Origin of the sequence: Staphylococcus sp. 191, assembly GCF_011174885.1 — a bacterium.
GTDB lineage: Bacteria > Bacillota > Bacilli > Staphylococcales > Staphylococcaceae > Staphylococcus > Staphylococcus coagulans.
On record NZ_PNRJ01000001.1, the window covers coordinates 1 to 230686 of the forward strand.

Sequence of the window (230686 nt, forward strand, 5' to 3'; positions counted from 1 at the left end):
CTTTGGCAGAGGTTTTATCAGAGGATTTATTGAAACCACGCAGTCCTGGTTAAACCGCCGACTTAGACAACTCATTCTTAAACGGTGGAAAAGAGTAAGAACTAAATATAAGATGTTGCGCCAATACGGTCTTGACCATAGAAGTGCAATGAAAATCGCACAGTCTCGCAAAAAGTACTGGCGATTATCGAACACGTACGAGGTTCATCGTTTACTTACAACAAAACAACTCTACAAGTGGGGGTTGATACCATTAGCCCAGCTTGCAGAGTTGGCTTACGCAAGATATTGAACCGCCGAGTACGGAACCGTACGCTCGGTGGTGTGAGAGGACGAATAGTCAATTAATGGCTATTCTCCTACTCGATTTACATCGAAAAAACAACTTAAAGTAACTATGGGTGAAATCATTGATAGCGCTAACTTGATCAAAAGCAAATACAAACACCAACACTGTAATGATTTTAAAAACATTTCGATGACAACATACGTTATGCTTGATGGGTTCAGCGGCAGAAAGCAAATCATTTTCTGTTCCACTCGTAACACTTTAATAGTGTACAGAGTTTGTATAATCAACTATAATAAAATATGAATGTAAAATGGACGGGCTATATATTGAGTAGGAGGTAAAATTTTGAATTTAGTAAAAAAGAAAAATAAAGATATACGAATCATACCGCTAGGTGGTGTAGGAGAAATTGCCAAAAACATGTATATCATTGAAGTCGATGATGAAATGTTTATGTTAGATGCAGGATTAAAGTTTCCTGAAGATGAAATGTTAGGTATCGATATAGTGATTCCTGATATTCAATATGTATTAGAAAATAAACATAAATTAAAAGGTATTTTTCTAACACATGGTCATGAACATGCGATTGGCGCGGTTTCATACGTATTAGAACAAGTAGACGCACCGGTATATGGTTCGAAATTAACAATAGGACTTGTAAAAGAAAACTTAAAAGCACGTCAAATTAATAAAAAAATTAGATATTATGTAGTTAATAATGAATCGGTGATGCGTTTTAAAGGTGTAAATGTGACATTTTTCAACACAACACATAGCATTCCGGATAGTTTAGGTGTATGTATCCATACATCTTACGGTGCAATTGTTTATACAGGTGAATTTAAGTTTGATCAGAGTTTACATGGCCAATATGCCCCGGATATGAAAAAGATGGCAGAAATCGGCGAAAATGGTGTCTTTGCACTTTTAAGTGACTCCACTGAAGCGGAAAAACCAGGTTATAATACGCCAGAAAACGTCATTGAAAGCCATATGTTTGATGCATTTGCAAAAGTAAAAGGGCGTTTAATTGTCTCATGTTATGCTTCTAACTTTATTCGTATACAACAAGTTTTAAATATTGCGAGCAAATTAAATAGAAAAGTATCATTTTTAGGCCGTTCATTAGAAAGTTCATTTAGCATTGCTCGTAAAATGGGATATTTTAATATTCCAAAAGACTTGTTAATACCGATGAGTGAAGTCGAAAACTATCCTAAAAACGAAGTCATAATTATTGCAACAGGTATGCAAGGTGAGCCAGTTGAAGCGTTGAGTCAGATGGCACGCCAAAAACATAAAATCATGAATATTGAAAAAGGCGATTCAGTCTTTTTAGCTATTACAGCTTCTGCCAATATGGAAGTGATTATCGCAAATACACTTAATGAGTTAGCGCGTGCGGGTGCATATGTGATTCCAAATAATAAAAAAATTCACGCTTCAAGTCATGGTTGCATGGAAGAATTAAAATTAATGTTAAACATGATGAAGCCGGAATATTTTATACCGATTCAAGGTGAGTTTAAAATGCAAATTAGTCACGCTAAACTCGCTAGTGAATCAGGCGTCAACCCAGAAAAGATATTTTTAGCTGAAGCTGGAGATGTTATTTATTTTGATGGGGAAGACATGGCATTAAATGAAAAAGTTAATGCTGGTAATGTTCTAATCGACGGTATCGGTGTTGGAGATGTCGGAAATATTGTTTTACGCGATAGACATTTGTTAGCAGAGGATGGTATTTTTATTGCTGTCGTAACACTTGATCCAAAGAAACGACGCATTGCAGCCGGTCCAGAAATTCAATCAAGAGGTTTCGTTTATGTTCGTGAAAGTGAAGCTTTATTAAAAGAAGCAGAAGATAAAGTGCGTGAAATTGTGGAAGCGGGATTACAAGAGAAACGTATTGAGTGGTCTGAAATGAAACAAAACATGAGAGATCAGGTAAGTAAACTGCTCTTTGAAAGCACACGAAGACGTCCAATGATTATTCCTGTGATTTCAGAAATATAAACGTTTAAACCAGTGTGATGTTCAAACAAGAAAACGAATCTTACTCTTTGAAATACTCGCATTTTAAAGAGTAGATTCGCTTTTTTCATCATACAGGTATTTTACATATTTAATAGAAAGTAGAAGGTGACGATGAATGCCGCAAACGAAAAAACGAAAATCACAAACGTCTCGCAGCAAGAAACGAACTTCTAAAAAAAAGCAAAACGATACACCACTCAGATTTATTTTGTCTATTGTTTTTGTAGTTATTTTAACTTTAGGTATTTTTCAATTAGGATTAGTGGGTATTGCAATTGATAGCTTTTTTAATTATCTGTTTGGCGTAACACGTTATCTGACCTATCTATTGTTATTACTAGGGACAGGTTTTTTTGCTTATAATGGAAAGTTACCTAAAACAAGAAGGTTAACGGGGTCAATCATTTTACAAATTGCACTATTATTTGTAGCCCAATTGCACTATATGATGATTGGGAATGCAGCAGCGAGACGTCAGCCTGTTTTATCTTATATATACCACACATATGAGAAGGATGGTTTTAACTATTTTGGTGGCGGTTTGCTTGGCTATATGTTTATTAATATTTTAACGCCATTGATTTCTATCGTAGGTATCGTCATATTCACATTAATATTATTAATTTCGAGTGTCGTTTTGTTATTGAAAAAACGTCATAGAGATGTGGCAAAGATTGGATTAGAAAATATTAAACAGACGACAACACATGCGTATGATCGTTATGGTCATCATCGAGAGCAACGACGCATACAAAAGCAAGAGAAAAAAGAACAAAAACGACTTGCTGATGTACAATCCAAAAATGAACAAATCAAAGACGTATCTGATTTTCCAGAGGTTTCGTCAGCAGAAGATGAAATACAAACAGATTATCCTTCAATTCCAATTTTAGGACATAAAACGGCTTCGAATGTCGGGCATCAAACATCTAAAAATGAACAAGAAAACAACACAAAATCTAATCCAATTCAACGGATTAATCAGGCAGATGAAAATGTTGACATCCCTTCAGACCAAACAGATGCTGAAGGCAGTATATCTGAAGCGGGCGAGGTGGCCAATCATGCGTATGAACTTCCGCCGCTTTCTTTATTAGATGCCCCAAAACAACAACAGACGACTTCAAAAGCAGAAGTCCAACGAAAAGGAAGATTGTTAGAAACAACTTTGAAAAATTTTGGTGTCAATGCGAAAGTGACGCAAATTAAAATCGGTCCAGCTGTGACACAATATGAGGTACAGCCTGCACAAGGTGTGAAAGTAAGTCGAATCGTTAATTTACATAACGATATCGCTCTAGCATTAGCGGCAAAAGATATTCGAATTGAGGCACCTATCCCAGGAAAATCGGCTGTCGGTATTGAAGTACCTAATAATAAAATTGCGTTGGTAACTTTAAAAGAAGTATTAGATGAAAAATTCCCAACACAAAATAAATTAGAAGTAGCATTAGGCCGTGATATATCTGGAGAACCGATTACTGCAGAACTTAATAAAATGCCACACTTATTAGTCGCAGGTTCAACAGGAAGTGGGAAATCGGTTTGTATCAATGGCATTATCACAAGTATTTTATTGAATGCAAAGCCACATGAAGTAAAACTTATGATGATTGATCCAAAAATGGTAGAATTAAATGTATACAATGGAATTCCTCATTTATTAACTCCCGTTGTAACTAACCCACATAAAGCGGCACAAGCATTAGAAAAAGTGGTTGGAGAAATGGAAAGAAGATATGATTTATTCCAACATTCAGGTACACGTAATATTGAAGGTTACAACGCATTAATGAATCAAAAAAATAATGAGTTGGATGAAAAAGAACCATTATTACCCTATATTGTCGTAATTGTAGATGAACTTGCAGATTTGATGATGGTAGCAGGTAAAGATGTTGAAACGGCTATTACACGCATCACACAAATGGCGCGTGCAGCTGGTATTCATCTCATTATAGCGACACAACGACCTTCAGTAGATGTCATTACAGGTTTAATAAAAAATAACATTCCATCACGTATCGCGTTTGCGGTGAGCTCTCAAACGGACTCACGAACAATTATCGATAGTGGTGGCGCGGAAAAACTGCTCGGTAAAGGGGACATGTTATTTATTAAAAATGGTGGCTCTATGCGTACGCGCGTGCAAGGTGCATTTTTAAGTGACAATGAAGTGCAAAAAATCGTTTCATACGTCGTCGCACAACAAAAAGCGAATTACGTTAAAGAGATGGAGCCAGATGCACAAGTGGATGAAGCGGATATGGAAAGTGATGATCCATTATACAAAGATGCTTATTTATTTGTTATTGAGCAACAAAAAGCAAGTACCTCGTTATTACAACGCCAGTTTCGAATTGGTTATAATCGAGCATCGAGAATCATGGATGATCTAGAACGAAATCAGGTCATCGGACCACAAAAGGGGAGCAAGCCAAGACAAATTTTAGTTGATTTAAATGATGGAGAGGTGTAAGACATGTCGGTAAATCCTGACGTTAATATTGTGAAAGAATGGATACTTAAAGAAATTGAAGAAGAGCGCATTAAACCTGGTGAATCTTTACCGGGTTTATTGGCACTTGCACGTAAATGTAATGTAAAGACAGATGACGTTCAGGTTGCGATTCATGAACTCGTCACTGAACAAATTGTCACACAAAATTTTGAAGAGGGCGCAAGAGTTAAAGTACCTCAGCCGTTCTTTTATCCTTTAGATGAATTAATGAGTATTGGACGCATGATATCTGATAAAGGTTATGAAAATGGTACCGTCTTTTTAAGCCTCGATGAAGAAGAAGCATCGCTTGATGATTGTAAAGTGATGAACCTCGAACCTAAATCACAAATTACTGTTGTTGAACGTATTCGAACGGCTAATGGTCACCCAGTTGTCTATTGTTTAGACAAGGTGGCAACAAATGTATTTGAACATTTTGGAACGCATAATCAACAGACTTCTATTTTGAAAGCGGTTGAGACAGTGAGTCAAAAGAAAATTGCTTATGCAGAAACTGAGATGGAAGCGATTAGTTACGAACCTTATATCTCAGATGCCCTTGAGTCAGACCCGCAAGATGGATTAATGCTTTTACGCCAAGTTCATTTCACTGAAGACGGCACACCTATTTTATACTCTTTAAACTATTTCAAGAGTAGCCTTGTGAAGTTTCGGACGATAAGAAAACGTCTATAACATAATAATTATAGTTTTTTAAAAGGAGGAGTTGCTTTGAAACAGCTTCAACAAGAACCATCAAATTCAATTTCTGTCATGTCAACGCACAAATTTAAAACGACGACAGTGACTTTTAAATTTATGGCGCCATTAGATGTTGAAACGATGACACAACGTGCATTATTGAGTAAATTATTAGTTCGCGCGACACAAAACTATCCTACTGATAAAGCATTTAACCAATATTTGTCAGAATTATACGGTGCTTATGTGAATAGCTATGTATCTAAATATAAAGATCGACATGTGATCACCATCAGTTTAGAAATCGTGAATGAACGTTACCTATTAGATGATGAGCCTTTATTTGAAAAAAGTGTCGCTTTATTAAAAGAGGTCATTTTAAATCCGTTTGTTTCTCATGAAGCTTTTAATGAAAACTTTCTAGCGCAAGAAAAGCGTTTATTAAAGAAAAAACTTAGAGCCATTGAGGACAATAAATCACAACTTGCATACTTGCAGTTACTTAAACATATGTTTGGTGATCATCCTTATCGTTATATGGCGGCAGGAGAGCTTGCAAATATTGATGACATATCAGCAACAGATATTTATCATACATATCAATCTATGCTAGAAAATGATTACTGCTCAGTTTACGTCGTAGGTAACGTAGATGAAGAAGCTACAGTACAACATATTCAATCTGAGTTCAATATTCAACCTTTTACATATGCGTCAACTTCATTTGGTCAAAATATAAACCAAGATCAACCTGTAAAGGAAATCGTTGAAACTGATCAAGTCGATCAAGCCAAATTAAATATAGGATTTAGATTTCCAACCCAATACGGTGAGCCTGATTATTACACGCTTATTGTTTTTAATATGATGTTTGGTGGCGATCCTTCGTCTGTATTATTCAATGAAGTGCGTGAACAAAAAAGTTTAGCCTATTCCATCCATTCGCAAATAGACGGTAAAAATGGCTTCTTATTTGTATTAAGTGGCGTTTCAGTTGATGATTATGAACTCGCAAAAGAAACGATTATCGAAGCATTCAATAGATTCAAGTCAGGAGATTTTACGGAAGATAAAATGGCATTGGCCAAAAAAATTATTTTATCGAATCGTAAAGAAGCAAAAGACCGACCTAAGCATATGATTGAAACGATGCATAACCAATTGTTACTTAAAGAACCGGAAAGTGAGTCTCAATTTGAATCTCGCATTCAAGCGGTGACACGTCAAGATGTTCAACGTCTATGTCAAAATGCACATTTAGATACCATTTATATTTTGACAAAGGGGGAAGCTTAATATGAACCATACGTATTATCAGCAAATTGATGAAACAGTTTATCATACAACATTAGAAAACGGACTCAACCTTTTTGTCATTCCCAAAAAAGATTTTCAAAAAACATTTGTGACGTATACAACACAATTTGGGTCGCTTGATCATCGATTCAAACCACATCAGTCAGACCAATTTGTTAGTGTACCCGATGGGGTGGCGCATTTTTTAGAACATAAATTATTTGAAAAAGAAGAAGGCGACTTGTTTACGGAATTTGCTGAGCACGATGCGCAAGTCAATGCATTTACGAGCTTTGATCGTACAAGTTACTTATTTAGTGCAACAAATCACATTGATGACAATATTTTGAGATTGTTGAAAATGGTGGAAACTCCTTATTTTACTGAAGAATCAGTGGAAAAAGAAAAAGGCATTATTGCTGAAGAAATAAAAATGTACCAAGAGCAGCCAGGTTATCGCCTAATGTTCAATACTTTACGCGCAATGTACCATGATCATCCTGTTAAAGTGGACATCGCAGGCTCAGTCGAAAGTATTTATCAAATTACTAAAGAAGATTTATATCTTTGTTATGAAACTTTTTATCATCCGTCAAATATGGTTTTATTTGTCGTTGGTGATGTTGAACCGACACATATAGGGCAATTGGTGAAACAACATGAAGATGCACGTGCAATTGAGGCACAGCCGGAAATTGAAAGAGATCCGCTCAATGAAAGTAATGAAGTCGTCCAGGCTAATGTCAGTGAGCGCATGCATATTCAATCACCTCGATTAATGATTGGACTTAAACACCCAGTTGATGATTTCACAGAACACCAACGTGTTAAAGAAGATATTGAAATGTCATTTTTCTTTGAGATGATTTATGGCGAAGAGACGAATTTCTACCAAGCCTTACTTAATCAAGACTTGATTGATGATACATTTAATTATCAAACGGTGATAGAACCCTCATATAGTTTTTCATTAATTACTTCTGCAACATCAAAACCTGAGCAATTAAAAAAATTATTGATTGATGAGTTAACAACAAATATGGGCCAAGTCAAAGATCAAAAAGCATTTGATTTATTGAAACGTCAATTTATAGGGGAGTATATTTCAAGTTTAAATGCCCCTGAATATATTGCGAATCAATCTACAAAGTTTTATTTTGATGGTGTTAGTTTATTTGAATTGTTGGAAATCATTGAAGGTATTACGCTAGAAACGATGAATGCGACTATTAAAAAACGTGTTCAATTAGATGCGATAGTCGATAGTCGATTGGAGATGGAAAAATCGTGAAAGCTTTAGTTGTTGGTGGATCGGGCAATATAGGTCGTGCAATTACGCATGACCTTCTTTCACGTGGCTATGAAGTTATAGTGACTTATCATAATACATCTATTGATGAGTTGGTCACAATGTACGAAAACCAGCCGGTTCAATTTGTGCAACTCGACTTGACAAAATCCATTCAACTTGAAGAAAAATTAAAATTTATTCAAAATTTAGATGTGTTAATTTATACGAGTGGACAAAGTTTATTTGGCATGCTCCAAGATATGACAGATCAGCAAATTCACGATGCTTATATGGTGCATGTATTTCATTTTATTAAAATGTCCCAATTTTTTGTAGATCAATTGCGACAAAGTGAGAATGGGCGTATTATCGTCATTTCATCTATTTGGGGTGAAATGGGAGCGAGTTTTGAAACCATATATTCCTCTATGAAAGCAGCGCAAATTGGATTTGTCAAAGCACTCGGACAGGAATTATCTCGAACGAACGTGACAGTGAATGCGATTGCGCCGGGCGTTGTTGCAGGACGTATGACGGACGCGTTATCAGAAGAAGCGCGTGAGGATTTACTCGAATCATTGCCACAGCACCGATGGATAGACCCAACAGAAATTGCACATGCAACGCAATACTTACTATCTTCTGAGGCGAAAAGCATTACGGGTACAGTTCAACGTATTAATGGTAGCTGGTATTGTTAATTTGCTATAATATGAATAAATAACGTATAGGCAAGCGTTGCAAGGGGGTTTTTCATGATTACACGTGAAAAGAGGGAATGGTATCTAGAGTATAGTATCAATATTAATAGAGCAGGTTTGTTAGGTGATATTTCAAGTTTACTTGGGATGATGGGAATTAATATTGGTGCAATTAACGGTATTGATAAGTCCATTCGTGCTTTTATTATTAGATCCGATAGTGAAGAGAAAGTAAAACGCTTTGAAACTTTACTTAAAGAAATTGATGACATTTCTCTGAGAGTCTTGCGTGAGCCAGAATTAAAAGACAGGCTTGCTGTGAGACATGGCCGTTTTGTAAAACAAGATGAGCATAATAAAAAAATATTTCGTTTTGAAAGAGACGATTTAGGTTTACTCGTTGATTTTATGGCTGAATTATTTAAAGAAGAAGGTCATAAATTAATTGGGATTCGAGGTATGCCACGTGTTGGTAAAACGGAATCTATTGTAGCTGGCAGTGTATCTGCGCATAAGAGATGGTTATTCATCAGTTCAACTTTAATTAAACAAACGGTTCGTAGTTCACTAATTAAAGGTGAATACGATAAAGATCATGTGTATATTATTGATGGTGCGGTTACTGCAAGAGAAACAAATCCAAAGCACCAAGAGCTTGTTAAAGAAGTCATGACGTTGCCATCAGTAAAAGTCGTTGAACATCCTGATTTATTTGTTGAAGCAAGCGATTATATTATGGATGATTTTGATTATATTATTGAATTAAGAACCGAAGAAAATCAGACCATCGAATATGAAGAAATGAAAAAGCAAACCGTTAGAAGTAAAAATAACTTAGATTTTGGAGATACATTTGGTGGTTTCGGAGACGGCTTTGGTGATGGTTTTGGTTCGTTCTAACGTTTGGAGGAGAGCACAAGTTGAAAACAATCGGTGAAGTACTGCAAAGTAAAAGAGAAGGTTTAGGAATGACTTTAGCTGAATTAGAAAAAAGAACACAAATTCAGCGACAAACATTAGTTGCCATTGAACGCAACCAATTTGAGCAATTTGAACATCCCAATCATATACGAGGTTTTATACAAAAATATGCGCAATCCGTGAATGTTGATGGTTCATTACTCATGGATAAGCATAAAGAAGAGTTGCCTTCCATGACACACCAAGCCCATGATATTTTACAACAAATCTCACAAAATCAAGATGCATTAGTATTTTCTAATTCAGATGTGCAACCGAAAAAAGTTGCGATTATTATTGGTATGCTGATTGGTATTACAGCTGTACTTTGGGGGCTATTAACCATTGTGCTATAATAGCAATAAGAGAAACAGATAAGTGGAGAGAGGAATAATTATGAATATACCTAACCAGATCACATTGTTTCGAGTCATCTTAATTCCAATATTTATGTTGTTTGCACTTGTTGATTTTGGAATGGGAAATGTTTCTTTCATAGGGGGACACTCGATTCGAATTGAATTTTTAATTAGTGGAATCATTTTTATCATCGCATCATTAAGTGATTTTTTAGACGGCTATTTAGCACGTAAATGGCAAATTGTAACAAATATGGGGAAATTTCTAGATCCACTTGCTGATAAACTTCTTGTTTCTGCAGCTTTAGTTGTTTTAGTAGAACTTGGATTGACGAATTCTGTCGTTGCCATCATCGTTATTGCACGTGAGTTTGCGGTGACAGGATTGAGACTCTTACAAATTGAACAAGGCTTTGTTAGTGCGGCAGGTCAACTTGGAAAAATTAAAACGGCAGTAACGATGGTTGCCTTAGTTTTCATTTTACTAGGTGAACCTTTGAGCCAGTGGATTGGTTTTTCTTTAGGTCAAATATTATTGTATATTGGTGTCTTTTTTACAATTTTATCAGGTATTGAGTATTTCTATAAAGGTAGAGATGTTTTTTTACAAGATAAAAAAGCTTAATTTTATGATTACCTCAAGGATGAATAAACTTTTAAGAGTGAAACAAAGAGAACAATGTTGAATTGGGCTGTTTGTTTTACTCTTCTTTTATTTTGCTTGTAACAACAAGCTCATATATGGATCAAGTCTTCTGTAATGAAGACTTAGTTGAAAAGGATTATTCTGTAAAACAAAAACGGTTTAGTTCCATTTCAAAGGGATATCAAGCTATAATAAAGTTGTGAATAAGATTTTGTAGGCAGAAAGAAGGCAATATTATGAAAGTCTGTATTATCGCAGTAGGGTCAGAGTTACTTTTAGGCCAAATTACAAATACGAATGCTCAATTTTTATCACAAAAGTTGAATGAAGCAGGTCATCATGTCTTGGAGCATATCGTGGTCGGTGACAATGAAAAAAGACTTGAAACTGTCATAAAAAGAGCGATAGAGCAATATGATGCACTAATTTTCACGGGTGGTTTAGGACCCACAAAAGATGATTTAACAAAACAAACGGTTGCAACTGTTTTAAATAAAAAACTCGTAACAGATCAAGAAGCGCTCAATTACATTGAAGATTATTTCAAGCAACATGAAAAAGAAATGACGCCGAATAATAAGCAGCAAGCACTTGTGATTGAAGGTGCAAAAGTGTTACCCAATCGTGTAGGGATGGCGCCTGGTATTTATTTGAATGAAAATAATAAGCACATTGTTATGCTACCAGGACCACCGAAAGAAATGCAACCGATGGTCGTGAATGAACTCATGCCTTACTTTTCACAAGGTGGAAAAACAATTTTCTCTGAAGTGTTACGTTTTTGTGGGATAGGTGAATCACAAGTTGAAACAGAATTACTTGACTTAATCGATGCGCAAACAAACCCAACAATTGCACCACTTGCAGGTACGCACGAAGTCACAATCAGATTGACAGCAAGCGCGGATGATGAAAAAGCGAGTCAACAGTTAATAGCGCCGATAAAAGATGAAATATTAAGTCGAATGGGTCGTTATTATTATGGTTCCAATGACACGACACCTGAGCGCGCTGTTATGGCGTTACAAAAGAAATCATTTGCGATATATGATCAAGTGACAGAAGGTTTACTTTACTCTAGATTAAAAAAAGAGGATCAAACACATCTATTAAAAGGGTATATGATGCATCATCCTCAATTTGTAGATGAAACAGCTACAATTGAGAACCAATTATATGCATCAGCAGTATTTGTGCAATCTTTATATGACACTGAACAGGCGATGAGCCTTCTTTCACATGGCAATACAATCTATATTGGTTTTCTAGATCATAATCACTTCCGAGTTGAAACATTTAAAATGAGTCATCACAGAAATTTACAACGTGATCGAAGTCAAAATTATGTACTGATTGCATGGCTAAATGAACTAAAACAGCACTAATATTATATGGTTTTGAGCAAAACACAAGCACATGCGTTCTATTTTGTTAGTATTTAAATCACAAAATAGCGAACAAATATTCGCAAAATGCTTGTAATTTTAATTGGAAGCATGTATAGTAGAATTAAATTAAAAGGAAATTTTTATTTATTAGGGGGTCCTATATTGGATAATGAACGTCAAAAAGCACTCGACACAGTAATAAAAAATATGGAAAAGTCATTCGGTAAAGGTGCCGTTATGAAACTAGGTGAAAATAAAGATCGCCGTGTTTCTAGTGTTTCAACAGGTTCTGTTACATTGGATCATGCATTAGGGGTTGGCGGCTATCCAAAAGGTCGTATTATTGAAGTTTATGGCCCTGAAAGTTCTGGTAAAACGACTGTAGCGTTGCACGCGATTGCTGAAGTGCAAAAAAATGGCGGTATTGCTGCGTTTATCGATGCTGAACATGCGTTGGATCCTGTCTATGCTGAAGCGCTCGGTGTGGATATCGATAATCTATACCTTTCTCAACCTGACCACGGTGAACAAGGTTTAGAAATTGCTGAAGCGTTCGTTAGAAGTGGCGCCGTGGACATTGTTATTGTGGACTCTGTTGCAGCCTTAACACCTAAAGCAGAAATCGAAGGTGAAATGGGTGATACACATGTAGGTTTACAAGCGCGTCTTATGTCTCAAGCATTACGTAAACTTTCAGCAGCCATTTCAAAATCAAATACGACTGCAATTTTCATTAACCAAATTCGTGAAAAAGTAGGTGTTATGTTCGGTAATCCTGAAACGACGCCAGGTGGTCGTGCGTTGAAATTCTACAGTTCTGTCCGCTTAGAAGTAAGACGTGCAGAACAATTGAAACAAGGCCAAGACATCGTAGGTAACCGTACGAAAATCAAAGTCGTGAAGAATAAAGTAGCACCACCATTTAAAGTTGCTGAAGTCGATATCATGTATGGTCAAGGTATCTCTCGTGAAGGTGAATTAATTGATTTAGGTGTGCAATATGACATTGTAGACAAATCTGGTGCATGGTATTCTTATAACGGCGAACGTATGGGCCAAGGTAAAGAGAATGTCAAACAATTCTTAAAAGAAAACCCACAATTAGAAGATGAAATCGATCGAAAACTCCGTGAAAAATTAGGTATTTTTGACGGTGATGTGGAAGAAAAAGAGCAAGAAGAGCCACAAACATTATTTGATGAATAATCGTATTTCGATATAAAATTAAAAGTGAAACATGGATCTAAATCAAAATGAGATTCGGTTTCACTTTTTGTTTTGGAAAGGCTAATTGCAACAAAATTTCAAATAGAATATGATATCATGATGATTTTTCGTTTTGAAATGTATCATCTTTTTTATTCAATAGTGTTGGATACCTTGATTTTTCATTGTTCAAAACGTACAATTGAACTTGTATGATTCTTATTTTTAGTCATATAATCATATAGATTGGTTAACATACAGAACGAAATCCTAGAAAAAGGAGGTGTTTGTGTGAATTTATTAAGCCTCTTACTCATTTTGCTGGGTATAATTCTAGGAGTTGTTGTAGGGTATTTAATCGCCCAGAATTTAATATATCAAAAGCAGTCACAAGCCAAACGTACTGCTAAAGATATTATTGAACAAGCAAACAAAGAAGCAGAGAATCTTAAAAAAGAGAAATTAATCGAAGCTAAAGAAGAAAACCAAGTTCTAAGAGAGCGCATCGAAAGCGAACTAAGGGAACGACGTGGAGAGCTTCAAAGGCAAGAATCCCGACTTCTTCAAAAAGAGGAGAACTTGGAGCGAAAATCTGATCTACTCGATAAAAAGGATGAGATTTTAGAGCAAAAAGAATCTAAACTTGAAGAAAGACAACAACAAGTAGACGCAAAAGAGAGTAGTGTTCAATCAATAATAATGAAGCACGAACAAGAATTAGAACGCATCTCCGGTCTCACACAAGAAGAAGCACGTAAAGAGCAATTGGAACGTGTAGAAGAAGAGTTGTCACAAGATATTGCAGTACTTGTTAAAGAAAAAGAGCGTGAAGCTAAAGAAAAAGTAAACCAAAAAGCAAAAGAATTACTCGCTACGACAGTGCAACGTTTTGCTGCTGATCATACTTCAGAGTCAACAGTGTCAGTTGTTAACTTACCTAATGACGAGATGAAAGGACGTATCATCGGTCGTGAAGGTAGAAATATTCGTACATTAGAAACATTAACGGGTATTGATTTAATCATTGATGATACACCTGAAGCGGTAATTTTATCAGGTTTTGATCCTATTCGAAGAGAAATCGCCAAAACAGCGTTAATCAACCTTGTTTCTGACGGTCGTATTCATCCAGGGCGTATTGAAGATATGGTAGAAAAAGCAAGACGAGAAGTCGATGAAATTATTCGTGATGCAGGTGAACATGCAACATTTGAATTAAATATTCATAATATGCATCCTGATCTCGTTAAAATTTTAGGGCGTATGCATTATCGAACAAGTTATGGACAAAATGTGCTTAAACATTCTATTGAAGTAGCATATTTATCTGGAATGCTCGCTGCAGAATTGAACGAAGATGTAACACTGGCTAAAAGAGCTGGTTTATTACACGATATTGGTAAAGCGATTGATCACGAAGTTGAAGGAAGCCATGTTGAAATTGGTGTCGAATTAGCTAAAAAATATGGCGAACCTGAGACGGTCATCAATGCAATTCATTCACACCATGGAGAGGTTGAACCGACATCGATTATATCTATTTTAGTCGCTGCTGCAGATGCTTTATCAGCTGCAAGACCTGGCGCTAGAAAAGAAACGTTAGAGAATTATATTAAACGTTTAGAACGATTAGAGGACATCTCTGAAAGTTATGATGGCGTGGAAAAAGCTTTTGCTATACAAGCAGGTCGTGAAATACGCGTGATTGTATCACCAGAAGAAATAGATGATTTAAAATCTCATCGCTTAGCGAGAGATATTAAAAATCAGATTGAGGATGAACTACAATATCCGGGTCATATCAAAGTGACAGTTGTTCGTGAGACGAGAGCAATTGAATATGCGAAGTAACAGTGTATGAAATAAAAACAGGTTTCCTAATGTCATGGACATTACGAAACCTGTTTTTTTGTTTATATTCATATCCTAAATGATTAATTTTTCCATTTGAACTTTCAGTCATCAATCAAAGTTATTTACAGAGATGAAGTTCAGTTTCTTTTAATTCTTCTAAAGCACTAGATGTGTCATAACTACTTGAGGAAATATTTGCATAACGTTCTGCCATTCGATACGCATTGATGTATAACTCGATACTTTCTTTTGCAATATCTTCAGGGTTTTCTTTTTTAGATGGATTCGCGCTCAAAACAAGTTCTGCAAATTTTTCAGGATCAATATTAATTGACATAAGTTAATAAACAACTCCTAATGTTTTTATGAAAATCCATACTTATTGATTATTAAACAATAAGCATTCCTAATTTTTTCAATACCCCAACTGATTATATTTAATCATATGTTTTTACATTCAAATATATACTTGAATAAAGAAATGAACCGAGTTATAATTTATTCAAACGAATACTTGAATGAAAGTGTGAGATAAATGACAAAACAACAAATTCCAACATGTGACACATTTAGTATAGATGCTGAAGTCGTACGCGAAGCCAAGCAGGAAATTGAAAATTCTAATATTGAACATGTGAGTCAAATGTTTAAAAGTATTGCTGATGTCAATCGTGCAAAAATTACATTTGCTTTGTGTGAACATGAAGAGCTGTGTGTTTGTGATATCGCAGAAATACTCAATATTACTGTTGCAAATGCGTCGCACCATTTAAGATCTTTGTACAAAAATGGTATCGTGACCTATCGGAAAGAAGGTAAACGTGCTTTTTATCGCTTATATGACGAACATATCCGTCAAATGATGACAATATCTATTGAGCATAAGAAAGAAGTGGATGAAGATGGTACAAAATCATAAAACATATCGAATCGAAGGGTTATCGTGTGCCAATTGTGCGGGTAAATTTGAAAAGAATGTGAACAAGTTGACTTCAGTGGAAAAGGCACAAGTTAATTTTGGCGCTTCGAAAATTTATGTAACGGGACAACCTACTTTAGATGAATTAGAACATGCGGGTTCATTTGAAAATCTAAAAATTATTCCTGACGATCAGCAAGTGAATGCTCAATCTCGTACGATGCATTCACCTGTCAAAGAGATGCACTTTTTAGATAAAATCAAAACATTTTATCATCAACATGAAACGATTATCTTTGCTGCGATTCTTGTTATTCTCGGTTATATTTCACAATGGCTAAACAGTACGAACAATGCTATGACGCTCATATTGTTTACGCTATCTATCGTCTTAAGTGGGAGCCAGTTGATTATTCAAGGGGTCAAAAATCTCCTCCATTTTGAATTTGATATGCGCACTTTGATGACGATTGCGATTATCGGGGGCGTATTAATCGGTCAATGGGGAGAAGTTGCTGTTGTAGTTATATTGTTTGCAATCAGTGAAGCATTAGAACAATTTTCTATGGATAAAGCCCGTCAATCTATGGCTTCTTTAATGGAAATTGCGCCTGATGAGGCGACAATACTTAGACAGGGTCAATTATTACGCTTAGCTACAGAAGAAGTTGAAGTTAATGATATTTTGTATGTTAAGCCGGGTCAAAAAATCGCTTTAGATGGTATTGTTATTTCCGGTCATGCTTCAGTCAATCAAGCTGCCATTACTGGTGAATCAATGCCAGTTGATAAACGAGAAAGCGATGAAGTCTATGCAGGGACTTTAAACGAAGATGGCGTTCTTGAAATCAAAGTAACAAAAGCATCCAAAGATACGGCATTAGCAAAAATGATTCAATTGGTAGAAGCGGCTCAAGTTGAAAAAGCACCCGCCCAAGCCTTTGTAGAGAAATTCGCAAAATATTATACGCCTTGTATTATGATGATTGCTTTCTTAGTAGCCACCCTTCCACCCTTATTATTAAATGATGCTTTTTTACCATGGATATATCAAGGGCTTTCTGTTTTAGTCGTAGGCTGTCCTTGTGCTTTAGTTATTGCGACTCCGATTTCTATTGTTTCAAGTATAGGAAATGCTGCTAAAAATGGCGTTCTTATTAAAGGCGGGATTTACCTTGAGCAATTGAGCAAAGTTCAAACACTCGCGTTTGATAAAACAGGCACACTAACAGTAGGGCATCCAGTTGTTACAGAGGTCATCCATTTAAATCAAAACCAAAAAGAAAAAATAGATACATTAGGTTATCTTTCTGCTGTTGAAAACTTATCAAATCATCCTATCGCGAGAGCAGTGATCGCATACGCAACAGAAAAGCATATTGACTATCAACAATATCAGGTTAAAGATTTTCTATCTAAAACAGGGCAAGGGGTGCATGCCATTATTGAAGGAAACGATATTTTAATCGGTCAACCCCAATTATTTCATAACAATACCAATGAGGAACTTGTTGAACAAATCAATGATATGCAAAAGCAAGGCGACACTGTTATTTTAATGTCAATTAACCATACTTTAACCACTTTAATTACTGTTCGAGATCAATTACGTGAACAGTCTCAAAAAGCCATTGAAGCACTTCAAAAATTAGGGATACGACACACAGTCATGTTGACAGGCGATAATTTAAATAGTGCACAAGCCATCAATAGAAAATTGAAATTGACAAATGTTGAAGCAGATTTAATGCCAGAAGATAAATTAAAGCATATAGAAAAATTAGAAGCTTTAAATGGTCCAGTAGGAATGGTTGGTGATGGTGTGAATGATGCACCTGCTCTAGCGCGTGCTTCTATCGGTATTGCAATGGGTGGTGCGAGCACAGATACAGCACTGGAAACTGCTGACATTGCTTTACTCGGCGATGATATGTCTAAATTGCCATTTACTTACCGGTTAAGTCGAAAAACGATGAATGTGATCAAAGCCAATATTGTCTTTGCGATTGGTATTAAATTAATTGCCTTACTCTTAGTTATACCTGGTTGGTTAACGTTATGGATTGCTATTTTTTCAGATATGGGTGCAACTTTGATTGTGGCATTAAATGCGATTCGTTTGCTCTATGTGAAAGATGAAGTCTAATCATGTAGAACGGTTGACATCTCTATTGAGAAAGATACAATAAGAGATAAATCAACATCGTTAAATACTATACAATCTTTTCAAATAGAAATAACTTTTCGCGAATGCACCACAATCGTTATGTCTAGCATTGATGAATGAAATGCATACTTTTAATATATCATTATGAGACGAGATGAGAATGAACAATGCCAAGAGTTTGTATGGAAGGTTGTTCTTTTCATAGCTCGTCTTTTTTATATGTTGCGTATGCTTTCTATATAGAATTTTTAAATAATGATACAGTTGAAATATACATAAATGCCCATTTTTAGAGAGGACGAAACATAATGAGAATTTTATTTATAGGAGATATTGTCGGAAAAGTTGGACGCCAAGCGATATCAGAATGGTTGCCAAAATTGAAACAACGTTATCATCCGACCGTGACGATAGTGAATGCAGAAAATGCGGCGCACGGTAAAGGCTTAACTGAAAAAATATATAAAGAACTATTACGTAATGGCGTTGATTTTATGACTATGGGAAACCATACTTATGGCCAACGAGAAATTTACGATTTTATACAAGATGCAACACGCCTTGTGAGACCTGCAAACTTTCCTGATGAAGCACCAGGGATTGGTATGCGTATTATTAATTTAAATAATAAAAAGCTAGCAGTTATCAATTTGCAAGGACGTAGTTTTATGCCAGATATTGATGATCCTTTTAAAAAAGCCAATCAATTAATTGAAGAAGCTCAAAAAGAAACGGACTATATTTTTATTGATTTTCATGCTGAAACCACTTCTGAGAAAAATGCAATGGCTTGGTTTTTAGATGGACGTGCGAGTGCTGTAGTTGGAACGCATACTCATATTCAAACATCAGATAATCGCATTTTACCTCAAGGGACTGCTTTTATTACCGATGTAGGTATGACAGGCTATTATGATGGTATTCTTGGCATTAATCGCGATGAAATTATTAAGCGATTTCTTACTAGTTTACCTCAACGTCATGTTGTTCCTGATGAAGGACGAAGTGTGTTGTCGGGCGTTATAGTTGATTTAAAAGAAGATGGAACAGCTAAAAATATTGAACGCATTTTAATCAATGATGATCATCCGTTCGAAGCGTAATTTCATTTAACGTTAATAGACCTAATAAAGGATATAAGCCTTATCCGCCATTAGTATGAATTTTTTTAAAACCCATTATTTAATAGAGCAAATAATGGGTTATTTTGATATGATAAATAGTGAATTTAATCGTGTAGGAGGCTAAATCTATGAAAGCTCAATTGTCATGGAAAGTAGGAGGTCAGCAAGGCGAAGGAATTGAATCAACGGGAGAAATTTTCGCCACTGCAATGAATCGAAAAGGCTATTATTTGTATGGGTATCGTCATTTTTCAAGCCGAATTAAAGGAGGCCATACCAATAATAAAATCCGTGTCTCTACAACACCTGTTCACGCAATTAGTGATGACTTAGATATTCTTGTTGCATTTGATCAAGAAACAATTGTTTTAAATCATCATGAAATGCGAGAAGACAGTGTCATCCTAGCAGATAGCAAGGCTAAGCCTGAAAAACCAGAAAACTGTAAAGCGCAATTGATTGTGCTGCCCTTTACAGAAACAGCAAAATCATTAGGGACTACATTAATGAAAAATATGGTGGCCATTGGTGCAACAGCAGCGTTAATGGATTTAAATACTGACACATTTGAAGCGCTCATTACAAATATGTTTGAGAAAAAGGGAGAAAAAGTCGTTGAACTTAATATTCAAGCATTGAATGAAGGTTATCGTATTATGCAAGATGAGTTGGCTGGTATTCATGGGGATTTTATGCTTGAAGAAAGCGCAGGTACGCCTCACCTTTATATGATAGGGAATGATGCCATTGGCTTAGGAGCAATCTCAGGAGGCTCTAGATTTATGGCTGCTTATCCGATAACGCCGGCTTCTGAAATTATGGAATATATGATTGAAAATTTACCGAAAGTGGGCGGAACAGTCATTCAAACCGAAGATGAAATCGCAGCCGCAACGATGGCAATTGGTGCGAACTATGGTGGTGTTCGTGCTTTTACTGCTTCTGCTGGTCCAGGTCTCTCGTTAATGATGGAGGCGATAGGTTTGTCTGGGATGACTGAAACACCATTAGTCATCATGAATACGCAACGTGGTGGCCCTTCTACAGGTTTACCGACAAAGCAAGAACAATCTGACTTAATGCAGATGATATATGGAACACACGGAGATATTCCTAAAATTGTCGTTGCGCCAACGGATGCAGAAGATGCTTTTTACCTTACAGTAGAAGCATTTAACTTAGCGGAAGAATATCAATGCCCGGTTATTTTACTAAGTGACTTACAACTTTCCTTAGGTAAGCAAACAGTCAAAAACTTAGATCATTCAAAAATTGAGATTCGACGTGGTTCAACGATTACAGAGGATATCGAGCGCGATCCAGAAGATAAAGAGTACTTCAAACGCTATGCATTAACAGAATCAGGTGTCTCACCACGACCTATTCCTGGTGTAAAAGGTGGCATTCACCATGTTACGGGCGTTGAACATAACGAAGAAGGAAAACCGAGTGAAGCCGCTCAAAACCGTCAAGATCAAATGGAAAAACGTATGCGTAAGACGGAACATTTATTGATTGAAAAACCTGTTGAAGGTCAATTGAAATATGAAGATGCGGATATTTTATTCCTTGGTTTCATTTCAACGAAGGGCGCAATTCAAGAAGGTGTTGCTAGACTTGAAGCGCAAGGAGCTAAAGTAAACCATCTCCAAATTCGTCAACTTCATCCATTTCCAACTCAAGCGATCCAAGCAGCTGCTGATAAAGCGCAAAAAGTTGTTGTTGTTGAACATAACTATCAAGGCCAGCTTGCAAGCATTATCAAAATGAATGTTAACTTAGGCGATAAACTTGTTAAGCAAACGAAATATGACGGAACACCGTTTTTACCTTATGAGATTGAAGAAAAAGGTTTAGAAATCGTAAATGCATTAAAGGAGAGAGTGTAATTGGCTACTTTTAAAGATTTTAGAAATAATGTAAAACCGAATTGGTGTCCAGGTTGTGGTGATTTCTCTGTACAAGCGGCGATTCAAAAAGCAGCTGCAAATGTGGGACTTGAGCCTGATGAGGTTGCTCTAATCACTGGGATTGGTTGTTCAGGGCGACTTTCTGGTTACGTAAATTCATACGGTGTGCATTCGATTCACGGTCGTGCATTACCTCTCGCACAAGGTGTTAAAATGGCCAATCGTGATTTAACTGTCATTGCATCAGGTGGAGATGGAGATGGCTATGCTATTGGTATGGGACATACCATTCATGCGTTACGCCGAAACATGAACATTACTTATATTGTTATGGATAATCAAATTTATGGTTTAACAAAAGGGCAAACTTCTCCGTCTTCAGCACCAGGATTTGTTACAAAAACGACACCAAAAGGGAATATCGAACAAAATGTTGCACCTCTTGAATTAGCTTTATCATCAGGAGCAACGTTTGTAGCGCAAGGTTTTTCAAGCGATATTAAAGCTTTAACAAAAATGATTGAAGATGCGATTAATCATGATGGCTTCTCATTTGTAAATGTTTTTTCTCCATGTGTGACGTACAATAAAGTGAATACGTACGATTGGTTCAAAGAGAATTTAACAGCAATTGAGGATATAGAGGGCTATGATGTGACAGATAAACAAGGCGCTATTCAAACCGTGCTACAACATGATTCATTAATTAAAGGTATTGTTTATCAAGATACTGAAACGCCATCATATGAATCTCAAATTGAAGCGTTAGGCGATACACCTTTAGCAAAACATGATTTAAGTTTAAGTGAAGCACAGTTCGAATCTTTTACAAAACAATTTGTATAAAGCTTTATCTATAAAGTTTGCTGATTTGATTATAAAATATATTCTGCATAAGCAACGGCACATTGAGGTGTCGTTGTTTTTTTGTTTTTTTCAATTAAAGTATAAGTATAAAGATTCAATTTCATCATTAAAGGTTGAACAGTCTTATCAAGATGACAAAAAATGCTTTGATATTTATAAATCTAAAAGTTTGCAGAAAAATTGATAGTTAAGAAAGAGCATGTTTATTAAAAGGCTACAATCAAGATTAGATTATAAAATGTATTTTGAGTGCAGGTTGATTTTCACCACAAACTTAGGGATATTTTTTATTTTAATTGTAATCAGGTATAATATAAAAAAAGAGGAGGTTTTGTCATTGGTTGATACATTGATGAGTATACAAATCATTCCGCAGACACCTCACGGAGAGGATGTCATTCCTTTTGTTGATGAAGCAATTAAAGTGATTGAGGCATCGGGGTTGAAATATCGTGTTGGTGCATTAGAAACAAATGTCGAAGGCGATATGAATGCCTTGCTTATTTTGATCCAAAAAATGAATGATCGGATGGTTGAATTAGAAGCACCTAGTGTTATTCATCAAATAAAGTTTTATCACGTTCCTGAAGGCATCAGTATTGAAACACTAACTGGTAAATATGACGATACTGAAAAATAGTGTAACGATTTATATTGACTTCGAAAAATATCATTTTGCACTTTGTCTAGAATTTTAATATAATGAACTAATGATATATGGGCAGAAAGGGTTTTGTATGTGAACGAAGAACAAAGAAAAGCTGGGACGATTGATGTTTTAGCACAACGTAATAATAAAGAAAAAGATTATAGTAAATATTTTGATTTTGAGCATGTTTATCAACCGCCAAGCTTAAAAGAAGCCAAAAAGCGTGGAAAAGAATCAGTTCAATATAATCGTGATTTTCAAATCGATGAAAAGTATCGCGGTATGGGGAAAGGACGCACTTTCCTAATTAAAACATATGGTTGTCAAATGAATGCTCATGATACAGAAGTAATGGCGGGAATTTTTACTGCCTTAGGTTATACACCTACTGAGGATATCAATTTGGCAGACGTCATTCTATTGAACACATGTGCGATTAGAGAAAATGCTGAAAATAAAGTGTTTGGAGAAATTGGGAATCTAAAACACATTAAACAAGAACGCCCAGATTGTTTAATCGGTGTGTGTGGCTGTATGTCACAAGAAGAGTCTGTGGTAAATAAAATTTTGAAATCATATCAAAATGTGGATATGATTTTTGGAACACATAACATTCATCGTTTACCTCAAATTTTGGAAGAAGCCTATCTTTCTAAAGCAATGGTTGTGGAAGTATGGTCAAAAGAAGGCGACGTTATCGAAAACCTTCCTAAAGTAAGAGACGGCAAAATTAAAGCATGGGTCAATATCATGTATGGATGTGACAAGTTCTGTACATACTGTATCGTGCCATTTACACGAGGAAAAGAACGTAGTCGACGTCCAGAAGACATCATTGAAGAAGTACGTGATTTAGCACGTCAAGGTTATCAAGAAATTACGTTATTAGGTCAAAACGTGAATGCTTACGGTAAAGATTTAGAAGGTATCACTTATGGTTTAGGTGATTTAATGGCTGATATTTCGAAAATAGATATCCCACGTGTCCGTTTTACAACAAGTCATCCTTGGGACTTTACAGATCGTATGATAGAAGTCATTGCTGAAGGCGGAAATATCGTGCCGCATATCCACTTACCTGTTCAATCTGGTAATAATGACGTATTGAAAATTATGGGGCGTAAATATACAAGAGAAAGTTATTTAGATTTAGTGGATAGAATTAAGGCTGCCATTCCAGATGTTGCGCTTACAACAGATATTATCGTAGGTTATCCAAATGAAACAGAAGCACAATTTGAAGAAACTTTATCCTTATATGAAGCGGTTGGTTTTGAGCATGCTTACACATATATTTATTCTCAACGTGACGGTACACCTGCTGCTAAAATGAAGGATAATGTACCTAATGAAGTAAAAAAAGCACGGTTACAACGTTTGAATCGTTTAGTAAGCGATTATTCTTCACGTACACTAGCGGCTTATGAGGGACAAACTGTTCGTGTATTATGTGAAGGCGCAAGTAAAAAAGATGATGAAGTATTAGCAGGTTATACAGAAAAAAATAAACTCGTTAACTTCCGAGCACCTAAATCAGTTATCGGTAAAATTGTAGATGTTAAGATTGTTGAAGCAAAACAATTCTCACTTAATGGTGAATTTGTAGGTGTCAGTGAAGCAGCTGTGGTGACACCATAAGATGTATTCAAAAGAGTCGATTTTGGAAGCTGCTAAAGCATTGGGTCAGGCATTTCAATCTTTAGATACGATTCAAGATTATAGACGCATTGAAACACAAATTCATCAAAATGAACAGATTGCACAACACATGTCAGAGTTGAAACAGAATCAAAAGCAATCTGTAAATCTACAGAACTATAATAAGCCGAATGCCTATGCACGTTCTGAAGCAAAGATAGATCAAATCAGAACGACAATAGATGATATTCCTATTGTCAATGAATTTAGAACAGCACAGCAAGAGGCAAATGAGTTGCTCCATCTCGTTGTAGACACAATATCAACGCGAATTGAAAGTTCAACTGATGACTGAGATTTCTAGACGTTTAACATTGTGTAACTAAATGAGAAGTTGTGAGTGAGGATATAGGTTTTTAAAGTAAAATTGAGTTTCTATTCTAAAAATATGGTAGAGCACATAATTGTTTCAACCGTGGTGGAGAGTGATATGTGTGAATACACGTAAATTGACACTGACTGCATTATTTATAGCCGTTAATGTAGTGTTGAGTTCAGTGATTGTCATCCCCATTGGTCCGATTAAAGCAGCGCCAGTGCAGCACTTTATCAATGTTTTAAGCGTTGTTTTAGTTGGACCGTGGTATGGGCTGGCCCAAGCGTTCCTTTCTTCAATCATTCGTGTATTGTTTGGAACAGGTACGCCGTTTGCGTTTCCTGGGAGTATGATTGGCGTTTTGCTAGCGAGCTTGTTTTATTATGTAAATCGGCACTTATTTGTTGCGGCGATAGGAGAAGTGATTGGTACAGGCATTATTGGGAGTTTGTTCTGTATTCCAATTGCGTGGATACTCCACTTAGATCATTTTCTTATTAAACCGTTAATGGCTGCATTTATTACATCGAGTTTGATTGGTGCAAGTATTAGTTACATTCTTTTACTTGTACTTAAGCGACGAGGTTTATTAGCATACTTAAAGTTAGATAAAAATAAAAGAAGATTAAAATAATTATTAAATCATTGAGGGGCTGGGGGTTTAAACAGAAGTTTATACTCTCAGCCTTGATACATATTTAAATCGCATACATAAAATACCTTCAAAAAGTAAATGAAATATAGAAAATTTTGTACAAAAGGATTGTGAAAGTATATGGTAAATGTTACACCAATGATGAAACAATATTTAAATATTAAGGCGCAACATCAAGATGCGTTGCTCTTTTTTCGACTTGGTGATTTTTATGAGATGTTTTATGATGATGCAATTACTGCTTCTCGCGTCCTTGAAATCACGTTAACGAAACGTGATGCTAAAAAAGAAAATCCTATTCCTATGGCAGGTGTCCCATATCATTCTGCGGATAGTTATATAGAAACTTTAATACAAAATGGTTTTAAAGTGGCCATATGTGAACAAATGGAAGATCCAAGACAAGTCAAAGGCATGGTTAAAAGAGAAGTTGTACGAGTGATTACACCAGGTACAGTGATGGAAAAAGGTGGCGTGGAGGATACACGTAACAACTATATTTTAAGCTTTATCCATAATGAAGATGGCTATGGGCTCAGTTATTGTGATGTTTCGACTGGTGAGTTAAAAGTGACACACTTTGAAGATGAAAGCACACTTGTAAATGAAGTGACGACCATTCAACCTAACGAAATTGTTGTCACACAACCGTTATCAGAGACACTTAAACGTCAATTTAGCATGATTACAGAAACAGTTACAGTTGTTGAACGTATTTCGGATACGCATTATGCCGTTAATCAGTTGTCCGATCCAAGCATGTTTCAGGCAGTGCAGGTGTTATTAGATTATATATTTGATACGCAAAAAAGAGATATGTCGCATATTGAGAATGTGATTGAATACCAAGCGTTAGATTATATGAAAATGGATTTTTATGCTAAAAGAAATCTCGAATTAACTGAAAGTATTCGACTTAAATCAAAAAAAGGCACATTGCTTTGGCTAATGGATAAGACCAAAACACCTATGGGGGCAAGACGGTTGAAACAATGGATTGATCGCCCCCTTATTCAACGAAATGAAATAACAAAGCGCCATGATGCCGTCGATCAATTTTTACAATATTTTATCGAGAGAGACACTTTGCGCAACTATTTAACAGAAGTTTACGATATCGAACGATTAGTCGGTCGAGTAAGTTTTGGAAATGTGAACGCAAAAGATTTAATACAACTCAAGCATTCAATTGCACAGATTCCTTCTATAAAAACACTCTTACAAACCATTGAACATGAAGCAATCGCACATTTTAATGCGTTAGAACCCTTAGATGACCTTTTACAATTGTTAGAGGATAGTTTAGTGAATGAACCTCCACTATCTGTCAAAGAAGGTGGCCTTTTTAAATCAGGATTTAACGAAGAATTAGATCAATATTTAGATGCTTCAAAAAATGGAAAACAGTGGTTAGCTGAATTACAAGCGAAAGAACGTGAGCGAACGGGGATTAAATCTTTGAAAATAAGCTTTAATAAAGTGTTTGGTTACTATATTGAAATTACACGTGCCAATTTGACGCAATTTGATCCAGCTGAATTTGGCTATGAACGAAAACAAACATTATCCAATGCTGAAAGATTTATTACGGATGAATTAAAAGAAAAAGAAGCTGTGATTTTGGGTGCTCAAGATAAAGCAATAGAGCTCGAATATCAATTGTTCGTAGCGCTTCGTGAAAAAGTAAAAACATATACAGAACGCTTGCAACAACAAGCTAAAATTATATCTGAAATTGATTGCTTGCAAAGTTTTGCAGAGATAGCGCAACAATATAATTATGTCCGACCACAATTCAGCACAGACAAAACATTAGTATTAAAAGATTCACGTCATCCTGTTGTTGAGCGTGTGATGGATTATAATGATTATGTACCAAATGATTGTGAATTAAATCAATCACAATTTATCTACTTAATTACAGGACCTAATATGTCAGGTAAATCAACATACATGCGTCAAGTGGCGATTATAAGTATTATGGCACAAATGGGGGCTTTTGTACCTTGTGAATCTGCTGTACTCCCTATTTTCGATCAGATTTTCACAAGAATTGGTGCTGCAGATGATCTTGTATCTGGGAAAAGCACGTTCATGGTTGAAATGTTAGAGGCACAAAAAGCACTCAAATATGCCACACCAGATAGCTTAATTATATTTGATGAAATCGGTAGAGGTACTTCAACTTATGACGGTCTTGCGTTAGCTCAAGCTATGATTGAATATGTTGCGGAAACATCTCAAGCGAAAACTTTATTTTCAACGCACTATCATGAACTGACAGAATTGGAACAAGCACTTCCAAGCTTAAAGAATGTGCATGTCGCTGCAGATGAATATCAAGGTGAGCTTATCTTCTTGCACAAAGTTAAAGATGGGGCTGTTGCTAATAGTTACGGCATTCAAGTTGCACAATTAGCCGAGTTACCTAAACAGGTGATTGACCGTGCGCAAGTCATTTTAGATGCATTTGAAGCGAAAGAACAAGCCGCGAATAACTCAGAAGCAAATGCTGAAAAAATGGCTGAATTCACAAACCACAGTCTTGAAACACCTAAACAAGCAACATCAGCGCAACATTCAGATACAAAGCCCCAATTCGAACAGCCTGTTTTCGATTTATTTGAATCAGAAACACAAAATAGTGAAGTTGAACTTGAAATTAAACAGATGAATTTATCACAAATGACCCCAATTGAAGCATTAGTTAAGCTAAGTGAACTTCAAAATAGATTACAGTAGAGGGTGAAATTGATGGGAAGAATAAAAACGCTACAAACGTCTTTAGCGAATAAAATTGCTGCAGGTGAAGTAGTGGAACGTCCGAGCTCTGTTGTGAAAGAATTATTAGAAAACAGTATCGATGCAGGTGCAACTGAAATTAATATTGAAGTTTTAGAGTCAGGTGTATCTTCTATTCGAGTTGTTGATAATGGTTCGGGTATATTAGCAGATGATTTGGGACTTGTATTTCATCGACATGCAACAAGTAAATTACAAGAAGATGATGATTTATTCCATATTAGAACATTAGGTTTCCGTGGCGAAGCACTCGCGAGTATTGCTTCAGTTGCAAAAGTCACATTACAAACGTCTACGGATGGTATTGATGGTTACGAAGTGTATGCTGAAGAAGGAGCCATACTGAAAGAAAAACCAGCTAAAGCGCGTAAAGGTACAGACATTCGTGTAGATTTACTATTTTATAACACGCCTGCAAGATTAAAATATATTAAAAGTCTTTACACGGAATTAGGAAAAATTACAGATATTGTGAATCGAATGGCGATGAGCCACCCACATATCCGTCTTTCGCTTAAAAATGATGGTAAGACCGTTCTCCAAACGAATGGCTCGGGACGTACAAACGAAGTGATGGCAGAAATATACGGAATGAAAGTGGCACGTGATTTAGTGCATATTGAAGGTGAAACAAGTGACTATCGTATTTCAGGTTACGTAGCAAAACCTGAGCACTCAAGAAGTAATCGGCATTATATGTCTATATTTATCAACGGTAGATATATTAAAAACTTTCTATTAAATAAAGCTGTTCAAGAAGGTTATCATACATTAATGATGATCGGTCGATATCCAATTGTTTATATTAATATTGAAATGGATCCCGTTTTAGTCGACGTGAATGTTCACCCTACGAAATTGGAAGTGCGATTATCTAAAGAGGATCAGTTATTTGATCTCATTGTGAATAAAATACGTGAGGCTTTTAAAGATAAGGTACTCATACCTCAAAATGATTTGAAACAAAAATACGCACCTAAAAAGGTTCTTGAACAATTTGAGCAACAAAAAATAGCTTTTGATCAGCAAGCGCACCAACATGAGAAGCATGAAACAACAACAGATAAAGACGACGTACAACCGTCGCAACCAGATTTCGAGGTTCAAGAGGAAGCGGATTACTTTTCAACTTCAAACGAACCGTCATCAGCCAATCATTCAATACATTCTGATGACAATTTTGAAGTGGAACAAAAAGCGATTTTAAATGAACTTGATCGTCATCAAGATGTGGCGCGTCCCTTGTTCACTGAGCCATCAACTCAAAGTCAAGATGATGCACGACCTCATAACAAACCTCAAAAACCTAAAAGACGTGTGCCTTATATGGAAGTTGTAGGACAAGTACATGGCACATATATTATTGCCCAAAATGATCAAGGCATGTATTTAATTGATCAACATGCTGCTCAAGAACGTATAAAATACGAGTATTTTAGAGATAAAATTGGAGAAGTGGAAAATGAAAACCAAAACCTGCTCATTCCAATTACATTTAACTTTTCAAAAGATGAACAGTTAATTATTGAGCAATATCGTGATACATTAAAAGAGGCAGGCATCTTTTTAGAACCTTTTGGTGGATATGATTATATTGTGAATAGTTATCCGGTTTGGTTCCCAAGTGAGCAAGTTGAAGAAATCATTAAAGATATTATCGAATATGTGATTCAACACAAGAAGATTGATATTGCAAAGTTTAGAGAAGAAGCTGCGATAATGATGAGTTGTAAAAAATCGATTAAAGCCAATCATTATTTAAAAATAAATGAGATGGCAGATTTAATCCAACAATTAGGGGAAATGGAAGATCCATTTACATGCCCGCATGGAAGACCTGTGATTATCAACTTTAGTAATTATGAATTAGAGCGTCTGTTTAAGAGAATTCAATAATACGATGAAGAGGGAGAATGTTATGAAAAAACATATTTTACCAGCAATTCGTTCGATGAGAGATTTAGAAAGATTGTTTAAAACAGATTATAAAAAATGTGTCATACTTGATACGCATATTGGTCATTTGAAAGGCATGACGCAATTAATTAAAGAGCATGAACTACAACCTTTTATGCACATCGATCTCATTAAAGGGATGAGTCATGATGAGTTTGCTTGTGAATATATTATTCAAACTTATAAACCTAAAGGGATTGTATCAACTAAAACTAAAGTGATTAAAAAGGCAAAAGCGCTTGGTGTCGTTACGATTTTTAGAGTATTTGTTATTGATAGTCACGCTTTACAGAGAAGTATCGATCTCATTCAACGTATCGAGCCAGATTATGTTGAAGTCTTACCCGGTATCGCAGATAAAGTGATACAAGAAATACACGAGAAAACAGGTACAACGGTAATAGCGGGAGGTTTGATTAACACAGAGGAAGAAGTTGAAAACGCCATTAATAGTGGTGCTGCCTATGTGACAACAAGTGACGCATCATTATGGTAAGTAAAAAATAAAGGGGATTTAAATGATGAAAAAACCAGAGAAGTTACAAAAAGGGGATACAATTGCGATTGTTTCCCCGTCTTCTGGCCTTGCTGGTGAGCCGAATATTCAATGGCGTACACAACAAGGTATAGAGAATATCAAAAATTTAGGTTATCACGTTAAAGTTATGGAACAAGCGCTTAACACGATTGAATGGAACTATAATCATCCAAAAGAACGTGCAGAGACACTGACATTGGCGTTTAAAGATCCAGAAGTAAAAGCTATACTTTGTACAATTGGGGGTAAAGAATCAGCAAGAATTATCCCATACTTAGATGATGAAATCATTCAAGCGCATCCTAAGATTTTTATAGGTTACTCAGATATCACACCACTTCATTTGCATTTAAACCAATTAGGAATCGTTAGCTTTTATGGTCCAGCGCTGCTCACGGACTTTGCAGAAAATGTAGCGCTTGATGACTTTACACTTGATCATATGTTTGATGTCGTTTCTAAAGCGGAGCCATTTGGAAAGTTGATCACATCGGATTATGTGCGGATTTTTGGTTTGAGATGGGATGAAGAAAATAAAAATATCGCGCGTGAAACAAAGAAAAATGAAAGTTACATATTAGTAAACGGCGAGGGTAACGTTTCTGGAGAACTTATCGGCGGTTGTTTTGAATCATTAGACCACCTCAGAGGTTCACAGTATTTTCCAAAACTTGAACAGTTTGACGGCAAAATTTTGTTTTTAGAAAACTCTGAAGTTAATATTGAACCGTGGGCTTTTGAAGATACTTTTCGTTCATTTGGATATATAGGCATTTTTGATCGTATTAAAGGGATTATATTGGGACGTCCTCAAAATGGAATATATCAAAATGAATATCACCAAATTATTCAAAGCATTTTAAAAGAGTTTAAGCAAGAGGATTTACCGGTCATCGGTAACGCTAGTTTTGGTCACAATGAACCTAAATGTACGATTCCATATGGTGTAAAAGCATCAATAAGTACATCTCCTTTAACATTTAGTATTGATGAAGCGGCTGTAAGTGAAAAAGAGGCACGTAAGAAACGTCAAAAAGAGTAATAATGATCAGGCGCTCAATATTCGTTTGATAGCAGTTTTTAAAACATTTTATCTTTAAAGTGATGGTTATTTAGATTTAAAAAAAACAATTAAATAGATAGTTAATTCATTTTCACTAAAATTAAATTTTCATTTATTTATGAAAGCGTTTAAAATAAGGGTTGACAACGCTTACATCAAACTGTAATATTAAGTCAAGTTGATAAATTATGAGAGACTGAGAGACTTCTGTTGGCGTATTTTTATTATGCGAAAGGAAGTCTCTTTTTCAATAAAGGGAGGAAAAAGCATGAATGTTTATTTAGCTGAATTTTTCGGTACTGCATTACTTCTACTCATGGGTGGTGGTGTATGTGCCAACGTCAATTTGAAAAAAACGAACGGTAATGGTGCCGACTGGATTGTCATTGCTATTGGATGGGGACTTGGTGTGACGCTAGGTGTCTATGCCGTTGGTCAATTTTCAAATGCACATCTTAACCCAGCAGTGACACTTGCATTTGCAATGAATGGTGATTTCCCATGGTCACAAGTGCCTGGATACATCATTGCGCAAATGCTAGGGGGTATTTTAGGTGGTGTATTGACATGGTTAATGTATTTACCACATTGGCGTGCAACTGAAGATAAAGCAACAAAATTAGGCGTCTTTTCAACTGCGCCAGCGCTTAAAAACTATACTGCAAACTTTATTTCAGAGATTATAGGTACTGCAGTTTTAACTTCAGGTCTTTTATTCATCGGGGCAAATAAGTTCTCTGAAGGATTAAATCCATTAATCGTTGGTGCTTTGATTGTAGCGATTGGTGTCAGCTTAGGTGGTACAACAGGATATGCAATTAATCCTGCTCGTGACTTAGGGCCACGTATCGCGCATGCTATTTTACCAATCCATGGCAAAGGTGGCAGTGGTTGGGGTTATGCGATTGTACCTGTATTAGGACCAATGGTTGGTGGTATGTTAGGTACGGTTGTATATCGCTTGATTTTTAAAGGCGCATTTGATGTTTGGACAATTGTAACGATTATCGTATTAGTTTTAACATTATTACTTGGTGTGGCATTAAATAAAAAATTGCCACAGGATGAGATTGCTAAAATATAATTCATATTACTGTTTTTGTCATAAGTATGAATGTTAAAGTAAGGCATGCAAAACTTTACAATACGTTGTGATCATAGAGGCATTAATAACATGGTGATGACGTATTGTTGTTTTTTAGTGCCTATGAGCTGTATTTGACATCTTATAACAGCATTTTAGGTTATAATAACCTTATCGTAATACTTTACAAGTTAATATCAGTGAAGAGTTGAGAGGAGACTATGTTATGGGAAACTATATCTTATCGATTGATCAGGGGACAACAAGTTCTAGAGCAATCTTATTTAACGAAAATGGGGAAATCGCAGGCGTAGCACAGCGTGAGTTTAAACAACATTTTCCTAAAGGCGGATGGGTAGAGCATGATGCCAACGAAATTTGGACATCAGTTTTATCAGTGATGGCATCTGTTTTAAACGAAAATAATGTATCGGCATCACAAATTAAAGGGATTGGTATCACAAACCAACGTGAAACAACTGTCGTTTGGGATAAAAACACAGGCCGTCCAATCTACAATGCGATTGTTTGGCAGTCACGTCAAACACAACATATTTGTGATGAATTAAAGAACGCTGGTCATGAAGAAACGTTTAGAAACAAAACTGGTTTATTATTAGACCCTTATTTTTCAGGAACTAAAGTCAAATGGATACTTGATAAAGTTGAAGGTGCACGTGAAAAAGCTGAAAAAGGCGATGTTTTGTTCGGAACAATTGATTCATGGTTAGTTTGGAAACTTTCTGGTGGTAGAACGCATGTAACAGACTATTCCAATGCAAGTCGTACATTAATGTATAACATCCATGATTTACAATGGGATGACGAATTGCTTGAAATTTTAGATGTACCAAAAGCAATGTTACCTGAAGTAAAACCATCAAGTGAAGTGTATTGCGAAACAATTGATTATCACTTTTTTGGTCAAAAAGTACCGATTGCTGGTATTGCGGGTGACCAACAGGCTGCTCTATTCGGACAAGCATGTTTCGAACGCGGTGATGTGAAAAACACTTACGGCACAGGTGGTTTCATGCTTATGAATACAGGTGAGGAAGCAGTTGTATCTGATAATGGATTGTTAACAACGATTGCTTATGGAATTGATGGTAAAGTTAATTACGCATTAGAAGGTTCAATTTTCGTATCAGGTTCAGCCATTCAATGGTTAAGAGATGGTCTCCGAATGATTAACTCTGCTCCTCAATCAGAAGATTATGCTAAACGTGTTGATTCTACAGAAGGTGTCTATGTTGTACCTGCATTTGTAGGTTTAGGTACACCTTATTGGGATTCTGAAGCACGTGGTGCCATTTTTGGAATTACGAGAGGTACAGAAAAAGAGCATTTCATTAGAGCTACTTTAGAGTCTTTATGTTACCAAACACGTGACGTAATAGAAGCGATGGCACAAGACTCCGGCATTGATGTTAACAATTTACGTGTTGATGGTGGCGCAGTTAAAAATAACTTCTTAATGCAGTTCCAAGCAGATTTAGTAAATATCAATGTTGAACGACCAGAAATAAATGAAACAACTGCACTAGGTGCAGCATACTTAGCTGGTATTGCTACAGGATTCTGGAAAGATAAATCAGAAATTAGTCGTCAATGGAAACTCGAAAAATCCTTTGAACCAGCGATGGATGAAAAAGAAAGCAGTCGTTTATATAAAGGCTGGAAAAAAGCAGTTGAAGCCACTCAAGTTTTCAAATTAGACGAAGAATAAGTGGTGTGATATACTGTAGTTAAGTTAATAGCATCATACGAGATTGTGAGAGACGTCGTTCGTACAACTTTATTTAAGCTGTGGGAGAAGTCTCTCTTTTTTTATGATATTAGGAGGCGGAATATATGAGTTTATCAACTTTTAAACGTGATTCAGTAAAGAACAAAATGAAAAATGAGGAATATGATTTAGTTGTTGTCGGTGGGGGTATCACTGGCGCAGGTATCGCATTAGATGCAAGTGCAAGAGGTATGAAAGTCGCTTTAGTTGAAATGCAAGACTTTGCACAAGGTACAAGCTCTCGTTCTACTAAATTGGTTCATGGTGGTTTACGTTACTTGAAACAATTCCAAGTCGGCGTTGTTGCTGAAACTGGTAAAGAACGTGCAATCGTTTACGAAAATGGTCCACATGTCACTACACCTGAGTGGATGTTATTACCAATGCATAAAGGTGGTACATTTGGTAAGTTTTCAACTTCAATCGGTTTAGGTATGTATGATCGCCTTGCTGGTGTTAAAAAATCAGAACGAAAAAAAATGTTAACTGTACAAGAAACTACTGACAAAGAACCATTAGTTAAACAAGACGGCCTTAAAGGTGGCGGTTACTACGTTGAATACCGTACAGATGACGCCCGTTTAACAATCGAAGTGATGAAAAAGGCAGCTGAGCAAGGTGCAGATATTTTAAACTATGCGAAAGTAAACAACTTCTTATATGATAACAATGAAAAAGTAAATGGTGTAACAGTGATCGATCGCTTAGCGAATGATACTTTTAAAATTAAAGGTAAAAAAGTCGTTAATGCAACAGGTCCATGGGTAGATGAAGTACGTAGCGCAGACTACTCTAAAAACAACAAACAATTGCGTTTAACAAAAGGTGTGCACGTTGTTATCGATCAATCAAAATTCCCATTACGTCAAGCCGTTTATTTTGATACAGAAAAAGACGGTCGTATGATTTTTGCTATTCCTCGTGAAGGCAAAGCTTATGTTGGTACAACTGATACATTCTATGATAATGAAAAATCAACACCACTTGTTAACCAAGAAGATAGAGATTATTTAATTGATGCCATTAATTATATGTTCCCGACTGTTCAAATTAAAGATGAAGATATCGAGTCTACATGGGCAGGTATTCGTCCGTTAATTTTAGAAGAAGGTAAAGACCCTTCTGAAATTTCACGAAAAGACGAAGTTTGGGAAGGTAAATCAGGATTATTAACAATCGCTGGTGGTAAATTAACAGGTTACCGTCATATGGCATTAGAAATTGTAAACTTAGTTGAAAAACGATTAAAACAAGAATATAAATTGAAATTCAATAAAGTTGATACAAAATACATTCCAATTTCTGGTGGGGATGTTGGTGGTAGTGCAAACTTCCATAAATTCGTTGAAGAAAAAGTACAAGCTGCGAAAGCATTCAATTTAGATGAAAAATTAGCACGTCACTTAGCTTCAAAATATGGTTCTAACGTTGATGATTTATTTGCGATTGCGCAAGCTGCACAACATCAAACAACAGGTTTACCATTAGAATTATATGTAGAACTTGTATACAGCGTTCAAAATGAATTAGTTGTAAAACCAACAGACTTCCTTGTACGTCGTACGGGTGCATTATACTTTGATATTAATCGTGTATTAGAATATAAAGATATTGTTGTCGATGTGTTAGCTGACTTATTAGGTTACGATGCAAATACTAAAGCAACTTACCATGCTGAATTAGATAAAGCGATCCAAGAAGCAAGACATGGTCAACACCAACCTGCTGAAAAATAAGACATTAGTAAGCAATTTATGAGATATGAAGTAACACAAGTTGTTTTTAGCTTGTGTTACTTTTTATTTTTATCATCAAATAAATCAGTGATTTCCACTTTATCCGCGTATTTCACCTTATCCAAACAAGCACCTATTTTATACATTTTGTAGACGATGATTTTGAAGAAGTTAAAATTTTCACTTGATAGTTTTTTGTGACAAGTGAAAGGTATCCTCAATTTATAGTATGCAGTTTAATTTTAATTCGTGTGTGTTTATTCCGATGTTGTGGTAAAGTTGAATTAAGTGAAGAGATGCGGAAAGGTGGATAACAATGGTTAAATCAGAAGCTATGAAAATAGCAGTTACAGACGGCACAATATTAGAAGTAAAAGTAGATCGAACGGATTGTGAGGCCGTTGGTGTTGTGCATATTTTCCACGGAATGGCAGAACATTTAGAAAGGTACAATGCGCTTGTTGAAAAATTAAACCAGCAAGGCTATCATGTGATTCGACATAACCATAGAGGTCATGGTATTGATATTGATAGTGAAAGAGGCCATTATGATTCAATGATACAAGTGGTTAAAGATGCACATGAAGTACAAACGACATTGAAAGCACAATTTGATGATACGTTACCTTTGATTGTACTTGGTCATTCAATGGGTTCAATTATTGCACGTCAGTATGTGCAAATCTACCCTAATGACTGTCAAGGACTCATATTAAGTGGTACAGGCTTGTTTCCATCATTTTATAGATTCACTATTGTACCATTATTAAAATGTATTACATTAATTTGTGGTAAAAGACGCCGTATGAAGTGGCTCAACAATGTGATGACGAATAGCTTTAATAAAACATTTAAGCCACTGCGTACTGAAAGCGATTGGATTAGTTCAAATGAAAGTGAAGTGGATGCTTATATCGCAGATCCATATTCAGGCTTTCTCGTATCTAATCAATTGATTTATAGTGTTGTTAATACAATGATGCAAACAGCACGTATTAAAAACATTGAAAAGATGAATCCACAATTACCAATTTTGTTAGTTTCAGGAAAAGATGATCCGTTTGGTAATTTTGGAAATGCGATTAGAAACTTAGGAAAGTTATTAAAAAAAGGCGGTATTGAACATATCACTGTTCAACTATATAAAAACAAACGCCATGAAGTGTTGTTTGAAAATGATAATGAGACAGTTTGGAAGCATATGTTAGAATGGGTGAGTCGTCAAATTATTAAAAAACGAAAAGTAGGTGAACTCAGTGATAGGTAAGAAACCTTTCATTGTAGTAATCGTAGGTCCAACTGCGAGTGGTAAAACTGAATTAGGTGTGGAACTTGCGAAAGAAATTGATGGGGAAGTCATTAGTGGTGACTCAATGCAAGTTTATCGTGGTATGGACATTGGTACCGCAAAAGTGACAGAGTCTGAAATGCAAGGCATCCCGCATCACTTAATTAATATTTTAAATCCAGACCAAACATATTCTGCATATGATTTTCAGCAGCAGGCACGTGCACTCATTACGGATATCACAGCGCGAGGGAAAACACCTATCATTGTTGGAGGCACAGGTCTATATATTCAATCTGTAATATACGATTATCAATTTGATAAAGAAGAAGTTTCTCCAGAGGTTGCTGAGAAAGTTCAGCAAAAAATGGAAGAACTCAAATCATATTCAAATGAAGCGCTCCATGAATACTTAGGAACATTTGATCCTCAATCTTTTGCTGATATCCATCCGAACAATCGTCAAAGAGTAGAACGTGCGATTTCTTATTATTTAACTACAAAAAAAGTTTTAAGTAATCGAAAGAAAAGTACCCAATTGACTGAAAATTATGATACATTATTAATAGGGATAGAAATGTCGCGTGATACATTATATGTAAGAATAAATAAACGCGTAGACATAATGTTGTCTCATGGTTTATTGGATGAAGTGCAAGAACTTATTGAATTAGGTTATGAATCGTGTCAAAGTATGCAAGCTATCGGCTACAAAGAAATCATACCGGTAGTTCATAATGAAATAGAACTTAATGAAGCCGTGGATCAACTTAAACAGCATTCACGTAATTACGCAAAAAGGCAAATGACTTGGTTTAAAAACAAACTTAATGTTCATTGGTTAGATAGAGAGAAGATGTCACTTACTTCAATGTTATCTGAGCTCAAAACCCTAATAAATAAAAGGAGAAATGAACATGATTGAGAAACGCAACATTCAAGATGAGTACCTAGAAACTTTTAAAAACGAGGGTAAGGAACTCACAGTATTTTTAACGAATGGTTTCCAATTACGTGGTACAATTGTTGATTTTGACCAATATGTAATTGATATACTCTCTCAAGGACGTCACCATTTAATTTACAAACATGCGATTAGTACTTTCTTAGAAGGCACAAACTAATTTATTAATCCACAATGGCGGAGTGGGGATGCATGTTAAATGTGCAATCTGAAAGGTTGACCATATGATGACCATCTTTTCAATACGCAATCATATTGAATAGATGGGTGTATTTAGCATACATCTCTACTACCATCCTTGATTGATCTGTTCATTTTTAGGGTGTACTTCAATTTTAAATCATTAAATATAAAAACATCACCGCTTTCACTAGTAATATGAAAGGGTGATGTTTAATTTATAAAACATTTTCAATTTCTTTTGTAATACTTTCTGGTGTCTTTTGTGGTGAAAAGCGCTTAACCACATTTCCTTCGCGATCAACTAAGAACTTCGTGAAATTCCACTTAATTTTATCTCCAAATACACCTTTTTGTTGTGATTTGAGATAGTTGAAAAGTGGATGGGCATTTTCGCCGTTAACTTCAATTTTTTCATGCATTGGAAAAGTAACGCCATAGTTTAGTTGGCAGTTTGTCGCTGCTTCTTCCCCGCTACCCGGTTCTTGTTTTCCAAATTGATTACATGGGAAACCAAGAATCGTAAATCCTTTTTCATGATAAGTATCATACAACTTTTGTAAACCTTCAAATTGTGGTGTTAGACCACACTCACTTGCAGTATTTACAATCAATAAAACATCGCCTTTATACTCAGATAAAGGGTAATTTGTTCCATCGATTTTTGTGACTTCTATATCATATAAATGCATTGTCCTCACCTCTAATAAAAATATAACATAATTATTCAATATAGTCTTAATTGAAACACTATGTTAGAATACGTGATGATATGTTTAAAGAAAATGGTGATGTAATGCAAAAAAATGAACTCCATTCTACCAAAAAAGTTAAAGAAAAAGCACTTTTAATTGGTGTAGATGTTTACCAATCAGATTATGATTTTGACAGTACGATGAGAGAATTACATGCACTGGCGTATACATGTGATCTTGAGGTGAAAGGTGAAGTCACACAAAATAAAAATCAAGTGGATCATAAATATTATGTTGGTAAAGGAAAATTAGATGAGATACAAGCTTTTGTCGAATCCCAAGAAATAGATGTCCTTGTGGCTAATGACGAATTAACGACAGCACAATCTAAACATTTAAATGAATATTTAGGCATTAAGATTATTGACCGTACACAATTGATTCTTGAAATTTTCGCTTTGAGAGCGAAAAGTAAAGAAGGTAAATTACAAGTAGAATATGCACAACTTAATTATCTTTTGCCTCGCTTAATGGGACATGGAAAAAGTTTATCTCGCTTAGGTGGCGGTATAGGTACACGGGGACCGGGTGAGACAAAACTAGAAACTGATCGTCGTCATATACGTACACGTATGAATGAAATTAAACGTAAATTAAAAGAAGTCGAAGCACATCGTGCACGTTATCGTCATCAAAGAGAAGAGAACCAATCTTTCCAAGTTGCACTCATTGGTTATACGAACGCAGGAAAATCTTCGTGGTTTAACACGTTGACCCATGCAGAAACTTATGAGCGCGATTTACTATTTGCAACGCTAGATCCGAAATCACGACGTCTTAAAATTAATGATGGCTTCGAGTTGGTCATTTCAGACACAGTTGGTTTTATTCAAAAATTACCCACAACGTTAATTGAAGCTTTTAAATCTACACTAGAAGAAGCAAGCGGTGCAGATTTGTTAATCCATGTGGTGGATGCGAGCCATAAAGAATATAAAATTCAATATGATACTGTCAATGAAATTATTAAAGAGTTAGATATGGCTGAAATTCCGCAAGTGGTTATTTTTAACAAAAAGGACTTGCATGAAGGCATAGAGCCGATTGTGGAACAGCCCTCTGTTTTTGTATCCGCTAAAAATCACGATGACATTCAAGTAGTGAAAGACTTATTAATAGAAGCAATTCAGAATCAACTTCATTTTTATGAAAGACGCATAGAGAGTCATGAAGCTGATACGTTATATTACTTAAAACAACACACATTAGTTACGAAATTAGAATTTGACGAAACAACAAACGAGTATCTTATAGAAGGTTATAAAAAATAATAGAAAGAAGCAGAAAAATGAAGCAATTAGAACTATTGATTAATGAAGTAGAAACAATATTAACCCCATATTTTAAAGAAATTGAAGCACGTGCACTTGAAAATCAAGCACGTGTCCTTGATGCATTTCATCATGTAAAAATCACTGAATCAGATTTATTAGGGTCTACGGGATACGGCTATGATGATTTTGGTCGTGATCATTTAGAAGCGGTTTATGCGCATACTTTCAAGGCTGAAGATGCACTCGTGCGCCCACAGTTAATTTCAGGGACCCATGCGATTACTGTTGCTTTACAAAGTATGTTAAAGCCTGGAGACAGTTTAATGTATATAACAGGCAAACCGTATGACACATTGCTCGAAGTCATCGGTGAAAACGGAAATGGCGTTGAGAGTTTAAAAGAATATGGTATCCATTACCAAGAGGTTGATTTAAAAGAAGATCAAATTGATGTTGATCGTGTTTTACAAGCAATTAACGAAACAACAAAAGTGATTGCGATTCAACGTTCTAAAGGATATAGTCAAAGACCCTCTATAAGCGTTGATGAAATAGGTCGTGCGATTCAAAGTATAAAAAAAGAACACCCTCATATTATCGTTTTTGTCGATAATTGTTACGGAGAATTTATAGAAACCAAAGAGCCTATCGAAGTGGGTGCAGATTTAATCGCAGGCTCTTTAATTAAAAATCCAGGAGGAGGCCTCGCGAAAATTGGCGGCTATATTGCTGGACGACGAGACTTAGTAGAACGCTGTGGTTATAGATTAACTGCCCCTGGAATTGGGAAGGAAGCGGGTGCTTCATTATATGCATTACAAGAAATGTATCAAGGCTTTTTTATGAGTCCCCATGTTGTCAGTCAAAGTCTTAAAGGTGCGCTATTTACAAGTTTGTTATTAGAACGTCTCAATATGCGTACGACGCCTCGATATGATGTGCAGCGTACGGATTTAATTCAGACTGTGTCATTTGATACACCTGAACAGATGATTCAATTTTGTCAAAGTATTCAACATGCTTCACCTATTAATGCCCATTTTAGTCCGGAACCTAGTTATATGCCGGGGTATGAAGACGACGTGATAATGGCTGCTGGCACTTTTGTACAAGGCTCATCTATTGAATTGTCAGCAGATGGACCAATTCGTCCACCATACGAAGCTTATGTTCAAGGTGGCCTCACATACGAACACGTCAAAATCGCAGTCATTCGTGCTGTTAAAACATTAATGCAAAAAGGATTAATTGCCATTTAAAATGCAAAGTTTTACAATTTAAGTGAAATATGAAAATTTAACTGATTGTCTGACTTTTCTGATTACCTGATATGACAAGGCTTTGTGCTTTCATGTCAGGTTTTCTTACATATTTTTGAAATGCCTGAAATGATGTGCTATTGTTAATACAAGTTCAAAGTTAAGGAGATGCTGGATATGGACAACGATAGAATTCGACGTAACATGCCTGTATTTCCGATGAGTGTTGTCAGCCGTCTAACCGAATTAACTGCACGACAAATTCGTTATTATGAAACACATGAACTTGTAAAACCTTCACGAACTGAAGGCAATAAGCGTTTGTTTTCATTGAATGATTTGGAAACTTTACTTTCAATTAAGCATCTTTTAGAAAAAGGCTTTAATATGAAAGGAATTAAACAAATCATGTTGTCAGAAAGTACATACGCGCTAAACGAAGAGGAAGAACGGTTAAGAAAGCAAATGCTAGTGGATACGACACAAAAGCCACAGCGCGAGTCGATACCACTTAACCGTGGAGACTTATCACGATTTTTTAAATAATTAAAATTGGAGGACAATTATCCATGCCGAAACAAAATTTCACTAAAGATGACATCCGACGCTTTGCAGAAGAAGAAAACGTACGTTACTTACGTTTACAATTTACTGATATTTTAGGGACCATTAAAAATGTTGAAGTACCCGTGAGTCAATTAGAGAAAGTTTTAGATAATGAAATGATGTTTGACGGATCTTCAATCGAGGGGTTTGTTCGAATTGAAGAGTCAGATATGTATTTATATCCTGATTTAAACACTTGGGTGATTTTTCCATGGACAGCAGGACAAGGAAAAGTTGCACGTTTAATCTGTGATGTTTATACAACTGATCATCAACCATTTGCAGGGGATCCTCGTAATAATTTAAAACGTGTATTAAAAGAAATGGAAAAACTTGGATTTACAGATTTCAACCTAGGGCCTGAACCAGAATTTTTCTTATTCAAGTTAGATGAAAAAGGTGAGCCAACAATGGAATTAAATGACCATGGGGGTTACTTTGACTTAGCACCAACAGACCTTGGTGAAAACTGTCGTCGTGATATCGTACTTGAATTAGAAGACATGGGCTTTGATATTGAAGCTTCGCACCATGAAGTTGCACCAGGACAACATGAAATTGACTTTAAATATGCAGATGCAGTAACAGCTTGTGATAATATCCAAACATTTAAATTAGTTGTTAAAACAATTGCACGTAAACATAATTTACATGCAACATTTATGCCAAAACCATTATTTGGTGTGAACGGAAGTGGTATGCACTTTAACGTTTCATTATTTAAAGGAAAAGAAAATGCTTTTTATGATGAAAGCAGAGATATGCAATTAACTGAAGACGCTTGTCATTTTATTGCAGGTGTTTTGAAAAACGCACGCGGATTTACTGCAGTGTGTAACCCATTGGTTAACTCTTACAAACGTTTAGTACCGGGTTACGAAGCGCCGAGTTACATTGCATGGAGTGGTAAAAACCGTTCACCGTTAATCCGTGTCCCAAGCTCTCGTGGATTATCTACACGTATTGAAATTCGATCAGTAGATCCATCCGCAAACCCATATATGGCATTAGCAACAATTTTACAAGCTGGCTTAGACGGTATTAAAAACAAATTAACAGTTCCAGAGCCTGTAAATCAAAACATTTATGAAATGAATCGTGAAGAGCGCGAAGCTGTCGGTATCGAAGACTTACCTTCAACTTTATACACGGCATTAAAAGCAATGCGTGAAAATCCAATTGTAAAAGACGCATTAGGAGATCACATTTATAATCAATTTATTAACTCTAAATCTATTGAATGGGACTACTATCGCACGCAAGTGTCTGAATGGGAAGTCGAGCAATATATGAAGCAGTATTAATAGAGTGGTGCTGGCATAGAATCATTCTTTAACGTATAAAAAGTAAAAAATAATAGGGTAGATAAGCTACCCTATTATTTTTGGTCATGATCCATAAGTAATTTAATAACTTGATTGTTTTGAGCAATTTGGGTTGAAATTTGCATTTACTTTTTCATATAGAAATTTTAAGCAATTTGTTTTTTTCGTGTTAGAAGTTAGTTAACTCAAAGCGTGGTAAAAATTATCAAAATTTGTTCTCTTTTGAAAACTTCTAATATTATGTTACATGAATTAGGATTACTTTGTATTTTAAATATTCCTTCCTTTTTTATATTAATTTCCACAACGCTGATGCCAAATAATAGATACTGACTCGTAAATTACTCTTATTTGATATCTGATTTTTTTATATTCCATTTGCCTTTTACATGATTTAAATCAGGCATAGCATTAAGTTCTAAGGTATAAATTTCCGAATCAGGTACATCATAATAAATATATCCATTAGCTGTATTATCTTTGTTCAGTTGATGAGAAAAATCAGCATTAGTATCATCTGTACCATACCACTCTTTAAAATTTTCTCCATTGACTTTAATTGAAAAGTCACTGCTATCAACTAATACTTGCTCATCGTTCTCATTTTTAAAACTCAAGTTTACTTTTAAAGCAACACCGTTGTCAGGTTCTGAAGCATATTCGCTTGAAGTATCTGCGTATTCTACACTTTCCAAAGTATAAGTTACTCCATCTCCTTTAATAGAATCACCAACTTTGTATGTTTTCTTTGCAATGTCTTTTCTTTGCTGTTGTTCTTTTTGTGTCCCATTTAATATATCTATCCCAATTGGAAGGGGTGAGATAAAAAAGATGTTTATTCTTAATAACATAGACTGTATAGCTGTTGGACTTCTGCCTTCTTTTTTATTCATTACGAATGTATTGAATATTAAATATACAACAGAAAATAAAAATGTAAGCACAAAAAAGAAATTATAAAAAGTGACACGATACTGCCTACACTAGGTGATATTTTTGCTATTTTATCAGCTAAAGAATAGATAGATGCCAAAATAGTTAAAGTGACACCGAAAGTAAATATTAATCCAAAGTAGAAGTTGCGCCTTTCTACGAACAGTAATTTTAGTAATATCAATAAAGTATCCTCATTCGTAACAGCTTCATATATACCTTTGCCATTAATCGTGATATTCCAATTATTTTAATAACTCTTTTTTTAATTCAAACGTAATAACGTTACTCAATTGTTAAAGTAGAACGTAATAAATTTCGACGCTCTGAATTTTAGCGTGATCATGATTAAGATTTTTCAATATAGTGTGCCCTCAAAGCGGGTTAAGTTAGGTATTCATTTTTAGCATTGTAACTATTTATATTCTAACAAAACATTTGTAAGTATTAAAAAATATCATAAATAATAAATTTATAAAACTTAACTTGTTGTCTGGCATTAAAACGAATGAGGCGTTTTTACTTATGCAATAATGCCAATATACTCTTTTTCAGAATACGTTTTGAAGGTGAGTAAATAGTAAAGGTGATTAATACGTCTTTCTATCTATAAGGTGGTAGTAGACATTAAAATGAATTAAAAAATTATTAATATCATATTGTCAGTATAATGTAAACGCTTTATAATAATGAACAGGTCTACAAAAATTATTGTATAAAACCATTGTATCATTATTATTGGCAGCGATTAATCATTGTTTTTAATTTAATTTTTATAAGTGTGGATAATGTCGAATTACGATTGATAGGGTGTATTATCGAATCTAATACGCAATTTATTAATTGCTATGATTTTGTACAATAATAATGCAAGTGATACCAAAGTTTTGTAGATTTAATTTTCAAATTTAGTAAAGGGGATAATTATGACGAATATTTTCGCACATAGAGGATTGTCGAGTAAAGCACCTGAAAATACTTTTGCAGCATTTGATTTAGCTTGTAAAGTTGAAGGGGTGAAATGGCTTGAACTCGATGTCGCTATCACTAAGGATGAAGTTTTAATTATATTTCATGATGATGACTTAGATCGAACAACGAATACATATGGAGAAGTGAGTGAAACGCGTTATGAAGCAATTCAGAATGCATCAGCTGGGGCTTGGTTTCATCCAGAGTTTGCAAATGAACGTATTTTAACATTTGAGCAGCTTATAGCATTTGCAAATCGTTATAAAATAAATCTTAATATCGAGCTTAAAGGGGTTACAGGTCCAAACGGTACCTATTTAAGTGAACGCATGTTGCAATTAATGAAGACACAAATTGAGAAATTAGATGACGCGCTAGAAGTATTAATTTCTAGTTTTAACTTTAGTTTGCTCAAATTAGCAGAACAATATATACCACAATATAAGCGTGCGGTTTTATTTGAAAAATGTGCGTTTTATAATGATTGGCGTACACTAGTAGATTATTGTGGCTCGTCTATTGTCCATTTAGAAGATATTAACTTAACACGAGAACTCGTTTCAGAAATTAAAAATTCTGGTTATACATTGAATGTATGGACAGTAAATGATAAAGATCGTGCAAATACACTGATCAATTGGGGTGTAGACGGCATATTTACAGATTATGCTGATGATCTTATTCATTTACAGCAACAATAGATTTTACAACAAAGTGGAAGGGGTACGTCATATGAAACGTATTATGGACAAATTGAACTTTAAAGATAGACAGACGCTTATTGGATTTTTAACTGTTGTGACAGCAGGGCAGTTGATTTACTCAAGTTTCGAAGCATTCAAAGGGACATTTTATAATTTATTACTCGATGTCTTACAAGTAAGTAATGCAGAGCTAGGAGCGATATTTGGTCTCATTGGTATTTCTATATTCTTTTACATTCCTGCGGGTTGGATTAATAACCGTTTTTCGGTGAAATCTATTTTAATTGTTGGATTGGTAATTCGCTTTATAACCATTTCAGTGATCATTTTCTTCAGCCCTACTTTTCAAATGTTAAAAGTAATTGCGATTATTTGGGGTATTGTGGACTCATTTTTTTGGCCAGCTGTACTTAACGGTGTTATGTTATTCACGAACCAAAGTAATCGAGGTATGGGTTTTGGATTATTAGAATCGATTCGACGTGCTGAAGAAATGATTATGAATTTAATTATTGTTGGAATCATGTCTTTAATCAGTGGGATTGTTGTATTTAAAGGAGGCATGCTCGCATATAATTTATTGATTATTCCTTTAATTCTATTAATTATCAAATACGTGCCAAAAAATGGAATTGCTGCAATTGATGAAGAAAAAACAGAAGAGATGCATCTTAATAAATCAGCTGAAGCACTTAAAGGTTTATTCTATGTACTGTTACAGCCTAAAGTATGGTTGGCATCAATGAGTGCGATGTCGATTTATTGGGGTTATATCATTTTAATTTATAGCGTGCCGTATTTACAAAAAACTTATGAACTTTCAACAACACAAACTGCACTTTTCGGAATCTTTAATACAGGACTTATGGGCGTCATTATGGGTGTTTCTGCTGGTTTAATATCAGACTATGTATTTAAGTCATCTTCGAAAATGATTTTCTCAGCGCTTATTTTATCATCATTCGTTTTACTAGGTGTTGTATTTATCGAAGGAAATCTCTTTATCAGCATGGCACTTTTAATTGTATTTTCAGTGTCAACGTTTTTAGCTAAAAGTGTAATATTAGCGCCTATTGCTGAGTTTGATATTCCTAAAAAATATGCTGGATCAGCAATGAGTGTAGGTTCGTTCGCAGCATATGCGCCTATTTTCTGGGTTTATACGATGAATGGTAAGCTCCTTGATGCGCATCAAGATAATGTTGTTACAGCATATCGTATGATATTTGAAATTGGCATTATCGTCTCATTTTTAGGCAGTTTATGTACTTTACTGTTACTCTTTTTAAACCGCAAATCTCCTGCATAGATTTTAATGATGACAGAAGAGAAGTGGCGAGAATTTAAAATAATAGATTGAAAATAAAAGCAGTTGTGTTAGATATTAAATCTTTCACAACTGCTTTTAATGTATAAATAAATAAACTAAAGCTAGTTATTTTTTGACGTGATAATAATTTTATATAACTTTTTGATAAGCTAAAAATTAGGATACTAAGTTAGCGTTCACAAGCAAAATTATCGTTATCCCTGTCTAATTTTGGTTGATATGCAGGATGTCCTTGAGGAACGCCGTTTGGATAAACCGCACGTAACTGTTTACAATTGGCAAATGATTGAGTGCTTTGAGCTGGTTCTGTTTGTGATTGTTGAGGTGCAGGTTGTGCTGTGTTGTCATTTTTAGCAGGTGCTGGTGTTGTAGTAGGTTGCTCATGACTTTCTTCCTCAAAAGCAGAAGTCAAACTCCATATGCCTAACTTATCTTCTCTTGCTTTTTCTTGAGAAGCTTCTAACTCAGATAAATATCTTGTATTCGGCGGATAGACATAAGCGACTCTCGCTAAGCCTTCTTTAACTAAAATATCGTTTAACATTTTTCCATCAACATAAATATATGCCAAATATCTTTGGTACTTATCTTGTTTTTGACCTACATCAAATTCTACTTCAATCTTTTTGGCATTTCTAAGTAGTTCAGCTGTCCGATCAGAAGCTTCTTGACCAAATGGCTGTTTGCCTAAACGAGGGTGCTTCGTTTCAGGTGTATCAATAAGTAGGAATCTAAATGTTTCAGTTTTATTATTGTAAACGAATTTCGCGGTATCACCATCTACCGCTGCACTTAACTTAACAGGTATGCGGTCTGTAGTTCCTGGCTCGTATGATTCCTTATCTTCTTTTTCTTTTTTTGCTTCATTTTTTTCATCTTTGTGTTTAGAAGTTTGTTTTTTGTGTTCTTCCTTATTCGCATGTTCTTGAGTTGTTTCTTGCTTTGTTGAATGGGAATCTTGTGGTTGTTTATTATTTTGAAAATTAATCATAAATATGATTAAGACTACGACTGTAATGATAATTTTAATCCACTTACCCCAAGACTGATATTTCCACATTAAAAAAAGACCTACTGGAAAAACAAAAATAAGCATTAAAATTGTAAACCATTGCGTTTGATACCACTGACGTTGTTTCATCTGGTTGACTCCTTCTACTATAATCTTATTCTAGTATCTAAATTTTGAATTCATGCTGGGTTAAACCTTCTTATGATGTGTCATTAAAAAGGAGTAAACATCACTTTAATTCATCTATCAACCGGTTAATCTAAGGTTAGAAAACTATTCAAAAGATGATAAATGTAAGCCGATGTCATACAGTTACAAATCAAATTTTATAAATATGAACTGAAATCATCACGAATTATTATTTTTAGATACTAATGAACAGCACAATTATAGCATTAAAATCAATAGTGATAAATATAATTAAAGATTTAAATATAAATATGTCGAAAACATTTATGTGATTTAAAAGATTTTGCTCAAATAAGGAATAAATGAGTGGAATTTTAAGCTGTTTTAGTATAAAGATATGCACATATATGCGTAAAATTTGTATAAAGCTTTAATATAAAAATAAGCCTAAATTAAGATTTTGATTCAATAGCTTACGAAGAATGACACGATATCAAGTGTACAAAAGCAGTTTAAGCCATTATGTAGTTATAAAACAATTATGTGTTATAAAATTAAATTTTAAAATAAAGTTAATTTAAAGTTATAATAAATTGAAGTAAGCCATTAATTTGTATAAAGGGGATGACAATATGAAGAAAAAATCAAATACATTAACAATCATTAACATCGAAGTGAATATAATATCGACAGGACTTATTTTACGTTCACACCTGAAAAGAAAATCGTAAACATAAAAAGGGAAATACGATTAATCTTAATTCGATTTCATCGTATTTCCTTTAATGAATAAGATGAGCAAAAAGAAGCAGATACCAAGCTCTTGTAAGTGATATCATCACTTTATCCTGTTTGCTTTGCTTTTACCGCCAGAAAAAAGTGAATAAAGCGATGATTGTCGTTAAAATCGTACCAATCACTGTTAAAGTAACAGCGATTCGGTTAATAATTTTGTCTCGATCTTTTATTCTTTCACCTCTAAGAATTTCTTTCTCTATTTGAAAAATGAGTTTCATCTTATCTTCTAAGTGCATCGGTAACGCATGTAAGTGTCTTTCTAAATCATCAAATCTATGATTAATTCTTTTTTCTAATTGTTCTAATTCATTTTTGTTTAACTCTCCCATTTTTTCTCTCCTAGTTGAAATAATTCTTAATGATACGAAGCTCAAAACTGAATTGCTGTTACGAACGAAGTGTCAAAAGGTAAGTTGAGAATGAGAAACTATCAAAAAATAAAGCACAACTTTAGTTTATTTTAGAAACAAAAATATGAGGTAAACAAGTTTCAGAGTGTAAAATTATCCACTTGTTTATAAGTCGTAATATACCAAAAAATACATTTATTATCAAATCTTTATTAAATCTCAAAAACAGTATTTATTTTCTTGATTTGATATATCATCACTTAGCATTTTAATCACAGCAATTAGTTGTAATAGATTTCTTTACATAGATAGCTTTATTTTGGCCGTATTTCTTTTATTAATGACGTAGAGCATTAAACAGATTTATAAATGTACATAAATAAAATTATATTATAAAAATTTTTAAAATTAATATATCTTATTTTTTAATCGATATCCAATCAGATATTCTTCTGTTTATTGGTTGTACAATAGTTCCATTTAAATTACCTTGAGAAATAATTCCAATGAGTTGATCATTTTCTTTTAAAAATACACCTGATCCTGACTGGCCTCCTGTCGATTGTAGAGTCGTCATCATAGATTGATTATTGTATGTACTAGTTATTACACCTTCAGTTTTATATTGTTTACGTCCTCCTTTATCAATAGGGTAACCTATGGAATAAACTTTTTTACCTTCTAAATCACTAAGGTTAAAACCTTTTACATCAATATCGACATTTCTCATATAATGTGTGTAGGCTGTTGAAGGATTTTCTCCTTTTATTAGGGCGATATCTGCACCGTCGTATGGATTAAATGTTGAAATGGTCATGTTTCCGGCGTTCGTAGACAAGCCTGATGAACCTGGATAGATAGTACCTAGTGATTTATTTTGCTCAAAACCACCATCTTTACAATGTGCAGCTGTTAATCCTACTTTTGGTGAAATCATAATAGCTGTACAATGATGTGTATCTGCCCCTTCATATTTAGCAGTTTCAAGACTTTTACTTGTATTAAATATATCAGTCACTAACTCTCTTTTATCTTCAGATGCGTATGACTCATCAGTGCTCAAGCCTTGTAAACATAAAGCTGAAAACAGTATAAGCGTGTATGGTTTTAATTTCATAATTACCTCCTATTTTTTTAGAAATCTTTGTATATAATTTTACCATTAAATATAAAAATGATAAGATGTATTTAAGATATTTTAGAGTTTGATTAAATTTTGTGTTAAATTCATTATATCGTCACTAAAAATCTATTGGATTAAATAAACAAAATAGAGAAACTCACATTGAACGTAAAGGTTCGAATTTGGAATTTCTCTATGACAACAAAGGCTACTGATTCAATTGGATTTTGCTATAACTGTTGTAAAAATTGTAACAACATATACATAGAAAAGATTAGTAAAACAATACCCGTAATAAAAAATAGGCGGTTATATTTTTCTAAATGCTTATTTTTTTTAATATCAATCATAAATTGAAAGTCAATTTGGTTATTAAGTGATATGGAAATAAATAAAATTAATAACGCATTGGAGGCCAAAAAACTGAGCATAAACAAGACTATGGGCATGGGTCAATGACACCTCTATTATTCGATAAAGAAACACTTTTTCAACAAGTATTTCTAGACCATTATTTCATTAATAAAAGAATTTTATATTACAATTGTAATATAGAATGATTTGTGACAGATAATGATTTGCTATCAAGGGTTTATAAATTAAAAACGTATTTCCAAAATTATTGTACGATTTCAAAAAAAATCCACTGCACAGACTGGCTGTGAGTGGAGAATCTGTTAAAGATTGAGTTGTATCATTTGTGCGTTTAAAAGTGTAGTCTTTTCTTATGATTTATACATATGTGTGTTCAGTTATAGTTTAAGTGAACTTTTTATGGATTATCATTGTATTTACTGACGATGTTTTTGGTCAGCGTCATGATTTTGATCTTTAGGCATTAAAATTTGTGTGATAAAACCACCTAGCATGCCAAGGAAGACACCGATGAATGCACCAGCAAATAGTGGAAGGTTGAATTTATGTTGTAAAAAGAAGCCGATTAAAATGGCTACAATGATAATCACTAAAGATAGATAATTATTTTTAAATGTTTTCATATTTTTTTCACTCCTAATGTCAACATTATAGCATTTGTAGATAAAAAGTCACAATTAGGGCAAGAAAACTTATGGAAAATTATATATAAATATAATAATATAAAAGTATTAATTTATAAATAATAAGGAGGAAATGATGAAGAAATTTACATCTGGTTTATTAATTGTTGTAGTAGCAATCTTTGTCTTAACATTACAATATGTAAATGGACAAGGACCGTTTAAAACGACGGAAGGCAGTACAAAAGGTGACTCTTACATAGTTACACGTGTCATCGACGGCGATACCATTATAGTCAATAAAGATGGAAAAGAAGAACGTGTGCGTATGATTGGTGTTGATACCCCTGAAACGGTTAAACCTAATACGCCAGTTCAACCTTATGGTAAAGAAGCATCTGATTTTACGAAGAAGCATCTTACAGGTAAACGTGTCACTTTAGAATATGATCGCGCGCCGAAAGACAGATATGGACGTACACTTGCTTATATTTGGGTAGGCGATAAAATGTTTAATGTCAGACTTGCAAAAGAAGGATTAGCACGAGCAAAATTCTATTCACCAAACTATAAATATCGTCCTCAAATCGAACAAGCACAAAAAGAAGCACAAAAGAAAAAGCTCAACATTTGGAGTGAAGCGTAATTGGATAAATTGCTCATGTGAGGCCGATTTTTAAATCACAAGACGAGCGGAATATTTTAATTTTTCATGTGCAAATTGACAAATAAGCTGAGTTATCTACAGATTGAGTTTATACTGTGATAACTTCAGCTTTTTGTTTTATAAACACTTACACATTGAACGGTTATTGATAAAAAATGAAATATCTGACTTAAAAAGTCAGAAAAATCAGAAAGTTTTATTGACAAAATCGACACCCACATTATAATTAAAATAACTCAATTGTAATGGAGGGATGTATATGGTAGCTATAATAGGAATTACCGCCAATATTTTACGTGATAAAGATGGTATGTTTCCTGGGTACGAACGTTGCTATATCAACCAAGATTATGTTTATTCTGTTACTAAGCATGCAGGGGTGCCAGTTGTACTTCCTATACATTCAGATAAAAATGCAATCGTAAAACAGGTCGAACAATTAGATGGTCTGATTTTGAGTGGTGGTTATGATGTCAGTCCTCATTTGTATGGAGAAGATCCGAGAAACTTAATAGGAGAAACGTTATTAAAGCGCGATTTATTTGAATATACGGTATTAGAACAAGCGAAAAAACGTGGCATTCCTATTTTAGGTATTTGTAGAGGGGCTCAACTGATCAATGTATACCATGGTGGTACATTGTACCAAGATGTTTCTTATCGTGAAAGCGAAACTTTAAGACATTGGCAAGGTGTGAATCCGACTGAAAAAACACATCGTATCCAAATATTAGAGCAATGTCATTTAGCTCGGGTGTTTGAAGAACGAGAGATTTTTGTGAATTCATTTCACCATCAATTAATTAAAGATATTGCACCGGACTTCAAAGGTACTGCTAGTTCAAGTGACGGTGTGATTGAATGTATCGAAGCTCAGAACTACCCTTATTTAGTGGGGGTGCAGTGGCATCCTGAAATGTTATGGCGAGAAGAAGCAATGGATAAGTTATTTATAGATTTTATTAAAAATGCGAAAGAAAGTCGTTAAAAATGAAGAAATTAGGATTTTGGTCAATCGTCTTATTAGCAATTAACTCAATTATCGGATCAGGGATCTTCTTATCTCCAGGTGCAGTCATATCCATTGCCGGGTCATACACGCCTTATGTCTATATATTAGCAGCTATATTTGCTTCTATATTGGCAGTAACATTTGCCGCTGCTTCAAAATATGTAAATAAAAGTGGTGCGGCGTATGCTTATGCAACTGCGGCTTTTGGCGACAATATTGGTTTCTATGTAGGTATTACACGCTTCATAGCGGCATGTATCGCATGGGGAGTTATGTCTACAGCAGTTGTGAAAACAGTCATCACAATATTCGGGGGTGACAATACAAACACCACACTAATTACAATTGGTTTTTTAATATTAATGGTAACACTACTATTAATTAATATTACAGGGAATAAACTCTTTGAGATTATTAATAATTTATCAACGATTGGTAAATTACTCGCTCTCGTTACAACAATTGTAGCTGGTATTGTTGTAATTGTAACAACCGGTGAAGTTCGTTTTTCGGAAGTTACGCATATCGTCGACACTTCTAAAATCGATACCACAACTTTTGTTTTGGCGATTGTTGCTGCATTTTATGCTTTTACGGGCTTCGAAAGTGTAGCGAGTGGATCTGAAGATATGAAAAATCCAGAGAAAAATTTACCACGCGCTATCCCATTAGCTATTCTTTCGATTGCTGCTGTTTATTTAGGGATTATTTTAGTTACAATGGCATTGAACCCACAAGCGTTAATTGAAACAAAGCAAGTTGTTTCCTTAGTAGCTGTTTTTCACTCACCAATCATCCAAAATATCATCTTATATGGTGCACTTATATCCATGTTTGGAATTAACGTAGCTGCTTCATTTTCTACACCAAGAATCATTGAAGCCATTGCGAATCAACAACAAATTTCCCCATGGTTTAAAAAACGTACAAAATATGATTTTCCGTTTAATGCCTTTATCGTTACTTTTTTAATTGCTATTATTATTCCTATGGCGTTTCAATATAATATGACAAGTATTATTGTGTTAAGTTCAATCTCACGTTTTATTCAATTTTTAGTCGTTCCAATAGGGGTGATTGTATTTTATTACAATAAAAATAAAGGGACAGTATTAGAAAACGTTAAGAAAAATGTCTTTACAGATGTGATACTTCCTACCATTTCATTTTTATTTACAATCATATTATTAGTTAAATTCAATTGGAAAGGACAGTTTTCAATCGTTGAAGGCCAGCATACCACTTTGAACTATTTCGCAATTACAGCTATGTTCATTGGTTATATTGTGTTACCAGCTATTTTATTTATACTTAACAAAATGAGATATCAACAAAGTGACATAAAAGAATGAAAATTCTATTGAAACGATTTAATTAAAACTGATAATCAATTATAAAACTTGTTCTCTCCAAACGTTAGGGAGCAAGTTTTTAATAAGGAAGAAGGGCTGTCATAGTCTAACCCAAAAGCATGATACTTACATTTGTTTTTTGAATAAATTTTTATCTAATTAAGCTGCTTTAAATAGGTAATTAGTTAAGATCCAATAGAAATTTTTAAGAGTGCACATATCCAAAGTAAAATCACTGATAGATAATAAATTAAATAAAGCATTTTGATAAGCTGATAAATTTTATTTGTTTATTTATTTTGTTTCATCTAGCCGTATCATCAAAAGATATGAAGATCAACTTATTCTATATGATTTTAAGTAACAAAAAGAGTTGACATAAGTTATTGTAATCGTGTAATATAAAGTCACAATATATATTGTATTTATACCTAAAATTACAGAATCTACTAAAACAAGACAAAATGTCGTGTTTATCCCACTAATTTATTAGTGGGATTTTTTTTCGTTTTAAAGTGTATTATAATGTAATAAATAAAATAAAAGGAGGATAAAAATTTGAAAAATAGTTATATTCTCGGTTTAGATGTTGGTATCGCATCAGTTGGATACGGTTTAATTCATAGTGATTCAAAATCAGTGATTGATGCGGGTGTGAGATTATTTCCTGAAGCAAATGTTGAAAATAATGAGGGTAGAAGAGCTAAAAGGGGTTCAAGACGTTTAAAACGAAGAAGAATTCATAGATTAGATCGAGTTAAAAATTTACTAGCACAATACCATTTAATCATTGATGACAAGATTCCTAAGAGTACAAACCCATACGCAATCAGGGTCAAGGGATTATCATCACCATTATCTAAAAGTGAACTAGTTATTGCATTATTACATTTGGCTAAAAGAAGAGGGATACATAATGTAAATGTTGTGATGGACGAGAATGAAAGCACTAATGAACTATCGACAAAAGAGCAATTAAAAGAAAATGCAAAGCAATTAGAAAATCGATATGTTTGTGAACTTCAATTAGATAGGTTAAACGAACAGTATAAAGTAAGAGGCGAACGTAACAGATTTAAAACTGAGGATTTTGTAAGAGAAGCAAGACAAATATTAACAACCCAACAAAAATACCATGACATTGATGAACATTTTATAGAACAGTACACACATTTATTAGAAACGAGAAGAGAATACTATGAAGGCCCGGGCAAAGGTAGTCAATACGGTTGGGAGGGCGATTTGAAACAATGGTATGAAATGTTAATGGGAAGATGTACTTACTTTCCAGAGGAATTAAGAAGTGTTAAGTACGCATATACAGCAGATTTATTTAACGCACTAAATGATTTGAATAATTTAGTAATCGCAAGAGATGAAAATGAAAAGTTAGAATATTTCGAAAAGTATCATATTATTGAAAATGTTTTCAAACAAAAGAAAACACCAACATTAAAACAAATTGCTAAAGAAATAGATGTTAAAGAATCTGATATTAAAGGATACAGAATCACCAAAAATGGAAAGCCGCAATTTACATCATTTAAGTTGTATCATGATTTAAATAAAATATTTTTGGATAAGAAAAACTTAGAAAATATTGAATTATTAGATGAAATTGCATTTATTTTAACGCTTTATCAAGATCCTTTAAGTATTAAAGAAGCCTTGGATCAACTGCAGGATTTATTAACAGAGTCTGAGAAAGAAGCAATTGCTCATTTGAATGGTTATACGGGGACACATCGTTTATCGTTAAAGTGTTTACATCTATTAATCGATGAAATGTGGCAGACATCTCGAAATCAAATGGAAGTATTTACTGCTCTAAATCTTAAGCCTCAAAAATATCAGCTTTCTAAACAGAAGCAAATTCCTAAGAACATGGTTGAAGAGTTCATTTTGTCACCTGTCGTAAAACGGTCTTTTATTCAATCAATTGAAATCGTAAATACAATAATTAAAAAGTACGGATTGCCAGAAGAGATTATTATTGAATTAGCTCGAGAAAAAAATAGTGAAGATCGAAGAAAGTTTCTTAACCGTATACAAAAAGAAAATGAGAATACAAGAAAACAAGTAGAAGAAGTAATTCGAGAATACGGAAATCGCAATGCGAAAGGCTTAGTTGAAAAAATAAAATTGCATCAAATGCAAGAAGGAAAATGTTTATATTCTTTACAAAATATTCCATTAGATGATTTACTTAGAAATCCATCACATTATGAAATCGATCATATTATTCCGAGATCAGTTTCGTTTGATAACTCTTTTAATAATAAAGTTCTAGTAAAGCAAGAAGAAAATAGTAAGAAAGGAAACCGTACACCTTATCAGTATTTGAATTCTAATGAAAGCGCTTTATCATACGTGCAATTTAAGCAACACATACTCAACCTAAGTAAATCTAAGGAGAGAATATCTAAGAAAAAGAGAGAGTATTTGTTAGAAGAACGTGATATTAATAAATTTGAAGTTCAAAAAGAGTTTATTAATCGTAATTTGGTAGATACACGCTATGCAACAAGAGAGTTAGTACAATTATTGAAATCTTACTTTAGTGCTAATGATTTAGACGTTAAAGTTAAAACGATTAATGGAAGTTTTACAAACTATTTGCGAAAAGCTTGGAAGTTTGATAAATCTCGAAATAAAGGTTTTAAACATCATGCGGAAGATGCGTTAATTATTGCCAATGTAAGTTATTTATTCAAACAGTCTAAAGAACTTAAAGAAGCTAATGCTATCTTAGAAAATAATAATTTAAGTTTAAATAAAAATAAAGGTTCTAAGAATTTACTAACTGAACAAGACTATCGCAAAATGTTTGAAATTCCTAAGCAAGTCCAAGATATTAAAGATTATAAAGATTTTAAATATTCACATCGAGTAGATAAGAAACCAAATAGACAATTGATTAATGATAGTTTGTATTCTACACGAGAAGTGAATGAAAACCATTATATTGTTCAAACTGTTAAAGATATATATGCCAAAGATAATACTAAAATTAAAGATTTATTTTTAAAAACGCCTGAGAAGTTACTTATGTATAAACATGATCCTCAAACTTTTGAAAAATTAATGCTAGTGATTAAACAATATGGAGAAGAGAAAAATCCATTTGCTAAGTATTATGAAGAAAATGGTGAATACCTTACTAAATATGCCAAAAATGAAAAAGGACCCACTATTAAAAGATTAAAGTATATTGGAAAAAAAGTAGGGACTCATCTAGATATAAGCACAAATTTTTCGGGCGCAAAAAGAAAGGTCGTACAGCTCTCTATTAAGCCTTTTCGCTTCGATGTTTTTCACTCAAAAGCAGGTTATCATATGCTTACTTTAACTTATATGGATATAAAGAAAAAAGAGAAGCATTATCAAATATTAAAAAATGAATATCAAGCATTGAAAGAAAGATATAAAGTACCAAGTGATGCTCAATTTATTGGTAGTTTTTATTATAATGACTTGATTTCTATTAACGATGAACTGTTCAGAGTAATTGGAGTAAACAATTCTACAAGAAATGTAGTGGAATTAAATATGGTTGATATTAATTATAAAGACTATTGTGACCTGATGGGAATTAAAAAAACACCACGTATTTTTAAAACAATAACTAAAAAAACTGAAAAGATTGAAAAATATTCAACTGACATTTTAGGTAATCAATTTAAAGTTAAACCTTCAAAAAGTCCACAACTTATCTTTAAAAGAGGTGTCTTATAATGTCTTGGCGTATCGTTTATGCGAGTGATGTCACTAAGTTATCTTTATCATTGAATAGCTTGAAAATTGCTAAGGGAGACCAGGAGATTAAAGTACCTCTGAGTGATATTTTTGCGGTTGTCATTGAAGATTTGACTGTTACGGTAACAGCTAGATTATTAGTTGAATTATCTGATTATAATATTTTAGTAATTTTTTGCAATCAAAAGCATTTGCCAGAATGTGTATTACAACCTATTTCTGGTCATTTCAGTCAGTATGCACAAATGAAAGCGCAATTGTCGTGGGATGAATTAAGTAAAGAAGAACTATGGAAGCAAATAGTGAAGCAAAAAATATTGAATCAAATTACGTGCATGGAACATAATAATATAGACGAAGCTAGGATTCGTAAAATGCATGAATTGAGAGATGTTGTTCAATTAAAAGATGAACACAATATTGAAGGACAAGCTGCAAAATATTATTTTAATAGCTTTTTTGAAGAATTCAGACGTGACGATGACAATTCATTAGAGAATGCAGTTCTTAATTATGGATACACGATTTTGAATGCAGCTATTGCAAGAACTATCGTAGCAAAAGGGCTCATTCCCGCGTTAGGTATTCACCATATAGGTGGAAGAAATCATTTTAATCTCGCATCAGACTTTATTGAACCCTTTAGACCTTTAGTAGATTTATTCTTATTCAAACATCCGCCTGAAGATTTTTTGACAAAAGCATATCGATTAAAGCTTGTGAATTTGTTACATGCTAGAGTGCTTATAGATGGTAAGATGCAAACAGTTATACGCGCTATTGAAATCATGATACAATCTATCATTGATTATTTTAGAGAAGGTCAAAAACAATTGCTTAAATTTCCAGATATTAAGCAATTTACTTTCTATGAGCTATAGGTTTATGAGAGTCATGATTATGTTTGACTTACCAGTTGAGACGAAAAAGCAGAGGCGAATTTATAGTAAATTTAGAAAAAGGTTACTTGAAAATGGTTTTTTGATGATGCAATATTCAGTTTATATTAAAAGTGTTGCCAATAAAGATGCTGCAGATTTTTCAGTTTTACAAGTAAAACAATTTTTACCTCAAGACGGCCATGTAAGATCTTTAATTATAACCGAGAAACAATACGAAAAAATGCAAATTTTGTTAGGTAAGGAAGATCAAAACATAGCTTTACTCGGTGATAATCGAACAATAATATTTTAAAGGATAATTATAATGAACAATATGATTTGGGAGATAAAAAGTACGCTTATCCCAAAGACTGAAATGAACATTGGGATGTACACATCAATATACAATGAATTTGAGACTAAGGAAGAAGACATATTAAATATCATATGTGATTATTTTCAAAAGCGCCATTCAAATAAGGATGAAGTAAGCATTTATGAAAGAATCAACCAAGAACAATTGCCTTACACTCTTTATCAATGTTACATGTTAAGTCATGAAGAAATTAATAAGGAACATACTTTGTCTGCCAATGCTTTAATAACTAAAAAAATCAATCGGCTTTTATCAGAACAATATGAACGAGAGAGCTATTTGAACTCTATTAACGTTTTATTAGAAGATTTGTTAAACCTTGTTAAAAGTGATTTACCCTTAAAAACAAAGCGATTTGATATAAAATCCTTTATTAAAAATATAGAGTTTGCATATGATTTAGATCATGAATATAGTCGCTTAATTGTCAGATTAGAATCACTAATACCTTTAATTGTTGAAGAGTTAAATTATCAATCTAATAATAAAACATTATTGATTTATTGCTATCCCGAATCTAATCTAAGTCCGAAAGAACAAATTCGATTTAGAAATATTTTAGAGGGATTAGGGGTTCCAATAATTGTATTAACAGGGTCTAAACATTTTATAGCTCATGATTTAGCGCATATGAATTATATTAGAAATGAAAAGCAATTATTGACAGCAGAGTTTATTGATCACTTGGTGTGGGATGCACCACTTAATTTTGAAAAGCATGAAATTAAACGTAGCTTAGAAAAAATTATTCAATTATATCAAGAGGTCATTGAATTAACTCCGAAGATTTCAAATTATAATTTAGCTGATATCATTGTGTTTGAGCCAATAGATATCTATGTTGTCGTAAGATACCTTAAACATGCAAAACAAGATTTTGAATTGGATATCCATTATGATAATTTACCGATTGCTGTAGCGAAATATATCAAAATGTATGATTTGAAGTTTAATAAATAAATCTAAACGCCTATTAAAGGGAAAGGTTCTAGCGCTTGGTCAATTGACTTGTAAATCAATCGATTAATCAAGCGCTTCTAGATTATTTTAAACAAAATTAAACGAAAATTTAAAAATGTCTAGCATAAACTTGCTTATAATAATCATAAAAATAAGCTATAATTATAGCTAGAGGTTTTAGTACTCTGTAATTTTAGGTATAAATGAAACACGGTTTAGTTAATGCAGACTATAATCGTCGTTTTAGTACTCTGTAATTTTAGGTATAAATGAAACTCAATCTATAAAGAAAAAAGAACCAACGTGTTTTAGTACTCTGTAATTTTAGGTATAAATGAAACCACAAGGTAAACCAGTTACTTATCGTGTTAGTTTTAGTACTCTGTAATTTTAGGTATAAATGAAACTAATCGATGCTGCTAGAGCTATAGGATTATGTTTTAGTACTCTGTAATTTTAGGTATAAATGAAACAGCATAAGGACGGTAGTACCTCAGTACGTGTTTTAGTACTCTGTAATTTTAGGTATAAATGAAACCCAGTTTAATGTTTGTTTCTATTCTTGCGAGTTTTAGTACTCTGCAATTTTAAATGAATACTAATCACGGATTGTTATAAAATTTGTTTATAATAAAGACAGAGATGTTTTCTAAGATACCTCGTGCTTTTTATTGATTGTATAGCACAAAAAGGCAGAGAAAAATTTGTGAATGTTTTTAACATTTGATATTAAAAAGAGACAAGAATCTTAATTATGATTATAACTATGTAAATGATTATAAAACTTGTATCTTTATATGTAGTACTGTAAGTTTAGTAAACAAATTAGAACAAATTTTAAAATTGTTCAAGACTCATATAATTCAATATATGAAAAATACAATAATACTAAAATCAATTGACAAGTATTCTTGCTACTGGCAAACGTTGTGACATAAACAATACGGTAGCTTTGTCTATAAAAGTATAAGCTCATTGATGTGAATCTGCTATATACATCAATGAGCTTTTATTTTTAAAGTACTTGTAGAATGAATACACTAAAATTCAGAATTTAATTATTATGTTCAATATTGTTAATTACTTGTTCATATGATGTATTTGAAAGGTTACTATGTGTTGTGGCAATAAATTGTTGTAAAGCATTTTTGAAATCTTGGTTGTTTTCACAAGTATAAACTTGACTATATGGTGTCGCATCGCCATCGATACGCTCTCCATTTTGTTTCGCACAGTAAATAACCCCAATTGTAGAAACTGGTAAATCTACTAAGGATTCAAAATGCGTTTGCAGGTTTTGTGTTGCTTTTTCAGCCATTTCATATGGATCATATTTGTTAAATTGATACGTCACTTCATTCTCATGAATGTTTTCACTAAATGTATAGTGTGTTCTTAATTCTGATTGAAATTGGTTGTGGTATTGGTGGGCAATGTAATGACCAACAATTTGATGAATGTCACTTTCATCTTTTAAAGGTAAGCGTCCCTCAAAGTGATAAAATGTTTTTGCTTTTAAAGCTTTAAGGTTCAACAGAATTAAACCAATATTTGTGACTACAAGGATATCAAACTGCGAAATAAAAGGATATATCGTATTCTTAGGTGCAATTTGACTTGTAGTAAATATACGATAATGGCGGATTTTCTCATCATCAACAAGTGCATCCAAATCTTGAGTTAACGTCTGTTTGGCGCGGCGCAAGTCGAGATGGTATTCACTTGAATCTTTTTCTTTAGTTTGGAATTGATATTTTTCTTGCTTCATTTTAGAAATTTTATTTAATAGCTGACTCTTTGTATAAAGCTCAACTTCTAATTTATTTTGATAAAATTTAACACGCAATAAACTGAGCAAGACAATAATAAATAAGGCAGATATGATAACCCAAATCATAATTGACATGGCATTTATCCTCCTTTCATAACCTTGTTGTAATGAGATATAAGTTAATATTTATCTTATGTTAATTTTAAATGAATGTCTAATTTCATGCATGTGTAAAGTGAAAATATTTTTGAATAATAAAAAGACAGATACCACGGAGAATGATATCTGTTATATCGTACGGTCATTTTTTTGGGGTAGAAGGCCTATTGAAGCACTTCTTTTTGGATTTGATTAAAATCATCTAATAATTGATCCATCTTCTTAGCTTGTTTGTCATCAATAGTAATAAATACTTTTCTTTCATCTTCTGTAGAACGTTCTTTACCAATGATGTCTTTTTCAGTCAGCGCCGTTAATGATTTATGTATCTCCATTAAACTGAAGTCAATCGATTGTTTGACTTTGTGCAAAGAAATACGGCGGCTATTTGTCGTTTTTAAGTGATATAAAAACAAGATGTCGTTTAACTTGAGACCATGTTGCTTTTTTAATTCACTGATAATTTTCTTTCTATTTGATTCATAAAAGAAGATAGCTTCAGTTTCCATTTTAAAATGGTTGTTCATAATTTCACTCCTTTTCTAAATTCTTAATACCCTAAGTCATATTATATTAAAATTTTTATAGTTTTAAAAGAATATTCTTAAGGAAATTCAAAAAAACTGTTTATGTCATTTAAAAGTACACAAAATATCCAATCCATACATGTAAAATTTTAACTGTTATTAAATAGGAATTCAATTATTTTTAAAGCGAAATAGTTATTGTTCAAATGTAGGAGTGATATATTTAATAGCTTACAATGAAATAATATATAATTCAACGTAAAAGTATGAATATTAAAGATTTTTGTTATTAAATTTTCTGAAACTAAACAACTATTACTAGTATTATAATTTAATAATGGATTTGCATTGCCTAAAGATTATAATTATTATACTTAATAAAAAAATATCAAAATAATTGTGACAAAAGTAGCAACAAATGTTTTTTTAAAGGTGTGTTGATTGATAAGTATAAGCTTATCTTGTATAATTACTGTCATGTGTAAGCGTTTTCCATGGAGGTGTGAATTAATGGAAGAAAATCAGAAATGTCATGTCAACCGACTGATGTACACATTAATTGAACGCGTTCCGAATGATTTTAAATTTCACGGAGAAGCAGCGACTAATTTATTTTTAAATGATCAATTATGTTTGGAAGATGGGATAGAAATTTGTGTCAACAGAATGGATTTGTTGACTGTTTTAAGTGTAATTCCTCAAAATTATCGAATTAAGGGTTTGGATAAACATGGGAAAATGCTGAATTGTGAGAAACATCGTCTACATCAAATCGCATCTGTAGAAGTTTATGAAAATGAAATATTATTACTCAATATAATTGTTTATGATGTATATAATGAAGAGTGGATGTTTCGATTAAATAATAATATTAGAATTCCTGAAAAACAAATATATTATCATTCATTAAAATGGAATGTGGATTATATAAAACCTGAAATAGTTTTAATGTATTTATTACATGAACCTTTAAATCAAAAACAAGTTCAATACTATCGTCACTTAATAGATCGCATGAGTTATTATCAATTTATTACGTTAAAAGTGGCAGTAGGTGAAGATTTATTAAGAAAGGTACTTACAGAAAGAAGTACTTATCGTTAACACCTCATTAGAGAGGGGGGATAAGTACTTCTTCTTTACTTATTTTTGATAACAATGTTGATAGCACGCTTTGACTGCGTCATCGGCATCTTTAGTAGATATACCAAACATCATTGAGATTTCAGATGAACCTTGGTTAATCATTTTTAAATTAATATTGGCCTGTGCGAGTGCGTCAGTAATTTTATTTGCTGTGCCTACCGCTGCACTCATCCCTTCACCGACAACCATTAAAATGGCCAAATCATTTTCAACACTTAACTCGTCGATTTCACAACGTTGACGGATTTCTTCTAATACTTTTTGTTCTTTTCCAACGAGTTGTGCTGAACGCATGATAATACTAATATTATCGATTCCAGATGGCATGTGGTCAAATGAAATATAATGTTTAGCCAAAATATCAAGAATATTAACTGTGAAGCCCACTTGTCTGTTCATTAAATATTTTTTTATGTTAATGCTTGTAAAGTTTTTATCACAACTGATACCGGTTACGACATTTTTTCGATCAATTTCTCGATCATGCACAATATAAGTCCCTGGATCATCGGGGCGATTTGTATTTTTAATAACGACAGGTATGCGGTAATGATAAAGAGGTTGTAATGCTTCATCATGAAAGACGCTAAATCCTGCGTAAGATAATTCTCGCATTTCACGATAGGTGATTTCGTTAATGATTTCTGGTTTTGAAATCACTTTTGGATTTGCACGGTAAATTCCGGAAACATCCGTAAAGTTTTCATACAAATCAGCTTTAACACCTCGAGCAACAATGGCACCAGTAATATCTGAGCCACCGCGAGGGAATGTCACAATATGATTTGTTTCAGAATAGCCAAAAAAGCCAGGAATAATGATTTTTTTATCATAGTTTTTAAGTTGGTTGATTTGATCGTAACTTGATTCAAGAATTTGAGCATTACCCGGATCATCTGTCACAATAATACCCGCTTCTTTTGGTGACAAATACGTCGTTGGAATCCCTTGTTCATTATTATATGCAGCGATAATTTGTGCATTGAAATTTTCTCCTGAAGATTTCAGCGCATCTAATAAACGTGCAGGCTGATCTTTTAATGTAGAAATATGGTGTTCTAATGTTTGATCGATTTCGTTTAGGACGTCTGTTTTGAGTGACAGTCCATCAATAATATCTTGAAAACGTGTTAATATTTCTTCTTTTTTATGTATATAATCTAACCCGTTAACTACTTTTTCGTACAACCTAATGAGAAGATCGGTTGTCTTGATATCATCATCATTCCGTTTACCAGGTGCAGAAACAACAATGATGCGTCTATCATTGTCACTGTTTACAATGTTTAAAACTTTTTTGATTTGTTCAGCAGACGCTACTGAACTTCCCCCAAATTTTGATACTTTCATAAATTTTGACAACCTTTCTTTAATGATGCTTTGCCTATTTAGTTTGATAAAGACTAATGGTAATATAAAGGTATATTTCTAAATTTTTAGAACTTTACAAACTTTGTGAATGAATTTATACTAAACCATATTTACATATATTTCAACTGTACTTGAATAATTTTTGAGAGAATTTAAGCGGAGGGATTTAGATGAAACAACTCAATGTTGCGTTATTAGGATTAGGTACTGTCGGTTCAGGTGTCGTAAAAATCATTGAAGAGAACCATCAACAAATTAAAGATACAATCCAAAAAGATATCCACATTAAACATATTTTGGTCCGAGACACATCAAAAAAACGTCCATTGAACATTTCTCGATATCACTTAACCGAGGATATCAATGACATTTTAAATGACAATGATGTTGATATTATTATTGAAGTAATGGGTGGGATTGAGCCGACTGTGGATTGGTTAAAAGCAGCATTGACTCAAAAGAAACATGTCATTACGGCAAATAAAGATTTATTGGCTGTTCACTTGCGCGTTTTAGAAGACCTAGCACAACAAAATGCAGTGGCGCTTAAATATGAAGCGAGTGTAGCTGGGGGTATACCGATTGTCAATGCAATAAATAATGGATTGAATGCAAATAATATCAGTAAATTCATGGGTGTCTTTAATGGTACTTCGAATTTTATTTTAACTAAAATGACAGAAGAAGGCACACCTTATGAAGATGCTTTAAAAGAAGCGCAAGATTTAGGATTTGCAGAAGTAGATCCAACAGATGATGTTGAAGGTATCGATGCAGCGCGTAAAGTCGTTATTACTTCTTATTTATCATTTAACCAAGTAATTAATTTAAAAGATGTTGAAACAGAAGGGATTAGTGGTGTAACGACCCAAGATATAGATGCTGCAAAAGCTTTAGGCTACAAGATTAAACTTATTGGGAAAGGGGCTTATGTCAACGGTAAAGTGGAAGCATCCGTGAAACCAACTTTAATTGCACATTCACACCAACTTGCAGCGGTTGAAAATGAATACAATGCGATATATGTTATCGGAGACGCTGTAGGAGAAACAATGTTTTATGGAAAAGGTGCCGGCAGTTTAGCTACAGGCTCAGCAGTCGTGAGTGACTTATTAAATGTTGCACTTCAATTTGAGTCTGATCTTCATACATTGCCACCGCATTTTGAATTAAAAACTGATAAAACAAAAGAAATGATGGACGATGGCGAAACAGTAACGATAAAAGAAAAGGAAAGTTATTATTTAGTGATTAATACACCTGAAGTTTCACAAAAGCAAGTCGAAGCGACATTGAAAAGCAAGCTACCTTTTCATAAGTCTCTTCAGATTGAAACGTTATCGTCTAATAGTGTAGCAGTGGTTGTTGTTGGTGTTGATCAACATCCAACAACTTACGTCGAATCAGAAGAAGGCTATCACGTACAAAAAGTATATCCAGTTGAAGGAGTTTGATAAGAATGAAATTATGGAAAGGTCTTGTTGAAGAATATCAATCATTTTTACCAGTCACAGATGATACACCTAAAGTGACATTAAATGAAGGGCATACGCCTTTAATTTATTGCGATACAATTTCAGAAATGTTAGGTGTCGAACTCTATGTCAAATATGAAGGTGCCAATCCTACAGGTTCATTTAAAGATAGAGGTATGGTGATGGCAGTCACTAAAGCCAAGGAACAAGGGCGTAAAATTGTAATTTGCGCATCAACGGGGAATACATCCGCTTCGGCAGCCGCTTATGCAGCAAGAGCAGGTTTAAAAGCAATTGTAGTTATTCCAGAAGGCAAAATTGCATTAGGTAAATTATCACAAGCTGTGATGTATGGTGCAGAAATTGTTTCTATTGAAGGAAACTTTGACGAAGCTTTAGAAATCGTAAAAGAAGTAGCGCAGGACGGTGAAATTGAATTAGTAAACTCTGTCAATCCATACCGTATTGAAGGTCAAAAAACAGGAGCATTTGAAATTGTCGACCAACTTGAAGGACAAGCACCTGATGTTTTAGCGATTCCTGTTGGTAATGCAGGCAATATTACCGCATATTGGAAAGGATTTAAAACTTATCATGATGCAAATCAATCTGGATTACCACAGATGTTTGGCTTTCAAGCAGAAGGCGCTTCACCTATTGTGCAAAATAAAGTAGTGAAAAATCCAGAGACTATCGCAACGGCGATTCGTATTGGTAATCCTGCAAGTTGGGACAAAGCGGTACAAGCTATTGATGAGTCACAAGGACTTATTGATGCTATCACAGACGAAGAAATTTTAGAAGCTTATCAATTGATGACGTCTAAAGAAGGTATTTTTAGTGAGCCAGCAAGTAATGCATCCATTGCAGGTCTGATTAAATTACATCGTCAAGGTCGACTCAAACAAGGTCAACGTGTTGTTGCGGTATTAACCGGAAATGGTTTAAAAGACCCAGACACTGCGATTGGTTTATTGGAGAACCCAATTCAAGCATTACCAAATAATAAGGAAAGTATTATTCAATATATTAAGGATGCGTTACAATGACAAAAAATAAATTGAGCTTGAAAGTTCCCGCATCGACTGCGAATCTAGGTTGTGGTTTTGATTCAATTGGTATGGCATTAAACAAGTTTTTATATATTGAGGCGCAAATCATTTCAGGCGAAAAATGGCGTTTTGTTCATGAAGGACCGCATTTGGTTGGTTTACCTGAAGATGAGGCGCACTATATGTATCAGATTGCTCAAAAAGTGGCGGATAAGTATCGAGTGACCTTACCTGCTTTAGAAATAAAAATGTTTAGTGATATCCCTTTAGCACGAGGTCTTGGCTCTTCGGCATCTGCACTTGTTGCTGCTTTATACATCGCCAATTATTTTGGAGACATAGAGTTATCTAAGTATGAGCTTTTACAACTTGCCACTAATATTGAAGGCCATCCTGATAATGTCGCACCGACGATTTATGGCGGATTAGTAGTGGGCTATCATAATGTAGAAACACATATCACAAGTGTTGCACATATTGATGTACCAGATGTTGATTTTATTGTCACAATACCAAGTTATGAGTTAGCGACAACAACAGCACGAAAAGTGTTGCCAGAGACATTGACGCATAAAGAAGCGGTGAAATATAGCGCTATTAGCAATACAATGATAAGTGCGTTAATTCAGCATAATTATGTTCTCGCGGGTCAAATGATGGAACAAGATGGCCTGCACGAACCGTTTCGTCAACATCTCATTCAAGATTTTGATCAAATTAAAACAATTGCCCATCGCTATCATGCTTATGCCACTGTTTTATCCGGGGCGGGACCAACTATTTTAACAATGGTAAAAAAAGAAAACAGCGGTCCACTTGTGCGTGCATTACGCAAAGAAGTTAAAAGTTGTCATTCAGAATTAGCAACTGTTAATACAACAGGTGTGGTGAGTGACGTCATTCATCATTATTAAACATGTATCGTGTCGCGTTTGATTTACGTATCAAATAAGATGGAAAGTTGAGATTGAAATATAATACATTTAGTCTAAAAGAGAACTTTAAATATAAGGTGCATAAATGTACTGTTTAAGAGCGCTTTTGTATGAAAGTTTGTACATACTTAGTTATCTTAGCTAGGGAAGGGTGAGACGAATCCAAATCGATTTCTGTCTCACTCTTCTTTATTATCTTCATTGATTCATTTGTACACTATAAAAGGGCTTTATTTGTTGTTACTCAAACGGTTTTATTGTATATGTTCAGAAGACTATTGTAAGATATAAACAAGTTGAAAGGAGATTGTTAGATGAAAATTGAATTAATTGTAATGGATATGGATGATACGTTAATGACTTCTGAAAACCATCTTTCAGAAAACACAAAATCTTATTTGCTTAATCTACAAAATGAAGGTTATAAACTTGCTTTAGCTTCAGGTCGTCCGACTGAAGGCATGTTACCGACAGCGAAAGAACTTAAAATGGATCAATATGGCAGTTATATAATGAGCTATAACGGTGCTCAAACAACAGACTTAGCCTCTGATGAAATTGTATCGAAAAAAGATATTGAGAAGGAAGAATTTGATAAAATTGTAGATTTTTGTCGAGAACGTCATTTATTTGTTCTTACGTATGATCACGGAAAGATTATCTATGATGGTGAACATGAATATATGAATCGAGAATCTGAACTGACTGGTTTAGAAATGGAAAAAGTAGATGATTTGAAAAGTTACATTCAAAAATCAGTTCCGAAAGTAATGGGTGTTGACTTTGAAGAAAATATTGAAAAAATAATTAAACAATTTGGAAATGAATTTAATAAAGCTATTGACATGACGACAAGCAAACCATTTTTCCTAGAATTCATGAGAAAAAGCGTTTCAAAAGGTGCAGCCATTGAAGCTTTAGCGGAGCGGTTGGATATTGATGTGAACCATATTGTTGCTTTTGGTGATAGTGCCAATGATATAGAAATGTTTAAAACTGCCGGTACTGCAGTTGCAATGGATAACGCATCTGATGAAGTAAAGGAACAAGCAGATATGGTAACCAAAAGTAATGATGAGGATGGAATTCCATACGCGTTAGAGCAACTTATAAACAAATAACCAATACTCGGACTCGTGAGATTTAATAGATTAAAATCGTTTGTTGTTTTCATATAAAAATTTAAAAAGCAACACAAGTCTTTAGATAACGATAAAACACATTGAAGATAAAGTGAAATTCAACTGTTATCGTTGTAACTTGTGTTGTTTTTTTATGGAACAAATTGATGATGCTATTTTGCAGTATGTGTCCACTCGTGTTTGCCACGATGACGTTTAATATGGGCATACACTTGATCCGCTGTATAGTCTAAGTTCGTATAGACCGTAATTGTGAATGCAGATTGATTCGCTTCAAACTCAGAGTCTAAATATAATTCTTTTAAATGTTGAAATAAATTGTTCATCTGATCATGGGTTAAGCTACTATATTCTCTTAATGTGCGTTTTGCTAACTGCCCATTTTTATTTTCTAAAGCTTGAACGACGATGACAAAACGTTCATCCGGCTTTAAAACATCATCGAAAAGGTTTGTTTGACCGACCATACAATAACCACCTTTACAATTTATTAACTTAATTATACATTATTTACCGATTTATAGTAAATGGGAGATAAATAGGTTTTCACATCAATATAGGGCAGTTAAAAGAGATAGTGGGATAAAAAGAAACATGGAGCGTGACTTTTTAAGTCTCACTCCATGATAGTGTATGATGACTACTGAAAATAGTCATCGTGTATAGGTTGTAATACAAAAAAGTGATTAAAGTGATATTTACGATTCACGATAGGACTCATGCTCACTTAAATCTATTTCTTCAAGAGGAATCACTTTTGTTTTATTGATTGCTTTGTGTACGAAATAAACAACAATTAGCACAATAATAGGTAAAAAGCTTTGAAGTAATTTAGAAACTTCAAAATGAACAATAGCTTCTGCTGAGCTACCAAATATTAAGAACAACAAGATTGCAATAACGATAATAGGTCCCACAGGGAAGAATGGTGCTTTATATGCAAGTAGTTGATCAATATTTTTATTTTGTTTCTTAATTGCACGTCTCATTCGGATTTGTGCAATTAAACTTGAGCCCCATACAAATGTGACAAGTGCACCAATAATATTTAGCAACCCAATGACGCTTTTTGGATTGTAGTTGGCATAGAGAGTAACAATCGCAATAAAAACAAAAGTTGTAAATAAAGCATTTAAAGGTAATTTTGAGCGATGATGAATTTTGCCTAAAAATTGAGGTGCTTGCCCATGTTGACTTAATGAATAAAGCATACGACTTGTAGTAAAAACACCAGAGTTAGCTGCTGAAAGTAATGAAGTTAAAATGACCGCATTAATGACAGAAGCAGCAAAAGCAATACCTACTTTGTCGAATACAATAGTAAATGGACTTTGTGCAATTGACCCATTTTCGTTGAGTAATGTAGGATCAGTATAAGCTAAAATGGATGAAATGACAGCGATGGATAACACATAAAACAGTAAAATTCGCCAGAACACTTGTTTAATCGCTTTAGGCATAGATTCTCTCGGATTGTCAGATTCCCCTGCAGTTACCGCAACAACTTCAGTACCACCAACTGAAAATCCAGCAATTAACAGCACGCTTAAAAATCCTGAAATGCCTCCTACGAACGGTGCTTCTCCAACCGTAAAGTTTTTAAGACCATAGTAATGCCCACCTAGAATACCAAAAATCATTAAAATACCGAGTATTATGAAAATAATAATTGTAATGACTTTGATTAATGAGAGCCAAAACTCAGCTTCTCCAAAAGCTTTTACAGTGAATACATTAACTAAGAATAGTAATGTTAGAAAAAGCAAACTCCAAACAAGAGGTGAGAAGAAATGAAAGGTATCCCAATAACTAATTACATTAGATGCGACGATGACATCTACGCTTGTAACCAACGACCAGATAGTCCAATAAAGCCATCCCATCGTGAAACCAAGTGACGGATCAACAAAACGTGTTGCATAACTACTAAAAGCACCTGACACTGGATAAAATGTTGCCATTTCCCCGATTGATGACATTAAAAAGTACAACATAATACCTATAATTATGTACGCGAGAATGGCACCTCCTGGGCCAGCTTGTGCGATAACGCCACCGGTTGCTACAAACAATCCTGTTCCGATAGCGCCCCCAATGGCAATCATTGTGATATGCCTTGATTGGAGGGTTCTACTCAAATTCTTTTCTTCCATAAACAATTTCTCCTCATAATTTAGATTTTCATTTATTTTACTTCTAAAATAGTATAGTTTCAATAGGAATTTAAGACTTTAAAGTGATAAAATTAAGGTTTTTAGAGATATACGTTCAGAGTGGCATATGACAAATAGCATGGATGGCGTTAAAGTTATGATTCAGTTTTACTTTTACAAAATTAAAATAGTAAATGAACATTTCATTCAATGGTTTAAATAAAATATGAGGAGCCTCAAAATTTAAAATGGTATGTATTACAAAATAAATGCATTATGAAGATAATTTGAAGTGACTCAATTGACTTAAGTAAGCCTTTAAAGCGCATAAAAAAAGTCAAATTACGTATTCGCGTGTGTAACGTAATTTGACTGGTGTCGTATTTTAAATAAAAGATAGGTATCCTGCTCTACTATCAAACGAGCCTAGGACATAAATAATTCAACTCAAAATTAATAATCAAATCGTTTAAATATAGAATTCTCAATGAATGTCTAATTGCCTCGAAAATATGACAAGGCAATGACACTTGTGATTTAAGTTAAAGAAATGATAGATTCATTTTCTTTTATACTTTATAATCGTAGTGTTATGATATAAGCACTACGATTATTTAGTTTCTCTGTGTAAAGTATGTTTGTTTAATCTTGGGCAGTATTTCATCATTTCAATACGCTCAGGATTAGTTCGTTTGTTTTTAGTTGTGATATAGTTACGATCACCACATTCAGTACATGCTAAAGTAACGTTTACGCGCATGGGTAGGACCTCCTTTTCAAATTGAAACTATTACGATTTAATATTTTAGCATGTCACTCCATTTTTGCCAACTCTTTTTTACTTTTTTATATTTTAAAGGCTTGCGAATAGGGAAAAGAATGTGCTATGATGTAAAACGTAATAATTACGATTCAAAGGAGTTGTTCATATAAATGGCTAAGAAGTCTAAAATAGCTAAAGAGAAAAAAAGAGAAGAAATGGTCGCTAAATATGCTGAAATTAGAAGAGAATTAAAAGCAAAAGGTGACTATGAAGGTCTTAAAAAATTACCTAGAGACGCATCACCTACACGTTTAACTCGTAGATGTAAAGTTACAGGTCGTCCTCGAGGTGTTATGCGTAAATTTGAAATGTCTCGTATCGCATTTAGAGAACATGCACACAAAGGACAAATCCCTGGTGTTAAAAAATCAAGCTGGTAAAACCGATCTCCCTTTATTTACTTTGTTTCCTAAAGATAGTATATTATCATAGGAATAAATATATAAAGGGGCTTTTTTTATGAAAATTTTTGATTATGAAGATATACAACTCATCCCTAACAAAAGTGTAGTTAAAAGTCGTTCAGAAATCGATACTTCCATTCAATTTGGACCGAAGCGTTTTAAATTACCTGTTGTCCCAGCAAATATGCAAACCGTGATGAATGAATCATTGGCAGAGTGGTTTGCTCAAAATGATTACTTTTATATCATGCATAGATTTGATGAAGCAGCACGCCTGCCATTCGTTAAATCTATGCATGAAAAAGGATACTTTGCATCAATCTCAGTAGGTGTAAAACAAGGTGAATTTGATTTTATCAATCAATTAAAAGCAGAAGGTCTTTCTCCTGAGTATATTACAATCGATATTGCACACGGTCATTCAGATCAAGTTATTGAAATGATTCAGCATATTAAAAAACAATTGCCGAATGTATTTGTTATCGCAGGGAATGTGGGTACCCCTGAAGGTGTAAGAGAACTTGAAAATGCAGGTGCAGATGCTACAAAAGTAGGTATCGGTCCAGGTCGCGTGTGTATTACTAAAATTAAAACTGGTTTTGGTACGGGTGGATGGCAACTTGCAGCAGTGAATCACTGTAGTAAAGCAGCGCGTAAACCGATTATTGCAGATGGTGGTATTCGTACACATGGTGATATCGCCAAATCAATCCGTTTTGGTGCTTCAATGGTAATGATAGGGTCATTATTTGCTGCCCATGAAGAATCACCAGGGGAAACGGTTGAAATAGACGGTAAAACATACAAGGAATACTTTGGTAGTGCATCAGAATTTCAAAAAGGTGAACGTAAAAATGTTGAGGGTAAAAAAATGTTTGTCGAACATAAAGGTGCATTAAAAGATACCCTCACTGAAATGAAAGAAGACTTACAAAGTTCAATTTCATATGCAGGTGGAAAAGACATTGATGCGCTTAGAAAGGTAGACTACGTCATCGTTCGCAATTCTATTTTTAATGGTGACAGAGATTAAAGGAGCTGTTGATTATCCGTAAATTCCTTTTGTTTTTTCTTTTAGGATTGCTAATTATTCTTTTTGTCCCAATTCAACCGAGTACAGTAATATCTGATTTTGTAAAGCCAGCTAATGAAAAAATTGATCAACTCGTCGATGGCAAAACAAATGAAACCACGTTAAAAACACCAGAACAGCAAGTTTTTGCGATGAGAAATATTCAAATGAATATGACCAAAAAGCAAGTTGATGCAAAACTCGGGCAACCAGTTTCCAAAATAGGCAACGAATACGGTACGCGCTGGTATGTTTATCATCATGATTTTAATGAGTTTGTCATGGTCAGTTTTATCAATGATAAAGTACACGGGTTGTATACGAATCAAAATATGATTACTTCTAAAAATGGGATTAAATATGGAAGCCCTAAAGATTTTGTCCGTGAAAAACTAGGAACACCTGTAGATGAAATTAAAAAAGGTCATACCATTTATAAAAAAGAACAACAAGATTATGATATTTTTGATAAAGATGGTATCTACACGACTGTTTTCTATGATAAATATGACAACCATCAACTCATGGGGTTGATGCAAATCAGTCATACGATGGAATATAAATTAAATGCGCAGTACGCTGCCCCTTCAAAATTTTTGAGTGATAGTTTTGAAAAAGGTGATTATAACTTGTTAAATGCTACAAGAGTTCAAAAAGGCTTAAAGCCATTAGCTTATTCTGATTCTCTTGCGCAAACAGCTAGAAAACATAGTACTGATATGGCAAAAAATCATTACTTTGATCATAATGATTTAAGCGGTAAAACACCATTTGATCGTATTAAAGCTGATGGTCATCAATATCAAGTTGCTGCGGAAAACTTAGCATATGGTCAAACGAGTCCTATATATGCCCATCATGGATTAATGAATTCTAAAGGACATCGGAAAAATATATTAAATAGAAGTGTGAAAACAATAGGTATTGGTGTTGATTTTAATTCAGAGCGCCAACCGTTTTTCACCGAAAATTATATCGGGTAATGTTTGATGCTGAGATAAAGGGGAATAGCTTCTTTGGAAGTGATTAACAGTGAATATGATTTGGAAAAATGAAATTAATCAACAAAATACCCCCCTTTAAATCAATCGGAAGATATTTTAGATCGTATTAAAAAATTACTCAATAAAAAATAAAAAAATAAAGCAAGCGACTAGTGAATGTGCTTCATTAAGTCGCTTGCTTTTTTTAGAAGGAGTGATCAAATGCCATTTTTACATTTCTCTGAATAAGCCAATAACTTTTCCGAGCACAGTGACATTATCTAAATAAATAGGTTCTAAACTACTGTTTTCTGGTTGAAGACGGTATCTATTTTTTTCTTTATAAAATCTTTTTACTGTAGCCTCATCTTCATCAGTCATAGCTACAATGATGTCGCCATTTTCAGCGATTGATTGGCTTCTAACAATAACTTTATCTCCGTCTAAAATACCAGCTTCAATCATACTCTCTCCGATAACATTTAGGATGAATATTTGGCCATTATGTGTTGAAGTGAAATGTTCTGGTAATGGATAGTATTCTTCAACGTTCTCAATAGCAGATATAGGTGTCCCCGCTGTGACCTTACCAATGACAGGCACATAGATAGTTTCTTCCATATTGACAGGTTCTCCCATGAGTTCATTCACAATTTCTATGGCACGAGGCTTAGTTGGATCTCGTCGAATATACCCTTTTTCTTCTAATCTAGATAAATGACCGTGCACAGTTGAGCTAGAAGCTAAACCAACTGCTTCACCGATTTCTCGAACACTCGGTGGATACCCTTTTGTTTGCACGACATGCTTTATAAATTCAAATATTTCGCTTTGTCTCTTTGTGAGTTCTCTCATTTCGCACACTCCTTCTTCGTTTGGTTTGAGGTTAGTATAACATATTGATGAAATAATCACAAACGTTTGTTCGTTTTGGTGTTGACATAGAACATTCGTTCTGTTAGAGTGTTAATACAAACAAACGTTCTAGGAGTGATAGTAATGATTCATGTTAAAATTTCAGAAATATACCTGTTTTTAGCGGTATTTATCATATCTATACTACTTTTCTTTACATTCTTTGTATTAGCAAGCGATAGCAGTCATACAGAACAAACGTACGAAATGACAGATCACTATTTGAAAACAAACCAAACAGAAAAAGTTCAAAAACACGAACACATCGATACGAATCAGCCAGCGATTGCGACAACACTTGGCCGTTAATCAAAATCAACTTTTTCTGCGTACGAAATACTTTCAATCTCCATTTTTACTTCCAATTTTTTCCAATTAGATATCCCATATATTATGACACTTCGAAGTTTTCAGTCTCATTTGAACCTCGAGTCAAAATATGCTCGAGGTCAATTAGACTTGTAGACGAACTCTTGATAAGTTCAATAAATGTAAAAGACAACCTCTTTTTGAATTAGGCATTTTAATTTTTTAATAAATTGTTTCTTTCTATATGCCTATTTTCCACAAGATAAGAAAGTTTCGGCTAAAAAAAACGGACGCTATTCCGCTTTAATTGTAATACAAGTTTAAGCGTTTGGTTTTATCCATTATATCTGTTATATTTTTGTAAAGAAAATGACGGAGGGAATTGATGATGTTTACTCAAGAAAAATTGAATCGAATCAATGAATTAGCTAATAAGAAAAAGCAAGAGGGCTTAACAGAAAGTGAAGCAAAAGAGCAATCACAATTAAGAAGTGAGTACTTAGAGATGTTTAGAAGTAGCTTCAAAAGCCAAATAGAGAACACTAAGGTCATTGATCCAGAGGGTAATGATGTTACACCTGAAAAACTTAAAGAAATCCAAAAGAAAAATCATTTACGTCACTAATTTAAAATTAGGCTTATATTTGGTGATTGGCGTGCTGATTTATTAGGCTTTATACTACCATTTCGGTTATAATGAAAATATGATGAGCATTCGAAAGGAAGGAAGTAATAATATGACAGAAACAAAAGATCAACTTGCGATTAATACATTACGTGGTTTAAGTATTGACGCCATCGAAAAAGCGAATTCAGGACACCCTGGATTACCAATGGGCGCAGCACCAATGGCTTATACTTTATGGACACGTCATTTGAATTTCAACCCTAATTCAAATGAATATTTCAACAGAGACCGTTTCATTTTATCAGCGGGTCATGGTTCAGCATTATTGTACAGTTTGCTACATGTTTCAGGAAGCTTAGAATTAGAAGAGCTTAAACAATTCAGACAATGGGGTTCTAAAACACCGGGACATCCAGAATATCACCATACTAAAGGTGTAGAAATTACGACTGGTCCCCTAGGGCAAGGTTTTGCAATGTCTGTAGGTATGGCAATGGCTGAGAAACATTTGGCGGCTAAATTTAATAAAGATATCGAAGTAGTCAACCACTACACGTATGTTTTAGCTTCTGACGGAGATTTGATGGAAGGTATTTCTCATGAAGCGGCATCATTAGCAGGACATTTAAAACTAGATAAACTCATTACGCTTTATGATTCTAATAACATTTCTTTAGATGGTGAGACAAATAAATCATTTTCTGAAGATATTAAAAAACGTTTTGAGGCATATGGTTGGAACCATATACTTGTTAAAGATGGTAATGACGTAGAGGCTATCGACAAAGCCATTTCTGAAGCTAAACAACAAAATGGTCCGACAATCATTGAAGTTAAAACAATTATTGGTGAAGGTTCACCAAATAAATCAAATAGCAATTCTGTTCATGGTGCACCTTTAGGCGAAGAAGAACGTAAGCTTACATTTGAAAACTATCAATTAGACAGTTCTAAATATTTCCATGTTGACGAAGAAGTTTATGAAATTTTCAATTCAACAATGATTAAACGTGCCAATGAAAATGAAGATGAATGGAATAAAAAAGTTGAAGCCTACAGTCAACAATATCCTGAATTATACAAAGAGTTTAAAGACGCTTTAGAAGGCCGTTTACCTGAAGGTTATGAAGCTGAACTTCCAAAATTCGAATTAGGTCATAAAGGCGCTTCACGTGCAGATTCTGGAGATGTAATTCAAGCATTAAGTAAAGCTGTTCCAACATTATTTGGTGGTTCTGCTGACTTAGCTTCTTCAAATAAATCAAATGTAAAAGAAGAAACAGACTTCTCAGCTGAAAATGGCGAAGGTAAAAACGTATGGTTCGGTGTGCGTGAATTTGCGATGGCTGCTGCCGTTAATGGTATGGCTGCACATGGTGGTTTACATCCATACGGTGCAACATTCTTTGTATTTAGTGATTATTTAAAACCTGCTTTACGTTTAGCAGCAATAATGGGACTTCGTTCTACGTTTGTGTTTACACACGATTCAATCGCTGTTGGTGAAGATGGTCCTACACATGAACCAATCGAACAATTGGCAGGCTTAAGAGCAATTCCAAATCTTAACGTGATTCGTCCAGCTGATGGTAATGAAACACGTGTTGCTTGGAAAGTTGCTGTTGAATCAAACGGTATCCCAACTGCTTTAGTATTAACACGTCAAGGTTTACCAGTGTTAGATGTAGAAGAATCTGTAGTAGAAGAAGGCGTTAGAAAAGGTGCATATGTCGTTTATGAAAGTGAAAAAGCGCCTGAGTATGTTTTATTAGCTTCTGGTTCTGAAGTAAGTTTAACAGTTGAAGTTGCAAAAGCACTTGAAGAACAAGGTAAAGGTGTTCGTGTTGTTTCAATGCCAAACTGGAATGCATTTGAAGCGCAATCAAAAGCGTACCAAGACGAAATTTTATTACCACAAGTAGAAAAACGTGTTGCTGTTGAAATGGCATCATCACTCGGTTGGCATAAATATGTAGGTATGCATGGTCTTGTTGTAGGTATTGATCGTTACGGCGCAAGTGCACCTGGCGACTTAGTTGTCGAAAAATATGGTTTTACAAAAGAAAACATATTATCTGAAATTGAAAAGTTATAATTGATGATCGCATTTAAAAGTCGAGCTTGAATTGTTCAAAATTGAGCTCGGCTTTTCTTTTAGTTATTCATATAAGTTTGCTTTCATATCTTGAAAAGAATACATAATTTTAGTAAAATGCAAAAGGATACAGAAAGTGGGTGAAACTATGGCTACATGGTTAGCAATTTTATTAATTGTTATTGCACTTATCGGTGGATTAGTGGGGGGCTTTTTCTTAGCACGTAAATATATGATGGACTATTTAAAAAAGAACCCACCTATTAATGAAGAAATGTTGCGCATGATGATGATGCAAATGGGTCAAAAACCATCTCAAAAGAAAATTAATCAAATGATGACAATGATGAATAAAAACATGGACAAAAAAATGTAATGTCCATGATGTTGATAATAGCAAAGTTTAGTACGGTAATAAAAATCGTACTAAACTTTGCTATTTTTTTAAGTTAAAATAAAGAAGGACTTTAAGCGCATGGCCATACCAGACATTTGGTTTTATTTTAAGACAAGTGGCTTCCACTCTATTAACTGAAAGAGGTAGGGTCTATGTTATACCAAATTGAGTAATGGTGTACGTCCAGTTTATTCATATAGAAAGATTTTAAAATAAATGTGATCAAACTGTGGTTTAGTTTATTTTAATGGATAAGAGGAGGTGTGACATATATGATAGGTATCATACTCATTATTGTTATATCAGCGATCGTGACCATTTATTTGGGGATAACAAAAGATGTGAATATTATCGCTTCAGTTGATGCGCAAAAGGTGCCTGCGCATTTAAAAACTAAATTGATTTATTTGTTTATAGTAATGTTATGGTTGACTAGTTTAAGTCTTATATTGACAATTGCTTTAATCGAAACACATCTTTTTATTAGTCTTATTTTGTTCGTGATAAGTTTATTATTGATGGTCTCTTTTTACATATATTATTATAAGATAAGTCAGTAGTTTCAATAAAAGGCATTGATAGACGTGTGTATAAGATGAGTTATGAAAAAGCACATGTTTAGAAGTGAAACCTTAAATAATGCGTCGAAGTAAGAAAATTAACGAATTTAAATGTCATGTGCTATACTATTGAGTATCGAATGAGAAATGAGGAGGATCAACATTGACGTATTTAGTATTATCGATTCTTATTGCATTTGTCATGGGGGCAGCGGTCATTGTAATTAGAATGAAAGCGCAAAAATATCCAGTGAATGAAAAGAAAATTCTTTTACCTCCTTTTTTTATGGCAACAGGTGCATTAATGTACGTCGTTCCCTATTTTAGACTTTCTAATTTTGAAATATTAGAGTCAGTTGTATTAGGTGTGATTTTTTCGAGTGTACTCATTATGACATCACACTTTGAAACAAAAGGGAGTCAAATCTATTTAAAAAAATCTAAAGCTTTCCCGCTTGTGCTCATCACGCTTCTATTAGTGAGAACAGTATTAAAAGTGTTTATAGGCAGTAATATTGATCCGGGTGAGTTAGCAGGTATGTTCTTTTTATTAGCTTTTAGTATGTTATTGCCATGGCGCCTTGCGATGTTACGTCGCTATCGCAAAATTAAGCACCAACTTGTACAATAAAGAGCATGTCATTAAAATGAAAAGTTTCATTTATGTATAGTAAGTTTCGTTTGTTTTAATAAAAAATGCTTGCAGTTTAGCGATATATTCATGCATCGTTGAATCGCTATTATTTATAAACTAACCGTCGTGGATTGAGTTGAATGTTTCAGCCTCAATCCATTTTTTAATCATAATCAATATGCTGGAGTGGGATAATGAAATCTATTGATATCGATCTCATTCTTTTTTTAGGTTTATTGAGTTAAAGCGAGTACATTGATATCATCGTTAAATGATGAAATGATAAATTAGAATTGGACGCTTGAAATCCAATAAAAACACCTATACAATAATAACGAACGTTTGTTCTGAGGTGATGAATATGAAAATAATACATACCGCGGATTGGCATTTAGGAAAAGTATTAAATGGCCATTCATTTTTGGAAGATCAACAGTATATTGTAGATCAATTGATAGAAGTGCTTATAAAAGAAAAACCAGATTTACTTGTTATAGCTGGTGATATCTATGATACAACATACCCTAATAAGTATGTGATTAGACTAATGGAAAATACTATCGCAAAGATAAATCTAGATTTACGAATTCCTATTGTCATGATTAATGGCAACCATGATGGTAAAGAGCGTCTACGTTATGGCGCCTCATGGTTTCAGCACAATCAACTCTACATTGCTACAGAATTAGAGCAGTGCTTAACGCCCTACATATTTGATGATGTTGCACTTTACACTATGCCTTTTTTTACTGTATCGGAAGCGCGTGAATTTCTGAATGAACCGATTGAAACATATGAGCAAGCTGTTAAGAAATTGATTGCACGTATTCAACCACATCTAGACCAAAATAAGACGAATATTTTAGTGGGACATTTCACTTTAAATGGTGCGCCCAAAAGTGATTCAGAACGTGAAATAACTGTAGGTACTATTGAAGCGGTATCGCCCCAATTTTTAAATGATTTTGATGCCGTAATGTTAGGTCATATTCATCATCCGTTTGCGACGCCATTTAAGCATATCGTCTATAGTGGTTCAATTTTGCAATATTCTTTTTCGGAAGCTGGCCAGGCAAAAGGGATTCGAATCTTTGACGTACAGCCTCATGAAATAAAACAGTCTTTTGTCCCATTGAAGCCTAAGCATGAATTAGAAGTAGTCGAAGCAAGATTTGATGATTTAATGAATGGTGAATTTGAGCGTAAAAGTAACGAAAGTTATTTTCACTTTATTGTTGAACAACTCAGTCATGTAAAGGATCCAATGCAAAAGTTAAAACAAATTTATCCCAACACTTTATCATTAACCCAACAAGTACAGACTTCCCAATACACATCTAAAGCTTTAAAAGATGTAAAAAAAATGCATCCAATAGATATTGTAGAGAAGTTCTATAGTGAAATGACGACTGAGAAGTTATCGGAATTGCAAAAAGAAAATGTAATGGCATTGTTAGAAAAGATAAAAGGGGAGGAATAAAAGATGAAACCGATACGCCTTCATCTTAAAAATTTTGGTCCTTTTTTAGATGAAACCATTGATTTTTCAAATATACAATCGAATCAACTCTTCTTAATTAGCGGAAAAACGGGTTCAGGTAAGACGATGATATTTGATGGAATGGTTTATGCGCTATATGGACGTGCGTCTACTGAAAAAAGAGAAGTGAAACATTTGAGAAGTCACTTTGCGCAACCTAAAGAACCTTTAACGGTTACCTTTGAATTTGAAATCAACGGTGGTCGTTATAAGGTCGTTCGAGAAGCTTCATTTTTGAAGCCGGGAAATAAAAATGAGACAAAACCTAAACTTGAAGTTTACCATTTAAATGGTGAGGTTTTTGAGCTGGTTGAAAGTACAATTCAAGCAGGAGACCAATTTATTTTAAATCTTTTAAAGCTTAAGCAAGATCAATTTAGACAGCTGTTTATCTTGCCACAAGGTGAATTTAAATCCTTTTTAGTTTCAAATAGCACAGATAAGCAAGCGATTTTGAGAACGCTTTTTAATACGCAACTGTATGACGTTCTTAAAAATGAGTTGGTAGGTAAAACTAAAAATATGAAGAATGAAATTGATCAAATCTATACAAAAATCCAAAGCAGTTGGGATGAAATGTATACATTAGATGACGCTGAATTGGTAGCGCAAAAACAATTGAAAAGTGAACAATATGAATTGATTCTTAATGCATTGCCGGTGTTTCAACGTATAGGACAACAACAGGTTGACGAAACAGCAGTGGAGAAAAGTAAGCGTGAAGGCGCTTTGAAAAAGATAAATGAAGCGGTTGCACGTGAAGAATCACGTCAACAATTAAAGCAACAAAAAGCGGACTTAGAACACAAATTAAATCAATTAAATGAACAACAACCTCGAATTACAGAGCTAGAAAAGAAATTAAAATTGATAACTGAAAGTCAATTCGCTATCAAAACGTATCAAAATAAGCTTGAATACGAAAAAACACTCAATTCTCAAAAAAGTAAACAGTCTACTTTAACATCAGAATTTGATGCATTGAAAGAGATAGAAGTACAAGATGCAACTTTGCTTGAAAAACATTTAGCTCAACAAGAACGGATAGACCAACAATCACAATTCATCCAAAATACAAGACATTATTTTCAACAAGTCGATCAGCTCAAACAAAAAGAACAGCGTGATCAACAAATTAATGCACAGCATCAGCAAGTAGTAGAAGAAATGGATAAAGCGAACAATGAATTACAACAAATGAGTGAAGAAGATATTGAGAAAAAACCGGATTATGAGAAAAAATCACAGTTACAAAATATGCAAATGACGCTCACTGAACAGCATACGTCACTTATAGAATCTGAAAAGCGTATGCATCTCAAGCTAAAACATGAAGAAAGTCTTGAACAGCTAAACAAACAATATGAAAATTTAACGCATGAAATTGAAGCACAGCGTGCACAGTTGCATACGATTTCAAGTCAAGGTCAACACTTACTCGATCATGAAAAAGCGGTCGTTACTTTAAGAACAGTTTTACAAGTTGATGAACCTTGTCCTGTTTGTGGACAAAATGTTTCACATGTCGATTATGGTCCGGAAATTGATGCCATTAAATCATTGCAAAGTGAAAATGTGAAAATTGAAACTCAAATTCGAGAACTCACTGAGCAAAGAATTCATTGCGGAGCGGATATCACGAATACAAAGGAAAGATTAAATGAAATTGGAGAAATTCAATTTAATAAAAATTTATTAAATGAAAATGAAGCACAACTTTTAAATGTTAAAAATGATATAGAAGCGGTTGATCATGAAAATAAACGGATTGAAGCATTACAACAACAAGTTGAACGTATTAATAAGGTATTAGATGAAAATACGCGTCAAAAGCAACTTTTAGAAAAAGAACAACAACATATTCAAGAACAATTAGAAAATTTTCAACAAATAACAGGGTACGATGATATTGTGAAGTTTCAAAACGCATTTGAGCGAATTGATTCTGAAGTTCTAGCCTTTGAGGAGCAAAAACTAGCGTTAACACAACAATTAGAAAATACACAAAATAAAGTGAAAAATCATCATTATGATTTGCGCCTTATTGCACAACAAATCGATGATGTTACAACTCAACTCAATCGACTCGACGATGAGTTGAAAATAGCAATGAAGCAATTAGATATTGCGGATGAAGCGGCATTAATGACCATTTCAAACGAAAGTGAAAATAAATCAGACTATACGTCTGAAGTAGAACAATTTCACCATGAAATACAAGCGCTTCAATTTAAACTTCAAGATGTTACGACTCAAATTTTAAATATTGAACCAAATAATATAGAGACTTTAAAAAAAGAGCAACGAGAAATACAAATACAATATGATTCTGTACAAAAGCGGTTGAATGAATTTGCTTTTCAAGTAGAGCAAAATAAGAAGACGATACAACGAATAGAACGGGAGATAGCACATTTAAAGCAGACGGTGTCAGCACAAATTGAGCTCTTTCAACTTGCCGAAATTTTAAATGGAAAAAATGAGCATAATTTAACTTTAGAAAATTATGTACTGATGCATTTTCTAGAACAAATTCTCGTTAAAGCGAATCAAAGATTGTTAAGTATGACAGGACAGCGGTATGAATTGATTAGAAATGAGAAAAAAGGGAGAGGTTTTAGTGGCTTAGAAATTGAAGTCTTTGACTATTATTCAAACCAATCACGTCATATCACCTCATTATCTGGAGGAGAAACATTTCAAGCGTCATTGGCGCTAGCTTTGGGCCTTTGTGAAGTGGTACAAAATGAGCAAGGGGGCATTGCGCTTGATGCAATGTTTATTGACGAAGGTTTCGGTACACTAGACCAAGAAACTTTAGAGACAGCATTAGATACATTAATTCAACTTCAATCGAGTGGACGATTAGTGGGTATTATTTCTCATGTCACAGAATTAAAAAATCGAATTCCTGTTATTTTAGATGTAGTTTCTAAAAATTATCAAAGTACAACTTTATTACGTTACAATGAATAATTATACGACTTATATTATGAAATTGGTTTAAAATATAAACGACAGACGGTAAGATAGAGATTCTTTTCCACCTTATCGCCTGTCGTTTTTAATGCGCGCTTATTTTTGATTTTGACGTAATAAATCACGGATTTCAGTTAAGAGTACAGTGTTTTCTTCGATAGCTTCTTCCTCTTCTTCTACTTTCGGTTTTACAAGCGTATTTGCAATTTTAACAAAGATAAATAATGCAAAAGCGATGATAATAAAGTCAATAATAGATTGAATAAATATACCATACTTGATACCGAACGCTGCCCAATTTTTAGCGAAATCAACTTCGCCAAATAGTAATCCAATTAAAGGCATAATGATGTTTTCGACTAATGATGACACGATTTTGTTGAAAGCAGCGCCCATTACAACCGCAACGGCTAAATCAAGAACATTACCTTTTAATGCAAACGCTTTAAATTCTTTTAACATGACGTTTTCCCCTCCAAATAAACAAATTTAATGGCACACTGATTATACATTACTCATAAAATATTGCAACATTTAATTAATAAAGAAATTGATATGATTCTTAGTTCGTTGATTATACGATAATGTTTTGTTATTGTATATATGTTGATTGCGCTTTAAAATATTTGTACATTGTTAATATAAAGTGCGTGATTATTTAAAATTTAATATATGAAAGGGAGTATGTTATTTTATGAGTTCTTCAACTCCAGAACCAAATGGTAAGAAGTTTTCTCCGGTATTCCTGATTAGTGCAATTATTGTTTTTGCCATTGTATTAGTCGGTGTATTCATCCCAACGCAGTTTGGTGAATTTACGAATACGATAAAACTTTGGATTACAGATAAACTGGGTTGGTACTATCTTATTTTAACGACGATTATCGTATTCTTCTGTATCTTCTTAATCTTCAGCCCTATAGGGAAATTGAAGTTAGGTCGACCACACGATAAACCGGAATTCAACACAATTTCTTGGTTTGCGATGTTATTCAGCGCGGGAATGGGGATTGGATTAGTCTTTTATGGTGCAGCAGAGCCAATTTCTCATTTTGCGGCACCACCTAACGCTGATCCGAAATCAACGGAAGCATTTACTGAATCATTACGCGCGACGTTCTTTCATTGGGGATTCCATGCATGGGCAGTATATGGTGTTGTCGCACTTGCATTAGCTTATGCGCAATTTAGAAAAGGTGAACCGGGCTTATTATCTAAAACATTACGTCCCATTTTAGGGGATCATGTAGATGGTCTCGTTGGTACGATCATTGATGTTCTAGCCGTATTTGCGACAGTTATTGGGGTAGCCGTTTCTCTAGGTATGGGTGCACTTCAAATCTCAGGTGGTTTACATTACCTATTCGGCACGCCTAACAATATTGTTACGCAATCTATTATCATTGTTGTCGTAACGATTTTATTTATTATGAGTGCTTGGTCCGGTTTAAGTAAAGGAATTCAATACTTAAGTAACTTGAATATCGGTTTAGGGACTTTATTATTGATTGCCGGATTAATTGTAGGACCGACAATCTTAATCTTAAACATGTTTACAAGTTCAACAGGAAGCTTATTAAATTCTTTCTTATTTAACAGTTTTGATGCAGCACCAACAAATCCTCAAAAACGTGAATGGATGACAAATTGGACACTTTACTATTGGGGCTGGTGGCTAAGCTGGAGCCCGTTCGTAGGTGTATTTATTGCACGTGTTTCAAAAGGGCGTTCAATTCGAGAATTTATTTCAGGGGTACTGTTAGTGCCTGTTATTGTAAGTTTCGTTTGGTTTAGTGTGTTTGGCGTTTTAGGTATTGAAACGGCTAAAAAACATACAGAAATTTTCAAAATGTCACCTGAAACACAGCTTTTCGGTGTCTTTCATCATGTGCCATTAGGCATGGTGCTTTCAATCATCGCACTACTTTTAATTGCGTCATTCTTTATTACATCAGCTGACTCAGCAACATTTGTGCTAGGTATGCAGACGACATACGGTTCACTCAATCCAAGTGCTGTTGTTAAAGTGACTTGGGGTGTTGCACAATCACTTATCGCATTTGTGTTATTATTATCTGGCGGAGGCGATGGTGCGGCAGGATTAAATGCGTTGCAAAGTGCAGCGATTATTAGTGCTTTGCCGTTCTCATTGATTGTCATCCTGATGATGATTAGTTTCTATAAAGATGCGAATAAAGAGCGTAAGTTCTTGGGATTAACATTAACACCTAATAAGCATCGTTTGAAAGAATATGTCGCAAGTTCACAACAAGATTATGAAGAAGAATTAATTTCAAAACGTAAAGCGTTGCGAGATCAAGAAAAATAAATTTATTTAATTAAAAGACAGGTTTCAATTCACTGAAATGAAAATACAGTGAATTGACCTGTCTTTTTTTATTGACCAATACTTGATTGAAAATCATTCTCAATTAATAATATATACTTATTACACCTGATGAAAGTCATAAGTTTTAGTTATAATAACCGATTAGAAAGTCAAAACTTCAAAACCCCAGTTTTAATCATCATTTAGTTGTTTTCATAAAGCGTTAATTATACAATTAAATCAACGGCATATAAAAATATCAGGGGGGATATTCGATGGCTTCAAAATTAAAAGAACAAGCTAAAAAGTCATTTCAATTAAACGGAAAAAACTTAACGTACTATGATTTGAAAACGTTAGAAGAACAAGGACTTACTCAAGTAAGTCGCTTACCATATTCTATTCGTGTATTACTTGAATCAGTATTGCGTCAAGAAGATGGTTTTGTTATTACAGACGAACATATTAAAGCGCTTTCAACATTTGGTAAAGAAAATAGTAAAGGTGAAGTGCCATTCAAACCTTCACGTGTTATTTTACAAGACTTTACAGGTGTACCAGCGGTTGTAGACTTAGCTTCTTTACGTAAAGCAATGGACGATGTCGGTGGAGACTTGTCTAAAATCAACCCAGAAGTTCCAGTAGACCTAGTGATTGACCACTCTGTACAAGTTGATAGTTACGCAAATCCAGAAGCTTTAGAGCGCAACATGAAATTAGAATTCGAACGTAACTATGAGCGTTATCAATTTTTGAACTGGGCTACTAAAGCGTTTAAAAATTATAATGCTGTACCTCCAGCAACAGGGATTGTACATCAAGTTAACTTGGAATATTTAGCTAATGTTGTTCATGTACGTGAAGAAAATGGGGAAGACGTTGCATTTCCAGATACATTAGTGGGAACTGACTCACATACTACAATGATTAACGGCCTTGGCGTTTTAGGTTGGGGTGTCGGTGGAATCGAAGCAGAAGCGGGCATGCTCGGTCAGCCATCATACTTCCCAATTCCTGAAGTTATTGGTGTACGTTTATCCAATGAACTGCCTCAAGGTGCAAATGCGACAGACTTAGCATTACGCGTAACAGAGTTATTACGTAAAAAAGGGGTAGTAGGTAAATTTGTTGAATTTTTCGGTCCAGGTGTAGATAAATTACCTTTAGCTGACCGTGCAACAATTGCCAACATGGCTCCAGAATACGGAGCAACTTGTGGTTTCTTCCCTGTTGATGACGAAACGTTAAAATATTTACGTTTAACAGGTCGCTCTGATGAACATATTGAAACAGTTGAAAAGTATTTAAAACAAAATCATCTGTTCTTTGATGTAAATGAAGAGCCAAATTATACAGACGTAGTGGAACTTGATTTATCTACAGTTGAGGCTTCATTGTCGGGTCCAAAACGTCCACAAGATTTAATTTTCTTAAGCGATATGAAAAAAGAGTTCGAAAAATCAGTGACTGCACCTGCAGGTAACCAAGGTCATGGTTTAGATGCATCAGAATTCGATAAAAAGGCAACAATCGAATTTAAAGATGGTTCAACAACTGAAATGACGACGGGCGACATTGCGATTGCAGCGATCACTTCTTGTACAAATACCTCTAACCCTTATGTGATGTTAGGTGCTGGGTTATTAGCTAAAAAAGCAGTTGAAAAAGGACTAGAAGTTCCAGCCTATGTTAAAACTTCTTTAGCACCGGGTTCTAAAGTTGTAACAGGTTATTTGCGGGACTCAGGTTTACAAAGCTATTTAGACAAGCTTGGTTTCAACTTAGTCGGTTATGGCTGTACAACATGTATTGGTAACTCAGGTCCACTATTAGAAGAAATTGAAAAAGCTGTTGCTAAAGAAGATTTATTAGTGACTTCTGTATTATCAGGTAACCGTAACTTTGAAGGACGTATCCATCCACTTGTTAAAGCGAACTATTTAGCTTCGCCACCATTAGTTGTGGCATATGCTTTAGCGGGAACTGTTGATATTGATTTACACAAAGAAGCTTTAGGTCAAGATGCACAAGGAAATGATGTATTCTTGAAAGATATTTGGCCTTCTATTCAAGAAGTAGCAGATGCTGTAGAAAGCGTTGTTACACCAGAATTGTTTAAAGAAGAATATAAGAGTGTTTATGATAACAACGAATTATGGAACCAAATCGATACGACAGATCAACCATTGTATGATTTTGATCCTGAATCAACGTACATTCAAAATCCAACATTCTTCCAAGGATTATCTAAAGAACCAGGTCACATTGAACCATTAAAAGATTTACGTGTCATGGGTAAATTTGGCGATTCGGTTACAACTGACCATATCTCTCCGGCAGGGGCAATTGGTAAAGATACGCCAGCAGGACATTACTTAACAGAAAATGGTGTTTCTCCACGTGACTTTAACTCTTATGGTTCTCGTCGTGGTAACCACGAAGTCATGGTTCGTGGTACATTTGCCAACATTCGTATTAAAAACCAATTAGCACCAGGAACAGAAGGTGGCTTCACAACATATTGGCCAACTGGAGAAGTAATGCCAATATTTGATGCAGCTATGAAATATAAAGAAGATGGCACTGGCCTTGTTGTATTAGCAGGTAACGACTATGGTATGGGCTCATCTCGTGACTGGGCTGCGAAAGGTACAAACTTATTAGGTGTAAAAACAGTTATTGCACAAAGTTATGAGCGTATTCATCGTTCTAACTTAGTCATGATGGGTGTTTTACCATTACAATTTAAGCAAGGTGAATCAGCGGATACGTTAGGTTTAGATGGTAAAGAAACGATTTCAGTTGAAGTTAGCGAATCTGTTCAACCTCGAGATACAGTGAAAGTGACTGCAACGAAAGAAGATGGTTCTACAGTTGAGTTCGAAGCCATTGCACGTTTCGATTCTAATGTAGAAATTGATTACTATCGTCATGGCGGTATTTTACAACTTGTTTTACGTAAAAAATTAGCTTCTTCATAAGGTGATTTAAGCAATTTTAGAAAATGTGATAATTTTATTTTGCTTTAATGAATAGCTAAGAAAATATTATATCAAGTCCGGTCATTTTGATGTACCGGGCTTTCTTTTTTTGAAATGAAGAGGTTAATATCCTTTTTACATCTATTGCAGAATTCATTATAAGTTTCTGGGTTGTTTTTTTATGGTAAAATGAGTGGCATGAGCGCTAAGAGAAAGAAGGTAAAATAATGATCTACGCATTAACTGAAATCGAAGCACGCTATCAAGAGACAGACCAAATGGGTGTGATTTACCATGGTAACTATGCGACATGGTTTGAAGTTGCACGTACAGACTACATACGTAAACTCGGCTTAGACTATGTGGAAATGGAAGAGGCGGGGATTGTTTCTCCTGTAACAGAACTCAATATTAATTATAAAAAGAGTATTGGTTATCCAGAAAAAGTAACAATTAAAACATGGGTATCTAAATTTTCAAAATTACGCTCTCGTTATCAATATGAAGTTTATAATGAAAACGGTGAACTTGCGACTACGGGTTACACAGATAATGTCATTATCACTAAAAATGAAGGCAAACCTGTTCGTTTAGATAGAGCTTTTCCAAATTGGTATGAAGTTTATCATGAAGTTCAGCAAAGAAATGAAGCAGGTGAAGAGTTAGAAGTCACACAAGATTCAACTATTTAAAAACATCAATTTGTTTTTATCATCTCGTTTGTGCATTAGCATATTATGTGTCAAATGAGGTTGTTAAAATTTATAGTAATGATTATTGTTGTCTTAATTATTTCGTCATAGAAATTGTTTCAACGTAATCATCAAAAAAATCGAGGTTAGGAAATTACGATTCCACCTCGATTTTTGTTGTTAATTCAATTATGATTCAATAAGTTCAGCTTCATAGAGTACATCATCATTTTTAATATCTACTTTTATATGATGATCTTCAAAATACCAAACATCTTTTTCTGCTACGATGACATGTATGCCATCAAACTTTTCTTCGTATCCAATTTCATCTATATCACGTGTGTAATCTACATTAAAAGCTGGGCTAAATCCTTGTTTTAATTGGAACTCCCCACCATAGCGAACAAAGAACCGTAACACTTTTCCGTCTTCTGGTAAGTCAAGTTCATCTTTAAACCAAGTAATGGCATCATTCGTAAATTCTATTTTCATATTGAATTCTCCTCCCAGTATAAGGATATGATTTGTTTACCTTATTTTAATGGGTTTTAAACTAAATTCAAATATTAAGTATTACATCCATTTGATTTTAGGTTCAGTGCCTTTAATAATGCGTTTAATATTACTACTATGTCGATAAATGAGTAAAACTGAAACAGCGATGCTCGTTATTAATAATACATAATCACTAATGAAAAATGAGCCGATCACACAGCAAATTGCTGCAATGATACTTGATAATGAAACATATTTTGTTAATTTTAAAATGATAAAGAAAATCAAAGCAAGTATTAATAGTAAAATCGGATTAACAGCGAGTAGGACACCGGCACTTGTCGCTACTGCTTTTCCCCCTCTGAATTTCAAGTAGATAGGGTAAACATGACCGATAATTGCAAAAATTCCTACGAGTAAACCGTGTATTTCCACATTGAATAATGCTGGAAGGAATACAACGATGAACCCTTTAAATATATCAAAAAATGTGACAGCAAACCCAGCTGGTTTACCTAGTACACGGAAACTGTTTGTTGCACCTGTATTGCCGCTCCCATATTCCCTAATATCTTTTTTAAAGAAAATCTTCCCAATTAAATAACCACTTGGAATAGAACCAATTAAATAACTTGCAATGAATAGTAGGGCTATCACCATAAGTATTCACATCCTTTTAGTACCTGCTCTTATTTTAACATAATTTCACAAAGAGTCATGTATTTTTATAGTCGTTTCTGCACATTTAATCAAAAGTCGGACTAAAAAAATGGCAATAAATCCTTGTTTTTTTGACATATTCCCTAATTTCTAAATAGATGACAGGATTGATAAAAATAATATTTATTTTAGTCATGATATAGATTCGCGCTTGCATTTTCAATGATTTTATATAAGAATAGCTATTGTATAGTTTGATGAACGAACGTATGTTTGTAGGAGGGGAATTGAGTGTCTGCAAAGAAAGTTAATAATTACTCGGATGATGCAATTCAAGTACTTGAAGGACTTGAAGCTGTAAGAAAAAGACCGGGGATGTATATAGGATCTACAGATAAGCGTGGTTTACACCATTTAGTATATGAAGTCGTTGATAACTCTGTTGATGAAATTTTAAATGGTTATGGTGACGAAATTAACGTCACAATCAATGCAGATGAAAGTATTACTGTAGCCGATAATGGACGTGGCATGCCAACAGGAACACATCGTTCTGGCAAGCCTACTGTCGAAGTGATATTCACAGTGCTACATGCCGGCGGGAAATTTGGACAAGGTGGTTATAAAACATCTGGTGGCTTGCATGGTGTAGGGGCGTCAGTTGTGAATGCGTTAAGTGAATCGCTCAGCGTTGAAATTCATCGTGACGGAAAAATTTTTGAGCAACACTTCGCCCATGGAGGTGTGCCGCAGACAAAATTAGTTCAAAAAGGCACAACGAAAAAGACAGGAACAAAAGTGACATTCAAACCGGATTCTGAAATCTTTAAAAATGCTACGAGCTTTAATTTTGATACGTTAAGTGAACGTTTGCAAGAATCTGCCTTTTTATTACAAGGATTAAAGATTACATTGGATGATCAACGTAAAGGAAAAGAACGCAGCGAAATTTACCATTATGAAGAAGGGATTAAAGCTTTTGTAAGCTATGTGAATGAAGGCAAAGAAGTCTTACATGATGTGGCTTTATTTCAAGGAACAGCGAATGAAATTGAAGTGGATGTCTCTTTTCAATACAACGATCAATATTCTGAAAGTATTATGAGCTTTGTTAACAACGTCCGTACGAAAGATGGTGGTACACACGAGGTGGGCTTTAAAACAGCTATGACACGTGTGTTTAATGATTATGCGCGACGTATTGGTGATTTAAAAGCAAAAGATAAAAATTTGGAAGGTAATGATATTCGTGAAGGCTTAACTGCGATTATTTCTGTACGAATACCTGAGCATTTATTGCAATTTGAAGGACAGACAAAATCAAAGTTAGGTACGCCCGAAGCAAGAAGTGCGGTTGATGCTGTCGTTTCTGAAAAGTTACCATATTACTTAGAAGAAAAAGGACAATTGTCAAAATCGTTAGTTAAAAAAGCGATTAAGGCACAACAAGCAAGAGAAGCAGCACGTAAAGCGAGAGAAGAAGCGAGAACAGGTAAAAAGAATAAACGTAAAGATACATTATTGTCTGGTAAGTTAACGCCAGCACAGAGTAAAAACACTGAGAAAAATGAACTTTATCTTGTCGAAGGAGATTCTGCAGGGGGCTCTGCTAAACTTGGACGTGATCGTAAATTTCAAGCTATTTTACCTTTGCGAGGTAAAGTTATTAATACAGAAAAAGCCAAGTTAGAAGACATCTTCAAAAACGAAGAAATCAATACGATCATCCATACAATTGGTGCTGGCGTCGGTAATGATTTTAGTTTAGAAGATAGTAATTATAACCGCGTCATTATTATGACTGATGCGGATACGGATGGTGCCCACATACAAGTACTGCTCCTGACATTTTTCTTTAAGTATATGCGACCGCTTGTAGCAGCAGGACGTGTGTATATTGCGTTACCACCGCTTTATAAGTTGGAAAAAGGTAAAGGTAAAAATAAACAGGTCTCATATGCATGGACAGATGAAGAGCTAGAAAAATTACAACAAGAGATGGGTAAAGGTTTTATTTTACAGCGTTATAAAGGTTTAGGTGAGATGAATCCAGACCAGTTGTGGGAAACAACGATGAATCCAGAGACAAGAACGTTGATTCGTGTTCAAATTGATGATGAGGTGCGTTCATCTAAACGTGTTTCAACATTAATGGGTGATAAAGTTGCGCCACGTAGAGATTGGATTGAACGTCATGTTCAATTTGGAATGCAGGAAGATCAAAGCATTTTAGAAAATGATGAGATTCAAGTTTTGTCAGACCAGACAGTTGAAGAGGAGGATGCATAATGAGTGAAATCATCCAAAATTTACCTTTAGAGGATGTTATTGGAGATCGATTCGGTCGTTATAGTAAATACATTATTCAAGAGCGTGCTTTACCTGATGTACGTGACGGATTAAAACCAGTACAGCGACGTATCCTTTATTCGATGTATTCTAACGGCAATACGTATGACAAACATTTTCGAAAAAGTGCTAAAACAGTCGGTGATGTGATAGGTCAATTACATCCACACGGCGATAGCTCTGTGTATGATGCTATGGTACGTTTGAGCCAAGACTGGAAATTACGCCATGTATTAGTTGAGATGCATGGGAATAACGGTAGTATTGATAATGACCCGCCTGCAGCGATGCGTTATACTGAAGCGAAATTGAGTCAGCTTTCTGAACAAATCTTGCGTGATATTCATAAAGATACAGTGGATTTTGTTCCGAACTATGATGATACTGAAATGGAGCCTATGGTATTACCGGCACGTTTTCCAAATCTATTGGTCAACGGCTCAACAGGTATTTCTGCAGGTTATGCCACGGATATTCCACCACATAATTTAGCAGAAGTGATTACAGCGACGTTAAAGTATATCGATCATCCTAATATTACAGTGAATCAGTTAATGAAACATATTAAAGGCCCTGATTTTCCTACTGGTGGTATAGTACAAGGGATTGACGGTATTAAAAAAGCTTATGAGACAGGTAAAGGCAAGGTTGTTGTCCGTGCGAAGACTGAAACTGAAACGTTGAGAAATGGACGTCACCAAATTGTTGTTACCGAAATTCCTTATGAAGTGAATAAAAGCAGTCTCGTTAAAAAAATAGATGAGCTTCGTGCTGATAAAAAAGTCGACGGCATCGTTGAAGTACGTGACGAAACGGATCGAAGCGGTCTTCGAATTGCAATCGAACTTAAAAAAGATGTCAATGCGACTTCAGTGTTAAACTTTTTATTTAAAAATACGGACTTACAGGTTGCATATAATTTCAATATGGTTGCCATACGCGAAGGGCGTCCACAATTAATGGGTATTAAATCGATTATCGATAGTTATTTAAACCATCAAATCGAAGTCGTGAGTCGACGTACACGTTATGATTTGAAACATACGGAAGAGAGAATGCATATTGTAGAAGGACTAATGAAAGCTTTATCGATTTTAGATGAAGTGATTGCGTTAATTAGAAATTCAAAAAATAAGCGTGATGCTAAAGATAATTTAGTTGAAAAATACGATTTTACAGAAGCTCAAGCTGAAGCGATTGTGATGTTGCAATTATATCGCCTTACAAATACGGACATTGTGGCACTTCAAGAAGAACATGCAGAGTTAAAAGAAAAAATTGATGCGTTACGCCACATTCTGGATCACCATGATGCATTGTTAAATGTCATTAAAGAAGAACTTACAGCGATTAAAAAGCAATTTAAATCACCACGTCTCTCAGTGATTGAAGAAAAAATAGCAGAAATCAAAATCGACAAAGAAGTCATTGTACCGAGTGAAACTGTCATGTTGAGTATGACGCAAGAAGGCTACATTAAAAGAACATCATTACGTAGTTTCAATGCAAGTGGTAAAGATGAAATCGGATTGAAAGAGCAAGATGGTGTACTTAAAATTTTAGAAGTCAATACGCAAGACAATGCGCTTGTTTTTACAAATAAAGGGCGTTACTTGTTCATTCCTGTTCATAAAATTGCAGATATCAAATGGAAAGATTTAGGACAACATGTTTCTCAGATTGTGCCGATTGATGAGGATGAGCGAGTTATTGACTGCTATGTTGTTTCTGAGTTCGATGATCAAAGTGCCATCATTACAGCGACACGTCAAGGTATGATTAAAAAAAGCTTGCTCTCTGGTTTTAAATCAACACGCACGAATAAACCACTCGTAGCAGCTAAAATTAAAGATGGCGATGAATTGATTTCAGTCATGCATGTGTCAACGAAGATACCTTCGCAATTGTTGACATTTTTAACTTTCAAAGGGATGTCACTCACATATGCACTTGAAGAATTACCTGATACGGGCTTACGTGCTGCAGGTGTTAAGGGAATTAATTTAAAAAATGATGACCATGTTGTGATGGTTAATACCGTTTCACCACAAGACACAATTTTAATTGCAACTCAGCGCGGTTCACTCAAGCGTATCGCTTTCAAAGTCTTACAACAAGCGAAACGTGCACAACGTGGGATTACACTGTTGAAAGAATTAAAAAAACAGCCACATCGTATTGTGTCAGCGCGCGTGTGCCAACCTGATCAAAGTCGCTACAAACTTATTTCTCAAAATGATACTTTTGAAGGCGAAATTAAAGATATTCATTTATCAGAGCAATATACAAACGGTAGCTTCGTTGTCGATACCACAGTATTTGGCGAGATAGAGAATCTATTTGTTGAATAAGCACTAAAAAATTTATAGTCACTGTTATACTTTGATGATAAAATGGGACTAGTTGTTTTAACTTGATTGTTTACATTTTGAAATTAAAAAGTAAAGAGGGATTTGTGTGAGAGATTTTGATAGTTTAATTCCGGGGTGGTTTAAGGCTTTTATTCATGTCGGGAATGATTTGATTTGGTCTCAGTATTTAATTGGTTTACTTTTAACAGCAGGTTTATTTTTCTCAATTAGTTCTAAGTTTGTTCAAATCAGATGGATTCCAGAAATGTTTAGAGCTTTAACTGAAAAATCGGAAACTTTAGACAGTGGTGAAAAAGGTATTTCACCATTCCAGGCTTTTGCAATCAGTGCGGGTTCTCGAGTGGGAACGGGTAATATCGCTGGTGTTGCAACTGCAATCGTATTAGGTGGCCCTGGTGCAGTTTTTTGGATGTGGATTATAGCAATCATAGGTGCAGCGAGTGCATTTATTGAAGCCACTTTAGCACAAGTATATAAAGTGCCAGATAAAGAAGGCGGTTTCCGTGGAGGCCCTGCATATTATATTACTAAAGGACTCAATCAACGTTGGTTAGGTGTTTTGTTTGCGATATTAATTACAATTACATTTGCATTTGTTTTTAATACAGTGCAATCCAATACAATTGCTGAATCGTTAAATACGCAATACAACGTAAGTCCTGTGATTACAGGGATAATTTTAGCAGTCATTACTGCGATTGTTATTTTTGGTGGTGTGCGTAGTATTGCAACATTATCATCATTTATCGTTCCGATTATGGCAATTATTTATATTTTCATGGTATTAATTATTTTATTATTAAACTTTGATCAAATCTTGCCAATGATTTCAACGATTATTAAAAGTGCTTTTGGTATTGATCAAGCAGCAGGTGGTGCTGTCGGATTTGCAGTATTACAGGGTGTTAAACGTGGCCTGTTTTCAAATGAGGCAGGTATGGGTTCAGCACCAAATGCTGCAGCAACAGCCGCAGTCTCACATCCGGTTAAGCAAGGATTAATTCAATCGCTCGGTGTATTTTTTGATACGATTTTAGTTTGTACTGCAACAGCGATTATGATTTTGTTATATACAGGTTTGAGGTTCGGTGAAGGTCAACCACAAGGTGTGGCTGTGACACAATCAGCATTGAACGAGCATTTAGGTAGTGCCGGTGGAATTTTCCTTACAGTAGCGATTACATTATTTGCTTTTTCATCTGTAATTGGTAACTACTATTATGGTCAATCCAATATCGAATTTTTATCGACAAATAAAATGGTACTTTTTGTATTTCGTTGTTTTGTTGTTTTACTTGTATTTGTTGGTGCAGTCGTTAAAACTGAGACGGTTTGGAATACTGCAGACGTCTTTATGGGATTAATGGCAATCGTTAATATCGTGGCGATCATTGGGCTTTCTAATATTGCTTTTGCAGTGATGAAAGATTATCAGAAGCAACGAAAAGCAGGGAAACGCCCGATTTTCAGACCAGAAGAATTAGAAATTAATTTATTTGGTATTGAATGTTGGGGTAACGAAATTCATAAAAATAAAAAACACGATTAGTTTCAATAAGGGCTGAGGCATGAATGTCTACAGCCCTTTATTATCAAAATTTTTAGTGTGGTGTAGATAAAAGCGAAGACGCTATTTTAAAATGGTATCGTATTAATCATTTAAACGTATCTTTTTGTGAATAAGCCATAATTTTGTGCTTTCCATCTTCGGTAATAAGCGGTATGATTTGAATTGGATGTAAGAGGTGAAGACAGTGAATCAATATACAATTAAAAAAGTCCTCAATAATAATGTACTCATTTGCCAACATCAACAATCTGAAGTGATTATCATCGGAAAAGGATTGGGGTTTAATAAAAAGCCAGGCATGACGATTCAGGATCAAGAAACGATTGAGAAAGTTTTCAAATTAGAAAGTAAATCTGAACAAGATCATTATAAAATGTTAATTGCCAACACTGATGAACGAGTGTTGCGTGTTGTCATTGACTCTGTTCAAATGATTATGACGCATTTTGATTTGAATCATGAAGAATCTTTTGTCGTTTCATTAACAGATCATTTGATTTTTGCATTAAAGCGCATGGAAAATGGGCAATTAATTACTAATCCATTTTTAAGCGAGACAAAATATAGTTATCCTGAAGCCTATCAAATTGCGAAAAAAGTGGTGACGCGAATCAACTTGCAACTGAATATTGATTTTCCGGAAGATGAAGTTGGTTTTATTGCACTTCATATCGCTTCGCAGATCAATGATGTTGAGTTTGGAGAAATGCAAACCGTGCCGAAATTAATTAATAATGCTATTCGAATGATTGAACATGATATGGGGATTGAAATTCCAGAAGCATCTATTCCATATCAACGTTTTGTAAGACATATCCATTTCTTGTTGCAACGGTTGAAAAAAGGTGAAGGCACAACCATTGAATTGAATTTTGAAAATCTATTGAAGGCACAATACCCGTTATGTTACAATATAGCTGTTAAAATAGTTAAAATGATTCAATCACAAATTGATGTTCGCGTCTATGAAGCTGAAGTGGCATACTTAACAATGCATATTCATCAGCTGTCGCTCGCGTCAAAAAAACAAGCATAAAAACGTGTTACTAAGTTAGATTAGGCATGAGTTTAAACATTGTGAACAGCTTTCACATGTCGTTGACTCATGCCTTTTTTTTATGTCGTTTGAAGTGTGATGTGTCATAAATATAGGGAGGTTTAAGTAGTGAGAAAAAAATTGTTTGGACAATTGCAACGTATTGGTAAAGCGTTAATGTTACCGGTTGCAATTTTACCAGCTGCAGGGTTACTCCTTGCATTTGGTGCAGCATTACAAGGTGATCAGTTACAATCGTATTTACCTTTTATTCAGAACCATGGTGTTCAAAATGTAGCTGAAATGATGGCTGCGGCGGGGAGTATTATCTTTGATAACTTGCCTATCATTTTTGCGATGGGTGTGGCCATTGGTTTAGCAGGTGGAGATGGTGTAGCTGCCATTGCCGCATTTGTAGGTTTTATTATTTTAAATAAAACGATGGGTGAATTTTTAGGTGTTACACCTGATAATGTTAGCGACACTGCAAAAGGTTATGCAAGTGTACTCGGTATTCCGACGCTACAAACAGGGGTTTTTGGTGGTATCATCATCGGTGCGCTTGCGGCTTGGTGTTACAACAAGTTTTATAATATTTCGCTACCATCATACTTAGGATTCTTTGCAGGTAAACGTTTTGTACCTATTATGATGGCAACTACATCATTTTTATTAGCATTTCCGATGGCATTAATTTGGCCTATTATTCAAAATGGGTTAAATGCTTTTAGTGAAGGGCTATTAGACTCAAATACAGGCTTAGCGGTATTCTTATTTGGATTTATTAAACGACTACTAATACCATTTGGTTTACACCATATTTTCCATGCACCATTCTGGTTTGAATTCGGGTCATATACAAACGGTGCAGGTCAAATTTTCCGTGGTGACCAACGTATCTTTATTGAACAAATCCGTGAAGGTGCGAACTTAACAGCAGGTAAGTTTATGCAAGGTGAGTTCCCAGTTATGATGTTCGGTTTACCGGCAGCTGCGTTAGCGATTTATCATACAGCTAAACCGGAGAACAAAAAAGTTGTAGCAGGTTTAATGGGCTCTGCTGCTTTAACATCATTTTTAACAGGTATTACAGAACCACTTGAATTTTCATTCTTATTCGTGGCACCTTTATTATTCTTTATTCATGCTGTATTAGACGGTTTCAGCTTTTTAATTTTATACTTACTTGACTTACATTTAGGTTATACATTCTCTGGTGGATTTATTGATTTCTTATTATTAGGTATTTTACCAAATCAAACGAAATGGTGGCTTGTTATACCAGTCGGCTTAGTGTATGCGGTGATTTACTACTTTGTGTTCCGCTTTCTTATCGTCAAGTTCAATTACAAAACACCTGGACGTGAAGATAAACAAACGAAAGCAACGACAACAGCAACAAGTGATTTACCTTATGAAGTTTTAGAAGCAATGGGTGATAAGGACAACATCAAGCATTTAGATGCATGTATCACGCGACTACGTGTAGAAGTGAATGATAAGTCTAAAGTAGACGTCGCACGTTTGAAAGATTTAGGTGCATCAGGTGTACTCGAAGTCGGTAATAATATGCAAGCGATATTTGGTCCAAAATCAGATCAAATTAAACATGAAATGCAACAAATTATGGACGGTAAAGTGGTCAGAGATCCTGTGACACTTGATGACAGTGATGAAACAGTTGTTGTGGATGGTTCACAATCAGATCTTGAAGTGACACATTCTGGTCTCGTATCTGCACCAATGAATGGTGAAATTGTGCCACTTTCAGAAGTGCCCGATCAAGTCTTTAGTGAGAAAATGATGGGTGAAGGTATTGCGATTCGTCCAAGTGAAGGTGAAATTTATGCACCATTTGATGGTAAAATTCAACTCGTATTCCCAACTAAGCATGCATTAGGCCTCGTTTCAGATAACGGTTTAGAATTGCTTATCCATGTTGGTTTAGATACGGTGAAGTTAAATGGTGAAGGCTTTACTGTTCATGTTGAAGAAGGGCAAGAAATTAAAGCAGGTGATCATTTAATGACTGTTGATTTAGAATTAATTAGAAAATCAGCGAAAAGTGATATTACACCAATCATTGTAACGCAATCTGAAATTAAACATCTTAATTTTACAGATGCGCAAACTGTTCAGCATGGTGACAAAATTTTTGAAATTTAACAGATAAGTTTGGGTTAAGGGTCAAGTTGCATTTGACTTGATGTCATTACTCGAAATTGCATATTAACAGATGCGTTAAGTAGAAATCGCTCTAAGATGGTATTTGATTATAATCATCTTAGAGCTTTTTTATGTTATCCATGAGCTTTTTTATGTTATCCATGTGATTTATTTTTCTATGGAAAATATCGTTCAACAGAAAATAATGTCCCATTATTTGAATTTTTCGGCTTAAGGTCTGAGGAGTATTGGCAATATTAATGGTATAATGGGGCGTATTAAGGGCATCGTTTGGGTAAAATTAAATTTAAAGACATGTTTACATATCATTGCGACAAATTTGTATGTTAGTTTGTTATTATAGATTTAAGTTTAAATTTTTGTGAAAAAGCGATAAACTATAACTAATTTCTAAAAGGCTTGGTGAAATCTATGACCGAACAGCAACAAAAAGATCAATTAGAACATCGAAATTTGAATATACATGAAAGTCGCTTTATGAAATTTTTCGGTGGCAAAGACTTAATTTTTGCATTATTGGTATTTATTTTAATTGGGGTTGTTATTTTTATATTTGATCGTGTATCTTATATTTTCCAACCCTTCATCATTATTTTTAATACTATAGCGGCGCCCATTATTATTGCGCTCATCCTATACTATTTGTTTAATCCGATTATCAATTTGATGGAACGTTATAATATTAATCGGATATGGGGCATTACAATATTATTTCTAGGTATCGTCGGTATTATTACTATTGTTGTTAATTTATTAATACCACTTGTCACGATTCAATTTGAACGCTTAATGCATAATTTTCCAAAGTACATTAGTAAACTCAGTTCTTTTGCCGATAATATGATGCACATTCCATTTTTGTCTGATTATTATTCGCAAATTGAAAAAACACTGCATGGTTTACAAGAAAAAATCCCAAGCTTAGCGGATGGTTTAAGTTCAAAAATACGTGTTTTTGCTGAAACCGTTGTGAATATCACAGTTGTCATTGTGACAGTTCCTTTTGTTCTATTTTTCATGTTAAAAGATGGACATCGCTTTAAAGAATTTTCTAACAGAATTGTCCCGCCAAAGTTTCGTAAAGATGTGCATGATTTATTAGATAAAATGAGTGAACAAGTAGGATCTTACATACAAGGACAAATTATTGTCTCTTTCTGTATAGGGGTTTTATTATTTATCGGTTACTCCATTATCGGCTTAGATTATGCTTTGATTTTGGCAAGTATAGCCGCAGTAACGAGTGTTGTTCCTTACTTAGGACCAACGATTGCGATTTCACCAGCGATTATTATTTCTATTATTACCTCTCCGTTTATGTTGGTAAAATTGATTGTTGTCTGGACTGCAGTTCAATTTATAGAAGGTCATTTTATTTCGCCAAATATTATGGGGAAAACACTTAAAATTCATCCGTTAACGATTATCTTTGTCCTTTTATCTGCAGGTAATCTTTTAGGAATTGTAGGAGTCATTTTAGGTATTCCAACCTATGCGATTATCAAAGTTTTAGTTTCTCACATTTTCTTATTATTCAAGCGTCGTTATAACAAATATTACGCTGATGATGCAGGTGGATACGAGATGCCTGAGGAAGAATATAATAAAGAACAATAAAAGGTAGAGGGATTGAGCAATCATAAAGTGTCTCAATCTCTTTTTCTAAGACATGGATTCACACTTAGAGAAAGGAACAGTTTGTATGATAAAACAAAAACATCACTTGCTTAAATATCTTAAAATTGCATTTATCATTTTTTTAATCACAACGATTACAGTGATTTTAGTCAAAGAACTTGCGGCTATTGATTTTAAGAAAGTCTTCCTATTATTCAATCATATTAGCCCAATGGAAATGATTATTCTCTTCTTATTAGGGGGAAGTTCAGTCATTTTGTTATCACTTTATGACGTGATTTTAACTAGTCGTTTTAAATTAGACCTTTCTCCTTTTAAAGCACTACGCGTCGGCTATATTATTAATGCGTTTAATAATATTATTGGATTCGGTGGTTTTATTGGCGCGAGTGTTCGTATGTGGTTTTATGGAAGTTATACAAATGAGCGTAAAAAACTCGTCCAATTTGTCTCTTATATGTTGACGTCGATGCTGACAGGTTTAAGTTTTTTGTCACTATTAATCGTGACACATGTGTTAGATGTTAGCTTTTTATACCGCACATCGATTTGGTTTACCGTCTTTTTATACGTTATCGCTTTTTTATTACCTGTATTTATCATTATTTCATGGATTTGGCCTATTGATCGTGCGGCACGTTGGTTAGGTTCTATCTTTACACTTGTGTCTAGCTCAGAATGGTTATTAGCAAGTATCGTTCTGTTCTGTGCATTCCAACTTGTAGGTGTGCACGTCTCTTATCCAGTGATTCTCAGTGTCTTTATTGTTGCGGCGATTTCAGGGCTTATTTCATTCATACCGGGTGGTTTCGGTGCATTTGATTTAATTGTTCTGTTAGGTCTACAACATTTAGGTATTGCGGAAGAAAAAGTTGTATTAGGGTTACTTTTATATCGTTTTGCATATTACTTCTTCCCATTATTAATTGCACTTGTGTTAACTGTTTTTGAATTTGGTTCACTTGCGAAGAAATATGTTTCTGAATCAAAATACTTTTTACCAGCAAAAGAGGTTTCAGGCTTTTTAATGTCTTTCCAAAAAGACTTTGTTGCGTTAGTGCCATCGTTTGCGTTGAGTATTCTAGTATTAATGATGAGTTCGATTTTATTTTTTAGTAACTTCTCCATTATATTCGATGCTTTAAATACGAAGCATCATACACTGTTTATTTTATTGTATATTTTAAATGTCAGTGCAAGTTTGATTTTACTGTTGAATTTACGTGGGATTATTGCTAGAAGTAAGCGATCGATATTGTTTGCGATTGTAGCACTCGTAATCTTATTATTATCTAATTTTTACGTCTACGGTGCGACGTTATTATTACTCGTTATCGCTTTAATACTTGCAGCGCTGATCTTTGCTTATCGTAAAGCACGTGTACTTAAACGACCGCTCCGTATTCAAAAATTAACGATTATTTTAGTCATTAGTGCGATTGTCCTTTATTTCAATCAGCTATTAGTGAAGCAATTTTTATACTTAATTGAAGTACAACCGCCTAAAATTGACTTTTTCTTATTACGTTCAACTTTTTGGTTGTCTGTCATTGGTATGACATTAATTGTTGTTGTCATTATTTATCTTTTCGAATGGAATTATCGTCGTCCTCGAGAACATCATGATAAAGAAGTGGCCAGTCAAATTTTGAAACAGTATGGTGGGCATTTATTAAGTCATTTATTATATAGTGGCGATAAGCTTGTATTTGTTAATGAACAACAAACGGCTTTCGTTATGTATCGGTATGACCGAAGTGCCTATATCATTTTAGGTGATCCTGTAGGTTTAGAATCAGATTTCCGTTCGTTGCTGACGGAGTTTTATGAGTATGCCACATATTTAGGTGGAGACGTTATTTTTTATCAAGTGTCTGAAGATTATTTGACGCTTTATCATGACTTTGGTAACCAATTCTTCAAATTGGGTGAAGAGGCGTTAATCAATGCTACAGACTTTACAGTTGCAGGTAAAAAACGGCGTGGTTTTAGAGCGACATTAAATAAACTTGAATCATTAGGTTATCAATTTGAAATTTTAGAGACGCCGTTAGACGATGAAACGTATGATCGATTGCATCAAATTAGTCGAGAGTGGCTAGGTCAGCAATCAGAGTTTTACTTTTCAGTAGGTCGATTCACGCCTGCTTATATTAACGCAGCGCCAGTTGGGGTGTTGAGAAATGAGGCGGGTCGTATTGATGCCTTTTGTACATTAATGCCTGTTGAAGGTGCAGACACCATTTCCGTCGATTTGATTCGTTGGGATAAATCATTAGGCTTACCTTTCATGGATGCGTTATATTTAAATATGATTTTATGGGCACAATCAGAAGGCTATTCACGTTTTAATATGGGGATGGCGACATTATCCAACGTTGGACAAGTGCCTTATGGTCATATTAGAGAGAAATTTGCAGGTCGCTTTTATGAACACTTTAATGGTTTGTATAGCTTCCAAGGTTTACGTCAATATAAAAGCAAGTTCAATCCAGATTGGGAGTCACGCTTTTTAGTGTATCATCGTGGTCAAAGTGTCTGGGAGAGTCTTATTAAAGTGACAAGAGTGATTCGACGTAAAAAATAATTGTAATTGAAAAATAAAAACACCGACAAAGTCATAAGTACTTTGTCGGTGTTTTGTGGTTTTAAATCAATCATGATGAGTCGGATATAAAAAAACTTTTATTCAAATTAGCAATGGTATGCTTCTGTTTATTTAATTTGATGTGATTGCGCGTAAGCTTCACGTTCTCTTTCTTGCTGTTCAAAACGTTCGGGGTCTTTTTTATAGAAATCTTGGTGGTATGCTTCAGCTTCATAAAATTCGGAAGCAGGCAGAACTTTAGTGGCGATTGCTTTATCGTGGTCAAAAGTGCCTTCGAGTGAAGTGATATAAGCTTCAGCGACTTCTTTTTGGTCTTCGTTTGTATAAAAAATAGCAGTGCGATATTGTGCACCTCTATCTTGGAACTGTCCACCGTCATCAGTCGGATCAATCACTGAGAAGAAGATTTCTAACAGCTTTTGGTATGAAAAGAGTGCGACATCATACTCGATTTTAACTGTTTCATAGTGACCTGTTTCTCCTGTTTTTACTTGCTGATACGTTGGTTGATCAACGTGGCCTCCCATATAACCTGATGTGACTTGCTCAATGCCCTCGTTTTGGTCAAATGGCTTGGTCATACACCAAAAGCAGCCACCTGCAAAATATGCTGTATTGATATTCATTTAAACACCCTTCCATATAAGAACTTGGTATGACTTTATAGTTTTCACTTGATTTTTAAAATAAATTTATATAACGTTAATATGTATTTATTATAGTACATAGATACATAATTTTGAAGATATAAGGTTGATAAGATGAATGAAAACAATTTAAACCGTAGTACCTCGAATGCTTCTGAGAAAACTTTAAAGCGTAAGAAAAAGAGAAAGATACCTAAATGGCCTTTGTTTATCTTGGCGTTTATCATTCTGCTTTTTGCCTTTGTGATGTATTGTGTTTCTAGTTATAAGTCAGGTCTTGAGGTGGCTAAAAAACATAATCAAGCACCGAAAATACATAAATTTAATGGTGCAATTAAAAATGATGGGAAAGCCACTGTATTAATTTTAGGTGCGGACCGTGAAGACGGCGGTGTGTCTCGTACCGATTCGATTATGGTTGCACAATACGACTATATTAAAAAAGATATGAAGATTGTGTCTATCATGCGTGACATTTATGCGGATATTCCAGGCTATAACAGCTATAAAATTAATGCGGCTTATTCATTAGGTGGACCTGAACTACTGCGCAAGACGTTAAAATCAAACTTAGGTATTGAGCCGGAGTATTATGCAACACTAGACTTTAATGGTTTTGAAGCGATGATTGATGAACTTGAGCCTAAAGGTGTACCAATTCACGTTGAAAAAGATATGTCTGCCAAAATTGGTGTGTCATTGAAAAAGGGCTATCATCGCCTAAACGGGAAAGAGTTACTAGGTTACGCACGTTTTCGTAATGATCCGGAAGGGGATTTTGGACGTGTACGTCGTCAACAACAAGTGATGTCGGCATTGAAACAACAACTCGTACAACCTTCATCTATTATGAAGGCGCCTAAATTAGCGGGTATTATTCGTGGTTATGTCGGTACGAACATGCCAGATTCAGCAATCTATCAAACAGGCTTCAGTTTTATTGTCCGTGGTGATAAAGATATTAAGACGTTAAGTGTGCCTGTTAAAGGAAGCTATGAAAATATTACGACGAATGATGGTGGCTCTGCTTTAGGTATAGATAAAGCTGAAAATAAAAAACGAATTCAAGCATTTTTGAATGATTAAAATGATGTTAAAGCGTTCGGAGCATAAAATCTTTGATAGCTTTGCCTTTATGAACTCGCTTGTTTAGTGGTGAAGTCTCAACTAAATTTGGCTTCAGCTCTTCCCTCAAGTGCCACGTTCATAGTGACAATCATGCCGTAATCATGTAGGTGGAGAGGACCATTTTATGAGATGATGAAAGTATTTTAGAAAATCAAAATCTCATAAATTATAGAGTCCTATCAAAGTGAATGTATTTTCAACAGTGACTTATCTTTTTAAGCATTATAGCGAATAATTACATGTACAATACGAAGTTTTATCGTAAAAAGGAAGCGCTAAGATGATTTTCTATTAAAAACCATCTTAGCGCTTCCTTTTTATTTTGGGGTTTATATCCCAGACTTTAGTATTATTGGTCTGATTTACGTACACCAGCAACGCCAAAGTGTTCTTTTTTCATTTCTTCAATGATAACAGAAATTGCTTCTCTCTTCGCATTTGTTGTTCTCTCTACGGCATCTGTCACTTCAGTTACTAAATTTTTAAGCTGTTCATCCGTGCGACCTTCTAATAATTTAACTGTAACAATAGGCATGATAAGACCTCCTCAATTTTTATTTCATTATAGCATTTTTGATATCGGTTGCGCGATAGAATCATTTTTGGCTATGATAAGGTTAACAACAAGAGACATGGAGGGTTTTTATGGGTTTTGATAATGTATTAACTTCTTTAGGTATCAATGGTATGAAAGTATTTATTCGTTTAAATCAGCGAGAATATGATCTTTCGGATACAATTTCGGGGTGTGTGCATCTCAAAGCGGGTCAAAGCGATCAAAAAGTCACACATATTGTATTGACGATGATTGAAAAATATCCGAATGATGATGAAACGAGTGACTTTTCATACTTAACGCATGAACTAGACCGCTTTGTGATTGATGAAGCATTTACTATCGATGTAGGTGAAGATAAAAAAATAGACTTTAGTTTTAAACCGGAGTCATTAACGTTTAAATCACTTAAAAGCCATATTTATTTGCATACTCATGTTTATATTGAGTACGGTTTGGATGAAGAGATGGAAGCTGTCATACCTTACCGACGTTAATCATTCATAAGCAGTAAGGATTCAATTGAGCGATGTTGCCTCTGATTAAAGGCGCAACATCGCTTTTTAACGCTTTGTTTAGAACGTATGTACTATTTGTATTGATTTAAGAACATATGTTCGTGTATGATAGAAATATAACTTAAGATAGGTAAGGGTGAATGGAGATGTATGATTATCATTTATTAGAAAACAAGGATATTTTGTGTATAGACCAAAAAAGTTTTTTTGCGAGCGTGTCGTGTATTGAAAAAGGATTAGATCCTTTAACGACAAAGTTAGCAGTGGTTGCAGATACGAAAAGACAAGGATCGGTTGTGCTTGCAGCAACGCAGCCCCTTAAAAAGTTAGGCATTCAAACAGGTTCACGTCTATTTGAAATTCCGCATCGCAACGATATTTATATTATTAATCCAAGTATGCGTAAGTATTTAGATATATCACTAAAGATTTCTAAAATCGCGTTACGTTATGTGCCACCAGAAGATTTTCATCAGTACAGTATTGATGAGTTTTTTATGGATGTGACGAAGAGTTATTATCGTTTTAATACGACTTTACATTCATTTTGTGAGCGTTTAATTAAAGAAATATATGAAGAAACTAAAGTACAGTGTGCGATTGGTGTCGGTTCTAATATGTTACTCAGTAAGCTCGCATTGGATAATGAAGCTAAAAATAATCCGCGCTATATTGCTGAATGGCGTTATGAAGATGTGCCAAATAAAGTATGGGAGATTTCTCCTTTGACCTCTTTTTGGGGGATTAGTAAACAAACGGAGAAAAAATTGAATGCGCGAGGAATTTTTAAAATTGGACAATTAGCACAGTATCCATACGTTTACTTAAAAAGAGACTTTGGGATTATAGGTGTAGACCTTCATTTACATGCGAATGGGATTGATCAAAGTCGTATGAATGAAACGTATCAAATTATGAACCCTTCTATTTGTAAAAGCCAAATTTTGATGCGTGATTATACATTTCAAGAAGCAAAGGTTGTTATGCAAGAGCTCATTGAAGATGTGGCACGGCGCTTGCGAGAACGTCAACAACTCGCAAAGACAATTCATTTTTCATTTGGTTACAAAGATGGAGGTGGTATCTCTAAACAATATACGTTACAAGTCGGTACCAACTTAGAGCAAGATATTTATAACGTTGTTGCGCGTTTGGCTGAAACGTATTGTGACCAAAATGAATTATATCGGACCTTGAGTGTGGCGTTGACGAAAATGTCGCCTGAAAGTGAAAGACAGTTAGATTTGTTTGCGGATGAATTCCAAAGGCTACGTCAAGAAAAATTGGCGAAAACGATTGATCATTTACAAGAGAAATATGGTAAAGGCATCGTTTCAAAAGCGATATCCTATACTGAAGCGGGGACTAAGTATGGAAGATTAGGCTTAATGGCAGGGCATAAAATGTAACTGTGTGATTAAAGTATCAATGATGTATGGATGTGGCTGTATGATTGCGATATCAGTGTTTATTGTTATTTTATGGATGGATAAGAAGCAAGCTAGGATTGTAAAAATGAAGATGGTATAATTAAAAAGTCGCCTATCTCTCAGGCGTCAATGACGACGCAGAGAGGAGGTGCATATGAATGACCGAAGTTCTTGTTCACATCACAACCACGGTTGTCAGTGGTTGTATTGTTGCGTTATTTGCACATTGGCTACGTGTACGCAACAATAAGAAAAAATAGGCGATATGATAAGCTAGCGCCGAAAAAATCCCCTCGCTATCGGAAGTAGCGAGGGGATTGGTGCATATCATGCACGAAGTTCTTGTTGAATTTATTATAACATGAGTCAGGAAAGAAATGCAAAATGCGTTAATATTTCCTGTTTTTTAGCTTAGGTAAGTATCAAAGTCTTTTAATGCAATGCGCGCTGCATCTCGATCTTCCGGACGTTTAAAACTAATACGTAAAGCACCGTAAATGTCTTCACGAACCTCCAAAATCCTCAAGTTTCTTATAGAAATTTGATGCGTACTTAATATTTCTGTAATTTTCGAAATCATGCCCGGTCGGTCTGGAATATCTACATATAAATCAAAAGTACTATCCATTGCCCCTTTTTGACGTATTGGCAGGGCATCGCGATAAGATTTTGCATCATTAAAAAAATCATATAGAGCGTCTTGCTGTTCGGTTTCAAGCAAATGAATGGTATTCGAAAGCTGATGTTGCAAATGTTTAAGTGACGAAATGATATGGGACTTGTTCTCGATTGAAATATCACGCCACATTTCAGGGTTACTACTTGCTACACGTGTAATGTCGCGAAAACCTCCAGCAGCAAAGTCTTGAATTAAAGAAGACTCAGAAGCGAAAAAAGCATTGAGATGAACAAGACTAGAGGCCATGAAATGGGGAACATGACTAACGATACTCATGATACGATCGTGTTCTTTAGCAGTTAAATGTATAAAGTGTGCACGCGTTGGTTCAAGTAATTGCTGAATTTCTTGACGTGCATCATTATTTTCTGCAAGGTTATGAACGAGAATATAGTAAGCATTTTCAAATAGATGCTTTTTCGCATTGAGCACACCTGATTTATGACTTCCTGCCATCGGATGCCCACCGACTAAGTGGATTTGAGAAGCTAATAATGTCGACTCAAATGCTTGAATCGTTGCTTTCGTACTTCCAGTATCAGTGACAATTAAACCGGGTTGTGTTTCAAGATGGGGCAACGCTTTTAAATATTTAACTGTCGTTTGTACGGGTGTTGCAAAAATCACGATATCTGCTTGCTTAAGTGTCGTTTCATAATCTGAAGAGGCATGGTCAATAATACCTATAGACTGTGCGCGTTCGAGTTGGTCGGGGTTTGCATCAAAAGCTGTAATGGTTACGTTTGGATGGAAATACTTCATATTACTGGCTAAACTTCCACCGATTAAACCAAGACCAACAAAAAAGATGTGAGTCATCAAAGCCCCCCTTTAGTTTATAATAAATAATGGCTAGTTTATCATTTTAACGCGTTTAATTGCAAGAGTGAGATAAGAATACGTGAGATTTTAGCGTATCATCGTTACAATAGAATAAAGAGAAGAAGGGGATGAATAGTATGAATGAACGTGTTATTGAAATATTAACTGAATTAACAGCTATCAATAGTCCGTCTGGAAGTGCTGAGCGTGCCATCGATTATGTTAAAAAGCGTGTGGAATTGAGTGGCTACACGACACATATTACTAATAAAGGCGGATTACTTATAGAAGTTAAGGGCGACAATGATGAGAAGAAAAAGTGTATCACAGCCCATGTAGATACACTTGGCGCAATGGTTAAAGAGATATTAAAAGATGGTCGTTTACGTTTAGCCCTTATTGGTGGCTTTCGTTATAATGCAATTGAAGGCGAATATTGTACGATTGAAACCGCAACAGGACAAACATACCGAGGTACAATTTTAATCCATGAGACGACACCACATGTTTATCGTAATAATCATGAAATTGTGCGTGATGAGACTAATATGGAAGTTAGAATAGATGAAAAGGTGACATCTGAAGCGGAAACACGTGCTTTAGGTATTGAAGTCGGTGATTTTGTCAGTTTTGATCCTCGAACAGAAGTTACAGCTTCAGGATTTGTAAAGTCACGTCATTTAGACGACAAAGTGAGTGTAGCAGTTATTATTGAATTTTTGGAATAGTACCAAGAACAATCGAAGCGGCTCCCTTATACAATTCAATTTTATATTTCTAATAATGAAGAAATTGGTTACGGTGCAAACTCGAATATTGATCCAAAAGTTAAAGAATTTATCGCTTTTGATATGGGTGCATTAGGTGACGGTCAATCCTCAGATGAATACACAGTGTCAATATGCGCGAAAGATGCTTCAGGCCCTTACCACAAAAAGTTGCGTCATCATCTTGTGTCTTTATGTCGTGAACGCCACATTCCGTATCAAGTAGATATTTATCCATATTATGGTTCTGATGCTTCTGCCGCTTTAAGTGCAGGTGCAGATGTCAAACATGGTTTGTTTGGGGCAGGAATTGAGTCTTCACATGCATTGGAACGGACACATATAGATTCAATTAAAGCAGCTCAAGCGCTTTTAGAAGCATACTGTTTTTCAGAATTAGTTTAAATTTAATACCATCATATTGGCGAATTTGAAGGGAATAAGTTAAAATGTAGAAAGAATAAAAGGGTGAATATGGCGTAATCGCAACGGTGATAGAGATTTAAACAATCTGGGGATTTAAAACTTCACTGTTGCTTTTTCTAGGTATGCCATAAGAGGGAAAGCAGAACAAATTAAAATGGTTGGAAGATATAAAGAGAAATAGGAGTATTAAAATGAAGTTTACAAATTTAACGACGGCTGAATTTGGTGCGTTTACAGATCAAATGCCATATAGCCATTTCACGCAAATGGTAGGGAACTATGAATTAAAGGTTGCTGAAGGTGTTGAAACACATCTTGTCGGCATTAAAGATAACAACAATAACGTACTAGCAGCATGTTTACTGACAGCGGTGCCAGTAATGAAGTTTTTTAAATATTTTTATTCAAATCGCGGACCAGTTATGGATTACGAAAATAAAGCGCTCGTTCATTTCTTTTTTAATGAACTTTCAAAATATGTTAAGAAATATCATGCATTGTATTTGAGAGTAGACCCTTATTTACCAATGTTAAAGCGAAACCATGATGGTGAAGTGATTGAAAGATACGGCAGTGACTGGTTTTTTGATAAAATGGCTGAATTAAACTTTGAACATGAAGGTTTCACAACTGGGTTCGATACAATAAGACAAATTCGTTTTCATTCTGTGCTCGATGTTGAAAATAAAACATCAAAAGACATCTTAAATCAAATGGATAATTTAAGGAAAAGAAATACGAAAAAAGTACAGAAAAACGGTGTTAAAGTCCGCTATCTAAACGAAGATGAATTACATATTTTCCGTTCGTTTATGGAAGATACGTCTGAAACAAAGGATTTTGTAGATAGAGATGACGATTTTTATTATCATCGTATGAAATACTATAAAGATCGTGTACGCGTGCCACTAGCGTATATTGATTTTAACGCATATTTAGCAGAGCTCAACGCTGAAGCGCAAGACTTTAAAAAAGAAATTGCAAAAGCAGACAAAGACATCAACAAGCGCCCTGAAAATCAGAAAGCCATAAATAAAAAGAAAAACTTAGAGCAACAACTGGAAGCGAATCAAGCTAAAATAAAAGAAGCAGAAACATTGCAACTTAAACACGGTGATACATTACCGATTTCGGCTGGATTCTTTATTATAAATCCGTTTGAAGTTGTTTATTACGCAGGTGGTACGGCAAACGAATTTCGTCATTTTGCTGGAAGCTACGCAATTCAATGGGAAATGATTAATTATGCGATTGATCATCAAATTCCAAGATATAATTTTTATGGCATTAGCGGTGATTTTTCAGAAGAGGCAGAAGATGCAGGTGTGATAAAGTTTAAAAAAGGCTATAATGCAGAAGTAATAGAATATGTCGGTGATTTTATTAAGCCTATACACAAACCTGCCTATACAGTCTACTTAAAATTAAAGCAATTAAAAGACAAGATAAAAAGATAAGATATAGCAAAGAGAAGGGGATTTATTGGTATGAAATTTACAGAGTTAACAGTTGAAGAATACGACCAATTTGTTCAAAATCCTGTTTTAGAAAGCCACTATTTTCAAGTGAAAGAAAATATTGCAACAAGAGAAGCGGACGGATTTCAAGTTGTGTTGCTTGGCGTGAAAGATGACAATAATCAAATCCTTGCAGCCAGCTTATTTTCAAAAATTCCTACAGCAGGTAGTTATGTTTATTACTCAAATCGTGGTCCGGTCATGGATTATAGCGATTTAGGATTAGTAGACTTCTATTTAAAAGAATTAGAACAATATTTAACGAAAAATAAATGCCTTTATGTCAAAATAGATCCATATTGGATTTACCAAATATACGATAAAGATATCCAACCGTTTCCAAATCGAGAGCGTAATGATAAACTGGTACAACTTTTCAAATCACACGGTTACCGTCATCATGGTTTTACAACTACATACGATACATCAAGTCAAGTGAGATGGATGGGCGTACTTGATTTAAAAGGTCAAACGCCACAAACATTAAAAAAATCGTTTGATAGTCAGCGTAAAAGAAATATCAATAAAGCGAACAATTTTGGTGTGAAAGTTAGATTTTTAGAAAAAGATGAAATTAATCTCTTTTTAGAGCTTTATAGAGAAACTGAAGAACGTGCAGGCTTTGTGTCAAAAACAGACGATTATTTCAAAAACTTTATTGATCATTATGGCCATAAAGTGTTGATTCCATTAGCATACATCGATCTTGATGAGTATATAACGACCTTACAGGAGAGCTTGAATGATAAAGAATCAAGACGTGATCAAATGATGTCTAAAGAGAATAAAACAGACAAGCAAATTAAGAAAATTTCAGAGTTAGATACGCAAATTGATCATGACCAAAAAGAATTGTTAAGAGCAAGCGAATTACGTCAAACTGATGGTGCAGTTCTTCATCTTGCTTCGGGTGTATATTTTGCAAATGCTTACGAAATCAATTATTTTTCAGGCGGCTCAAGTGAGAAATATAATCAATTTATGGGACCGTATGCGATGCATTGGTTTATGATTAACTATTGCTTTGAACATGGATATGAGCGTTACAACTTCTACGGACTGTCCGGTGATTTTACCGAAAACAGTGAAGATTATGGTGTATACCGCTTTAAAAGAGGATTCAATGTGCAAATTGAAGAACTCATTGGCGACTTTTACAAACCTATCCATAAAGTAAAATACTTTGTATTCAATACATTAAATAAAGTACGTACAAAAATTAAAAAACAATAACAATTGATTCGCGCTTTGAGCTAAAAAGCGCGAATTTTTTACAAAAATAGGATTAACCATATTTATGTTATGTAAACCTATTGATTAGTTTGATTTTTAAAAACCGCAAATAAGGACATTTGACAGCGCTTTCATTTTAGGATCTATTTAAATAATGTATGGCTCTGTTATATATAGTGCAAATTAGAAGTCTATAGCAATAGTTTTTTAGCTGTTATTATGATAATTCAGTGATTGTCTGATGTAACATACATTTGCAAGCTTTTATCGGTGTTTAAACATCGTTCTTGTACATGGTTATGCTACTATGGATGGTTTTAGCTTCAAATTTGTCTCATTATTTTTAAGCATGAATTGATATATACCATGCATTCATAGCAAATTCATTTGCTGTATCGATCTTTAAGTGATAGATAAGCTGATAAAGCTGCATGTGAAAAACGCTATAATATAATACTAGCGGTTAAATCATAATAAACGTTGGCAAATGATGTATTTGATATGTAAATACGCAAATCAATATAGATATGTATAGAAAGACCGCTGTATTTCAAGAATCTTTTTTAGTTTACATAATATATATTATAGGAAGTTATGCATTAAAAGGGATTGAGCCCTTTTCCTTATAAAAATATCCTTAAACCGCTGATGTTATATATCAACTTGTTTAAGGATATTAGATATTACTTCGGATAATGTTTTCTTTCGAAGCGTGCACGTTCTTTTTCATATTTTTTAAGCTGACGCTGTTTTCGCCAATTGCGTGTAAAATACCATAACAATGCGCTAATGATTAAACTTAGAATTGCGACAAATGCTGCATATCCTAATAACGGTTCATACGTGATGTCATAAAAATTGGGTATGATAAATGCCAATACACCAAGAACAACAAACATGGTTATTGCTGCAAAAAACCACTTATTAAGCACTAAAGTACAAAATAACGTGAGGACGACCATAATGAGTAAAGTCACCCACAAATAGTTCGGCATTTCTAGTATCGTCATATGGGTTAGTCTCCTTCAATTGCTTTGATTTAGATTTCATTATACTAAAATTACTGTACTTTATCAGTTTTAAAAGTCAAATTAAGTTATCGAAATCTTTAGACATGCGTTTATGCATATAAAAACGTTATAATATAGTTACATACATATTTAAAGGAGGAATGATGACATATGTCTCAAAAACTACCACATAGAACGGAAGTCCCTACAGCTGAAACTTGGGATTTAAGTGATTTATACGCTGATTCAGCGGCTTACGAAAAAGCGATTCACGCATTATATCAAGATGCCCAATCCTTTAAAGCGCAGTATGAAGGGCAATTGAACCAATTAGATACCATTAAAAAAGGATTAGAAGCCTTTTCTCAAATATTAATAGAATTAGATCGCGCAGGGAATTATGCAGAACTATTGTTAAGTGTCGATACCACAGACGCAGAACGACAACGGTTAAGCGCCCTATTTTCAACGAATTATGGTAAGATTATAAGCCAACTGTCTTTTGTTGAATCTGAGTTGCTATCTTTAGATAAAGAAACGATGGATGTTGCGATTAATGAGTTGCCTTATGGTTATTATTTAAAGCAATTGCAAAAAAGACAACCCCATCAATTACATGCCAAAGCTGAAGAAGCTTTGGCGAGTATGGCACCCGCATTTTCATCAGCAAGTGAAATTTATGGAATCACAAAGATGCTTGATATTGATTTTGGAAGTTTTGAAGTGAATGGCCAGCAATATGATATGGACTACACAACATTTGAAGGTTACTATGAAGATCATGAAGACACGGATTTACGTCGCAAGAGCTTCCGTCACTTTAGTGACACGATTAAAAAATATGAACATACAACGGCTGCAGTATACAATGCTCAGGTCCAAAGAGAAAAATTAGAAGCTGATTTGAGAGGTTACGATTCAGTCATTGAGTACCTACTAGAAGAACAAGATGTTACTTTAGAGATGTATCATCGCCAAATTGATACGATTATGTCTGATTTAGCGCCTATTATGCGTAAATATGCGAAAATCATTCAAAGAACAAATCAATTAGACGAGCTTCGATTTGAAGATTTAAAGATTTCGGTTGATCCTACATATGAACCTGAAATTACAATTGAAGAATCTAAAAAATATATTTTTGGTGCACTAGATGTCTTAGGTGCTGATTATGTTAAAATGTTAAATCAAGCTTATGATGATAGATGGATAGATTTCCCACAAAACAAAGGTAAACAAACGGGTGCTTATTGTGCGAGCCCTTATGCGTCACATAGTTATATTTTTATTTCGTGGACAGGTAAAATGACTGAGGCATTTGTGCTAGCTCATGAATTAGGTCATGCAGGCCATTTTACCTTTGCACAAGCGCATCAAAATTACTTACAATCTGAAGCATCTATGTATTTTGTCGAAGCACCATCAACAATGAACGAAATGTTAATGCTTAATTACTTATTTAAAAATAGTCATAACCTACGTTTTAAACGTTGGGCAATTGGCTCCATTTTAGCACGCACATATTATCATAATATGGTTACGCATTTACTAGAAGCAGCTTATCAACGAGAAGTCTATCAACGTGTCGATAAAGGTGAATCATTGAATGCACCTGCGTTAAATGAAATAAAGTTAGATGTGATTAAATCGTTCTGGGGAGACGTAGTCACGTATACACCAGGCGCAGAGTTAACTTGGATGCGTCAACCTCACTATTATATGGGGCTATACTCATACACTTATTCAGCTGGTTTAACAATTGGAACAATTATGGCACAACGTATTAAAAATGAAGGTCAACCTGCTGTAGATGATTGGTTAACTGCCTTAAAAGCTGGTGGCAGTGTTTCTCCAACAAAGATTGCGAAGATAGCCGGTATCGATATTACGACGGATCAACCGCTTAAAGAAACGATAAAATATATCGGTCAATTAGTTGATGAATTAGAAGCATTAACGAATGAAATTGAGGCTACAACTGATAGCGAAAAGTAAAAGAATATTAAAATAAACTTTAAGAAGAATGTTTAAAGAAATGCGGAGGATATAGAGATGAAATTGAAAGATGAACGTCATCAGTATATACTTGATCAAATCGAACAAAAAAGAATCGCACGTGTGTTAGATTTGTCGAAAGATTTAAATGTAGCCGAAATGACGATACGTCGCGATTTAAAAGAACTTGAGTCACAAGGTTATTTGCAACGTATACATGGTGGCGCTAAAGCTTTATCCTCCCCTAACCCAACGATTTATAAAGAACAATCAAGGCAAGATAAGAAAGCAATGAATACAGCAGCTAAAAAAATTATCGCGCAAAAGTGTAGTACACTGATTCATGATGTTGTTGATGATAATGAGGAAGTTGTATTTATTGGTTCAGGCACGACGAATGAAGCCATTTTTGATTATATCAAGGATAAAAGATTAACGATTGTAACGAACTCTATGGATATATTTATGCAATATAAAGGCTTGGCCCATATTGATACGTATTTAGTTGGTGGTCGATATCGAGAAAAAACAGGCACTTTTGTAGGCCAATATGCTGAAAATATGATACATCAATTTGAAATTACAAAGGCATTCATCGGCGCAAATGGTATCGTAAACCAAGAAATAACGACAGCAAATGAAGCTGAAGGTGCTTGCCATCAAGTCGTTATAGAAACTGCTGAGCAAGTCTATATTAATGCAGATCGAACAAAATTTGATGTCAAAGCTTTATTTACATTCGCTACATTGAATCAAGTTACAGCTGTCATCACAGATGATGTTGCGAGAATCGAACAAAATCCTACGCTTTTTATTTGATAAAAAGTGGCTATATGCAAACATTACGTTAACTCGAACTGGAGTATAAGAGAAAGCAAAATGATTTCTCTTATACTCTTTTTTTCTTTTGAGTGCTTATTTTCATCATCATTTTTATAAAAACAATGATTAACCCCCTATTTTATCGCACTTTTACCACAAAATAATTTTTAATATTGTCCCTCTACTTAAAATGTAACAGTATTGCATAATAAATATTGTAAAAAATACTTTGTTGTGTATAATATAACTATAAACAAACATTTTAGAACATAATTAGACTTTATCGAACATTTTTAAGGAGTGAGGGATATGAAATTGTACCTTAATGCGACAACAAAAGGACAAGCATTAAAAGAAAAATTGCTTTCTTTTTTGATAGCTAAAGGTCATGACGTCGTGGATTTAACAAGTTCAGAGGATGGGAACGATGTTTTCAAAGTAACCCAACAGACTGTTATGAAGATTCAGAGTGATTTAGAAAGTAAAGCGATTATTATTGATGACTATGGCATTGCCCCTTTTATCATTGCAAACAAATATAAACACATTATTTGTGCAAGTGTGTCCGACGAGCAATCTTCTAAAATGACAAGACGTCATAATAATACGAACATCATCGTTTTAGGTTCAGAAATTATAGGTGCAACACTTGCGCAAAATTGTGCGGACGCCTTTTTTAAAGCTGATTACGATGCAGGCCGTCATCAAATCAGAATCGATATGCTCAATCATATGTGTTAAAAACTGGGAGGTAAAATTATGAAAATAGCGATTGGCTGTGATCACATTGTTACAGATGTAAAAATGAGAATTTCTGAACATTTAAAGGATTTAGGGCATGAAATCATTGACTTTGGCACTTATGATAAACATCGCACGCACTACCCTATTTTTGGAAAATTGACGGCAGAAAGTGTCGTTAAACAAGAAGCAGATTTAGGTGTTGTTTTATGTGGAACGGGTGTTGGCATTAGTGTTTCTGCAAATAAAACACCTGGTGCACGTGTTGCACTTGTTCGTGATACTACAAGTGCACGAATTGCAAAGCAACAATATAACTGTAACCTTATAGCGGTTGGAGGTGCAGTGACGGGGATAGACCTAATCAAAAATATTGTCGAAACATTTATTAACACCGCATATACGCAAACAGATGAAAACGAAGCATTGATTCGTCAAATTGATCATGTGTTAGAGTCAGAAGATGTTCATTACACTGACGATATGTTTGATTTGTATTTAGAAAAATGGAATGAAGGGGCTTACCAAGATTAAAGATTATAGCGGTTAAAATAAGCACTGTTACTAAATGATATCTCTGGGGATGTGGAGATACATTATTGACGACTATGACATTTAAGTTGAAAAAGTAAAAATAATATCACTAGGTGCGCGTGTAATGATTAGGAGGTACCTGCGAGATAAACGAGCATCACTATACAATAGTCAACATGAGAAGATTTGTATATGTTTTATCCGCAGGCGAATAAAATGGTAAAAGACTTATCTCATTTAGTGAATGATAAAGGCTTTATTGCAGCGTTGGCGATTGATCAACGTGGTGCATTAAAGCGAATGTTAGGAAATGATATTTCAGATGAAGCCATCGAGCAATTTAAAGTGATCGTTTCTGAATCTTTGACACCTTATGCATCTAGCATTTTATTAGATCCTGAATATGGCCTTCCAGCTGCCGCAAGCAGAGAGGCATCGTGTGGTTTAATGTTAGCTTATGAAAAAACGGGCTATGATAAAACCGAACCAGGTCGACTTCCAGATTTACTCGATAATTGGTCTGTTAAGCGTCTAAAAGAGGCTGGCGCAAATGCTATTAAGCTACTGATTTATGTTGACGTAGATGAATCAGTAGCCATAAATATTAAAAAGGAAGCATTTGTTGAACGTGTGGGCGCAGAGTGTCATTCTGAAAATATACCTTTCTTCTTAGAAATATTGACTTATGATGCGACTATTGAAGACAACCAAAGTATTGAATACGCAAAATTAAAGCCGCATAAAGTTAATCGAGCGATGGAAATATACAGTCAACCACGTTTTCAAGTTGATGTTTTAAAAGTAGAAATTCCTGTTAACATGGCTTATGTTGAAGGATTTAGTGAAAAAGAAGTCGTTTATACACAATCTGAGGCAGCGCAACATTTTAAAGCACAGGCGGATCATACGCCTCTACCATATATTTTCTTAAGTGCAGGTGTATCTGCTCAGTTGTTCCAAGAAACATTGATTTTTGCTCATAAATCTGGCTCAACATTTAATGGCGTGCTTTGTGGAAGAGCGACATGGGCAGGCGCAACACAATGGTATCGTGATGGAAACATGAGCCAAGCGCAATCGTGGCTTACAAACGAAGGGGTTAAAAATATAGAAGCTTTAAATAAAGTATTAGAGACGACAGCCACACCTATTCAATCATTATAGTATAAGAGAAGGGATATCACGTGATATCCCTTCTCTTATTTACGTATGTTAAGATTGTTGTGCAATCGCTTTTGCTAATTCACGATACCATAATGCACTTTTTTTGACATATCTTTTTTGCGTTTCAAAATCAATATAGAATAGTCCATACCGTTTATTATAACCATTTGACCAACTAAACATATCTTGTAGTGACCATACAAAATAACCGTCGACACGTGCACCTTCTTTGATCGCTTTACTAATTGCTTCTAAATGAGTTGCTATATAGTCAATACGTACTTGATCATTGATAGGTGTTTCTTCATCAATCCACTGATCTTTGTAACCAAGTCCATTTTCTGTTACGAGCATTTTCTTATAATTTGGATAATCATTTTGAATCCGTTGAATCATATCGTAGAGACCTTCTGGATAAATATACCAATCCCAGTCGGTCGTTGGAATTTTATCATTCTTGACGACTTCACCAATGCCCGCGATGCGATACACAGAAGTCCCCTTATCACCTGTTCCATTATGAAAAATATAGCTTTCATCCTGATGGTATTGAATCCAATTGCTTTGATAATAATTTATACCAATAAAATCAAGTTGCGGTGCTGCAATTTTAAGGGTATCCAACTCCTCTTTTCGAATATCTAATTGCTCAAATTCATCTGCTAATATAGTTTTTATTGTTGTTAGTTTTTCATCCGTATAATATCCTAAAAATGTTGCGTCTAACATGAACCCATTCATGAAAATATCATGTTTACGTGTTGCTTCAATATTTTGAGGTTGTTGATCAATACTATAAAATTGTGTTAATGCATGTACGAGTCCAATTTCACCTTGATAGCCTTTCTCTTTAAACAAATTGACAACACGACTATGTGCAACGAGTTGATTGTGTTGAGATTGGACACATTTTAGTCGCTCATACTTTTCACCTGGCGGAAACGCACCAGAAAGATACTGTCCTTGTGCATAGGCAATAGGTTCATTTATCGTTATCCAATGTTTAATGATATCATGATATGCTTCAAAAACAAAAGCGGCATAATCCTCAAATGCTGAAATTTGATTTTTATTGAGCCAGTCTCCTTGTAAAAACAATGTTTCAGGCGTATCAAAATGATGCAAAGTAACGTAAGGCTCTATATTGTATCGAAGACATGTTTCAAATACTTTACGATAGTATTCGACTCCTTTAGCATTCGGCTCGCCACTTCCATGTGGAAATATGCGTGACCATGCAATCGAAATCCGCAGCGCTGTAATGCCATGTTCATGAGCTAAACGGATGTCTTCTTCGTAACGATGATAAAAATCACTCGCTGGATCAGGACTAAATCGCCCTTCTTTTTCTAGAAATGCATCCCATAAAACGCGACCTTTCCCATCTTCTTTGCTTGCACCTTCAACTTGATATGCTGCCGTTGCGGCACCTAAGATAAAAGTTTTAGGTAATGCTATCATTTAAATCGCTCCTTTATATTTATTTTGTTTGATTTTTCTGACGAATCAAATTAGCTATTTTTGTTAATGCCGCATCTCCGTCACGTGTTAAGGCAATGTATTCACGTCCAGTTGTAGTCATTAGTTGCGCATCATATTGATCCGTTATTTTCTTCATTTCATCTTTCATTGAATCCATTTGTGGTGCAAGGATTACAACATCCATGTCACGAATCAAATCCATGTCTTGACCATATGCACGAGCGGTTGCTTCTAACTGAACGCCTTTTTCTTTTGCTGTTTTGTTAAGTGCGTTAGCTAGGATACCACTTGTTCCGCCACCTGCACAGACGACTAAAACATTGGCGCTAAAGGTGTGAATCTGTTGGTCATGTGAGGATTCATTTTCTTGTTCAGTCATTGTATCAGAGACAGATTTCATATCACTGCTTAATTCAGCAGTTACAGTACTGTGTTCTTCATCAAGCTTGATTTTGTCGTATGCACGTACAAATGGATACCAAATAATAAAATCTACTATCAATAATACGGCAATTAAGACAAGAGAAAGCATCGCAAAGTTGCTAGCCATGAATATACCAATCGGTGCAGGTGTAGGCCATGGAAGTAAGTGCATAAAACCGTTCATCCCTAATTGTTCAACAAAGAATTTTAAAATCCATGAATTAATAATAGGCGTAATGATAAAAGGAATCATAAATACTGGATTTAAGATAATCGGTGCACCGAAGAGTAAAGGTTCGTTTACTGCAAAAGTAGTTGGAACGACGGATGCTTTTCCAACAGCTTTTAATTCTTTTGATTTACAAAGAAATATAAATAAATAAGGAACGAGCAAAGTGGCTATGGTTACGAACCATACATAAAAAAAGAGGGGCAAACAGCCCCTCTTTACTCTATTATTTAATCAAGCCGACTGCTTTTGCAGCGTCAGCAAAGTTTTTGTTACCTTTCAGAACTAATTTGATATACTCTCTCGCATCTTCTTCATTTTCGAAAAAGACGCTTTCGATATAATTCTCGCCCGACTGATCTACTTCGAGCCATTCATCTTCTAGCAATTCAACATTATCTTGAGTAACCTTTTCGCCAAACGGAATTTCTTCGGTTCTAAATATTCCCACTTCGTAATACGTGTTGCCGTCATGTTCCACTTCATTCAACAAAACGTATTCGACATTGTAACGACCGTTATTATCGTTCTCAATTTCTGTGAAGAATTGACCTAAGCTATCAACTAATTCTACATCATTTTTGTTGTCTAATTTGATGATTTTATCCATTACTTCCAACCCCTTTTGGTAATTGTATAATTTTTCAGCACTGTTAAGCGTTAAGTTGCCTACCTCTTTCTTGCCATTACGTAATTTACTGATAACTGCTTGCGATACACCTGTGTGCACCGCGATGCTGTTGCTGGATAAGTTGCTGTTTAATAGTCTTTCAATTGTTCCTCTCATATTAAGCTACCTCCGCTTTTTTTACGTAAGGTACTAGATTTCATGTTGCTTTTAATACCTTTGATTACCTTATGTCTATATTATACTATGACATTTGTCATAATTAATTTTAGGCATAAAAAAATACCACACCGATGGGGTGTGGGAATAATATAAAATAACCGCATCAGTTAGGATGCGGTTATTTAGTAAGGACTATTTATTTAAAAATACGTTTAGAATCTCTTCAGCGACCTTAATATAGACAGCCTATGCTGTTACTCAATTATACAACGATTGTTAATATATCTGTTTTTTATCTCAACTTTGGATTAAAACGTATCAATTCGTGTTTGCTTATTTTACAATCTTCAATATTTAATTCGGCTTCTTTAACCAACCTTACTTTTTCTTGTATATCTTTTAAAATATCAATAGGTAGGTCTCTGTGTTTTAAGGACAAAATTTCCGAAAAATATTCACAATAAAACAATTCATAACAATTCACCGCTGTTTTAACTTTAAATCCGCATTTCCAACTTTCTTCAGATGTTAAAATATGATATTTCAACCTTGAATGCTTAATATTTGAAACGTTGAATTTTACTTTGTTAATAACGCTTTCAGTCTCCAGAAAATATAAATATCCATTGTCACTACTAACAACAATAAATTGACGGGGTTTTATATTAGGGCTGTTATCTCTTTTAAATTTTATTTTTGCTATAAATACCGAACCGTTATGCATACACTAATTCTCCGCCAATTTTTTCAATAAAGATACTATCTTTCTCAATTTTTAGTTGCTGTAGTTCCATGTAATCATCTTCATTTAGGTTAGTATTTATATCATACACAAAAACATTGTTTCCTATTCTGTCAATCACATAATTGTCTAAATTCATATCTCCGTACATATTATATATTTCAATTAAATCAGATTTTTCATCATCAGTTAAGTCTTCAAAACTAAGCTGCGGATTGATAAAATTTTTTTTGCACAGTTCCTCTTTATTTTTCCATGGAGTTTGTTCATGTGTTAATTCTGATAAATATTGAGGGTTGTATGATCCGAATGCGAATTTAACAATTCTAAGCAATTTTAAAGTTTCTTCAGAAATTTCAGCCTCATCCGAATTGATTGATGCTAAAGTACGGTATCTATGATCAATATACACAGATTGATACACCGGGCCGTTAGCAAATCCTACTGGTACTTCATCTACTAATTGTTTGTTGTTGATTGCGTAATTCATCGCATCTGCAAAATAAATAAGTTTATTTAATGTTAAATTCCCGTCGTAGCTGTTTTCACTGCTTGTAATGTTATTCTCTACAAACCATTTCGCAATCGTATTAATACTATACGTCATATTTTCCCCTCCTTCTTAAAAAAGACTTTATTACTAATAATATACCTGTATAAAAGTTTTGTAAACAAAAATAACCACCCTTAACTAGTATAGGTGGTGGTAAATAAAGCCGGATTGGTTACCGGTAATTTATATGTATTATAGCATAAAAAAAGAGGGCAGTCGCAATGACCGCCCTCTTATAATTAAAAGAGTTATTGAATAATCTGCTTGTCCAGAGTTAAAAGGTATTCACATAATGTGATAGAGCTTCTCCCAAGAACACTCCCTGCTTATACTGTAACATATTAATGTTAAGTTACACAACTATCTTAAAACAAAAAAGAGGGCAGGCAATACGACTACCCTCAATTATTACTATTGGAAAAATTATTATAACACACTCTATTTAATTGTTCCCCATAAATCGCCTAAACCTTGGTTCGGTGGGGCTACACCATTCCATTTGCGTATGGGTAAGTAGTAACGTTGACCCTGCCAGTCATAACCAACCCAAACATGACCGTCTTGTAACATCACTTCGTCATACTCACACCAGCCACCAGGCTGGAACATATAGCCTACTGGACAAGTGGTAAACGGTCCAACAGTTCTAACTTTAATCGGTTCATTACCACAAACAAAAGTGGCGCTTTCTTTCATATAGTAAGTACCGTATTTATTTACTCGCCATGCACCTGCAATTGGTTTTACTGTGTTACTGCTAGCACTCGTTTTGTTTGATACAGTGGCTACTGGTACTTTACCGTCCATGTAAGCGCGTATTTGCTTAATAAAGTAATCTTTCAATTTTAATTGCATTGACTCTGGCGCGATACCTTTTGTTGTTGGATCATAACCTGTGTGTAATAACATGCTACGGTGTGGACAAGCTGTATTGTAAAACTCAACATGCAAACGTACTGTATTACGGTTGGCAGGCAATCCCCATTTTTTTAGCATTCGTGCCGATTCTTGGAAAGCTGATTGCTCGTTTGCCAAAAATTGTTTATCGGTTGCACCAACAGATTGACATATCTCGATACCATAATAGTCGTGGTTACCTGCACGATTAGCTACATGCCACGCCACCTTGCCCTCTGGTATAGCTTGATACACCGTGTTACCGCTGATGTATGCGTGTGCGACGCCTCTTTCTAAACGGTTGTAATCGGCATTAACTAATCCGTTGTGATACGCCTCTGCTGTTGCCCCTGCACTACCTGCGTCATTGTGTAGAACGATACCGCGTGGTTTATAACCGCGTTTATCCATGTTGTAACCTTTTATCTCATCACGGATGTAAGTCAATTTTTTAGGTTGCTTTTGCGGTTGCTTAACGGCTTTTTCTTTTGAATTAGTAACGGATTGCGCTGTTTTTTGAACGCCTTCTGGTCTAAAATTAGGTCGGATAAACCACATCGGAAAGTCGTACGCATGCTTACGACGCGTTACTTTCTCCCAACCCCAACCAGGATAGTCTATATTGTCAGTCCATCCACCGCCTAACCAGTTTTGTTCGAGTACAATAATGTAATCTAGTGTCGCCTCAATGACCCACGCAACGTGACCATAGCCACCGCCATAATTCGAACCAAAAACCACCATGTCGCCGGGTTCTGCTAAAAATTCAGGCGTGTTTGAATAAATTTTCGCCTCTGTTTTAAAGTGGTTTTTGTTGATAGAGTTAAATGGTATATCTTTTGCACCTTGTCCCATTAGCATATGGTTAAAAAGCTTTTTCCATCCAGTGTTTGCATAATCGAAGCATTGAAAGCCAAAAACCCCATCTTCGTTGAACTGTTTGCCTTCCGTTGAATTTAAAAAAGATAGGAATTCTTTTTTAGAAAGATTAGCAACCATGTTATAACCCTCTTTCTCTTTCGTTTGCGTCATACTGGTTGACATCAAAGACAACGTCTGTGCTGTCGTCTGTAAAAGGTTGTGATGTATCGTAAAATTTCGGGGTTTTACTATTGCTATCTTCTTCAAAAGAGACTGGAATTTTGTTTTGATCACGTGGTTTGCTCAATTGCATGTCTATGCCAGCGTCAGACACGCCTTTTGTGTTTGGATTGGTAATAACACCCAAATAGGCTAAGAGCGTTAGAATCGTGCCTACAATGCCACTGGCTGTTTGTAGTTGGTCGGAAATATCGACGCCGAAAATGTCAGCAACTTGTTTAGCTAATAAAAAAAGCAACCCTATCAAAGCAGATAGAGTTGCTCCATTTTTAAGTCGATTTGTCCAATTAATTTTCATATTGTTATCTCCTTTTTTAGCAAAATAAAAAGCCGACTACGCTAATAGTCGACTTAATCCGCTTTAGTTATCGTTTGCATTTACCAAACCAAAAACAACTCCAAAAACTGTACGCAAATTTCATAACAATCACCTCCTTTAAATGCCAAAAAATGTACGTAGAATAGCAATAACGATCGTACTTGCAATCGTGCCTATAACACCCAGCATCCACATTTTCAAGTCTTTAATGTTTTTGGCGTTTTCCTTTTTATTTTGCTCATCTTTTAATCTATCGCGTTTTAATTCTTCAAAAGTCCTATCAAGCTTGTCGTAAACCTTTTCTTGCGTTCTAAGACTATGTTCAATGTTGTCTAGTTTTTTAAACATGTCTTTATCATTTTCTTCCAGACGTAAAATACGCCATTCATGCTCCCGTCGTTTGATAAAACCAAACATCATGCCACCTACTCTTTTTTAGCTGTATATGGTTCGCCTTTTTCATCAAAACTGTTACGTGTAATGTCTTGCTTTACATAGTACGTTTTAGTACCGTTGTTAAAGATGCTAGCAAGCACGTTTTGCATACTACATACTTTTTTAACCTGTTCTTCATCTTTAAATTTGTATGCGCTATTTGGTGACGCACCACGTACAAAACTGTTTGAATAGTTTTGCATTAAACAACTTTCTTCTCCTTGCGAATTAACCTCAACTAAATAAAATTCTGTAATTTGTTCCATGATAATTCCTCCTAATTTTTTTATTTATAATAAAAACGCCTAACGTTTATTCGTCAGACGTTTTACTATCGTTATTTTGTTCTTGAATAATTGCCTTTAACATTGCGTTTTCTTGTGCAAGCCTTGCTACTTCCTGCGATAGATAATCTAATGCTATTTGTGGATTAGCTTGTAAGTTGTTCATTTATATCTTCCTCCAGTTTGTTTATTTTATCGTTTAACTGTTGTATTGCTCTAAGCGACCATGTCAACATTTCATACAAATTCACTCCGTCTCCAAATATAAACTCTGAAGGTGTCGCATAGCCGTCGCCAATCACTACACCTCTATGAAGTAATTGATCACTATCATCTTTATATTTGTACTGATACAATTCTAAATCGTTGGTTATAACACTCAATGCATCGTAATTCCAAAGTTTAATATCCTTTTTATATTCTGCTAACGACGCATTGTTAAATGCCGAAGCACGTACCGGCTTATATCCAATATTACCTCTGTTGTACAATAGGTTGTTTGTAACCCTTAATTCTCCTGTGGTTACTCCAAGATAAAAATTAGCCCCTGTGTTGACACGCATACTGTTGGCTTGAATGTCTTTAACTTGCAAATCTTTATAGGTAGGGTCCCCGTTGTTGTAACCTCTTTTGTCAGTTACACGTAACTTATCATCAACACAAGCATAGACATTATCGCCTTTAGCAGTCCAATCGCCAAGAAGCCTGTTTGCGTAGAAATCTCCAGTTCCTATATCGCCATTATTATTAGTGGCGTACACATAGTTTGTGTTAGCAGATTTATCAAAGCGTATACCACTGCCATAACTAGAACCACTTGTAATTGAACCGTAACTTAAAACACCATCAGTATCACGTGCTGCATCGTTATCTTTGACCCAAAATTGAAATTCATTTCTACCTAAACGAGAGGAACTCATTGGTCTTAAATAAATAGAGTAATTTTTACTTTCGATGTTAACTGTATTGCTTGCTTCTAAAACAACCCTGTTATTATCTGACCGTAGTGCAACAACACCACTTGAGCTGTTTAATGTGACACCACGTGCATTATCACTGTACGTGTAATCAAAGAATTGCAACGTACCTGATGAACCGTCGCCTTCTCCATCTAGGTATGTGGATATTCCGAAGTCGGAATAGTAAAGAGAACGGTTTTGATTGTTATTTCTGAACCGTAGATGACCGTCTTTCAACCTTGTATAAACGTAATCCCTTTGTGTGTCACCACGCCATGTTCTATTAAAGTGCCCAGATAACTCTATCTGGTCATTCCTAATATCTACATAAGATTGTCCTGAACCGCCACGTATACCGATATTTTGAGTATTAATATCGATTCTTTCAGGCGATGCATTAATAGACGACACAACGCTGTTTTTATCAACTTTATTACGCATGTCAGCTACAAGTAAATTAAACTGTCTGCTTGCATTTAGATTAATTTTATCACCGTTAAGTTGTATACCTTGTGGTCCTACATTTAAAGATTGAGCTACGCCGTTGTCATCATATCTAATAGTTGTACCGTCTGTAATATTTTGGACAATCTCACTCAATATGTTAGAAAGTGTCCGATTGGTTGCATCAAACTCTTCTTTAGTGGTTCTTAATTTGATGTCTTTACCATTTTGTATGATTTGAGTGCCATAGCGAGCTAATGTTTTCCTCTGTGCATCCGTACTTTCTTTGACTTTGCCGTCTGTATAGGCATTAGCTTTCTTTTCAGCGTTCCTAGCCTTTAGCTCTGCGTTTTGTTTTGCCTCTTCAAGTTTAGCTTGAGCGTCTTGTATAGCGCGCTGCTCTTCTTCCGAAACCTTACCATCAGCATATGCCTGCGCTTCTTGTACTCTTAGCTCATCCTGCGCTCTAACATATTCTTTTAACGATTCTTGTGCCTCTTCGTTCGCTTTTTGTATGCCTGCTTTGATTCCAGGATTATTTGCTACATCTTCGAGTTGTTCATCTGCATATTCCTTAGCCTCTTGTATACCTGCTTGGTATTGTTGTATAGAAACGGTATCGTTGATTTGATTAGCTAACGTTTCTCGTTTTGACTCTTCTGCCGCCAATCTTTGCACCAAACCAGAAATGGTTGTTTCATAGATTTTGTTAGACACCGTCTCGGTTAGTTTGTCAGGCAACAATTCAATTTGAGAAGCCTGCTGTTTAATATTATTTTTTAAAGGCTCTAATTGACTGTTTAATGTTTGAGTGATTTCATCTCTATTAGCTTTTAAGTCAATCTTATCTTCAAAAGCTTGTATCTTTGCAGAGTTTTCAGTTATCTTAGTATAGATGTTTTCATAGACAGCTTTTTCATCATCTGAGCTGTTTATCTCTTTGATGGTTTTCTTTACGGCTAACTCCATGCCATTTTCTAGGTTTTTAAACTCTTTTTGTAGCTCTTCTAGTTTTTGATTGTATGAGCCTAACCCTTCATTTTGTTTAAGGATTAATGCTTGTCGTAGTTGTTCTAAATCATCTTTATTCGGTATATCACTCGTCAATTGCTTAGTATCGGGGTTCCAGTGTCCGTTAGGTAGAACGTTAGCAATCCCGGTCATTGCATCGTTAAACTTTTCATCGGTGTACTGTGATTGGAGTAGTTTGAACCTCTCATCTATCGCAATTTTTACATCCTCTATATCTATATAAAAATCTTGTAGTTTTTTTCTATATTCAAGAAACAACGCCTGCGTATCCACCAGTTTACCTATTGTCGCAGTTTCAGGAGTCATTGATTCTAAATTTGTTTTAATTTGATTGTAAACATCAATCACAGCGTCAAGACTTGCTTGTAGGTCTCCTTTTAAATCCATATCTACTAGATACTCACTATTCAGCAGTTGTGTAGCCTCTGACAAAAGCCTAGCGTGTTGAATATTTAAATTGATAAAAGTATTCTTTAATTCACTAAATAATGCTTGCTCCCTACTAATTGCACCGATGTCTTCAGGCTTTTCAGGTGATGATTTTATCCATTTTCCATTCCAATACCTACGTAACACTGCAACGTCTGGATTACTTGTGTCAAGCCAGAACATATCATTTACTGGATTTTCAGGAGGAGTAGGAGATTTAAATATTTTTCTTTCAAAATATTGAAGTTGTCCATCCACACTGTCTTTTACAATCGTATTAATATTACTAATACTATCGTTCAATTTACTTCTGATGTCGTCGAGTTTTTTAGTGAATTCATCACGTAAACCTTTTTCTCGGTACTCCACATACTCGCCAAAACCATATACCACATCTTCGGCAATCATATCGTACTCTTCAGATATAACTTCTGCTTCCACGTACAATGGTGGTGTAAAATCGCGGTTCTTAATACGTACCATATCGCCGAGATTAACAACTTCATGACTGTAAGCTTTTTGTATATCTAACGCTGTCACTTCATAACTGATTGCTTCTTTTTTACGTTTGTTGAGTTCAGTTGTCCCTAATGTACGTAAACGTGCCTCTGTCATATTTTCATCATCAGTTTCAGGCTCATAAATTCCCCAATTATAGCGACCAGGCAAACCAATGCGTGCTTGCGCATCGTCATCTTTAACGATGAGCTCTATACGTTTACCTCCCTCTTTTTCGGGGCCGACACATAGTAACGCAGTTTTAACTTCCGAATAATCAACCGTACGTTTCAAACCGGTTAAGTCTTTACCGTATGTGATTTCTTTCCCGTTAAACAATGGTTGACGTTTACGTAACACTACATAACGTTTTTCAACACTGTTGCTACCAATTTCGATATAAAAATCGACCATCATCTTATATGTTGTACATAGCTGTAAAAGCACTTCGTAACGTGTCTGATAGGACATCCATGATGTTGTACGGATACCACCATATTCAGTAGCGTCTGACACCAACCAACCTGTATCCTTTAACACATCAGATAAGGCTTGTTTAGTCGTCATCTTTTCAAATTTATGTGGGGCGTAAGGTTTAGCTTTTGCAATATCTTCTAAATACGATGCTACTGTTTCGATTTCAGTATACCCATCGATATCTTGTGAGATGTGGTCGATGATAAACTCTCTATACTGCCCGTTTTTATCCTGTATGATAATGCGGTTACGTTCCTGCATGTTTATCGTACGTTCGGATAAGATTGTAAAATCAAAAGTTTCTGTGCGATCATTGATGTTTCTGTGATGTACCGCTTTGACTAACGCGTTATCATCTCTAGATATATAATCAATGATTTCGCCCTTGAAATTCATTACATGTATCAAGATCTAACCTCCTTTCTATAAGTATCTGTCTTGCCATTTAACTGTAGTATCAAAAATACCAGTAGGATAGATGATTAATTCAGTATGTCCTCTATCGACAGTAAAAAAGTCACTACCGAACGTCTTTTCTGAAAGCATAGGTTCTTCGTTGACAAAAACGTTTTTATTTGCCATATCGATACTGATTAAATCGCCTTTTTTAATAATCATATCCCTAGCCCCAACTGGTTTAGGTAATAACTCACGTGTATAAGTACCAAAAATATATAATGGCATTACGTTGTTGTTGCCATTCTTTGCAATATATAAAGACGCTGCGATGACTGGGCGCTTATAAAAATCGCCGCTGTCTATAAAAGATTTTTCATCTTCGTCAAACGCCTTTTTACGTTCGGGGTATGGGAACTCTTTATATTTCCAACTTTTTACAGTAAACACATTACCTTTACGTGTAAGTTTGATGTAGATTACAAAATCATCCATCTTGTATAACTTAGGATTGTTTTTGTAGTTGTATATTACTTGTTGGTCGCCTGATTGATTAAATAACGTCACAATGATACGACCAATGGCTTGGTTAGCGTTTGGATTAGTATATCCGATTGATGCAATGACGCGATTATCTGAATCATAAACGTATTGTGCAAACCGTATAGCACCTTTTTTACGTTGACCGACACCTATCTTTACAGTTGTGGTAAAGTCTTGTGCCTGCTTACTAAATTGACGTTTATACATTGCACCATTCCAACCGCTGCCACTTACAGAACCTGTGTTTAATACAAAGCTTTCTTTAGTAGATGATTGGCTGAAACTACCACCTACTGCGCCACCTGTGTGGTTATCAGTAAAGTTGATATTTGATTGTTTATTCCAACCACTCAATGTACGTGATTCATCACTTAAAATACTTGGCGAGTAGTCTTTCAACTCTTTGTTAACATCATCATCGCCAATCATAAAGTAATCTTCATCTTTTTTTGTAATCATATAATAGTTTGCGTTATTTAAAGCCCTTGCCTCCACAAGAATAGGAGTGTCAGCTGTACCGCTATTAACTAAACTTACTTGATCACTGATAGCTGTGTTTTTACTACCGTCAATCGCATACTTATATGGGTCTGTTAAAACAACTTTTACAGTAACCACATTAATACTGTTCTCGGTTTTGCTATTCACTTCTAATGGGCCTTCAAAGTAAGCATTCCAGTACCATTTTTTTGATTTCAGTTGCAACTTAACAGGCTCATCATAATTAAAGAATTTAACAAGTTCTTCTAAAATATAGTCGTGATTTTTAACGCCACCACTTGATAAAAAATCATTGTGGACGACTAAATGTAAATCGAACCGATATTCGTTCAGTCCTTTACGTTTAAAAACAGAACCCGGTCTACCTTCCACTTTCTCTGTACTTATTTCAAAATTAAAAGAGGGTATTTTAAACCCTCTTTGCACAAATAACCATGGAAGTGTCCTGCCGTTTACTATTACTGTATCGTTCATTAAATCAATGCACCTCCTGGCTTAAATCTTGATTTACGTGAATTGTTACGTTCACGTTTATCCACTGTTGAATTGATAAAATCGCTTAATCCAAAGTTGTCGATAACTGGACTAAAATCTTTGTCAGCAATTGTATCGTTACTACCAACTAACTTGATAAGTAAACCTATCATTGTGTCTAACTTGCTTTCTAACTTGCTATTACGGGTATCATCGTTGCCGATACTACCACTGTTAAAGTTTTTAGGACGTTTATTCTTGCTAATATCCTTACTTGCTAATGCAAGTAATTTAGCAGCTTCACTTGCACGTGATGGATGAGTTGGAATAATCCATTCTGGATAACCTTCTTCACCGAGATGATACAAGCCGTTGTACACTTTGCCACCTGTTGCATATGCATAGTCTGCAGCACGTTTAAATGCTCCATTAAAACCATAAATACCACCGTATTTCCTTGCGATATTACGCATAGATGATAAAGCTTGGTGTAACGGATTGTTAAAGTTTGTATATCCTGGCTTAGCATAGTAATCGAAAGTCGGTTTAATCATTTGGAATAATCCTCTTGACGGTGTACCTCGCTGAGCGTTAATGTCCCAATTATTTACAGCGTTAGGTTGGTAATTTGATTCACGTTTTACAAGACGCATCATTTGTTGATGTACCCAGTCTGATTTATATCGACCACCTAATATACGTTGAGCTTGACTGATAACACGACTCGCATACGCTGCGCCTGAGCCGGCAGGATAGCCTTTACCGCCACCAGTTTTGTCATTTTTACGTAACCAAGGAATCGGGTCTGTAGAAAATCTATTTGCTTCCCCGCCTTGATTGACCTGAAAATGCAAGTGTCGGTAGTTTGTCATAGAACCAGTATTACCCGATTTACCGATTAATTGACCTGCCTTAATTTGTTCACCTGTTCTACGCAACTGTTCAGATAAGTGCATAAACCATAGGAAAGTACGACCTTTTTGCACAGTAATAGCTTTACCACCACCGTAATTATCGTACCAACTTCTAACACGACCGCCCATAGGCGTACGAATTGGTGTGCCGACTGGTGTATCATAGTCAACACCGTGATGGACACCGCCATTAAATGGATAGTTAGGGTTAGGGGCTTTCGGTGGTGCTGAATATGGTTGTAATATTCTAAAGCCATCAAATACAGAGCCGTCTCCCGCTTGTGCGTCGAATCCGCCTTTAATCCAATCAATTGCTCCTTTTTTGATTTTTGCAAATGCAGCACGTGCAATTTGACCGACAATGCCCATGCCTTTTGTCAGACTTCCAAAATCGACACCCATCAGAGACATTACTTTGTTAAAAAGTTTACCCGGACTATCAATAAAGTCCATAACATCACCGATTTTGTCTGTAAGCCAACTAGCGCTATTTTTTATTGCACTACCTATTGCTCCGGTTTTGTCAGCAAGCCAATTTGTAGATTTACCAAGCCACGTTCCTACGCTAAAACGCGGATACATACCTGCGCCTTCTGCTTCTTCATATTGCTGTCGCATACTACCGCTGATGACGCGTGAACCTTTAGGAAGCCATGTTGTTGTATCTTTTGCAGGAGTTAAAGCTGTGCGTCCGTTAGGGTATTGAATTAATTCACGACGACCATCAATACCACTGCCGTTACCAGGACCTTTATCTCCCACAACTGCCATAGTGCCGTGTTTTAATCGACCATCAGATGTAGTGCGTATATGTCTGTTTATGCGTTGAGTCCCTGTAGATAATTTAGGTATTTTAGGTAAGCTTAATTTAGAACCTACCCAGTTAAGACCTTTAATCAAGCCGTTTAAACCTTGTTTGATTGCACTTACCATGCCACCAATGTGACTTTTAATTCTTCCAATAATAGACTTTAATCCGTTAGCCATATTATTAAAAGTTCGTCGTACAGTATTCCATAAACTAGATGCAATTCCAGTTACACTACGTTTAATAGAATTCCAAATATTGACTATTATCGATTTAACACGATTAAATATACTGCGCGTTCCATTAAACAAATTAGTAAATATACGTTTAACATTCGACCACAAACTTGATGCAATATTAACTACTCGATTTTTAAGGCTCGACCACAAACTGATCAACCATGATTTTAAACGGTTAAATATGCTACGTGAGCCGTTAAATAAGTTTGTGAATATACGTTTGACGTTAGACCATAAGGCTGATGCATAACGTGTTACCGTATTTTTAATGCTACGCCATATATTAGATAACCAACTTCTTAAACTATTAAAAATGCTACGAGTAAATCTATATAGGACGGTAAATACACCTTTTATGTTGTTGAATAAGCCTTTTGCATGATTGGTAATGACGTTTTTAATACTCCGCCAAATCGAACTAACAAACTCTCTTAAAACAGTAAAGATACCTTTAGTAAAAGTAAGTATCTTTTTAAAAATAGTGCTAATTATCGACCATATAAATTTTAATGATGTCCCTATAATGCCTTTGACGCCATTAAAGGATTTGCTGATAATGCCTTTAAAGAAACCACCAAATATTTTAACGACTTTGAGTATTTTACCCATAAACCATAATTGAATAAGGTTCCAAATTAATACAACTGCACCTTTAAATATCTGTTTGACACCTTCCCAAGCTTTACCCCATTGTCCTGTAAATACACCGCTAAATACTTTGACAATGCCTAGTATGACATCTAAAGCACCCTTAATAATACTTTTAATATTATCCCACGTATCTACAATCAACACTTTAATAAGTGGCCATGTAAATTTCATAATTTGCCATATCACTTTCATGGCAATCTTAATGGTTGGAACAATTACGCCGTTAAAAATAGATTTTATTAAGTCGCCAAACTCTTTTAGATTAGGTCCTATTTGGTTCCGAGCCTCAATAAAAAACCCTTTAAAAAACTCTCCTATATTTTTGAACGCTTGGGTAACATCGTCACCATTATCTTTCCAAAAACGAGTGAGCTTGTTACCTATCTCTTGAGCAAAACTCCAAATGGCACCAAACGCATCTTTAAAAGTTTGTCTAATTTGGAGTAATGTTAATGCGACTTTCTTAGCGCTTGCTTTAGGCATTATTTTAGAGAGTAAGTCAACAGTTGGTAGTGTATTACCAGATAATAAACTTTTTAATGAATTAAATACCGATTGTGCAACGCCCCAAAGTTTTTTGAAACCATTTACAACTGGATTAATTACTTTATTTACGATATTTCTAAAAGTTTCTGATTTTTTATAGGCTATCACAAATGCTGTACCGATTGCTACAACTGCTGCAATAGCTAATCCGATTGGCCCTAACATAAATTTAAATGCAGTACCAACCAAAGTTAAACCTTTAGCTGCTAATGGTGCTTTTGTACCTAAAAACCCCATTAAACCGCCTGCTGTTTTGATGCCTATCATTAAAGGTCCTAATGTACCCATAATACTACCAATTGATGCTGTAAATGCTCCCATCGTAAGTATTAATGGACCTAAAGCTGCAGCGAAAACACCTATACCCACAACAGCTGTCTTTGCCCAACCTGGCATGCTGGTAAATTTATCTGCTAAAGATGCAAGTAAATCTGCCGCTCTACGTATATGGGGTGCTAAAACATCGCCTATGCTTATAGCCATTGATTCAATAGCTGATTTCATTCGTCGAATAGAACCACCGATACCACCTTCCATCTCTTTAGACATGCGTTCGGATGCACCAGTTGAATTATCAATAGACTTAGTTAATTTTTTGTAGTCCTCATCTGATGCATTGATGACAGCAAGCGCACCACTCATTGCCTCTTTACCAAAAATGGTAGCAGCAGCACTTGCTTGTTGGTCTTTTGATAGTCCTTTAAACTTGCCACGTAATTGATCCATAACATCACGCATTGGTAGCATCTTACCGTTACTGTCTGTAATAGATATACCTAACTTTTCCATCTCGTTTTTCATTGCTTTCGTAGGTTTTGCAAGGTTGGTAAACATAGTACGTAATGCTGTACCTGCTTTTTCACCTTTAATACCTGCATTACTCATTAAACCAATGGCTATTGATGTATCTTCCACAGTGTATCCTAATGCCCCTGCTACTGGTGCAGCATATTTGAAGGCTTCACCCATACCACGAACGTCTGTATTTGCTTTAGAACTTGTTTGTGCTAACACATCGGCAAAGTGACCACTATCTTTAGCTTTTAATCCGAATGCTGTTAACGAGTCAGTAACGATATCTGACACCGCTCCCAAATCTTCGCCAGATGCAGCTGCTAATTGCATGACGCCATCGATACCGTTAAGCATATCTTTGGTATCCCACCCGGCTAAGGCCATGTAATTCAAAGCTTCTGCTGATTGACTGGCACTAAACTTAGTTTTTGCACCCATTTCAAGCGCTTTATCGCGAAGTTGTTGGAATTCTCCGCTCGTTGCACCTGATGTGGCTTTAACTTTACGCATAGAGTCGTCAAAGTCTATACTTTTTTTAGCGGCTAAACCAAAACCTGCTACTACTGGTGCAGTAACGTGTAGAGTCATTGATTTACCCACAGCTTGCATCTTTTTACCGATGTCTTGTAGTTTAGGTCCCCACTGACTAAATTTAGAACCTATTTTACCCATTGTTGTGTTTAAAGCACGTTGTTGCGTTTCTAAACGTTTCATCTCAGCTGTTGCTTCATTTAATTCGCGTTCGTATTTATTTAATTCGGCATATGCTTGGTTATACTTAGCGGCTGCCGCTTGTGTTTTTGCACTATTTTCTCCAGTTTCTTTTGATAACTGATCATAATTATTTTTTAACTCTCTAACTTTTTGAGCTTGTACTTGTTGGCGTTTGGTTAAACCGTCTACTCTTACCTTAGATTTTTCTAAAGAGTTGTCATAACGGCTAAATTTTGATAAGTTGGCGCTCATTTCCTTAGAAACAAGCCTCATTTGTCGATTTAAACCTGCAATACCTTTATTAAAGCCACTACCGTCTAAATCAACACGTATAACCATATTGCCAATAGGTCCTGCCATAGCGTAACCTCCTTTCTAGCCAAAGATTTCTGCAAAACTTTTGGCCTTTTTCTTTGTTTCTACTTCAGACGCGACAATATTTAAAAAGAAGTGAATAGGCATGTTTGCGACTTTATCGGGGTCCATACCTTCTTCAATCAACTTCTTTGCTAGTTTCATGTAATTTTTATATTGTCCCTCTGGCGTAAGGTCTTCTGGGTCTATTTCGTTTTCTCGCTCACGAACTTTTTTGTTTCGTCCACATCTCCTGCAATTAGGGTGCCTAGAACTTCAGAAAGGGTTTCAAAACCTTTTTCTCCACTCTCTAAACCTTTTTGTAATTCTTCTGATGTAAATTGATTCCCGAACATTTCGGCAATAAAAGTCGTAATTTCTTCGATTGCATCAAACATTTCAAGCGTTACCTTCTCTTGTTCTAACAACTTGTCGTTGTATTCCGCTTTTTCTGTTTCTGATAAAACCGAGTATTCTTCTTCCGTCAACTCTTTAAAATCAGAATCTGCGTAAAGGTTTTGCATTTTTTTTGCTAATTTAGTCCCTTGAATTGTGTCGAATAGTGTGATGATAGGTTTTGCTAAGTATTTTTTTGTCTGTGGTTTACCTGCTTTTGTGTATCCTGTGATTAATTCGATTGATGGTCTCGCCATAATAGATTCCTACTTTCGTTTTTATTTTTGCGCAAAAATAAAAGAGGGGATTACCCCCCCTTAATTAAATCATTTGTAATTCATCTTCTACTTTAATACTAATAGTGTCACTTTGGTCTCCTGAAGTAGCTGTAACCACACCGTTACCTACTTCATTAGCTGTAACTAAACCGCTACCGTTAACGCTGATGAATTGACTACCTTGTGTTACACGATAAGTAACTGGTTTACCTTGCGGGTCAGTAGTCGCTGATAACTGTTCTGTCATACCTTTTTTGATTACTGTAGATTCTTTGGAAAGCGTTACACTTCTAACGCTTTCCTCAGAGTTCTTTCCCGGCATCTTTTTTTCAACCTCGTCAATTTCTAACTCTTGATTTAAATCAGAAATAAACTCGTCGTACGTTTTACCAAAAGTTTCAGTAAATACTTAGTCACGTCCTTTATGCTCACCTTTTTTATCGAATCCAGTCACATGTGATGATTCGTCGAATAAACGGTCAATAAATGAACCTTCAACTTCGTCATTTTGGAACTCGATTTTATCTTGTTTTGTTTGACCTGATAAGTTTGGACGTGTGAATTTACCTTTGAATAATCCTACCCATTCGGATGAGCCATCATGATTTGTACGTTCAAACACAACCGCAACATCTGGTGGAATATCGTTTGCACCGTATTTAAAACCGCCCTCGCCTTTTTTAGCACCTGCTAAGAATGCTTTTTGTTCGGCAGGGATAGTAACAAATGTTGTTTTAACTGATAATTTACCGTTAGACACTGCTGTTGCAGCAACAATGTTGTCACCGTATTCTTCTTCGGTTTCTTGTGGACGGTCTACTTCGATTTCTTTTAAGAATCGTGTACGGTGTCCGCTTTTTACTTTCCATTCTTTATCTGTATCAGTTTCGATTGGGGCCCAATAAAAGTTAGTTACACCAATAGCGATACCTGATACGCCAGTTGATTCTGCAAAATGTTGCAAGTTTAATTTTAATTTTTCCATTAATCTTCCTCCTAAATAAATAGAGAACCGTTTGCACGAATGATTTCTCTAAAAGTTAGAGTCTCAACTTCGTACAAAGGTTCTCTGTAATAAACTTTAAAATTTAATTGTTTTAATACTTTCACAATACTTTCTGCTTGCTGTTCGGGTTCGTTTTCAGACCACCAAACATCGATTTGATAGTCGTACTCACGCGTCATTTCTTCATTGTCAGCATAATCGTTCGGATTATATGGCAATGGAGTAATTCTTACGATAGGCTGATTTGTTTTAGTGTGGAAGTTTTCAGGAACAACGTACTTAAAGACGTTATCTTCCACAGTAATACTTGGGTTACTTACGATTGCATCATAAATTTTATCGGTTACATTCATTTTAATGACCTCTTCATCGCAGTTAACATAGCACTATACACTAACTGCCTATTACTTTTTTCAGTTTTAGTAATCCACAATTGCGGTCTTTGATACATCGTTCCGAATTCTGTTGCATGTATACGGTGTGCATAACCTTTTGTATATCCAATGTCTACGTATTTTTCTCCCGAACCTCTGTCGGTTTTTACATTAGATACAGCAATATGGTCGCGTGCATGACCTCGTCTATCACTTTTGGGCGTATTTTTTACGAGTATCGGTATTAAAGCACGCGCGCCTGCTTTCAGAATTCGACTTTGATTTGCGCTAAACTCAACCTTTTTACGTAACAAACCTTCTTCAACGGTATTTTTCTCGATTTTTGCGGGCATTATAGCACCACCTCACAGTAAACACGTAAGTAAGATTTGTCTTGGTAGTCCTTTTTAACGTATTTTATCGGGTATTTTTCGCCATCATGAATAATATAGTGCTTATTATTCGGCTGATAATCACCACGTGGATCACGTATGATAACTGTTTTAATGAATTGAGTGCCTGTTGTTAAACTTGTTTGTGTATCGGACTCTTTAGAATCTTGAATACAAGCAAAACAACTGTACAGCTCTTTTGTAATAGGTCGTTGAGGTAATCCTCTAATTGATTGGCTGACATCCTCACAAAAAGTTACGCGCTCATTTAATCTGTTCGGATTGAACCGCATAGGCGTCCCTCAATTTATGCACAACACTTAAAACCATGTGTGGTGCGTAGTTTAGGTTTCTTTCAGTGTAAGCAAGACGGTTTTCAAAATAATATGCAGTGAGTGGAAAAACCGCTGCTCTATACAACGTTTGTTTCTCGAGCCAATCTAAATCATCAGTAACCGCGTCTGCAATGTCTTGTTTTGCCCAATCGTAATACATTATCAACAAATCATCTTCGTAAGAATGGTCGATTTTACAATGTTTTTTTAACAACTCTAAATCACTCACTGCAACCACCTACTTATTATCGATACGTTCTAAAATACCATCTTGAGGTTGGCCTTTTTTATTGACCTCGTTTGCACGTTTGACTGTCATATCGACTTCATCTCCAACTTCCAAGATTTTACCGATAACTTTATCTTTATAACGTGTTAGCACTTTATATTTCGCCATGATAATCACCTCTTACATTTCTTGCAAATCTTCTTCTGCTGAAGCATCGTCATATTCAATAACAATAGCTGATTTATTGTCTAGAATACGACAATCTTGACGCACAGCAACCATTAAGCACTCACCGAAGTGCATGTAATCAGTCCATGACGCTTGGTATTGTGAACGGTCAAATAACACAATAGCGTCTTTTAAGTTACCAATAATTAATTTGTTGTCGCCTTTTTCACCAAGCATTTCATCAGGCAAGATTTCCACTTTAGCACCTAATAAACGTTGTTGTGTTTTCTCTTTAACGTCAGGTTGAATTAAGTAGTTGCCTAATTTGTCTTTCATTTTATCTAATTTTGCGAACATAGTTTGAGATACAATGGCAACATTATGTTCATAATTAGGTTTCACATTTAAGTTCACAGCGTCTTTAATGTCGTCTAAAGATTTAGCTTTCTTAGTCTCTAATTTAGCACCTTCGGATTCGAAACCACTTGTTTTAGATCCTGTAGAACCTTTAGTGATGACATCAATAATCGCTTTGTTACGTGTAGCTGCAATTGTACGTGCCATCCATAATTTTAATTCTTGTAATACATTAACCTTCGCATCTTCAATCGCTTCACGAGAGATTCGGAAGTAACCACGGTGTGTATTGATGTCGTATGCCAATTGGAAGAATGGTTTAACCGCTAATTCAGGGTTTTCTTCTAATTCTTCTACCTTTTCAAGCGCTGCAACCTCTGATTGACGTACAACAGGGTATTTACCAGAACCGTTAGTAACACGTTTAACAGTTACGTACTTATCAAGGTTAAATTCAACTTCTTTTAACTTTAAGATATCAGTTACGATTTCTTCCGGAATAACTACAAATCCTGAATCAGTTTTTAAAGAACCACCTTTAATGTCTTCACGTGTTTCTAAATAATTAGTAAAATCACGAACTTCTTGTGACGTCACTTTAGTATCCTGAATTGAAATACCTAATTCATTCAAGTTTGGTGCTTGACGATACGAACGTTCTTGTTCGACCACTACAGGTTGTGGGTTTGCGTTTTCTGTTTCATTATCTTTCTCTTGTAATTTCTTTAACTCTGCTTCTTTCTCTTGAATTTGTGAACGCAAGTCTGCGATTTCCTTTTCTAAAGTCTCCGCTTTCTCTAACTCGTCGTTGTCTAATGCACGTGTAGCGTATCTGATTTTTAAATCAATACTACGTTTCAAATCCGAAATTTCGGAACGTAAAATTTCTTTTTTATTCATTTGAATTCCTCCTAAATTTTTGCATAAAAATAGACGTCGCTTTTTAAGCACGTCCAATGGTTGTATTTGTTAATGGTGTCCAACTTCACCAAGCTTATTTGTAATTGAATGTTTTTTGAGTTTTAACTCTAACGCTCTTTTGCGTTCGTCATTTTTAATGTTCTCAATGCTACGTAATGCCGGTTTAACATCAGTGTCTTTGTATGCAGGATAAGTTACCACTGACACGTCTGTTAACTCACGAATAGCTTTTAAAGTACGTTTATAGATGTTCTCTTTTTCATCAAAACGCATTTCATCGCCTTGTTCGTCTAACATAAAACCGAATGAACATTGATTGATGTTACCCACACGCATATTCTCGTATAAATCACGTGCAAACGTTGTATTCGGTAATTTACAACGGTATTTCAAGCCAACATCATCAGTTTCAAGTTCCAAAGTTCCAGACTTCGTTCTACCAATAATTTGTGATGGCACGTGGTCTACTAAACAACGTACATCAGATAAATCAGTGTTTTCTAAAGCGCTACGTGATATAGTTTCTTTAAATCCACCTAAATTCTCTGACCAGGTATCAAATTTCAAAGCGTAACCCTCGATGACCATTTCATTATCATCATTCGAACGGACTTCTGTGATATTTCCGATTCTCGTTTCCTTTGCCATCTTCCTCACCACCTTTCAATTTGTTATCAGTACCACGTGATTTATTCATTTGGTACTCATCAACAAGCGCAATATTCACGTGGTTGAGGTCAACACGATGGATACTACCGTAACCCCCAGGTATAGGTGGTAAACCATCACGCTTACGGACTTCATCAATGTTTGTTTTGCCTGAATCGATATTGATTTTATCGATTTCAGCTTGTGTCTTTTCATCAACTACACGTATTTCAGTCGTATCGAATTTAAATTCACAAACTTTGTCTGTGTATTCATCATTAAATTTGAAATTCAACTCTGCACACACACATGTAATGTAAGGTTTTAACGTTGAAAGATAGTCCAAGTTTGCGTCTGTAATGCTCATGTTCGTAGTTTCGATACCGAATTTATGCAACGGAATGCCGAATACACCGGCAATCTCACGTGTGGACGATTTATTCTCACGGATTAGTTTTAAAACTTCTGTATCCACTTCTAGCTGATCAAACGTCATTGACTCATCTAGTACAACAACCTTACCTGCTTGCTTTGTACCACTAAACGCTTTGTGGAATTCCTCTCTCGCACGGTTTCTTGCTTTTTTATCGTTTAAGACGCCTTTCATCTTAAGTATTCCGCCTGCATGCGTGCCATTACGTAAGAAGTTGTTTAAAAAGTCCTTACCATTGTTATCAGAATCAATAGTCTTGCTCAGTGTATCAAGTAACGACAATCCATGAATCCCGTCTAATGAATAGAATTTAATGTCTAACATATCTTCATATTTAATGTCTCGCCTAATAAACTTACCGTTATCATCAGTACGTTCATGTGAATAATAAGGACGTCCCATTCGGTCGGATTTTAATTCTACTTCTGAAGTTTTTCTAAAAGTTAAACTAATAGGGTTACCTAACTTATCACGCGTGATTTCAACGTAACCATGAGAAGTCAATAAAGCATTGGCAAATACAACCAATTTAAAGATATAGCCGTTATACAGTGAATTCGGCCTAGTATTAAGCAAATTAACAACCTTATTACTATAATCAATCTGACCGTTAACGTTTAATCTAATAGGCATACGTGCTAAATCAGACGCAATCATCATTACTGCTGTAAAAATGTCACTGTGCTTAATGGCATCTATAGGCGTATACTGTCTTAAATTAGTACCCTGAAAACCAGGTAACGTCTGAACCATCATTTGTAAATCGTCTTCGTTATACTGTAAATCTCTATTTTCGTTTCTTAAGAAGATACCCACTTAATCACCTCCTTTCCCGTGATTCGTTGTCAATGATTAATGCAATAACCACTAGGAAAACGCCTGTGTTAGCTAGTCCTAACTCAACCCCAAATGCTAAGTAAGTTGCGGTATTCATTATGATTAAACCTAATAAAAAAAGGATGCTAACAATGTTAACAACCAATAGTTTTAACGGTATTAAAAGCTTGTTCAATTTCATCATTGCACCCCCTTTTAAAATCCGAATTCTTCATTTTCATATATTGATGACCAATCCACCTCGAATTCATGCATACTCGCTTCACTAAAAGCAGTTATGACAGAGATGATAGGGTCAATCTTTTGTCGATTCATCTTCTTGTTAATCTTAACGTTGTCCTCTCCGTCGTAAATTAAAACAGCGTTATTTACGGCAATGGTTAATAGGTTATTACCAAAATGTTTAATCGTCTTTTCAGCAACCCATACTCGAAATTGCTTAATAGGTTGTGAAAGGCTTCTGAAACTTTGCCCAACTTCAATTAGAGGCCAATCAATCACCATGGATTCTAGCGTGGTCACAAATGATTGTGCATTCCATGGATCATAACACAACGCTTTTACGTTTAACTGATACTCTTCCACAACGTCGAATATATACTCAATAACACGCTTGTAATCAATCATGCCACTTTCCGATGTGGTCACTTCCGCCTCTCCTGTATTAATTAATTTTTCGTAATTAATCTTGTCACGTTTCGACTTCTGTTCGAGCGTGGTCCTTAATCCAATAAACGAATGGCTGTCGATTAACATATCACCATCATCTGTTGGGAATATAAACCCTACAGAAGTTAAGTCGTCAAGTCGTGATAAATCGACACCGATATAAACGTCTTTGCCGTACAAACTATAATCATCACGATTCACTTCGATTGATTCCCATTCATTAATATTGATTAAGCTATCTTCTTTGTTCGCTTGCCAAAGGTTAAAGTTTTTAATCAAAATCTTATGGAATGACGTACCTTTTTCTAATTCATCTTGAATATCCGCTTTAATATTTCTCAGTATTGTGTCTCTATGTTCCTCAGACTCTAAAAGCGGCATTGCCTTAATCCACAGTGATTCGTCATTCACTTCATCTTCTGAATCCATTTCGGCACAGTATACAAAGTAATTATCCGCTTTAACTTCGCCCGATAATATTTTCGAGATGTATTTATATTCTTGATACATCTGACTATTGAGGTTATCCCCTGCCGTCGAAATTAAGAGGGTGAGTGGGTTCTTCTGCAGTGTCATACCCGTTTTAAATCTTGAATACATTTCATCGTCTGGCATGCTTGCCAATTCATCCAGTATAGCTACAGTTGGGTCTTTACCATCAACAGCATCAGGATTGTTTGATAACGGTTCGAACACGCTTGTTGAATCAATATGTGCTAAATCTGTTTTGCGTACATCTGTTGATTTACGAATGTAATCGCTTTTTGAACGTAGCAATTTGATTTGTTGACTTGCCATCTTAAATATCGTTTGTGCTTGCTTGTAAGTTGATGATGATACATATATTTGTCGGTTGTATTTCGGATATTGACCAAAAAGCAACTCATTAAGCGACATTCCCGATACCACTAGCGATTTACCTTGTTTACGTGCCATACTTACATAACATTTAGTAAACCGCCTAAAGCCACCATCACGTCGCCAACCGTAAATACTCCCTACGATAAACTTCTGAAAGAGCATTAAAGGCATAGGTTCATTCGTTTTAGGGTCAGGTAACATCTCGATGAATTTGATTGCCTTATTTGCTTTATCCACATCCCAATAACAACCTTCAGGTGGATATTTTAAATCATTCAAATGACGTTCAGCCACTTTAAAATTCTTCTTACTTACAAGTATCTCGCCTTTGACTACTTTTTGTGCATAAATTGTTGTGTAATCTAACATCAATCGTCACTCACAAACTCTTTGAATGGGTCATCATCCTCTTTCTCTTCAGGGACGACGATGCGTAATCGGCTATCGATTGTTAATCCTAGCGTGTTAGCTACTTGTTGCATTCGAGTACCCGCTTTCTCTTTAGCAGTAAAAGCAGGATTTACTTTAGATTCTCCATTCGCTCCTTCAATAACGACGCCACCTGTTGCTTCTAAATGCAGACTTGCTCTTACAAAATCACTGTAAAAACTGCAGTATTGTGAAAGTTGTGCTTTATCCAAATTTGATATTGGCAATTCTTGCATGTAAGGTAATATTCTTAGGTATTCTTCTTTCGCGATATCATCTAAAAAGTCAGGTGGATGTGAATCTATCTTTGAAAATTTGTTTAATTGCGCTTCTTGACGCTCTTTTTCGACTATTTCTTCTTTGGTGTAATTCTTCTTCGAATTATGCAGAAGTTTTCGAGGTCTACCTGCCATTTTTAGCACCTCCATTATGTTTTAGTACCTGGTATTAAAAATTAAGGGAAATCTTTAAGAGAGTATATGGGCATCGTTCTTCAGCGCCTTCCTCACCGCCCCCGTTCATTAATGTGGGGGACTTCCTTCTGCTCTCTTTTCGTTTTTCTGTTGTGGCATTCGTAACACAATGGCTGTAAGTTTTCTTTTTCTAATCGTTTTGACCAATCAATTTTAGTCGGGATAATATGGTCAACCATTTGCGCTTGACGTCCACATGATCTACAAATATAATCATTCTCCATCAATACGATTTCACGCATTTTCTGCCACTGCCTAGATTTATAGAACCTTAGGTATTCTGGGTCATTCCTTTGCCTTACATCGTTGTATTTAGCGTTTGTGTACGTCTTATGCTTATCGCAATAGTTTTCGTTATAGCTAATTAGTTTGTTGCATGTTGGATGACTACAACGTCGCATTACTGGCATAAGCTCACATCGTTTATATCAATCACCATATCTCTTGTTTGATTAGCCACAAGTAATTGATTACCAATCACATCATGCACAATGTATTTATCTTTTTGATAGATAATCGTATCGCCTTTGTTAATCATCTTATGCAAGTTAGGTTGATAGGAATTAGCGTTGATACCTGCAACAGTATCGAGTGTAATGTTATTGAGTGTAGCAATAGATGTAATATGTTCTAGTGCATCACCTAGTAATACAGTTAATGTATCGATGTCTTTGTTGTGTGTGAGTTTTCCTACCACATTCATAAGTGACAGTAGATGTGTCTGCTGATCAGTTGGTTGCTTTAATGATTGGTACTTATTGAATTCCATTGTCTACCTCCTTGCATAATAAAAAGGTACTGCGGTTAACAGTACCTAGTGATTTTGTTTTGGGTATTTTATTTGAGTTGTACACTCATATCAATCACACGTGTGTGACTCATATCAATATACAAAGCGCTTAGGCTAAGGGGTGAACCTAAACGCTCTATAATATAGTACCTGATAATATCATAATATCATTAAATAATACGCTCTATGCACACGCTATGCACACACCATTATTTCATTCCAACCTCAAGTGCTACTGCTTTAACAAAGTTCTTTCTAATTTTGCCTGCAGTATTACGGTGCATAAAACATTCATCTGCTATATGTTCCATCTTCATATCTTTGCGCGACCAGTATTTTAGTCGTATCACTTTTTTATGTGTATCTGGCAACTGGCTATACGTTTGTTCGATTGCTTGAACCATTTCTTCTTGATTTCGCAGCATCTTATTTGTCATTAATCGTGTTGCCATAATCTCTGTTGTTCTTGCAGGTTCTCCTGATTGAAGCGGACCATAAATAATATTATTATCGACGGGTTGAATTGGATTAAGTATTTCTAACCGCAACCGTTGAATGTCTTTTTTTGTATTATCAAGATTGTATATTTCTGATTCTATATATCTGAAAGTACCAGGTTTAATATCAGTCATGTTTACCTCCGCTATTTATATCTTTCAATAAAACGTTCAAACTCTTTAGCATCAACATCGTCTTTAAACTTAAAGCTTAAATAGATATTGGTATACTTTAGGGCGTCATTCTCTTTCCGCAAAAGGCTATTGTCTGCCAATAGTATTAATACTATTAATCCAAGTATTACCGATATGATAATCCACATCATTCCGACACCTCCGCTTTAATGCCATTCAAATGTGCATGATCATATTCTGCGAAAGTCATGTCGATATCATCAACTGACATCAGTATGATAAGCACTTGCTCTGTTAGGTATTTACCTAACTCATATAACGCTAATGTGATAAGTAAGTTTATAATACGTTTAATCATTATTGCCTGCCTCCTCATATATCTTCAGCGCTTCCTTTTTGCTTTCTGCTTCCACAACCGTAAACGTTTGATTGTGCCGTGGTTTAATCGCTTCTTTAAACGTTTGTCCTGTCGAGTCTGTAAATGTAGTAATTAAATACTGTGTCACTTCCCCAGCACCTCTTTCACTTTTGTTAGTATGTCTTTAGAATCCTGATGATCCGAACCCTTTTTCTCCTCTTGCTGACTCACTTGTAAATTCCTCCACTTGCTCTAACTCTGGCGTAATGATAGGTACAATCAATAACTGTGCGAGTTTGTCGCCTTTGTTGATTTGATACACTGGGAAGTCTTTATATAAATCACTATCAATTAATCTCCCATCTACGCCATGAACTCCACTGTACAATCTATCTGCATGGTCGAATAAATCATCATACGGGTCTTCGTACACATAATCATTCTTAATATTAATCTTCATTTTTCCTGTAAACCCTGCGTCAATCTTGCCTGTTTCAATCACTAAATGTGTCTTACTACTCACACCACTACGGCTTGTAAGCAGTCCAACGTACCCTTTAGGAATATTAACCGCTATGTCAGTGGCAATTAATGCTTTCTCTTGTGGTTCAAGCACAACTGTTTCAGCTGCGTAAATGTCAAAGCCTGCATCAGTATCGTGCTCACGTTTCGGCATTGTCGCGTTATCTGATAATAATTTGATTTGTAATGTATTAGTCATTACCTATTCTCCTTTTCCGAATTGCTTATTTAAACGTCCTAATTCTTTGTCGAATTGTTTCTGCAATTCTTCTAGCTTATTTTCATACGAATAGACCACTAGATAGCCACCAGTTGGTTCATCCCAATCTCCACCATCTCTACTATAATAGAAGCTATCACTTTTTCCGTTTATAAAATCATCTTCTGAGTCAAAGCAGTAATCAAAGACTATATCTTCTAAGAGTCCTTGACGTTCTTGCTTTGAATCCTCAATAACACAGCTTTCAAATAAAGTTTCTGAGTCTTGCTTACCATACGTTAAATAATGCTCAACCAATATTTTCATTTCATTCTCCCTTTTTCAAAATCTAACATAGCTTGTCTTAACACTAATCCTGTACGTTCGAGTCTAGTTTTTGATACAATATCAAAACCATGCTCAAGATTTACTTTTTTACGTTCTTTAAGAACTCTTATATATTCTTCGCTCAACGCAATTAAAGTGTCTAATTGATTAGTCATTGTTTGCGCCCTCCTTAATTAAATAAATTGGTTTGATGATAAAATCTATAAGTCCAATAACGGAATCATCAGACAGCTTATAATGCGTCTCTCTAATATCTCCAACCAGTTGCACAATTTCTAACATTTCATTTGTTTCAGGGTTATATACTTTATCTCCTACACTGATAGCCATTTCACTCGTCCTCCAATATTCTATTCATTCTGTAACTTATCGTAGTAAGGATTATCCGACCACGCCTTTTTATACGCTAGGTGTGTGTTGAATAAATCAACCACATCATCTAATTTACGCTTTAGGTCGTCACGCTCTTTGCGTAATTTTGTAATGTCGTCGATGAGTGAGTCGCGCTCTTTTTCGAGTTGAATTATTCTCTCGCCCAAATTTACTAAAGCATTCATTCCACCATCTCCTTCAGCAATTCGGGATTCTCGTATTTGTTTCCGATAACCTCTAAATTTGATGAGTCATTTATATAATGATGGTCATATCCGCCGTTATAATATTCCGTTAATACAAAGGCACCATCTAACCATTCAACCAAGAATAAATCGCCGTATGAGTCACTAACAATGTCTTTTTCATATATTTCTGTTTGATACAAATCTTTTAAACCTGTTGACATCATGACGATTCTATTAATAGTGCCATCTTTTTCAACTAAGTCTAAATCTTCCATATGATCAAACCAGATTGTAAACCCCATATCAAAGTCACTCCGCTGACCATAACTCATGCCTTGCTGATAATCAGTTTGACGCCTCTCTTTATCCCACTCTCTAAATTTCGGTATCATTCCACCACCCCCCATATTTCCAAATTAACGTCAAAGATGCATCATCATTGAGTATGTAGAATGCATGGGTTGTAATGCCCATAAGCTCATTATCGTCTAAGGCTTCTTTTATACTGCATCCACGTCTTAGACCTGCAATAAGTGAACCATCACAATATTCACAGACCTCTAATACCATAGGAATAACCGTTTCCTCTGTAATTTCTTCCTCGACTTCTACCGTAAAAGTTTCGTCTGGTTCTACAATCATCGAAGTTTTGAACCAACCTCTAGAGTCAAATTTCACTCTCCCCTCTTTATTTGCAACAAAAGTTTTATTCTTAATACCGTTATCCCACGCCCACTCAATTAACTGTAGTAACGTCATTTGCTTTTTAATTTTCATCAACATTCCTCCTCAATAATCAAATATTGTCTTTTGCGTACCTAGCTCTTGCTCTAGGAACAAATTATGCGTCGCTTTAAACCGCATTAATTCAGTCTCGCTCATATCCCACATTTGCCCTGCAAAGATAGCGTTCGCCACGCCTGCAACGTTGTATCTGTCCTTAATGGGTACAACACTGATTACCTTGCGACCGTCTTGGTCAAATAGGTTGTATTTATCGAAAATACTCATAGCATGCACTCCTTATTCCGTTTTTTATCGCGTGGATCAATCAGCATTGCTACACGATTATGATTTACACCAACCACAAAACCTTTTACACCACGCTTGCGTAACTCCTTTTGTAACTGTGTTGGCGACTTGCCAGCCGTATTAATGCGGTAGCGTTGTTTTACCGTGTCGCTTAAATTTCTCATGATTATCACGCCAACCCCAGTTCCTGTTTAATTTCTGCAACACTTACTTTGACGCCTACCATGCGTTGACTGTGCCCCTTTCTCCGGAACACTTTCGCTTCTTCCAATTGCGTCGAGGGATTTACAATTCTATCGAATGTCATGGGTGACATGTTCAACTTTTCTAATATCTCTTTTCTTGTTCCGCCACATACGACATCATCGCCTTTGTAAATCACATATTCATACATTGCAGCCCCCATCAGCGAACAAACTCCCAATCGTCAGCATCAGTAATTATTTCTAATGAATGGTCTTCCAATAAAAGCATTACACTCCTATCAACAAACTTTTGTACCACTTTTCCAGTGTGACCAATTGGTTCTTCTTCCCATTTGTCATCTACTCTATATTTATATACGTCAGTTGTGACTCTTACTCTATCGCCTATTTTCAAGTCTTTTATTTTCATTTTTTGACCCTCCTGTTCGAATATGGTCTTGTATTCACAATCTCGTCAATACTCCAGTAATTCTTGTATCGACTTAACGCAATGCTAGGTGTGATACCTTTGTGTATCATTTTTGATTTTTGTGACCTAGTAAATCCTATAAATTTGAGGTCTTTCCAAGTTACATCATTCACTCCACAACGCCTGGCTTTTTAGATATTTGTAATAGTCACTCGCTTTAACTGATTGAGGATATTTAACTAAATGCGACTTGTCTTTTCGTTCCTTCATAAAACGCATATATGCTACTTTCGGATGAGTGAGCGGTTTCGGTAAATCATTAACTCTTTTTTGAACAGGAGTAGTGACAGCTTTTTCAGCAGTCCATCCCATCCTTCTTACACGACTTCTCGCTATCTCTCTAGGTATGCTATTCAATTTCATCCTTTGTTCTTGTTCTTTTGTAAAAAGATCTAATTTTTCCACCGTTTTACTCCTCCTCTATGACAAGTACTGTACGTGCTACGCTATCCCATTTTTTGAATGTTCTGATTTCCGATATCAGCACATCGTCCGTCCATACTTTGCCATTGCCAGCATCTAATATTGTTTTAAGTAAATTGTCTATATCTGGCTTAATGGTGTGTGGTTGTCCGATATGCGATTCCTTTTTGTGCTTTGGCCACGACTTACTAGGTTTAAAGTAAAACTCAATCGTGAGCCGTATTGGCTTGTCTATCATCAAAGTTGGTAACTGATCAGCCACAAACTTTTTATGTTTTACATAAGGTGCAGGCATGTAAGTATGCCCGCCTCGTGTAAATCTAGGGCGTGATGACCCTTTTGGATTACCTAAGTTTCTGTCGCCCTCCTGGTAAAAAATCTCTATTCTAGTTTCCGCCACTTAATCCACCTCTAATATCGTCATATCTTGCCGTGTGTTGCGTTCAACTCTCTTTTGGATAAATAGGTCATACAACTTTTTATCGTCGCCTTGCGCCCACTCAAGCATTTTCTGAGCATAAACATCTGAACACTCAAGATTTTGTTTCAAAAACTCTTTTGTAATTACCATGCGTCACGCTCCCTGTAATCGTCGCCGATAACATTAACTTTTCGACTACCTTTTTTCATTCTGGAATTGATTCTGTGCCAATGCATATCTTGATTAAGTTCTGAATCTTTAAAGTTAGTTGTAAAGATGTTGTTTTTATCTTGCCGATTATTAATAATGTCATACAACATAGATAAATCGTGGTCGCTATTGCTAACTCCTATATCATCTAAAACCAACAAATCTAAATTAACGAGCTGCTTCTTTAAATCTTCAAACGTTTCAGATGATTTTTTGTTATATGTCGCTTTGATTCTAACCATCAAGTCAGGTATCTGCATAAAAGCGACTGTATATCCCTTATTTTTAATTGCTTTAGCTATTGCGTATGCTAAGTGTGATTTACCAGTACCATAACTACCTCTAAAAAGTATTGATTTCATTTCACCTTTTTTATTCGAAAAGTTAGTAACATAATCAATAGCTGTTTGCTTAGCATATTTTTGTGAATCGTTATTAACTTCGTAATTATTAACTGTTGCGTTTTTAATGGACGGATTTACGGTGGATTGATTGAAAATATCGTCAATCCTTTGTTGTTTTCTCTTATTAGTTGCTTCTTTCCCCATTTCTATCAGTTCACAGTCACAACCATCTTTATACTCGTAACCATTATCAAATTTATACCAGTCATAATCCCTACCGCATTTATCACAATGTAATCCTGTTTTCTTCTCTACGATTTCGTTTTTAAATTGTATTCTCTCAGCTATTTTTTCAAATGGATTCATTTTTACTCCTCCCAATAGCTCATGTCATACTTCATGCGTTCTAATTGATCCACACCACTTAATTTAGGCGTCTGATTAAGGTAACCCTCAAATTTTGTGCCAAATAACGTTTCGGGTCTCAGATACTTCTCCATGTCTGTACCTTTCCATTCCGATACTTTGTTATCAATTGCTTTTTTAAAATCATCTAGTGTAAAGCCCTCATCTGTTCTAGCTCGTATGACTGTTTGATTCTTTTTAGTAGTTGATTTGTATTGCTTACCTGTTTGTTTGTTAAGGTAGTCAATAACTTCTAGATAGGGATAGGCGGTCGGGTCTCCCGACAATATATCTATTCTATTTATATTTTTAATACTTGTATTATTATTACTTGTATTATTCTCTTTAACATTTGTGATAATAGGGGTATTAACAGAATTGTTAATAGGGGTATTATCATTTGTGTTAATAGGTCTTATCATTTCTGTTAAGGGGTACATCTTTCTTTGTTTGATTTCATTTCCTTCTCTAATGATTTCAACTTGTAAATATCCACATTCTTTTAAATTAGCTATACGGCGTGACACTGTAACTTTCGTAACTTCATACAGTTTGGCAAAGTAGCCATTACTCGCTGTGCAGTATCCATATTTGTTACTTAATGATGTGATTTCTGCAAACAATAACTTTTCACTGTCCGTAAGACGGTTGTCATATCTTACGTTTGCTGTAATTATCGAATAGTAACTTGGTTGATCAGTCATTTGTATTCTCCTTTCTGGTATAATTTCGAAATAAAGGAAGGTGGAATATATGGATAATTGGTCTAACACTAAACGGTTATTAACTTTAGAGGAAAAACAAAATTTAAATTTAGATAACGCACATATGTTTTTTCATGAGACAGACTTGTTTTTAATAGCTAAAGCTGCATTGAATATTGCTTACACATTAACTAAAGGCTCTTTTAGCTCTTATCATCTTCAGTGTTTGAAATTTCTTCTTAAATCTTTAGAAGTAGAGCTAAATTCAATAACAATAGAGGAAGATTATTATGCTTACCAGTCCTTTACACGAAAACTGTCTAATTTTATAAATATCTTTTCTCTCGATTTGGATCGAACTCCTTATCAAAAGAAGGACGAATTCTTTCGAGTTCTTCTAGATGTTTTTCTTCAATTACCTGTTGTAGATTTTGGCGAATCAACCCTATCATCGTTTTTAACTTAGTATTGGTTTCCTCATCTTTTAACAGCAAATAATCCATCCAACTATCAGCAAGTGGCATCTCTAACATTTTTTTCTCTATTTCACTGCTGATAGTTTCTTCATTGCTTTTATCTATTGTTTTTTCATGCGTTTTTAGTATAAATTCCAACACATATAGTTCCTCGCGCATTTTACTTAGTTTCATCCACTTTTCCTCCTTTCAGCATTTTATTAAGTCGTTCGTCAACATCGACCCAACTATCATGCAAGTGATATTTGTCGTTAAAACTGTCCATGCCTATATTGTGCTGTTCTGTATGATGTCTATGGCATAACGCAAGTACCTTATTATCTGTATGGTCTATTTTGTGTCTGTTTCGTCCACGCCCTACCGCTTGATAATGCGCTAGTTCAGCGTGTGGTTTACCACATATCGCGCAGTTTCTGTTAACAGTAGCCCAATACAACAACGCTTTATCTTCTTTCAATAACTTACTTGTTTCAACCTGCATTGGTATTTGATGATGGAACATAAACGCTACAATCAGCTCTATCAATTCACTTGCTACTTTCATGCTGCAATTACTTAGACTTATATGTTCATAACCTTTCATAATCTCTAATTCAGATTGAAATAGTTTTCTCGTTGACTCTACGGGTTCGCCCCAGTGCATCTCTATATCTCTACATAGTGCAAATATCTTTTTGCGTTGATCACTCGAAATCCTTTTATTGTCATGCACCTCTACATCTGCGTTTATCGAATAACCATTTTCTAAAAGTTCAATATGACTTTGCTCAAGTTTTACACCAGTAGCAACGACGGAATACGTACCGTCGTTATCTGCCTGGTATCTTGTAATATGTTGCATTTATATCACACCTTAAAATGTTAAATCTTGGTCGTCATATCCTAATGAGTCGCTGCCTGCAAATGAATTACTTTGTTGAGACATCGGTGTTTGTTGCTGATTGGAATTATTTTGTGTTTCTTCTGCTCTTTGTTCGTCCGTTTTAGGTGTTGGTTTATTAACTACTTCATCCCCTTTATTCCAAACTTTGATATATGATAGTTGTGCCATATATCGTCCTAGATTCTCTCTAAACTTCCATTTGACAACGATGTTACAAAACTTATTGATAAGTTGATCAGTATCGAATGTTAAATCTGGTAAGTTTAGTTTGATTCCTAATCTACTTAATAATTCGATGTATTGCTTTTCTTGAAAATCCTCTTGGAATGGTGGCACAAACTGATTATGGTTGAATTGTTTGCCCTCATTATTCTCGAATATGATTGTAAAATATCTATTTTCTTTATCGTTGAATTGAATCTCTTTTACTTTTACTGTAAATTCTCCCGCGCCTAAGAACTCTCCGCCTTTCATAAATGCTTCTTGATTCGTTTCTGTAATATGATTTGCTCTACCTGTAATTTTCATAATTAGTTACCGTCCTTTATTTAGTTTCCGTTTCGGATTGCTTGTACTACGTCATCAATACTTGGGTTGATAAACTTTTTATCGTTAATTTGCACACTTTGTGAGTGTCTTATTTTTGTTTCAAAAACCGGCGATGGTTCTGCGTTAAATACGTAGTTAAATGCCTTTTGTCCGTCTTGGTCATATTCTTCAATGGTCATTCTTCCTAGTACATCAGATTGGCTGACTACTGCTTTTCTGATTTGGTCCTGTGCTTCAATCGTGATAGTGGGATTGATGGTACTTCCTTCTTCATCTTTTTCTTTGTTGATGCCCTCATGACCACTGATTGCTAAATGGAATTGGTAGTGTTCCTGTAATTTTGAAATGTATCTATACATGTGTACAATACGTGTAGCTGTTGCTCCCCAGTCATTAAATGTCGGCTCTCTTGTTTTACCTGCCATAATGTCATCAATTGTGATGTCACGTAGTTTTTGAATGGTCTCTATAACCACCACATCAATCTGCTTTCCGTTAGATCTAAGTTGTTCTAAAATCTTTGGTAACATCTTAACTACCATTGCAAAATGCTTGTAATTCTTGATTTGTACAACAGCGCCATCTTCTGTAACTGTTGTACCGTCCTCATTAATGTCTAATACAAGCGCATTGTTGTCTTTAGTTAAAAACGTCGTCTTACCAGTCCCAAACTTTCCATAAACAGCAAATTTGTAAAACTTATTGGCGTTCTGTTGGCTAATATCTTTAACGCCTAACTGCGTCAAAATGTCTTGTTCCTCGCTCATTATTTAATCACCAAGCTTTCTGTTACCTGTAATTCTGCTCCTGGTATATCTTTGCCTGCTTTCAAATCGTCTGTAAGTTGTTTTGAGTTGAGCTTAGGTGCTTGTGAAACCCAATAATCTTGTGGAATTAAACTTTCATCGATAACTTTTTTAGTTGCTCCGTTTTTGCGCTTGTAAATGTGATTGGTAGCTGTGCGATAGTTTTCTACTTCTTGAACATCTAACATGTCTTTCAAATATTCTTTAAGACGATCACATAGATTTGTCTTTTGTTTTTTTAAGTCCTGCAACCTTTTAATCTCTTTATCAATAACATCAACATCGCCTAATACATCACGTCTCCAATTAATGATGTTATCCACTTTTACATTCATTTCTTCTTTAATAGAATCGAGTGTATCTTTCAGTAATGTTGGATCTAATTCTTCTTGACTCGACAACTCTTTGAATGCTCCTGACAATTCATATAAATTACTCATCTAGTAATTCCTCCTCTTCATCGTCATCTTCTAAAACAGATAACAATTTGACTTGTTTTTCTAAATGTTCGTTTTCGTCAATTAAATTATCGACGTCAGCCTTTAAAGCGGAAACTTCTTCCTCCAATTCCGCCACTCTATCTTTTAATCTACTCTCTTGTGCTACTAATCTTTTAAATTCGGTATAATGTATTGTCACTAATTCCATAGTTTGTTCCTCCTATACTTTTGTAAAATGAGCCATAACTTTGTCTAGCTCATCTGTTTGGTACTCGATAAAATCGTAAATAGCTGCGTTAATAACTTCTTGTGCGATGTCTACATCTGAGACATCGTATACTTTCGTTTCTGCGATGACTCTGTATGTCATGTCAGTGATTTCAATCAAGATGTAATCATCTTGTCTTGTGACATGCTTACGGAATTTGAAGCCTTCTACTTCAATAATTCCTGTATATTCTTCGCCTTTCGGGAAATACATTTTTCAATTCCTCCTAATTGTGGTAAATTAGGGATAGATATTTTTCTGAAATAATTATCCCTCGACTGATTAGCAATTGCCGTTGCTATCAGTCTTTTTTAATGCTTCGTAAAACCGCTTTTGTGCTGTTGTACGTCACGGCTTCTGATAGGATTACGACAAACAGAATAGTAGTGAAGTACACGCCACTGAATGCTAAGACAGTTGTTAATACGATAGCGACTGATACGGTGTTGAACCATGCGATCAAATATTGCATGCTTGTTCCTCCAATTCTTTAACAGCTTCATCTGACAAATCGTTATACGGAAATTTTTCGCGTGCTAATTGAATTGGAATTTTACCTCTAATAGCAACAAATCCTTCTTCTTCCATTTCTTCATTTAAAGCTCTAGTGATAGATGTAGCCTTACTTTTCGACACACCAGTTAGAACCTGTAATTCCTTTATGGTCAAAAATTGCTTTTTCATTTGCCCCCCTCCTCAAAGTCCATTTCAAGTTGTCTAATTACGTACATTGTTGATTGTGATGGAAACCAATTTGTAATGATTTCCATTACATCGTTAAAATGTTTCTGTCTTAACTGCGTTCTCGTTTTAATTCCGGCCATTGTATTTACATCATTGTTAATGTTTTGATACAGCGGTTTGTTAACCTCTTTGCTATTAGGTAATCCGTGAATTTGTCTAATGTATGCAACGCGTTGATGTATAGTTTTAGTAACCAAACCATATTCACCTGCATCAAGCTTTTGGTTATCTTTTAAATCAATAACGTCTGCTTTTACACTTTCGATTTCTTCTTTAGTCTGCTTTGTAGCTTTAAACATTAATTCCAACGCTTGCATTGGATCACTTGGAACTTGATATATCCCTGTTTGCCGAATCGCAGGTAAAACCTCCATAGCTAACCAATCTTGAAATTTTTCTGCTGTTGAATTACCTGCTTTAAAAGCTAGTTTATAAACCATTGGTTCTGGTATGAAATCGCCTTTCCCAACTTCTTGGGAAAGATATTTCCCTAAATATTTATTGATAGTTTCCCAACGAATATATTGCTTGCCGTTTTTAATCTGAGTGAACCCCAAACTTTTTGCGACAGTTTCTAAATCGAATAAATTATTTTCATTATCTTGTTTGATTAAGATTGAAAACATATCGTTACTGAATGTTTGTAAATCTTGCATTTATTTTCCTCCTTTAAGTTGTTTGTTTTTCTATTCGAAATCTTCAATAGTCAGCTTTGATAAACGCTTTGTGTATTGATGTTTATACATAGTTTTGAAATGTCTATAAACATCAACAGCTTCTTCGTATTCACGTTCACTCAAATCAGAATTTCTTGTAACACCAAAAACTGCTAAAGTTAATTTTCTGATAAAGTCATGTATATGATCGTCATTTACTTTTCCATTAAAATATTCATTGCCTCCAAATGGATACTTCCGTAAAGCTAAAGGTTTGTAGTGGCGTCCTCTAAATGGTGTTTTTATAAACTTTGTAAAACTAAAGTCTTCATTTATATTTGCAATATCAACTTCATCAAGTCTTACTTCACTAAAAATCGAAAATTGTTTTATTGGTTTCTTACCTAAAGCCTGCCTAACTTCCTTTGCTACAATTTCTTTTAATTCTTCTTTGGTTAATGTGATTTGTTCCATAGTATCCTCCTTAAGCTTTTTGTTCTTTTTCGGGAACGTTGTTGGTAAAAAAAATATCAAGATTGTTCGTTTCATATCCCAATATTTTAGCCATTTTGATAAATTCATTAGCCCCAATATCCACCAAACCATTTTCCCTCTTTGCATATGGCGTTCTTGTTTTCCATCCCATTAAATTAGCCATTTCATCTTGTGTGATTCCACAAGCAATCCTTTCGGCTCGCAATCTTTTTAGATCAAGTACCATTTTGTCACCTCCTTCGTTCTCGTTTGAGAACTGTTTATACCTTAACATTTATCGTTCTCACATGTCAACATTTTTTACCCTAAAAAAATCATAAAGTTTTTTTCTTCTAATATATTGTATTCATTTGGGAACGGTGCTATAATCTAATTGTTCACAAATAAGAACAAATATTTTATACACAGGAGATACTTAAAATGAGAAGCAATGATGAAATAATCACAATTATAAAATCGGCAATGAAGGAACAAAATTTATCGCTTAGTGAATTAGCTCGTCGTGCCGGAATTGCAAAATCTGCAGTATCACGTTATTTAAATCTAACTAGAGAATTCCCTTTAAATCGGGCGGAAGATTTTGCAAAAGCTCTTAGTATCAGTACAGAATATTTACTTGGATTTGATAACAGTGGACAATCACAACAACAAGACAATCTTGCCGCTCATTTAGATGGCGATTTTTCAGAAGATGAACTCGCCAAAATTAGAGAGTTTGCGGAAATGGTGAGGAAATCACGCGATAAATAAACAAAGGGTGATATGTTTGAGCAAGTATGAAGAATTATTAATACAACACGATTACATCGACATTGAAGATAAATATAATCTTCCAGGAAATTTTAAAGGATTTTATGACAACGATGTCATACTTGTCGATAGTAAGCTTAATACTTATCAAAAACATGAAATTTTAGCAGAAGAAATAGCACACTATAAAATATCTGCTGGTAACATCTTAGATCAATCAAACATGCTTAATCGAAAATTTGAATTAAAAGCAAGACGCCTTGCAAATGAATCAGTGATTACTTTGCAGGGTCTAATTAACGCTTTTAATTATGGTGTGCAAAATATTTATGATTTAGCTACATATTTTGAAGTCACTAAAGATTTTGTACTAGATGCTATACAACATTACAAGCAAAAATATGGCTTAAGAACTCGATATGGTAAATACATCATTGAGTTTGAACCGCTGATAATATATAAAGATTTATAAAACTGGTTAAATCGCTTTATGCGTTTAATATAAAATTAAAATAGGAGGTTTTGCAAAATGAATTTACAAGCAAAACAGAACATGTCTCAAAATGATTTAATGATTTTACGTTCAGAAATGGACAAGAAAGAAAAAAGTAAAGGCGTTATGTGGCTGTTATGGTTTTTTACAGGAGGAATTGGGGGTCACCGTTATTATTTAGGTGATATAGGTTACGCTATTGCTATGACATTTACGTTAGGAGGATTAGGTTTTTGGTCTTTGATTGACGCCTTTTTGATAAGCGGGAGATTAAGAAAGAAAAACGAAGAAATTGAACGCGATATTATCGTTGACATGGGGCTAGGTCGTTAAAATAAATTAAAAAACACCTACTTAGTAAACGCTTTAAGGTGGTGGGGGGCATGCATACTAATTATAAAATATTCAAAAACACCCCCCTATCTATAATAATTATTGATAAAACAAATCTACTAGTCAGTATCTAATCACAACATACGAGGTATAACATGAAAAATAAAATTATTGTATTTATATTATTATTAACTTTTACAATCTCATATTCAACAAATTCAGCAATCGCTTTACAAGAGGAAAGCATCGATTCTATCGGGCTAGAAGATAACACAATCAACGAGTCTTTATTAGATAATATGCCTGACTACATAATAGAGGAAGAAGCCACAATACAACCTAGAGTTATAGGACCTATTGTTAAATATGTAGTTAAAAACGGTATGACATTTTATAAAAGCATTAAATATGCACCGAAATTCCCTCGAAATTTTAGGGCAGTTAGTGGAAAAACCAAGCATCATAACGTGAATAATAAAACCTTACTAGCCAAACTTAGAAAGGTTGAAAAAGGACCATGGAAAAAAGTATATAAAGATGGATACATTGGAAAGAAAAAAGTTTCAGTTCATTATTTCCAAAGTAAATCAGGTTTAGTGTTCGATGTAAAAACTAAGTCAGGATGGAGTAATAAATAATGCTAATATTTGAAAACAAAGAACAACTTGAAAAATTCACTTTAATAACTATTCATGGTTTATTTCATCAACTTAAGCACAATCTTATTTCAATAGAAAATGCAGAACATATAATTTTCACACCCTATATGATGGAGGAACTTTCTTCTTTAAACGTAAATTCAGAAATAATCGATTTAATTCATAAAGGTACGGAACTGGAAGATTTAGAAGCATTTGATTTATCTGTTCAGGAAGCTGTTTCTGAATTTATAAAAAAAACAGAAAAGCTATTAAAGAACTATCAGCATGTAGATTTTAATGAAAAGATACTGAAAGATTGGAATATAGAAAGAAGTATTTAAGATGTTATACTAACATTTTAAATACAGGTAGCACCATCTATCCTTTAATAATAACATATTGCAGATTCCTGATATAAGATGATATAATTTAAATATATTAAAGGGGCATCCTTTAAAACACGTATATATTTGTTACCTTTTTGGTAATTAACAATGTAATCTTATAATTATAAGTGGCGTCTGTAGTTTATACAGGCGTCTTTTTTATACGGTTTCACGGGTACCACACGTACCCTTATTATTTTTTTACTTTTTTTGAGGAGGAATGACGAAATGCCGGTGTACAAAGACGACAAAAGCGATAAATGGTACTTTACTGTTAGATACAAAGATATTTACGGCAATAACAAAAGGAAATTAAAACGAGGATTTAAGACTAAACGTGAGGCTAAAAGCGCAGAAGCTGAATTTTTAACAGAAGTCAACGAAGGCTATAGTGATTCGAACACATATGAATATACATTTTATCATTATTTAGACAATAGTGACCTGCGGCCTAAAACTAGAAAACGGAAAGAGAATGAATACAAACTGCATATAAAACCGAAGTTTGGGCACATCAAGATGAACAAAATTACTCAGCAACAATGCCAAGAGTTCAGAAAGTATCTTATGGATAATATCAATTCTTTTAACAGTGCGCGTACAATTTGGTCAGGGTTTAAAGTGGTTATCAATTATGCTAAAAAGTATTTTGGATTGCGCGTCGACCCAACTATATCAATTAAACCTATTCCACGTACTAAGCCTAAACCAAACTTTATGATGAGAGAAGAATTTGAAGATCGTATAAAAGAAGTAGAAGAACAAGATTATCGGGAACTATTTACTTTGATGTTTTATACAGGTTTAAGAGTCGGCGAAGCGATGGCTTTAGTTTGGACAGACTACAATAAATATAAAAAAGAAATATCCATCAATAAAACGATGGACATCTCTAATCGGTCAATATACCCTCGGCCTAAAACAGATAGTTCTGAAGATATAGTACCTTTACCTAAATTTATCAATGAAATGTTATCTGAACGCTACCAACGTGAAAAACAGATGAACAAATATTTTGATGAACAAAACTATTTTATATTTGGCGGACTTGCCCCTAAACATTATAGCCATGTTCATAAAAAATTTAACAAGGCTTTTCCTAATTATAGCATACATGCCCTAAGACATTCATATGCATCTTACCTAGCAAATAACGGTGTAGATATATTCGTACTACAATCATTAATGCGTCATGCTCAAATAACCGAAACAATGGGTACGTATAGTCATTTATATACTCAGAAAAAACATGATGCCATAGCCATTTTTGACGAGTAAATGGTATCAAAACGGTATCAGTACCCATGTTTAAAACATGAAAATCGCATAACATCAGTAGTTACAACTAGCCTATACTACCTTCCATTTCAAATTTGATTAATCGGTTCATTTCAACGGCATATTCCATTGGTAATTCTTTTGTGAATGGTTCAATGAATCCCATAACGATCATTTCTGTTGCTTCTTCTTCAGAAATACCACGTGACATGAGATAGAACAATTGCTCTTCAGAAACTTTAGAAACTTTTGCCTCATGTTCAAGTGAGATATTATCGTTGAAAATTTCGTTGTAAGGAATTGTGTCAGAAGTTGACTCGTTATCAAGGATTAAAGTATCACATTCGATATTAGAACGTGCACCTTTCGCTTTACGTCCAAAGTGAACGATGCCGCGATAAACCACTTTACCGCCATCTTTAGAAATTGATTTTGACACAATTGTAGAAGATGTGTTCGGTGCTTTATGAATCATTTTTGCACCTGCATCTTGGACTTGACCTTGACCTGCAAAAGCGATAGAAAGCGTGCTACCTTTAGCACCTTCACCTAATAATACACAAGCAGGATATTTCATTGTCAACTTAGATCCTAAGTTCCCGTCGACCCATTCCATGTTACCATTTTCATGAACGAACGTACGTTTAGTAACTAAGTTATAAACATTGTTAGCCCAGTTTTGGATTGTTGTATAACGTACGTGTGCATCTTTGTGGACGATAATTTCTACAACCGCTGAGTGTAGAGAGTTTGTCGTATACACTGGTGCTGTACATCCTTCAACATAGTTAACAGAGGCACCTTCATCAGCAATAATGAGTGTACGCTCAAATTGTCCCATATTTTCTGAGTTAATACGGAAGTATGCTTGTAAAGGTGTATCTAATTGAATATTTTTAGGCACGTAGATGAATGAACCACCTGACCATACAGCTGAGTTTAAAGCGGCAAACTTATTGTCACCAGCAGGGATAACAGATGCGAAATACTCTTTAAACAAGTCTTCATTCTCTTTAAGTGCAGTATCTGTATCTTTGAAGATAATACCTTTTTCTTCTAGTTCTTTTTCCATATTATGGTAAACGACTTCAGATTCATATTGTGCAGACACACCTGCTAAATATTTTTGTTCTGCCTCTGGGATACCTAATTTATCAAACGTACGTTTAATTTCTTCTGGCACTTCATCCCAAGAACGCTCTGAACGTTCTGAAGGTTTGACATAATACGTAATGTCATCAAAGTCTAATTCTGATAAATCTCCACCCCACTGAGGCATCGGCATTTTATAGAATAACTTTAAAGCTTTCAAACGAAAGTCTAACATCCATTCAGGTTCATCTTTCATTCTTGAAATTTCGCGTACAATATTTTCTGTCAAACCACGCTCTGATCTAAAAATTGATACGTCTTCATCATGGAAGCCATATTTATAATCGCCTACATCAGGTGCTTTTTTAGCCATCAATCATCACTCCTATTTCTTAATTAATACATGAGTACCCTTTGACTACCCAATTCTCTATTTTGAAATACGTTTCCTCGTATACACCATTTAAGTGTTATTCTTCACTTTTACCTTCTTTTTCAACTGTACCCTTTTCAAGTGCCTTCCATGCGAGTGTGGCACATTTAATTCGTGCTGGAAATTGAGAAACACCTTGTAATGCTTCGATATCTCCCATATCTTCAGTAATCTCATAATCTTCACCAAGCATCATTTTTGTGAATTCTTGGCTCATTTGCATTGCTTCTTTTAAACTATGCCCTTTAATCGCTTCAGTCATCATTGACGCACTCGACATTGAAATCGAACAACCTTCACCTTCGAATTTCGCATCTTTAATGATGCCATCGACGATATCAAATGTGAGACGAATACGGTCACCACATGTTGGGTTATTCATGTCCACTGTCATCGTACCATCCTCGATTACACCTTTATTACGAGGATTTTTATAATGATCCATAATAACTGAACGATATAATTGGTCTAGGTTATTAAAATTCATATGAGAAAAACTCCTTCGTTTGTTTCAATCCTTCGACAAGTTGATCCACATCTTCTTTTGTATTATAAATATAAAAACTTGCCCGCGCTGTTGATGATACATTGAGCCATTTCATTAACGGCTGTGCACAATGATGGCCTGCACGAACTGCAACACCTTCAGTATCTAGAGCAGTTGCCACATCGTGAGGATGAACATCCTTGAGATTGAAGGTGATAATGCCCGCACGATTGTCTTTAGCTGGGCCATAGATATCGATACCTTCGATTTGAGACATTTGTTCGTAAGCATATTGCGTCAGTACTTGCTCATGCGCATGAATAGCATCAAATCCAATAGATTCAATGTACTCAATAGCTGCTTGTAAACCAATCGCTTGTGCAATCAGAGGCGTTCCCGCTTCAAATTTTGTAGGTAAATCTGTCCATGTACTTTCATACAAACCAACAAAATCAATCATATCTCCACCGAACTCTGTCGGTTCCATTTCATTTAATAGTTCACGTTTACCATATAAAACGCCGATACCTGTAGGTCCAAGCATTTTGTGGCCACTAAAACTATAAAAATCAACGTTTAAATCTTGGACATCTACCTTCATATGCGGTACAGATTGTGCACCGTCCACTGAAATAATGGCACCATGTGCATGTGCTATTTCAGCAATTGCATTAATATCATTAATTGTACCTAAAACATTTGAAACATGCGCAATAGCCACAATTTTAGTTTGATCGGTGATGGTCTCTTTAACCGCTTCAATGGATAATGTGCCATCTTCTGACATCGGTATGAATTTGAGTTTCGCTCCTTTACGGTGTGCAAGCTGTTGCCAAGGCACTAAATTCGCATGATGTTCCATTTGGGTTACAACGATTTCATCACCTTGTCCCACATTTGCATCACCATAACTATGTGCAATCATGTTTATAGAAGCTGTTGTTCCACGTGTGAAAATAATTTCTTCAAAGTGTTTAGCATGTATAAAACGACGCACCGTTTCGCGTGCACCTTCATAACCATCTGTTGCAAGTGAGCCTAACGTATGCACACCACGATGAACATTAGAATTATATCGCTCGTAATAGTCACGTAATGTATCAATCACTTGCTTAGGCTTTTGACTTGTTGCTGTTGAATCCAAATATGCAAGACGTTTGCCATTGACTTTTTGGTCTAAAATGGGAAAGTCTTTGATAATTGCTTCTACATCTAATTTTGTATCGGCCACTACAATCACAGACCTTTCTAGAATTGTATTATTTGCCTATTTTTAATTCGATAACTTCTCGTAATTGACGCTGTACATCCTCAATTGGTAATTCACGTACCACTGGATCTAAGAATCCGTGAATGACAAGACGTTCTGCTTCACGTTGTGAAATACCACGACTCATTAAATAGTAAAGTTGCTCAGGGTCAACACGCCCAACAGATGCCGCGTGTCCTGCTTCTACATCGTCTTCATCAATAAGTAGAATAGGGTTCGCATCCCCACGTGCATGCTCAGATAACATTAACACACGTGATTCTTGGTTAGCAGCAGAACCTGAACCGCCATGTTTAATATGTCCAATGCCATTGAAAATGGATGAGGCATTTTCTTTCATTACACCATGTTTTAAGATGTAGCCATCGGTTTCTTTACCATATTGTACAATTCTTGATGTTAAGTTAATTGTTTGATCGCCACGTCCGACTACAACTGACTTCAGTTCAGAAGTTGAACGGTCACCAATTAAGTTTGTTGTGTTGTCGATGATTTGATCGCCTTCATTCATTAAACCTAAAGACCACTTAATTGTTGCATCTGCTTCTGTCACACCACGACGGATAATATGCCCAGTGAAACCTTTATCTAAGAAGTCTACAGAACCATATGAAATGTTAGAATTGGCACCTGCGATGACTTCAGAAACAATATTTAATTGATTTCCTTCTCCACTTGCAGTTGATAGATAATTCTCAACGTAAGTCACTTCGGCACTCTCTTCAGTCACTAAAAGAACGTGATTAAAGAAGCTCGCATTTTCATCGTCATGAAGTACAACATATTGAATTGGATGTTCAACAACGACATTTTTAGGAACGTATACAAAAATTCCGCCATTCATTAAAGCAGTGTGCAAAGCAGTTAAGCGGTGTTCATCTACCGTAACAGCATCTTTCATAAAATACTTTTGAACTAATTCACTATGATTGATTAACGCTTCTCTTATATGCTCAATGATTACACCATCTTGAAGTGCTTTGTCATTAACTTTTGTATATGCAGATGTATTGTTATGTTGAATCACAAGATTTTCTGTGTTTTCAACGTTGATAATACGGTCAATTTCACTTGGTAATTCCTTTAAATCATGGAACACAGCACCTTGTGTTTCATGCTGTTTGAATGAATCAAAATCCCATTTATTTAATTTCGTTTTATCAGGTTTTGGCATTTCCAAAGATTCAGCTTGTCTAAACGCTTCTTTTCTTAACTCTGTCATCCAAGAAGGTTCGTTTTGAGATTGGGAATAATCAACAAGTTGTGCTTCAGAAATATTTAATGTTTCAGTAGTCATAATTATTTCCTCCTATGATGATTATTGATTTGAAATGGCTGTTTCGTATTCTTCTTTAACCCACTCGTAACCTTCTTCTTCAAGACGTTTCGCTAATTCAGAACCGCCAGATTTCACAACGATACCATTATACATAACGTGAACGTGATCCGGTGTAATGTAATTTAATAAACGTTGGTAGTGTGTAATGATTAACGCACCAAATTCATCGCCACGCATTTCGTTAATTCCTTTTGATACGACTTTCAAAGCGTCAATATCAAGACCTGAGTCAATCTCATCAAGAATAGCAAACTTAGGTTGTAACATCATTAATTGTAAAATCTCGTTACGTTTTTTCTCACCACCTGAGAATCCTTCGTTTAAGTAGCGTTGTGCCATATCTTTATCCATGTCTAAGAAATCCATTTGTTTATCAAGTTGCTTAATAAATTGCATTAAGTTAATTTCGTTACCTTCTTCGCGTTGTGCATTCATAGCTGAACGCATGAAGTCTGCATTTGAAACACCTGTGATTTCTGATGGGTATTGCATTGCTAAGAATAGACCCGCTTTAGCGCGTTCATCTACGTCTAATTCTAAAACATTGACCCCATCTAATAATACTTCACCTTTCGTTACTTCATATGACGGATGCCCCATAATTGCTGATGATAAAGTAGATTTCCCAGTACCATTTGGCCCCATGATCGCGTGAATTTCCCCAGTATTGATCGTTAAATTGACACCTTTTAATATCTCTTTATCTTCAATAGACACATGTAAGTCTTTAATTTCTAATGTTGATGGCATTAATATTCCCTCCAAAATAATGTTAGATTCCATAGTTTAGTTTATAATAATTTTAATGTAACGTCAAAAAGTTTTCTTTGGTCTCTAATTGCTAATTATAACGGAAATGATGGGAATTATAAACCGTTTCGGGTTATATTACAAGACATCTTAAGAAAGCAAACCAGAATCCTTTTTAGAAAAGTTATTGATAATCACATCCCTCCTGTTCTCATTCGTCATTTTTGACACATATTATAGATGACATAGGATTGAAATCAGTTATAATGTGGTATGATGTAACGATAAACTAAGGAAAGGAATAGAATCATGTCGAAATTTAAGATTTCAAATATACCTAGAGGTTTTGCGATGGGCATTAGTGATCTAATTCCCGGTGTAAGTGGCGGCACAATCGCATTACTCCTAGGCATTTATGATGATTTTATCGCTTCTGTAAGTGGTGTTTTTTCAAAGCATTTCAAAAAAAGTATCTTGTTTTTATTACCTATTATTATCGGAATGGCTTTGGCAATCGGCATTTTAAGTAGCGTTATCAATTATCTGTTAGCAACACACTTAGTACCGACGATGTTTTTCTTTTTTGGATTAATTTTAGGGATTATTCCATTTCTATTGCGTATTTCACATTACAAAAAAACATACAAAATCCAGCATTGGGTTATTATGGGAGTGGCTATTATAGCACTTGCATTGATGGCATTTTTTAAAGGTGATACTTCACATGCTGCACCTAGCTATATTGATTTGTCCCTGCCAATGCTCATTAAATATTTTATTGCTGGTGTATGTGCATCAAGTGCGATGTTATTACCAGGGGTTTCTGGATCATTTATATTATTATTATTCGGTGTATACAGTACTGTAACTTATTCCATTTCTGAAATTGTACGTTTCAATTTCGAAGCTTTACCTGTCATTTTAATGGTAGGTATGGGGATAGTTGTAGGGTTTCTAATCGCAAGTAAAGTGATTACGTATTTGTTAAAACATTACACTTATCTCACTTATGCAGCCATACTTGGTTTAGTGATCGGTTCACTATTTTCAGTCTTTCCTGGTTTGCCTAACCAGGGCCTTACATGGTTAGCATCGATAATCACGCTTCTCTTAGGATTTATAATCAGTTTTATTTTAGGTCGCTTTACTAATGAAGCCTAAATCATATAGAAAGGCGGGACAGAAATCGATTTGATTTCATTGTCCCGCCTTTTCATTGATTATTATAAAATTATTATTTATTTAAATAGGAAGAAACTCGGTACATTTTTGATTGATTCCACTTAGAAGAAGCTTCATTTTCTCCCTATCAATGACAATCTTTAAGTCTCTTATTAAAGAAGGTGAAATCTATTACTGAATCCGTATTATCGATTACGAGATGAAATTCTCAAACTGTCACTTTAATTATCAATGTTATTTTGCAGGAATCACTGCACCATCGTATTCTTTTTTAATGTAGTCTCTCACTTCAGCAGATTGTAAGGCTTTTAGAAACTCTTGATATTTCTTATCATTTTTATGGCCTTCTTTGACAGCTAAAACATTCGCAAATGGTGACGATTCATCCTCGACTGCGATAGAATCTTTAAGTGGTTTCAAACCATTGTCAATCGCATAGTTTGAATTCATAATAACCGCATCGCCTTCATTATTGTTATACGTTTTAGGTAAAAACTCTGCCCCTTGTTGGTTATCAAATTTCAAATGCTTTTTATTTTCAACAATATCATCCAATTTTGCATCTTCAATTTTAACGCCGTCTTTGATTTTAATTAATCCTGCTTTTACGAAGAATGATAAGAAACGTCCTTCTTCTGCTGGGTTATTAGAAATATAGATTTTCGCACCATCAGGTAAATCTTTTAAGCTTTTATGTTTTTTACTGTAGACGCCCATAGGAGTTGTTAAAACTTTGCCAACTTCTTCAATTTTGTAGCCGTGTGATTTTTTCTCTTCTTTTAAGTAAGGAACGTGTTGAAATAAGTTAGCATCGACATCGCCTTTATCTAATAACTTGTTCGGGATTTTGTAGTCATTGACTTCGCGAATTTGAACATCGTAACCTTTCTTTTTCATAATTTCGCCAGCTTTTTTAGCAATTTCACCGTGGGGTGTTGGTGTTGCTGCGACAACTATTTTTTTGTCATCTGCTTTACTCGTTTTATCTTGTCCACAGCCCGTTAATACAAGTGCGAATACTGCAATAGATGTAAGTAATAGCGTTAATTTTTTCATATGTATGCTCCTTTCAAATAACAACAGCTTGATTCTGAGTGCGAATAGGTATAAAAAATGCGTAGTACATTCACTTTCATACACTTATAGTCGATAATCGTTTGTACTACGCATTAAATTAAGTTCAAATCATTGATACATATCTCGCTAACACGCGTTCAAGTATTTGAAACACGTTTTCACAAAGATATTTATTTCGCTGGTTCAACTGCACCATCGTATTTCTTTTTAATAAAGTCTTTAATATCTTTAGATTGTAATACTTCCATTAAAGCTTTAATTTTCTTGTCGTCCTTATGCCCTTCTTTAACAGCAATTAAGTTTGCATATGGGTTATTATTTCCTTTTTCAACTGCAATAGAATCTTTTTGTGGATTTAATTTTTGCTCGATTGCAAAGTTTGAATTGATGATGACCGCATCACCTTCCCCATTTTGATATGTTTTAGGTAAGAATTCTGCAGATTGTTTACTGTTGAATTTAATGTCTTTCTTATTTTCAGTAATATCATCAAATGTTGCGTCTTGGATTTTTACACCCTTTTTAATCTTAATTAAACCTTCATCAACGAAGAATTTTAAGAAACGACCTTGTTCAGCTGGGTTGTTAGAAACGAAAATTTCTGCTCCTTTTGGTAAATCTTTTAAGCTTTTATATTTTTTTGAATACACCGCCATAGGTTCTAAATGAACATTACCAGCAGATTCGATTTTATAACCTTTGTCTTTTTTCTCAGTATCTAAATAAGGTGTGTGTTGGAAAAAGTTTGCATCTAATTCGCCAGCATCTAACAACTTGTTCGGTGTTGTATAATCGTTAATTGTTTTAATTTCCAGATCATAACCTTTATCTTTTAATAATGGCTTTGCTTCTTCTAAGATCTCAGCGTGTGGCGCAGGTGAAGCACCAACAACAATCTTTTTGTCTTCTTTTTTACTATCAGAACCATTTCCACATGCGGCTAAAGCAACTGCAACAACAAGAACAACAATAATCGATAAAAATCTTTTCATTAAAACAGTCTCCTCTTCACTATTATTAGCGTTTATCTATTTTATTCGTTATCCAATCCCCTAAGAATTGAATAATAAATACCAAAATTAATATTAAAATGGTTGAAACTAAAATAACGTCGTTTTGATTTCGCGTAAATCCAGTTAAGTATGCCAAGTTACCTAAACCACCAGCACCGATAACACCTGCCACTGCAGTAGATCCTACTAAAGCAATCGCTGTTACAGTAATACCTGAAATTAAGGCTGGTAGTGATTCTGGTATTAATACTTTTAATACGATTGTCCAAGTTGTCGCTCCCATTGATTTCGCCGCTTCAATAACGCCTTTATCAATCTCTTTAAGCGCAATTTCTACGAGTCGACCGTAGAAAGGAGATGCCCCAATGATTAAAGCAGGTAAAGCACCCGTTGGACCACTGATTGTACCTAATAGTAAACTTGTAAATGGAATTAACAATAAAATCAAAATGATAAATGGTATCGCTCTAAATAAATTCACAATGAAAGAAACAATACTATAAAATATACGTCCTGCTTTAGATTTACTTTTAGATGTTAAAAACAGAATCACACCTAAAATGAGCCCAAAAATAAATGAGAATGCTGTTGAGATGATTGTCATGTATAGCGTTTCATATGTCGCTACCCAAACATCCGGCCAACGTACATTCGGCATCGTTATCATCTCTTGAAGTATTTCGCTAAAACTCTTACCCATGACTGACCACCTCTACATCGATATTTTGTGACTCTAAGTCCGCTTGTACTTCATCAAAATTTGTTTTTGAGACATCTTGAATGTGAACGAGTAAATAGCCTATAGTTCCCGTTTTTGAATGTTTAATATTACCCTCTAAAATATTGGCTGAAAGATGATATTCTTGCGATAGATGAGACAATATCGGACGTGTTGTATTATCGCCAGAAAAAGTCAATTTAATCAAAACATCATCTTTTGCTAGAGGAAATGTCGCTACAAGCTCATCACTTTCATCACTCGGTTTCAAGTCTTCTTGAACAAAGCGGCGTGTCACTGCGTGCTGTGGATTTTCAAAAATATCAGAAACTTTACCTTGCTCAATGACACGACCATTTTCCATTACAGATACTTCATCACAAATCCGACGAATAACGTGCATCTCATGTGTAATAATAATAATCGTTAAATTCTTTTCCTTTTTAAGTTGTAAAAGCAAGTCTAATATTTCATCTGTCGTTTGAGGGTCAAGTGCACTTGTTGCTTCGTCACACAATAATACTTCTGGATCATTGGCAAGTGCGCGCGCAATGCCGACACGTTGTTTTTGACCACCTGATAATTCAGAAGGGTACGCATGCTCTCTCCCTTTTAAACCAACACGTTCAACGAGCTCTAATGCTATCTGCTTTGCTTCACTTTTTGCAACTCCTGAAATTTCTAGTGGGAAAATAATATTATCCATTACCGTTCTTGACCACAATAAATTAAAGTGTTGGAAAATCATACTGACTTTTTGTCGTTTTTTGCGTAAATCTGCTTTACTTAACTGTCCTATGTTATCCCCGCCGATAATCACATCGCCTGATGTAGGTGTTTCTAGATAATTAAATAATCGTATTAAAGTACTTTTACCAGCACCAGAAAATCCGATAATACCATAGATTGAACCCTTCTCTATCTTTAGGTCAACATGATCTACAGCTGTTACAGATTTTGATTTACTTTCGTACTTTTTAACGATGTTTTTAAGCTCAATCATACTGTTCCTCCTTGTGTTTCCCCTCTTATCTGCAAAATAAAAAATGCTTTCTCTTTTAAAAAATGAAAGAGAAAGCATTAACACAAATCGCTTTTCTCTCATCTTCAAAAGTAAAATTTTTACTTTATGTGAATTGGCACCATTTCTATATACTAGACGGTTGCCGGGCTTCATAGGGCACATCCCTCCACCACTCCGGATAAGAGTTTTCTGACTATTTAATTGATATTAATCTTATCATTGTAATCAACATGCGTCAATTACTTTTTTTAATTTTTCTAACAAGTACGGTACAGATTGAAAAGCATATAACCTTTCTACTTCTTGATCATAATGCATGATCATTAACACAGGCACAGACTGTATTTCATTTGCTTGGCTCCAATCTGGATGAAAATTTAAATCTATTTTCACAATAGGTAACTGTGTCATCTCATTTGCAATATCTAACATTCTTTCAGACATTTTACATGTCCCACACATCGGTGTATAACCAAATATGAGATGAACGTTTTCATCTTTATTTCTATATATATTGTTCAATTGCTCTGAAACACTCATGATATGAATACTTCCCTTTAACATAAAAATCTTTTTTTACTTTAAATCCAAAATGTTGTAATACATTAGAGAGGTAATCGCGTGGACAACGTGCCACTTCACTATAATTCGTATCGATGAAAATATCGATGCGCTCACTCAAATAAGTTGTAAACCATTTGCGGATTTTTCGACCTTCCGCATCTGAATCTACCAAAATGTAGACCTGTCTATCATACAAATATTCAATCATATTGTCTAATTTTTCAATTCCCATCGTTCCATGTGTACATATAATTTCGACAGGTTCTAACAACACCTCTTGAACACGTTTTTTATCAGATTTACCTTCTACAACAATAACCTTATTGATCATCGCCATGGTCTTCACCTTCTAAAAAATATTTGAGTACAAAAAACTCCTTGATAATCAGATTACCGAGGAGTCTTTATGCGGGCATTATTCACCAATCATTTGTTCATAATCAGCTGCACTTAATAATGCATCTAATTGGCTTTCATCGCTTAATTCAACTTTTACCATCCAAGCTTTTTCATAAGGTGATTCGTTAACCGCTTCAGGTTCGTCTTCTAAACCTTCATTCACTTCGATGACTTTTCCTGATACAGGAGAATACAATTCAGAAACAGTTTTAACTGATTCCACACTTCCGAAAGTTTCACCTTCAGTAAGTTCATCTTCTGCTTCTGGAAGCTCTACAAAGACAATATCACCTAATTCGCTTTGCGCAAAATCTGTAATTCCAATTGTCGCTGTTTGACCTTCAACTTTTACCCATTCGTGTTCTTTAGAATATTTTAATTCGCTTGGCACTGCCACGTTAATCCCCTCCTATAATGTTTACAATTACAATTTTATCATGACATATTGGAACGGTTCTATCAACTATTTTATGATAGCCAAGTATTGCGATAGACCTCTTCATTAAAGCCGACTGTCACTTTATCACCTAAGATTGCTAATGGTCGCTTTACTAACATGCCATCAGAAGCAAGTAAACTTATTTTTTCGTCTTCATTCATATTTTCTAGTTTGTCTTTAAGATTTAACGCTCTGTATTTTGCGCCATGTGTATTAAAGAACTTTTTAATATCCAAGCCTGATTTTTCTATAATTTGACGAAACTCTTTTTCTGTCGGTGTGTGCTGTACAATATCGATAGGCTCATAGCTCACCCCATGATCAGATAAAAATTTCGCTGCTTTTTTACATGTTGTACAATTTGGATAATGATAAAATTTGATCATGCCTTTGACCTCCTTATTCCAATTAATTTTAATATATCAAATTATTAATTAAAATGCTTGTTTTTTTCAAAAAAATCATTGCCATATTGTTTTATATTGAATATATAGATGGGCGGAATATCGAATGGTTTCACAAGACGCCATCTGCTTCCATTGCTTTATGCTCTATATCAAAAATGTTAAATATTAGGAGATGCACGACCTTAGCCTTTGTTTATCAATGAATCACATAGATGACTTCATCTATGAAATCCGTTATAATGTCGTTACGTAATAGATATAAAGGAGATGTTTTAGATGCAACGCATTACTCACATGGAATCATTCAATCAAATCATCCAAAGTAAACAACCTGTTATTATTAAATTTGAAGCTGGCTGGTGTCCAGACTGTAAAGCGATGGATATGTGGATTGATCCAATTATTGAAAAATACAATCAATATGATTGGTATTCTGTTGATCGTGATGAGCTTGATCAAGCGGTGGAAAAATACGAAGTTATGGGTATTCCAAGTATTTTAATCTTTAAAGATGGCCAAAAATTACACCACTTACACTCTGCTAATGCAAAATCACCTGAACAAGTTGAAAACTATTTAGCTGAAAGCTTAGGCTAATCATTTGAGGGGCTAGGACGAGATGATGTCCTAGCCCCTCTATTTATCTATGCACGCAAATATGTTATCCCTTATCTACTTAGAGTTGCGTTTAATGGAACGCTTTCGGTGATCCAATCCAAACAACGTTTTGGACTAAATATACTCTGTTAATATTCCTCTATTTTTGCGTTCTACTTTTGGAAAATCTGCCTCATCTTTTAAATCTGTTAAATAAATAAATCCAACAAGTTTTTCATCTGGTGCCACGCCAAAGATGGTTCTGATTTTGGGTTTAAAAATATAATCCGGTGTTTTCCAACATGTTCCGATGCCTTTTTCATACAATAACAACAATAGATTTTGTGCGAAAGCGCCAATAGCTAAATAGTTCTCATTTTCTTCTCTCTGTCTCGCATCACATGTCATAATGAGCGCTAAAAATCCTCCCAAATTTGTAACGGCCTCATAATGACTTTCTTGCTTCTCTTTATCTTTTGGGAATGCATATCTTGATATTTCTCGGCTCATTTCGCCTAATTTATTTTTAGGCACGTAGACAACGCGCCACGGTTCGCGCATACCATGATTAGGTGCGTCAGCCGCTTCTAATATTGCTTCTTTCAACGCAGATTCATCAATATACATATCCCTTTTGAACTTCTTAATACTTCTTCTTGAACTAATTGCTTCACGAAGCTCCATCTCTATCTACCCCTTAAAATGATAATCATTATCAATTATAAACGAGAGTCTTTTAACTTTCAAATAAACTGTACAATGGAAGTACTTCTGCTAATTGTTTAACATGAAGTTGGCCGGGAGCTACCCCTTCTTCCAATGCACCGTATGAAAGTGCCCCACCAAAAGTGTTTTGGGCAGTTCGTGAAATCAAACCTAATTGCGACATTGAAATCCCTGTTATCCACTGTTGTAAGGCGTCGCTCGATTCAGAAAGGGCTTGTAATAGCACTAACACATCTTGTGTCGTTCTCGGCATGACTGCAATTTTTAAATGATTGGCTCCTAGTTGAGACATGTGATAGTAGGTTTTTTTCAAAACTTCTATCGGCGGTGTTTCTTCAAAATTATGGTAAGAGGCAATCGAAACCATTCCAGCTTGATGAATTTGTGATACAATCTCCCCTCGCTCTTGTTGATCATGCGCCCATTCAACATCAATTAAATCAATTTCTTTTAATTGTGTTAATCCGCGCAACAGCTTAAAGTAGTCTTCCTTTTCGTAATGCCCTTCTCCACCTTGACTTTGTGTACGATAAGTCACTAAGATTTCGAACGGCTTAGTTGGATAGTTTTCTAAAATTTGGTCGATAAGTTGTTCTACAACAATGGTGCGACATTCTGCTAAGGCGTCAATTCGCAATTCAAGAATGTCAAAAAAAGCAGCATTTTGTTGAATCAATGCGCGTTGTTCATCCGATAACTGCTTTTGACGTGGCATAAAACTTGCTACAATTTGTGTTTTCAATGATGATTCACCTTTTCTCATTTATGGATTGACAATATTTACAGCTTGACCTGTCGTAATAAATGATAAAACATCTTCTAGTGGGATATCCACTAAATTTTTAACAGCTTCATCCGTATAGAATGCAACGTGTGGAGAAACCAACACATTTTCGTGTTCTAACAACGTTTGTAATACTGGATCATCTAATTTTTTATTTCCCCAATCATGTCTAAAATATGCCCCTTCATTCTCATAGGTATCGATTGCCGCACTTGCAACAATCCCTTCGTCTAAACTTTTAAGGAGTGCTTGTGTATCCAACACGCTACCACGGGCAGCATTAATGATAATAAGGCCTGGTTGTGCTTGACGTAGTACTGCCTCATTAATCAAATAATGGTTTTCTTTTGAACCAGGAATATGTAATGTTAATACATCTACTTTTGAAACGAGTTCTTCCAAGCTATCCACATATGTCACAACATCCCTCAAATCATCATCAGGAAGTAAGTCATAAGCTAAAACCTCTGATCCAAAACCACTAAAAATTTTAGCAGCGCGGCGACCAATACGCCCGGTACCTAAGACCCCAATTTTTAGCGATTCAATGGTACGCCCCTGTAGATTTAAATTCCAAGTAAAGTCTTGTGCCACAATATTTTTATCAATTTGTGGTGTGTGACGTACTAATTCTAATGTACGTGTAACCGCAAATTCAGCAATGGATTGAGGAGAATAGCTTGGCACATTGGAAATTTTAACGCCGTATTGGTTAGCAACTTCTAAATCAAATTGATCATAACCCGCTGAACGCTGTGCGATATGATGAATCCCTTTATCTACCAATCGCTCGTAATAAGCACTATTAAATGATGTTGTTTGCGAAATTGTCACCCCATCGACATCATCTAATGTTTCAAGTTGCTGTTCATTTAAAGGAGACGCTGTTAATTCTACTTCAACTGTCCCTTTATGCGCTTCAATCCATTGTTGAAGTGCTGGTAATTCATCTTCTCTAACATCAAATACTTTAATTTTTGTCATATTAATCCCTCCTGAAGTTGTCAGTCATTTCTGAATATACTCACTATAGCGTATCACTGCCTTTTTGAAAAGATGTGATGATTAAAAAACAAGTAAATGGGTAAAGATTGAAAGATACGTATTTAAGGGAGGAATCATTGATGTCAACAATTTATGAAACAACTGCAACCAATACAGGTGGTCGTAAAGGTCACGTACAAACAGACGATAAAAAATTGGAATTTGACCTAGCACCTCCTGATAACGCTAAAGAAAATGAGACAAACCCTGAACAACTTTTCGCAACAGGTTACGCTTCATGTTTCAACGGTGCTTTTGATTTAATCTTAAAACGAAACGGTTTTCGTAAAGCAGAACCCGTTGTCGATTTAACAGTTAAACTTCAAGAAGATCCTGACAGTGAAAGTCCTAAATTAGCCGTTGATATACGTGCTAAAGTTAAAAACATCTCACAAGAAGATGCTGAAAAATCACTAGAAGAAGCACATGCCTTTTGCCCTTATTCAAAAGCTACAAAAGGCAACATTGATGTAACACTTAATGTAGAAGTTGTTGAATAAATAAATCTAAATAAAAAAGCGATGGAACAACGGATTTGATTTTCGTGTTTCATCGCTTTTTATATTTCTAATTCATAGGCTAGATACTTTTGATCGTATGTCTTCATTTTAATCATAGCTTTGAACCTTATTTGCACTTCCACCTCTCGCTAACCCCTCTTAAATTTTAAATCCTTTCATTGTCAGTTGAGTCAATTCATCACAATTAAAAAAATTAATTCTATTACATTTTAACGATACAAAGCAATAAAATCACATCAATTTATATATCAAATATATAAAATCTATAAAACCTAAAATAACATTGAAATTTTAAATGTTATTTACTATGATTGTAATTGAAGAAATTTTTAAACAAGAAGCGGGAGGTTGCCTATGATTAAAATATTAACCGATAATGATGCCAGCCAATTTAAACAACTCATGACTGAAGCTTACCAGAATGATCCACTCACTTTTTTACACGAATTTAACACCCCTCCTGAAATTACAGACGAAGAAATCCACAATCTTCTCAACCCTGAAAATCATAATACGAATCTCGTTTTCGGTGCTTTTCAAGATGAAACGCTCGTTGGATTTTTACAACTTTACCATAGCCAGCACATCACTAAAAAACACAAAGCCCTTATCCAAAGTTTATATGTCACACCTCAATATCGCGATGAATCGCTAGCCCATCAATTAATTGATGCCTTTATTCAATACGCCAAAAATCATGGCATAGAAAATATTATGGTATCTGTTGCATCAAATAATATTATAGCTAAAGTATTCTTTGATAAAATCGGTTTCGAATTTTTAGGCTTAGAAGAAAAAGCCAGAAAAATCAACAACCATTATATCGAGGAACATTGGCTAATTTACTATACGTGTTAACACATAATCATCTTTTACTCCCTTTCAATCACAATTTATACGTTTTTCCTCAATACACATCATGACTACATTTTAAAAGCCAAACTTGAATCATTCATATCAAAAGTATTACACGAAATCATTATCGATAGTGCGCCATGAAAATAGAAAAAGCATGAATGAGACAGAAATTCTTTTAATTTCATACTCTCATTCATGCTTTTTTTAATCATTCGTTGCAGCTACGGTTAAACCAGGATGATTCGTTACTTTATGCTGTTTTAAAATATTAAAATAAATATGCTTAATTTTAGCTTCGTTTAAGTTAGGTTTAGGGTTTTCATAATTTGTCGCTAAGACAACGATATAATGGTCATTAAAATATGTCGTAAAGGTTTGACCATAAAAAATACCATTAATTCGGTTATGGTCAGGATAAGTGTAAAAACCGTAACGATATTTTTCAGGATATCGTGTTGTCATTAACTCATGAAGATAGGGCTTTGTATCTTTTGATGGGAAAACTTTATTCATTTGAAGTTTTCTAACGAGCACCCCCATGTCATGTACTGACATATATAAATTACCTGCTCCATAATATTGATTCAAAAACATAGGCGGTTTAAATACTAGCGCATTTTTATTTAATTGATAGCCTTTCGCCATATCTTCTTTATAACGTACATCATTGTAAAATGCGCTATGTTTAAGTTGGAAAGGATTGCCGAAATATTTATAGTAATTTTCGGCATAAGTATGATGTGTCACTTCTTCAATCACTTTTGCGAGTACGAGGTAGTTTGCATCATTATAGAAGTGTTTGTGATAATGCTTCAGATCCACGCCTCTTTTTTGAATTGAATCGACAGCCTCGTCTAAATTTAGAATATCTTTAGAACCTTTGTACTTGTATAGACCACTACGATGTAACATCAAGTCTTTCAACGTAATTTTCGGTGTCGTTTCAAAATGAGATAAATATCGATCCACGTCATCATTAATATTAATTTTGTCATCTAATTCGAGTTTTTTAACCATCATTCCTGTTAAAAACTTTTGAGCTGAACCAATCAAGTAAAGAGTATTTGGATCATTCGGTTTCCCGTTCTCTAAATCTTGAAATCCATAGCCTTTGTTCATCTTTAACTTACCATTTTCAAAAACAGCGATAGAACCGTTGAATTGCACATTTTTTAAATACTGGTCAATTTGGTTATAATTCAGATTCTTTTGATCAAGTACCGTTTTTAAGCGGGGAATATAATCCGTATTCTCAACGCTATTTTTCTTTTTCTCTTGCTGACTCGCTTGAAAATTTGTCAGTTCTTGTTCATGCTGCTTTTTAAAATAACGGTATAAACTCAAACTGCCTATTAATATGACTAATGCAACAAAACAAACGAATACGTTCACTAATAATGATTTGTTTTTTTTATTCACTCTCGTTTTACTCCTCTTATAATCATTAGACAAGTTCCAGATTTAAACAGCATCGATTGCAGTTATGATAAGCCTGTCTCAATCTAGAACTTGGTATTCGGTCACTGTTCAATAAGAGAAAGTGAACATCTCCCATCATTGAGCTATGACTGGACAATATAGAGTTTACCACGAAGATAATACTTTGCAAAAATATTTTATGATTTTATTGTCCACTATGATTATTTTACACATTAAAAGCTTTATAAATCTGAAGTATTAATGCCTAAAAAATGATAAACTTTTAGGAAGCGCATTGAGTGAATGAACCTAACTTTATATACATTATTATTTCAAAGTATATGCAATAGCATTTTTATCTATTTAAAATAAAAAGGCTGAGACAATTTTTTCTGCCTCAGCCTTAACCATTTAGTTTCTTGGTTCACCGTGTACAAGGATGCTACTTAATAAGTCAAACACTTTTTTGATAAAACCGAAAATGTCAGCCATTTTTTTCATCTCCTTTTATTTAATTACATTTTTATTGTAATGCCTCTTTCTAAAAATTTGTTACTTTTTGCGTAAATGATTTATTTTAATTCCTAAGTGTAATAAATTTTCATTTATGTTTAATAGCTTAATATTATTTTTACTATACATTTACATTATTTTAAAATGCAATACAGTTTATGTAAAACCCTCCTATACATAATTCATTTCAAATTTATGTATAAATGCTTTAACTTCTATTTCAATTTTTATAATCTTTAGCATTTAATATTCATAGTAATTTTATAAGTATAGTTGACTTTTTGGAAAGCACTCGCTGAAATACAAAATATATTATTTTCAGAAAATTCATATAAGGATTGTCCAGAGAAGCGGAGGGACGGGTCCTATGAAGCTTCGGCAACAGGCTACGGTACTGTGCCAATTCCAGTAACTGATACGCGTTTTCGTATCGGTTAGAAGATAAGATTTCATGGCAATACTTCTTATCTTTGCAAAAAGAAGTATTGCTTTTTATTTTTAGGGGGTCTATTTATGTCAAAGAAACAAATACATTTAAACGGTTTTGTCCAACAGTCTCCATCTCCGCATTCCATAGGTTTATGGAAACACGAAAAAGATAAAGTGCATCTTCATGGAGGTATTGAATATTGGACGCATCTTGCGCAAACACTCGAAAAAGGAAAGTTTGATACCCTTTTTATGGCTGACGTTTTAGGGACTTATAGTGCTTATGAAAATTCTCATAGGACTGCCACAGAATATGCAGTTCAATTTCCTGCTTATGATCCTATAGCAGCGATTTCAGCAATGGCAACAGTTACGAAGCACCTCGGTTTTGCACCTACCGTATCAACAACATACGCAAAACCTTACCAATTAGTGCGACAACTCTCTACACTAGATCACTTATCTAAAGGACGCATCGGGTGGAATGTCGTTACCTCTTTTTTAGAAAGTGAGGCTGTCAACTTAGGTCTCACAGAGCGCTTGCCAAAAGAAACACGCTATGATCGTGCGGATGAATTTTTAGAAGTCACTTACAAATTATGGGAAAAGAGTTGGGATGACCAAGCTATCGTCAGAGATATTGACAGCTATACATATACTGATCCTGATAAAGTTAACTTAATTCATCATAAAGGCAAGTTTTTCAATGTTCCAGGTCCTCACCTTGTTGATCCTTCACCACAACGAACACCTGTTATTTTTCAGGCAGGCGCTTCTTCACGAGGGCGTGATTTTGCAGCAAAACATGCAGAAGCCGTCTTTACGACTCAACACTCTTTAGATGCTTGTAAAGCTTATGTCGCAGATGTAAGAGCACGCGCAGAAAATTTCGGGCGTGATAAAAACTCATTGTTATTTTTACCGCTTATTATGCCAATTATTGGAGATACTGAAGAAGCAGCTGAAGAAAAACTTCAAGCATTGGTTGAACTGGTGAGTTATGAAGGAACCGCTGCTTTATTGAGTGGACATACCGGTATTGATTTCTCTCTATACCATCCAGATCAATATCTAGAAAGCATTGAAACTGGTGCGATTCAACATGCTATGGATAGGTATACTAAAGACCCAAATCGCAAATGGACGTTGCGAGAAGCAATTAAATTTCATGGCTTAGGGACAGGTCCAGTCCGCTTCGTAGGTACACCTGAAAAGATTGCAGATCAACTGGAAGAATGGATTCGTGTTGCTGATGTAGACGGATTTAATGTTGCACAAGCCTATTCTCCGGGCACACTTGAAGCGTTTGTTGAAAAAGTGGTTCCAGTCCTTCAAGAAAGAGGCATTTATCGACAAGATTATGAAGGAGAGACACTTCGAGAAAACCTATTTGGTCAAGGTGCAAAATACATTCGTGAAGATCATCCAGCACGTCAACTTTCAAATTAAAAAACTACTGTAATTTTATTTTATAAAGGGAGGGATTATATGAAAATTTCGGTCTCAAAGCTTGGATTTCCACCTTCATTGTTATGGGGCTACGTAGGTGTTTTAATATTTATGATGGAAGATGGTTTAGAAGCCGCATGGATTAGTCCCTATCTTATTGACCATGGATTGACACTACAACAAGCTGCCCATGTCACTACCTGCTACGGTGTGACCATAGCCATTGCATCATGGTTTTCTGGTGTGTTAGTTGAAATGTTTGGACCACGAAAAGTGATGCTGACAGGCACAGTTATCTATATCATTGGACAAATATTATTTATTAGTTGGGCTTTACCTTCTGAACACTATTTTTTGATGATTATTACCTATAATGTACGTGGATTTGGCTATCCTTTATTTGCATATGCTTTTCTCGTATGGATCACATATCGCTCACCTCAACACAAATTAGGAACCGCAGTCGGTTGGTTTTGGTTTGTATTTGTAGCAGGAATGTATGTTTTTGGTGCGTATTATTCATCTATAGCAATTAAAGTATTAGGGTATATTGGAACGTTATGGACCGCTTTAATTTGGGTCATTGTGGGTGCCCTGTTAGCAATTGTTGCTAACAAAGACATCTTTGTTAAAAATGAAAGTCATTCACATAAAAATAAATGGCAACAACTTTTAGAAGGCATCACAATCGTTGGACATGAGCCACGCGTCGTCGTTGCATTCTTAGTTCGTGTTATTAATTCTATAGCCACTTATGCTTTCCCTCTATTCTTACCTGTCTATTTGTCGGAAAAAGGAATCACAACGACCACTTGGCTGAAAATTTGGAGCACAATCTTCACTTCAAATGTTATATTTAATCTTATATTTGGTTGGATTGGAGATAAATTGGGCTGGCGTACCACGATTCGTTGGTTTGGGGGTGTCGGCTGTGCCTTATTCACCATCGGCTTATATTTTATACCTCAATGGTTCGGAGGAAATGTTATTCTTATCGCTATTATAGGTATACTTTGGGGAATTTGCCTTGCTGGGTTTGTCCCAATCAACGCTTTAACCCCTTCATTAGTTGGCGATAGTCATAAAGGTGCGGCTATGTCTCTATTAAATTTAGGTGCCGGTCTATGTGTATTTATAGGACCTGGTCTTGTAGGATTGTTACACGATACGATTGGAACACGAGGCCTGATGTGGTTAATAGCAGCTATTTATTTACGTTCCGCTTTTTTAGTTCACCTTTTAAAAACACCAGAAGAACGCAATATCATTACAAAAGAACATTACGCGGAAGGATAATTGACCACTTTGAAAAGAGTCAGCCAATAAAAATCATTCCAGCCGCTATTTCAAAATTAATACGCTATACTAAATAGGACTTGTGATGCAATCACAGGTCCTATTTTGATACAAAAGCGCGCAAGTAACTTTAAAATTAAAAGAATCTGATCACTCTTAATTAAGATAATAATGCGCTCATATTATATGAAATATACGAATTCCATTTGAATTTCAATATAAAAACCATCCCTTTTGAAGATAATATTGAAGCAAAGAAATACAAAACAGAATATATCCACTACGCAAATGTTAAACCCCTTCATTTTCAATTTCCAATATTAGATGATTATACTTTTTAGAAAATCGTACAAAGTCTTCATTATTATTAAAAGCTACCCAAAGACCTCTATCATCATATAAATGATAGAGTAAATTTTTAGTTCTATTTAATATATATATTTCAGAAAAATTATAATCTTGGTTTATATTTGGAACTAGTCCTTTAAAATCTTGATTGGCTATAGCCTTTAATAGCTTCCTATATTTAATATCCTTTATAGAACAATGATATGCAAACTCATCGCATAAAGCAGTATCGTCATTCACTTTTAATTATTCTTTAAAATAAGACAATTCTTCAATACTTAACGATGTGAATTTTTTTATAATATTATTTGTTTTTCTGTAAGGTGTGTTATAAGAATATACAACTTGAACTAACTTTATAGAATCAGTATGCGAAAATAAATCTTCAAAAATATTAATAGCATTTTCATGTACTGTTGAAAAATAAGCCTTATTTAAAGTGATACTATCGTCTAAAAATGGGTACTCTTTCTCACTTAAACTTAAATGAATTGTGTTTTGCAATTCCCAAAAGTTTAACTTCTTAATATCCAAATTGCCTTTATCAAAATACATAATGTTAATCACCTTATTAACTTCATTTTTTTTGATTACCCTAGCTGTTGTTAGTCTAACAGCACTCAACACCACTTTTTCTAAAAGAGTAAAACCCTTGCTACCTCACTTTAGAAGATTTAACTTTTCTATACGTTGAATATCTTTATCTAACAAGTAGAATAATGAGATTGCCATACTCAAAATTGCGATTAAAATAAAATTGATACTAATCGAATTAAAAACGTTAGGCAAAATACCACCTACCAGTGCACCAATCGGTATAAGAATACTCAAAAGTGTTTCATTTGTTGTAGCTACTCGACCAAGCATATTTTTTGGAGGTAAAATTTGAAAAGCATTAATAAATGAAAGATTGATAATACCGATAATAAAGTTTGATAAGAACAACAATATCGAACAAACAATGATACTATGTGTCCCAAATAAGTAAAGTATGAACCACACGATTGATAAAATCAAGAAGCTAAGAAATAACAACTTGTTAAATTTAAATTGCTTAATGACCTTTGGAGCTGCTAAAAATCCTATCATCATACCTAAACCATTAGCGAAAAGGATCACAGCATATATTTTACTATCATGACCATATGCTAGTGCCAATTTCGGATAAATAACTGTTACCGCTGATATTGAAAAATTAATGATAGATAAAGGGAGTAACAATTTAAGAATTTTCTTGTTAGAAACATATCGTAGCCCTTCCTTAAAATCTTCCATGTATTCTGCGATGAATGTTTTATATTGATCATTCGAATGACTGTTCTGGTGAGCTATGTTGACTTTTAATAGTTTAAACATAAAAAACGCGATTAGAAATACGAATATATTTAAGCTCATGAGATTTTGAATTAATATGACACTCAATAAAAAACCAATAAAACTATCTAGGATAATATTTAAACCTTTATAAGTAAGTTGAAATAATGAATTGTTCTTCATGATTTCATATTCATCTTTAGATATTTTAGGAATTAAAACACTCTCTGCTGGATAAATGAGAGATGAAAATATTAAAGACAAACTCAATAATATATACATCGTTATTAAACTCATGTGTCCACTATAAAACAACAATGCTAACAAAGTGACTAAAATAATTTGTATCATCGTACTTAGATATAGGATTTTTTTAATATGATATCTATCTAAAATCGGTCCTAAGAATATCATGCACACATCTATAATACCTACAATAGCGCCTATTATGCCTAAATATACGGGGTTATCATATTGAGTAGCAATATACCAAGTTAAGGAAATTAATATAATACTATCTCCAATATTTGTCGCAATTCTCCCTATAAGTAATTGATATATTGTTTTCATGATTTCACCCCCAAAACCTTTTATAAAATAAGATGTAGCAACGCTTAAAGTACAGTCATATTAGAAATTTAATTTATCTCTATTATAATCTAAAGTGTTATCATGAGAAATCCCATAGCTGATCACATTCCTTATTGATTCAACTTCGAGTACTGCTATTTTAAATTATTTAAGGTTACAATGAAATAATGATAAAAACCCAAAACAAACTATAGCTATGAAATACGTGTAGTGATTATAGCCCAAAGATTAGGTCATAGTGATACAACAGAAGTGTATAACCGATACGGTCACTTATATCCTAGTACGCAAAAAGAAGTAGTAAAATATTTGTAAGGAGTAGATATATGATTATTAACGATTGGAAACTTTATAATAATTCGAATCTAAACTTAATTTTTATAAATACTAAAGATAGTATCCTAGCTACTAGTGAAATGACACCAGCTTTTTGGGTTTACTTTGAAAATGATTTACAAAAAGAAGAAATAATAGAAATTAATCCAGAGTTATACGCAGAAATAAATAAAGATAATAAAACAATTAAACTGTTTGATAAATAAGCACCTTAAATATGGGTGTCTTTTTTATGTGTTAGGGCATATCTGGGGCAATATTTGTGCACTCAAAAATAAAAAGCCCATAACCACAAGGATTATAGACTAAAGTATGGAGACGGCGGGATTTGAACCCGCGTCCAAAGGTCCTGATACAAATGTTTCTACGTGTGTAGTCTATCCATGAAATTCACATCATGCAAGGCGATAGACAGCCAACATGATGCTAGTTTGATTGATCTCTTCTCGTCAGACTTCAAACGGCAGTGACGAGCGTATCCTACTAAAGTTGAATCACGTTAACAGCACATAGGCGATGCGGTTAGGTGATGCAGAGTGCAATTACGCAGCTACTGCTAAATTATTGTTAGTTTTGCCAGTTATTATAAACTGATGTGTTGATGACGGAGACAACCCTCCGACACGCTTCATGAGCTCTGGGGACCCCTGTCGAATCCATAAACGTCCCCGTATTTTTAAATGTGCTTTCTTTATACGAAAGCACATTATATCATATCAAAATTTTACAATCTTAGCAATGCTTTAATATTTTTGTTTCATCGCACGATCCATATCACGCTTCACAGCTTTTTCTTTTAAAGTTTGGCGTTTATCGTATTTTTTCTTACCTCTTGCAATACCAAGTAATACTTTACAATTTCCGTGCTTTAAATAGAGCTTGAGCGGAATAATCGAATATCCAATTTCACGTGTACGTTCACCGAGTTTAGTAATTTCACGCTTGTGCAACAATAATTTGCGTATACGTCTTGGGTCATGGTTGAAACGATTGCCTTCTTCATAAGGTGCGATATGCATATTGTGAAGAAAGATTTCACCGCGTTTAACTTGTGCATAGCTGTCCTTTAAATTCGCACTTCCACGACGTATCGACTTAATTTCAGTCCCTTGCAACACAATGCCCGCTTCAATCGTGTCTTCGATGTTATAATCATGACGTGCCTTACGATTTTCTGCTAATGTGCCTTTACCTGATTTTTTTGGCATTGGTTTCACCTCAAATTATTTTTTCTTTTTACGTGCTTTTTTCTTCACACTTTTCCCTTTATAAAAAGGTTGATGCTGTGTATTTCCAGATTTTTCACGACGGCGTGCGTTTTTTCCTTTACGCTGCTTCTGCTTTTTCTTTTTAGTTTTTTTCTTTTCAAACTGATTACCTTTTGTTTTTGCTTGTATCGTTTTACCGCGTGCTTTTTTATCTTTTTGTCGACCAAAATCAATAGGCATGCCTACAATTTGAAAATCAATTTGTCGTTCTTCCACATCTACATGAACTACTTTGACTTTTACAACATCACCAATTCGATAGACAGTCGCTTTTCTTTCACCGATAAGCGCCATTTGTCGCTCATCAAAATGATAATAGTCATCAGTCATATTTTGAACATTGATCATCCCTTCAATTGTGTTAGGGAGTTCAATAAACATACCAAAGTTTGCTACTGAACTAATGACACCTTCAAATTCATCACCAATATGTTGAATCATGTACTCTGCTTTTTTAAGTTCATCCGTATCACGTTCAGCATCGACCGCACGGCGTTCACGTTGTGATGTATGCTCAGCAATTTGAGGTAACTTTTCTTCCCATTCTTGTTTCGCTTTTCCATCCATCGACTTTTCAATAAGATATTTTCTAATCAATCGGTGTACGATTAAGTCTGGATAACGTCGTATAGGTGATGTAAAGTGTGTATAATAATCAGCTGCTAAACCAAAATGACCTAAATTTTCTGCGTCATAATGCGCTTGTTGCATTGAGCGAAGCATCATTGTGGATATGACCATATCTTCTGGTCTTCCAGCAATTTCTTCACTAATACTTTGTAAAGTACTTGGATGAATATCTTCTCCTGTTCCTTGAATCATGATGCCAAAATTCGTAATAAAGTCAAAAAATTGGCGTAATCGCTCTGATTTTGGTTGTTCATGAACACGGTAAATAAATGGAACTTCCATCTTACTAAAATGTTCTGCTATCGTTTCATTGGCAATCAACATAAATGATTCAATCAGTCGCTCGCCTTCACCACGCTCACGTGTAACCACTTCTTTTGGAATACCTTCTTCATTGACTAAAACTTTAGCCTCTTTGATATCAAAATCTATTTCGCCACGTTTTTTACGCATATCGATTAATGTTTGAGATAAATTTTTAGCTAAATCTAACATTGGTACAAGCTCACGATATTTTTGGCGTGTTTCTGGATCTCTATCAGTAATGATACGATTCACAGCTTCATATGTCATTCTTGCATTAGAATGGATCACACTATCAAATATTTCGTGTTTGATGACTTTACCTTCGGGATTAATGACCATACGGCAACTCATCGCCAAACGATCAACATTTGGATTTAACGAACAAATTCCGTTACTTAATCGGTGTGGAATCATCGGTATAACACGATCCACTAAATACACACTTGTCGAACGATCATAAGCTTCTCGATCGAGCGCAGAACCTTCTTTGACGTAATAACTCACGTCAGCAATACTTACTGTTAATTCAATATTTCCATGATCTAATTTTTTGACTGCAATCGCATCATCTAAATCTTTCGCGTCTGCGCCATCAATAGTAATGGTTAAATCTTGACGCAAATCTTGTCGTCCTTCAAGTTCTGACGGTTGGATTGTTTCAGGAATGCGTTCTGCCTCTTTCAGCACATCATTTGGGAATTCTATCTCGATTCCATGTTGATAAATGATGGACAAAATATCTACGCCTGGATCATTTTTATGGCCTAAAATCGCTGATACTTGGCCTTCAGGATTATTAGTTCCATCAGAATACTTTGTAATTTGTACAAGAACTTTATGGCCATCAATCGCACCTAAATCCTGCCCTTTAGGAATAAAGATGTCTTGCATAATTCTTTTATCGTCAGGGACGACGAAACCAAAATGACGGGCTTCTGAGAATGTACCGACCACTTGTTTAATCGAATGTGATTCTATCGCCTTCACTTCACCTTCAAATTTTCCTTTACGGAAGTCGCCGCGAGATTTTTTTACTTCTACGATAACTGTATCGCCATCCATTGCTCTATTGATTTTTGTAGGCGGTATAAAGATATCTTCCATGTCCTCTTCTTCAGGTCTTAGAAACGCAAATCCTTTCTTATTTTGGCTTAATGTTCCTCTGACAATGCCTGGTTTAGGTCCGCGTTTTTGATAACGGTCTTGTTTTGTCCGTGTAACCATTCCTGATTGTTCTAACTCAACCAATATTTTTATGAGGTCACGAAATGAATCTGCACTATTTAATCCTAATGCATCTTGGAAGTCAGACACTGACATAGGTTCATAATCAGCGCTTTGGATAATTGTCTTAATCTCTTCTTTTAAATTCATCTTGCTCCTCCTTTCTATTTAAAATCTGATTTAAATGACTTTCTAACTTGTTACGTATTTAAAATTGACTGTTTTAATATGCACTATTCTGACCAATCTAATGTTTCTAAAAATGAATAAATTTCTTCAAACACAGCTTCTTTTTCTTTATCAATTGTAATGACATGGCCTGAATTTTGATACCATGATAAATGCTTATCATCAGAAATAGCTTCATTATATATGATATTAGCAGAATCCGGATTAATCATTTCATCGTTTTCTGATTGAATCACGAGTAACGGATCCATCACTTCATCTACAGCATCTCTGACTTCTTGCAATGTACCTTGGAGTTCTTTTAAAGTACTCGTCGGATGAAATGCTGCCATTTCTTTTTCTATCGTCTCTTCATCTTTTCCCTCATACTTTTTAAAGTTTCTAGCATATTCTAAAACACCTTCATACATTGCACCTTCTGTTTTAATGTACATCGGCGTACACATGGTTACAATACCCTTCACACTGCGATTTAAGCTTAATTTCAGCGCAAATACCCCACCTAATGATAAACCTGCTACAGCAATTTCATCGTAGCCTTGTTCTACTAAGTAATCATAACCATCCAGTGCATCTTTATACCACACATGCGGGCTTGATTTTAAAATTTCTTCTGGTGGCACTGCATGTCCCTCATAATGAGGCGCATAGGAAGTATAGCCTTTCTTTTGTAAAAAGCGGCCTAACTGGCGTACGTCTGAACTATTACCTGTAAAACCGTGTAATAATAACACAGCGCGTTTTCCTTCTTCAAAAAAGAAAGGCTTAGGTAGTTGAATTTTCATAATACAATCTCGTCCTTTCAAACACTCATATGATTCATTCTATCGATAAAAAATCGTACATACAAACAAAAAAGCCCGACTTTTCAACGGCCGGACTCTACATATTAAAGTAACTGATACCTAACATTAATACAAAGAAAATAATCGATAGTACAATTGTCAATCTATGCAAAAATAAATCTACACCACGTTGTTTTTGCTTACCGAATAACTGTTCAGCACCACCGCTGATTGCGCCTGATAAGCCGTTACTCTTACCTTCTTGTAATAAAACAACCGTGATGAGTGCGATACAGTCAATAATGAGTAATACTACAAAAAAGGTATGCATCAGACTGTCCTCCATTCATCATATACGGAAGCTATTTTACCATATTTACCGTATATTCACAATATAGTTTAACGATTAAATGTCGATTTACGCTTCACACTTACGGTAATCATCATTATCGCGAGAACTAAAGAACCTAAATTCACGACGAGATAAGGGACTAATGCGAAAAATCCTTTTACATGAAAAATCGCTGCATAAAGGATGGGTGGATTGAGTAGCGCGTTAAATAATTGAGAAATAAAGACTGCAAGCATAAACCACCATAAATAAGGATGTTGATTTTTAAGTGCAACGACACCCGCTGCATAGGCTAAAACATATAAAATGCCTATATAGCGTAAGCTGTTATTAATTGCATTGATGCTATTTTCTGTTGCCTTATTACCCGAATGTTCCAACATATACGTAATCACTTGACCATCAACAATAACAACCTGATGAATCACTAAGCAGACCGCAAATAAAAATGAAATATAACCTAATAATTTGCCGGTATGTTGTGCACGCATTTCAGAGTTTTGTAGTTGTGACATAAAAGACTCCTTCTTATACTTTTAATATTATTATATCAGTTTCAAAACACATTGAAAATCTAAGTCTTGGTCGAAATAAGACGAACACAACGATATCGATTTAAGCAGTCCACTTATTAAAGTTTTGAATGAAAAAACGAGAGGTTAAGCAACACGTTAGTGTTCCTCAACCTCTCAAATATCATTTAATTCATCTATTTAACTTAATATTATTTGTTTAAGTTATAGAATGATTTTAAACCTTCATATTTAGCTGCTTCATATAATTCATCTTCAATACGTAATAATTGATTGTATTTTGCGATACGATCTGTACGTGATAATGAACCTGTTTTGATTTGACCTGCATTTGTAGCTACTGCAATATCAGCAATTGTAGTGTCTTCAGTTTCACCTGAACGGTGTGATACAACAGCTGTATAACCAGCTTTTTGAGCCATTTCGATTGCTTCGAATGTTTCAGTTAATGTACCGATTTGGTTAACTTTGATCAAGATTGAGTTACCGATGTTTTGTTCAATACCTTTTGATAAAATTTCAGTATTTGTTACGAACAAGTCATCTCCAACTAATTGAACGCGATCGCCGATACGTTCTGTTAATAACTTCCAACCTTCCCAGTCGTTTTCATCCATACCATCTTCAATAGAAAGGATTGGATATTTATCAACAAGTTGTTCTAAGTAGTCAACTTGTTCTTCAGCTGTACGTTTTGCACCATTTTCGCCCTCGAATTTAGTGTAATCGTAAACACCATTTTCGTAGAATTCAGAAGAAGCACAGTCGAATCCAAGGTAAACATCTTTACCTGGTTCTAAACCAGCCGCTTTAATAGCTTCGATGATTGTTTCTACGCCATCTTCAGTACCTTCGAATTTAGGTGCGAATCCACCTTCATCACCTACTGCAGTCACTAAACCGCGTGATTTTAAGATTTTAGCCAATGCGTGGAACACTTCTGCGCCCCATCGTAATGCTTCTTTGAATGTTTCAGCACCTACTGGTAAAATCATGAACTCTTGGAATGCAATTGGTGCATCTGAATGAGAACCACCGTTTACAATGTTCATCATTGGTGTAGGTAATACAGTTGAATTGAATCCACCTAAATATTTGTACAATGGTTGACCTAAGAAGTCTGCAGCTGCACGTGCGACAGCAATTGAAACACCTAAAATTGCGTTTGCACCTAATTTACCTTTATTAGCAGTGCCATCTAATTGAATCATCATTTTATCGATTGAAACTTGTTCTAGTACTGAAAACTCACCTTCGATTAATTCTGGTGCAATAATTTCGTTTACGTTTTCAACGGCTTTTTCTACACCTTTACCTAAATAACGTGCTTTATCTCCATCACGTAATTCTACAGCTTCATGTTCACCAGTTGATGCACCTGAAGGTACGAGTGCGCGACCAAACGCACCACTTTCTGTTAAAACTTCAACCTCAACTGTAGGGTTACCGCGTGAGTCTAGTACTTCGCGAGCGTATACATCAGTAATAATTGGCATAATGTTAATCTCCTTTTTCAATCAATTTTATGATCTGTTCTTAATATTTTAAACAGACATTATTTTATCCAAAACAGGTTGGCTGTTCATTGTTATTATAACGAGTAATACTTATTTTTCAAAATGATTTAGTGTTCGATTAATGATTCACCAGTCATATCTTCTGGTTGTTCTAAGCCCATGATATCAAGTAATGTTGGCGCTAAGTCACCTAAGCGCCCTGTTGAACGCAAAGTATGACCTTCTTTAGTCAAGATTACTGGAACGGGGTTTGTTGTGTGTGTTGTCATCGGTTGATCATCATCTGTTAACACTTCATCAGAGTTACCATGGTCAGCAGTGATTAATGCATGACCACCCATGTCGATGATTTTATCAACGACTTCGCCGAGACATTCGTCTACAGCTTCGATTGCTTTAATAGTCGGTTCCAATTTACCACTGTGACCAACCATATCTGGGTTCGCAAAGTTTAAGATAATAAGGTCTAAATCACCTTTATCTAATTCTTCTAACAATGCATCGCGAACTTCATAAGCGCTCATTTCAGGTTTTAAATCATAAGTTGCAACTTTAGGTGAATTGATTAAACGACGACGCTCACCTTTGAATTCCTCGTTTTGACCCCCGTTCATAAAGTAAGTCACGTGAGGGTATTTTTCAGTTTCTGCAATTCTTAATTGCACTAAACCATTATCTTGAGCAACTTCACCGATTGTATTTTTCAAATCAACCTTTTCAAATACAATATGTGCATCAACTTGATCATTGTAGCCTGTAAATGTAGCAAAATATAAATCTTTAACTTGTTCAACCTCAAAACCATCAAAAGCTTTATTTGTAAAGATTTCTGAAAGCTGTCCAGCGCGGTCAGGTCTGAAGTTATAGAAAATTACTGCATCACCGTCATTTACACCGTTATTTTGATTTTCTACAGCAAAAGGTTCGATAAATTCATCTGTCAAATCGTTATCATAGTTTGCTTGAACCCCTTCGTGTGCTGAAGGATATTTAACGACATGATCAAATCCACGAATCGCATCATATGCTTTTTGTTCACGTTCCCAACGTTTATCACGGTCCATTGCGTAATAACGTCCAGAAACAGAAGCAAATTGACCAACACCAAGTTCTTTGAATTTATCTTCAGTTTCATCAATATATTTAAGTGCAGATTTTTGATCAACGTCACGACCATCTAAAAATGCATGCACGTAAACTTTTGTTAAACCTTTTCTTTTAGCAAGTTCTAAAATCGCATAAAGATGTTCGTAATGACTGTGCACACCACCATCAGAAAGTAGACCAAAAACATGTAATGCTGATTGATGATTCAACGCATGATCAATTGCACCGTTTAAAACACCATTGTCGAAAAAATCGCCTTCTTCAATAGATTTGTTAATACGTGTTAAACTTTGGTATACAATGCGTCCAGCACCGATATTCATATGTCCAACTTCTGAATTACCCATTTGGCCATCTGGAAGACCTACATCCAAACCACTCGCTTCAATTTGCGTTGTCGGATATTTTTCAAAATAGCGGTCAAAATTAGGCTTACTTGCTAATTTTACTGCATTACCATGGATTTCTTCACGATTTGCAAATCCGTCTAAAATAATAAGAGCTGTTGGCTTTTTGGCCATAATTATTTCGCACCTTCTAACAATTGAACATAGTCATCAACTTTCAATGATGCGCCACCTACAAGTGCGCCGTCGATATCTGATTCAGACATATATTCTTTAATGTTATTTGGTTTTACACTACCGCCATATTGAATACGTGCTGATTGTGCAACTTCATCACTTGTTAATTTTGCAATTGTTTGACGAACAGCTGCACACATTTCATTCGCATCTTTAGCAGTAGACGATTTACCTGTACCAATTGCCCAAATTGGTTCATATGCAATGACTACATCTTTAATTTGCTCATCTGATAAACCTTTTAAAGCTTTTTCTACTTGTGCTTCTACAACTTCATTTGCTTTGCCGTTTTCACGTTCTTCGTCTGTTTCACCTACACAAATAATAGGTGTCATGTTGTGATTAAATACAGCATGTGCTTTTTTATTTACATCTTCATCTGTTTCATGGAATAACTCACGTCGTTCAGAGTGACCAATAACGACATAGCTCACGCCTAGATCTTCTAAAGCAACAGGAGAAGTTTCACCTGTGAAAGCACCATTTTCTTCAAAATAAGTATTTTGTGCACCAATTTTAAGACCCGGTGCAACATTTTCTTTTGTTAAAGAAATTAATGCATCTAATTGAATTGTTGGGGCACAAATCACTGCCTCAACTTCATTTGTATCTGGTAATGCTGGTAGTTCTTTTACAAAATTTTTAGCTTCCTGCACCGTTTTATTCATCTTCCAGTTTCCAGCGATAATAGGTTTTCTCACTTCAGAACACTCCCTCTTAATTCTTAGTTTGCTTTCTATATTCACGCTTTAAAATTATTTATTCGCAATTGCTTTAATACCTGGTAGTTCTTTACCTTCTAAATATTCTAATGACGCACCGCCACCAGTTGAAATGTGTGTAAAGTCTTCTTCAAAACCAAGTTGCATTGCTGCAGCAGCTGAATCGCCACCACCAATTATTGTTGTTGCATCTTTAAGTTCTGCAATAGCTTCACATACACCAATTGTACCTTTAGCAAAGTTGCTAAATTCAAAAACACCCATTGGGCCGTTCCATACAACTGTATGTGCACCTGCAAGTTGTTTTTTGAATAACTCAACAGTTTTTGGTCCAATGTCCATTGCTTCTTGATCAGTAGGGATTTCATCGATAGATACAGTTGTAATTTGTGCATCGTTAGAAAATTCTTTTGCCACTTTACCGTCAATTGGTAATACAATTTGGTCACCTGCACGGTCTAATAAATCTTTGGCAAAATCAATTTTGTCTGCTTCAAGTAATGAAAGACCGATTTCTTTACCTTGTGCTTTTAAGAAAGTGTAGGCCATTCCGCCACCGATTAACACTTTATCTGCTATTTTTAATAAGTTTTCAATGACGCCGATTTTATCAGATACTTTAGCGCCACCTAATATTGCAACAACAGGTTTTTCAGGATTTTCAACAACGCCACCAATGAATTTGATTTCTTTTTCCATTAAGAAACCTGCAACAGCCTCAAGGTGTGTTGAGATTCCTACGTTAGAAGCATGCTCACGGTGTGCTGTACCGAAAGCGTCGTTTACGAAAATGTCACCTAAAGATGCCCAATATTTACCAAGTTCAGGATCATTTTTAGATTCTTTTTTACCATCTACATCTTCAAAGCGTGTGTTTTCAAACATTAAAACTTCGCCTTCGTTTAAGGCTTTAATGGCAGATTCTAATTTTTCTCCACGTGTTTCTGGAATAAATTGAACCTCTTTGTTTAGTTTTTCTGATAAACATTTCGCAACCGGCGCTAATGAGAGTTTCTCTTTATCACTTTCTTCTTTGACTTTACCTAAATGTGAGAAAACAACAATTTTCCCACCTTGTTCAATGATATATTTTAATGTCGGTAATGCCTGAACAATACGGTTATCGTTGGTAATTTCGCCGTCTTTCATTGGAACATTGAAATCTGCACGCACAAGTACAACTTTACCTTTTAACTCAACATCTGTTACATCCTTTTTTGCCATCGAGAATCCTCCTCATAAAAAGTCATGAATTTTAAAATAAGCGGAGAAGCGTTTGTGCTCCTCCGCTTACTACAAGCTACAAAATAGTTCGAAGCACATATAGCCGTACTTACAATCCTATTTTAATCTATTTTATTTAGCGTGGCTTGCTAAATGTTCTAAAGTACGAACAAGTTGAGCAGTATATGACATTTCGTTGTCATACCAAGAAGCAACTTTAACTAATTGACGGTCACCAACAGTCATTACACGAGTTTGAGTTGCATCGAATAATGCACCGTAAGTCATACCTACAACGTCTGAAGAAACGATTTCATCTTCAGTGTAACCGAATGATTCGTTAGTTGCTGCTTTCATTACTTTGTTTACTTCTTCAACTGTTATTTCTTTATCTAAAACAACTGTTAATTCTGTTAATGAACCAGTTGCAACTGGAACACGTTGGGCACCACCATCTAATTTACCAGCGATTTCTGGAATAACTAAACCGATTGCTTTCGCTGCACCTGTAGAGTTAGGGATGATATTTTCAGCAGCAGCACGTGCACGACGTTTGTCGCCTTTTCTGTGAGGTGCGTCTTGTGTATTTTGGTCACCAGTATATGCGTGAATTGTAGTCATTAAACCTTCAACAATACCGAATTCGTCGTGTAAAGTTTTTGCAACAGGTGCTAATGAGTTTGTTGTACATGATGCACCTGAAACAACTGTTTCAGAACCGTCTAATGTTTCGTGGTTAACGTTATATACGATTGTTTTAAGATCACCTTTAGCTGGTGCTGAGATTAATACTTTTTTAGCGCCTGCTTGAATGTGTGCTTCAGCTTTTTCTTTATCTGTGAAGAAACCAGTACATTCTAATACTACGTCTACACCAAGGTCACCCCAAGGTAATTTAGCAGGTTCTGGTTCAGAGAATGATTTCACTTCTTTACCATTCACACGGAAACCACCATCAATTACTTCTACTTCTTCAGTAAAACGACCTTGCATTGTGTCATATTTCAATAAATGTGCAAGCATATCGTCGTCTGTTAAATCGTTTACAGCTACTACCTCAATGTTTTCTACATCTTGAATTCTTCTAAATGCTAAACGACCTATTCTACCAAATCCGTTAATTGCTACTTTTACTGCCATGTTAATGGCCTCCTTTAAATGATATTTAAAAAGTGGATCAATTCAAAATTAAATAAATCACGCACTTTTTATTATTGCTAAATTGTTTCACTCGTAATAACTTTAGCCGCAGCTTCATCCGTGATTAAAACGGTATTAGGAGAAGCGATTTTAAGGTATGCCTTAATTGCAAGGCCTTTCGATGCGCCACCCGCTACAGCAAAAATGTGTGCTTTTGATTGGGCTTCTTCTAACTGAATCCCAATCGTTTTAACCTTGTGAATGATGTTACCTTGTTGATCAAAATAATATCCTAACGATTCACCGACAGCATGATGATGTTGAAGCTTTTCGATGACTTCTAATGGCGATTGTCTTCGTCTCGCCATTTTCAGCGCATCACCGATACCGTGAATAGTGAATTGAGATTCTCTAATTTTATCCAATGTCTGGATAACAGAAGGCTCTTGCATCAAATTTTGATAAGTCAACTCACTCACTTGCTCAGGGACGTATAGTGTTGTGTAGTCGCCCCCAGTTCTCTGTGCCATTCTAGAACAAATTGTGTTGGCTTGAAAAACAACATTCTGACCTAAGCCACCGCGTGCTGGAACGAACAAAACATGAAAGGGAAGTTTAGACATCGCATCACTAACTGATGCCATTGTTGAACCACCCGTCACTGAAACAATTGCACGATCGTACAATTGTTTTTCAAGCAGTTGCCCAGCAATTCGACCAAGTTCTACTTTTACAGCAGAATCTGTATCGCTGTTCCCCGGAATGACATGAACTTCATTGATATCGAATTGACCCTTAATCGTTTGAGCAAGGCGATGATAATCAGAATAATGATTGAAATAAGCATTCAACTGTGTGACTACATCCTTACCTTCTACCGTTAACGTCATACCTGTTGGCTTGACAGAAATTAACTCTTGATGTTTAAGCAAGTCTGTTTCTGAACGTAAGACACGTTCTGTCAAATTCAACATCTCACTCAAAGTTCGTCGTCCTACAGGTTGATATTTCTGAATCGTTGCTAAAATAGAGAACCTTCGATACATTTTGTCTATCAAGTCAGGCACAATTTTTTGTTGCACTTGAATCATACGTTCCAAGGTGAATGCCCCCTTAATAGTCAATTAGATGGTCAACTTTGAGCCACGCTTTGACATTTATAGTCCCAAGCACTGTAAAAAAATATATCTTGTTGTTTACAAATCCATCATACTACTGAACTATATAAAATGCAAGTCATAAAACATCCCAATTTCATAAAATGTTGGACAAATAACGACCAACAACAATTTCCTATGACTTTCATTCCATTTATAACACATTTCACCATTCTTAAACATCCTTATCAATTTTATTGCAACACGATAAGTTATTTCATATATTTACATAAAGAGGTGATACTATGACAAGAGATTCCGAACAGCCTGAGGTCATCGATCCTTCAGATCCTCGCTATCGTCGCCCCGAAGATATACAACACGGTTCAAACAAAAATAGATATGAAGGTGGAAATTATACCTATACGCGCTACTATGGGTGTACACCTGTAGGCTGCTTACCAGGTTGCTTATTTTCCATTTTTTTATCAATACTTTTAACATTATTACTCAATTTCCTTTTTTAATATGAAAAAGAAGAAATGAGAAGAACTACGCTTTTGGTACTTCTAACCAATATCCATATAAAGCAAATAGAAATGATAAAGTTGCAAAACAAAAAGCATAGCCACACGCTTTGTGCGTTAAGTTGACTATGCTTTTCTTTATTTTATTCATACAATAACTGCACAACACGATACGGTACAAAATCTTCCGTCTTTCGTTTACTCTAGGCATCAATGTATATTGATTAAGCCATTTTAATGTTGATTACTTTTATCTTCTGACGGTTTTTGATTTTGGCTTTGGTTCTGAGTTTGTTGAGGTTGTTGTTGAGAATGACCATTAGGTTGCTGTGTTGAAGGTTCCTTTTTAGGTTCCTGTGCTGAAGATGGCGGCGTTTTTGGCTCGTTTGAAGATGGTTCATTTGTCTTCGGGCCCGACGATTTTGGTTCTGAAGTATCTGGTTTTTCACTCGTCTTCGGTTCTTTTTTAGGCTCCTCGGTCTTCGGCTCTTCTTTCTTTGGTTTTTCCGTTTTCGGCTCAGTTGATTTAGGTTTTTGCTGCTGATTACGTTGGTTTTGTAACTGTGCTTGACGTTCCGCTTCAATGGATTGTTGACGCGCTGCTTCTAAAGATCTTTCTTGCTCAGCTTGTTCTTTTTCAATACTTTTTTCTTTTTCTCTCTTTTCTTGCGCTTTTTTTTCTTTTTTTATTTCAGCATCTCGCTTTTCTTTTTGTTCCTCAATAGACTTCTCTTTTAATCGCTCACTACTTCGGTGTGATTGATCGACGAATGAGAAGATTGCAAACACTAATCCAGCTAGCAATAACAATACAACAATAATACTGATAATCGCTAAACCTCGTTTTTTCTTTTTCCCGTTTTCAGCATATTTTGGTCCTTGTCCACTTCTTTTTGGTGCTGACATGTTTTTCCCTCTCTTTATTAAGATCTCAATCTATTTAGTTTAAGCTATATTTATTTTTAAACTTACGTCTTGTCTGTATTGTGATATTACAATTATACAATATTAGAAAGTTAACGACTATGTGACTTTTAAATTAATAACATTCAATATAAATCATATCACTCAAAACGACAAGGCACCAATTATCGAAATCACCAATATCAAAACCATAATCCATATCACTCATCTTTTATGAAACAGTACTACCCAAAACTATGATTTATTACTATTGAAACGAATTAAAGCATATTAAGTCCAAATTGTTATTGAATCTAAAAACCTTTCATGCGCAATCTGCTGATACCATTCAAGTTGAAGTTTAAAAATAATCATAATGAGGAAATGATTAACTATTACACCATTAATCATCTGAACCTAAACGAAGATAATAAAAAGAGGTCTGAATGCTGCATCATTCAGGCCTCAACTAAAGGGAGTCAAAAATTACCTTCGTCGTATATATTATGGGGTATACTGAATTTAATTAAGAGATGTATTAATTATCGAAGGTATTTCTATTATAACGCACTTTGTGAATTAATAAACACACTTTAATGCATTTAAAGTGAAAAGTTAATGTCTGTTCTATGACAATAATATGAACGAATCAAAAGGAGTGGTTTAAGTGACGAATTATTTAATAACTGGCGGCACAGGTATGGTTGGGACAGCGCTAGTTGAAGACATTTCACAACGACCTGATTCAATGATTTATATTCTGACACGTAGCGATCGAAGTTCAAAATCTTCACATATTCAATATATTAATTGGAATCAAACGGGTTGGGAACAAAAAGTCCCCGACATTGATATCGTTATTAATTTAGCAGGCGCGACGTTAAATAAAAGATGGACAAAGTCGCATCAACAACTTATGATGACAAGTCGAATACAGTCTACGCGCGCATTATATGACTTATTTAAAACACGCAAGCAAAAGCCGAGTGTGCTTTTCAACGCAAGTGCGATGGGATATTATCCACCTTCTCATACTGCGACGTATACGGAAGACTTTCGTACGACACCACATGATCTTTTATCCGAAATCGTTTATCAATGGGAAAAGCAGGCTTCACTATTTGAATCACTAGGTACTCGTGTGATCTTAGGTCGATTTGGCCTCATCCTCTCTCAAAAGGGTGGTGCTTTACCTATGATAGAAAAACCGTATCGCTTCTTTGTAGGAGGACGTATCGGTAGTGGTCATCAATGGTATTCATGGATTCATCTTGAAGATTTAAAACGCGCAATTCTATTCTTGATTGATCATAAGACGGCTTCTGGAGTATACAATCTTGCTGCACCTGGGCCAGAAACACAACAACAGTTTGGGAAAATACTTGGAAAAACGTTGCATCGCCCCCACTACACATGGGTGTCAGCTACGCTTATGCGATTAATTCTAGGGAAAATGTCAACATTGGTACTTGATACACAATTTATCGTCCCTCAAAAACTCAATCATCTCCACTTTACATTTAATTATCCAACGCTTTCACTTGCACTTAAAGACATCTATAACCATTAAGTGAACTGACCAGTGTCGAATGCTAAAGGTGCTTCGATGATATCATTTCGAGATATATGATAAATCAGAATTGACAAGTTGAAACACCATACATATCAATTCTGATTTTTAATGATATCGCCAATTAAATCATGCCACATAAAGATACTTTATTTTAACTGTATCTGATAAAATGCAAGATCAAGCCACTGATCAAATTTATATCCAACTTTCTCTAATGTTCCCATATGTCGAAATCCAAATTTTTCATGTAACAGTTTACTTTGTATGTTTTGGTCATCAATACCTGCCACCATCGTTTGAACCTGTTTTTCGCGGGCATCTTGAATTATGTTCTCTAATAATTGGGAAGCAATGTCTTCTCTTCTCGCATTAGGACTAACATATAAAGAATGTTCAATCGTAAATTGGTAAGCGGGCCAATTTCTAAATTGACCATATGTAGCAAATCCCAACACCTCCCCATTCCCTTCGTATACAAAGACAGGTTGTTGTAATTGTTGCTTCGTTTGAAACCATTTTTCACGTTCTTCTAATGTTACTGTTTCATAAGTATAGACAGCGGTCGTATACTTAATCGCATGATTATATATTTCTTGAATTTGAGTCAGATCATTCACTTGTGCCTGTCTTATCACGTCTGTTACCCCTTTCCCCTCATTTAAATAAAGTCCGTTTGTTTTATCATAAAAAAAGAGTGGAGCATAAATCTAAAATACGCTTTCAGATTTCATTGCTCCACTCATTACATAGTAAGATGAGATAGGTTCATCATCTTATAAATGACAGAAACTTCTCTTCTATTCTGGTTGCATTACTTCATCAATTAAGCCATAAGCTTTAGCTTCTTCAGCAGTTAAGAAGTTGTCACGATCTGTGTCTTTCTCGATTTTTTCAATATCTTGACCTGTACGTTCAGCTAAGATCTTATTTAATTTTGCACGTGTTTTTAAAATATGGTTAGCAGCAATTTCGATTTCAGTTGCTTGACCTTGAGCACCACCAAGTGGTTGGTGAATCATCACTTCAGCATTAGGTAATGCATAACGTTTACCTTTAGCTCCTGCTGCAAGTAGGAATGAACCCATTGAAGCAGCCATACCAATACAAATTGTTTGTACATCTGGTTTAATGTGCTGGATTGTGTCATAAATCGCAAATCCAGCTGTTACACTACCACCAGGAGAGTTGATATAGAGGTAAATATCTTTTTCTGCATCTTGTGCTTGTAAAAATAAAAGCTGTGATACGATTGAGTTTGCTACATTATCGTCAATAGCAGACCCTAACATAATAATACGGTCTTTTAATAAACGTGAATAAATGTCATATGCACGTTCCCCGCGATTTGTCGTTTCAATTACTGTAGGAATTAAATTCATGGATTATTTCCTCCTAATTTCTTTGATTTGATTTTATTCTAACCTAAAAGTCAAACATGGTCAAAAATTACGCTTTTAACTTTCACTATTTTAGGAGTTGACCCCTACAATGCATGAAGGTAAAATGATGAGTGTACGTTTCAATTTACCCCTCGTAGTGTAATGGATAACACTTAAGATTCCGGTTCTTACAATAGAGGTTCGATTCCTCTCGAGGGGGCTATCTTACTTTTTAAAATCAAGAATCCCATAACGACGGGGTTCTTTTTGCTATACTCGTTAACTATATCCCATATCATATTGAACTTCAGGTATTTAAAACGATGTCATATCTTACGAATTTTTCTCATAAAAAGAAAGCGATCAGATTATTTTTTAGTAAAAAACTCTGAGCGCTATTTTTAGAATGGATGTCTAAGCCGATATAGCGCATACTTTACAAAATGCACTATCAAATATCATTGAAATATGATATAAAAAACAGGCTGTCCTCACCGGCTAAACACCTACTTTTTACACTTCAAATCGTTCTCCGCTTCTGATTTTATCCGCCATTTCGTTTAATTTTCTTAAACGATGATTGATGCCTGATTTCGAAATAGTTCCAGTACTTACCATTTCACCTAATTCTTTCAATGAAACATCTTGATGTTCAATTCTTAATTTTGCCACTTCTCTCAGTCGATCAGGCAAATTATCTATCCCGATTTCTTCATCTATCAGTTGAATACTTTCAACCTGCTTCATCGCCGCACTGACCGTTTTATTTAAATTCGCTGTCTCACAATTCACCAGTCGATTTACAGAGTTACGCATGTCTCTGACTATTCTTACGTCTTCAAATTTAAGCAATGCTTGATAACCACCGATTAAACTTAAAAATTCTGCTATACGTTCCGCTTCTTTAAGATACGTAATCCAACCTTTTTTACGCTCCAAACTTTTCGCATTGAGCTCGTAAGTATTCATCAATTGCGTGAGCCCTTCAGAGTGACCCTCATATAGAGAAAATATTTCTAGATGATATGATGAAGTTTCTGGGTTATTTACTGAACCTCCTGCGAGAAATGCACCACGTAAATAACTTCTTCTCATTTCATTATCTTTAACCATAGTTGCATCGATATCATGGCTAAACATTCCATTTTTAAGTATTCCTAACTCGTCTAAAATCTCTTTTGCTTTCATTTTTATTCGGCATATATAAATGTTATTTTTCTTTAATTTCATCTTTTTACGTACTAATATTTCGACTTCAACCTGAAAAACAAGTTTTATTAGTGTATAGATACGTCTTGCAGTTGTGGCATTTTCAGTTTGAATATTAATGACAAACTGTTGATGTGATAGGCTTAAGGCCCCGTTCATACGAATTAAAGCACTGAGCTCTGCCTTAGCGTTATCTTTATCAACTTCAATCCTTGTCAGCTCATTTTTCATTTCTGATGCAAAGCTCATAATGAATCGTTTCCTTTCTATTTATCAAGAATCAATATGGCTAAAGTTATGATTTGAATTGATCAGGGTCAAATTGAATTGTACTAATTTCTTGTAATGCAATTTCATAAATCATCTCTGCCAATATTTCTGTTCGATGTCTCACGTATTCGTGCTCTGTAATTTCAGCGAGATGCTCCCCTGTTACAAGTTGAACACCTTGTTCCTTTAATAGCTCTTCATCACAATATACAGGCTTAGCGCCTTTATCTTCATACTTTTGAAGTATTTCTTGTGAGAATGGCAATTGATTCGCAATTACAAAATCAATAACATTCGCACCCAGTTGTTGATGAATTGCACGAATATGATCTGTGACTGTATATTCATCGGTCTCTCCAGGTTGGGTCATTATATTTGAAACATATAATTTTTTAGCATCACTTTCGACAATGGCTTTGGAAATACCATTGACACAAAGGTTAGAAATCACACTCGTATAAAGAGAACCAGGCCCTAAAACAATTAAGTCCGCTTCTCTTAGTGCTGCAACAGCTTCATCCATCGGTTTCACATCAGCCGGCTCTAAAAAGACACGTTTAATTTTTTTATGTTTTTGAGGAATATTAGATTCCCCTGTTACAATTTCTCCATCTTCCATCTCTGCGTTAAGCGCCACGCTGGAATTTGTAGACGGTATAACGCGACCTTTGATATTCAAGATTTTACTGAGCTCTTTTACCGCATGTCCAAAATCATTCGTAATATTTGTTAATGCGGCAATCAATAAGTTACCAACAGAATGGCCGCTAATGATATCTTTTTCGAATCGATATTGGAACAGCTGTTCTAACAACGGCTCGACATCGCTTAAGGCAACCAGCACGTTCCTTACATCACCCGGTGCTGGTATATCCATCTCACTTCTAATTTTTCCTGTACTTCCACCGTCATCTGCGACTGTTACAATCGCTGTAATATCTATTGGGAAGGATTTGAGACCCCTTGCCAAAACAGATAAGCCTGTCCCTCCACCAATCAGCACTAATTTGAGTTGTTTCATTTTATTCGCCACTTTCTATATGTGCATCACGATGATGAACATATATGTTATAATCATACGTCTGCTTAAGTTCCTCAGTTAATCGTTGTGCTAATGCGACAGAACGGTGTTGTCCTCCTGTACAACCAATTGCAATGACAAGTTGTGATTTCCCTTCTTTTTTATATCCTGGAATCATGAATAATAAGAGATCCAATAATTTTTCATAAAATGTATTCGTCTCTTTCCATTTCATCACGTATTTATATACTTCTTCGTCCATACCTGTCAACGGACGGAGTTCCTCTACATAAAAAGGGTTCGGTAAGAAGCGCACATCAAAAACCAAATCTGCATCTATTTGAATACCATGCTTGAAACCGAAGCTTGTCACATTGATTGTAAACGTTGATTTATTCTCTTTATTAAAATTTTCATAAACTCTTTTTCTTAATGCTTTCGGTGTTAACTTTGTAGTATCTAAAGTATAATTGGCCAAACTTCTCACTTCGGCAAGTAAATTACGCTCTTCATTAATCGCTGCAACTAGAGTTAAATCGCCCTGCTCTTGAAGTGGATGCTTACGACGTGTTTCCTTATAACGAGAAATTAATTTTTCCGTTTCAGCATCTACAAACAGTACATCTACGATTACATTTTTTCTACTTTGCACAGCATCTATTTCACGCACTAAGTATTTAAAAAATTCTCGTCCTCTTAAGTCGATGCCAATAGCTACTTTTTGTAACGAAGGGTTCCCTTGTTCCATTAATTCTACAAACTTAGGCAATAAAATAGGCGGAAGATTATCGACACAAAAATAGCCTAAATCTTCTAAACTTTGAATAACGACAGATTTTCCAGCGCCCGAAAGCCCTGTAATGACGAGTAATTCACTTTTAACGATTTCATTGTTTTCTTCATGTTGCATTGTTGACCACCATCCCTTAAGATTCTCTTTTAGTGTACATGAAAATCCTTCAAAGTCATAGACAGAAAGCTAAAATTTAACACTTTTCATAACCGTATGTATTGACGATGATGTAACAATGGCAACCTGTACCGAATATACTTTAACAACTCGGCTAGCACTCATTTTTCAATCATCTTGTCATAATAAAGTATGCTGTTTTCACGAGCATAAAAAACAATGATAAATAAAAAGAGTGGGACGTGGAAACTCGTTGTTACGTTAGATTCCTTTGTCCCACCTTTATAGGGTGTCGCAATTAATACGTTTATTTAATATAGGAACAGGCAAAATATAGCGCATTCGAACAGATTAACTCCAATCTTAAAAACGATTACTTAAAATCGTGATTAAGCTTCATCATGCAAGCTTTCGATATACGCTTGAACACTTTCTGCTGCGATACTACCATCACTTGTTGCTGTTACGATTTGACGCAATCCTTTTTCACGAACATCTCCAGCTACATAAATCCCTTTAACAGCTGTGCTCATGTCTGGATTTGCTACAATATAGCCCGCTTCATTTGTAATGCCTAAATTTTCAAACGGTTGTGTAAGAGGTTTCATGCCGATATAGACAAATAAGCCATCTGCATCCACTGTTTGTTCAGTGCCATCAACTGTTGAAACTAACGTCAATGAACCTACTTTACCATCTTTTTCGTTAACTGATTTAAGTGTATGATTCCAAATAAAATCAATTTTTTCGTTTTTGAAAGCACGATCTTGTAAGATTTTTTGTGCTCTTAATTGATCTCTACGGTGAACAATAGTAACTTTATCTGCAAATTTTGTTAGATACGTTCCTTCTTCAACAGCAGAGTCTCCTCCACCTACAACGTATACATTTTTATTTTTAAAGAAGGCACCGTCACATACAGCACAGTAACTTACACCACGGCCACCGAGTTGTTCTTCTCCAGGTACACCAATTTTTTTGTATTCCGCACCTGTTGCAATAATCACAGCAGTTGCCTCAATTTCGCTTGTGCCAAGATCGATAACTTTGTAATCGCCTTTATCTTCGATACCTTTAATGTCACCATATTTGTATTCGGCACCAAACTTTTTAGAGTGATCGAACATTTTATTTGATAAATCCGGTCCTGAAATCATTTCAAAACCTGGGAAATTTTCAACTTCTTCAGTGTTCGCCATTTGTCCACCTGGCACACCGCGTTCAATCATAACTGTTTTTAAATTCGCACGTGAAGCATATACCGCAGCTGTCATACCTGCTGGTCCTGCACCGATGATTGCAACATCATATCTTACTTGTTCTGACATGATTCGTTCCTCCTCTTAATTTCATCATAAGAATTTTACAACATTTAAATACGAGACTCAAACTTATATGCTCAACAACCAATTGAGCGCAATTTCAAACGTTTCTGGACACACGTCAAATAGTTCAATGACCTCTTGTCGATGTAATGATTGTACGCCAGCATTAAAATACAAATAGGTAACTGCCGCAACATATGCATTTACTTCATCAACATTTATCCTTTCCACCGATAAGCTATCTGCATAATTGATCCAACTTAAAAATAATGCGTCATCACCTTTAGTTTTAGGTAGATGATAAAGCTTTTCCATTCCTTTGTGTATAAAGTGTAACTTTGTGAGCTGTAAGTTTTGTATTAAATAGGAAAGATAGAGTTTCTCATAATCTCCTAATGTTTCTAGTATGTCCCATACATCTTTCGTCATTAAAACCTCTTTACCATTTAATTGATTCAATAAAAAGAGCCCATAAAGACGTTCATGCTGATCCTCACTGGTCAATAGCGGTTCAATATGACAGTTAAAGTACTGTCTACTTTCATCCACGACCCAAGGGGGAAAACCAGGATTCGCTTTAAGAAATTGTGTCAATGCTTGCCAAAAATATTCACTTTGTTCAATATGACCCAGGTAATAATAATTATATGAAAGTGCATGAAAAAGCTGGAAAGTTTGAAATTTTCCTCTTCGGTGGAGCGGTAAGAGTAAATATTGCGATGCTTGATATTGCTTTAAATAGCTTAAAACGATCCCCAATTTAAAAGATTCTTCATCGTTAATTGGAACGACTTTATTGAGTAGTTTGAGATAGTGATTAAACAGTGTTTGTTCATTCATATTGTACAACAATAAAGTATAGTGACATAAAGCATGGACATCTGAAGCGTCTTCTTTCAAAAGCCGTTCAAACATTTCTTTTGCAATCGTGTTCTCGTTTAGATAGAGATAGCACATGGCAAGTAAATTTCGAATGAGGCGATTTTCTTGAATCACTTCATCTTGACGTAATATGTACGCTCTTGCATCTAACAAGCGCCCTTGTCCAAACAAATATTGAAAAATAACTTGTGTTACAAACAATTGGCTTTCTAATTCAAGCTCATTTTCGCCACTAAATGAAACTTCAAACATACTCTCAAGTTCTTCGCGGTAGTCTTCATCTTCCGCAATAAACGCATAGCTCAAACCAAATAAATAGGCTTTATTGGGTTCATTTAAATCAATATTTAATTGACTAAGTTCATAATAAGAGGCTTCGAGTTCAGAGCCTTTACTGATTTCTTCGTAATAAATAGCTTCTGCCTTGCTTGGTGCATTTAATTTGATTAAGCAAGTTGCAAGTTGTTGCTTCGCCTCAAAATGATCGGGTGACAATTCTAACACTTTTTCTAAATAGCGCTGTGCTTTTACATAATCTTGCTGTTGCATTTTCTGTTGTGCCAAACGTTCATAAACAGAAACATCAGACCACAACTGTATAATATTATTCTTTTGTGTCATCATTGCCACCTCTCTTTCTCTCATTGTTCTTTTATTTGAATCGGATTGCCATATGCAATGACATCATTGGGTATATCTTTTGAAACAACACTGCCTGCACCAATTTTAGCGCGCGCGCCAATTTTAACACCGGGAAGAACTGTAACATTGGCTCCAATCATCGTATCGTCACCAATTTCAATCTCTCCTACTCTTAGTGCATCGGTCAAAAATTCATGTGTCAGTAGTGTTGTATTATAACCAATAATGACATTTTTGCCTATTCTTATTTTTTCAGGATAAAAAATATCAGGTGTCACTTTGAAAGCAATCGCCGTATATTGACCGACTGTCATCTTCAAAATATGTCGATAGAGCCAGCGTTTGAATTTCAAACTCGGTACAAATCGCGCCAGTTCAATAATTAGTGTATTTTTAAATAATTTTGTAAAACTTCGATAGTCATACATGTGCCAAAGCGCATTATGCATTTTGGTCGGAATGACGGTTAAGCGTCTTTTCATTTAACGTGACCCTTTCTTTTCCCAAGGCCAATTTAAAACACCCACTTCTCGATACAACGGTGCTTTGGATTTAAATCGTCTCCATATAAACAGTGTTATCCCGATCACAATCGCGATAATAGAGACAAGCTGTGCAATTCGAATCGTCTCTGTTAACATCAAGCTATCTGTTCGCAAGCCTTCGATATAGAAACGGCCAATCGAGTACCAAATTAAATACGTAAAAAATGTTTCACCAACACGAAGACGTCGACGCAAAAGAATTAAAACGATAAAACCAATCACATTCCATATGGATTCATATAAAAAAGTAGGGTGATAATAAATACCACCAATTTTCATATTCTCAATTATGAATTGTGGTAAATGCAATTGTTCCAAAAAGGCACGACTAACTGGTCCACCATGAGCCTCATGGTTCATGAAATTTCCCCAGCGTCCAATCCCTTGCGCCAATATAATACTAGGTGCAACGATATCACCGAGTTGTAAAGGATGCCAATTTTTGCGATAACAATAATACATCCCCATGGCAAACGCACCAATTAAGCCACCGTGGATAGCAATTCCTCCACGCCAGATCATGATAATCTCTGCGGGGTTTTGTAAGTAATAATCCAAGTGGAATAAAACAAAATAGAGTCGCGCAGTAATGATAGCGACAATGACGCAGACAATTAAAATATTAATTAAATCGTCTTCTTTAAAGCCCACTTTTTGTGCACTTTTTTGTGCGAACCAATAACCAATTAATATTGCAGTTGCTATAATAATCCCATACCACTTGATTTGCAATCCACCTAGATCAATTGCTACAGGGTTGATGTAACCAATCATCATTCTTTATCTCCTTTTTGATGTGTACTATTTCTTAATATTTCAGCATTTAAACGTTCATTAAATTCTTCTGCTGTGTTAATGCCCATAATATTGAGTCGATAATTCATTGCGGCTACTTCAATAATGACAGCCACGTTTCTTCCTGGTCGAACTGGGACTGTTTTTTTAGTAATTTCCGTATCCAAAATTTTAAGCGTCTCGTGATTCAATCCAACGCGATCATATAATTTGTTTTGATCCCACGTTTCAAGATTGATATTCAGCCGTATGCGTTTTTGCGTCAAGATAGAACCTGCGCCAAAAAGCGTCATCACGTTAATAATTCCTAGCCCTCTTATTTCTAGTAAATGCTCAATAATTTTAGGCGGCTTACCAATCAATTCGTTTTTATTGATTTCTTTAATTTCTACATTATCGTCTGCGACTAGACGATGACCACGCTTCACAAGTTCTAAAGCTGTTTCACTTTTACCTATGCCTGAATCTCCAGTAATTAATACACCAATCCCATACACGTCTACCAGTACACCATGTAATGCTGTAGAATTTGCTAATTCGTGCTCAAGATAAGAAGTGAGACGTCCCATGACACGTGTCGTGGCTTCGTCCACATAAATGAGTGGTGTATCTAACGCTTTGGAAGCTTCTAACAATTCCTCAGGCGCTTCAAGCCCTCTCGTGATAATGATTGCTGGTGTTTCTGGACGACAAAGCTTTCTCATCCGCCCTTGTCTATCCTCATCTGGCAATAAATTATAAAACGAAAGTTCTGTTGTACCTAATAGTTGAATTCGATTCGAAGCATAATGTGAGAAATAGCCCGCCATCTCTAAACCAGGTCTAGAGATATCTGTATTATGAATAGGTCGGTTTAAACCTGCTTCACCAGCTATCACTTTCAAATTAAATCGCTTTACCAAATCTTGAGTTGTTAACATGTCAGTCACCTCAGTATTCACTCTATCTCTCGTTAATCATCATATAGAAAGACGTAAAATAACAGTCCTATTGCGAGACTGATTTCATACGCTCAGTTAAACACGATTCTTTTTAACACAGTTCAATACGATGGACTGTGCCTATCGTTGTTAATTATGTCCTATATTATACATGAAATGCGAAAGAAAGAGATGTATTTCATTATTAAAAAACTTTTACATTCGTCTTAACTCGTTGTGTCTCATCTATTAAAAGCGGTTCACCCTACTCAATGACCCTATTCATTTTAACATTTTTACTATTTAAGAAGGAACATCTGCCACTAGACAGAAAAAAAGTCCCCAAAATTCAAAAATCACATGAATTTTAGGGACGCATATAAGAACAATCTCTACACTATAATATAAGTACGAAATCACAATGATAATCTTTTAAATAAAGGACATTTACTTTTCTTTATTTAATCGATCTGTCACTTCTTTTAATGTTTTTTCAAATTGTTTTAAAGGATCGATAGGGTGTGCTTCTTTATTTTGCTTTGCTTGTTCGCGCTGTTGATTTACATATTCAACGCCTTGACGTAGTGTTTCACTAACATTTTCAAATGTGTCGCGGACAAAGTCTTCTACTGATGATTTAAAATCGCTGTCTACGCTTGTATCATCAGCTTTCGCTTCGCTTTTTTGAGTATCTGAATGGTTCGTTTGCGCTTGTGCTGTCGTTGTGTCTGTAGCCATTGCATCTAAAAGTATTGCTGCTTCTTCTACTGAAATCTTTCCATCTTGTAGTAATTCTAACACTTTGATTTTTGCTTCTTTCATTTACTAGCCCTCCTGTCGCGCTTTATCACGTGCCAATATTTCTTTCAAATATCGTCCAGTGTATGAAGTTGGATGTGCGGCAATCTCTTCAGGTGTCCCTGTTGCTAGGATTGTCCCGCCACCTTCACCACCTTCTGGCCCTAAGTCAATTAAATGGTCAGCAGTTTTAATGACATCAAGGTTATGTTCAATAATAACGACTGTATCACCATTGTCAACAAGTCGATTTAAAACTTTTAATAATCGACTAATATCGTCAACATGTAAACCTGTTGTTGGCTCATCTAAAATATAAATTGAACGTCCAGTTGAACGTTTATGCAATTCAGATGCGAGTTTCACACGTTGTGCTTCACCACCCGAAAGCGTTGTTGCCGGTTGACCTAACGTAATATAACCTAAACCTACATCCACAAGCGTCTGTAATTTACGTTTGATTTTAGGGATATTTTCAAAGAAATGGACCGCGTCTTCAACTGTCATCTCTAAAACGTCAGAAATGTTTTTACCTTTATATGTGACTTCTAAAGTTTCGCGATTATAACGTTTCCCTCCACATACTTCACATGGCACATAAACATCTGGTAAAAAATGCATTTCAATTTTGATAATACCGTCACCTTTACATGCTTCACAACGTCCGCCTTTCACATTAAAGCTAAAACGTCCTTTTTGATAACCTCGTACCTTTGCTTCGTTTGTTGAGGCAAAAACATCTCGTATATCATCAAAAACACCTGTATATGTGGCTGGATTAGATCTTGGCGTACGACCAATAGGCGACTGATCAATATCTATAATTTTATCAATCTCTTCAATGCCTGTAATTTCATCATGTGCCCCAGGTCTCACTTTTGATTTGTTGATTGCTTTAGCAAGAGATTTATACAATACTTCGTTAACAAGCGAACTTTTTCCAGAACCTGAAACCCCAGTTACCACATTCATAACAGACAGTGGAAAATCGACATCTACACCTTTAAGGTTGTTACTTCTTGCGCCTTTTACCGAGATTTTACGGTTGGTTTTTTCTCGACGATGTTCAGGAACAGGAATAAACTTTTTACCACTCAAATATTGACCTGTCAGTGATCTTTTATCTCGCATCACTTGTTTAGGTGTACCACTAGAAACAACATGGCCCCCATGATCACCTGCACCCGGTCCGATATCGACAAGGTAGTCCGCTTCAATCATCGTATCTTCATCATGTTCGACAACAATTAATGTATTTCCTAAATCGCGCATTTCTTTTAGCGTATTGATGAGACGATCGTTATCACGCTGATGCAAACCAATGGAAGGTTCATCAAGTACATAAAGGACACCAGAAAGACGTGAACCGATTTGAGTTGCCAAACGTATGCGTTGCGCTTCTCCTCCTGACAATGTTCCTGATGCACGATTCAACGTTAAATAATCCAAACCTACGTTATTCAAAAAGGATAAACGAGATGTAATCTCTTTTAAAATTAAACGCGCAATTTGGGCATCTTGATCTGATAATTCGATATTTTCATAGTAATCAAGCGCTTCTTTTATAGATTGTTCAACGACTTCACCAATATTTTTTCCAGCAACATAAACTGAAAGTGCTTCTCGACTTAATCTTTGTCCATGACATGTTTCACAAGGTTGTTCTGCCATATATTTTTGCATCATTTCACGGACATATTCTGAAGGCGATTCATGGTAACGGCGCTCAATATTCGGAATGACACCTTCAAACGGCATCGTACGTGTACGCTGTTGTCCATTTTTAGATTGGAATGAGAAAGTTATCTCTTTATCCCCAGAACCGTGCAAAATAATGCTTTTTTGTCGATCAGTTAATTTTTTATAAGGTTTATCCATATTGATTTTATAAACTTCACACACACGTTTTAATAACGTTGGATAAAAATCTGAACTCGTTGGCTCCCATGGGACAATCGCCCCTTCATTAAGGGATTTGTCTTTGTCAGGAACAACTAAATCAATATCCACGGTTAATTTAGTTCCTAAACCATCACAAGTCGGACATGCGCCAAACGGACTGTTAAAACTGAACATTCTTGGTTCAAGCTCACCAATCGAAAAACCACATATTGGACATGCATGTTTTTCAGAAAACTCAAGTTGGTCTCCATCAATTACATCGACAACAAGACGGCCATCTGCAAGTTCTAATACGGTTTCAATTGAATCAGCCAGACGTGTTTCAATACCTGGTTTGACTACTAAACGATCGACAACAATTTCAATGGTATGGTTTTTATTTTTATCAAGTTCTGGCACTTGTGTCACGTCCATAATCTCGCCATCAACACGGACACGCACATATCCCTTTTTACTAATATCATTCAATAATTTTTCGTGCGTTCCTTTACGATGATTAACGACAGGTGCCATTAATTGGATTTTTGTCCGTTCTTCTAACGCCATAATTCTATCCGTCATTTGTTGTACAGTCTGTGATTGTATCTCAATACCATGATTTGGACAATAAGGTTTGCCGATACGTGCATATAACAAACGAATATAATCATAAATTTCAGTTACCGTAGCTACTGTAGAACGTGGATTTTTACTCGTTGTTTTTTGGTCTATTGATATTGCAGGTGACAAGCCTTCTATTGTATCCACATCGGGCTTGTCCATTTGACCTAAAAATTGACGTGCATATGCACTTAATGATTCTACGTATCGACGTTGCCCCTCAGCATAAATCGTATCAAAAGCCAATGAGGATTTACCTGATCCAGATAAACCCGTCATCACTATCAATTTTTGTTTAGGTAATTCAATATCAACATTTTTTAAATTGTGGGCGCGCGCCCCTTTCACAACAATCGACGGTTCTTTCATGCTTTTCACCCTTCTGATTTTAGTTCGAATAATAAATCTCTTAATTCTGTTGCTTTTTCGAAATCCAGTGCTTTTGCTGCTTCTTTCATTTCTTTTTCGACATTTTCTATCGTTTTTTGACGCTCTTTTTTCGTCATTTTCTTCGGCACTTCTGTACGTGCATCTTCATTTGTCTCATCAGATTCCACAGTCGCACTAATCACATCATGAATTTGCTTATTAATTGTTTGAGGCACTATGCCGTGTGCTTCGTTGTAAGCCATTTGAATTTCACGACGTCGTTCGGTTTCATCGATTGCGACTTGCATAGAGTCAGTGATTTTATCAGCATACATGATAACTTCACCTTTATCATTTCGTGCTGCACGACCAATCGTTTGAATAAGGGAACGTTCAGAACGTAAAAAGCCCTCTTTATCAGCATCTAAAATCACAACTAAAGAAACTTCCGGTATATCTAAACCTTCACGTAACAGGTTGATACCAATTAATACATCAAATGTTCCCATTCTTAAATCTCGAATGATTTCTATACGTTCAAGCGTTTTAATTTCTGAGTGAAGGTAATTAACTTTAACACCTGCTTCTTTAAGATATGTGGTTAAGTCTTCACTCATTTTTTTCGTTAATGTCGTAATTAAGACACGTTCATTACGCTCTGTGCGTTCCTGAATTTCACTTAATAGGTCGTCGATTTGGTTTTTCGTAGGTCGTACTTCAATTTTAGGATCCAGTAAGCCTGTAGGTCGAATAATTTGTTCTACCATTTCGTTAGTATGTTCAATCTCGTAAGGTCCTGGTGTTGCCGAAACATATACGAGTTGCTTCGTTTTTTCTTCAAATTCTTCAAATTTTAATGGTCTATTGTCTAACGCACTTGGTAGACGAAAGCCATGCTCAACCAGTACCTTTTTACGTGCTTGGTCACCATTATACATACCCCGTATTTGTGGTAAAGTCACATGTGATTCATCAATCATCACTAGCCAATCGTCACCGAAATAGTCTAGCAACGTATACGGTGTCGAACCTAAAGGTCTTAATGTTAAATGGACAGAGTAATTTTCAATCCCTGAAGTGAATCCCATTTCTCGCATCATTTCTAAATCATAATTAGTACGTTGTTCTAAACGTTGTGCCTCTAAAAGCTTGTTTTCACTTCTTAAATATTCAAGTTGTGTTTCAAGTTCTTTTTCAATTCTTTCGATTGCAATTTTCATTTTTTCTTCACGTGTTACGAAGTGTGATGCAGGAAACAACGCAAAATGTTCTCGTTCTCTAAGGACTTCCCCAGTTAAATAATTAATCTCGCTAATTCGATCAATTTCATCACCAAAAAATTCAACCCGAATACATAATTCATCACGTGAAGCCGGAAATATCTCAACAACGTCTCCTCGCACTCTGAAAGTTCCCCGTTTAAAATCAATATCGTTACGTGTATACTGCACATCAACAAGCTTTCTCAATAAATCACTGCGGTCCATTTCCATACCGACACGAATACTTACTACTAAGTCACGATATTCATCCGGATTCCCTAAACCATAAATACAGCTTACACTTGCAATAATAATGACATCATCTCTTTCAAATAACGCACTTGTCGCAGAGTGACGCAGTTGATCAATTTCGTCATTAATAGATGCGTCTTTTTCTATAAATGTGTCAGTAGATGGAACATACGCCTCAGGTTGATAATAATCATAATAACTCACAAAATACTCTACTCTGTTCTCAGGAAAGAAGGCTTTAAATTCACTGTAGAGTTGTCCTGCGAGCGTTTTATTGTGAGCAATAATTAATGTTGGTTTCCCTACCTCTTTTATCACATTACTCATTGTAAAGGTTTTACCTGTCCCAGTAGCCCCTAACAATGTTTGATGGTGCTTTCCTTCCTTAATCCCTTTCACAAGCGCCTCTATTGCTTTAGGTTGATCACCTTGTGGATCAAATTTTGAAGCAATTTTAAAATCATGATGCTCCATCCCTGTTCGCCTCCTATCAACTTAATACTCATATTTTAACAGAATACAATTAAAAAATACAAACATTTGTTCGTAATGCGTGATTGTGCTTGCGCTATGTTTTAACATGTCAAAAAGGAGCGTATCTGATTGCAATGTCTTGCTTTTCAGATTCACTCCTGGTGAAAAATATTTATTTTTATAACCATTCTAAATATAACAATTGTAATATAAATACTTTTAAATGTTATATTCTATTGTCATCATCATGCTCAGTCCGGTGTTTCTCTAAGTAATCCATAATGAGATATCCTACTAGCAATGAGACAACATCTAAAAAAATAATCCATTCATTATGAAAAAAGCCCTTGTAGACGGAAGCCCCTATAACTACAAGTGTAATGAGAGTCCCAATCCATTTACTTCTCGTTATCGTACTGAAAAGAACAACAAGTACACATGGAAAAAAAGCGGCTAATATATACCAGATCAATCCAATCACATCTTTCTTTTATTAAGGATATGCATTGTTGTTTCTCTTAATTCAGTTTTAGGGATAAATCTTTCTGTTAACATTTCAGGAATAATATGTTCTATGAAATCTTGAACTGAATACAAATGATCAAATTGCATGATGGTTTCGAGACTCATTTCGTAAATTTCGAAAAATAGTGGTTCAGGGTTTCGTTTTTGAATTTCTCCAAACGTTTCATACAATAAGTCAATTTTATCAGCTACTGACAAAATTTGTCCTTCTAATGAATCATCTTTCCCTTCTTGTAATCGGCGTCGATATATATCTTGATACTTTTCTGGAATTTCTTCCTTAATAAAAGTATCAACCATTTCTTCCTCAACCTGTGAAAAAAGTTTTTTTAACTCACCGCTTGCATACTTTACAGGTGTTTTAATATCACCTGTAAAAACCTCTGCAAAGTCATGATTTAATGCTTTTTCATATAAACTTTTCCAATCCACTGTTTTCCCGTGATACTCTTCAACAGTGCCTAAGTATTGGGCGATTTTAGTTACTTTAAATGAATGTGCCGCTACATTATGCTCAAAATATTTAAACTTTCCCGGTAAACGAATTAGTTTTTCTAAATCTGATAATCTTTTAAAATATTGATGGACGCCCATAGCCAACCTCCTCTAAAATCAATTAAGCGCATGCAAGCTATTTGTTGATTATATTAACACATTTATATTGAATTTTTCACTTGTTTTTACAGGTTTCACTGATATTTAACAAAAATGAATACAATTTAAAATAATTCTTTTCGCGAAGCCTTAAAGCCTAAAATACAAACGAGCTGACACGCCATCAATATCAGTTTTTTAGCGTTTTTAATTTGAAAAACATGTATAAAAAAGGAACGAAAGATGAATTCTATATCACATCATAGAATTCATCTTTCGTTCCTTATTTTGATACAACTTAATGCATGAGATGTCTTAAATAAGCCTCTATAAATGGACTAATATCGCCATCCATCACTGCATTGACATTGCCTGTTTCTTCATTTGTTCGATGATCTTTTACCATGGAATACGGATGGAATACATAAGATCGAATTTGGCTTCCCCATCCAATTTCTTTTTGTTCACCACGAATAGCTGCTAACTCTTGTTCTTTTTGCTCGAGTTCAAGTTGATATAGCTTTGCTTTTAACATTTTCATCGCAGCTTCTCTGTTTTTAATTTGTGAACGCTCATTTTGGTTGTTCACAACGATGCCAGTTGGATGGTGTGTAATACGAATGGCAGACTCTGTTTTATTAATATGTTGTCCACCTGCACCAGAAGCACGGAAAGTATCTACGGAAATGTCATCAGGATTGATTTCAATTTCAATTTTTTCGTTGTTGAATTCAGGTATTACATCACAAGATGCGAAAGACGTATGCCGTCGGCCCGAAGAATCGAAAGGCGAAATACGTACTAAACGATGAACACCTTTTTCAGCTTTCAAATAGCCATAAGCATTATGACCTTTCACAAGCATGGTAACGCTTTTGACACCCGCCTCATCACCCGCTTGGTAGTCTACAATCTCCGTTTTGAATCCTTGTTGCTCACAAAAACGCTGGTACATGCGTAACAACATATTGGTCCAATCTTGAGATTCTGTTCCACCTGCACCTGGGTGCAACTCTATAATTGCGTTATTTGCATCATGTTCACCATTAAGTAAGAGTTGCAACTCAAAATGATTGAGCTTCTCTTCAAAGTCGATGACTTCAGCTTCTACATCTTGCTTGATATCTTCATCATATTCGTCTTGCAATAGCTCAACGGTTGCTTCCATATTTTCAATCATTTCTGCGACTTCGTAATAGTCTTGAACTACTGACTTTAACGCATTATTTTTATCGATGATTTCTTGAGCACGGTTTTGATTGTCCCAAAAATGTGGATCAGCCATCATTTCCTCATACTCTTGAATATTTGTCTCTTTATTTTCTAAGTCAAAGAGACCCCCTTAGTTGTTCTAATTTCGAGGCATAATCATCAATATTACGCTTAATCTCTGATAATTCCATATTTATCTCTCCTTCAAATGTTCGACAACTTATTTTCCATGACAATTTTTATATTTTTTGCCACTACCGCATGGACATTGCTCATTACGACCAATTTCTTGGTCCTTTACAAAAGGTTGGGGCTTCGCTTTCTCTTTGCCGTCCTCAGCTGAGACGTGCTTCCCCTCCAACTCCTTTGTTTTTTCACGCTCCACATCATCATCCACAGTAATTACTGATTTTAGGATATATTTACTTACATCTTCTTCAATGCTTTGCATCATGATATCAAATAACTCGTGACCTTCATTTTGATAATCTCTTAACGGATTTTGTTGACCATATGAACGTAAGTGAATCCCTTGTCTTAATTGATCCATCGTATCGATATGTGATGTCCAATGATCATCGATAGAACGAAGAAGAATCATACGTTCAAATTCTGGCATACGATCACCTAATTGAGATTTTTGACGCTCATAAGCAGCCTCAATTTTAGCCCAGATGACTTCAAACATGTCTTCTTGGTCTTTGCCTTTAATTTCACTTTCTTTTAAGTCGCCCTCATGTAAGAAAACGTCTTCGATATAATGAATAATAGGTTCATAATCCATTTTTTCTTCGTCTTCATTCACATAATAATTCAATGTTCGTTGCAACGTTGATTTCATCATTTGAATTACGAGCTCTGAACTTTCAACTTCATCAATAATGCGATTTCGCTCTTCATACATAATTTCACGTTGTTTACGTAAAACTTCATCATATTCTAAAATACGTTTACGTGCATCAAAGTTATTACCTTCAACACGTTTTTGCGCAGATTCTACAGCACGAGAAACCATTCTAGATTCAATTGGAGTAGAGTCATCCATACCCAAACGGTTCATCATAGCTTGCATTCGATCTGAACCGAAACGCACCATTAAATCATCTTGTAATGAAAGATAGAAACGGCTGTCCCCTTGGTCCCCTTGACGACCTGAACGACCACGTAATTGGTCATCAATACGGCGAGATTCATGTCGTTCTGTACCAATAACAGCAAGACCTCCAAGTTCTTCTACACCTTCGCCAAGTTTAATATCTGTACCACGACCGGCCATGTTTGTTGCAATTGTTACCGATCCTCTTTGACCTGCACCTGCAACAATTTCGGCTTCTCTTTCGTGGTTTTTAGCATTTAACACACTATGACGAATACCACGCTTTTTCAGTAAGTTAGAAATATATTCAGAAGTTTCAACCGCAACTGTCCCTAGTAATACCGGCTGACCTTTACGGTGTTTTTCTATAACCTCTTCGACAACCGCATCGAATTTACCTTTTTGACTCACATAAATTAAATCGGACTTATCGTGACGTTGAACAGGTCGGTTGGTTGGGATTTGCGTTACTGTCATATTGTAAATATTGCGGAATTCTTCTTCCTCTGTTTTAGCAGTCCCTGTCATACCAGCTAACTTGTTATACATTCTGAAATAGTTTTGGAATGTAATTGAGGCCATTGTTTTGGACTCATTTTGAATTTTTACGTTTTCTTTTGCTTCGATTGCTTGATGCAATCCTTCTGAAAAACGGCGTCCAGGCATTGTACGACCTGTAAATTGGTCTACAATTAAAATTTCGCCGCCTGTTACCATATAGTCAACATCGCGTTGCATTGTATAATGCGCACGTAACGCAAGATTAATGTGGTGAATAATATCAACGTGTTTCACATCATATAAATTCTCTATTTTGAACATACGCTCAGCTTTATCAATCCCTTGTTCAGTTAATTGAATCGCTTTTGTTTGTACATCGTAATTATAATCTTCTTCAGATTTAAGCATCTTCGCAAAAACGTTGGCTTGCGTATAAAGTGATGTTGATTTTTCGGCTTCTCCAGAAATAATTAAAGGTGTACGTGCTTCATCAATTAAAATAGAGTCAACCTCATCAATAATTGCAAAATTGAGCGGACGCATAACACGGTCTTCTTTATAGTTCACCATGTTATCTCTCAAATAATCGAAACCAAGTTCGTTATTTGTACTGTACGTAATGTCTTTACTGTACGCTTCACGTTTGTCGATAGTGCTCAAACTGTTTAAGTTTAAGCCTACAGATAGGCCTAAAAAGTTATACAGCTCAGCCATTTCTTCACTTTGTACACTTGACAAATATTCATTGACTGTAATTACATGCACACCGCGACCAGTGAGCGCATTTAAATACGTTGGCATCGTTGCAGTCAATGTTTTACCTTCACCTGTTCTCATTTCAGCTATGTCACCATTATGGATAGCAATCCCACCCATGATTTGAACTTTGTAAGGTGTCATATTGAATACACGTTTAGAGGCTTCACGGACGAGCGCAAATGCTTCAGGTAAAATGTCATCTAACTTATTATTTTGTTTTCTAATATCTTCAACTTTTTGTACTTCTTCTTGAAAAGCTTTCGTTTTCGCTTTCATTTCATCATCAGTTAATAGCGCCATTTGTTCTTCTAAGGCTATGACTTTGTCTGCTAATTTACTTAAACGTTTGACTTCTCTTTTATTACCGTCAACCAGTTTAGTTAAAAAACCCATTTTGTTCGCTCCTTTAGCGTTAATACTGTGTCGCTTACAACAACTCATCATACCATTTTTGAGTATAAATTTATACTCAAATACTCAGTTGCATTGCCGTCGTTATTTATCACACTACTATCATACGCGTATTTTACTAAAAAAGAAATCTATGGCAATGGTCTACCATAGATTTCTTAAATATCAATCCAATATGTCATGAACTCCATTCTCTATAATACTAGGCTCAAAGGTTGCGCCTAAATGGTGAAATTCACGTTTCCTTACTCGACATATTGATTATTCAGTTTCAATTAAACCGTATTTTCCATCTTTACGACGATATACAATACTTGTACCATCTGTTTCTCGGTCATTGAATACGAAGAAATCATGTCCTAATAAGTTCATTTGTAAAACCGCTTCTTCTGAATCCATTGGTTTTAAACTAAATGTTTTTGAACGGATGATTTCGATATCAGAATCTGTAGCTTCGTTTTCAACCTCTGGTTCTGCACCTTCAACATCAACAAAAACATCTTCTTCAAAACCACGATCTCTATTTTTACGGTTCACACGTGTTTTATATTTACGGACTTGACGTTCAAGTTTATTATTAATCAAATCGATTCCGGCATATAAATCATCGTGACGTTCTTCCGCACGAAGTGTAACATTCTTCAAAGGAATTGTCACTTCAATTTTAGTGCTAGAGTTTTGGTATGTTTTAACTTTAACATGAGCAGTTGCATTGGGTACATTAGTGAAATAACGTTCTAATTTACCAATCTTCTCCTCAATATAATTTCTGATAGCATCTGTGATTGTGAGGTTGTCTCCATGAATTTCAAAGTTAATCATAGTGCTCGCTCCTTTCAACCTCTTTTTAAAATATATTCCTTACTTATATTTTAACATGTTTACGCTATCTCGCAAACGTTAACATACTTAATTTTCTGACTTTTTGTTGTAATAATACATCTGCGGCACAATGTGCTGTATGACCCGTTGTGTAAATATCATCAATAAGTAGAATAGACTTGTTTTCTAAACATATCACACTCTTATCATGTTCAAAATAAATCGGATTCTGAACCTTAAATCGTTCGCTTAGCGTTAAAGTATATTGTTTCGGTCGTACATTCATCTTTAAACAATCAACATAAGCGATTCTTTGAAAATCTAATATCGTCTTTACAGGGTTAAATGTACGTTTGATATCATTATCTCGACTTGAGGGGATAGGAACAATGAAATCAATATCATGTGCTGGTATTTTAATATAGTAAGCAAAAATCTCTGCTAGGGCTACATCTTGTAAAAATTTATATTGATGAAACAGCGCTTTAATAAAGCCTTGGTAATGAAAAATCGCGTTTATCGTTTCAAAGTATTGCGTAGAAAGATTGAGGTAATCACAATTACGACAATATCCAGATGCACAGACACCTAAACAATAAGGACATCGACCCTCTTTATTAAAACGGCAAGCTTGGATCGCTTCGTCACAACTCATACACACAATTTTTGGTTTTGAAAAAAGCGATCGTATCCCCACCTCTTCATCATATGTTTTCATACAGTAATGGCATCTCACCCATCAATCCACCCTTTCTGCCTCGCAATTCGATTCATCATTTTGATTTCTCGTCGTGCTGTATACATGGCTGTTGTTCTTCCCTCGTGAAAAAAACACACATCACCTCCTGGGCTTTGCATTTTCCGCCCTACACGACCAGCAATTTGAATTAATGCTGTTGCAGAAAATCGGTGACTATCAACCACCCAGACATCTAAGTCTGCCATTGTAAAACCACGTTCTAATATCGTGGTTGTTAACATAATTGAATACGCTTTTTGTCGTAGGGCATCAACTTTCTTTATGCGCGCACTATCTTCACTATGCACAAAGTGAAGTTGATCTATTTGATGACGGTACGTTTCAAAAAATTTTCGCATTTGTTGAATATCACTAAAGAAAATCAGTGTGGTTCGTTGCTGTTTTTGTTGATGTCTCATTTGATTAAGAAGATAAAATTGAACTTTGGAAAAACGAACTTTAAAGTATTTAAAACGTGGGACGACAAGTGGCTTTTGATGAAAGCGAGCAGGTAAAGTAATCGTATGTTTATCATCAAACTGTGCTTTTAATTTTTTAGGTGGCGTAGCTGTCATATAAATCAAACTTTTATGCGTTCTTGCGGCATTTTCAATTGTATTCATTAAAGTGGTATCCATCGATAAAGGAAAAGCATCCACTTCATCTACAAATATCACATGGAAATGATTTTTAAACCGGTAGAGTTGGTGTACTGTTGAAATCACAAAATGCGCATCATAACGCTGTTTACTCGCTTGATGTAGCACATCGATTGCTTCGCTTTGAAATGATTGTTGAACACGATAACTGAGTTCAACCACAACATCTAGTCGCGGAGATACAATCGCCACATTGTATCCGGCACGTCTTGCGCGTGCAATAGCTTCAAACATCATTTCTGTTTTTCCAGCACCTGTTACAGCGTGAAGTAGTAAACTTTCAAAATTCATAACCGCTTGTACAATACGATCAGAAGCAAATTGTTGCTGTTCCGACAGCTGGAAAGTGAGATGGTACTCCCCTGTTGTACACTTCATTAAACTTTTCATTATATAGACCGTCGTTAAATTATCAATCCTCCCCATTTGAACACAGTGGCGACAATATACAACTGTCTTTTCGTGGTAGGGACTCTTGTAACGATAAAAATGTTCAGAAGCTGTTGTTGCACATCTCGCACAAAACCATCCTTGTTTCGTTCGTTCAATGCCTTTCTGTTGTG

226 protein-coding genes, 1 other RNA gene, 5 pseudogenes, 1 CRISPR repeat array and 2 riboswitches (1 of these 235 cut by a window edge) are annotated in these 230686 nt (G+C 35.1%); of the genes and pseudogenes, 98 read left to right on the plus strand and 134 right to left on the minus strand.

Going from position 1 to position 230686, the window contains the following annotated elements; translation table 11 throughout:
* The 13 genes and pseudogenes from C1H58_RS12510 to rny form a co-directional block, all read left to right on the plus strand.
* Nucleotides 1–292 (plus strand): annotated as a pseudogene (locus tag C1H58_RS12510) (group II intron reverse transcriptase/maturase); the annotation flags it as partial.
* 345 nt (nucleotides 293–637) lie between these two features.
* Nucleotides 638–2311 (plus strand): ribonuclease J2, encoded by a 1674-nt coding sequence (gene rnjB / locus C1H58_RS00010; RefSeq protein ID WP_016424930.1) that lies wholly within the window; start codon nucleotides 638–640, stop codon nucleotides 2309–2311.
* A 136-nt stretch (nucleotides 2312–2447) separates the two neighbouring features.
* Nucleotides 2448–4811: a DNA translocase FtsK gene (locus C1H58_RS00015; protein WP_165544932.1), complete on the plus strand. Its 2364-nt coding sequence runs from the start codon at nucleotides 2448–2450 to the stop codon at nucleotides 4809–4811.
* Nucleotides 4812–4814: 3 nt separating this feature from the next.
* Entirely contained in the window at nucleotides 4815–5531 is a 717-nt protein-coding gene (locus C1H58_RS00020; RefSeq protein ID WP_165544933.1) for a GntR family transcriptional regulator, read from the plus strand.
* Nucleotides 5532–5567: 36 nt separating this feature from the next.
* Nucleotides 5568–6833 (plus strand): EF-P 5-aminopentanol modification-associated protein YfmF, encoded by a 1266-nt coding sequence (gene yfmF / locus C1H58_RS00025; protein ID WP_165544934.1) that lies wholly within the window; start codon nucleotides 5568–5570, stop codon nucleotides 6831–6833.
* A 1-nt stretch (nucleotide 6834) separates the two neighbouring features.
* Nucleotides 6835–8124, plus strand: coding sequence for an EF-P 5-aminopentanol modification-associated protein YfmH (gene yfmH / locus C1H58_RS00030; RefSeq protein WP_060830011.1), 1290 nt, complete (start codon nucleotides 6835–6837; stop codon nucleotides 8122–8124).
* Nucleotides 8121–8825, plus strand: coding sequence for an elongation factor P 5-aminopentanone reductase (gene ymfI, locus C1H58_RS00035; RefSeq protein WP_165544935.1), 705 nt, complete (start codon nucleotides 8121–8123; stop codon nucleotides 8823–8825). Before yfmH ends, ymfI begins: the two co-directional genes overlap by 4 nt.
* 54 nt (nucleotides 8826–8879) lie before the next feature.
* A complete protein-coding gene (locus C1H58_RS00040) occupies nucleotides 8880–9725 on the plus strand; it encodes a DUF3388 domain-containing protein (RefSeq protein ID WP_050345715.1) in 846 nt (281 codons plus the stop codon).
* A gap of 20 nt (nucleotides 9726–9745) precedes the next feature.
* A complete protein-coding gene (locus tag C1H58_RS00045) occupies nucleotides 9746–10141 on the plus strand; it encodes a helix-turn-helix domain-containing protein (RefSeq protein ID WP_165544936.1) in 396 nt (131 codons plus the stop codon).
* 40 nt (nucleotides 10142–10181) lie between these two features.
* Nucleotides 10182–10769, plus strand: coding sequence for a CDP-diacylglycerol--glycerol-3-phosphate 3-phosphatidyltransferase (gene pgsA / locus C1H58_RS00050; protein WP_050345714.1), 588 nt, complete (start codon nucleotides 10182–10184; stop codon nucleotides 10767–10769).
* Between the two features lie 257 nt (nucleotides 10770–11026).
* Nucleotides 11027–12175, plus strand: a complete 1149-nt coding sequence (locus C1H58_RS00055; RefSeq protein WP_165544937.1) for a CinA family nicotinamide mononucleotide deamidase-related protein — start codon at nucleotides 11027–11029, stop codon at nucleotides 12173–12175.
* 165 nt (nucleotides 12176–12340) lie between these two features.
* A complete protein-coding gene (recA, locus tag C1H58_RS00060; protein ID WP_037559108.1) occupies nucleotides 12341–13384 on the plus strand; it encodes a recombinase RecA in 1044 nt (347 codons plus the stop codon).
* A 291-nt stretch (nucleotides 13385–13675) separates the two neighbouring features.
* Nucleotides 13676–15235 (plus strand): ribonuclease Y, encoded by a 1560-nt coding sequence (rny, locus tag C1H58_RS00065; RefSeq protein ID WP_016424941.1) that lies wholly within the window; start codon nucleotides 13676–13678, stop codon nucleotides 15233–15235.
* A 121-nt stretch (nucleotides 15236–15356) separates the two neighbouring features.
* Here the strand turns inward: rny and C1H58_RS00070 are convergent, their stop codons facing one another.
* A complete protein-coding gene (locus C1H58_RS00070) occupies nucleotides 15357–15575 on the minus strand; it encodes a hypothetical protein (protein WP_050331152.1) in 219 nt (72 codons plus the stop codon).
* A gap of 198 nt (nucleotides 15576–15773) precedes the next feature.
* Here C1H58_RS00070 and C1H58_RS00075 point away from each other — a divergent pair, with 198 nt between their 5' ends.
* From C1H58_RS00075 to hfq, 19 genes are all read left to right on the plus strand, one after another.
* A complete protein-coding gene (locus tag C1H58_RS00075) occupies nucleotides 15774–16157 on the plus strand; it encodes an ArsR/SmtB family transcription factor (protein ID WP_165544938.1) in 384 nt (127 codons plus the stop codon).
* Nucleotides 16141–18303, plus strand: coding sequence for a heavy metal translocating P-type ATPase (locus tag C1H58_RS00080; RefSeq protein WP_165544939.1), 2163 nt, complete (start codon nucleotides 16141–16143; stop codon nucleotides 18301–18303). The genes C1H58_RS00075 and C1H58_RS00080 overlap by 17 nt, the downstream gene beginning before the upstream one ends.
* Nucleotides 18304–18632: 329 nt before the next feature.
* Nucleotides 18633–19427, plus strand: coding sequence for a TIGR00282 family metallophosphoesterase (locus tag C1H58_RS00085; protein WP_050331147.1), 795 nt, complete (start codon nucleotides 18633–18635; stop codon nucleotides 19425–19427).
* Nucleotides 19428–19576: 149 nt separating this feature from the next.
* A complete protein-coding gene (locus C1H58_RS00090; RefSeq protein ID WP_165544940.1) occupies nucleotides 19577–21337 on the plus strand; it encodes a 2-oxoacid:acceptor oxidoreductase subunit alpha in 1761 nt (586 codons plus the stop codon).
* Nucleotides 21338–22204, plus strand: coding sequence for a 2-oxoacid:ferredoxin oxidoreductase subunit beta (locus tag C1H58_RS00095; RefSeq protein WP_165544941.1), 867 nt, complete (start codon nucleotides 21338–21340; stop codon nucleotides 22202–22204).
* Between the two features lie 358 nt (nucleotides 22205–22562).
* Entirely contained in the window at nucleotides 22563–22865 is a 303-nt protein-coding gene (locus tag C1H58_RS00100; protein ID WP_016424948.1) for a thiamine-binding protein, read from the plus strand.
* 99 nt (nucleotides 22866–22964) lie between these two features.
* Nucleotides 22965–24512, plus strand: coding sequence for a tRNA (N6-isopentenyl adenosine(37)-C2)-methylthiotransferase MiaB (miaB, locus tag C1H58_RS00105; RefSeq protein WP_165544942.1), 1548 nt, complete (start codon nucleotides 22965–22967; stop codon nucleotides 24510–24512).
* Between the two features lies 1 nt (nucleotide 24513).
* Nucleotides 24514–24867 (plus strand): YlbF/YmcA family competence regulator, encoded by a 354-nt coding sequence (locus C1H58_RS00110; RefSeq protein WP_037559109.1) that lies wholly within the window; start codon nucleotides 24514–24516, stop codon nucleotides 24865–24867.
* A gap of 139 nt (nucleotides 24868–25006) precedes the next feature.
* Nucleotides 25007–25522, plus strand: a complete 516-nt coding sequence (gene thiW / locus C1H58_RS00115; protein ID WP_165544943.1) for an energy coupling factor transporter S component ThiW — start codon at nucleotides 25007–25009, stop codon at nucleotides 25520–25522.
* Nucleotides 25523–25684: 162 nt separating this feature from the next.
* Nucleotides 25685–28285, plus strand: coding sequence for a DNA mismatch repair protein MutS (mutS, locus tag C1H58_RS00120; protein ID WP_481864904.1), 2601 nt, complete (start codon nucleotides 25685–25687; stop codon nucleotides 28283–28285).
* A gap of 12 nt (nucleotides 28286–28297) precedes the next feature.
* Nucleotides 28298–30241, plus strand: coding sequence for a DNA mismatch repair endonuclease MutL (mutL, locus tag C1H58_RS00125; protein ID WP_165544945.1), 1944 nt, complete (start codon nucleotides 28298–28300; stop codon nucleotides 30239–30241).
* A 22-nt stretch (nucleotides 30242–30263) separates the two neighbouring features.
* Nucleotides 30264–30797, plus strand: a complete 534-nt coding sequence (locus C1H58_RS00130; RefSeq protein WP_060829996.1) for a glycerol-3-phosphate responsive antiterminator — start codon at nucleotides 30264–30266, stop codon at nucleotides 30795–30797.
* A 25-nt stretch (nucleotides 30798–30822) separates the two neighbouring features.
* Entirely contained in the window at nucleotides 30823–31881 is a 1059-nt protein-coding gene (locus C1H58_RS00135) for a S66 family peptidase (RefSeq protein WP_165545144.1), read from the plus strand.
* Nucleotides 31882–32170: 289 nt separating this feature from the next.
* Nucleotides 32171–32986 carry an MIP/aquaporin family protein gene (locus C1H58_RS00140; protein ID WP_060829994.1) on the plus strand — a complete coding sequence of 272 codons (816 nt, stop codon included), beginning with the start codon at nucleotides 32171–32173 and terminating at the stop codon, nucleotides 32984–32986.
* Nucleotides 32987–33212: 226 nt separating this feature from the next.
* Nucleotides 33213–34715 carry a glycerol kinase GlpK gene (gene glpK / locus C1H58_RS00145; protein ID WP_060829993.1) on the plus strand — a complete coding sequence of 501 codons (1503 nt, stop codon included), beginning with the start codon at nucleotides 33213–33215 and terminating at the stop codon, nucleotides 34713–34715.
* A 125-nt stretch (nucleotides 34716–34840) separates the two neighbouring features.
* A complete protein-coding gene (locus C1H58_RS00150; protein ID WP_165544946.1) occupies nucleotides 34841–36511 on the plus strand; it encodes a glycerol-3-phosphate dehydrogenase/oxidase in 1671 nt (556 codons plus the stop codon).
* A 316-nt stretch (nucleotides 36512–36827) separates the two neighbouring features.
* Nucleotides 36828–37778: an alpha/beta hydrolase gene (locus tag C1H58_RS00155; RefSeq protein WP_165544947.1), complete on the plus strand. Its 951-nt coding sequence runs from the start codon at nucleotides 36828–36830 to the stop codon at nucleotides 37776–37778.
* Complete coding sequence (gene miaA, locus C1H58_RS00160; RefSeq protein ID WP_165544948.1) at nucleotides 37768–38724, plus strand: tRNA (adenosine(37)-N6)-dimethylallyltransferase MiaA; 957 nt, start codon at nucleotides 37768–37770, stop codon at nucleotides 38722–38724. The genes C1H58_RS00155 and miaA overlap by 11 nt, the downstream gene beginning before the upstream one ends.
* Complete coding sequence (gene hfq, locus C1H58_RS00165) at nucleotides 38717–38923, plus strand: RNA chaperone Hfq (protein WP_016424961.1); 207 nt, start codon at nucleotides 38717–38719, stop codon at nucleotides 38921–38923. The genes miaA and hfq overlap by 8 nt, the downstream gene beginning before the upstream one ends.
* Nucleotides 38924–39161: 238 nt before the next feature.
* Here the strand turns inward: hfq and C1H58_RS00170 are convergent, their stop codons facing one another.
* A complete protein-coding gene (locus C1H58_RS00170; RefSeq protein ID WP_050331124.1) occupies nucleotides 39162–39635 on the minus strand; it encodes a glutathione peroxidase in 474 nt (157 codons plus the stop codon).
* Nucleotides 39636–39739: 104 nt separating this feature from the next.
* On the opposite strand from C1H58_RS00170, the gene hflX reads away from it, so the two are divergent.
* The 4 genes from hflX (at nucleotide 39740) to glnA (ending at nucleotide 44141) form a co-directional block, all read left to right on the plus strand.
* Nucleotides 39740–40969 carry a GTPase HflX gene (gene hflX / locus C1H58_RS00175; RefSeq protein WP_050346222.1) on the plus strand — a complete coding sequence of 410 codons (1230 nt, stop codon included), beginning with the start codon at nucleotides 39740–39742 and terminating at the stop codon, nucleotides 40967–40969.
* Between the two features lie 17 nt (nucleotides 40970–40986).
* Entirely contained in the window at nucleotides 40987–42231 is a 1245-nt protein-coding gene (locus C1H58_RS00180; RefSeq protein WP_165544949.1) for a methionine gamma-lyase family protein, read from the plus strand.
* Between the two features lie 177 nt (nucleotides 42232–42408).
* Complete coding sequence (locus C1H58_RS00185) at nucleotides 42409–42777, plus strand: MerR family transcriptional regulator (RefSeq protein ID WP_050331120.1); 369 nt, start codon at nucleotides 42409–42411, stop codon at nucleotides 42775–42777.
* Nucleotides 42778–42800: 23 nt separating this feature from the next.
* Nucleotides 42801–44141, plus strand: coding sequence for a type I glutamate--ammonia ligase (glnA, locus tag C1H58_RS00190; protein WP_165544950.1), 1341 nt, complete (start codon nucleotides 42801–42803; stop codon nucleotides 44139–44141).
* 368 nt (nucleotides 44142–44509) lie between these two features.
* On the opposite strand, the gene C1H58_RS00195 is transcribed toward glnA, so the two are convergent.
* On the minus strand, nucleotides 44510–45055 hold the full coding sequence (locus C1H58_RS00195) for a DUF4352 domain-containing protein (RefSeq protein ID WP_242680195.1): 546 nt from the start codon (nucleotides 45053–45055) through the stop codon (nucleotides 44510–44512).
* Between the two features lie 966 nt (nucleotides 45056–46021).
* Between C1H58_RS00195 and C1H58_RS00200 the strand changes: the two genes are divergently transcribed.
* Complete coding sequence (locus C1H58_RS00200; protein WP_165544951.1) at nucleotides 46022–46768, plus strand: glycerophosphodiester phosphodiesterase family protein; 747 nt, start codon at nucleotides 46022–46024, stop codon at nucleotides 46766–46768.
* Nucleotides 46769–46799: 31 nt separating this feature from the next.
* The gene (locus tag C1H58_RS00205) at nucleotides 46800–48080 is read left to right on the plus strand and encodes an MFS transporter (RefSeq protein ID WP_060829984.1); all 1281 of its coding nucleotides are present in this window, start codon (nucleotides 46800–46802) and stop codon (nucleotides 48078–48080) included.
* Between the two features lie 190 nt (nucleotides 48081–48270).
* On the opposite strand, the gene C1H58_RS00210 is transcribed toward C1H58_RS00205, so the two are convergent.
* From C1H58_RS00210 to C1H58_RS00225, 4 genes are all read right to left on the minus strand, one after another.
* On the minus strand, nucleotides 48271–49242 hold the full coding sequence (locus tag C1H58_RS00210) for a thermonuclease family protein (RefSeq protein ID WP_165544952.1): 972 nt from the start codon (nucleotides 49240–49242) through the stop codon (nucleotides 48271–48273).
* 863 nt (nucleotides 49243–50105) lie between these two features.
* Nucleotides 50106–50369 carry a hypothetical protein gene (locus tag C1H58_RS00215; RefSeq protein ID WP_060829982.1) on the minus strand — a complete coding sequence of 88 codons (264 nt, stop codon included), beginning with the start codon at nucleotides 50367–50369 and terminating at the stop codon, nucleotides 50106–50108.
* Between the two features lie 439 nt (nucleotides 50370–50808).
* On the minus strand, nucleotides 50809–51507 hold the full coding sequence (locus C1H58_RS00220; RefSeq protein ID WP_165544953.1) for a trypsin-like serine peptidase: 699 nt from the start codon (nucleotides 51505–51507) through the stop codon (nucleotides 50809–50811).
* Nucleotides 51508–52304: 797 nt separating this feature from the next.
* Complete coding sequence (locus C1H58_RS00225) at nucleotides 52305–52511, minus strand: hypothetical protein (RefSeq protein ID WP_103356722.1); 207 nt, start codon at nucleotides 52509–52511, stop codon at nucleotides 52305–52307.
* A 136-nt stretch (nucleotides 52512–52647) separates the two neighbouring features.
* Here C1H58_RS00225 and nucI point away from each other — a divergent pair, with 136 nt between their 5' ends.
* The 7 genes from nucI to C1H58_RS00260 all read left to right on the plus strand — a co-directional run bounded on the left by nucI (nucleotide 52648) and on the right by C1H58_RS00260 (nucleotide 61515).
* Nucleotides 52648–53157, plus strand: coding sequence for a thermonuclease NucI (nucI, locus tag C1H58_RS00230; RefSeq protein WP_165544954.1), 510 nt, complete (start codon nucleotides 52648–52650; stop codon nucleotides 53155–53157).
* A 280-nt stretch (nucleotides 53158–53437) separates the two neighbouring features.
* Nucleotides 53438–54166 carry a gamma-glutamyl-gamma-aminobutyrate hydrolase family protein gene (locus tag C1H58_RS00235; RefSeq protein ID WP_165544955.1) on the plus strand — a complete coding sequence of 243 codons (729 nt, stop codon included), beginning with the start codon at nucleotides 53438–53440 and terminating at the stop codon, nucleotides 54164–54166.
* A 2-nt stretch (nucleotides 54167–54168) separates the two neighbouring features.
* The gene (locus tag C1H58_RS00240) at nucleotides 54169–55542 is read left to right on the plus strand and encodes an APC family permease (protein ID WP_165544956.1); all 1374 of its coding nucleotides are present in this window, start codon (nucleotides 54169–54171) and stop codon (nucleotides 55540–55542) included.
* Nucleotides 55543–56100: 558 nt separating this feature from the next.
* Nucleotides 56101–59277 carry a type II CRISPR RNA-guided endonuclease Cas9 gene (gene cas9, locus C1H58_RS00245; RefSeq protein WP_165544957.1) on the plus strand — a complete coding sequence of 1059 codons (3177 nt, stop codon included), beginning with the start codon at nucleotides 56101–56103 and terminating at the stop codon, nucleotides 59275–59277.
* Nucleotides 59277–60179, plus strand: a complete 903-nt coding sequence (cas1, locus tag C1H58_RS00250) for a type II CRISPR-associated endonuclease Cas1 (protein ID WP_060829976.1) — start codon at nucleotides 59277–59279, stop codon at nucleotides 60177–60179. Before cas9 ends, cas1 begins: the two co-directional genes overlap by 1 nt.
* A 4-nt stretch (nucleotides 60180–60183) precedes the next feature.
* Nucleotides 60184–60492: a CRISPR-associated endonuclease Cas2 gene (gene cas2 / locus C1H58_RS00255; protein WP_060829975.1), complete on the plus strand. Its 309-nt coding sequence runs from the start codon at nucleotides 60184–60186 to the stop codon at nucleotides 60490–60492.
* Nucleotides 60493–60504: 12 nt separating this feature from the next.
* Entirely contained in the window at nucleotides 60505–61515 is a 1011-nt protein-coding gene (locus C1H58_RS00260) for a hypothetical protein (RefSeq protein WP_060829974.1), read from the plus strand.
* 174 nt (nucleotides 61516–61689) lie between these two features.
* Nucleotides 61690–62053: a CRISPR direct-repeat array (repeat unit 36 nt; unit sequence GTTTTAGTACTCTGTAATTTTAGGTATAAATGAAAC).
* A gap of 516 nt (nucleotides 62054–62569) precedes the next feature.
* Here the strand turns inward: C1H58_RS00260 and C1H58_RS00265 are convergent.
* Nucleotides 62570–63421, minus strand: a complete 852-nt coding sequence (locus C1H58_RS00265) for a hypothetical protein (RefSeq protein WP_165544958.1) — start codon at nucleotides 63419–63421, stop codon at nucleotides 62570–62572.
* A 188-nt stretch (nucleotides 63422–63609) separates the two neighbouring features.
* Entirely contained in the window at nucleotides 63610–63972 is a 363-nt protein-coding gene (locus C1H58_RS00270) for a transcriptional regulator, SarA/Rot family (RefSeq protein ID WP_050331066.1), read from the minus strand.
* A 510-nt stretch (nucleotides 63973–64482) separates the two neighbouring features.
* Here C1H58_RS00270 and C1H58_RS00275 point away from each other — a divergent pair.
* Nucleotides 64483–65076: a hypothetical protein gene (locus C1H58_RS00275; RefSeq protein WP_165544959.1), complete on the plus strand. Its 594-nt coding sequence runs from the start codon at nucleotides 64483–64485 to the stop codon at nucleotides 65074–65076.
* A gap of 39 nt (nucleotides 65077–65115) precedes the next feature.
* On the opposite strand, the gene C1H58_RS00280 is transcribed toward C1H58_RS00275, so the two are convergent.
* Nucleotides 65116–66468, minus strand: coding sequence for an aspartate kinase (locus C1H58_RS00280; protein WP_165544960.1), 1353 nt, complete (start codon nucleotides 66466–66468; stop codon nucleotides 65116–65118).
* 191 nt (nucleotides 66469–66659) lie between these two features.
* Between C1H58_RS00280 and C1H58_RS00285 the strand changes: the two genes are divergently transcribed.
* The 4 genes from C1H58_RS00285 to C1H58_RS00300 all read left to right on the plus strand — a co-directional run bounded on the left by C1H58_RS00285 (nucleotide 66660) and on the right by C1H58_RS00300 (nucleotide 71072).
* The gene (locus C1H58_RS00285) at nucleotides 66660–67943 is read left to right on the plus strand and encodes a homoserine dehydrogenase (RefSeq protein WP_165544961.1); all 1284 of its coding nucleotides are present in this window, start codon (nucleotides 66660–66662) and stop codon (nucleotides 67941–67943) included.
* A gap of 5 nt (nucleotides 67944–67948) precedes the next feature.
* On the plus strand, nucleotides 67949–69013 hold the full coding sequence (gene thrC / locus C1H58_RS00290; protein ID WP_165544962.1) for a threonine synthase: 1065 nt from the start codon (nucleotides 67949–67951) through the stop codon (nucleotides 69011–69013).
* On the plus strand, nucleotides 69010–69930 hold the full coding sequence (thrB, locus tag C1H58_RS00295) for a homoserine kinase (protein ID WP_103356188.1): 921 nt from the start codon (nucleotides 69010–69012) through the stop codon (nucleotides 69928–69930). Before thrC ends, thrB begins: the two co-directional genes overlap by 4 nt.
* Before the next feature lie 335 nt (nucleotides 69931–70265).
* Nucleotides 70266–71072, plus strand: coding sequence for an HAD family hydrolase (locus C1H58_RS00300; RefSeq protein ID WP_165544963.1), 807 nt, complete (start codon nucleotides 70266–70268; stop codon nucleotides 71070–71072).
* A gap of 173 nt (nucleotides 71073–71245) precedes the next feature.
* On the opposite strand, the gene C1H58_RS00305 is transcribed toward C1H58_RS00300, so the two are convergent.
* From C1H58_RS00305 to rpmG, 3 genes are all read right to left on the minus strand, one after another.
* Nucleotides 71246–71560: a hypothetical protein gene (locus tag C1H58_RS00305; RefSeq protein WP_016424996.1), complete on the minus strand. Its 315-nt coding sequence runs from the start codon at nucleotides 71558–71560 to the stop codon at nucleotides 71246–71248.
* Nucleotides 71561–71791: 231 nt separating this feature from the next.
* Entirely contained in the window at nucleotides 71792–73246 is a 1455-nt protein-coding gene (locus C1H58_RS00310; protein WP_165544964.1) for an amino acid permease, read from the minus strand.
* A 610-nt stretch (nucleotides 73247–73856) separates the two neighbouring features.
* Nucleotides 73857–74006 (minus strand): 50S ribosomal protein L33, encoded by a 150-nt coding sequence (gene rpmG / locus C1H58_RS00315; RefSeq protein WP_014613994.1) that lies wholly within the window; start codon nucleotides 74004–74006, stop codon nucleotides 73857–73859.
* Nucleotides 74007–74179: 173 nt separating this feature from the next.
* Here rpmG and rpsN point away from each other — a divergent pair, with 173 nt between their 5' ends.
* From rpsN to C1H58_RS00330, 3 genes are all read left to right on the plus strand, one after another.
* The gene (gene rpsN, locus C1H58_RS00320) at nucleotides 74180–74449 is read left to right on the plus strand and encodes a 30S ribosomal protein S14 (protein WP_016424998.1); all 270 of its coding nucleotides are present in this window, start codon (nucleotides 74180–74182) and stop codon (nucleotides 74447–74449) included.
* Between the two features lie 79 nt (nucleotides 74450–74528).
* A complete protein-coding gene (gene guaC / locus C1H58_RS00325; protein ID WP_165544965.1) occupies nucleotides 74529–75506 on the plus strand; it encodes a GMP reductase in 978 nt (325 codons plus the stop codon).
* Between the two features lie 8 nt (nucleotides 75507–75514).
* On the plus strand, nucleotides 75515–76528 hold the full coding sequence (locus tag C1H58_RS00330; protein ID WP_425353367.1) for a CAP domain-containing protein: 1014 nt from the start codon (nucleotides 75515–75517) through the stop codon (nucleotides 76526–76528).
* Between the two features lie 231 nt (nucleotides 76529–76759).
* On the opposite strand, the gene lexA is transcribed toward C1H58_RS00330, so the two are convergent.
* Nucleotides 76760–77383 (minus strand): transcriptional repressor LexA, encoded by a 624-nt coding sequence (gene lexA / locus C1H58_RS00335; RefSeq protein ID WP_016425001.1) that lies wholly within the window; start codon nucleotides 77381–77383, stop codon nucleotides 76760–76762.
* 144 nt (nucleotides 77384–77527) lie between these two features.
* On the opposite strand from lexA, the gene sosA reads away from it, so the two are divergent.
* The 7 genes from sosA (at nucleotide 77528) to sbcC (ending at nucleotide 86582) form a co-directional block, all read left to right on the plus strand.
* The gene (sosA, locus tag C1H58_RS00340) at nucleotides 77528–77752 is read left to right on the plus strand and encodes a DNA damage-induced cell division inhibitor SosA (protein WP_165544966.1); all 225 of its coding nucleotides are present in this window, start codon (nucleotides 77528–77530) and stop codon (nucleotides 77750–77752) included.
* Nucleotides 77753–78140: 388 nt separating this feature from the next.
* Entirely contained in the window at nucleotides 78141–78377 is a 237-nt protein-coding gene (locus C1H58_RS00345) for a DUF896 domain-containing protein (RefSeq protein WP_050331969.1), read from the plus strand.
* 112 nt (nucleotides 78378–78489) lie between these two features.
* Nucleotides 78490–80475 (plus strand): transketolase, encoded by a 1986-nt coding sequence (gene tkt, locus C1H58_RS00350; protein WP_103356189.1) that lies wholly within the window; start codon nucleotides 78490–78492, stop codon nucleotides 80473–80475.
* 148 nt (nucleotides 80476–80623) lie between these two features.
* Nucleotides 80624–80851, plus strand: a complete 228-nt coding sequence (locus C1H58_RS00355; RefSeq protein ID WP_014613986.1) for a YneF family protein — start codon at nucleotides 80624–80626, stop codon at nucleotides 80849–80851.
* Between the two features lie 744 nt (nucleotides 80852–81595).
* Nucleotides 81596–82063 (plus strand): CcdC family protein, encoded by a 468-nt coding sequence (locus C1H58_RS00360; protein ID WP_050331050.1) that lies wholly within the window; start codon nucleotides 81596–81598, stop codon nucleotides 82061–82063.
* 364 nt (nucleotides 82064–82427) lie between these two features.
* A complete protein-coding gene (sbcD, locus tag C1H58_RS00365) occupies nucleotides 82428–83546 on the plus strand; it encodes an exonuclease subunit SbcD (protein ID WP_165544967.1) in 1119 nt (372 codons plus the stop codon).
* Nucleotides 83547–83549: 3 nt separating this feature from the next.
* On the plus strand, nucleotides 83550–86582 hold the full coding sequence (gene sbcC, locus C1H58_RS00370) for an exonuclease subunit SbcC (RefSeq protein WP_165544968.1): 3033 nt from the start codon (nucleotides 83550–83552) through the stop codon (nucleotides 86580–86582).
* A gap of 99 nt (nucleotides 86583–86681) precedes the next feature.
* Here the strand turns inward: sbcC and mscL are convergent, their stop codons facing one another.
* Complete coding sequence (gene mscL / locus C1H58_RS00375; protein WP_165544969.1) at nucleotides 86682–87047, minus strand: large conductance mechanosensitive channel protein MscL; 366 nt, start codon at nucleotides 87045–87047, stop codon at nucleotides 86682–86684.
* Between the two features lie 232 nt (nucleotides 87048–87279).
* On the opposite strand from mscL, the gene C1H58_RS00380 reads away from it, so the two are divergent.
* The 3 genes from C1H58_RS00380 to menI all read left to right on the plus strand — a co-directional run bounded on the left by C1H58_RS00380 (nucleotide 87280) and on the right by menI (nucleotide 92587).
* Nucleotides 87280–88914 carry a BCCT family transporter gene (locus C1H58_RS00380; protein ID WP_050331044.1) on the plus strand — a complete coding sequence of 545 codons (1635 nt, stop codon included), beginning with the start codon at nucleotides 87280–87282 and terminating at the stop codon, nucleotides 88912–88914.
* Between the two features lie 275 nt (nucleotides 88915–89189).
* Nucleotides 89190–91895 (plus strand): aconitate hydratase AcnA, encoded by a 2706-nt coding sequence (gene acnA, locus C1H58_RS00385; RefSeq protein ID WP_165544970.1) that lies wholly within the window; start codon nucleotides 89190–89192, stop codon nucleotides 91893–91895.
* 227 nt (nucleotides 91896–92122) lie between these two features.
* Nucleotides 92123–92587, plus strand: a complete 465-nt coding sequence (menI, locus tag C1H58_RS00390; RefSeq protein WP_050331041.1) for a 1,4-dihydroxy-2-naphthoyl-CoA hydrolase MenI — start codon at nucleotides 92123–92125, stop codon at nucleotides 92585–92587.
* 189 nt (nucleotides 92588–92776) lie between these two features.
* On the opposite strand, the gene C1H58_RS00395 is transcribed toward menI, so the two are convergent.
* Entirely contained in the window at nucleotides 92777–93082 is a 306-nt protein-coding gene (locus C1H58_RS00395) for a HesB/YadR/YfhF family protein (RefSeq protein ID WP_016425014.1), read from the minus strand.
* A gap of 81 nt (nucleotides 93083–93163) precedes the next feature.
* Nucleotides 93164–93745, minus strand: coding sequence for a glycerol-3-phosphate 1-O-acyltransferase PlsY (plsY, locus tag C1H58_RS00400; protein ID WP_016425015.1), 582 nt, complete (start codon nucleotides 93743–93745; stop codon nucleotides 93164–93166).
* 291 nt (nucleotides 93746–94036) lie between these two features.
* On the opposite strand from plsY, the gene parE reads away from it, so the two are divergent.
* From parE to mprF, 7 genes are all read left to right on the plus strand, one after another.
* Entirely contained in the window at nucleotides 94037–96034 is a 1998-nt protein-coding gene (parE, locus tag C1H58_RS00405; RefSeq protein WP_050331040.1) for a DNA topoisomerase IV subunit B, read from the plus strand.
* A complete protein-coding gene (gene parC / locus C1H58_RS00410) occupies nucleotides 96034–98445 on the plus strand; it encodes a DNA topoisomerase IV subunit A (protein WP_103356193.1) in 2412 nt (803 codons plus the stop codon). Before parE ends, parC begins: the two co-directional genes overlap by 1 nt.
* Nucleotides 98446–98551: 106 nt before the next feature.
* Complete coding sequence (gene alsT / locus C1H58_RS00415; RefSeq protein WP_050345659.1) at nucleotides 98552–100015, plus strand: glutamine transporter AlsT; 1464 nt, start codon at nucleotides 98552–98554, stop codon at nucleotides 100013–100015.
* A gap of 205 nt (nucleotides 100016–100220) precedes the next feature.
* Entirely contained in the window at nucleotides 100221–101072 is an 852-nt protein-coding gene (glcT, locus tag C1H58_RS00420) for a glucose PTS transporter transcription antiterminator GlcT (protein WP_165544971.1), read from the plus strand.
* A 129-nt stretch (nucleotides 101073–101201) separates the two neighbouring features.
* On the plus strand, nucleotides 101202–103238 hold the full coding sequence (gene ptsG, locus C1H58_RS00425; protein ID WP_165544972.1) for a glucose-specific PTS transporter subunit IIBC: 2037 nt from the start codon (nucleotides 101202–101204) through the stop codon (nucleotides 103236–103238).
* Between the two features lie 432 nt (nucleotides 103239–103670).
* Entirely contained in the window at nucleotides 103671–104876 is a 1206-nt protein-coding gene (locus C1H58_RS00430; RefSeq protein ID WP_165544973.1) for an AI-2E family transporter, read from the plus strand.
* 85 nt (nucleotides 104877–104961) lie between these two features.
* Nucleotides 104962–107484, plus strand: a complete 2523-nt coding sequence (gene mprF / locus C1H58_RS00435) for a bifunctional lysylphosphatidylglycerol flippase/synthetase MprF (RefSeq protein ID WP_165544974.1) — start codon at nucleotides 104962–104964, stop codon at nucleotides 107482–107484.
* Between the two features lie 128 nt (nucleotides 107485–107612).
* Here mprF and msrA read toward each other — a convergent pair whose 3' ends face one another.
* Nucleotides 107613–108131, minus strand: a complete 519-nt coding sequence (gene msrA / locus C1H58_RS00440; RefSeq protein WP_165544975.1) for a peptide-methionine (S)-S-oxide reductase MsrA — start codon at nucleotides 108129–108131, stop codon at nucleotides 107613–107615.
* A 135-nt stretch (nucleotides 108132–108266) separates the two neighbouring features.
* Here msrA and C1H58_RS00445 point away from each other — a divergent pair, with 135 nt between their 5' ends.
* Nucleotides 108267–109238: an LCP family protein gene (locus C1H58_RS00445; protein WP_165544976.1), complete on the plus strand. Its 972-nt coding sequence runs from the start codon at nucleotides 108267–108269 to the stop codon at nucleotides 109236–109238.
* Nucleotides 109239–109629: 391 nt separating this feature from the next.
* On the opposite strand, the gene C1H58_RS00450 is transcribed toward C1H58_RS00445, so the two are convergent.
* Nucleotides 109630–109815, minus strand: coding sequence for a 2-hydroxymuconate tautomerase (locus tag C1H58_RS00450; RefSeq protein ID WP_016425025.1), 186 nt, complete (start codon nucleotides 109813–109815; stop codon nucleotides 109630–109632).
* Nucleotides 109816–109925: 110 nt separating this feature from the next.
* Between C1H58_RS00450 and C1H58_RS00455 the strand changes: the two genes are divergently transcribed.
* From C1H58_RS00455 to C1H58_RS00465, 3 genes are all read left to right on the plus strand, one after another.
* Nucleotides 109926–110333: a sporulation protein gene (locus tag C1H58_RS00455; protein ID WP_060829949.1), complete on the plus strand. Its 408-nt coding sequence runs from the start codon at nucleotides 109926–109928 to the stop codon at nucleotides 110331–110333.
* Between the two features lie 167 nt (nucleotides 110334–110500).
* On the plus strand, nucleotides 110501–111763 hold the full coding sequence (locus C1H58_RS00460; RefSeq protein ID WP_165544977.1) for a Y-family DNA polymerase: 1263 nt from the start codon (nucleotides 110501–110503) through the stop codon (nucleotides 111761–111763).
* A gap of 179 nt (nucleotides 111764–111942) precedes the next feature.
* Nucleotides 111943–112044 (plus strand): type I toxin-antitoxin system Fst family toxin, encoded by a 102-nt coding sequence (locus tag C1H58_RS00465; RefSeq protein WP_142380855.1) that lies wholly within the window; start codon nucleotides 111943–111945, stop codon nucleotides 112042–112044.
* Nucleotides 112045–112190: 146 nt separating this feature from the next.
* Here C1H58_RS00465 and C1H58_RS00470 read toward each other — a convergent pair whose 3' ends face one another.
* The gene (locus C1H58_RS00470) at nucleotides 112191–113282 is read right to left on the minus strand and encodes a prephenate dehydrogenase (RefSeq protein WP_165544978.1); all 1092 of its coding nucleotides are present in this window, start codon (nucleotides 113280–113282) and stop codon (nucleotides 112191–112193) included.
* A gap of 140 nt (nucleotides 113283–113422) precedes the next feature.
* Here C1H58_RS00470 and C1H58_RS00475 point away from each other — a divergent pair.
* The 3 genes and pseudogenes from C1H58_RS00475 (at nucleotide 113423) to C1H58_RS00485 (ending at nucleotide 117228) form a co-directional block, all read left to right on the plus strand.
* Nucleotides 113423–114457 (plus strand): annotated as a pseudogene (locus C1H58_RS00475) (M42 family metallopeptidase).
* A 212-nt stretch (nucleotides 114458–114669) separates the two neighbouring features.
* Nucleotides 114670–115935: an aminoacyltransferase gene (locus C1H58_RS00480; protein WP_060829947.1), complete on the plus strand. Its 1266-nt coding sequence runs from the start codon at nucleotides 114670–114672 to the stop codon at nucleotides 115933–115935.
* A gap of 30 nt (nucleotides 115936–115965) precedes the next feature.
* Nucleotides 115966–117228: an aminoacyltransferase gene (locus tag C1H58_RS00485; protein WP_165544979.1), complete on the plus strand. Its 1263-nt coding sequence runs from the start codon at nucleotides 115966–115968 to the stop codon at nucleotides 117226–117228.
* 683 nt (nucleotides 117229–117911) lie between these two features.
* On the opposite strand, the gene C1H58_RS00490 is transcribed toward C1H58_RS00485, so the two are convergent.
* Nucleotides 117912–118238, minus strand: a complete 327-nt coding sequence (locus tag C1H58_RS00490) for a hypothetical protein (protein ID WP_060829945.1) — start codon at nucleotides 118236–118238, stop codon at nucleotides 117912–117914.
* 171 nt (nucleotides 118239–118409) lie between these two features.
* Here C1H58_RS00490 and pepF point away from each other — a divergent pair, with 171 nt between their 5' ends.
* The 5 genes from pepF (at nucleotide 118410) to lacD (ending at nucleotide 123494) form a co-directional block, all read left to right on the plus strand.
* Complete coding sequence (gene pepF, locus C1H58_RS00495) at nucleotides 118410–120233, plus strand: oligoendopeptidase F (protein WP_165544980.1); 1824 nt, start codon at nucleotides 118410–118412, stop codon at nucleotides 120231–120233.
* 57 nt (nucleotides 120234–120290) lie between these two features.
* The gene (locus tag C1H58_RS00500) at nucleotides 120291–121052 is read left to right on the plus strand and encodes a DeoR/GlpR family DNA-binding transcription regulator (protein WP_060829943.1); all 762 of its coding nucleotides are present in this window, start codon (nucleotides 120291–120293) and stop codon (nucleotides 121050–121052) included.
* Nucleotides 121053–121364: 312 nt separating this feature from the next.
* The gene (locus C1H58_RS00505; protein WP_165544981.1) at nucleotides 121365–121796 is read left to right on the plus strand and encodes an RpiB/LacA/LacB family sugar-phosphate isomerase; all 432 of its coding nucleotides are present in this window, start codon (nucleotides 121365–121367) and stop codon (nucleotides 121794–121796) included.
* An 18-nt stretch (nucleotides 121797–121814) separates the two neighbouring features.
* Nucleotides 121815–122330, plus strand: a complete 516-nt coding sequence (gene lacB / locus C1H58_RS00510) for a galactose-6-phosphate isomerase subunit LacB (RefSeq protein WP_165544982.1) — start codon at nucleotides 121815–121817, stop codon at nucleotides 122328–122330.
* 192 nt (nucleotides 122331–122522) lie between these two features.
* Entirely contained in the window at nucleotides 122523–123494 is a 972-nt protein-coding gene (gene lacD, locus C1H58_RS00515; RefSeq protein ID WP_242680197.1) for a tagatose-bisphosphate aldolase, read from the plus strand.
* Nucleotides 123495–123542: 48 nt separating this feature from the next.
* On the opposite strand, the gene lacG is transcribed toward lacD, so the two are convergent.
* The 61 genes and pseudogenes from lacG to C1H58_RS00815 form a co-directional block, all read right to left on the minus strand.
* Entirely contained in the window at nucleotides 123543–124955 is a 1413-nt protein-coding gene (gene lacG, locus C1H58_RS00520) for a 6-phospho-beta-galactosidase (protein WP_165544983.1), read from the minus strand.
* Between the two features lie 19 nt (nucleotides 124956–124974).
* Complete coding sequence (locus tag C1H58_RS00525) at nucleotides 124975–125835, minus strand: PTS lactose transporter subunit IIBC (protein ID WP_242680198.1); 861 nt, start codon at nucleotides 125833–125835, stop codon at nucleotides 124975–124977.
* A 400-nt stretch (nucleotides 125836–126235) separates the two neighbouring features.
* Nucleotides 126236–126415: pseudogene (locus C1H58_RS12180) on the minus strand (hypothetical protein); the annotation flags it as partial.
* 295 nt (nucleotides 126416–126710) lie between these two features.
* Nucleotides 126711–127142, minus strand: coding sequence for a hypothetical protein (locus C1H58_RS00535; protein ID WP_165544984.1), 432 nt, complete (start codon nucleotides 127140–127142; stop codon nucleotides 126711–126713).
* Nucleotides 127135–127767 (minus strand): Panacea domain-containing protein, encoded by a 633-nt coding sequence (locus C1H58_RS00540; protein WP_165544985.1) that lies wholly within the window; start codon nucleotides 127765–127767, stop codon nucleotides 127135–127137. The genes C1H58_RS00535 and C1H58_RS00540 overlap by 8 nt, the downstream gene beginning before the upstream one ends.
* Nucleotides 127768–128151: 384 nt before the next feature.
* Nucleotides 128152–129609 (minus strand): SH3 domain-containing protein, encoded by a 1458-nt coding sequence (locus C1H58_RS00545; protein WP_165544986.1) that lies wholly within the window; start codon nucleotides 129607–129609, stop codon nucleotides 128152–128154.
* A gap of 1 nt (nucleotide 129610) precedes the next feature.
* A complete protein-coding gene (locus C1H58_RS00550; RefSeq protein ID WP_165544987.1) occupies nucleotides 129611–130009 on the minus strand; it encodes a phage holin in 399 nt (132 codons plus the stop codon).
* A gap of 138 nt (nucleotides 130010–130147) precedes the next feature.
* Nucleotides 130148–130447 (minus strand): DUF2951 family protein, encoded by a 300-nt coding sequence (locus tag C1H58_RS00555; protein ID WP_126496185.1) that lies wholly within the window; start codon nucleotides 130445–130447, stop codon nucleotides 130148–130150.
* Nucleotides 130448–130455: 8 nt separating this feature from the next.
* The gene (locus C1H58_RS00560; protein ID WP_165544988.1) at nucleotides 130456–130731 is read right to left on the minus strand and encodes a hypothetical protein; all 276 of its coding nucleotides are present in this window, start codon (nucleotides 130729–130731) and stop codon (nucleotides 130456–130458) included.
* A 46-nt stretch (nucleotides 130732–130777) separates the two neighbouring features.
* A complete protein-coding gene (locus C1H58_RS00565) occupies nucleotides 130778–130915 on the minus strand; it encodes a hypothetical protein (RefSeq protein WP_165544989.1) in 138 nt (45 codons plus the stop codon).
* On the minus strand, nucleotides 130896–134996 hold the full coding sequence (locus tag C1H58_RS00570; protein WP_165544990.1) for a phage tail spike protein: 4101 nt from the start codon (nucleotides 134994–134996) through the stop codon (nucleotides 130896–130898). The genes C1H58_RS00565 and C1H58_RS00570 overlap by 20 nt, the downstream gene beginning before the upstream one ends.
* Nucleotides 134997–135011: 15 nt before the next feature.
* A complete protein-coding gene (locus C1H58_RS00575; RefSeq protein WP_165544991.1) occupies nucleotides 135012–136502 on the minus strand; it encodes a phage distal tail protein in 1491 nt (496 codons plus the stop codon).
* Nucleotides 136502–141529, minus strand: coding sequence for a phage tail tape measure protein (locus C1H58_RS00580; protein WP_165544992.1), 5028 nt, complete (start codon nucleotides 141527–141529; stop codon nucleotides 136502–136504). Before C1H58_RS00580 ends, C1H58_RS00575 begins: the two co-directional genes overlap by 1 nt.
* A 15-nt stretch (nucleotides 141530–141544) precedes the next feature.
* Nucleotides 141545–141688 carry a phage tail assembly chaperone GT gene (gpGT, locus tag C1H58_RS00585; protein WP_164905402.1) on the minus strand — a complete coding sequence of 48 codons (144 nt, stop codon included), beginning with the start codon at nucleotides 141686–141688 and terminating at the stop codon, nucleotides 141545–141547.
* Nucleotides 141689–141729: 41 nt separating this feature from the next.
* Nucleotides 141730–142176: a phage tail assembly chaperone G gene (gpG, locus tag C1H58_RS00590; RefSeq protein ID WP_126496170.1), complete on the minus strand. Its 447-nt coding sequence runs from the start codon at nucleotides 142174–142176 to the stop codon at nucleotides 141730–141732.
* A 64-nt stretch (nucleotides 142177–142240) separates the two neighbouring features.
* Complete coding sequence (locus C1H58_RS12265) at nucleotides 142241–142519, minus strand: Ig-like domain-containing protein (RefSeq protein WP_242680200.1); 279 nt, start codon at nucleotides 142517–142519, stop codon at nucleotides 142241–142243.
* Nucleotides 142520–142606: 87 nt separating this feature from the next.
* Nucleotides 142607–143182, minus strand: a complete 576-nt coding sequence (locus C1H58_RS12270; RefSeq protein ID WP_242680202.1) for a major tail protein — start codon at nucleotides 143180–143182, stop codon at nucleotides 142607–142609.
* 11 nt (nucleotides 143183–143193) lie between these two features.
* Nucleotides 143194–143556 carry a DUF806 family protein gene (locus C1H58_RS00600; RefSeq protein WP_165544993.1) on the minus strand — a complete coding sequence of 121 codons (363 nt, stop codon included), beginning with the start codon at nucleotides 143554–143556 and terminating at the stop codon, nucleotides 143194–143196.
* Nucleotides 143553–143930 (minus strand): HK97-gp10 family putative phage morphogenesis protein, encoded by a 378-nt coding sequence (locus C1H58_RS00605; RefSeq protein WP_165544994.1) that lies wholly within the window; start codon nucleotides 143928–143930, stop codon nucleotides 143553–143555. The genes C1H58_RS00600 and C1H58_RS00605 overlap by 4 nt, the downstream gene beginning before the upstream one ends.
* The gene (locus tag C1H58_RS00610; protein WP_126496173.1) at nucleotides 143930–144262 is read right to left on the minus strand and encodes a phage head completion protein; all 333 of its coding nucleotides are present in this window, start codon (nucleotides 144260–144262) and stop codon (nucleotides 143930–143932) included. Before C1H58_RS00610 ends, C1H58_RS00605 begins: the two co-directional genes overlap by 1 nt.
* On the minus strand, nucleotides 144234–144533 hold the full coding sequence (locus tag C1H58_RS00615) for a head-tail connector protein (protein ID WP_126496174.1): 300 nt from the start codon (nucleotides 144531–144533) through the stop codon (nucleotides 144234–144236). The genes C1H58_RS00610 and C1H58_RS00615 overlap by 29 nt, the downstream gene beginning before the upstream one ends.
* 9 nt (nucleotides 144534–144542) lie before the next feature.
* Nucleotides 144543–144701 (minus strand): hypothetical protein, encoded by a 159-nt coding sequence (locus tag C1H58_RS00620; protein WP_165544995.1) that lies wholly within the window; start codon nucleotides 144699–144701, stop codon nucleotides 144543–144545.
* Nucleotides 144702–144713: 12 nt separating this feature from the next.
* The gene (locus C1H58_RS00625) at nucleotides 144714–145958 is read right to left on the minus strand and encodes a phage major capsid protein (protein WP_165544996.1); all 1245 of its coding nucleotides are present in this window, start codon (nucleotides 145956–145958) and stop codon (nucleotides 144714–144716) included.
* Nucleotides 145959–146027: 69 nt separating this feature from the next.
* Nucleotides 146028–146627 carry an HK97 family phage prohead protease gene (locus C1H58_RS00630; RefSeq protein ID WP_026067013.1) on the minus strand — a complete coding sequence of 200 codons (600 nt, stop codon included), beginning with the start codon at nucleotides 146625–146627 and terminating at the stop codon, nucleotides 146028–146030.
* Nucleotides 146578–147876: a phage portal protein gene (locus tag C1H58_RS00635; protein ID WP_347563063.1), complete on the minus strand. Its 1299-nt coding sequence runs from the start codon at nucleotides 147874–147876 to the stop codon at nucleotides 146578–146580. The genes C1H58_RS00630 and C1H58_RS00635 overlap by 50 nt, the downstream gene beginning before the upstream one ends.
* A 216-nt stretch (nucleotides 147877–148092) precedes the next feature.
* The gene (locus C1H58_RS00640) at nucleotides 148093–149796 is read right to left on the minus strand and encodes a terminase large subunit (protein ID WP_165544997.1); all 1704 of its coding nucleotides are present in this window, start codon (nucleotides 149794–149796) and stop codon (nucleotides 148093–148095) included.
* Nucleotides 149796–150269, minus strand: coding sequence for a phage terminase small subunit P27 family (locus C1H58_RS00645; RefSeq protein WP_019165882.1), 474 nt, complete (start codon nucleotides 150267–150269; stop codon nucleotides 149796–149798). Before C1H58_RS00645 ends, C1H58_RS00640 begins: the two co-directional genes overlap by 1 nt.
* 92 nt (nucleotides 150270–150361) lie before the next feature.
* Nucleotides 150362–150739 carry an HNH endonuclease gene (locus C1H58_RS00650; RefSeq protein WP_165544998.1) on the minus strand — a complete coding sequence of 126 codons (378 nt, stop codon included), beginning with the start codon at nucleotides 150737–150739 and terminating at the stop codon, nucleotides 150362–150364.
* Entirely contained in the window at nucleotides 150730–151098 is a 369-nt protein-coding gene (locus C1H58_RS00655; protein ID WP_165544999.1) for a hypothetical protein, read from the minus strand. Before C1H58_RS00655 ends, C1H58_RS00650 begins: the two co-directional genes overlap by 10 nt.
* A gap of 230 nt (nucleotides 151099–151328) precedes the next feature.
* Nucleotides 151329–151751, minus strand: coding sequence for a transcriptional regulator (locus C1H58_RS00660; protein WP_165545000.1), 423 nt, complete (start codon nucleotides 151749–151751; stop codon nucleotides 151329–151331).
* Nucleotides 151752–151762: 11 nt separating this feature from the next.
* Nucleotides 151763–151942 carry a DUF1514 family protein gene (locus C1H58_RS00665; RefSeq protein ID WP_242680204.1) on the minus strand — a complete coding sequence of 60 codons (180 nt, stop codon included), beginning with the start codon at nucleotides 151940–151942 and terminating at the stop codon, nucleotides 151763–151765.
* Nucleotides 151939–152109, minus strand: coding sequence for a transcriptional activator RinB (rinB, locus tag C1H58_RS00670; protein WP_165545001.1), 171 nt, complete (start codon nucleotides 152107–152109; stop codon nucleotides 151939–151941). Before rinB ends, C1H58_RS00665 begins: the two co-directional genes overlap by 4 nt.
* Entirely contained in the window at nucleotides 152102–152257 is a 156-nt protein-coding gene (locus C1H58_RS00675; RefSeq protein ID WP_165545002.1) for a DUF1381 domain-containing protein, read from the minus strand. Before C1H58_RS00675 ends, rinB begins: the two co-directional genes overlap by 8 nt.
* 36 nt (nucleotides 152258–152293) lie before the next feature.
* Nucleotides 152294–152830, minus strand: coding sequence for a dUTP diphosphatase (locus tag C1H58_RS00680; RefSeq protein ID WP_165545003.1), 537 nt, complete (start codon nucleotides 152828–152830; stop codon nucleotides 152294–152296).
* A 3-nt stretch (nucleotides 152831–152833) separates the two neighbouring features.
* Nucleotides 152834–153157, minus strand: coding sequence for a hypothetical protein (locus C1H58_RS00685; RefSeq protein WP_165545004.1), 324 nt, complete (start codon nucleotides 153155–153157; stop codon nucleotides 152834–152836).
* Nucleotides 153154–153333, minus strand: a complete 180-nt coding sequence (locus C1H58_RS00690; protein WP_165545005.1) for a hypothetical protein — start codon at nucleotides 153331–153333, stop codon at nucleotides 153154–153156. Before C1H58_RS00690 ends, C1H58_RS00685 begins: the two co-directional genes overlap by 4 nt.
* Nucleotides 153326–153508 carry a type II toxin-antitoxin system antitoxin HigA gene (gene higA, locus C1H58_RS00695; RefSeq protein ID WP_165545006.1) on the minus strand — a complete coding sequence of 61 codons (183 nt, stop codon included), beginning with the start codon at nucleotides 153506–153508 and terminating at the stop codon, nucleotides 153326–153328. Before higA ends, C1H58_RS00690 begins: the two co-directional genes overlap by 8 nt.
* Before the next feature lie 20 nt (nucleotides 153509–153528).
* Nucleotides 153529–153735, minus strand: a complete 207-nt coding sequence (locus tag C1H58_RS00700) for a hypothetical protein (RefSeq protein ID WP_242680370.1) — start codon at nucleotides 153733–153735, stop codon at nucleotides 153529–153531.
* On the minus strand, nucleotides 153732–154130 hold the full coding sequence (locus tag C1H58_RS00705) for a YopX family protein (RefSeq protein WP_165545007.1): 399 nt from the start codon (nucleotides 154128–154130) through the stop codon (nucleotides 153732–153734). Before C1H58_RS00705 ends, C1H58_RS00700 begins: the two co-directional genes overlap by 4 nt.
* On the minus strand, nucleotides 154114–154515 hold the full coding sequence (locus C1H58_RS00710) for a hypothetical protein (protein WP_165545008.1): 402 nt from the start codon (nucleotides 154513–154515) through the stop codon (nucleotides 154114–154116). The genes C1H58_RS00705 and C1H58_RS00710 overlap by 17 nt, the downstream gene beginning before the upstream one ends.
* Before the next feature lie 12 nt (nucleotides 154516–154527).
* On the minus strand, nucleotides 154528–154749 hold the full coding sequence (locus C1H58_RS00715; protein ID WP_165545009.1) for a DUF3269 family protein: 222 nt from the start codon (nucleotides 154747–154749) through the stop codon (nucleotides 154528–154530).
* Entirely contained in the window at nucleotides 154746–154934 is a 189-nt protein-coding gene (locus C1H58_RS00720) for a hypothetical protein (protein WP_126496584.1), read from the minus strand. Before C1H58_RS00720 ends, C1H58_RS00715 begins: the two co-directional genes overlap by 4 nt.
* A gap of 5 nt (nucleotides 154935–154939) precedes the next feature.
* Nucleotides 154940–155176 (minus strand): hypothetical protein, encoded by a 237-nt coding sequence (locus C1H58_RS00725; protein ID WP_165545010.1) that lies wholly within the window; start codon nucleotides 155174–155176, stop codon nucleotides 154940–154942.
* Nucleotides 155176–155385, minus strand: coding sequence for a sortase family protein (locus C1H58_RS00730; RefSeq protein WP_165545011.1), 210 nt, complete (start codon nucleotides 155383–155385; stop codon nucleotides 155176–155178). Before C1H58_RS00730 ends, C1H58_RS00725 begins: the two co-directional genes overlap by 1 nt.
* Before the next feature lie 165 nt (nucleotides 155386–155550).
* Complete coding sequence (locus C1H58_RS00735; RefSeq protein ID WP_347563064.1) at nucleotides 155551–155850, minus strand: hypothetical protein; 300 nt, start codon at nucleotides 155848–155850, stop codon at nucleotides 155551–155553.
* Nucleotides 155851–155854: 4 nt separating this feature from the next.
* Nucleotides 155855–156268 carry a RusA family crossover junction endodeoxyribonuclease gene (locus C1H58_RS00740; protein ID WP_165545012.1) on the minus strand — a complete coding sequence of 138 codons (414 nt, stop codon included), beginning with the start codon at nucleotides 156266–156268 and terminating at the stop codon, nucleotides 155855–155857.
* On the minus strand, nucleotides 156269–156439 hold the full coding sequence (locus C1H58_RS00745; protein WP_019166767.1) for a hypothetical protein: 171 nt from the start codon (nucleotides 156437–156439) through the stop codon (nucleotides 156269–156271).
* Nucleotides 156433–157209 carry an ATP-binding protein gene (locus tag C1H58_RS00750; RefSeq protein WP_019166766.1) on the minus strand — a complete coding sequence of 259 codons (777 nt, stop codon included), beginning with the start codon at nucleotides 157207–157209 and terminating at the stop codon, nucleotides 156433–156435. The genes C1H58_RS00745 and C1H58_RS00750 overlap by 7 nt, the downstream gene beginning before the upstream one ends.
* Before the next feature lie 2 nt (nucleotides 157210–157211).
* Nucleotides 157212–157952 carry a conserved phage C-terminal domain-containing protein gene (locus C1H58_RS00755; protein WP_165545013.1) on the minus strand — a complete coding sequence of 247 codons (741 nt, stop codon included), beginning with the start codon at nucleotides 157950–157952 and terminating at the stop codon, nucleotides 157212–157214.
* Between the two features lie 326 nt (nucleotides 157953–158278).
* On the minus strand, nucleotides 158279–158602 hold the full coding sequence (locus tag C1H58_RS00760) for a hypothetical protein (protein ID WP_100008595.1): 324 nt from the start codon (nucleotides 158600–158602) through the stop codon (nucleotides 158279–158281).
* A complete protein-coding gene (locus C1H58_RS00765; RefSeq protein ID WP_165545014.1) occupies nucleotides 158589–159269 on the minus strand; it encodes a putative HNHc nuclease in 681 nt (226 codons plus the stop codon). Before C1H58_RS00765 ends, C1H58_RS00760 begins: the two co-directional genes overlap by 14 nt.
* A 12-nt stretch (nucleotides 159270–159281) precedes the next feature.
* Entirely contained in the window at nucleotides 159282–159839 is a 558-nt protein-coding gene (locus tag C1H58_RS00770) for a single-stranded DNA-binding protein (RefSeq protein ID WP_165545015.1), read from the minus strand.
* A gap of 20 nt (nucleotides 159840–159859) precedes the next feature.
* On the minus strand, nucleotides 159860–160627 hold the full coding sequence (locus tag C1H58_RS00775) for an ATP-binding protein (RefSeq protein WP_165545016.1): 768 nt from the start codon (nucleotides 160625–160627) through the stop codon (nucleotides 159860–159862).
* Nucleotides 160627–161106 (minus strand): siphovirus Gp157 family protein, encoded by a 480-nt coding sequence (locus tag C1H58_RS00780; protein ID WP_165545017.1) that lies wholly within the window; start codon nucleotides 161104–161106, stop codon nucleotides 160627–160629. The genes C1H58_RS00775 and C1H58_RS00780 overlap by 1 nt, the downstream gene beginning before the upstream one ends.
* Nucleotides 161099–161314, minus strand: coding sequence for a hypothetical protein (locus C1H58_RS00785; protein WP_165545018.1), 216 nt, complete (start codon nucleotides 161312–161314; stop codon nucleotides 161099–161101). The genes C1H58_RS00780 and C1H58_RS00785 overlap by 8 nt, the downstream gene beginning before the upstream one ends.
* 12 nt (nucleotides 161315–161326) lie before the next feature.
* Nucleotides 161327–161587, minus strand: coding sequence for a DUF1108 family protein (locus C1H58_RS00790; protein ID WP_165545019.1), 261 nt, complete (start codon nucleotides 161585–161587; stop codon nucleotides 161327–161329).
* 88 nt (nucleotides 161588–161675) lie between these two features.
* A complete protein-coding gene (locus tag C1H58_RS00795; RefSeq protein WP_165545020.1) occupies nucleotides 161676–161846 on the minus strand; it encodes a hypothetical protein in 171 nt (56 codons plus the stop codon).
* Nucleotides 161834–162058, minus strand: a complete 225-nt coding sequence (locus tag C1H58_RS00800; protein ID WP_015728800.1) for a hypothetical protein — start codon at nucleotides 162056–162058, stop codon at nucleotides 161834–161836. The genes C1H58_RS00795 and C1H58_RS00800 overlap by 13 nt, the downstream gene beginning before the upstream one ends.
* A complete protein-coding gene (locus C1H58_RS00805) occupies nucleotides 162055–162774 on the minus strand; it encodes a BRO family protein (RefSeq protein ID WP_129955911.1) in 720 nt (239 codons plus the stop codon). Before C1H58_RS00805 ends, C1H58_RS00800 begins: the two co-directional genes overlap by 4 nt.
* 30 nt (nucleotides 162775–162804) lie before the next feature.
* Nucleotides 162805–163248 (minus strand): hypothetical protein, encoded by a 444-nt coding sequence (locus C1H58_RS00810; RefSeq protein ID WP_165545021.1) that lies wholly within the window; start codon nucleotides 163246–163248, stop codon nucleotides 162805–162807.
* Between the two features lie 10 nt (nucleotides 163249–163258).
* Entirely contained in the window at nucleotides 163259–163495 is a 237-nt protein-coding gene (locus C1H58_RS00815; protein ID WP_037543670.1) for a helix-turn-helix domain-containing protein, read from the minus strand.
* Between the two features lie 194 nt (nucleotides 163496–163689).
* Between C1H58_RS00815 and C1H58_RS00820 the strand changes: the two genes are divergently transcribed.
* From C1H58_RS00820 to C1H58_RS00845, 6 genes are all read left to right on the plus strand, one after another.
* Complete coding sequence (locus C1H58_RS00820) at nucleotides 163690–164019, plus strand: helix-turn-helix domain-containing protein (RefSeq protein ID WP_096543804.1); 330 nt, start codon at nucleotides 163690–163692, stop codon at nucleotides 164017–164019.
* 16 nt (nucleotides 164020–164035) lie between these two features.
* Nucleotides 164036–164491, plus strand: coding sequence for an ImmA/IrrE family metallo-endopeptidase (locus C1H58_RS00825; RefSeq protein ID WP_096543806.1), 456 nt, complete (start codon nucleotides 164036–164038; stop codon nucleotides 164489–164491).
* Nucleotides 164492–164548: 57 nt separating this feature from the next.
* Nucleotides 164549–164845 carry a TM2 domain-containing protein gene (locus tag C1H58_RS00830; protein WP_096543808.1) on the plus strand — a complete coding sequence of 99 codons (297 nt, stop codon included), beginning with the start codon at nucleotides 164549–164551 and terminating at the stop codon, nucleotides 164843–164845.
* A gap of 155 nt (nucleotides 164846–165000) precedes the next feature.
* On the plus strand, nucleotides 165001–165483 hold the full coding sequence (locus C1H58_RS00835; RefSeq protein ID WP_065520445.1) for a hypothetical protein: 483 nt from the start codon (nucleotides 165001–165003) through the stop codon (nucleotides 165481–165483).
* Nucleotides 165483–165827 (plus strand): DUF3969 family protein, encoded by a 345-nt coding sequence (locus C1H58_RS00840; RefSeq protein WP_065520444.1) that lies wholly within the window; start codon nucleotides 165483–165485, stop codon nucleotides 165825–165827. Before C1H58_RS00835 ends, C1H58_RS00840 begins: the two co-directional genes overlap by 1 nt.
* Before the next feature lie 273 nt (nucleotides 165828–166100).
* A complete protein-coding gene (locus tag C1H58_RS00845; protein ID WP_015728790.1) occupies nucleotides 166101–167150 on the plus strand; it encodes a site-specific integrase in 1050 nt (349 codons plus the stop codon).
* A 67-nt stretch (nucleotides 167151–167217) separates the two neighbouring features.
* Here the strand turns inward: C1H58_RS00845 and sufB are convergent, their stop codons facing one another.
* The 5 genes from sufB to sufC form a co-directional block, all read right to left on the minus strand.
* Nucleotides 167218–168615 carry a Fe-S cluster assembly protein SufB gene (gene sufB / locus C1H58_RS00850; protein WP_016424582.1) on the minus strand — a complete coding sequence of 466 codons (1398 nt, stop codon included), beginning with the start codon at nucleotides 168613–168615 and terminating at the stop codon, nucleotides 167218–167220.
* A gap of 97 nt (nucleotides 168616–168712) precedes the next feature.
* Nucleotides 168713–169162 carry a Fe-S cluster assembly sulfur transfer protein SufU gene (gene sufU, locus C1H58_RS00855; RefSeq protein ID WP_050331554.1) on the minus strand — a complete coding sequence of 150 codons (450 nt, stop codon included), beginning with the start codon at nucleotides 169160–169162 and terminating at the stop codon, nucleotides 168713–168715.
* The gene (locus C1H58_RS00860) at nucleotides 169152–170393 is read right to left on the minus strand and encodes a cysteine desulfurase (protein ID WP_060830243.1); all 1242 of its coding nucleotides are present in this window, start codon (nucleotides 170391–170393) and stop codon (nucleotides 169152–169154) included. Before C1H58_RS00860 ends, sufU begins: the two co-directional genes overlap by 11 nt.
* Nucleotides 170394–170421: 28 nt before the next feature.
* A complete protein-coding gene (gene sufD, locus C1H58_RS00865) occupies nucleotides 170422–171729 on the minus strand; it encodes a Fe-S cluster assembly protein SufD (RefSeq protein WP_165545022.1) in 1308 nt (435 codons plus the stop codon).
* A gap of 21 nt (nucleotides 171730–171750) precedes the next feature.
* Nucleotides 171751–172521, minus strand: coding sequence for a Fe-S cluster assembly ATPase SufC (gene sufC, locus C1H58_RS00870; protein ID WP_050331557.1), 771 nt, complete (start codon nucleotides 172519–172521; stop codon nucleotides 171751–171753).
* Between the two features lie 309 nt (nucleotides 172522–172830).
* On the opposite strand from sufC, the gene popT reads away from it, so the two are divergent.
* Nucleotides 172831–173682 carry a polyprenyl-phosphate transporter PopT gene (gene popT, locus C1H58_RS00875; protein ID WP_165545023.1) on the plus strand — a complete coding sequence of 284 codons (852 nt, stop codon included), beginning with the start codon at nucleotides 172831–172833 and terminating at the stop codon, nucleotides 173680–173682.
* A 255-nt stretch (nucleotides 173683–173937) separates the two neighbouring features.
* On the opposite strand, the gene C1H58_RS00880 is transcribed toward popT, so the two are convergent.
* The 8 genes from C1H58_RS00880 to C1H58_RS00915 all read right to left on the minus strand — a co-directional run bounded on the left by C1H58_RS00880 (nucleotide 173938) and on the right by C1H58_RS00915 (nucleotide 179323).
* Complete coding sequence (locus C1H58_RS00880) at nucleotides 173938–174759, minus strand: MetQ/NlpA family ABC transporter substrate-binding protein (RefSeq protein WP_165545024.1); 822 nt, start codon at nucleotides 174757–174759, stop codon at nucleotides 173938–173940.
* A gap of 191 nt (nucleotides 174760–174950) precedes the next feature.
* The gene (locus C1H58_RS00885; protein ID WP_016424575.1) at nucleotides 174951–175772 is read right to left on the minus strand and encodes a MetQ/NlpA family ABC transporter substrate-binding protein; all 822 of its coding nucleotides are present in this window, start codon (nucleotides 175770–175772) and stop codon (nucleotides 174951–174953) included.
* Between the two features lie 25 nt (nucleotides 175773–175797).
* Complete coding sequence (locus C1H58_RS00890) at nucleotides 175798–176493, minus strand: methionine ABC transporter permease (RefSeq protein ID WP_050331560.1); 696 nt, start codon at nucleotides 176491–176493, stop codon at nucleotides 175798–175800.
* Entirely contained in the window at nucleotides 176486–177514 is a 1029-nt protein-coding gene (locus tag C1H58_RS00895; RefSeq protein WP_060830244.1) for a methionine ABC transporter ATP-binding protein, read from the minus strand. The genes C1H58_RS00890 and C1H58_RS00895 overlap by 8 nt, the downstream gene beginning before the upstream one ends.
* A gap of 95 nt (nucleotides 177515–177609) precedes the next feature.
* Nucleotides 177610–177720, minus strand: a riboswitch (SAM riboswitch).
* Between the two features lie 40 nt (nucleotides 177721–177760).
* Complete coding sequence (locus C1H58_RS00900; protein ID WP_060830245.1) at nucleotides 177761–178075, minus strand: thioredoxin family protein; 315 nt, start codon at nucleotides 178073–178075, stop codon at nucleotides 177761–177763.
* Nucleotides 178041–178436, minus strand: a complete 396-nt coding sequence (locus C1H58_RS00905) for a toprim domain-containing protein (RefSeq protein WP_050345916.1) — start codon at nucleotides 178434–178436, stop codon at nucleotides 178041–178043. The genes C1H58_RS00900 and C1H58_RS00905 overlap by 35 nt, the downstream gene beginning before the upstream one ends.
* Before the next feature lie 78 nt (nucleotides 178437–178514).
* A complete protein-coding gene (gene gcvH, locus C1H58_RS00910; protein WP_050345917.1) occupies nucleotides 178515–178895 on the minus strand; it encodes a glycine cleavage system protein GcvH in 381 nt (126 codons plus the stop codon).
* 71 nt (nucleotides 178896–178966) lie between these two features.
* Nucleotides 178967–179323: an arsenate reductase family protein gene (locus C1H58_RS00915; protein ID WP_050345918.1), complete on the minus strand. Its 357-nt coding sequence runs from the start codon at nucleotides 179321–179323 to the stop codon at nucleotides 178967–178969.
* Nucleotides 179324–179620: 297 nt separating this feature from the next.
* On the opposite strand from C1H58_RS00915, the gene C1H58_RS00920 reads away from it, so the two are divergent.
* Nucleotides 179621–179941: a thioredoxin family protein gene (locus tag C1H58_RS00920; protein ID WP_165545025.1), complete on the plus strand. Its 321-nt coding sequence runs from the start codon at nucleotides 179621–179623 to the stop codon at nucleotides 179939–179941.
* A 135-nt stretch (nucleotides 179942–180076) separates the two neighbouring features.
* Here the strand turns inward: C1H58_RS00920 and C1H58_RS00925 are convergent, their stop codons facing one another.
* Genes C1H58_RS00925 through C1H58_RS00935 form a run of 3 tightly spaced genes read right to left on the minus strand, consistent with a single transcriptional unit; the run spans nucleotide 180077 to nucleotide 182435 of the window.
* The gene (locus tag C1H58_RS00925; RefSeq protein WP_103356656.1) at nucleotides 180077–180625 is read right to left on the minus strand and encodes a nitroreductase family protein; all 549 of its coding nucleotides are present in this window, start codon (nucleotides 180623–180625) and stop codon (nucleotides 180077–180079) included.
* Between the two features lie 52 nt (nucleotides 180626–180677).
* Nucleotides 180678–181409, minus strand: coding sequence for a type I 3-dehydroquinate dehydratase (aroD, locus tag C1H58_RS00930; RefSeq protein ID WP_165545026.1), 732 nt, complete (start codon nucleotides 181407–181409; stop codon nucleotides 180678–180680).
* A 21-nt stretch (nucleotides 181410–181430) separates the two neighbouring features.
* Nucleotides 181431–182435, minus strand: a complete 1005-nt coding sequence (locus C1H58_RS00935; RefSeq protein ID WP_165545027.1) for a D-2-hydroxyacid dehydrogenase — start codon at nucleotides 182433–182435, stop codon at nucleotides 181431–181433.
* A 140-nt stretch (nucleotides 182436–182575) separates the two neighbouring features.
* On the opposite strand from C1H58_RS00935, the gene C1H58_RS00940 reads away from it, so the two are divergent.
* Nucleotides 182576–182995, plus strand: coding sequence for an organic hydroperoxide resistance protein (locus C1H58_RS00940; protein WP_165545028.1), 420 nt, complete (start codon nucleotides 182576–182578; stop codon nucleotides 182993–182995).
* Between the two features lie 375 nt (nucleotides 182996–183370).
* The gene (locus tag C1H58_RS00945; protein WP_165545029.1) at nucleotides 183371–183874 is read left to right on the plus strand and encodes a GNAT family N-acetyltransferase; all 504 of its coding nucleotides are present in this window, start codon (nucleotides 183371–183373) and stop codon (nucleotides 183872–183874) included.
* A gap of 204 nt (nucleotides 183875–184078) precedes the next feature.
* Here C1H58_RS00945 and C1H58_RS00950 read toward each other — a convergent pair whose 3' ends face one another.
* Nucleotides 184079–185293, minus strand: a complete 1215-nt coding sequence (locus C1H58_RS00950; protein ID WP_165545030.1) for a serine hydrolase — start codon at nucleotides 185291–185293, stop codon at nucleotides 184079–184081.
* Between the two features lie 848 nt (nucleotides 185294–186141).
* Nucleotides 186142–186254, plus strand: a riboswitch (SAM riboswitch).
* A 65-nt stretch (nucleotides 186255–186319) separates the two neighbouring features.
* Between C1H58_RS00950 and C1H58_RS00955 the strand changes: the two genes are divergently transcribed.
* Together C1H58_RS00955 and C1H58_RS00960 are read left to right on the plus strand one after the other, a co-directional pair.
* On the plus strand, nucleotides 186320–187684 hold the full coding sequence (locus C1H58_RS00955) for an LLM class flavin-dependent oxidoreductase (protein WP_165545031.1): 1365 nt from the start codon (nucleotides 186320–186322) through the stop codon (nucleotides 187682–187684).
* Nucleotides 187685–187723: 39 nt separating this feature from the next.
* Nucleotides 187724–188980, plus strand: a complete 1257-nt coding sequence (locus C1H58_RS00960) for an MFS transporter (RefSeq protein WP_165545032.1) — start codon at nucleotides 187724–187726, stop codon at nucleotides 188978–188980.
* 291 nt (nucleotides 188981–189271) lie between these two features.
* Here the strand turns inward: C1H58_RS00960 and C1H58_RS12515 are convergent.
* Together C1H58_RS12515 and C1H58_RS00970 are read right to left on the minus strand one after the other, a co-directional pair.
* Nucleotides 189272–189883 (minus strand): annotated as a pseudogene (locus C1H58_RS12515) (DUF3885 domain-containing protein).
* Nucleotides 189884–189988: 105 nt separating this feature from the next.
* Entirely contained in the window at nucleotides 189989–191212 is a 1224-nt protein-coding gene (locus C1H58_RS00970) for an MFS transporter (RefSeq protein WP_165545033.1), read from the minus strand.
* Between the two features lie 228 nt (nucleotides 191213–191440).
* Between C1H58_RS00970 and C1H58_RS00975 the strand changes: the two are divergent.
* Both C1H58_RS00975 and C1H58_RS00980 read left to right on the plus strand, forming a co-directional pair.
* Nucleotides 191441–191548 (plus strand): annotated as a pseudogene (locus C1H58_RS00975) (tyrosine-type recombinase/integrase); the annotation flags it as partial.
* A gap of 11 nt (nucleotides 191549–191559) precedes the next feature.
* Nucleotides 191560–191775: a hypothetical protein gene (locus C1H58_RS00980; protein ID WP_165545034.1), complete on the plus strand. Its 216-nt coding sequence runs from the start codon at nucleotides 191560–191562 to the stop codon at nucleotides 191773–191775.
* 104 nt (nucleotides 191776–191879) lie between these two features.
* Here the strand turns inward: C1H58_RS00980 and ssrA are convergent.
* From ssrA to C1H58_RS01040, 12 genes are all read right to left on the minus strand, one after another.
* Nucleotides 191880–192239, minus strand: a transfer-messenger RNA (tmRNA) gene (ssrA, locus tag C1H58_RS00985).
* Nucleotides 192240–192312: 73 nt separating this feature from the next.
* A complete protein-coding gene (gene smpB / locus C1H58_RS00990; protein WP_016424549.1) occupies nucleotides 192313–192777 on the minus strand; it encodes an SsrA-binding protein SmpB in 465 nt (154 codons plus the stop codon).
* Between the two features lie 15 nt (nucleotides 192778–192792).
* The gene (rnr, locus tag C1H58_RS00995; RefSeq protein WP_165545035.1) at nucleotides 192793–195147 is read right to left on the minus strand and encodes a ribonuclease R; all 2355 of its coding nucleotides are present in this window, start codon (nucleotides 195145–195147) and stop codon (nucleotides 192793–192795) included.
* Between the two features lie 83 nt (nucleotides 195148–195230).
* Nucleotides 195231–195971, minus strand: a complete 741-nt coding sequence (locus tag C1H58_RS01000; RefSeq protein WP_165545036.1) for an alpha/beta hydrolase — start codon at nucleotides 195969–195971, stop codon at nucleotides 195231–195233.
* Between the two features lie 97 nt (nucleotides 195972–196068).
* The gene (gene secG, locus C1H58_RS01005) at nucleotides 196069–196302 is read right to left on the minus strand and encodes a preprotein translocase subunit SecG (protein ID WP_016424546.1); all 234 of its coding nucleotides are present in this window, start codon (nucleotides 196300–196302) and stop codon (nucleotides 196069–196071) included.
* A gap of 68 nt (nucleotides 196303–196370) precedes the next feature.
* Complete coding sequence (locus C1H58_RS01010) at nucleotides 196371–196838, minus strand: hypothetical protein (protein ID WP_103356539.1); 468 nt, start codon at nucleotides 196836–196838, stop codon at nucleotides 196371–196373.
* A 209-nt stretch (nucleotides 196839–197047) separates the two neighbouring features.
* Nucleotides 197048–198352: a surface-displayed alpha-enolase gene (gene eno, locus C1H58_RS01015; protein ID WP_060830257.1), complete on the minus strand. Its 1305-nt coding sequence runs from the start codon at nucleotides 198350–198352 to the stop codon at nucleotides 197048–197050.
* A 128-nt stretch (nucleotides 198353–198480) separates the two neighbouring features.
* Nucleotides 198481–200001 carry a 2,3-bisphosphoglycerate-independent phosphoglycerate mutase gene (gene gpmI, locus C1H58_RS01020; protein WP_165545037.1) on the minus strand — a complete coding sequence of 507 codons (1521 nt, stop codon included), beginning with the start codon at nucleotides 199999–200001 and terminating at the stop codon, nucleotides 198481–198483.
* Nucleotides 200002–200003: 2 nt separating this feature from the next.
* Nucleotides 200004–200765 carry a triose-phosphate isomerase gene (tpiA, locus tag C1H58_RS12285; protein ID WP_050345939.1) on the minus strand — a complete coding sequence of 254 codons (762 nt, stop codon included), beginning with the start codon at nucleotides 200763–200765 and terminating at the stop codon, nucleotides 200004–200006.
* 54 nt (nucleotides 200766–200819) lie between these two features.
* The gene (locus C1H58_RS12290; RefSeq protein WP_165545038.1) at nucleotides 200820–202010 is read right to left on the minus strand and encodes a phosphoglycerate kinase; all 1191 of its coding nucleotides are present in this window, start codon (nucleotides 202008–202010) and stop codon (nucleotides 200820–200822) included.
* A 132-nt stretch (nucleotides 202011–202142) separates the two neighbouring features.
* Entirely contained in the window at nucleotides 202143–203150 is a 1008-nt protein-coding gene (gap, locus tag C1H58_RS01035) for a type I glyceraldehyde-3-phosphate dehydrogenase (protein ID WP_165545039.1), read from the minus strand.
* Nucleotides 203151–203227: 77 nt separating this feature from the next.
* Nucleotides 203228–204241 carry a sugar-binding transcriptional regulator gene (locus tag C1H58_RS01040; protein WP_372448659.1) on the minus strand — a complete coding sequence of 338 codons (1014 nt, stop codon included), beginning with the start codon at nucleotides 204239–204241 and terminating at the stop codon, nucleotides 203228–203230.
* A 311-nt stretch (nucleotides 204242–204552) separates the two neighbouring features.
* Between C1H58_RS01040 and C1H58_RS01045 the strand changes: the two genes are divergently transcribed.
* Nucleotides 204553–204774, plus strand: a complete 222-nt coding sequence (locus C1H58_RS01045; RefSeq protein ID WP_165545040.1) for a hypothetical protein — start codon at nucleotides 204553–204555, stop codon at nucleotides 204772–204774.
* A 234-nt stretch (nucleotides 204775–205008) separates the two neighbouring features.
* Here C1H58_RS01045 and C1H58_RS01050 read toward each other — a convergent pair whose 3' ends face one another.
* Entirely contained in the window at nucleotides 205009–205680 is a 672-nt protein-coding gene (locus C1H58_RS01050; protein ID WP_165545041.1) for a DUF4887 domain-containing protein, read from the minus strand.
* Between the two features lie 664 nt (nucleotides 205681–206344).
* Here C1H58_RS01050 and C1H58_RS01055 point away from each other — a divergent pair.
* Nucleotides 206345–207247: a TIGR01777 family oxidoreductase gene (locus C1H58_RS01055; protein ID WP_165545042.1), complete on the plus strand. Its 903-nt coding sequence runs from the start codon at nucleotides 206345–206347 to the stop codon at nucleotides 207245–207247.
* Between the two features lie 149 nt (nucleotides 207248–207396).
* On the opposite strand, the gene C1H58_RS01060 is transcribed toward C1H58_RS01055, so the two are convergent.
* From C1H58_RS01060 to C1H58_RS01155, 20 genes are all read right to left on the minus strand, one after another.
* Entirely contained in the window at nucleotides 207397–207885 is a 489-nt protein-coding gene (locus C1H58_RS01060) for a GNAT family N-acetyltransferase (RefSeq protein WP_165545043.1), read from the minus strand.
* Between the two features lie 162 nt (nucleotides 207886–208047).
* A complete protein-coding gene (gene clpP / locus C1H58_RS01065; protein WP_016424534.1) occupies nucleotides 208048–208629 on the minus strand; it encodes an ATP-dependent Clp endopeptidase proteolytic subunit ClpP in 582 nt (193 codons plus the stop codon).
* A gap of 513 nt (nucleotides 208630–209142) precedes the next feature.
* Nucleotides 209143–210087 (minus strand): DNA-binding protein WhiA, encoded by a 945-nt coding sequence (whiA, locus tag C1H58_RS01070; RefSeq protein ID WP_050331587.1) that lies wholly within the window; start codon nucleotides 210085–210087, stop codon nucleotides 209143–209145.
* A gap of 46 nt (nucleotides 210088–210133) precedes the next feature.
* Nucleotides 210134–211129, minus strand: a complete 996-nt coding sequence (locus C1H58_RS01075) for a gluconeogenesis factor YvcK family protein (protein WP_050331588.1) — start codon at nucleotides 211127–211129, stop codon at nucleotides 210134–210136.
* A gap of 1 nt (nucleotide 211130) precedes the next feature.
* Nucleotides 211131–212039 (minus strand): RNase adapter RapZ, encoded by a 909-nt coding sequence (rapZ, locus tag C1H58_RS01080; protein ID WP_165545044.1) that lies wholly within the window; start codon nucleotides 212037–212039, stop codon nucleotides 211131–211133.
* A 389-nt stretch (nucleotides 212040–212428) separates the two neighbouring features.
* A complete protein-coding gene (gene trxB, locus C1H58_RS01085; protein WP_050345948.1) occupies nucleotides 212429–213367 on the minus strand; it encodes a thioredoxin-disulfide reductase in 939 nt (312 codons plus the stop codon).
* Between the two features lie 63 nt (nucleotides 213368–213430).
* Complete coding sequence (locus tag C1H58_RS01090) at nucleotides 213431–214870, minus strand: tetratricopeptide repeat protein (protein ID WP_182280487.1); 1440 nt, start codon at nucleotides 214868–214870, stop codon at nucleotides 213431–213433.
* A gap of 17 nt (nucleotides 214871–214887) precedes the next feature.
* Nucleotides 214888–215370: an acyltransferase gene (locus C1H58_RS01095; RefSeq protein ID WP_165545046.1), complete on the minus strand. Its 483-nt coding sequence runs from the start codon at nucleotides 215368–215370 to the stop codon at nucleotides 214888–214890.
* Nucleotides 215371–216207, minus strand: a complete 837-nt coding sequence (lgt, locus tag C1H58_RS01100) for a prolipoprotein diacylglyceryl transferase (protein ID WP_214972105.1) — start codon at nucleotides 216205–216207, stop codon at nucleotides 215371–215373. It abuts the gene before it with no gap.
* Nucleotides 216207–217148, minus strand: coding sequence for an HPr(Ser) kinase/phosphatase (gene hprK / locus C1H58_RS01105; RefSeq protein WP_050331593.1), 942 nt, complete (start codon nucleotides 217146–217148; stop codon nucleotides 216207–216209). The genes lgt and hprK overlap by 1 nt, the downstream gene beginning before the upstream one ends.
* A 447-nt stretch (nucleotides 217149–217595) precedes the next feature.
* A complete protein-coding gene (locus tag C1H58_RS01110; RefSeq protein WP_050331594.1) occupies nucleotides 217596–217970 on the minus strand; it encodes an SHOCT-like domain-containing protein in 375 nt (124 codons plus the stop codon).
* A gap of 3 nt (nucleotides 217971–217973) precedes the next feature.
* On the minus strand, nucleotides 217974–220817 hold the full coding sequence (gene uvrA / locus C1H58_RS01115; protein ID WP_050331595.1) for an excinuclease ABC subunit UvrA: 2844 nt from the start codon (nucleotides 220815–220817) through the stop codon (nucleotides 217974–217976).
* A gap of 5 nt (nucleotides 220818–220822) precedes the next feature.
* On the minus strand, nucleotides 220823–222805 hold the full coding sequence (gene uvrB, locus C1H58_RS01120; RefSeq protein ID WP_165545048.1) for an excinuclease ABC subunit UvrB: 1983 nt from the start codon (nucleotides 222803–222805) through the stop codon (nucleotides 220823–220825).
* Between the two features lie 226 nt (nucleotides 222806–223031).
* Nucleotides 223032–223277, minus strand: coding sequence for a CsbA family protein (locus C1H58_RS01125; protein ID WP_165545049.1), 246 nt, complete (start codon nucleotides 223275–223277; stop codon nucleotides 223032–223034).
* 5 nt (nucleotides 223278–223282) lie between these two features.
* Nucleotides 223283–223924, minus strand: coding sequence for a YfbR-like 5'-deoxynucleotidase (locus C1H58_RS01130; protein ID WP_016424521.1), 642 nt, complete (start codon nucleotides 223922–223924; stop codon nucleotides 223283–223285).
* Between the two features lie 298 nt (nucleotides 223925–224222).
* Nucleotides 224223–225327, minus strand: a protein-coding gene (gene prfB / locus C1H58_RS01135) for a peptide chain release factor 2 (protein WP_372448654.1) whose coding sequence is annotated in 2 segments (ribosomal slippage) — nucleotides 224223–225263 and nucleotides 225265–225327 — 1104 coding nt in all. Because the reading frame shifts where the segments join, the coding sequence is not laid out codon by codon here.
* Nucleotides 225328–225356: 29 nt separating this feature from the next.
* Nucleotides 225357–227885 carry a preprotein translocase subunit SecA gene (gene secA, locus C1H58_RS01140; protein WP_050331598.1) on the minus strand — a complete coding sequence of 843 codons (2529 nt, stop codon included), beginning with the start codon at nucleotides 227883–227885 and terminating at the stop codon, nucleotides 225357–225359.
* Nucleotides 227886–228164: 279 nt separating this feature from the next.
* Nucleotides 228165–228725 carry a ribosome hibernation-promoting factor, HPF/YfiA family gene (hpf, locus tag C1H58_RS01145; protein WP_016424517.1) on the minus strand — a complete coding sequence of 187 codons (561 nt, stop codon included), beginning with the start codon at nucleotides 228723–228725 and terminating at the stop codon, nucleotides 228165–228167.
* Nucleotides 228726–228789: 64 nt separating this feature from the next.
* Nucleotides 228790–229443: a ComF family protein gene (locus C1H58_RS01150; protein ID WP_169925599.1), complete on the minus strand. Its 654-nt coding sequence runs from the start codon at nucleotides 229441–229443 to the stop codon at nucleotides 228790–228792.
* A 14-nt stretch (nucleotides 229444–229457) separates the two neighbouring features.
* A protein-coding gene (locus C1H58_RS01155; RefSeq protein WP_165545051.1) for a DEAD/DEAH box helicase family protein crosses the window boundary here: on the minus strand, nucleotides 229458–230686 show its 3' portion. The gene runs 61 nt beyond the window's last position; only the last 1229 of its 1290 coding nucleotides appear in the window; its start codon lies beyond the right edge, outside the window — the gene reads right to left on this strand; the stop codon is at nucleotides 229458–229460.

Excerpts from the sequence above, each read along its gene's own strand:
- lacG (WP_165544983.1), bottom strand. The coding sequence starts at position 124,955 with ATGATAGCATTACCTAAAACTTTTATCTTAGGTGCCGCAACGGCAGCA.
- acnA (WP_165544970.1), top strand. The coding sequence starts at position 89,190 with ATGGCTTCAAAATTAAAAGAACAAGCTAAAAAGTCATTTCAATTAAAC.
- cas2 (WP_060829975.1), top strand. The coding sequence starts at position 60,184 with ATGAGAGTCATGATTATGTTTGACTTACCAGTTGAGACGAAAAAGCAG.
- C1H58_RS00845 (WP_015728790.1), top strand. The coding sequence starts at position 166,101 with ATGCCGGTGTACAAAGACGACAAAAGCGATAAATGGTACTTTACTGTT.
- rinB (WP_165545001.1), bottom strand. The coding sequence starts at position 152,109 with ATGATTAAACGTATTATAAACTTACTTATCACATTAGCGTTATATGAG.
- C1H58_RS00885 (WP_016424575.1), bottom strand. The coding sequence starts at position 175,772 with ATGAAAAGATTTTTATCGATTATTGTTGTTCTTGTTGTTGCAGTTGCT.
- C1H58_RS00180 (WP_165544949.1), top strand. The coding sequence starts at position 40,987 with ATGAAGCAATTAGAACTATTGATTAATGAAGTAGAAACAATATTAACC.
- C1H58_RS00430 (WP_165544973.1), top strand. The coding sequence starts at position 103,671 with ATGACCGAACAGCAACAAAAAGATCAATTAGAACATCGAAATTTGAAT.
- C1H58_RS00550 (WP_165544987.1), bottom strand. The coding sequence starts at position 130,009 with ATGAAAATTAATTGGACAAATCGACTTAAAAATGGAGCAACTCTATCT.
- pgsA (WP_050345714.1), top strand. The coding sequence starts at position 10,182 with ATGAATATACCTAACCAGATCACATTGTTTCGAGTCATCTTAATTCCA.
- C1H58_RS00170 (WP_050331124.1), bottom strand. The coding sequence starts at position 39,635 with ATGCATTTATATGATATAGAAGTCACAAAAATCGATGGAACAAATTAC.
- C1H58_RS00705 (WP_165545007.1), bottom strand. The coding sequence starts at position 154,130 with ATGATACCGAAATTTAGAGAGTGGGATAAAGAGAGGCGTCAAACTGAT.
- parC (WP_103356193.1), top strand. The coding sequence starts at position 96,034 with ATGAGTGAAATCATCCAAAATTTACCTTTAGAGGATGTTATTGGAGAT.
- mprF (WP_165544974.1), top strand. The coding sequence starts at position 104,962 with ATGATAAAACAAAAACATCACTTGCTTAAATATCTTAAAATTGCATTT.
- C1H58_RS00680 (WP_165545003.1), bottom strand. The coding sequence starts at position 152,830 with ATGACTAATACATTACAAATCAAATTATTATCAGATAACGCGACAATG.
- C1H58_RS00210 (WP_165544952.1), bottom strand. The coding sequence starts at position 49,242 with ATGAAACAACGTCAGTGGTATCAAACGCAATGGTTTACAATTTTAATG.
- C1H58_RS00155 (WP_165544947.1), top strand. The coding sequence starts at position 36,828 with ATGGTTAAATCAGAAGCTATGAAAATAGCAGTTACAGACGGCACAATA.
- gpmI (WP_165545037.1), bottom strand. The coding sequence starts at position 200,001 with ATGGCCAAAAAGCCAACAGCTCTTATTATTTTAGACGGATTTGCAAAT.
- smpB (WP_016424549.1), bottom strand. The coding sequence starts at position 192,777 with ATGCCAAAAAAATCAGGTAAAGGCACATTAGCAGAAAATCGTAAGGCA.
- clpP (WP_016424534.1), bottom strand. The coding sequence starts at position 208,629 with ATGAATTTAATTCCTACAGTAATTGAAACGACAAATCGCGGGGAACGT.
- sbcD (WP_165544967.1), top strand. The coding sequence starts at position 82,428 with ATGAAAATAATACATACCGCGGATTGGCATTTAGGAAAAGTATTAAAT.
- C1H58_RS00090 (WP_165544940.1), top strand. The coding sequence starts at position 19,577 with ATGAAAGCTCAATTGTCATGGAAAGTAGGAGGTCAGCAAGGCGAAGGA.
- C1H58_RS00895 (WP_060830244.1), bottom strand. The coding sequence starts at position 177,514 with ATGATTGAGCTTAAAAACATCGTTAAAAAGTACGAAAGTAAATCAAAA.
- C1H58_RS00630 (WP_026067013.1), bottom strand. The coding sequence starts at position 146,627 with ATGGCAAAGGAAACGAGAATCGGAAATATCACAGAAGTCCGTTCGAAT.
- C1H58_RS00920 (WP_165545025.1), top strand. The coding sequence starts at position 179,621 with ATGCAACGCATTACTCACATGGAATCATTCAATCAAATCATCCAAAGT.
- C1H58_RS00075 (WP_165544938.1), top strand. The coding sequence starts at position 15,774 with ATGACAAAACAACAAATTCCAACATGTGACACATTTAGTATAGATGCT.
- C1H58_RS00800 (WP_015728800.1), bottom strand. The coding sequence starts at position 162,058 with ATGAAAAAGCAATTTTTGACCATAAAGGAATTACAGGTTCTAACTGGT.
- C1H58_RS00015 (WP_165544932.1), top strand. The coding sequence starts at position 2,448 with ATGCCGCAAACGAAAAAACGAAAATCACAAACGTCTCGCAGCAAGAAA.
- C1H58_RS00270 (WP_050331066.1), bottom strand. The coding sequence starts at position 63,972 with ATGAACAACCATTTTAAAATGGAAACTGAAGCTATCTTCTTTTATGAA.
- C1H58_RS00040 (WP_050345715.1), top strand. The coding sequence starts at position 8,880 with ATGATTACACGTGAAAAGAGGGAATGGTATCTAGAGTATAGTATCAAT.
- C1H58_RS00915 (WP_050345918.1), bottom strand. The coding sequence starts at position 179,323 with ATGATCAAATTTTATCATTATCCAAATTGTACAACATGTAAAAAAGCA.
- C1H58_RS00345 (WP_050331969.1), top strand. The coding sequence starts at position 78,141 with ATGTTTACTCAAGAAAAATTGAATCGAATCAATGAATTAGCTAATAAG.
- C1H58_RS00505 (WP_165544981.1), top strand. The coding sequence starts at position 121,365 with ATGAAATTGTACCTTAATGCGACAACAAAAGGACAAGCATTAAAAGAA.
- C1H58_RS00580 (WP_165544992.1), bottom strand. The coding sequence starts at position 141,529 with ATGGCAGGACCTATTGGCAATATGGTTATACGTGTTGATTTAGACGGT.
- guaC (WP_165544965.1), top strand. The coding sequence starts at position 74,529 with ATGAAAATTTTTGATTATGAAGATATACAACTCATCCCTAACAAAAGT.
- C1H58_RS00480 (WP_060829947.1), top strand. The coding sequence starts at position 114,670 with ATGAAGTTTACAAATTTAACGACGGCTGAATTTGGTGCGTTTACAGAT.
- hflX (WP_050346222.1), top strand. The coding sequence starts at position 39,740 with ATGCAAAAAAATGAACTCCATTCTACCAAAAAAGTTAAAGAAAAAGCA.
- C1H58_RS00610 (WP_126496173.1), bottom strand. The coding sequence starts at position 144,262 with ATGCGGTTCAATCCGAACAGATTAAATGAGCGCGTAACTTTTTGTGAG.
- C1H58_RS00905 (WP_050345916.1), bottom strand. The coding sequence starts at position 178,436 with ATGGCGATGATCAATAAGGTTATTGTTGTAGAAGGTAAATCTGATAAA.
- C1H58_RS00660 (WP_165545000.1), bottom strand. The coding sequence starts at position 151,751 with ATGACTGATATTAAACCTGGTACTTTCAGATATATAGAATCAGAAATA.
- C1H58_RS00355 (WP_014613986.1), top strand. The coding sequence starts at position 80,624 with ATGGCTACATGGTTAGCAATTTTATTAATTGTTATTGCACTTATCGGT.
- C1H58_RS00820 (WP_096543804.1), top strand. The coding sequence starts at position 163,690 with ATGAGAAGCAATGATGAAATAATCACAATTATAAAATCGGCAATGAAG.
- lacB (WP_165544982.1), top strand. The coding sequence starts at position 121,815 with ATGAAAATAGCGATTGGCTGTGATCACATTGTTACAGATGTAAAAATG.
- sufB (WP_016424582.1), bottom strand. The coding sequence starts at position 168,615 with ATGGCTAAAAAAGCACCTGATGTAGGCGATTATAAATATGGCTTCCAT.
- C1H58_RS00840 (WP_065520444.1), top strand. The coding sequence starts at position 165,483 with ATGCTAATATTTGAAAACAAAGAACAACTTGAAAAATTCACTTTAATA.
- C1H58_RS01045 (WP_165545040.1), top strand. The coding sequence starts at position 204,553 with ATGACAAGAGATTCCGAACAGCCTGAGGTCATCGATCCTTCAGATCCT.
- C1H58_RS00220 (WP_165544953.1), bottom strand. The coding sequence starts at position 51,507 with ATGAAATTAAAACCATACACGCTTATACTGTTTTCAGCTTTATGTTTA.
- C1H58_RS00750 (WP_019166766.1), bottom strand. The coding sequence starts at position 157,209 with ATGAATCCATTTGAAAAAATAGCTGAGAGAATACAATTTAAAAACGAA.
- C1H58_RS00775 (WP_165545016.1), bottom strand. The coding sequence starts at position 160,627 with ATGAGCGAGGAACAAGACATTTTGACGCAGTTAGGCGTTAAAGATATT.
- C1H58_RS00940 (WP_165545028.1), top strand. The coding sequence starts at position 182,576 with ATGTCAACAATTTATGAAACAACTGCAACCAATACAGGTGGTCGTAAA.
- plsY (WP_016425015.1), bottom strand. The coding sequence starts at position 93,745 with ATGGTGATAGCCCTACTATTCATTGCAAGTTATTTAATTGGTTCTATT.
- C1H58_RS00265 (WP_165544958.1), bottom strand. The coding sequence starts at position 63,421 with ATGTCAATTATGATTTGGGTTATCATATCTGCCTTATTTATTATTGTC.
- C1H58_RS00715 (WP_165545009.1), bottom strand. The coding sequence starts at position 154,749 with ATGAGTATTTTCGATAAATACAACCTATTTGACCAAGACGGTCGCAAG.
- C1H58_RS00805 (WP_129955911.1), bottom strand. The coding sequence starts at position 162,774 with ATGCAAGATTTACAAACATTCAGTAACGATATGTTTTCAATCTTAATC.
- rnr (WP_165545035.1), bottom strand. The coding sequence starts at position 195,147 with ATGAATTTAAAAGAAGAGATTAAGACAATTATCCAAAGCGCTGATTAT.
- C1H58_RS00935 (WP_165545027.1), bottom strand. The coding sequence starts at position 182,435 with ATGACAAAAATTAAAGTATTTGATGTTAGAGAAGATGAATTACCAGCA.
- msrA (WP_165544975.1), bottom strand. The coding sequence starts at position 108,131 with ATGAATATCAATACAGCATATTTTGCAGGTGGCTGCTTTTGGTGTATG.
- C1H58_RS00540 (WP_165544985.1), bottom strand. The coding sequence starts at position 127,767 with ATGACGTATAGTATTAATACGATTGCGAAATGGTTTGTAGAGAATAAC.
- C1H58_RS00470 (WP_165544978.1), bottom strand. The coding sequence starts at position 113,282 with ATGACTCACATCTTTTTTGTTGGTCTTGGTTTAATCGGTGGAAGTTTA.
- C1H58_RS00795 (WP_165545020.1), bottom strand. The coding sequence starts at position 161,846 with ATGCAATATTTGATCGCATGGTTCAACACCGTATCAGTCGCTATCGTA.
- C1H58_RS00640 (WP_165544997.1), bottom strand. The coding sequence starts at position 149,796 with ATGTTAGATTACACAACAATTTATGCACAAAAAGTAGTCAAAGGCGAG.
- lgt (WP_214972105.1), bottom strand. The coding sequence starts at position 216,207 with ATGATTGGTTACATCAACCCTGTAGCAATTGATCTAGGTGGATTGCAA.
- rpsN (WP_016424998.1), top strand. The coding sequence starts at position 74,180 with ATGGCTAAGAAGTCTAAAATAGCTAAAGAGAAAAAAAGAGAAGAAATG.
- cas1 (WP_060829976.1), top strand. The coding sequence starts at position 59,277 with ATGTCTTGGCGTATCGTTTATGCGAGTGATGTCACTAAGTTATCTTTA.
- C1H58_RS00240 (WP_165544956.1), top strand. The coding sequence starts at position 54,169 with ATGAAGAAATTAGGATTTTGGTCAATCGTCTTATTAGCAATTAACTCA.
- C1H58_RS00690 (WP_165545005.1), bottom strand. The coding sequence starts at position 153,333 with ATGACTAATCAATTAGACACTTTAATTGCGTTGAGCGAAGAATATATA.
- C1H58_RS00445 (WP_165544976.1), top strand. The coding sequence starts at position 108,267 with ATGAATGAAAACAATTTAAACCGTAGTACCTCGAATGCTTCTGAGAAA.
- C1H58_RS00760 (WP_100008595.1), bottom strand. The coding sequence starts at position 158,602 with ATGAAACTAAGTAAAATGCGCGAGGAACTATATGTGTTGGAATTTATA.
- C1H58_RS00655 (WP_165544999.1), bottom strand. The coding sequence starts at position 151,098 with ATGGAATTCAATAAGTACCAATCATTAAAGCAACCAACTGATCAGCAG.
- C1H58_RS00980 (WP_165545034.1), top strand. The coding sequence starts at position 191,560 with ATGATTATTAACGATTGGAAACTTTATAATAATTCGAATCTAAACTTA.
- C1H58_RS00790 (WP_165545019.1), bottom strand. The coding sequence starts at position 161,587 with ATGTATTTCCCGAAAGGCGAAGAATATACAGGAATTATTGAAGTAGAA.
- mutL (WP_165544945.1), top strand. The coding sequence starts at position 28,298 with ATGGGAAGAATAAAAACGCTACAAACGTCTTTAGCGAATAAAATTGCT.
- C1H58_RS00260 (WP_060829974.1), top strand. The coding sequence starts at position 60,505 with ATGAACAATATGATTTGGGAGATAAAAAGTACGCTTATCCCAAAGACT.
- C1H58_RS00685 (WP_165545004.1), bottom strand. The coding sequence starts at position 153,157 with ATGAAAATATTGGTTGAGCATTATTTAACGTATGGTAAGCAAGACTCA.
- eno (WP_060830257.1), bottom strand. The coding sequence starts at position 198,352 with ATGCCAATTATTACTGATGTATACGCTCGCGAAGTACTAGACTCACGC.
- C1H58_RS01130 (WP_016424521.1), bottom strand. The coding sequence starts at position 223,924 with ATGGGCGTCCATCAATATTTTAAAAGATTATCAGATTTAGAAAAACTA.
- C1H58_RS00195 (WP_242680195.1), bottom strand. The coding sequence starts at position 45,055 with ATGAATAAAAAAGAAGGCAGAAGTCCAACAGCTATACAGTCTATGTTA.
- C1H58_RS00620 (WP_165544995.1), bottom strand. The coding sequence starts at position 144,701 with ATGGCGAAATATAAAGTGCTAACACGTTATAAAGATAAAGTTATCGGT.
- C1H58_RS01110 (WP_050331594.1), bottom strand. The coding sequence starts at position 217,970 with ATGAAAGAAGCAAAAATCAAAGTGTTAGAATTACTACAAGATGGAAAG.
- C1H58_RS00500 (WP_060829943.1), top strand. The coding sequence starts at position 120,291 with ATGAAATTGAAAGATGAACGTCATCAGTATATACTTGATCAAATCGAA.
- C1H58_RS00880 (WP_165545024.1), bottom strand. The coding sequence starts at position 174,759 with ATGAAAAAATTAACGCTATTACTTACATCTATTGCAGTATTCGCACTT.
- C1H58_RS00600 (WP_165544993.1), bottom strand. The coding sequence starts at position 143,556 with ATGAATGTAACCGATAAAATTTATGATGCAATCGTAAGTAACCCAAGT.
- C1H58_RS00810 (WP_165545021.1), bottom strand. The coding sequence starts at position 163,248 with ATGGAACAAATCACATTAACCAAAGAAGAATTAAAAGAAATTGTAGCA.
- C1H58_RS00485 (WP_165544979.1), top strand. The coding sequence starts at position 115,966 with ATGAAATTTACAGAGTTAACAGTTGAAGAATACGACCAATTTGTTCAA.
- trxB (WP_050345948.1), bottom strand. The coding sequence starts at position 213,367 with ATGTCAGAACAAGTAAGATATGATGTTGCAATCATCGGTGCAGGACCA.
- C1H58_RS01050 (WP_165545041.1), bottom strand. The coding sequence starts at position 205,680 with ATGTCAGCACCAAAAAGAAGTGGACAAGGACCAAAATATGCTGAAAAC.
- secG (WP_016424546.1), bottom strand. The coding sequence starts at position 196,302 with ATGCATACCTTTTTTGTAGTATTACTCATTATTGACTGTATCGCACTC.
- C1H58_RS00560 (WP_165544988.1), bottom strand. The coding sequence starts at position 130,731 with ATGGAACAAATTACAGAATTTTATTTAGTTGAGGTTAATTCGCAAGGA.
- mscL (WP_165544969.1), bottom strand. The coding sequence starts at position 87,047 with ATGTTAAAAGAATTTAAAGCGTTTGCATTAAAAGGTAATGTTCTTGAT.
- C1H58_RS00665 (WP_242680204.1), bottom strand. The coding sequence starts at position 151,942 with ATGATGTGGATTATCATATCGGTAATACTTGGATTAATAGTATTAATA.
- C1H58_RS00780 (WP_165545017.1), bottom strand. The coding sequence starts at position 161,106 with ATGAGTAATTTATATGAATTGTCAGGAGCATTCAAAGAGTTGTCGAGT.
- C1H58_RS00535 (WP_165544984.1), bottom strand. The coding sequence starts at position 127,142 with ATGCATAACGGTTCGGTATTTATAGCAAAAATAAAATTTAAAAGAGAT.
- C1H58_RS01000 (WP_165545036.1), bottom strand. The coding sequence starts at position 195,971 with ATGAAAATTCAACTACCTAAGCCTTTCTTTTTTGAAGAAGGAAAACGC.
- C1H58_RS00830 (WP_096543808.1), top strand. The coding sequence starts at position 164,549 with ATGAATTTACAAGCAAAACAGAACATGTCTCAAAATGATTTAATGATT.
- C1H58_RS00955 (WP_165545031.1), top strand. The coding sequence starts at position 186,320 with ATGTCAAAGAAACAAATACATTTAAACGGTTTTGTCCAACAGTCTCCA.
- C1H58_RS00755 (WP_165545013.1), bottom strand. The coding sequence starts at position 157,952 with ATGACTGATCAACCAAGTTACTATTCGATAATTACAGCAAACGTAAGA.
- C1H58_RS00205 (WP_060829984.1), top strand. The coding sequence starts at position 46,800 with ATGAAACGTATTATGGACAAATTGAACTTTAAAGATAGACAGACGCTT.
- C1H58_RS01150 (WP_169925599.1), bottom strand. The coding sequence starts at position 229,443 with ATGAAAACATATGATGAAGAGGTGGGGATACGATCGCTTTTTTCAAAA.
- C1H58_RS00300 (WP_165544963.1), top strand. The coding sequence starts at position 70,266 with ATGAAAATTGAATTAATTGTAATGGATATGGATGATACGTTAATGACT.
- sufC (WP_050331557.1), bottom strand. The coding sequence starts at position 172,521 with ATGCCATCAACATTAGAAATTAAAGACTTACATGTGTCTATTGAAGAT.
- C1H58_RS00080 (WP_165544939.1), top strand. The coding sequence starts at position 16,141 with ATGGTACAAAATCATAAAACATATCGAATCGAAGGGTTATCGTGTGCC.
- C1H58_RS00455 (WP_060829949.1), top strand. The coding sequence starts at position 109,926 with ATGGGTTTTGATAATGTATTAACTTCTTTAGGTATCAATGGTATGAAA.
- hfq (WP_016424961.1), top strand. The coding sequence starts at position 38,717 with ATGATTGAGAAACGCAACATTCAAGATGAGTACCTAGAAACTTTTAAA.
- C1H58_RS00575 (WP_165544991.1), bottom strand. The coding sequence starts at position 136,502 with ATGAACGATACAGTAATAGTAAACGGCAGGACACTTCCATGGTTATTT.
- sufU (WP_050331554.1), bottom strand. The coding sequence starts at position 169,162 with ATGAATTTTAATAACCTAGACCAATTATATCGTTCAGTTATTATGGAT.
- yfmH (WP_060830011.1), top strand. The coding sequence starts at position 6,835 with ATGAACCATACGTATTATCAGCAAATTGATGAAACAGTTTATCATACA.
- C1H58_RS00200 (WP_165544951.1), top strand. The coding sequence starts at position 46,022 with ATGACGAATATTTTCGCACATAGAGGATTGTCGAGTAAAGCACCTGAA.
- hpf (WP_016424517.1), bottom strand. The coding sequence starts at position 228,725 with ATGATTAACTTTGAAATTCATGGAGACAACCTCACAATCACAGATGCT.
- C1H58_RS01095 (WP_165545046.1), bottom strand. The coding sequence starts at position 215,370 with ATGAAAAGACGCTTAACCGTCATTCCGACCAAAATGCATAATGCGCTT.
- C1H58_RS01075 (WP_050331588.1), bottom strand. The coding sequence starts at position 211,129 with ATGAAACAACTCAAATTAGTGCTGATTGGTGGAGGGACAGGCTTATCT.
- rpmG (WP_014613994.1), bottom strand. The coding sequence starts at position 74,006 with ATGCGCGTAAACGTTACTTTAGCATGTACTGAATGTGGTGATCGTAAC.
- sosA (WP_165544966.1), top strand. The coding sequence starts at position 77,528 with ATGATTCATGTTAAAATTTCAGAAATATACCTGTTTTTAGCGGTATTT.
- C1H58_RS00650 (WP_165544998.1), bottom strand. The coding sequence starts at position 150,739 with ATGCCAGTAATGCGACGTTGTAGTCATCCAACATGCAACAAACTAATT.
- sufD (WP_165545022.1), bottom strand. The coding sequence starts at position 171,729 with ATGACTACTGAAACATTAAATATTTCTGAAGCACAACTTGTTGATTAT.
- C1H58_RS00020 (WP_165544933.1), top strand. The coding sequence starts at position 4,815 with ATGTCGGTAAATCCTGACGTTAATATTGTGAAAGAATGGATACTTAAA.
- C1H58_RS00085 (WP_050331147.1), top strand. The coding sequence starts at position 18,633 with ATGAGAATTTTATTTATAGGAGATATTGTCGGAAAAGTTGGACGCCAA.
- C1H58_RS00925 (WP_103356656.1), bottom strand. The coding sequence starts at position 180,625 with ATGGAGCTTCGTGAAGCAATTAGTTCAAGAAGAAGTATTAAGAAGTTC.
- C1H58_RS00700 (WP_242680370.1), bottom strand. The coding sequence starts at position 153,735 with ATGAATGCTTTAGTAAATTTGGGCGAGAGAATAATTCAACTCGAAAAA.
- C1H58_RS00055 (WP_165544937.1), top strand. The coding sequence starts at position 11,027 with ATGAAAGTCTGTATTATCGCAGTAGGGTCAGAGTTACTTTTAGGCCAA.
- pepF (WP_165544980.1), top strand. The coding sequence starts at position 118,410 with ATGTCTCAAAAACTACCACATAGAACGGAAGTCCCTACAGCTGAAACT.
- C1H58_RS01090 (WP_182280487.1), bottom strand. The coding sequence starts at position 214,870 with ATGATGACACAAAAGAATAATATTATACAGTTGTGGTCTGATGTTTCT.
- whiA (WP_050331587.1), bottom strand. The coding sequence starts at position 210,087 with ATGAGCTTTGCATCAGAAATGAAAAATGAGCTGACAAGGATTGAAGTT.
- uvrA (WP_050331595.1), bottom strand. The coding sequence starts at position 220,817 with ATGAAAGAACCGTCGATTGTTGTGAAAGGGGCGCGCGCCCACAATTTA.
- C1H58_RS00730 (WP_165545011.1), bottom strand. The coding sequence starts at position 155,385 with ATGAAAATAAAAGACTTGAAAATAGGCGATAGAGTAAGAGTCACAACT.
- menI (WP_050331041.1), top strand. The coding sequence starts at position 92,123 with ATGATCTACGCATTAACTGAAATCGAAGCACGCTATCAAGAGACAGAC.
- C1H58_RS12270 (WP_242680202.1), bottom strand. The coding sequence starts at position 143,182 with ATGGAAAAATTAAAATTAAACTTGCAACATTTTGCAGAATCAACTGGC.
- C1H58_RS00645 (WP_019165882.1), bottom strand. The coding sequence starts at position 150,269 with ATGGCAGGTAGACCTCGAAAACTTCTGCATAATTCGAAGAAGAATTAC.
- thrB (WP_103356188.1), top strand. The coding sequence starts at position 69,010 with ATGACAAAAAATAAATTGAGCTTGAAAGTTCCCGCATCGACTGCGAAT.
- C1H58_RS00135 (WP_165545144.1), top strand. The coding sequence starts at position 30,823 with ATGAAAAAACCAGAGAAGTTACAAAAAGGGGATACAATTGCGATTGTT.
- rapZ (WP_165545044.1), bottom strand. The coding sequence starts at position 212,039 with ATGCAACATGAAGAAAACAATGAAATCGTTAAAAGTGAATTACTCGTC.
- C1H58_RS00625 (WP_165544996.1), bottom strand. The coding sequence starts at position 145,958 with ATGAATAAAAAAGAAATTTTACGTTCCGAAATTTCGGATTTGAAACGT.
- C1H58_RS00235 (WP_165544955.1), top strand. The coding sequence starts at position 53,438 with ATGGTAGCTATAATAGGAATTACCGCCAATATTTTACGTGATAAAGAT.
- C1H58_RS00970 (WP_165545033.1), bottom strand. The coding sequence starts at position 191,212 with ATGAAAACAATATATCAATTACTTATAGGGAGAATTGCGACAAATATT.
- C1H58_RS00545 (WP_165544986.1), bottom strand. The coding sequence starts at position 129,609 with ATGGTTGCTAATCTTTCTAAAAAAGAATTCCTATCTTTTTTAAATTCA.
- C1H58_RS00945 (WP_165545029.1), top strand. The coding sequence starts at position 183,371 with ATGATTAAAATATTAACCGATAATGATGCCAGCCAATTTAAACAACTC.
- mutS (WP_481864904.1), top strand. The coding sequence starts at position 25,685 with ATGAAACAATATTTAAATATTAAGGCGCAACATCAAGATGCGTTGCTC.
- gpGT (WP_164905402.1), bottom strand. The coding sequence starts at position 141,688 with ATGAAACTAGCAAAGAAGTTGATTGAAGAAGGTATGGACCCCGATAAA.
- C1H58_RS00565 (WP_165544989.1), bottom strand. The coding sequence starts at position 130,915 with ATGAACAACTTACAAGCTAATCCACAAATAGCATTAGATTATCTATCG.
- higA (WP_165545006.1), bottom strand. The coding sequence starts at position 153,508 with ATGGCTATCAGTGTAGGAGATAAAGTATATAACCCTGAAACAAATGAA.
- C1H58_RS00465 (WP_142380855.1), top strand. The coding sequence starts at position 111,943 with ATGACCGAAGTTCTTGTTCACATCACAACCACGGTTGTCAGTGGTTGT.
- C1H58_RS00185 (WP_050331120.1), top strand. The coding sequence starts at position 42,409 with ATGGACAACGATAGAATTCGACGTAACATGCCTGTATTTCCGATGAGT.
- thrC (WP_165544962.1), top strand. The coding sequence starts at position 67,949 with ATGAAATTATGGAAAGGTCTTGTTGAAGAATATCAATCATTTTTACCA.
- gpG (WP_126496170.1), bottom strand. The coding sequence starts at position 142,176 with ATGGCGAGACCATCAATCGAATTAATCACAGGATACACAAAAGCAGGT.
- C1H58_RS00900 (WP_060830245.1), bottom strand. The coding sequence starts at position 178,075 with ATGAGTGTTTCAGAGCAATTGAACAATATATATAGAAATAAAGATGAA.
- sbcC (WP_165544968.1), top strand. The coding sequence starts at position 83,550 with ATGAAACCGATACGCCTTCATCTTAAAAATTTTGGTCCTTTTTTAGAT.
- C1H58_RS00490 (WP_060829945.1), bottom strand. The coding sequence starts at position 118,238 with ATGACGATACTAGAAATGCCGAACTATTTGTGGGTGACTTTACTCATT.
- C1H58_RS00215 (WP_060829982.1), bottom strand. The coding sequence starts at position 50,369 with ATGGGAGAGTTAAACAAAAATGAATTAGAACAATTAGAAAAAAGAATT.
- glpK (WP_060829993.1), top strand. The coding sequence starts at position 33,213 with ATGGGAAACTATATCTTATCGATTGATCAGGGGACAACAAGTTCTAGA.
- C1H58_RS00710 (WP_165545008.1), bottom strand. The coding sequence starts at position 154,515 with ATGAAAATTAAAAAGCAAATGACGTTACTACAGTTAATTGAGTGGGCG.
- C1H58_RS00765 (WP_165545014.1), bottom strand. The coding sequence starts at position 159,269 with ATGCAACATATTACAAGATACCAGGCAGATAACGACGGTACGTATTCC.
- C1H58_RS00380 (WP_050331044.1), top strand. The coding sequence starts at position 87,280 with ATGAGTTCTTCAACTCCAGAACCAAATGGTAAGAAGTTTTCTCCGGTA.
- C1H58_RS00770 (WP_165545015.1), bottom strand. The coding sequence starts at position 159,839 with ATGAAAATTACAGGTAGAGCAAATCATATTACAGAAACGAATCAAGAA.
- C1H58_RS00815 (WP_037543670.1), bottom strand. The coding sequence starts at position 163,495 with ATGGTACTTGATCTAAAAAGATTGCGAGCCGAAAGGATTGCTTGTGGA.
- C1H58_RS00225 (WP_103356722.1), bottom strand. The coding sequence starts at position 52,511 with ATGAAAACATTTAAAAATAATTATCTATCTTTAGTGATTATCATTGTA.
- C1H58_RS00890 (WP_050331560.1), bottom strand. The coding sequence starts at position 176,493 with ATGGGTAAGAGTTTTAGCGAAATACTTCAAGAGATGATAACGATGCCG.
- C1H58_RS00305 (WP_016424996.1), bottom strand. The coding sequence starts at position 71,560 with ATGGTCGGTCAAACAAACCTTTTCGATGATGTTTTAAAGCCGGATGAA.
- C1H58_RS00275 (WP_165544959.1), top strand. The coding sequence starts at position 64,483 with ATGGAAGAAAATCAGAAATGTCATGTCAACCGACTGATGTACACATTA.
- C1H58_RS12290 (WP_165545038.1), bottom strand. The coding sequence starts at position 202,010 with ATGGCAAAAAAGGATGTAACAGATGTTGAGTTAAAAGGTAAAGTTGTA.
- tkt (WP_103356189.1), top strand. The coding sequence starts at position 78,490 with ATGACAGAAACAAAAGATCAACTTGCGATTAATACATTACGTGGTTTA.
- C1H58_RS00460 (WP_165544977.1), top strand. The coding sequence starts at position 110,501 with ATGTATGATTATCATTTATTAGAAAACAAGGATATTTTGTGTATAGAC.
- hprK (WP_050331593.1), bottom strand. The coding sequence starts at position 217,148 with ATGTTAACAACTCAAGATTTGGTAAAGCGATTTAATTTGAAAGTGATA.
- C1H58_RS00395 (WP_016425014.1), bottom strand. The coding sequence starts at position 93,082 with ATGAAAATAGAATTTACGAATGATGCCATTACTTGGTTTAAAGATGAA.
- C1H58_RS00280 (WP_165544960.1), bottom strand. The coding sequence starts at position 66,468 with ATGAAAGTATCAAAATTTGGGGGAAGTTCAGTAGCGTCTGCTGAACAA.
- C1H58_RS00960 (WP_165545032.1), top strand. The coding sequence starts at position 187,724 with ATGAAAATTTCGGTCTCAAAGCTTGGATTTCCACCTTCATTGTTATGG.
- C1H58_RS00150 (WP_165544946.1), top strand. The coding sequence starts at position 34,841 with ATGAGTTTATCAACTTTTAAACGTGATTCAGTAAAGAACAAAATGAAA.
- glnA (WP_165544950.1), top strand. The coding sequence starts at position 42,801 with ATGCCGAAACAAAATTTCACTAAAGATGACATCCGACGCTTTGCAGAA.
- lexA (WP_016425001.1), bottom strand. The coding sequence starts at position 77,383 with ATGAGAGAACTCACAAAGAGACAAAGCGAAATATTTGAATTTATAAAG.
- uvrB (WP_165545048.1), bottom strand. The coding sequence starts at position 222,805 with ATGGAGCATCATGATTTTAAAATTGCTTCAAAATTTGATCCACAAGGT.
- C1H58_RS00140 (WP_060829994.1), top strand. The coding sequence starts at position 32,171 with ATGAATGTTTATTTAGCTGAATTTTTCGGTACTGCATTACTTCTACTC.
- C1H58_RS00745 (WP_019166767.1), bottom strand. The coding sequence starts at position 156,439 with ATGGTAATTACAAAAGAGTTTTTGAAACAAAATCTTGAGTGTTCAGAT.
- popT (WP_165545023.1), top strand. The coding sequence starts at position 172,831 with ATGTCGAAATTTAAGATTTCAAATATACCTAGAGGTTTTGCGATGGGC.
- C1H58_RS01010 (WP_103356539.1), bottom strand. The coding sequence starts at position 196,838 with ATGTCACAACTACAAAACTCTGAAATGCGTGCACAACATACCGGCAAA.
- C1H58_RS00555 (WP_126496185.1), bottom strand. The coding sequence starts at position 130,447 with ATGTTTGGTTTTATCAAACGACGGGAGCATGAATGGCGTATTTTACGT.
- C1H58_RS00835 (WP_065520445.1), top strand. The coding sequence starts at position 165,001 with ATGAAAAATAAAATTATTGTATTTATATTATTATTAACTTTTACAATC.
- C1H58_RS12265 (WP_242680200.1), bottom strand. The coding sequence starts at position 142,519 with ATGCCGGGAAAGAACTCTGAGGAAAGCGTTAGAAGTGTAACGCTTTCC.
- C1H58_RS00785 (WP_165545018.1), bottom strand. The coding sequence starts at position 161,314 with ATGGAATTAGTGACAATACATTATACCGAATTTAAAAGATTAGTAGCA.
- C1H58_RS00070 (WP_050331152.1), bottom strand. The coding sequence starts at position 15,575 with ATGTCAATTAATATTGATCCTGAAAAATTTGCAGAACTTGTTTTGAGC.
- C1H58_RS00130 (WP_060829996.1), top strand. The coding sequence starts at position 30,264 with ATGAAAAAACATATTTTACCAGCAATTCGTTCGATGAGAGATTTAGAA.
- C1H58_RS01040 (WP_372448659.1), bottom strand. The coding sequence starts at position 204,241 with ATGATTCAAGTGCAACAAAAAATTGTGCCTGACTTGATAGACAAAATG.
- C1H58_RS00310 (WP_165544964.1), bottom strand. The coding sequence starts at position 73,246 with ATGGAAGAAAAGAATTTGAGTAGAACCCTCCAATCAAGGCATATCACA.
- lacD (WP_242680197.1), top strand. The coding sequence starts at position 122,523 with ATGTTTTATCCGCAGGCGAATAAAATGGTAAAAGACTTATCTCATTTA.
- C1H58_RS00720 (WP_126496584.1), bottom strand. The coding sequence starts at position 154,934 with ATGAGAAATTTAAGCGACACGGTAAAACAACGCTACCGCATTAATACG.
- gap (WP_165545039.1), bottom strand. The coding sequence starts at position 203,150 with ATGGCAGTAAAAGTAGCAATTAACGGATTTGGTAGAATAGGTCGTTTA.
- C1H58_RS00450 (WP_016425025.1), bottom strand. The coding sequence starts at position 109,815 with ATGCCTATTGTTACAGTTAAATTATTAGAAGGTCGCACGGATGAACAG.
- C1H58_RS00110 (WP_037559109.1), top strand. The coding sequence starts at position 24,514 with ATGTATTCAAAAGAGTCGATTTTGGAAGCTGCTAAAGCATTGGGTCAG.
- C1H58_RS00285 (WP_165544961.1), top strand. The coding sequence starts at position 66,660 with ATGAAACAACTCAATGTTGCGTTATTAGGATTAGGTACTGTCGGTTCA.
- C1H58_RS00725 (WP_165545010.1), bottom strand. The coding sequence starts at position 155,176 with ATGGGGGCTGCAATGTATGAATATGTGATTTACAAAGGCGATGATGTC.
- secA (WP_050331598.1), bottom strand. The coding sequence starts at position 227,885 with ATGGGTTTTTTAACTAAACTGGTTGACGGTAATAAAAGAGAAGTCAAA.
- nucI (WP_165544954.1), top strand. The coding sequence starts at position 52,648 with ATGAAGAAATTTACATCTGGTTTATTAATTGTTGTAGTAGCAATCTTT.
- C1H58_RS00605 (WP_165544994.1), bottom strand. The coding sequence starts at position 143,930 with ATGCCCGCAAAAATCGAGAAAAATACCGTTGAAGAAGGTTTGTTACGT.